Genomic DNA, 229,141 nt, shown 5'->3' with positions numbered 1-229,141 from the left:
GGCCGCATACACGCAGGCGTTAAGCCACGCACAGGCTTGGGCCTGGCACGGGGCCGAGCGTGACGACACCTTCGCCGCGCTGGAGGAGATCGCCGGTGTCGCCAACGACGCCGCAGCGGTCGCCATCCGGCTCGGCCGCCTAGAGCATGCATTGGGGCTTCTGGAACAAGGGCACGGTGTGGCGTACTCCCGGGCGGTCGGCCTGAACGCGGATCGGGTGGCGCTGCGCGCTGCCAGGCCCGACCTCGCCGAACGCGTCGACCGGATCCGCCAGAGCCTCGACGCGCCCTCGGATCCGGAACGAGCGGCCGTCGAGCAGACCACGATCGGCCTACGCCTGCGACAGAATCTCGCCCGAGACTGGGATGACGTCCTCGCCGAAGTCCGCCGCGAACCCGAGTTCGCCGACTTCCTGCGTCCGCCCCGGCTTGGCGACGTCGTAGACCTGGCCGACCAAGGCCCGGTCGTCGTCGTCAATATCAGTAAGCACCAGTGTGACGCGTTGCTGGTCACCACCGCTGGGATTTCGGCGATGCCGATGCCCGGGCTGACCTCCGGCGCCGCACGACGGCAGGCCTCGTTGCTGCTGGCCGCTCTCAACTCCAGGAAACTGCCGGGTCCGTTCCGCGACCAGGCCGAACGCACCGCACGTCGAGTGCTCGCCTGGATCTGGGACGTCATCGCCGAACCGGTGACCGCGGCGCTCGGGTTTACAGGTGCAGGCAGAACGCCCGACGATCTTCCCCGCATCTGGTGGTACCCGACCGGGGTCGCGCGGTTCCTGCCACTGCACGCCGCCGGTCGCCATCCGAACCAACCGCCGGCAGCGGGAAGGTGGCGGTCGTCGGCACTGACAATGCTCCACCGGGCGAAATCGTCCTACCTGCCGACGCTGAGCGCTCTCACGAAGGCCCGTGCCCGGCCGGCGCCGGACCTCGCCGCAGCAGTCTTGATCGTCGCGGTTGCCGACGCTCCCGGTTTGCCTCCGCTGGAAGGCGTCTCGCTGGAAGTTGAACGCATCCAGCCGCATTTCGTCAATGCGAAGCTGCTGGAGAGCCGAGGCGCCACACGCGCCGCGCTGCTGGCAAACCTCCCTGGAAGCCACATCCTGCACTTCGCCGGGCACGGTGACCAGCCTCCGAAGCGTGGAGCGCATGGCGTGCTCATGACCCACGACTTCCACCAGACAGGACCGGTGTCGATGGCCGACATCGCGAGGCTGGATTTGTCCCACGCGGATCTGGCGTTCCTGTCCGCCTGCGAGACTGCTCGTGGTGACGCGGCTCTCGCTGACGAGTCAGTGCATGTGGCAGGGGCACTGCACATGGCCGGCTTCACTCACACGATCGGCACACGCTGGGTTACCGGCGACTACGCCAGCGCTGAGATCTCAGACTACTTCTACCGTTATCTCCGGGAGGTCCAACGCCGCACCGAAACCATCGAGCACTCGGATGTCGCTGCTGCGCTGCACACCGCGATGATCCGCCTATACCACGAGTGTGCCCACCTGCCCTTGGTATGGGCGCAGTATGTGCACACCGGCCCTTGATATGAGCCGTACTGCTTCGTCTGCTTCATGAGGTGCCAGCTCTGAAGCGGGCGGAGTGGCGGATTCAGGCGGCGACTGCTCGGCAGGGTCTCGCTGAGACTCTCGCGCGTCACCCGCTGCGGGTTGATCCTCGGGCGATCCGAGCCTTGGTGGACGGGCTCGACGATGACGCAGTCATGACTGCTGTGGCTCGCCTGCAAACCGATGGCGATCTACTGGCACTCGATCGGGTGGCGCGGGAGATGCTAGCCGAGGCCGTGTCGCCCGTGTAGCACCTCCGGGCGACAATTGGGGGAGCGACGATCACATGTTTCAAGGATGCGATGGCGAAGAGAACAAGGCACACGAAGCGGACGCCGGCCAAGGCGGTGCTGCCGACGACGGTCACGTTCGAGTCAGCAGTAGACGAGAGCGGTGAGTCTCTGGCGAGCCCGCTCGCTCGTCGGTGGGCCGAAAGTCGGTCTGGCGCGGTCGCCGGACGGGGCTACCACTATCAGGACCTGGTCGGCGCTTGGGTCGCCTTGCAAATCCTGGCGGGCGGCATCGAGCCGGGGCGTGTCGTTGCTGAGGGGTTCGAGGACCTGACATGTGAGAGCAGTGCGCCGCAGCAGGTGCAGGTGAAGTCGAGGCAGGAACGCGTAGGCGATTTCCGGGTCGCGGAGGTCGCGCGGTTTGTGGTTGAGGCGTGGCTGCAGCGCTTACTTCGCGTCCCAGCCGATGCTGCCGAGTCCGCGGTCGTGGTTGTCGAACGCGCCGTCGATGGATACGCCCCGCACGATTGGGGGCGGAGCCTGGCCGACGATGGTGGGTGGGTCGAACTTGTTGCCGCTATTCGCCACCGCGGTCCTAAAGCCGGTATCGCCGCGGAAGCGGTGGATCTGCTCGTCGCGCGGACGACCGTCGTCGTGCTCCCACAGGAGCGCATCTTTCGGGAGGCAGCGGAGTGCGTGACTGCACGCACCGGCCTGCCACTCGGAGCGACGGTGCCGGTGGTCCAGGCGCTACGCGCTGCGGTGGCTGAACACGCGGACCGTAACGCCGAGGTCGGCTTGGATGACCGCGTTGGGCTGAGCCGGACGGACATCGAGAGGATTGTCACGAGTACGGCGGCGCTGGTGGATCGCGACTATCTGGTAGCGGCGGTGGCCAGCGAGTCGTGCGAGGCTGTTGACTTCGATACGCCGCTGGCTGACCCGGGATTTTACAGCGGCACCGGCACGCAGCCTGGACACATCGCCGCCGGCCTGGTGACACCCCGCCCAGCTGCGACGGACGAAGTCCTGGCCGGACTCGGCAGCGGCCGAAGCGTCCTGATCGCCGGACCGTCGGGTGTCGGCAAGTCTGCCGTTTTGTGGATGACGGCCTACGTCGCGCGACATGTCGTCTGGTATCGCGTGCATCGGCTGAGCAATGACGACGTCGAGCCGCTGATCCGCTTGGCCATCGCAGGCGGCGCCGGCCGTTATGGGCCAATCGGGCTTATCGTCGATGGCGTCGGCACCGGTTCGCTTACTGCGTGGGACGAACTGCATCGACGCGTCGCCGCCACTCCGGGGGTGCTCCTGCTCGGGTCGGTGCGCGAGGAAGACACACTTCCGCTGCAAACCTTTGGCCAATGCATCGTAGTGCGGCCACATCTCGATGAAGACCTCGCGGCCCGCATCCACAAGGGCCTGCTCGACAGCGGCGCCACCACACAACCGCACTGGCAGGAGACGTACGAGCGCAGCGACGGCCTGACGCTGGAGTTCACGCATCTGTTGAGCCAGGGCCGCCGGCTCCGCGACGTCATCGGCGACCAGATCCGAGACCGTGTACGCGATCATCGCATCGTCGAGCTGGCAGTCATCGCACCGGTCAGCGTCGCTCACCGATGGGGTGCAGCGCTGTCCGCCGCACGACTGGCGGAAGTTGCCAGCCAGTCGGCAGGTGAGTTCAAGGATGCGCTGACGAGGCTTGTCGACGAGCACTTGGTTGCCGTCGACGACGGTGTCGTGCGTGGTCTGCATCCGGTGCGTTCCGCCGCGCTCTGCGAGGCGGTGCACGAGGTGCCCCCTCCGACGCTGCGCGACACCGTCCGCGACGTCATCGAGTGGATCGGAGCCGACGACCTTCGCTCCTTCGTGGCACGGGCCATCGCCGACGACCCGGGACTGGCACCGGTCGTCGTCGACTCACTCCGCAGCCGCCTCGACCGATCACCTGGTGATCGAACGACGATGGCCGCCGCCCTCGAGGGACTACGTCTGGCTGACTTCACGCTCACGGCCAGGCGGTGGGTTGGGATTCTCGACAAGCATGAGGTTCCGGTGCCGCATCGACCACTAGGTCTCACCCTCGCCATGATCGACAGTGAGCTCGTTGCCGGGTTGGACCCGCGGCTCATCGCCGCGTCTGAGGAGATCCGACGTGACCGTGCGTACAGTACGTCAGCCCTGCGTGACCAGCTCCTGAACCACATCGGTGTCGATACGCTGACCGACCTGATACACCAGGCCACCAGTGTCGCCGAAGTCTCTGCCGTCCTGTCACCGCTGGCGAACACCGGCTTGGTCGTCGTGTCGCCACCTTCGGGCGCGCCGCTGCGCTCAGCGCTTCGCGACCTACCCCTCGCCGATATCGGCGAGCTGATCTCCACGGCCGAGAATGTCTCCCGAGCGACCAGCGAGGCGCTCCTCGACGCGGCCGGTGGTAGCAACACCATCATCGAACGGCTCATCCAGGACTATCCGTGGCTGATCGAGCTCCGCGTCGTCGACGCCGGCGACGATCGAGTGCTGCGTGGCCGCATACTGCACGTTGCCCACCGTTACAGTCCGAACCCTGAGATGGATATCAAGGCACTCGCGGCCCTCGGTCTGCAGTGCTTGCCGGAGGTAGATCGGGCCGATCTAACTACCGTTCTGGCGGGTGGCATACCGCTGCGGGTCAACGACTATGAGGTCGCCGTCAGCGGGCTGCTCCGCAAGTACGTGCACAGCGACAGCGGGGTTGCCTGGAATCGGGAACGGTCGCGCTTCGCACGTTCCCTGGTCGCCTCGACATCAACCACCGAACGGCTGGTCGCCGGCCTGGCCGTCCTGGAAGACACCGCTAGCTTCCTCACCAGCCTGGCCGACGCCTTCGTGACGAACCGACGGGCCGGACAGCGTCTGAACGCTCTCAACAGGCACCGCGTCGACCTTCTCCGACACATCGACGCTCTCACTCCGGAGCGGGCGAGCGAGCCGTTGGCGAAGTCGGTCGATCAACTTGGTGGGATGCTGACCAGCGATCCCATTCACGGCGTGGCCAAGGGCATCGTCGGGAACCTCGCGTCCCGGCTCGACGCCCCGTCCGGATACGCCTCCGTTGCCGCCTTCGCCGGCGACACTATCGCCAGGCAGCTCGACGACGCCAGGCGCGAGCCGTGGGCATTACTCGGTCTCGACGGTCCGCCGCCCGTACTCGACCGGCTGGCGACCTTGCTCCGTCAGTTCGCCACCGTGCTGATTGAACGAGCGGTCGGGGACACCGGGTCCGGCCAGATCGCTTCGGTCGCCCGGTCCGCGCCGCGCGGAAAGGCGCTCGTACGTGCCAGCGAGCTGGTAAGCGCCAGGGCACGACGACGATTCGAGGAGACAGTGACCGCTTTCACTGCCGAGGCGGCGGCCAAGGGACTACAGGTTGAGGTGGTCTCGCGGCCCCACCCCGACCCGGGAATCGTGACGTGGCCACCGATGGCTATAGCAGCGCTCGTATATCAGGACGTCCTGATACTGGGCGCGGTCATCGCGACGCTCGCTGAGCTTCTGGGGCGGTTCATCCTGCCGGACTCCTCGCTGGTGGTCATTCCGTCGCAGGGTGATGTCCCGCTGCTGCGCTACACCCACCGCCTGTTCGCTTCCGGCAGCGTCTACCCCAGTCCCGACGAGGTGCAGCCATGGCTCGACTTGATTCCGGCGGCCAGGCCGATGCCCTGCTCAGACGCCGTCGCCGACGCCGTCGAGGCGCTCACGGAACTGTCGTCGCTGGCGTGGCTCGGCACGCAGCGCAGCACCGGACAAGCTGCGCAGGATGCAGTGAATGAGGCTGTCAGTCGATTCCGCGACGCCGCAGCGCGCTTGGAGACGCTGCCTCGTGACAAGATCACTGCCGGGCTCATCGATGAGATTTACGGGCTCGCCGGCCGGGTGCAACGCGAGGTCGACGAGCACGCCACCGAAGGCGTCTTGGCGGAAGCAATGGCCGGTGGAATCACCGGCGTTCACAACGACACCATCCTCAGTGTCTCGGGACTGACATACATCGCCACGCAATGGGATCTCAATCCGGCCGGAGCTGAAGCTGCTCTTGCTCGCCTGGCGGCGGCCAACAGGGCACCCGATCGATGAAATGAGACAGCGCAATGCCGGAAACTGGCCGAGCATACAAATCTGGCGAAGCACCGCACTCCGGCGGTCATGGCGGTGCGCTTGGGATGGCTCGTGCTCGATAGGCCAGAGTCGTCAATCACGACGATGGTCGGCTGTTTGCTGCGGGCAGGCGCTGGCCGCCGTATCAGCTAGCGAAGATCCGGCTGGTGCTGCTCAGACCCAAACCGCCGACTCAAACAGTGTTACGGAGGAGTAGCAGAGCAGGCAGAAGGTGTGAACGTGGACGCTGAGTTGCTGGAACGGGCTCGGTGTGAGGATCGGCGGCATCGTGAGTTGTATCAGCGTCCGGTCTCCGCGGAGAGTCTCCGAAAGGCGCTGGGCGTAGGAGCAGAGCGGTCGCGCACCTTGGTGAAGCTGGTACGTGCCGAGCGCTGTATCTCAGCGTAGCAGTAGACTACACTTAGAGTAGTCGTGAGCGTTCTGATGACGCTGCCCTGGCGGCGTCATCAGAACTCCGTAAGGAGGCGTTTCCGCCTTCGGCGACGAGTTGCGGTTGCCGGTGTTGGCGAAGGACGAGATCAGAGAAGCGCTCGCCACTGCCGTCCGGTAGTCGTCCGCTGTGGAGGAGTCTCGTCGGCTGGGCCGGGCAGCGGGTCTCGTTCTTGGCGTTCGCGGGCGCTGGCGCGACCACGCACTAACCCGGCTGACTCGCGCCGGAGAAGGCTATCGCTCGTCAGGCGTCGTGCGCGGTGCGGTATTGGTCGTCGGTGACGGGTTCGAGCCACGTGGTGCCGTCGCCGCCTTCTTCCGGGCCTTCGAGCATGGCGAGGTGGCTCATGCAGTTCGTGTTCGTGCCGCCGTGCCAGTGCTCCTCGCCGGGCGGGGTCCAGACGGTGTCGCCGGCGCGCATACGGATCACCTGACCGTCGCGGTTGACGACCAGGCCGGCGCCTTCGGTGACGTGGAGGGTCTGCCCGACGGCGTGGGAGTGCCAGTTCGTGCGGGCGCCGGGGGTGAATCGGACGAGGGACGCGACCAAGCGCGACGGCGGCTCGGGTGTCTTGATCATGGTGAGGTAGACGTCGCCGGTGAACCGTTCGGCCGGGGTCTTGACGGTCTCGTTGACGGGGATGAAGTCCACGGTGTTCTCCTTGGGGGTCAGCTTCGGAAGACCTTCTTGGCGACCGCCATGGCCGCCATGGCTTGCGGCCAGCCGGCGTAGAAGGCCAGGTGGGTGATCGCTTCGATCAGCTCGGTCTCGGTGTTGCCGTTCTCCTTGGCCAGGCCGAGGTGGAAGACGAGTTGCTCGGTGTTGCCGTTGGTGGCCAGCGCGGCGACCGTGACGAGGCTGCGTTCCTTCGGCGTCAGTTCGGTGCGCTTCCACACTTCGCCGAAGAGCACGTCGTCGGTGAAGTGCACCAGCGCCGGGGCGAAGTCGCCGAAGAGTTTCTGCGCGCCGGACGGCTCGGGCTGGAAATTATCGGTCATAACGATCCTTTCTAGTGGGAAGTGCGGAGTCCCGCGAACGCGGCGAAGGCCGCTGCCGCCGCGACGGCCGCGGCGAGCAGGAGGCTGACCCGCATCCCGGCGGCCAGACCCGACGGGGTGTTCAAGAGGGCGCCGAACACGGCGACGGCCAGCGCGCCGCCGAGCTGGCGGCTGGTGTTGAGCACGCCGCTGGCCGTGCCGGCGCGCGCCGCATCGACGGCGCCGAGGAGCACCGCGATGACCGGCGGGATCACGGTCGGGCCGCCGAGCCCGACGAGCACCATGACCGCGGCAATCACCCAGGTGGGTGTCGTCGCGGGCAGGAGGGCGACGACGGCGAGACCGGCCGTCATCAGCGCCAGCCCGGTCACGACCACCGGCCGGGTCCCGGTCCGTTCGGTCACGCGCGGTACGAGCGGGGTCAGCACGAGCCCGGCGAGCATCATCGGGAGGAACACCACGCCGGTCCGCACGGCCGACAGCCCCTGGTTCTGCAGGAGCAGGCTCAGCACGAACGGCATCCCGTAGTAGCCGACCATGAACGCGAACCCGATCACGACCACCGTGACCACGATCCGAGATCGAAACAGCTCCAGCGGCAGCATCGGAGCCGCGACTCGCCGTTCGACCAGCACGAACACGACCATGCTCGCGACGGCGACGACGAAGGCGGCCACGACGTGGGGAGCGGTCAAGCCGGCCCGACCGGCCTCGATGGCGCCGTAGACCGACGCGGCCATGGCGAGGACCCCGGTGATCTGGCCGGGCCGGTCGAAGGGCACCCGGTGGTGTGCCGAAGGCGCCACTCGAGCGAGCAGAGCCAGCGCCACGGCTCCGGCGGGCAGGTTGATCAGGAAGATCCACCGCCAGCTCGCGAGCGTCAGCACGCCGCCCAGCACCGGCCCGGCCGACGAGGCGACCGCGCCGCCCATCGCCCACACGGCGACCGCCCGGGCCCGGCGCACCCGATCCGGGAACGCCTGGCCGATCAGAGCCATCGACGACGGCATCACCACGGCCGCCGCGGCACCTTGCAGGAGCCGGCAGACCACGAGCGTGGGCAGGGTCGGAGCGACGCCGCAGGCCAACGAGGAGAGCACGAACACGGCCACGCCGAGGCCGAACGCCCGCTTCGCGCCGATCCGGTCGGCCAGCGAGCCGGCCGAGAGCAGGAACGCGGCGAACATCAGCGTGTAGCCGTCGATCACCCACTGCAGTCCAGTGATGCCCCCGCCCAGGTCGGCCCGTACGGCCGGCAGGGCGACGTTCACGACGACGGCGTCCAAGGTGACGACGAAGAAGCCCAGCAGGGCTGCCGCCACCGTGGCGGTGGCACCGCCGGTCACCGGCTGGACCGTGGTCGTCTCGGAAGGGGTCACCCCACGAGCAAACGCCGGCGCGCACGCGGGCGGGAGGTCGTGTCTTTCCGGGTTCCAGCAGAACCCCCCTCAATGATTTGCGCCGTCGTACCGTGGAAGGCGTGAACGCCAAGAGCACCGAGGTCCGCGACTTCCTGGTCACCCGGCGGGCCAAGATCACTCCGGACCGGGCCGGCCTGCAGCACTACGGCGGCAACCGCCGGGTGCCGGGCCTGCGCCGCGAAGAGGTCGCCATGCTCGCGGGTGTCTCCGCCGACTACTACACCCGCGTCGAAAAGGGCAATCTCGCCGGCGTCTCCGACAGCGTCCTCGACGCCATCGCCGGAGCTCTCCAGCTCGACGAGGCCGAACGCGTGTACCTGTTCGACCTCGCCCGCGCCGCCAACGCCGCCGGTCGCCCGCGCACCGCCGCGGCCCAGCGCCGCCGGTCGCCGCAGCGGGTGCGGCCGGTGGTGCAGCAGATCCTCGACAGCATGACGACGACGGCCGCCTTCGTCCGCAACGGCCGCCTGGACATCTTGGCGACCAACATGCTGGGCCGCGCGCTGTATTCGCCGGTGTTCGACAGTCCCACCCGTACCAGTGCGGTGTCGCTGCCCAACCTCGCACGGTTCGGCTTCCTGGACCCGGCTGCCCGCGACTACTTCCCCGACTACGACAAGTCTTGCCACACGTCAGTCGCGATCCTGCGCACCGAGGCCGGTCGTGATCCGCACAACCGGGATCTGTCGGACCTCATCGGGGAGCTCAGTACCCGCAGTGAAGACTTCCGCACCCGCTGGGCCGCCCACGACGTCCGGCTGCACCGGACGGGCACAAAGGGCTTCTGCCACCCGGTGGTCGGCGAGCTGACCCTCGCCTTCGAAGCCATGGACCTGACCGCGGACAGCGGGCTCACCCTCACGGCGTACACAGCACCTCCCGACACGCCCTCCACCGAACGGCTCCAGCTGCTGGCCAGCTGGGCCGCCACCACCCTCACAGCAGGGCGTCCGCGGTGATGGGGAAGTCGCGGATCCGCCGTCCGGTCGCGTGGAAGACCGCGTTGGCGATCGCCGGGGCCACGCCCACCAGCACCAGCTCGGCCAACCCCTTGACGCCGAGCGGGTCGGCTTCGCGGTCTTCGCCGTCGAGGTAGATGGCGCGGAGATCGTGGACGTCGGCGTTGACCGGGACGAGGTAGTCGGCGAGGTTGGCGTTGACGATGCGGCCGTCGCGCGGGTCGGTGACGGTGTGCTCCAGCAGGGCGGCGCCGATGCCGCCGACCATGCCACCGAGGGCCTGGCTGTCGGCGAGCTTGGGGTTGACGATCCGGCCCGCGTCGTAGACGCCGAGCATCCGCCGGATGCGAACCAGGCCGAGGCGGGCGTCGACACCGACTTCGGCGAACACCGCGCCGTAGCCGTACATCGAGAACCGGTTCTGCTCCGAGGGCGCCCAGGACCCGATCACCTCGAGGTGATCGCGGCCGTTGCGGGACAGCACCTGCCGGTAGGTCTCGCCGCGCGTCGGGTCGTTCTTCGCCTGCATCCGTCCTTTCCGGACGATGACGTCGTCGGGATTGACGCCGTGCAGGGGAGAGCGCGGGTCGTTGACGGCCAGGGTGATCGCCTGGCGGCGGACCTTGTCGCAGCCGTCCTGGACGGCGGAACCGACGCTGGCCATGGTCATGGAGCCGCCGTGGGGCGGGGTCGGCGGCATGAGCGAGTCGCCGAGCCGGAACTCGACGGTGTCCATGGTCAGGCCGAGTGCGTCGGCGGCGACCTGGGGCATGGAGGTGTAGGTGCCGGGGCCCATGTCGCTGGTCGCGGCCTGGACCAGCGCGGTGCCGTCGGCGTTGAGCCGGACGTGGGCCTGCGCGGGGGCGCGGGCGGTGTCGTAGACGGCGGCGGCCATGCCGGTGCCGATCAGCCAGTCGCCGTCCTTGGTGGACGCCGGCTTCGGGTTGCGCCGTTGCCAGCCGAATTCCCGGGCGCCGACGTCGTAGCATTCGCGCAGCCGGCGGGTGGAGAACGGCTGACCGCTGGACTCGTCGGCCGCCGGTTCGTTGCGCTTGCGCAACTCGATGGGGTCGATGCCGAGCTGGTGCGCGAGTTCGTCCATCGCGGATTCGATGACGAGGGCGGCGGAGGCGTAGCCCGGTCCGCGCATCCAGATCGGGGTGTTCACGTCCAGCGGCACGGTGGCGTACGCCTGGCGGACGTTCGGCATGCTGTAGAGCATCTGGCCCGGCGCCAGCATCGCCTCGGTGAACGTCTCGTAGCTGGACGTCTCGCCGCGGATGTCGTGCGTCATCGCGGTGAGCCGCCCGGTGCGGTCGCTGCCGGCCCGGAGCCGGTAGGAGTAGGCGGGCCGGAACCCGGTGCCGAAGTACAGCTGCCGGCGGGCGAGGACGAGCTTGACCGGACGGCCGGTCTCGCGGGCGGCGAGCGCGGCGATGGTGCTGTGCGGCCAGGCCCGCAGGCCGCTGCCGAACGCGCCGCCGACGAAGGGGGAGATCACCCGGACCGAGGTCTGCGGGATGCCGAACACGGCCGCGAGTTCTTGTTGCGTGCCACCGACCACCCACTGGGTCTTGTCCCACACCGTCAGCTGGTTGCCGTCCCAGCGGGCGATGGTGGCGTGCGGTTCCATCGGATTGTGGTGGTTGCGGGCAGTTCGGTAGGTCAGGTCCAGCCGGACCGGTGCGGTGTTCAGCGCGCTGTCGGCGTCGCCGCGCGCGTAGGTCGCCGGCTCGTCGGCCGGGGCGGTGGCCAGGTCGGTGACGGGCTGCTCGGCGGCGTAGGACACCCTCACCAGGCGCGCGCCCTGCTGGGCGGATTCGTGGGTGGTGGCGACCACGGCGGCGACCGGCTGGCCGAAGAATCGCACGCGGTCGTCCTGGAAGACGCGCAACCGCGAGTTCGGCGCCGGGTTGTTCGATCCCGGATTGTCCACATAGGGCAGCCGAGGAGCGTTGAGGTAGCTGATCACCCGCAGGACACCAGGGTGGGCACGGGCGGCGCGGTCGTCGATGCCGGTGATGCGGCCGCGCCCGACGCTGCTGTCGACCACGGCCGCGTACAGGACGCCGTCGGTCGGGTGGTCGGCGGCGTAGAGTGCGCGCCCGGTCACCTTGAGGCGTCCGTCCACCCGGGACTGCGGGGTGCCGACAGCGATCTGTGGCTGGAGTGTCACCGGGTGCCTCCCACGACGCGCAGCTGGCGTTCGACCGTGCGCTTGAGCAACTCGACCTTGAATCCGTTGTGTGCCAGTGGCCGGGCGCCGTCCGCGGCTCGCTGTGCGGCCTCGGCCCACAGCGCGTCCGACGGTCGTTTGCCGAGCAGGTGCCGCTCGACGGCGGGCAGTTTCCACGGGACGGTGCCGACACCGCCGGCGGCGACCTTCGCCGCGCGGATCACGCCGCCCTGGATCTGGAGGGCGACCGCGGCCGAGGTCAGGGCGAACTCGTAGCTCTGCCGGTCGCGCACCTTGAGGTAGCCGGACCGGGACGGGCGTGGGAGGGCCGGGAGCTCCACGGCGGTGATCAGTTCGCCCGGCCGCAGGGCCTGTTCCCGGTCCGGGGTGCTGCCCGGCGGCAGGTGGAAGTCGGCGAAGGGGATGGTGCGTTCGCCGACCGGGCCTTGCAGGTGCACGATCGCCTCGAGGGCTGCGAACGCGACCGCGGCGTCCGACGGGTGCGTGGCGACGCATGCCGGGGAGCCGCCGAGGATGGCGTGACCGCGGTTGTAGCCGTCGAGGGCGGCGCAGCCCGAACCCGGTTCGCGTTTGTTGCAGTTCGCGGTCACGTCCCGGAAATAGGTGCACCGGGTGCGCTGCATGATGTTCCCGCCGATGGTGGCCATGTTGCGCAGCTGGGCGGACGCGCTCAGCTCCAGGGCCTCCGAGACGACCGGAAAAGCGGATCGCACGCGCGGGTCGGCGGCGGCGTCGGCCATCCGCACCAGCGCGCCGATCCGCAGGCCGCCGCCCGGCGTGGGGGAGATGCCGGTGAGCGGCAGCCTGGTGATGTCGACGAGCGCACCCGGGCGCTCCACGGTCTCGCGCATCAGGTCGACCAGCGTCGTGCCGCCGGCGATGTACCGTCCGCCCCGCTGCCCGGCGGCGATGGCGGCCCGGACGTCGGGCACTTTGGTGTAGGAGAAGGACTCCATCGGTGTCAGCCCTTCGCTTGCTGGATGGCTTTGACGATCTTGACGTAGCAGCCGCAGCGGCAGATGTTGCCGCTCATCCACTCCCGGATCTCTTCCGGCGATCCGGTGTGGCCCTCTTTGATGCAGCCAACGCCGGACATGATCTGCCCGGGGGTGCAGTAGCCGCACTGGAACGCGTCCTGGTCGACGAACGCCTGCTGCAACGGGTGCAGTGGCTTGTTGTCGCCGGGTGACAGACCTTCGATGGTGGTGACCCGCGCGCCGTCCAGCCGCACCGCCAGCGTCAGGCAGCCGTTGACCCGCCGGTCGTCGACGAGGACCGTGCAGGCGCCACACGCGCCCGCGTCGCAGCCCTTCTTCGTGCCGGTCAAGCCGAAGTGCTCGCGCAGCAGGTCCAGCAGCGAGGTCCGGTTGTCCACGGTGACGGTGTACCGGGTTCCGTTGACGGTCAAGGAAATTTGGCTGCTCGACGCGCCCGCGCCCGCGCCCGCGGCGGCCGCGGGCTCGGCGCCCAGTAGCGCCGGTCCGGCCACGGCGACGGCGCCACCGACCGCCGATGCCGCGATGAACGTCCGCCGGGAGTGGGCCGTGGGCGACTCCGCCTCGGTGCCACCGGCCGGCAAGGGAGATTCGGGGGACATGGCGTCGACCCAACCAGGTGCCCGCGAGGTGGAGGAGTCTCTGACAAGAGGTGTACGGGCAGTGCCTGGTAAAGCGGGCGAATTGCCGGTATCTTGCCCGGCCGGCTCGGTCAACACGGTACGGCGACCTCCTCCTTCTTGTGCTTCTCGTGGTCGAGGGCCGCCGGTTTCGTGGCGCGCGATCGGGCCGCGAGGACGGTGAGGGGCAACAGGGTGAGGGCGGCGATGACCGCTCCGACCAGGGACGGTCCGGTCACCCCGAGCGAGTCCAGCGCCGAGCCCGCGATGGCTGTCCCGGCCGCGATGCCGGTGTTGAAGGCCGACGTGCTCAACGCGGACGTCAGGGTCGGCGCGTCGCCGGCGTAGCGGACGGCGAGCGCGGTGACGACCGGGTTGACGCTGAATCCGGTCAGGGCCATCAGGAAGACGAGGACGACGGCCGCGACAGGGCTCGTGGACAGCGGGATCATCAGGAACAGCACGACGGCGGTGGCCGCGGCCGCGGTGATGGTGGTCGTCAGCGGCCGCCGGTCGCCCAGCCGGCCGGCGGCCGCCGTGCCGCCGAGGGCACCGGCGCCGAAGGCGATGAGGGCGAGCGGGACAACGCCGGCCGGGATGCCGGCGCGGCCGGTCAGCAGCGGGGTGAGGTAGGTGTAGGCAGCCAGGACACCGCCCATGATCAGCATCGCGGCGGCCAGCGCCAGCCACAGCCGGCCCTGGCGCAGAGCCCGGACCTCGGCTCGGACGGACACCTGGGCGTGCTGCTCGCGAGCGGGGATGAACCGCCCGATGACGGCCGCGGCGAGCGCGGAAAGCACGGCCAGGGCCCAGAACGGGCCGCGCCAGCCGGTGAGCTGGCCGGCCAGGGAGCCGAGCGGCACGCCGATGACGTTGGCCAGGGTCAGGCCGCCCATCATGACGCCGATGGCCCGCGTCGAGTCCCGCGGACCGGCCGCGGCGGTGGCGACGACGAAGCCGACGGACCAGAACGCGCCGGTGGCCAGGGCGGTGACGACGCGGGCGGCGAGGACGATCACGAGGGAGCCGCTGAGCGCGGCGACGACGTGCCCGAGGCTGAACACGGCCAGCGCCAGGACGAGGGTCCGGCGCTGCGGCAGCCGCAGGGTGGCCAGGGCCATGGTGGGCGAGCCGACGATCATGCCCAGTGCGAAGGCGGTGATCAGCAGGCCGGCCTGCGAGACGCTGACGTCGAGGTCCGCGGCCAGCTCGGGCAGCAGACCGGCGACGACGAACTCGGTGGTTCCCATCAGGAACGTCCCGGCGGCGAGCACCCAGACGACGGCAGGAAGGCGGCCGGGAGTGGTCCCGGTGTGCATGGAAGATCTCTCCTCACGGGGGAATGGAGGCCGGACCGGGCCGGCCGCACCGCCGTCGCTGCGGCCGGGACCGGTCGTCCTCCGTCTTCGGTCAGGGGGTCAGCAGGGCCTTGATGGCGCGCCGCTCGTCCATGGCCCGGTAGCCTTCGGCGACCTGGTCCAGGGGCAGGGTGAGGTCGAAGACCGGGCCGGGGTCGATGTGCCCGGCGAGGACCCGGTCGATCAGGTCGGGCAGGAAGCGGCGCACGGGCGCCGGGCCGCCGCGCAGGCCGACGTGGGAGAAGAACAGCTCTTCGCCGGCGATCTGCACGTCGTGCGGGACGCCGACGAACCCCACGTTGCCGCCGGGCCGGGCCGCGTGCAGCGCCTGCCGCATGGACTCGGCCGTGCCGACGCATTCCAGGACGGCGTCGGCGCCGATGCCATCGGTGAGGTCCTTGATGCGGGCGACGCCGTCGTCACCGCGTTCGGTGACGATGTCGGTGGCACCGAACTCGGTGGCCAGCTTCTGCCGGGACTCGTGGCGGCTCATGGCGATGATCCGCTCGGCGCCGAGCTCCTTGGCCGCGATGACACCACACAGCCCGACCGCGCCGTCGCCGACCACGACGGCCGTGGCGCCGGGCTTCACCTCGGCGGCGACGGCGGCGTACCAGCCGGTGCCCATGACGTCGGACACGGCCAGCAGGCTCGGCAGGAACGCGTCGTCCGGGTGCTCGGGGGTGGCCACGAGGGTGCCCTGGGCGTTCGGGATGCGGACGAGGTCGGCCTGGCACGTGCTCATGAACTCGCGGTGCAGGCAGGAGGACTGCCAGCCGTTGCGGCAGTTCGCGCAGGTGTTGTCCGAGGTGGCGAACGAGCCGACCACGAACTGGCCGGGCTTGACCGCGGTCACCTGGCTGCCGACCTCTTCGACGACGCCGACGTACTCGTGGCCCATCGGGTGCGGGTCACCGATCGGCTCGACGCCGCGGTAGGGCCACAGGTCCGAGCCGCACACGCAGGTGACGGCGGTGCGGATGATCGCGTCGGTCGGCTGCTCGATCTTCGGGTCGTCGAGCTGTTCGAACCGGACGTCGCCGGGAGCGTGGATGACAGCTCCGCGCATGGATGACTCCTCGAGTGGCGGTGATGGGCCGAAGGCCCCTGCCCTCTCAGACAAGCGCCTTTTCGCGCGGGCAGCGAGTCACTGACGTTGGGTGTACCGGCAGTACACCCCATCGTGTCGTGGTGGCGCGTACGTTCGCTCCGTGGACAATCGTGACGAAGTCCGGGAATTCCTCGTCTCGCGGAGGGCCAAGATCACCCCGGAACAGGCCGGGCTGCCGGGTGGCACCCGGCGCCGCGTGCCCGGGTTGCGCCGCAGCGAGGTCGCCGCGCTGGCCGATGTCAGCGTGGAGTACTACGCCAAGCTCGAACGCGGAAACCTCGGCGGTGCCTCGCCCGCGGTCCTCGAAGCCGTCGCCCGTGCGCTTCTCCTCGACGAGGCCGAACGCGCTCACTTGCTGCACCTGGCCCAGGCCGCCGAGGGCGCCGACGTGCTCGCCCGGCCCCGGCGGCGACCCGGCAGGCAGTGGATGCCGCACCGGAGTCTGCAGTGGACACTCGACGCGATCACCGCCGGGGCCGCTTTCGTCAACAACGGCCGGCTGGACGTGCTGGCCGAGAACCAGCTCGCCCGTGCGTTCTACCGCGACATGTACGCCGGGGGCTCAACGCCGAATGTGGCCCGCTTCCAGTTCCTCGACGCCGCCGCCCGCCGGTTCTACGCAGACTGGGACCTGGCCGCGGACATGACCGTGGACGTCCTGCGCACCGAGGCCGGCCGCAACCCGCACGACAAGGGCCTGCACGACCTGGTCGGGGAACTGTCCACGCGCAGTGACGAGTTCCGCGGCCGGTGGGGCGCGCACAACGTCCGGCGCCACGGCGCCGGCGAAAAACACTTTCGTCACCCGATCGTGGGAGATCTCACGCTGACGTGGGAGACGATGGCGATGGCGGCTGAACCTGGGCTCACACTGGTGGTCTACACCGCGGAACCCGGTTCACCGTCCGCGGAAGCGCTGGCGCTCCTCGCGTCCTGGGAAGCTTCCCCACGCGGCGCCGAGGGCTGAGCCGATCGCTCGGCTTCTCGCGTAGCCGTCCACGAGCTGAGCAGGCGCAACGCTTCGTCCGACGGCGAGCCCGGCTCGGCGGTGTAGATCGTGAGAGTGAGGCCGGGTTCCGCGGCCAGTTCGAGACCTTCGTAGGCCAGGGTGAGGTTGCCGACGACCGGGTGGTGGAAGGTCTTCGAGCCGGTGCCGTGGTGACGGACGTTGTGCGCGCCCCAGCGCGTGCGGAACTCGTCGCTGCGGGTCGACAGCTCGCCCACCAGGTCGTGCAGGCCCTTGTCGTGTGGATTGCGGCCGGCCTCGGTGTGCAGGATCGCGACGCAGACGTCGGCGAAGAACCCCCAGTCCGGGTAGAACCGGTGCGAGGCCGGGTCGAGGAACTGGAACCGGGCGAAGTTCGGTGGCTGCTGCGGGCTCGCGTAGATCTCGGAGTAGAAGGCTCGCGCCAGGCCGTTCGCGGCCAGCAGATCCATCCGTCCATTGCGGACGAACGCGGGTCCTCCGGTGACCGCGTCGAGGACCCACTGCAGACTGCGGTGCGGAGTCCGTTGCGTGCTCTTCGGCCGCCGCCGCAGGATCGCGGTCGTGCCGTCCGCCGCGTGGGCAAGGGCCAGCAGGTGGGCCCGTTCCGCGTCGTCGAGCCGGAGCGCCCGGGCCACCGCGTCCAGCACGGAAGCCGAGACGCCGGCGAGGTTTCCGCGCTCCAGCTTGGCGTAGTACTCGACGCTCACATCGGCCAGCGCGGCGACCTCGCTGCGGCGCAGTCCCGGCACCCGGCGTTTGCTCCCGGTGGGGAGCCCGGCCTGCGCCGGGGTGATCTTGGCCCGCCGCGAGACGAGGAACTCGCGTACTTCCTGACGATTGTCCACCCCGCCACCCTAAGTCCGGCAGCCCGCGCGAAGGGTCCTCTGTCGGTACACCTTTCGAGAGAACCTTTCGGCTCGTCTCCGTCACTGATTGCGTCGTAGGCACTGCCGAAGCGAGGCACCATCGAACCGCCCCTTGAACTCGAGGAAGACGAACATGAACCCTGTTTACGATTTCACCGGCCAGGTCGCCTTCGTCACCGGCGCCGCCTCAGGCATGGGCTTGGCCACCGCCCGTGCCTTCGCCGAGTCCGGCGCGGCGGTCACGGTCACCGACGTCGATGCGGCCGCGCTCGACACGGTGGCGAAGGAGCTGACCGCCGCGGGGCACCGGGTCTTGGCGCTCAGGTGCGACGTCGCTGACGAACAGCAGGTCGCCGCCGCGGTCGATCGGACCGTCGAGACTTTCGGACGGCTCGACCTGGCCTACAACAACGCCGGTATCCAGATCCCGCCGAGCGACGCCGCCGACGAGCCCGCCGAGCGGTTCGACCGCGTCAACGCGGTCAATCTGCGTGGCATCTGGGCCTGTATGAAGCACGAGCTGCGGCACATGCGGGCGCAGGGCAGCGGAGCCATCGTCAACTGCTCCTCGCTGGGTGGCCTCGTCGGCATCCCGGGCCGGGCGTCCTACCACGCGTCCAAGCACGGGGTGATCGGCCTGACCGGGAGTGCCGCCCTGGAGTACGCCCCGCGCGGTATCCGGATCAACGCGATCTGCCCCGGCACCATCGACACCCTCATGGTCAGCGACATGATCGCCAAGGGTGAACTCGACCGCGCCGAGGCCGAGGCCAATCAGCCCATCGGCCGGCTCGGCACCGCGGAGGAGATCGCGCAAGCCGTCCTTTGGCTGTGCAGCCCCGGCGCTGGTTTCGTCGTCGGCGTGGCTCTGCCGGTCGACGGCGGCTACGTGGCCCGCTGACGTCAGAGCACGAACCGCGGCAACGACATTGACAAAGTTTCATAATGCAGGATATTTTGAACACGCTTGTCAGTGAAATATACGGATTTCCCTCTACTTCGAAGGGCTGGATCGCCATGCGTGCTGCTGCTGACAAGGTCGGACTGCTGACCCGGTATTACGCGGCCATGGCGACCAACGATTCGCAGGATTTCGGGTCATACTATGCGGAAAACATGACCCTGAAATTCGGGAACAGCCCGGAGATTGACGGGCGAGACAACATCGTCGCGGCTTTCAAGGGCATGCTTGACCGAGTCGTATCGCTGGAACACGACCTCGTGAACGCCTGGGAAGAAGAGGGCGGGGTCGTCTTCTTCGAGTCCGTTGGACGGTGGACGCTCCGCGGCGGCGCGGTGATCGAGATCAACGCGGCTTCCAAGATCACCATCGTCGACGAGCAGTTCGTCGACCAGCGCATCTATGTGGACAACGCGCCGGTATTCGAAGCGCTTGAGCGTGAATCAAGCATGGCCGGAGAACATCGCGAATTTCAATCGCGCCTGATCGTCACCGGACTGGATGCCGACGGCAAGTCCGCTTTCGTGAGCGATGGGCCGACGACCGATCGTCTCGTCGCTGACGGTTATACCCGCAACCACCTGTGGCAGGCGACGGAAGTGCCGACGCCGGTCATGGCGGCGAACGGCCCCGGTGGCGCCTCGGTCATCCCGCCGCCGCCGGCCGGCTACAACTACGTGATCACGGCCTTCGCTCCGGACAGCGAATGGGACTACGAGGGCGGTTATGCGCGAATCCTGGCCGAGTCGGGTGCCGGTGACGCCGTTGATCCGACGGATGCCCCGGGTATGCACACGACGGACACGATCGACATCGTCACCGTGATATCCGGCGAAGCGTGCGTTCTGCTCGACACCGGCGAGACGACGATGAGGCAGGGCGACACGATCGTTCAGCGCGGCACCAAGCACGCCTGGCGGAATCGTGCCCACGAACCCTGCGTGGTCTCGGCTGTTCACATCAGCGTGCTTCGCTGACGCGCCACTTGTCGACTTCAGTTCGGCGGATCAACGAAGGCGTATGGAGCACGAGACCCGCGATCTGCCGCCCATGGCGCGCCGCGTAATCGTCGGGAACGACGAGGCTGCGTCGTCCACGGTCGTCGCCGACGAACGGAACCTTCCCCGCACCCGGCTTCCCAACGGGATCCTGCTACAGGAACTGTGGCAGCAACGAGATATCCCGGCCAAGCGCGAAGACCTGCCGGAGTCCGAGTGGACACTGGGGCCGGCCGCGCCGACCGAGGGCGCGGTCGTCCGCATTCTCACGGTGCCGGCGGCAACCGGCTCCGCAGTCCTGGAACCGGACCTGCACACGGACCCGTCCCTGCATGTCATCACGATGCTCACCGGTGAACTGGACGTCATTCTGGAGCGTGACGAGGTCACCCTGAGCGTCGGAGACTCGATCGTCCTGCGAGACAGCATGCATGATCTTCGGAACACGCAATCGAGGCCGGCGTCGTTCGTCTACACCTCTTTTCCGCTCGCACGTGGCGAACGTGGCGGCCGCTGACAATGAGAGCCGGGCCGCGGGCCTGGTGCCGGCCGAAAGGGCGGCGCCAGGCCCACGGCGCCGTCGTCAGTTCCAGATCCCGACGGTCTGACCACCGTCGACGACCATCGCGTGCCCGGTCGCGAACCCGCCGAGATCGGAACACAGCCACAGCACCGCGGACGCGATCTCCTCGGGCCTGCCCATCCTCCCGACGGGCTCCTGACTGATCACCCGGGCCCGCCCTTCCGGGGTGCCGCCGGAAAACCTGCCCATCATCGGCGTTTCGATGATGCCCGGACAGATCGCATTGACCCTGATCCCCTGCGCGGCATAATCCAAGGCCGCGGACTTCGTGAGGCCGATCAGGCCGTGCTTGGCGGCGACGTACGCGGCCTGCCCCCGGATCCCGGTCACGCCGGCACCGGACGAAGTGTTGACGATGGACCCGCCGCCGTGCTCGAGCATGGCCGGGATCTCGTACTTCATCGACAAGAACGCGCTACGCAGGTCGATGTCGATCAGGCGTGACCAGTCCTCCTCGGTGATGTCGACGAGAGGTGCCGGCGGTTGTTCGATCCCGGCATTGTTGAACGCGACATCGAGGCGACCGAACTGGTTGACCGTTTCTTCGACAGCGGCCTGGATGTCACTGGCCGAGGTCACGTCGCACTTGACGGTGAGCACCTGGCCGCCGAACTCGGCGACGAGCCGAGAGGTCTCTTCGTTGGCGGCGGTGTCGATGTCGGCCAAGGTCACGCTGGCGCCTTCGGCGGCGAATGCGGTCGCGGTGGCCCGCCCGATGCCGCTGCCGGCACCGGTCACGATCGCGACCTTTCCGGCAAACCTGCGTTCAGTCATGGTCAAGTTTCACTTTCGTTGGTGGGTGGTGTCTCAGGAGTGGTGAAGAAGCTTGCCGCCCTGGCTGTCGCGCATCTCGATCTCGAGTTCCTCCAGGGTGCGCCCCTTCGTTTCCGGAATGTACCGAAACGCGAACAGAGCGGCCAGCACGTTGAGCGCCATGAAGCCGGCGAACACCGGAACCGACCCGAAACGCTGGGCGAGAATCGGGAAGAGGAAGGAGATGAGAGAATTCGCGCACCACAGGCCGCAGAGCGAGGCGCCCATCGCGAATCCGCGGATCGGCAACGGGAACAGTTCCGAGAGCACCAGGAACCCGGTGGTGCCCAGGAAGGTCACCATAAAAGTCGTCACCAGCAGCATGAACAGCAGGATCAGGTACGAACGCAGGTTCGAGTCGGGGAGCAGATAGGTGATGAGGAGTCCGAGATGTGAGGCGGCCACACCAGAGAAACCGAGCAGCATCATCTTGCGGCGCCCCATGACGCCGAGAACCCACATGCCCACCACAGTGAAGACGATCATGACGATTCCGACGGTGACCGAGGCGAGCAACGACGCCGATCGGGTGAGGCCGGAGTTCTCCAGGACGGTCGGCGCGTAGTACATGACCACGTTGATGCCGGTGGTCTGCTGCGCAATGGCCAGGACGATCCCGATCAGGATCAAGCGCTTCATCCACGGTGCATTGCGCAGGGTGGCGAAGACGGAGATCTTGCCCTCGATCGCGTCGGCTTCGACGATGGCGGTGATCTGCTGGTATTCGCCCTCGACCCGGTCGGCGAGGTGCGCCCGCTCCAGCGTGCGCCGCACGTCCGGCCACATCTGCTTGCTCGCGTACCAACGGGGGGTGTCCGGCAGGGAGAGCATGCCGAAGAGAAGCACTACAGCGGGAATGACTGCGACCCCGATCATGTAGCGCCATACGTCGTGACCGCTGACCATGTTGGCGAGTATCGCGTTGAAGACGAAAGCCAGGAACAGTCCGGTGGTCAGCATGAGCTGGTTCATCGTGACGATACGACCGCGCTGCGAAGCCGGCGCCATCTCGGCGAGGTACAGCGGAACGACAACGGAGGCGACGCCGACGGCGTAACCGAGCGCGATCCGAGCCACAACCAGGATCAAGACGTTGGGTGCCAGGGCGCACGCGATCGTGCTGATGACGAAGATGACGCCGGCTATCACCAGCGACTTCTTCCTTCCCGCCCGGTCTGCGATGGGCCCGCCCAGAAGTGCGCCGGACGTCGCGCCCGGGAACAGCAGTGAGGTGACGACCAGGCCCTCGGTGACGGCCGTCAAATGGAAGTCTTCGCGCAGGTATACCAGCGCTCCTGCGATCACCCCGGTGTCCAGGCCGAAGAGGAGACCGCCGAGGCTGGCGATCACGGTCAGCCGGAGGATGAACGTTCTGGGGTCTTCGCGACCGGCTGTGGTGGTCGAGACTCGTGTGGGCTGGGAGTGGTCGGACACGAGATCTCCTCAGAGGTCAGCCGGGCCGAAGATGGAAACTTCGCACCGGTGGGATCGACGTTGATCGGTCATGCGTGCTGCTGCCTTCGAGTAGGTGTCCGGGACCTGGGGACACGACGATGTGTTACGAGGTAGCCGTTCCGTCTCGACGCGGGTGGAGCGTCGCGATCAAGATCAGCCGCCGGCCTGGCCGGGGCAGAGGTGGCTCGACAGGGCTGATGCGCCGACTGTGACGGCGGGCACAGCTCCCGACTGTCGATCGACAATATCCTATGATATGAGACTTCGTCAACTTCCGAACTGACCGGAGGGGCGACGACATCCCGCTGAGGGGTGTACTCAGAGAGCCTCCTTGTCTTTCGCCCGGCTGCCTACACTCGGTTGTCTGTCAGGAGATTCGTTGATCCGAACAGGAAGGACCACCATGACCACCATCGCCGTTGTCGGAGCCGGCGCCGGACTCGGCCAGGCCGCGGCGCGCCGGTTCGGACACGAGGGGTTCTCAGTGGCGCTCGTCTCCCGCGCTCAGGAGAACGTCGACCGGCTCGCCGGCGAGCTGACCCGGGAAGGGATCACCGCCCGCGGTTACGCGGCGGATGTCCGGGACCGGGCCACGCTCGCGGACGTGCTCGGCCGGGCGGCAGCGGATCTCGGCCCCGTCGAGGTTCTGCAGTACAGTCCGGTGCCACGGCAGGAGTTCCTGCGTTCGGTGCTCGACACGACAGTGGACGAACTCGCCGCGGCAACGGAGTTCTCGATCCTCGGCGTGGCGACCGCGGTGGCACAGGTCCTGCCCGGCATGCGCGAACGGGGACGGGGCACGGTTCTGCTCGTGAACGGTTCCAGTGCTGTGACACCGAACGGCAAGGTCGCGGGCACCTCCACCGCGTTCGCCGCCGAATCGGCTTACGGCGCGATGTTGCACGACGCGCTGGCACCGGAGGGCGTTCACGTTGCCCAGCTCGTCATTCCCGGCGCGATCGGCGGCGGCGATCCGCTGTATGCGCCGGATGCCCTGGCTGACCGGCTCTGGACGATCCACCGCGGGCGCGGCGTCTACCGCACCACCGTCGGCGAGGTGATCGTGTGACCGCATCCGCCGCCCCATCGACCATGAGTGTGCCGCGACGTCTCGGCGCCTTCGCCTTCGCAGTGCTGGCCGGTCTCCTCCTGGCCGCATGCGGTGCGAGCGAACCACAACCTGGGGCGCGTGAGCAGCCGGGAACACCCGCGAAGACGAGCGGTTCGGGAGCTGCGGCGAGGGAGGGAACCGCGGTCCGGATCAGAATCGGCGAGCAGACCGTCCCCGTCACAGTGTTCGACACCCCGACCGGCCGGGCGTTGCTCGACCGGCTCCCGCTCACCCTCTCGTTTTCCGACCACAACGGGGCAGAGAAGACCAGTCCCTTGCCCCAGCCGCTGCCGATGGACGGGATGCCGGAAGGCGACGATCCCCAGCCGGCCGACCTCGGCTACTACGCGCCCTGGAACAATCTCGTTCTCTACTACGCGGACGTGCCCTACTGGAACGGCATCGCCCGCATCGGTCACATCGACGGAGACTTGTCGGCCATCGCTTCCCACGCCGGCGATTTCACCGCCACAGTGGAAAAGGCCGCGTGACCGCCATCGCTGCGTGGATCACCCACCGGGTGCCCTGAGACCCGCAGCACTTCAGGACGAGAGCTGGTCGATGATCGAGGCCACCACGTCACCCGTTTTCGCCTTGCCGCCGACGTCGGGAGTGAGCACGCCGGCCGCCGTGGTGGCCTCGATCGCGGCCCGCACCCGGCCGGCTTCTGCCGAAAGCCCGAAATGATCGAGCATCAGCGCGGCACTGCCGATGGCGCCGATCGGATTGGCCAGTCCCCGTCCGGCAATGTCCGGCGCCGAGCCGTGAACCGGTTCGAACATCGACGGGAAACGCCGTTCGGGGTTGAGGTTCGCACTCGCGGCGAGGCCGAGGCTGCCGGCGAGCGCGGAACCGAGGTCGGAGAGGATGTCGGCGTGGAGGTTGGACGCGACGACCACCGAGAGGTCCTCGGGCCGGAGGACGAACTTCGCCGACATCGCGTCCACGAGCACACTCTCGGTCTCGACATCGGGATAGTCCCGCGCGACGCGGGAGAACGTCTCGTCCCACAGAACCATGCCGTACTGTTGAGCGTTGCTCTTCGTCACCGAGGACACCTTCTTTCGTTCGCGTCCACGAGCGAGCTCAAAGGCGAAGCGGGCGATGCGTTCACACCCCTTCTCGGTGAACAGTGCAGTCTGCAACGCGACTTCGTTGCCCGGACCGCGGCCGGACAGGTTACGGCCGCCGAGGCCCGCGTACTCGCCTTCGCTGTTCTCCCGGACGACCACCCAGTCCAACGGCGTGTCATCGGCCTTGCGCAGCGGTGAGGTGATGCCGGGGTGAAAGTGGACGGGCCGGACGTTGGCCCACTGGTCGAAGTTCTGGCAAATCCGCAACCGCAGCCCCCACAAGCTGATGTGGTCGGGCACCGACGGCCAGCCGACAGCGCCGAAGTAGATGGCGTCGAAGCCCTTGAGCGCGTCCAGGCCGTCGTCGTCCATCATGCGGCCGGTCCGCTCGTAGTACCCGCAGCCCCACGGGAATTCGGTCCAGTCGAAGGCGAACGCACCTCCGGAGGCCGCGGCGAGCGCGTCCAGGACAGCGCGTCCCGCAGTGACGACTTCGGTGCCGACGCCGTCCGCCGGGACCGCGGCGATGGTGAAGGTACGAGCGGCGGGTCCGGTCACTTGCTGCTCCCTGATCGTGCCGACTTTGCCGTATGGGTGGCGCCGTCACCGTCGGGGGCGATCTGCTCCAACGCCTCGCGAGAGGTATCCACGCCGGCGAAGCTGTTGAGCAGCGTCACGGCGACGTATATGCCCGAGACGGCCAGGATCACGGCGACGACACCAGCGCTGTTGAACAGCCACAGGACGACGAAGGGAGAGAAGATCAAGCCGATGCGGCCGACGGTCTGGGCGAAGCCACCGCCGCGGAAGCGGAAGGCGGTCGGGAAGTACTCCGGGGTCGTGCCCAGGCCCAGGGTGAGGAACGACGCGACGGTGGCGACCAGGACGAAACCGACGGCGATGACCAGCGCAGGCGCTTTCATGAACGGGTAGATACCGGCGAAGATCGCGGCAAGCGTTCCGAACATCACGATGCTGGTGCGCCGGCCGATGCGGTCGACGATCACCATGCACAGCAGGGGACCCGCGACGTAACCGGACATGATGGCGGCGTTGAACCCCAGGGACTTCGATACGGTCAGCCCCTGCTTGACGAAGAACGTGGGCATCCAGCCGGTGACGACGTACGAGCCGAACAGGCACGTGACAGTCAGGATGAGTGCCATCAACGTCCGGCGGATGACCGGCCGCGAGAACAGCACCGTGATGGGCACCCACTCGGCCTTCTCGTCCGTGGCCGGGGCCAGGTCGGCCCGCCGGGACGAGACGCCGGACTCTTCCTCGATCTTCCGGATGACGGCCTCGGCTTCGTCGTACCGTCCGCGCGATTCCAGCCAACGCGGGGACTCGGGCATGGTGCGGCGCAGCCACCAGGCGACCAGCGAGCCGACGCCGCCGATGACGAACATCCCGCGCCAGGAGAACGCGGGGATGACCATCCAGCCGAGGATCGAGGACAGCGAGACTCCGAGACCGCCGAAGATCCCGAGCAGGCCCAGATAGCGGCCGCGGCGTCGGCGCGGGATGAACTCGGCGATCATGCCGTAGCAGATGACGTACTCGGCCCCCAGCCCGATGCTCATCACGCCGCGCAGGGCGATGAGTACCGGCATCGACGGCGCCAATGCCGCGCACAGGGCGAGGATCCCGAAGAGTGCCAAGCTGAATTGGAAAGCGAAGCCGCGTCCCATCCGGTCACTGAGCCAGCCGGCGAAGGCCGCGCCGATCGCGAGGCCCGCGAACGTGACCGACAGGAAGAGCGAGTTCAGCTCGAGCGTCGAGAATCCGGTGGGCAGCATCGACGCCAGCACCGCGGCGGAGAGCGTGTTGTCAAACGAGTCGAAGAACATGCCGAGGCCGACCAGCAGCGCCAAGCGCCGGTGGAACCGGCCGATCGGGACGTTGTCGAGCCGCTGGCCCGCGTTCACGTGCGTGTTCATCGGCCGCCCCCTCCCGGGACCGCACTCTTGATCCGAGTACGGCCGACCAGGCCGGGATTGCGCCTCGCGCACGGGATCGATCGACGTTGTCCGGTCATGCGGCTTACTACCTTCGGCTTGGTGTTCGGTGTGCAACGGCGCGAACACGACGGTGTGCCGGGGAACAGCTCTTCCGGCGGTCCACCAGCGACGATGCCAACTCGTCCTCACGTGAGTCTTGACAATATCCTGTATTATGAGACATCGTCAACAGCCGAGACGTGCCGGCGCCGCCGCTGTCGGCCTCGATCGAGGAGCGTTGACGTTGAAAGCTGTTCTCTTCCTGGGCGAAGGCAAGCTCGAGCTCCGCGAGCTTCCCGACCCGGTGCCCGGCCCGGATGAAGTGGTCATCCGGATGCGGGCCTCCGGGATGTGCGGGAGCGATCTCAACCATCTGCACGGCCCCGTGCGCTCCGGTGCCGAGCTGGTGGTCGAGGGGCACGAGCCGTGCGGAGTCGTGGAGCTCGTCGGGACGGCGGTGCGACCCGGCGAAGCCAAGGCCGGCGACCGGGTCATGGTCCACCACTACGACGGGTGCCGCACCTGTCGATATTGCCGTTCCGGCTGGACCCAGTACTGCCCGAACGCGCGCACGGTCTACGGCGGGCTGGACGGCGACGGCGGGCACGCGGACTTCATGAAGGTTCCCGCGCACACGCTCATCCGCTTGCCCGACTCGCTTTCGTTCAAGACCGGCGCGGCCATTTCGTGTGGCACCGGTACAGCGTTCGGCGCGATCAAGCGAGTCGAACTGTCGGCCGGCGAGACCGTGGCGATCTTCGGGCAAGGCCCCGTGGGCCTGAGCTGCACCATGCTGGCCAAGGCGTTCGGTGCCCGGGTCATCGCCGTCGACATCGAGCCCTCGCGGCTGAAGATGGCTGAAAAGTTCGGCGCCGACCACGTCGTCGACTCGCGAGAGCAGGACCCGGTGACCGCGATTCGCGAGCTGACTCGCGACGGCGAGGGCGCGGACAAGTCCATCGAATGCAGCGCCAACGCCACCGTGCGCAGGCAGGCGGTCCACGCGCTGCGGCGCTGGGGAACCGCGTGCATGGTCGGTGTCCTCGGCAAGATCGAGCTGGACAGCGAGGAGCTCATCCAGCTGCGGAAGACGGTCGTGGGGTCGCTGACTTTCAGCAAGAACCTGCAGGAAGAGTGCGCACTGTTCGTGGCCGAGCGAGGCCTGGACGTGGAGTCGCTGTTCACCGACGAGTTCCGGTTGGACGAGGCGGAACGAGCCTACCAACTGTTCGACCGACGCCAGATCGGCAAAGGCGTCTTCGTCTTCGACTGACCGACCGCCACGTGAAAGGCAGGCAATGACCACATTCGAACAGAACTCCGCCCTTTCCGAGCGGGCTCAGAGCTTCCTGTCCCGCGACGTGCACCATCACGTCATCGACGGTCAGCGGGTGCCGGCCGCTTCCGGGCGGACCCTGACCACCGTCAATCCGTCGACCGGCGAGGCACTGGCCCAGCTCGCCGCCGGCGACGAGGCTGACGTCCATCGCGCGGTCGAGGCTGCTCGCCGGGCGTTCAAGGGCCACTGGAGCACCTGGACCCCATACCAGCGCCAGGCGTTGCTCGTGCGCATCGCCCACCTCCTCGACGAACGATTCGAGGAGTTGATCCAGATCGAGGCCATGGACATGGGTGCTCCGGTCTCGAGGCTGCGCACCACCAAGCCCGCTCTGCTGAAGATGTTGTCGTTCTTCGGTTCTCAAGCCGCCAACATCGCCGGCGAGACGCTGATGAACGGTATCCCCGGCACCGTCGCCACGATGACGTTGAAGGCCCCGGTCGGGGTCATCGGCGGCATCATTCCCTGGAACGGGCCGCTCAACGGTCAGTTCTGGATCATCGGCGCCGTCCTCGCCAGCGGGTGTACTGCCGTGCTGAAGCCGTCCGAAGAGGCCTCTCTGTCGGTGCTGCGGGTGGCTGAGATCCTCCAGGAAGCCGGGGTGCCGGACGGCGTCCTCAATGTCGTCACCGGCTTGGGCAAGGAGGCCGGCCATGCGCTGGCCGCCCACCCCGACGTCGACCGCATCGCGTTCACCGGGTCGACGCAGACCGGCCGCAGCATCATCCAGGCGTCCGCGGTGAACATCAAGAAGCTGCAGCTGGAGCTGGGCGGCAAGTCGGCGGACATCGTGTGCGCGGACGCGGATCTGGACAAGGCGGTACCCGGAGCCGCGATGGGGGTGTTCGCCAACTCCGGCCAGATCTGTTTCGCCGGCACCCGGGTACTGGTTCAGCGGTCCGTTGTCGACGAGTTCACCGAACGGCTGCTGGCCTTCACGGACACATTGCGGGTCGGGCGCAGCCTGGACGACGCCAGCACGCTGGGACCGGTGATCTCCCGGCCCCAGTTGGACAAGGTCCTGTCCTACATCGATATCGGCCGAGCCGACGGGGCCGAACTGCTCTGCGGCGGCCAACGGGTTGAGGGGGAACTCGGCAAGGGCTACTTCGTGCAGCCGAGTGTCTTCGGTGGCGTGACGAACGAGATGCGAATCGGACGGGAAGAGATCTTCGGACCGGTGCTGTCGATCCTCCCGTTCGACGACGTGGACGAGGCCATCGCCATTGCCAATGACAGCGAGTACGGGCTCGGCGGAGCGGTGTGGTCGCAGAATCTGTCCACCGCTCTTCGGGTGGTCCACGGCGTGCACACCGGAACGATGTGGGTGAACTGCTACGGCTACATCGATCCGATGGTCGGGTTCGGCGGAACGAAGCTGAGCGGGTACGGCGCCAAGGGGAGTTCGGCGCACATGGACACCTACCTGTACACGAAGAGTGTCTACCTGCAGCTGTGACCCGAGCGTCGCCGGCATCCGCCGACGAGGTACCGGCAACTCACCTATCAATGGAGATCGTTCAATGGCGAACACCAGCCCACCGGTCGATACGACCAGGCCCGGCGCGACGACCACATCGATGACGAACGACAGTCCACCGGCGAAGTCGCGGCGCGGCCGGGGTGGGAGGCAGAAGCTCGCGTCCGTCGGTTGGGCCGCGGCGCCTCCTGCGACTTTTGTGGTCATCATCCTGCTATGGGCCGCCGCCGTGGAAATATTCACGATCCCTTCTTATCTGCTGCCCAGCCCCATGGCGGTTCTCAGCCGGATGTTCGACGAGCGGAGCAACCTGCTCGCGCAAGCCGTGCCGACCCTGGAGGCGCTCGGAATCGGCCTGCTTCTCTGCCTCGTGATCAGCATTCCGGCCGGCCTGCTGATCGCCCTTTCGAAGGTGGCCAAGCAGACGATCTATCCCATCGTGATGCTGATGCAGCTCGTGCCGAAGATCGCTATCGCGCCCCTTCTGCTCGTCTGGTTGGGTTTCAGCATCCAGACCAAGGTCGGCTTGGTCGTCCTCATCGCGTTCTTCCCGCTGCTCATGTCGAGTATCGCCGGGTTTGTCAGCTTGGACGACCGGCTCCTGTACCTGACGCGCTCAATGGGGGCATCGAAGATGCAGACGTTCTGGCGCCTCAGGTTGCCCGCCGCTCTGCCGATCATCTTCTCCGGTATCAAGACGTGCGCGACGATCGCGATCACGGGCGCGCTCGTCGCGGAATTTCTCGCCTCCAACGAGGGGCTCGGTTACGCCCTCCTCCGGGCCGGATCGCAACTGGACACCACTTACATCTTTGCCATTCTTGTCGTTCTCACCTTGATCGGTATCGTCATCAATTATCTGATCGAGGCCGTTGAATGGTGGCTGACTCCGTGGCAGCGTCACCAGAAGCAGCAGGGTAAGAAATAACCGGTCTTCACTCGGTCTTACGTATCCTCCAATGGCACTCAAATGATGAGAGATGAACGATGAAGATCAAGACTACGCTGACTTCGGTGGCCGGTATCGCTTCTCTGGTGCTCCTCAGTGCCTGTGGGACCGGTTCGTCTCAGGCGGGAAGTGGCGGACCGGGAGAGTCGTTCCAGCTGCATTGGTCGTGGTCGCCTTCCACGGCCGGCTTTGCGATTGCGCAGGACAAGCACCTCTATCAGAATGCCGGGCTGGATCTGTCCATCACGCCCGGAAAGGGTTCCGGCACCGCGGTGCAACTGGTCGCCACCGGCAAGGCGGACATGGGTATCGCGGATTCCGTGGCGATCATCCAGGCGGTTCAGAAGGGTGCGCCGTTGCTCGTGGTCGCGACCATCAACCAGGAAACCAACACGGCCATGCAGGTCCTCGATTCTTCCGGGATCAGGTCCGTTGCCGACCTCAAGGGCAAGTCGGTCGCTGTCCCGCCGGGTGGTGCCTACTCCTTCCTGTTCCCCATTTTCCTGCAGTCTCAGGGGCTCACCGAGAAGGACGTGAAGATCGTCAACATGCCGTTCGAGTCGATGGTGCCGTCGCTCATCGGGGGACGGGTGGACGCTATTGTCGGTGGTCAGGATTCGCATGTCGCCCTCGCGGCTCAAGGCGCGAAATTCACCGACTTCCTGTTCGGTGAGCACGGTGTTTCCGGTGCGGCGCACTCGATCTTCACGACGAAAGACTACGCTGCCAAGAACGGACCCGCCGTGAAGAAGGTCGTCGCGGCCAGCCTGCAGGGGTGGAGTGAGGCGCGAGCCAATCCGCAGGAGGCGCTCGCCGACATCAAGAAGCTGGCGCCGGATACGGTCGAAAACAATGCGCGGGAGGAGCTGAAGGTCCTTCTGCCGCTCCTGTGTGCGGGCGGGGCGAAGTACATCGGGCTGGCGGACCCGGCGCGGTGGCAGCAGACCATGTCCCTTCTCGAGCGCGCGAAGCTCGTGACGGGTGCGCCCGACCCGGCGACGTTCGTCTCGTACGACTATCTTCCGCCGCAGAGCGCGCTGACCCCTTGTAGCTAGATTGTGACGGTCGCCGTCGGAAAGGCAAAATCATGCGAGATTCAGTGGCCGGCACGACAACCGGAATGTCCATTTCCATTCAGGGTGTCACGAAGATCTACGGACGTGACTCCGCTCATGAGTTCGAGGCCCTCAAGCCCATCTCGATGGATATCAAGGCAGGCGAGTTCGTCTCGATCGTCGGTCCCTCGGGATGTGGCAAGAGTACGTTGATGCTGATGGTGGCGGGCCTGCTTCCGATGTCTTCGGGCGTGATCGAAATCGGCGAGCGAGCGGTGACGAAGGCCTTCACCGACGTCGGTATCGCGTTTCAAGACCATTTGCTGCTGGACTTCCGCACCGCATTGGACAACGTCCTGCTCCAAGCGGAGATCCGGCACATCGACAAAGATGCGCTGCGGTCCAGGGCGGTCGACTTGTTCCGGCAGCTCCGCCTGGAGCAGGCGATGGGTAAGTACCCGCGACAGATGTCGGGGGGAATGCGGCAACGCGTTTCGCTCATCCGGACGATCGTCCACGAGCCACCGGTCTTGATGTTGGACGAGCCGTTCGGGGCGCTCGACGCCCTCACGCGCCTCCAGGTGCGATCCGACCTGGAGGCGCTTTGGCTGCGGAACAAGTCCACCGTTCTGTTCATCACCCACAGCGTCGAGGAAGCGGTCGGGCTGTCCGATCGGATCTTCGTCATGAGCCCGAGTCCGGGCGAGATCATCGAGGAGATCACGGTGGACCTGCCGAGGCCCCGGCCCATCTCCCTCACCGGTTCGGCCGAGTTCGGCAAGTACGCCGGTCACATCTATGCGCTCTTCGAGAAGATGGGCGTCCTCCACGGTATCGCGCCCGCGGCTCACGGCGCTTGAACCGCGACCGGCCGGGCGTCGTCGACCATGAACACCAGGGAGAGTCAGTGCAGCAGTACCAGATGTACGTCGACGGACAATGGGCCGACTCCGCTACCGGAGAGTGGCTGGACAGCACGGATCCGTACAGCGGCGAGGTGTGGGCCCGGATTCCCGCCGGCACCGCGCAGGACGCGGGCCGGGCCGTGGACGCGGCTCAGGCCGCCATGACGACGGGCCCGTGGGCGGCTTTCACCGCTTCTCAGCGAGGTGGCTGTCTCCGCGCGGTCGCGGACCTCATCGTCGCCAATGCCGACCGCCTCGCCGACAGTGAGGTCCGTGACAACGGCAAGCTGCTGACCGAGGTCCAAGGGCAGATCACGGCGGTGGCCCAGTGCTGGTACTACTACGCGGGGCTCGCCGACAAAGTCCAGGGTGCCACCATCCCGACCGAAAAGGCCAACGCGTTCGCTTTCACGACTCGCGAACCGGTCGGGGTCGTCGCCGCACTGACCGCGTGGAACTCCCCGCTGTGGTTCGCCACCGTCAAGGCCGCCCCCGCCCTGGCCGCCGGGTGCTCCGTCGTGGTCAAACCGTCCGAGTTCGCCTCCGCGAGCACCCTCGAACTTGCTCGCCTCGTGGACGAGGCGGGTCTGCCTGCCGGTGTGTTCAACGTCGTCACCGGGCTGGGTGCAGCGGCCGGCACGGCACTGGTCGAGCACCCGGACGTCGCCAAGATCGCGTTCACCGGGTCCGACGTCACCGGCGCCGCCATCTACCGCAGCGCCGCCGCCACCATGAAGCGGGTGTCTCTCGAACTCGGCGGGAAGTCGCCCACCATCGTCTTCGACGACGCCGACCTCGACCTCGCCGCCGTGGGGGTGATGTCGGGCATCTTCGGTGCGGCCGGCCAGATGTGCGCCGCCGGTTCACGACTGCTCGTCCACGCCGCGGTCAAGGACGAACTGCTGGCGAAGCTGCTTGAGCTGGCCGCCGATCTCCGCATGGGCGATCCGCGCGACCCGGCCACGAACGTCGGCCCGATTTCGACGCCGCCGCAGTTCGAAAAGGTGCTCGCCTACCTCGATGTCGCCCGTGCGGACGGTGCCCGGTGTGTCTTGGGCGGTGCCCGCGCCACCGGCCCGGGCCTGGGTGCCGGCCAGTTCGTCGAACCCACCATCTTCACCGACGTCCGCAACGACATGCGTATCGCGCGTGAAGAGGTGTTCGGCCCCATCCTGTCCGTCATCGAATTCAAGGACGAGCAAGAGGCGGTAACCCTGGCGAACGACAACCCCTACGGCCTCGTCGCCGGCGTGTGGACAACCGACATCGGTCGCTCGCTGCGCATGTCGAAGGCGCTGCGCGTCGGCACGGTCTGGGTCAACACCTACCGCACGTACAGCTACATGGTCCCGTTCGGCGGCACGAAGCAGTCCGGGCTGGGGCGCGAACACGGCATCGAAGCCATCGACGAGTACCTCGAGACCCGCAGTGTTGTCATCTCCACCGACGACGCGCCCCCCGTCAACCCGTTCGTGATGCGGTGACCGGGTGAGCCGCCCCGGCCGGGACAGCTCGTCAACCCGCCTGCTCGTTTCTGCGCAAAGGAAATCTTCGTGACAACGGCACCCACAACCGCGTCTTCGACCAGCACGACGCCGGGCCGGCTCGCCGGCCGGCGGATCGTCATCACCGGCGCCGCCGCCGGCATCGGCAAAGCGGTCGCCCGCCTCTTCGCCGAGCACGGTGCCGCACTCACCTTGCTGGACCGCGACGAGAACGGGCTTTCCGGCACGGCCGCGGACGTCCGTGCGAGCGCACACGCCGTCGACATCACTTCCGAAGACGAAGTCAGCGGTGCGATCCGGGCGGCAGCCGCCACGATGGGCGGCATCGACGGATTGGTGAACTGCGCGGGCATCATGTTCCGCGGACGGGCCAGTGAAGTGTCCGCCGACGAGTGGCGGCACGTGCTCGACGTCAACCTCACCGGCACGTACATCGTGATTCGCGCCGCCCTTCCTTGGCTGGAGCAGCAGGACGGTTCCAGTGTCGTCAACATGGCTTCCGGCCAAGGCCTGCTGCCGAACGCTCCGGGGTACTCGGCCTACGCCGCGTCGAAGGGCGGCATCATCACCCTCACTCGTGCCCTGGCCGCCGAGCTGGCACCCCGCGTCCGTGTCAACAGTGTGTCGCCAGGGATGGTCGACACGGCTATGGCGGACGGGTACCGGGACAACGTCGACTCCTACGCATTGCGGCGGCTGGGGAAGCCGGAAGAGATCGCGCGGGCCGTGCTGTTCCTGACCAGCACAGAGTCCTCCTACGTAACCGGGGCCGCACTGGCCGCCGACGGCGGCCGCACCTTCCACTGACGCAGGAGTAGCCTGCTGGTCAGTACCGGGTGCTGCCGTGTCCGCAAATTGACAATATCCCACATTGCGAGATATTCTTAATTACGTGACCGCGACTCCGACAACTCCGACTACGGACAGTGCCAGCAGTCTGGCCAAGATGCTCCACGTCCTGCAGTTGTTCAGCGAAACAGAGCCGGTGTGGTCGACCGCCGCCATCATCGAGGCTCTGGACACCTCCCGGTCGACGGGATATCGCTACCTCAAGACCTTGCACGAGGCGGGGCTCCTCAGCGCAGTGCGCAACGGCTATTACAGCCTCGGCCCGCGCATCATCGAGATGGACCTGCAGATGCGCTTGACCGACCCGCTGCTCCTGGCCAGTGAAGGCGTGCTCGAAGAACTGGTGGACAAGATCGGCCACTCGGCGCTGCTGTGCACCGCCTTCCGCGACTCGGTCCTGTGCGTCGGCGAGTGCCGCGCGCCGCAGAGCCCCGCCAACCGATTCAGGCGCGGGCAGCGGCGCCCTTTGTTCCAAGGGGCGATCTCGAAAATCATCCTCGCCTACTTGCCCCATCACCGCCTGAAAGCCATCTATCCGCGGCAGCGCAAAGAAATCGAAGACGCCGGGCTGGGCAGCACGTGGAGCGAATTCCGGGCCACCCTGGGCAAGATGAAGAAGGACGGCTACTCCTTGACCGTGGGCGAGTTCAACCCGGGGGTCTACGGCGTCGCGGCGCCCATCCTCACCGATCAGAAGACATCGGTGGGCAGTGTGGGCGTGGCTTGGGACGAAAAGGAGCGCCGCGACGTCGACGTCGAGCATGCGGTGCTGGCCGTCAAGCAGGCGGCGACCACCATCTCGGAGCGGCTGCTGGACCGCCAGCGCGACTGAAGACCGACACGCCCACATCGTGTCCTGTAGTCACTAGGCGGTCACATCGCCGGCGAGCCGGCGGAGGATCGAGGTGGTGAGTTCACGAGTGGCACTCCCGCGCACCCGGGCGAGCGTGGCGACGTCGTCGCCGTCTTTCCTGACCTGGGGGAGCCGCGTCTCGATCGCGTCGAGGACAACGCCCCGCAGTTCGGTGTTGACGTTGACCTTGCCGACTCCGGACGCTCCGGCCGCCGCAAGATCTTCCCTCGGCAACCCGGAGGCGCCGTGCAGGACCAGCGGTACGGCTGAGGCAACCCGAATGCGCGCGAGTCTGTCCCGGTCGATGAGGGGACGGCCCCGGTAGCGCCCGTGTACGTTGCCCACGGCGACGGCGAGCAAGTCGCAGCCCGACTGATCGACGAATCCCGCGACATCCGCGGGGTCCGTCATGCCCGCGGTATCGGGATCGAGGTCGAAAGCCCGGTCCTCGTGCCCGAGGATGCTGCCGAGTTCCGCTTCGAGCGTGACGTCGGGGCCCGCGAGCCGCCGGATGCTGCGGACGAAGGCAGCATTGTCCTCGTGCGAAAGCTTCGAGCCGTCAGCGAGGACGGCGTCGACGCCCGCTTCGAGAGCCACCGCGATGATCGCTGCATCCGAAGCGTGGTCAAGCTGGACCGAAACGGGGACGGCGGCGGAGTCCGCGATCGCCCGCATGGCGCGGATGGTGCGGAGGCCCTCCACGGCCGCCGGAAGTGAGGGTGGGACCAGCAGGACGACGGGGGACCCTTCGGCCTCGGCGGCTTCGACGACCGAGACCGCCGTCGACGCGCCGTAGCAGGTGATCGCCGCGACGGCGGCGTTGTCGGTCAGCCGCTCGCGCGCTGTTTCGCGAAGCGATGCCCTCATGCGGCCGTCACCCGGATGCCGAGCGCGTCAAGGACCCGGGTGAGTGTGTCGGGCCCGCCGACGTTCCCGGGGACGACGACGTAGAGCACCTCGCGCCCGTCGTGCGCCGTCATGCGCCACGCCGAGACGCCCAGGAGGACCTGCCCGAGCACGAGGGCCGATGTCGCGCCGATTCCGGTCCGGGCGACCTCGGCGGAGGTGATGCCACCCTTGGCGACGACGACCCTGACTTCCGGCAGGAGAGCGCGCACGGCGGTCGTGAGCGCTCCCATGACTCGCTCGCCGTGGCAGAGCGTGTTGTGCTCGGTCGACCGTGCGCGCTCGGTGGTCAGGATCGTGACCGGTTTCCCCGCGAAGGACCGCCTGGCCTCTTCGGCCGCTTCGAGGCCGGCCGCCGACGGGGCGTCGAGCGCCGTCGCCGTGTTGATGACGGCGGGAGCGCCCCACGCGGTCGTGATCGGCTCGAGCTGGGCGCTCGCCCCGGAAGTGTGCGAGCCGCAGACAAGAAGTACGTGCCCGGGCCGGTCCACGAGCGGAGTCGGTAGGAGCCCGGTGCTCGTGACCCCGGCCAGCTCGGCGGCGAGCGGCGCCGCCGAGCGGACGACGACGTGCCGTCCCTTCGCGGTGACCGCGTCCACCGCGGCGGCGATCGCCGAGATGTCGGTCGCATCGACTGCGTCGGGGAGGACGACGGCGCCGCCGGGCGCTTCGGCCAGCACGCGGACCAGCTCGCCCGAGTGGACGTCTTCGAGCTGCACCGGAACGGCGGTGAGCCCGGACTTCTCGGCGACGTAGTCGACGAGGACGCCGGTGGAGAACCCGAACACCGGGTCGTCGGCGTATTCGCTCTCGTGCGCGGGAACGTCGTTCTGGCCGATCCGCACGTAATGGACCCCGCCACGCGTCGTACGCCCGCCGTCGGGGAAGGCCGGGACGAAGAGCAGCACGGCGTCGTCGTCCAGGAAGACCTCGGACTCGGCGAAGACGTGACCCCGGAGCGTGGAGTCGCCGCGGAGGACGAAGCGCACATCGTCGCCGAGCTGCTCGGCTGCAGCCTCGCCGTCGGCTTTGATCCGGCGCACCAGGGCGACGGCCTCATCCGAAGGAAGCGCCCGGCTGTTCGTCTGCACGTAGACCGAATCGGCGTCCGTGAGCGCCTCGGCGAGCAGCTCGGCGGTGCTGTCGAACAGGACGGTGACGCCGGTCGCGGACTGGGTTCCGGTGGGGTCATCGTCGAGGACGATGGTCTTCATGAGTTTTCCTTGTCGAGCTGAGGTGGGCGGGGTTCAGTTCAGGCAGGGAGCTCGGCGACACGACGAGCGAGGTAGTCCACGCCGATGCGGGGGCTCGCCAGAACCGGCAGCTGGATCTTTTCCTGAAGCACCTCGGCAAGGCGGGACATGGACGCCTGCGCCAGAACGATCATGTCGACCGTCTCGGCGAGGTCCGTGGCCTGCTCGATGACCATCGAATCGTGTTTCTCGCGGTCTCCCGACATGAGGACCGAGAATGCCCCTTCGCACAGCCTCTGCTCGAGAGTCAGGCTGCGGCCGATCTCTTTTGCTTTTGCTTGGATCAGGTCTGACGTCGGACCGAGTGTGGTGGGCACGGTGGCCAAGACGCCGATGCGGGTGCCTTCGCGGGCGGCTCGCATCGCCATTGCTTCATCAATTTTCACCACCGGGGTACGGACACTTCGTGACGCTACGTCCACGGCCGGCCCCAACGACGAGCATGCCGAGAAGATGATGTCCGCACCTGCTGATTCAGCCGCTTGCGCAAGATGCGTCATCCGCGCTTCGCTGTTCGGCGAGATCCCTTGCTCGCGGACAACCGTGGCCAGAACGTCGGAGTCGACGAAGTGCAGGACTTCGGCATCGGGAACAAGTTCGGCGATGAGATCATTGATCATCGGCTCGACAGAAACGAACACGAAGCTGGTGTGCAGGATCGCGATCTTCTTCGGCATCTTGGTTCCGCCCTTCGGTGGATTTCGTGGTGGGTGGCGTGCCTCGTCAACGGTTCGGTGTGACCGCGCCGGGCGAACTCATCCGTCGGTGTCGTCGTACAGGCCCGCGGCACGGGCGCGCTGGGTGGCCAGCTCGATCACCAGATCGAGGGTGGGGGTCGGGACGTGCACCAGTTCGGCGAGGTCGAGGGGGGCCCGGAGGATGGCGTCGACCTCCATGGGGCGGCCCGCCCGCAGGTCCTGCGCGATGCTCTGCAGATGGCTGGACTTCGCCAGCTTGCCGAGGCCCTCGGCGGGATCGCCGGGGTCGCAGCCCAGGGCGCGGGCGATGGCGGTGCCTTCGGCGGCCATCGCCTTCACGGTGGCGGCGACGGCGGATTTGTCGAGGACATCCTTCATGGGCGAGGCGGTGAGGACAGCCAGCGAACCGCCGACCAGGTTCATCGCGAGCTTGGTCCAGACCGCGTCCCGGATCTTCGGGGTAACGGTGACCTCGAGGCCGCTGGGGTTCATCAGCGACGCCAGCTCGTCGAGCCTCGCGTCGGGCCGGCCGTCGAGGTGTCCGATGATCAGGCGGTTGCGCGCGTTCTCGGCACGAACGACTCCCGGTTCGAGCACGCTGCAGGCGGTGTAGGCGACGGCGCCCACCGCGCGTTCGGGGCCGATGTGCTTCCACAGTGCGCGCTCGGGGTCCAGCCGTCGAAGGTGAGTGCCGTCCCTGGCTCCGCCGTGGTGGTGGAAGTACCACCAGGGAACGCCGTTCACGACGAACAGTGCCAAGCCGTCCTGGCGGAGCAGGGAACCGATCTGCTCGGCGATGCCCGGCAGAGCCGGCGACTTGACGGCGGCGATGACGACGTCTTGCGGCTCCAGTTCGCCGGGCCGGTCGGTGGTGACCGGGTGCGAGAGCAGCGTTCCGGTACGGGTCTCCACCCGCAGCCCGTCCCGCCGGATCGCGGCCAGTTGCCCGCCGCGAGCGATCAACGAAACCTCGGCCTCTCCCGCGGCGAGGCGTCCGGCCAGATGCCCGCCCACCGCTCCTGCGCCGTACACGCAGATTTTCACGTGCGCTCCCGTTCCGTGCCGTGTCGATCAGTCGAATTGCTTGCGCTTCTGTGTCGCGGCGGCGGTGAGGAACGAGATGTCGTTGCCGGTGGAGACATAGCCGCCACCGAGTTCCAGGTACCGCCGGATGAGATCCGGCCGCCCGCCCAGTCCGCCGATGCCGACGGTCTTTCCGTGTTTCCGGCAGGCATCGATGACGTGCAGGTACGCCTCGTGCACCAAGGGGTGGTCCATTTTCCCGGCGACACCGAGTTCGACGCTCAGGTCGTTCGCTCCGACGAGGAGGATGTCCACGCCGTCGACGGCGGCGATGGCCTCGGCCGCGTCCAGGCCGGCCTGGGATTCGATCTGCGCCACGACCATCGAGGCGTCGTCGAGTTCGCGGACGGTCTGATCGGCGGGCAGTGACCGGTAGTGCAGCTGGGGTGCGGCACCCGCGAGGGACCGTTCGCCCCGGGGAGCGTGCTTGACGGCGAGAACCGCCGTGCGCGCCTCGTCGGCCGACTGCACGCCGGGTACGACGATCCCCATGGCGCCGGAGTCCATGACCCTGGCGATGAAGGCCGGATCCAGCCCGGGCACGCGGACGAGCGGGGTGATGCCCAGATGGTTGCAGGCCATGCAGATCTGGCCCGCGGCTTCAAGGGAAAAGCTGCTGTGCTCCAGATCGATGTAGACCGAGTCGAACCCTGCCGTGTGCGCGATGGCGGCGATGTCGATGGTCCGTACCAGCCGGACGGTCATCGAGTACACCGGTTCGCCCCGGGCCAGCTTTTCCTTGACCGGATTGCGCAGCAGGCGGGTGGTCTCGTCGTGCATGTCGTTCACAGCTCCTGTCCGACTCGGAAGTTCTCAGCCGAACAGCGTCGGCAACGCTTGCGCCTCGTCCTCGAACCCGTAGACGGATTTGACTTCGAGGTACTCTTCGAGCCCGAAGCGGCCCATCGAGCGGCCGATGCCCGACTCCTTGTAGCCACCCATGGGGGTGTAGGAGTCCGTGGCCGCGCCGTTGTAGCTGATCCGTCCGGCGCGCAGCCCGTTCGCCACGCGGCGGGCATTCTCCCGGTCGCCGCCAAAGACGAAGCCGCCGAGCCCGTAGGGCGAATCGTTGGCGATGCGCAGGGCGTCGTCCTCGTCACGGTAGGGAAGGACGGCCAGCACCGGCCCGAAGATCTCCTCCCGGCCGATCCGCATGTCCGGGGTGACTCCGGTGAACACCGTGGGCTGCACAAAATAGCCGCGGTCGAGACCGTCCGGGCGCTCGAGGCCGCCGGTGACGAGACGGGCACCCTCGTCGAGACCGCTTTGGATGTGCTCTTTGATCGACTTGAACTGGGCGGCGCTGACGACCGGACCCATCGTCGTCGAGCTGTCCAGCGGGTCGCCGAGGCGGAAGCGGTGTGCCTCGTCGACCAGAAACGGCACGACCTGCTCGACCTGGCTTTCGTGCACCAGCATTCGGCTGGGCGCGTGACAGGACTGGCCGGCGTTGAAGAAGCAGCGCTGGACGTTCCAGCGCGCGGCTCGTTCCAGATCGGCGTCGGGCAGCACGACGGTGGCCGATTTTCCGCCCAGCTCGAGGCAGACCCGTTTCACGGTGCCCGCGGCGGCGGCGCCCACCTGCTTGCCGGCCGCGGTGGACCCGGTGAAGGAGATCAGGTCGACCCCGGGGTGGTGGGACAGCGTGTCGCCGACCTCGCGGCCGCGGCCGTTCACGAGGTTGAACACGCCTGGCGGCACCTCGGCCTCGTGCAGCACCTTGGCCAGCAGCACCCCGCTCGCGGCGGAGTTGAGGCTGGGTTTGGCGACCATCGTGCACCCGGCGGCCAGCGCGTAGACGAGCTTGATCACTCCGGTCTGGATGGGCCAGTTCCACGGGGAGATCAGTGCGCAGACGCCGATCGGCTCGCGGCGGACGATGGCGTTGCCGATCCGCGATTCGAAGGGGTACTCGCGCACGATGTCGCGGGCCACCCGCATGTGCTGGGCCGGGCCGGTGACCTGGGCGCGATTGCCGACGGGGATGCCGACCTCGCGCGCGATCAACTCGGAGAACTCGTCGGCGTAGGACTCGTAGACGTCGATGACGCGGTCGATCACCGCGATCCGCTCGGCCGGCGAGGTGGTGGAAAAGGTCTTGAACGCGTCCCGGGCGGCGGCGACCGCGCGGTCCGCGTCCGCCGCGCCGCCGAGGGCTACTCGGGCGAAGGGCTCTTCGCGGGTGGGGTCGACGAGTTCCACTTCGTGGGGTTCGACTGGTTCCGTCCACCGGCCGTCGATGTAGAGGTGCGGGTGCTGCCTCATGGGCGAGGCCTCCTCAGGCTGTGTGCGGGTCGGTCAGCTGCTGTGGGTGTAGCCGCCGTCGCAGGCGATCGTCTGGCCGGTGATGAACGCGGACGCCGGCGTGGCCAGGAAGAACATGATGCCGACCAGGTCGGTGGGAACCATCCCCCGCGGGATGCACTGCAGCGCCGCGGCGCGCTCACGGACCTCGAGGGTGGGGTTGACGGTGCGCTCGACTTCCGTGGCGACACTGCCCGGCCGCACGCAGTTGACGGTGATCCCGTAGCCGCCCAGCTCGCGCGCCAAGGAGTTGGTCATGCCGATCACCGCCGCCTTCGAGGTGACGTAGTGCAGGTAGTTGACGGTCCCACGGGTCACCGCGTCGGAGGAGACGTTGATGATGCGGCCGAATCCCGCTTCGCGCATGTGCGCCGCGACCGCCCGAACACACAGGTAGGTGCCGGTGACGTTGACCTTCAGCACCTTTTCCCACTGCGACATGGGGATCTGGTCGAACGGCCCCTTCTCGATGCTCGCGAAGACCGACGCGTTGTTGATCAAGACGTCGACCCGGCCCCATCGTTCGACGATGGTGTCGACCATCGCCTCGGTCGACGATTCGTCGGCCACGTCCACCTGGACGGCCAAGCCGGTCCCGCCGGCTTCGTGGATCTCCTTGACCACTGCCTCCGCCTTGGCGAAGTCGAGGTCGGCCACGACGGCAACGGCCCCCGCCGCGGCGAATTGGCGAGCCAGTTCTCGACCGATGCCCTGCGCTGCACCGGTCACGACCACCACCCGCCCCTCGACACTGAAATCCCGCGCCGAGGCCGGTACTCCGGAGTCCTCTGGGGTGTGGGTCAGGGTCGTCGTCATGCTCGTTCCTCGTCGCGTCGCGCTTCATGGTGGACAGGCAGCAATGGTGGGCGGGAGGTGCTGTCTCGGCCGTCTGCACCCGCGCTCCGCGGTGCTCCGGCCAGCGCCTCTGTCGCTATTGAACATATCCTGTAATATGGGATATTGTCAATCATGGCGACCGGACCGGCGCCGCTGCAGGACGGCGGCAGACCGGAAGTCACCGCCCATCGGCTCTCGCCGCTGGGAGACATCGATTGTGTGAAGGAGCAGGAGATGCGCGTAGGCAAGGCATCCGACACCGGCAGCGAGCGAGTCGGAACCATGCGCGAGGGAACCCTCGATCAGAAGCACCTGCTGTTCGGCGAAGACGGCTCGCCCAACAACTACGACCTGAACATGGGGCTCACGGGCGGTGGTGGCTGGCGAACCCCGCGCCACCGGCACAACTTCGACCAGATCCGCTACGTCATCCAGGGCGCGCTGCCCTACACCGAGAATGACGTGCTGGAGGAGGGGTGGGTCGGGTACTTCCCCGAAAGCATCCACTATGGACCCCAAGAGCGTCCGGAGGGCTTGCGGACCATGGTTCTGCAGTGTGGCGGCGCGAGCGGTGGCGGCTACCTGAGCGTCGCGCAGCGGGAGGCGACGAACGCCGAGCTGGCCAAGACCGGTGAGTTCAAGAAGGGCAAGTACCACTACACGGACGCCGATGGCGTGGCCCAGGTCCAGGACGGTTCGCAGGCGATCTTCGAGCACGCCACCGGAGGCAAGCTCGAGTTCGCTGCCCCGCGCTACACCGACGTCATCGCGATGAACCCGGAGGCCTACGACTGGCTGCCCCAAGGCGGCGTGGGTGTCTGGGAGAAGTGGCTGGGAAGCTTCACCGAGCGCGATCTGCGGATCGGTCTCCTGCGCTTGGACGCCGGTGCGGTGTACCAGGCGGGTCAGCACCCGTCCATCGAAATCCTGTTTCAGATCAACGGTCAGGTGAACGCGGGCGGCGAGAAGTACGGTCCCGAGACCGGGTATGAATTTCTGGCCAACGAGGGACCGGTGTCGGTCGAGGCAGTCGAGCCGACCGAGTTCTTGCGCGCGGTGCTGCACAAGTTCTGAGCCGAGGTGGGGCAACACGGGAATCACGTGTCCCGTGTTGCTTCCCGCCGCTGGACACCGAAGACAAGCCGAAGGTAGCAAACCGCATGACCGAACAAGGTGGAACGAGCCCGCGCGACATACTCCATGATCTGGCGGAGTTCGCGAGCCGGACGGAGTACCGCCGCCTGCCCGAATCCGCGGTCGAAGGCGCGAAGAAGAGCATCGTGGACACCCTTGGCGTGATCTTGGCCGCCAGCGGGCTCGAACCGGCGATCTCCCCGGTCATCGAGCTGGTGAGAGAGACCGGCGGTCGTGCCGAGGCCTCCGTGCTGGGCTTCCGGGAGCGGGCCCCGGCGATCATGGCGGCGTTCGCGAACGGTGCGATGGCGCACTGTCTCGATTTCGACGACCAGACGCCATGGGGCCAGCACGCGGCGAGCTCCATCATTCCGGCCGTCTTCGCGGTCGCGGAGCGGCGCGGCGGGGTCTCCGGCGAAGACCTCATCGCCGGTGTGGCGGTGGGGCAGGACATTTTCGCGCGCTTCCGGCGGGGCATCGACTGGCGCAAGGACTGGAACTTCTCGACGGCGATGGGTGTGTTCGCCGCAACGGCCGCGGCCTCACGCGTGATCGGCTTGCCCCCCGAACGCATCGCAGCTGCTCTGAGTATCGCCAGCACGCAGTCCGCCGGCGTGATGGAGACTGTTTTCGGAACGGGCAGCGACCTGCACGGCCTTTACGCCGGATTCTCCGCGAAGGGCGCAGTGCTCGCGACGCTTCTGGCGCACAAGGGAACCACGGGCGTGTCGACGCTGTTCGAAGGGGAGCACGGTGTCCTCAACACCTACTTCGGTGGGCGCTACGACCGCGAGTCGATCCTGAAAGACCTGGGGGAGGTGTACCTCGGCGGCACGACCCTCTACAAGTTCTGGCCCTCTGTCGGCACCTCTCACGGTCACATCCACGCGACGATCCAGGTCCTGAAGGAGCAGGCACTGAGCGTGGATGACATCAGAGAGATCCGCGTATATGTGGGGGATCACCACAACCTGATGTGCCGGCCACTCGATCTTCGACGCGCACCGGTCACTGCCGTCGACGCGAAGTTCAGCCTTCCGTTCCTGGTCGCCGTGGCCGCGGTCCGCGGGACTGTCGTCGTGTCGGACTTCGCCGACCGGGCGCGGCGTGATCCCGAGGTGCTCGCCGCCGCGCAGAAGGTCGTACCGATAACTGATTCCAGCCTCGACTGGAAGTTCGACATGCTGCCGGGCCGGGTCGAGATCGTCACCCAGGATGGGCGGAGCTTCACCAAGACGGGAGACGGACTGCCAGGAAGTCCGGAAGCGCCGATGACGTGGAGTCAGGTAGCCGAGAAGTTCGGCAGCTGCGCGGCCGCTGCTGCTGTCCCGCCCGCCGCCGAACAGATCCGCGAGGCACAGGAGATGGCACGCGCGTTGGAGTCGCAGGACGACGCCACGACGCTGGTGAGAGGTCTTGCACTTTCCTGAGGACGGGCGGTGACACGCCATCCCGGCCGAACGGCAACACTGGGCAGTCCCTGCCTGCCCTTGACGACGAGACCGGCATGAGCCGCGGTACGCGTCCTCGGGACTGTGGCCGAGATCTCGTCAATCGGTGCTGCTCTCGCCTCAGCGCTGTGGCCGTAGTGCTGACGCGGCCTCGGGCGGTGCTGTCGTCAGGTGGTTCTTCTGTGCGGAACCCTGACGCACAGAGGAACCGCCGGCTTCGCCGGTAGGACGTGACGCAGACGAAGTCGCGTGGGTCGTTCGTGCCGCCGCGCCCTTGTACCGCTCGCGACGAGCGGGTAGGTGCAGAGAGGGCGCTGCATCGTGCTTTCGCCCGTGCTGCGGTCGACGGTCTGCGCGAGAACCGTCGTCGGTGCCTTCCTGTTGCTCCACCGAGCCCATCAGGTTGCCGAGCGGATTGGCCGGGCCCGGGGCCGCTGGCGTTGGCGCAGTGGGAGGCGCCTGGAGCGAGGAAAGCCGGGCGAACGCCGCTGGCGGCCAGCTCGGGTTTGGACCGCGGCACGATCCTCATCAACGTCGAGACCGGGCGTTCGTCGACGTTCTGACCGACCGCACCGCCGCACCCTCGCGAACTGGCTCCGTGGACACCCGGGATTGGAGACCATCTGCCGGGACCGGGCCGGCGCCTACGCCGAAGGCGCTCAGTCCTGCGCGCCGGACGCACTGCAGGTCGCTGACAGATGGCACGTCTGGAACAACTCGCCGACGCTGTCGAACGCGCCGTCGCTCAGCACCGCCAGGCCCTGCCCGCCGCATCGGCCTCAGACAGCGACGGCGGCGCCTGGACCAGCGCAGATCCCCATACTGACGAACAGAGCAAGCCGGAAAGCAACACACCGGGCGAGAGGCCCGCCACGCCCCCGGGCAACGGACGGATCGGTGGGCAGTGCGCGCACCCCGTCCGATCGCGCGCAGCTCAAGATCGGCGCGCCTGCCGCCTCGCGAGCTGGCGCAGGGCATTTCTTTCTCAGGCGAGCTTGGCTTGAAGGGGCGGGCTGGATTTGTCAGCCTCAAGCCCAGGCGGTCTGGGACGCGATGTTTGATCGGGTCGGTCACCGACGAAGGAACGCCCAGAACGGCGTTGAGCGGTCCGGCTGACACGGTTGCGACGGCGCGGCCGGTGAGCGGACTATGCCCTCTGGTAGTCGTTGAGGAGGTTGCGATGGTTCGACAGAATGGCGTGTACAAGCGTTGCAGCTGCAAGGATGCGGTTGACGGACACCGGCTCGGTGTCCGCTGCCCGCGGCTGGACGGGCGTGGCCACGGTTCGTGGTACTTCTCGCTGGAGCTGCCGGTGGGCCGTGATGGGCAGCGGCACCGCGTGCGGCGTGGCGGGTTCGCGTCGCGTGCCGCCGCGGAGCAAGCGCGGGGGTACCTACTGGGCAATGACATTGATCCGGCGACGGCCGTGGTGACGGTGGGGCAGTGGCTGGATATCTGGCTGGAGATGCGCCAGAACCTGAGCTTCTCCACTCGGCGGCTCTATACGCAGCACGTCCGCGACTACCTCAAACCCTACCTGGGAAGCGTGCCGCTGCGGTCGTTGACGGTCGCGCGGGTGCAGGCCATGTTCGCAGCGTTGATCCGCACTAACTCGAGCCGTACCCGGCCCTTGTCCTACGCGACGCTGCAGCGCATCCGAGGCGTTCTGCATGCCGCGCTCAACGGTGCGATCCGCCGGGGGCTGCTGGATCGGAACCCGGCACATTGGATAGAACTTCCCTCCGGGCGCCGGCCGCGTGCTGTGGTGTGGACCGAAGGGCGAGAAGCGCACTGGCGCCACACTGGGGAGCACCCGGCGGTGGCCGTCTGGACTGCGACGCAGACTGCAGCGTTCTTGGAGAGCAGCTTCGACCATCCGTTGCATGTGCTGTACCTGCTCGTTGCGCTGCTTGGTCTGCGGCGGGGTGAATCGGCGGGGTTGCGATGGTGCGACATCGACCTGGACGCACGCGTACTGCAGGTGTCGCATCAGGTGCAAGACCACAACGGTCGGACCGTGATCTGCCCGCCGAAAACCGAGAGCAGCGTCCGCGTCCTCGCACTGGACAGTATTTCGGTAGCAGCGCTGCGATCTCTGCGTGCCGAGCGGCGACGCCGGCTGTCGGCTGGTGCGGCGTTGACCGGGTTCTTGTTCGTCAACCGGTACGGGAATCCGATGAGTCCGGGCTACGTCACCCACGCCTTCGGCAAGCTCGTCGCTGAGGCGGACTTGCCGCCGATCCGGCTGCATGACCTTCGCCATGGTGCGGCGAGCCTGTCGCTGGCCGCTGGGAACGACTTGAAGGTGGTGCAGGCGATGCTGGGGCATTCGAGCATCGTGCTGACCGCCGATACCTACACCAGCGTGCTGCCCTGCCTGGCGCACCAGGCGGCCGAGGCCACCGCCAACCTGGTCATGAAAGCGGCACGCCGGACGGCGAAGAAGGTCCGACGCGACTCCCGGAAAGCGACACGCCACTACGGGACGAAGAAGAACCGTAGGCCTGGGTCTACGCGGAAGTCGGCTCACAAGATCCGTGTGTAGAAGGGCCTTTGCGCGCCAGCTGCTGTGAGAACCTGGAGAAGATCGTCGACGCAGCTGAGCCACCGATGAGGGAGAGGGGGGTCCGTAGATCGGAGCGAGTCGCAGTAGGCCGTCGACGGCAGTACCAACCCAGCTCGTCGATCACTCGCACCGTAGATTTGCAATAGTGAACTGATGGGTGTCTTACGCCTGATTTCGGCGCCACGGAGGACGTCCGAGGCGTGGAGACGGTGGAAAACGGACGTCGCCGCCGCGGCTGCGCCCTACGGGCGTCCTAAGAGGACTAGGTACCCCGTGGAGTCGGCCACATTCGGTCTCCCGCTGGTCCCACCCATGATCAAAGCCCACCGGCAAGATCCTCGTGATCAAGGATACCCGCAGGTGGGCTTCGATTCAGTGGGGTGCGCCATCAGGGACTCGAACCCCGAACCCGCTGGTTAAGAGCGTGGGGATCATCGTGGCGCTGACCTTCCTGTTCGGTTTCGGGAACGTGCTCACGTTGGCACTTCGGTTGGGGGTGCCGGTCTGGGTTGCGCCGCTGGTGGCGCCTGCGGTGGATCTGTCGGTGGTCGGGCTGCTGCTCGCCATTCGGTCCCTGTCGTTGCGGGGCGTTCCTGCCGAGGTGATTCGGCCGGCGCGGCGGCTGTTGCTGGCGTCGAGTGTGGTGACGTTGGCGTTGAACGTCGCTGAGCCGTTGATCGTGGGCGAGGTGGGGAAGGCGTTGTTCGATGCGGTGGGTCCGTTGTTGTTGATCGGCTGGGCGGAGGTGGGACCGGTCCTGTTGCAGGCGCTGGCCTCCGTATCAGCCACCGGGCGCCCGGATGGCGTTGCCCAGACCGCAGACTCGGACAGCACTTCGGCGGAGCAGGCAGATGGTGTGAACGTGGACGCTGAGTTGCTGGAGCGAGCGCGGTATGAGGATCAGCGGCATCGTGAGCTGTATCAGCGTCCGGTCTCCGCGGAGAGTCTCCGGAAGGCGTTGGGAGTAGGCGCAGAGCGGTCGCGCGCCTTGGTGAAGCTGGTACGTGCAGAGCGCAGTATCTCAACGTAGCACGAGATATTACTCATAGTAGTTGTTGGTGTTCTGATGACGCTGCCCTGACAGCGTCATCAAAACGCGGTCGACGTGATCGGGAAGGTCTTCTCGCGGTCTCCTGGGGCCAGCCGCCGTGTCGGAGAACGACCGGTCAGCTGCATGACAGGACGTCAGCCGGGCCCGCCGAAGGAGTGCATCTCCGGTGACGCGCGCAGGTCCCGGCCGACGTCAAAACGGCGCAGGCGGTGGTGCAAGATTGGGGCATGGTGTCCTCGCCGGGTTGGCTCAGCCGCTACCAAAGCGGGCAGCGAGAACAGGTTTGGCATGAGTTGCGCCAGCTCGGCAGCCGGGTCCGGGAGCCGGAGTTGGCCCAGGAGGCGCAGCTGGTCTGCGACGAGATGGCTCGACGCGCTCGGCACAACATCGAAATCATCGTCGCCCGGCTGTCCGACGACGGTTACCGCTTCCACACCAACGACGAAGTCCAGGCTCCGGTGCCGGCTCACATACCGCCGACCCCGGCGGCGGATGCCTATGCGGACTGGTTGCAGCAGCGGTTCGGCACCGTGCCGATGACCCTGTTGTCCTGGGTGCGGATCGTCGGGGACGTTTGGCTCGTGGGCACACACCCGCAGTGGCTCACCTCGGCGGCCGCTGATCCACTGGTGATCGAGGTGGAGGGTTCTCGCTATCCCGGCGATTCGTCGATGCGCGAGTACGTCGACGAGGAGTGGATCGCGTGGCTGGAGCGCCGGACGGACGACCCCGACACGGCCGGCCTGTTCGAACTGCCCCTCGCACCGGACCGGCTCCATAAGGACAACACCAGCGGTGGCTCGCCTTACGGCATCGTCCTACCCGACAGCTGCGTCGACGGGATGTTCGTCTGGGAGACGCCGATGCCGTTCGTCTCCTATCTGAACTGGGTCTTCAGCAACGGGGGATTCCCGTGGCCGTCGGCCGCAGAGGCTCAGTGGGACGTGAGGTCCCGCCTCGTCAGAGACCTGTTACCGCTGTAGCCGAGCGCTTTCCGCAAGAACTCGACCAGGCTCTCGGCCTGGACAAAGACACCCGCTCCTCGGCATGACCGGACGTGCGCGCACAGCGGGCGTCATGGGAGCGTGGTCAGCCAGCGGCCGGTTGAGTGGTCGGACCTCGCGTCAGAGAAAGGGTACTGTTGACTCGCTCAGCGTGGATCCAGGTGGCCAGGCAGGTTACCGAGGGTGCCCGAGAAAACCTGCGCTGCCCGGAAAGTGACGATGCTTTCCTGGAGGTGGAGTGGTTTCCGAATTCCGCCAGTGGGGGCGGGGAGTATCGGCTGCACTGCCCGTCGTGTGGTGCGGAGAACTGGATTCGACAGGGTTCAGGTACGCGGTGACGGCCTCGTGCGGGGCCGAGTCATCGACGTGTGCCGGGTTGAGGAGATGGCCTGGAACCTCGACCCGACTCCGGCCGCCATTCCAAGCTGTCATCCGCTCGTCGGCATGTGCGCGCGATCGCCGCGGTGCGCTCAACCGCGTTGGCGGGTTCCGGGCGTTCAGTATCCGGAAGGATGTTCCGAGAGCCAGTCGGCATGGGAGTGCTTGAAGATCTCACGTTCGCCGGTCGTCGGCAGCAGGACGTCGGCGCCACCGTCGTAGGGATGGTGGATCCGGTCGAAGGACAAACTGGCGATCATCACCCCGACGGTTGCTTCATCGGCCGCGGCGCGGAGCAGGCCGTCCACGAGACCGGGTCGCCAGGGTTTGCGGCTGGTGTACAGGTGGGTGTGGGTGATGAAGTCCGGGTCGGTTTCTTCCTCGTCGGTGCGGACGGACATCCAGTGATGAGCACCCGGGTTCCAGAGCCTGTGCTGCGCGGACAGTGCCGGGGGTTCGGATGCGTCCGACCAGTCGGTGGTGACGATCCGGACGTCCTGTCCGTGGAACAGTTCGTCCAAAACCGTGTTGTAGCGGTGGAGCACGATGTCGTATTCGGAGTCGGTGTCGGGATAGCGCTTGGAGCCGGGCAGGCTGTGGAAACGCAGCCATCGGTCGTCGTAGGCCCGCTTCAGGTGATCGGCCAGCGGGGGGCATCCCGGCCACTGACGCCGCCACAGGGTTGGCAGGTCGTCATCCGGCACGTGATCACCTTCTTCCACTGGCAGTCTCTTCGCCTCCCGCCGGGTCGGCCGGGCCCGCTGAACTTACGCGCGGGGTCATCCGCACGCAGCCCGTGTCCGCTCGTCGGCATGAGAGCATGTAGTGGGTCCGCAACTCATTGCAACACTTCGAAGAATGACCTACCCGTCATCACCACCGGCAATGCCGGCCGGTTCGACGCCGCGGCTTTCGGAAGGTCCGGGCGTCAGCCTTCCGGTACACGCCGGGTTTCGACGAGCTTGGTGTTGTAGTGGGCACCGTTCACGACGGTGGTCTCGACGAGTGCCTCGAAGTGCTTCATTCTCCTGAGTTTGCGGAGGAACTTCCGATCTCCGAGTTTCTCTGCTGCGGCCTCGGTGCCGTGTTCGAAGCATCCTGCGATAATGACAAGTTCCGACGTGTCCGGTGCGAGGGGGTTCGGGGTCCGGATGATCAAGGCATGGTCGCTGACCGGGTAGCCTGAGTCCTCGTACTGCGGCCTCAGCAACCGACCGGACCTCAGGTCGTGGACCACGGCTGCCTCATGCTCTGGATCTTCGGCGAAATCGTAGGAGATTGTTCCGCGCAACTTCGCCATCATTGTTCGCGTCACGGCATTCGCCACTGGCCCACCGATCAGGACAAGGTCCGAACTCAGCTCACGCGGCGACAGTTGCTTAGACTCGACGATCTTCCCGGCGAAACCCAGCCTGCGTAGCTGCGCTTCGACCTCCACGAGTGCCTCGATGTCGCCCATGCCCACCACGCCGGCGTTGGCCCACCGCCGATGCGATCCGAAGTCATGCGCTCCCAGGACGATGAGTGGATGACGGCCGCCCAGCGCCCGCCAGAACCTGCGCGCACGAACCAGCTTGAGGTGTCGTCTCGCATTCGTCGCCGACCAAACCAGCACGCCGCCGATGGCCGCCGCGATCAGATTGCTGGAGATGTCGGGAAAGGCTTGGACCAGCCAGGCGCCGACACTTCCGACCGCCAGGCTCATACACGGCTACCCCTCGTCGACATGGTTCCTCTCTCTCAGTCGCGAGCAGCCCGCCTTCTGTTACCGGCTGACTATCCGCGTCTGCGCCTCCGGCCCGTGGACAGCCCCACCGTCTGCGACGACTTACACCAGGTGGAATTGTTGACCGCGCTCACCATGCCGGGCCGCCGTGGTTGACGTGGCAGGGTGCTGTCGGTTTCTTCGTGAGCTGCGCTCATCGGCATGTGTGCGCGTCGCAGTGGAGCGGTTAGCGGCAGGAACTTAGCCTGGCTGAGTGCCGAGCAGCGGACGAAGGAACCGGGCGGCCTTGCGTTGTGCCGCGGTCGAGGGGTGTAGTGGCCTAACTTCGCGATCCAGCACCGGAACATCCTCCCCGTGCAGAGCGCGCGGGCGCAGGTGAGCGTGGCCTCGTCGGTCACCTTGGGGCATCGGTCACTCGCGGTTGTCGCGGCTTTCGAATGATCCGGAGTGTCTGCTCTCCATGGCGAGCGCGCACATCCGGCTGACGATCCGCTGTGCGTGCTGGGGTGGGATCCGGGCCCCGGCGGTAGCGCGTCGCAGTATTGCTGCCAGAGGCCGTGGGGTTGGACGAAGTGTGTGGCGTGGCCGGTGCCGAGTGCCTCGTCGAGGCAGAGGAGTGCGCCCAGGGCGTAGGGCTGGTCGTAGCGTAGGTCCGGGCGGAGCAGGTACCGGTCGAGGTAGGCGATGAGGTGGGCAGCGTCGGCGTCGGTGCCGAGGCGGGTCAGCGCGAGGCAGTACGCCGCGCCGGCGTAGGGGCCTTCGCCTGCGAGGTGGAGGGCGCCGAGCTTGTCGCGGAAGCGGGTCCGGTCGGATACCGCGATGAACCACGCGGCGGTCTTGCGCTCGCGCCATCCACCCTGGTCTAGCAGGACGTCGAGTTCGGTGTCGGTGATGTGTTCGGCCGCCTCGGCCAGTTCCCGCAGGAACGCGGCGCGGTGCGTGACCTCGGGCCGCGACAGTCTTCCGCCGAGGCGGAGGTAACGCCGTCCCGGAGTGACGTAGCGGGGATCAGTTCCGCCAGTGTGGGGGCGTGATCGGGGCGGTGCACAGGTGCGTCGTGCCTGGGACGCCGGGATTGTGCGAGCGGGTTTCCGCCAGCCGGATGTCCGCCCATCGGCACGTGCGTGCGTCGCGGTCCCCGAGTTCACCGGCCCGAGCAAGCTATAGAACACGTCGTGCAGGTGAAACCCGATTGCTCGCAGAAGCCGGCGACGCGATCATGAGCCGGTGTCCGGAGACGCGTGGCTGGAAGAGGTGAAGTCCGGGCTCCGCGGGTCCTTCACCTGGCGCGGAGACCGCACAGACCAGCATCGCTATGCCGATGTTACAGGCTGGTGGCGTCGAACCGACCTGCTCAGGCACCTCGGCCCTGCGCTGGCGCACCTGTTCGCCGGCGAGCAACCCACGGTCGTCCTCGGGCCGGAATCCCGTGGCTGCCTCCTGGGGCCGCTGGTCGCCCTGCGCTTCGACGTCGGGTTCGTCGAGGTCCGCAAAGACCGCATAGCCTCCAGCGACAGTGACGCCTGGCTGCAGCGAACCACGCCACCGGACTACCAAGACCGTCACCTCACCCTCGGGTTCCGCAAGAACCTGGTCAACAGTGGCGATCGTGTGTTGTTCGTCGACGACTGGATCGAAACCGGCGGGCAGGCCCGCGGCGCCCACCTCCTCGTCCAGGACGCCGGCGCCACCTGGATCGGTGCCGCGACAGTGGTCGACGCGCTGACCAGCAACCAGGTCCGACGAAGCCTGAACGTCAGGTCATTGCTGCACGTCCGGGAGCTCTGACCTGCGGCGGCGGGCTCGTGGTCGGTCTGAGCGGTCAGGTGCCGGAGGCCATGTAGGCGGCGAGGATGTAGTTCGGGTGTCGGTCGAGGTTCTTGCGTGCTCGGTCGTAACGCATGGTGGTGCGCGGGTCGGCGTGACGAGCGGCGATCTGCACATCCCGCAGATCGACCCCGGCGTCCAGCATCGTGGTGACGAAGGATGTGCGGATGCATCCGCGGCAACCGCACCACCGACTGCTCAGCCAGCCGGTGCAGTCGGCGGGTGGCGCAGTGCCGGTCCATCCGCCGCCCCGCCGGTTGAGCAGGATCGCCCCGGCCGGCCGGTCACCGACAGCTCGGTCGATGGCTCGTCCGACCGCAGGAGGCAAAGGCACCAACACGATCTTCGTGCCTTTGCCGACCACCCGCAGTACCCGGTGCCCGTGTTCCTCACCGACGTCGGAGACGTCGCTGCCGCAGGCTTCGAAGATCCGAAGGCCCAACAGCCCGAGCATCGCCACCAATGCGAAGTCATTCGGGTTATCTGATTCGCGGGCGGCACACAACAGCGCTTCGAACTGCAGATGCGACAGCCCCAGGGTGGGTGATTCCGCGGGGACGAGGGGCCGGCGGACGTAGTCGGCAGGTCAGTGCTCGAGCACGGCGTCGATCACGCAGGTCCGGTAGAAGCCGGTGACCACCGCCATCCGACGCGACACCGTGGAGGGCTTGAACCGGCGGACTTCCTGCATCCACCGTACGTAGCGTTCGATCTGTGTCCGCCGGATCGCCAGGGGGCCTATGCCGTGATCAGCGCACCATACGAAGAATAGTTGCAGGTCAGACTGTGTGTGGACGCGGGACATGGCGGTGTAGCGGCCTAGGTGGGCCTCCGTGGCAAGTCGGAGCACAAGGTCATCATCGTACGGTGGCGTTGGGCGAGTTTCCGGTGTCGTGGTCATGGAATCCACGGTCGACGTGAAGCTCGGATACCACCACGGCAGACACCCACACGCGGCAGACGAGTGCGCCGTGCCACAGAGGTCGAGTGTCAGGATGGCATCGCTCGCGCTTGCGCCAGAGCGTCGGTCCAGGCGCTGGCGTACTCGTCAGCCGCCACCCAGTGCAGGTTGTGGAACGATGTCTCGTCTTCGCCCTCGGCGATGTAGACACGGTCGGCATGCCGCCAGATCAGGATGTGCCAGCACTGGTCAAGATCGCGGTACGGGTGGCTGACGTCGCCCAGGGGGACATCGGCCAAGGTCCACGTCTGCAGATCGCGGCAGACGTCGTCCCACCACGGGAAGCCGGCGATCGGCTGCTCCTGGCCGTCCGTGAACCGTAGCGCTGTGCTGCTGCCGCGCGCGAAAAACTCGATTTCGAAGCCGGCAGCCCGGGTGAAGAGGCCGCGGTTGCGCTCGGCAACCAGCTCCTGATCGCTCAACTCGTGCACGAATCCTCCAGCTCACTCGAGCCGCATCCTCACGTGTCGGAGTCACCAACCGCAACCATGACCACTCCCAGCGGGCGACTGATCAGCGGCACGAGCGGATGTTTGCTCACGACGCGGACACGAGTTTGTGCCTTAGAGCATCCAACCGGAGCGCTGATCAGCTGTCAGTATCCACCGCGGTTACATATCGATGCGGTGTCCCTTAACCGCGGAAGGCTTCGCTCGGTAGGTCAGCGTGCCTTCGCCCGCGCCACGGGGCGAACGCGAGGTTGCCACTCAGTGTCGCACCCGCGAATCCGGTCTCACCGTTGAAAGTCGCGCCGTCAAACAGGATACTGTGATTGAACGCCGTCCCGTCGAATCGGGCCGACCCCGCGAACGTCGCGCCGCCGAACTCCGCTCTGCCCGTGAAGGTCACCGTCTCGAACCCCGTATCCCCCGCGAACGTCGCGCCGCCAAACCCGGCGCCGGCAAGGAACCCCGCGCCGTCGAACCGAGCTTCACCGTCAAACGTCGCGCGACCGAACCCCGCATAGTCCGAGAAAGTCGTCCGGTCGAACCGCGTACAACCCGCAAAAGCCGCACTGCCGAATCTGGCCCGATGCCCGAAAGTTACCCCGTCGAACTCGGCTCCGTCGCTGAACGTGGCATGCCTGAAACGCGCATCGCCGACGAAGGTCGCCCCGCTGAAGGCTGCGCCTCTTCCGAAGACGGTGTCGTGAAACCTGGCTTCACCACGGAACAGTGCCGCGCGGAATGCGGTGCGAAGAGTAAAGGAAACGTTGGCGAAACCGGCATTTCCTTCAAACTTAGCCTTCTTGAACTGTGCATCGTCGGCGAATAGAGCGTCACCGAACTGAGCGTTGTCAGCGAAGTTCGTATCACCGAACTGAGCACTTTCGGTGAAGGTCGCCGAACCGAAAGAAGCGGCGCGCAAGAATGTCGCACCGCTGAACCGGGCTTGTCCCATGAAGCTAGCTTCCCCGAACTGAGCGGTGCCAGCGAAGGTCGCCACGCCGAACCGGGCGTTCCCAGTGAAGGTCGCACCACCGAAGCGCGCGTCCCCGGTGAAGGTCGCGCCGCTGAACGCGGCGTCCCCGATGAACGTCGCACCACTGAAGCGGACGTTGCGCATCCGACAGTTTCCCAGGTTGAAGTGGATCAGGTGCGCGCTCGTGAGGTCGAGGTCGATGTGATCCCAGAAGGCGCTGCGGCCCGGCAGGAGGTGGTCGGCGAGGATGCGCTGAGCAGCGAGTCGAACTTCCGCGGTCCGATCAGCGCCAGGTGGTTCGTGGGGCATGCGCAGGTAGGCGCAGACGACGTTGACGATGCTCTGCCGCTGGCGAGCGTTGTCTTGTGCGAGCCGTTCCAGGGCATAGAGGCCGGCCAGGCGTACGGGAGCTTCTGCGGAGCCGAGCTGGTCAGCCGCCTTGGTGTAGAGCTCGGTGAGGTTCTTCTCGGCCGCGTCGACTTCGTTGTGCCACTGCCGTCGGACCGCCAGCAACAGGGCGAAGATCCCGGTCGTGCCCGCACCGATCCCGAGTCCGGTCTTGATCGCCTCGACACGGGCGGCACCTGCATCCTTCGCCACGGCAGCCTCGCCGAGCAACCAACTGGTCGCAGCCCAGGCCACGACGACTACCACGACGGCCGCCCCGACGACGAACCACCAGCTCATCCCCGGTTGCTGGTTGTGTCGCTTACGATCACCGCGCAGCATCCAACCGCCGACCACAGCAATGCCCGCGCCAACGGTGAACAGTACGAGCGACAACGCGTGGAGCCGTGCCCAGCCGCCCAGCGTCGGCCAGTCGATCCAACCAGGCAACACGATCGCGCCGACCAGTATCGCCACCCCGCCGAGCGCCAGGACGCCAACGGCCGGCCGCCGAGTCGGCTTGATTCCCCACCTTGTCATAGACGATCAATCGCCCGGAAGCCGATCGCTGTAACAGTCCAACCAGGAAGGCTGCCCAAGAGCAGGCACGTTCGTCCGATCAGCGACAACTGCCGAGGACGTGCAACAAACAGGGGCGAGCCCAGTTTCATCGACGGAACGCGTTGAGACAGGCCACTCGACGGCCTCGACCTGACAACGTCCGCTCGTCGGAATGACCGGACGTCGGCGCGCGCGGTCAGCGGCTCCTGCGGCCGACATCGCGAGCCTGCCGCGAGGCACGGGAAGTCGATCGCCCTTTCGGCCAGCGGAGTTCGATGCGCAGTTCAGCGGCGTCCTGGTGCGAGCACCGGTTCGTCGGCGCGCGGTGATTCGACTCGAGGCCAGAACGCGGCCTCGTCCGGCCTCGTCCGGCAGGTTGGCGCTCCAGCTGAACCCGTCGCCGCGAGCCGCTGCGGCTCGGGCCAGCACGCGGCCGACGCCGCGGCGCCGGTCCCGGGCCTCGACGTGCAGCCCGAGCAGCAGGCCATGCCGGTCGACTGGGCGCAGCGACAGCTCCACCGGCCGTAGATCGTCGCGCCCGACCGCAGCTGGATGGACCCGATCCCGGCGCGGACGGCGGCCGGGGCGATGACGAGCTGCAGGCGCCGCGGCTGGACCTGGTCTTCGGTGACCTGTATGTCGGTCGAGGGGTTGATCAGCGCCCGCCGGCCGCCGTTGCCTGGCTGGCTGAGTCGGCTTCGGCAGGCAGCTGCTGTGGCTGTGTTCTCCACCGCGGATGGCCCGCGGCCGCGTGAGGCGCGCCGTCGGGCCCATCAGCGGCCTCACGTTCGGCACCGTGGGCTTCCCCGCGCTGATCTGGGCTGCTGCTCGCGCTGCCCGCGGGTGTGGCCGTGGGCGTCGCCAGTGCCCGGGGCCACCAGAAGTCTTGATTGACAAAAACCGGGGAAAGCTCGTTTCTTTGCGTCCGTAGAAAGGAGGGACGTGCAGTCCTTGGGCCTGGGCACCGTCGTTCCTGCCGGCACAAGGCCGGTCGCCGTCAGATGTTTCGTGCGTGCTGGAGGTTCAGTTCCAGCGCTCCCTGCAGGGGGCGCTGGGGCCGAGGGCGCTGACGGCGACCGGGGTGGGTGCCGGTGTCAGGTCGTCGAGCGTCTGCCGGACTGCGGCGCCTACGCCGTCGCGGCGGGGGTGGCGACGGGAGGTGTCGGCATCGCGCTGGGCATCGGCCTCGCGGCGGTCTACGGTGCGGTCGGCGCCGGCATCGGAACCGGTGCGGGCGGCGGCAGCTCGGATGACCTCACCACCAACGCGGCCTACGGCTTGGCCGGCGCAGTAGGCTACTTCAACCCCTGAACGGAGAGTTCCTTGATCAGGCACCGTCTGCTCATCGGGGTCGTCCTGTTGGTTGTCGCCATGACGGTAACCTGGCTCGTGACGAGGGACTTCACCCCGGTCGTCATCGTCGCTGTCATCGGGCTCGGGAGCGGAGTCGTCGGCGGCTTCCTCGGCCGGAGCCGGAAGGACGGATGAGCGCACCCGTGGTGGCCGGCGGCTTCGACTTCAGTCATTGATACGTGAGCCGGATTTCTCCTTGATCCGGCTGGTCGATTGGAGCGGATTCTGTCCTGTCGTCATAGGGTCATTTGGCGACAGGACGGACCGCCGGTGCGGTCACCAGTTCGATGCGCAACCGGTCAGCATGCCACCGGGAGGGTCGGCCCAACGGTGACGGTGCGGTGCCAAGATGCGACGGTAGCCCCCGATGCCGATGAGTCACCCGGCCACACAATCGCCCTCGCAGCCCTGACCGAACAGCTCGGACAGCTCGATCCGGGCGATACCGCCGCGGTGTTGCGGACGGCGTGGCGCTGGCGCGACAGTGCGGGCTGGCGGTGGCGACCGCGGCGCCGGTGTGGAAGTCTCGCCAGGGCAACGCCGAGGCCTGCGGATTTCTCCATCTGCTCAAAGACGGGCGCACCCTGAGCTGACGGAGCGGTTGGCGGCAGGGAGTCGTGATGGCGGAGCGTGGTGTGTGGAAGCGGTGTGGGTGTGTCGATCCGGAGACGGGACGTCCGTATAGGCCGCGTTGTCCCCGGCTGTCTGGGCGGGGGCACGGTAGCTGGTACTTCACGGTGGAGTTGCCGGGGCAGCGCGATGGTGGGCGGTGCCGGCTGCGGCGTGGCGGGTTTCGGTCTCGAGCGGCTGCGGTACAGGCTCAACGGTACTGGCGAGGTGAGGATGTTGATCCTGATCTGAGCTTGGTGACACTGGGGCAGTGGCTGGATATCTGGCTGGCGACTCGGCACGCGATTCGTCCCGCAACGCGGAGGATCTACACCCAGCTTGTGCGGGACTACCTCAGGCCCGGCCTCGGGAACGTCGCACTGGCGGAGCTGACGATCGGACGGGTGCAGGCGATGTTCACGAGCCTGCTGCGAGCAAACGCCAGCCGGGTCCGGCCGTTGTCGCCGACGACCTTGCAGCGGATACGTGAGGTGCTGCGTGCGGCGCTGAACGGAGCGATCCGGCGTGGGCTGATTACGAGTAATCCGGCGCGGTGGGTGGAACTGCCGTCGCTGCGGCGGCCGCGGGCGGTGGTGTGGACGGAGGCGCGGGTGGCGGTGTGGTGGGCGACCGGTGAGCGTCCGCCGGTGGCGGTGTGGACGGCTGAGCAGACGGCCGCGTTCCTCCGGCACGCCGGGTCGCATCCGCTGCACGCGGTGTTTCACGTCGCGGCCCTGACCGGGCTGCGGCGTGGTGAGGTCCTCGGCTTGCGCTGGTGTGATCTCGACCTGGTTGAGGCGTCGTTGACGGTGACTCATCAGATTCAGGAGCGGGACGGTCGGGCGGTGATCTGTCTGCCGAAGTCCGCGGCCAGCGGCCGCGCAGTGTCGCTGGATCGGGGCACGGTCGCGCTGTTGGTCCGGCTGCGGTCTGCGCAGCGCCGTGAGGGTGGGGGAGCTGCTGAGGGGTGGGTGTTCGCGCGGGAGAACGGCAATCATTGGAGCCCGAGTTACGTGTCGCACACGTTCCGTCGGCTGATCGAGAAGGCTGATCTGCCACCGGTGCGGTTCCACGACCTGCGCCACGGCGCGGCGACGCTGTCCCTGGCCGCGGGCAACGACCTGAAGACCGTGCAGGCCCTGTTGGGCCATGCCAGCATCGTCCTGACGGCCGACACGTACACCAGCGTGCTCCCGTCGCTGGCTCAGGCCTGCGCGGAGGCGACCGCGAGCCTGGTCCGCCGCGCCGGCTATGACCGGGGCCGGAAGATCTGCAGGTCAGGTGCTGCTTCTAGCCGACAAGGGAGGCGTCGAGCGGCCGGACCCGGTCCGCGCTTCATCCGTGTCGGCGGGACTCTGGGTGGGACACACGACGGCCCCAGCGCGGACCCACAGATCAACAAAGCCCACCGACAGCGACCCTGAAATTGCAGGGAAACCGTTGGTGGGCTTTGCTTCCGGCTGTGCGCCATCAGGGACTCGAACCCCGAACCCGCTGGTTAAGAGGCTGAGCCGTTGATCGCTGGTGAGGTGGGGAAGGCGTTGTTCGATGCGGTGGGTCCGTTGTTGCTGATCGGCTGGTCGGAGGTGGGACCGGTCCTGCTGCAGGCGCTGGCCGCCGTATCCGCTACAGGGCGTCCAGTCGGTGTGGCCCAGACGCAGACCGCTGGCTCGGACAGCACTTCGACCGAGCAGTCAGACGGTGTGTACGTGGACACTGAGTTGCTGGAGCGGGCGTGGTGTGAGGATCGGCGGCATCGTGAGTGGATCACCGGGCCGGTATCGGTGGGGGTCAGCCGTTGATCAGCCGACAGGCGTAGCCCGCTTCAGAGCAGTTAGCGGTGAAGTTCTGCGACGGCACCTTGAACACCGCGATGGCCCCGGACATGGCCTTTCCCCAGTTCTGGGGCGTTCCGCCGCAGCCGATCGAGAGGTCGACCCGGTCGTCGGTGCTGTTGAGATGGAAGTTGAACCACTGGGCACCCTGCGACGGGTTGGCCGCGCCCCAGTTCGCCCATCCCTGCTGGCCCGAGCTGGCGTGATACCACATGCCGACGGGTTTGACGCTCGCGCTGGAGCAGTACGTGTAGATGTTGACGGTACTCCCTGTTGCCGCCGTCGCCGGTGCGTTGGCGGCGAGCCCGGACAGCAACGCCGGGGCGGCTATCACGACGGCTGCCTGGAGTGCTCGTTGACGCGACATTGCTCTTCTCCTTCGGTTTGTTTGATGGAGCAGTTCACGGGCACGCGGTGGCGGCCGCCGTCAGGGGGCCGCTGAGGAATCCGAGGAAGTTCGTGTGGGTCAGCGGATACCCCGCGCGGTCGTATCCACGGTTCCAGCAGGCGTAGTTCGTCTCGGCCCGGAGTTCGAAGTGCACGTGTGGGCCGGTCCAGCAGTTCGAGCCGCCGGTGGAACCCCCGGACAGGTTGGCGACGTTTCCCAGGTAGGTCCCCCACCGGGGCACCGGTTTGCCGACGTAGAGCGAGCCGTCCCTGTCGATGTGGGCGAACGTCGCCCGGCCGTACAGGGTTCCGTTGTAGTAGACGCCAACCGTGACGAAGTCACCCCCTCCACCGTTCGTACACGCGTTGTCATCGACGAGGGTGATCTTCGTCGTCACCGCGTTGCCCAGAGCGGAGTTCGACGGGGCAACGTACAGGCGCGCCGGCGAACCGGCGGCCGCGGTGAGGTCGGAGGCCCAGTCGTTGGTAGGCGACGCCTTCGCGAGCTTGTGATGACCGCCGCCCGCCGTCGTGTCCCAGGAACTGCAGCATCCCCAGGTCCCGTCGACCGGGCTGCCCACCCAGATGTCCGGCGAGGTGTAGGCCTGCGCCGAAGGCGAAGTCATCAGAGCTGCACCGAGCAGCGCCAACAACCCGAGCAGTGCGCGAAGCAGGATTTGCATGGAGGTTCTCCTCTCAAGTCGAAGTCCGGCACCAGTTCTACGACCGCTGCGGGTTGTCCAGGCCGCGCGGCGGTCTACCGGTCCCGCCGATCGCTCAGCGGTGCATCTCGTTAACCGCCGCGCGCCCTGGACAACCTCGTGCAGCGGTAGACCTGAAGCGGAGGACGGGTCGACGTGGAACGCGTCCAGCAATGGAAGGAACAATCGAGATGGGTGAATTCGCGCGCAGTTCGAGTTGGCGTCGCACACTGGCTCCCCTGCTGGTGGGCATCGTCGCCCTCGGGACAGTCTTCGCAACCGCCGCGCCGGCGCAGGCCGAGAGCGTCTGGGCGGCCGGCGACGGCGTGATCATCAACGTGCAGACCGGCGCGAAGAACGGAAGCACCCACCAGCAGTGGGTCAGTTCGATCTACATCCAGGTCGGCACCGGGGCCAACCAGTCCTACGGGTGCGGTCGGTTCGAGTCGTGGACCCAGGGTTTCTACTCGACGGCCGAACGGTGTGAGACAGCATCCTGGGCGATCAACCGTTGGGTGTCGACGGGAAATTACGTGTGCGGGGCGTTCGACGATTTTGGTGGCTGGCCGCGGCGCATCGCGTGTATCGCCATCAACGTGTAATCCGGTCAGCCCTGTCGTCCGGCGGTTCGTGGTGATGTGATGTCCACCATGGCCAAGGGCGCGGCTGCGGCTCACCTCAATTCACCCGGCGTGGTTCGGCGCTTCTACACCGTGATTGTCTTCGTCCTGCTCACGTCGCTGGACAATACAGCGATCGGATTGGTGCCGCCGCTGATCAGCCCGATCAGCGACGGGTTCGGTGTTCCGGAAAGTGCCATCGGGTTGGTCGTCGGGTCTGCTTATCTGGTCGCCGCGTTCTCCGCCGTCGGTTGGGCCTATCTGGGTGATCGTCACGGTCGGCGCTGGATCCTCGTGGTCGGCACCCTGGTGTGGACCGCGGGGACCGGCGCGACCGGCGCGGCAGACGGCTACCTCGTGTTCTTTCTTTCCAAGTAGCCGCCGCAGTCGGTCTGGGCGCGGTGGCGTCGGTCGGGTTCGCGGTGGTGAGCGACCTGATTTCGCCTCGCCGGCGGGGACTGATGATGAGTCTGTTCGGGTTGTCGCAGGGAGCGGCGACCCTCACGGGCACGCTACTGGGTGGCGTGCTGGGGGCCGCAGACTGGAGGCACCCCTTCACCATCGTGGCCTTGGCGGGGGCTTTCGCCGCCGTCGCCTACTTACCGACCGGCAGGATCTACCGAGGCCAAAGCGAACCCGAGCTGAGCGAGATGTTCGCCTCCGGCCGGGAGTACCACCATCGAATCGATCGTGGCGACCTCCGGCGGATCCTCGTGCGTCGCAGCAACCTGCTGCTCATCCTCCAGGGACTGCCCGCGCAATTGGTGTTCGGCTCGTTGGTCTGGATGCCGCGGCTTCTGCAGGCGAAGGTCGAACAGCAGGGTTACACCCAGCAGGTCGCGATCGTCGTAGGATCGGCGTTCGCGGCAGTGTTCCAGCTGGGCGGAGTGCTGTCTGTCTTCGGTGGTGTGGTCGGAGACCGGCTGCAGCGGCGAAGCCTGCGTGGACGAGCCATGGTCGCCTCGGTCGGTGTGCTTGCCGGAATTCCGTTCTACGTGGTGCTGTTTTTCCTGCCGTTGAGGATCTCGATTGCAGCGGGAGCCGGGACGGGGGACGTCCTCCGAGCGATCGTGGGAAGTCTGCTGACGGAACCAACGGTGGGCATCAGCTTCCTGATGGCGTTACTCGCCCTGGCGCTGACTTCCGCCAATTCACCGAACTGGCTGGCCCTGATCGCCGACGTCAACCTGCCCGAACACCGCGCTATTGTCTACAGTGCGGGAAACCTCGTCAACTCGCTGGGCAGGTCGGCCGGCAATGGGGTCGTGGGCGCGGTGTTTGGTGTGCTTGCACCCGCGCTGCCACCACCTCTGAACTACGCTGTCGGGCTTGCGGCGTTCCAGCTGTTCTTCATACCGACCGGAGTGATGTACTACTGCGCATCGCGCACCGTGCCGATGGATGTCCGGCAAGTGCGTGACACGCTGCACAACCGTGCGAACGACGACGGGGACGCTACCCCGGACCAGGCGCTGCTTAAACCTCGGCGAGACTGACTTCTGCTTTGAGGGTGTCGGGGTGGTCGGGGCCGAGGCGCCAACGACGGGATTCCACTGTCTTCAGCAGGAGCGTTTTCGCCTGGTCGTGGCGGCCTGCCGCAGCGCACACGCGAGCGAGGTTGAACCGGGTGTGAGAAGTGTCCGGGTGATCGGAACCCAGCAGTTCCACGCGAATGTCGAGGATGGCTTCCAAGAGATCAATCGCCTCGGGGAGGTGACCCATCGCCTCGTACCCACCCGCCAGGTTGTGCTGCGATTGCAGGGTGTCTGGATGCCGCGGACCCAGTATGCGGCGCCGGTCCTCCAAGGTACTGAGGTAGAGCGCCATCGCCTCGGTGTGCCGGTCCGCAGCCCGGTAGCAGCCGGCGAGGTTGTTACGCGCACGAAGTGTCTCCGGGTGGTCGTTGCCGGCCACCCGGACCAGCTTGTCCAGCGTTTCCTCGGTAAGCTCGATCGCCTCGTCCAACCGTCCGAGTTCCCGGAGTCCGAGGCCCACGTGGATGGCGTTCTGCAGAGTGTCGAGATGATCTGCGCCGAGAGCCGAACGTCGTGCCTCGAACGTTGAGCTGGCGAGCGTGACCGCGTCCTCGAACCTCCCGATCGACCAGTAGCCGCCGGCCAGTACGTACTTCGCCTCGATGGTGCTCAAGTGGTCAGCACCGAAGGAGCGTTGCCGGATGGCGAGTGACTGTTCGAAGAGGGCCACGGCTGCCGCATAGCGTCCCTGGCCTCGATGGTAGAAAGCGCACCGTTGGAGCACGTCGCCCACGCGCTCCACGTCGGGAGCCTTCATCAGCGCCTCGTAGTCGGAAAGCCGCACGGACAACGCCCCGACATGGGGAGCGAATTCCGCCCACGTCGCCCAGTCGTCGATGGCGATCTCGGGATCGTCGTCCGGCAAAGCGCGCCGCAGGAGGTCGATGGCCAGCGTCAAAAATTCTCCGTCGGTGTGCTCCGAACGAACAACCGCCTGCACTAGCCGGTGCACGCTGAGGCTAGTTGTGGTTCTGGTCACCATGCTGTACGAAGCCAGCAGAGAGACCGCGTTCTCGACGGCCAGCGGGCTCGCTAGCGGGCTGAACAGGCTGACGGGAATGTGGTCGGAAGCGAGGTGAGCGATCACGTTCAACACGGTGTCGGCCAGCGGATCGGCTGCGGTGATGGCATCGATCGACACCTGCCACGTCTTGGCGACAAGTCCGTCGCCGGGGTGCGTCGGTGAAGGCGTTCCGAGCAGTTTCAGGGGCTGTTCGTTCAGCCAGTCGCGGTACTGTGCGAGCTGGACATGTGGCCGTTCGACGAGGTAGGCCGCTGCATGGTTAAGCACCAGCGGAAGGCCGTTGAACTCGCTGGCCAAAGTTGTGAGCTCGCCTAGGTCGGAGTGGCGACCGGTGCGCTGGGCCAACAGGTCAACGCTCTCCTCTGTCGTCAGAACGGGAATGAACAGGGGGCTAAGACCGAGCGCCCGCCAGTCCAGGTAGCGTCGGCTCGTGACGACGATTCGTCCTCGGGTGGCGATGGCCAGAACCGGTTCGATCGTCTGGACGTTCACGACGTTGTCCAACACGAGGAGCCAGTTCTCGTGGGTTGCCAACCACCGGATCGCCCACGCGGCTGTGTCCGCGGCGCCGGCGGAGATCGGCCAACGGGGTTCCAGGCTCCTCGTCAGCGCGGCGAGTCCCGCTGTGACATTTTCCGCCGTGTCCGCGTTGACCCACCAGACGGGGTTGTACATGTTCTGATGCAGATACGTGAACTGGATCGCCAGTTCGGTCTTGCCGACTCCGCCCAGACCGTGCAACGCCGGGCCGATTGCTAGCCCGCTGCCTTTCTGCTGGAGGAGCTCCTCCATTTCTGCTAGTACTCCGTCTCGGCCGATGAACAGTCGCGCGGGATAGCGCGGAGGATTGGACAGCGACGCAGGAACCGTCATGGTCGAAGCCGGGTCGTAGTCAGTGATTCCCTCGGCTTTCTTCTGTTCGTGGGCGGTTTCCCAGAGTGCGCGGTATTCGTTCGGGTTTTCACCGCAGGCTGTGACGTAGGAGACCACGGTGTCCCAGGTCGGCAGTTTGTCGCCGCCGGCGGCCTCTGACAGTGCGGTGCTCGACCTCCCGGTGCGGCGCGCCATGGCGGCATAAGTAGGGCTGTCAGCGCGGGCCCTGACCTTGCGCAATTCGTTCGCGAACGCGTGCAGCGGATACAACTCTGGGAACAGCCGCCGCTCCGATCGGCCCATGACCCCTCCCTTTGATCATGTGTCAACCTGGAACACCACCAAGATACCTCGTTCACCTTCGGGGGGGCTCCGGACGGGTTGAAATCAGCCGTTCGGGCACAAGGGTGGTCGCGCGGGCTGATGAGCCCGTCCGCGGCGATGATCACATCCGGTGGCGAATTCGGAACGACGCCTGAACGCGGGCTCAATAGAGTTCCCTCCACGCAGCCATCCGATCTTCTTAAGGTCCGTGAGTCCTATGACCGGGTCGCCGGCTCCTACGCGGAGCTCGGTGAGGGCCGCTTGGACGAGCAGCCGCGGCTACGGGCCGCGCTTGTCGCCTTCGTCGACTCCGTCCACGGGCTCGGCCCGGTCCTGGACGTCGGCTACGGCCCAGACAACCATCACCGCACACCTCATTGAACTCGGGCTGGACGCTGCGTGTGTCCACCTGCCGCCGCGCATGGTCGAGCATGCCCGGCGGCTTTATCCCGACCTGCGGTTCGCTGTCGCGTCGGCGACAGAACTCGACCTCGCGCCGGCATCGTTGGGCGGCGTGCTCGGCTGTTGGTCGCTGTTCAGCCTGCGCGAGGACCTAGCCGGTGTGCTGAAGACCTTCGTTGAGACACTCGTGCCCGGTTGGCAGGCCCTGGTTGGCACCCATGTCGGTGACGGCGACGTGCCGCAGGCCAAGGGCTACGGCGGCCCGCCGGTGCCCTGGACGACTCGCCTGTACCATCCCCAGGAGGTGGCCGGAATGCCAGCCGACGCCGGGCTGGAGTTGATCGCCGACCTGCGGTTTCCGCCATTGCCGGGGCAACCGCGCGCCCAGGTGCTACTCGCCGCGCGACGCTCGGCGCTGCCGAAGGCAGGGGTTCCGGTTGTGTGGCTGGAGCGAAGCGTCAGCTGGCCCCGACGGCGTCCACGCGATCGGCCAGTCCTCGCAGCCCCGTGCCTGTGCGGGGTTGGGCCGGACCAGGTTGGGTATGCCGAGATGCCTGGATGAGAGTCGTTCAACCGCTCTGGTCTCGCTTTGGGGTCGACCGTCGGACGAACCCGATCGCGTGAACGCCGATGGTCAACTATGTCCTCTGGCGACTCACCTCTGCGACAGCGATGGTGATTGGCGTCCACGGTGAGATCAATTACCGGACCGGCAACAGTGACTTCGACCGTGCCAACCTTCGCCGCCATTCACGTGGCGGCAGCGAGGCAGGAGAATAGGTAATATTCCACCGTGACTACCACCGGATCCTGGACCCCACTCAGCCGGCGTCTGGCTGGCTTGGGCCCTGACAACACTGTTCGAAGCAAGGTCGACAATGGCCTGCCTGGCTATGTTCGAGGGGTTCTTACCAACTGGGCCCGTGCCACGTCGCCAGCTCCCGGAAGTCTGCATCACGATGACTTATTGTTTCGACTGCACCGCAACGAGCTTCCGGATGACTTCCATGATCTCAGTGTCCAGGAATTGCTGGACCTCGTTGACGCGCTGCTCCATCTGCGCCAGGGGCCATGGAAACGCTATGTTGGCTCGCGTCGACCCGTCGACGAACTACGGCGACTGCTCATCGGCGGCGGGGCGGCCTGGACTTTGACTGCGAACGAAGACGGCCTGGAACGCCGGGTCATTCCATCTGTCGCCGACGCGGTCGTCGAAGCTGTGCAAGGCGCATTGGATGCTGGGGCGGAAACCCCTGCTGCCCAAGCCGGCGAGCATCTAACTCGAGCCTGGGATGCTGCTTACGGCGTTGAGCCGGACCCTGATCGTGCCTACGATGAGGCGGTCCTCGCAGTCGAGGCGGTCTCCTGCCCGCTGATCTGCCCGAACAACGACATGCCGACGTTGGGTACTGCAATTCGCGACCTTACGAGCCAAAGCAGTCAATGGGTACTGGTGATCGGTGATAAAACAGGGCAACCTTCGGCTCCTGACCGCCTAGTCGGCATGCTTAAACTGCTTTGGGAGGGACAGTCGCGCCACGCCGGTGCAACCAATTCTCGGAGACAAAGCCGGCTGGAGGCAGAGGCATCTGTTCATCTAGCCGTGACACTCGTTCAATGGTTGAGCAACGGCGTTCTACGGCGCAGATAACCGAATAAATCGGCCACTCGCAAAATTGCGTCATTTCCAGGGTGAGATGCGCTTAGCATACGATGCTCGCAACTCGGCAAGACAGTGCGTCGGGCGTCAGGTCGCGGACGCGATGTACGCCGCGGGGACGGAGTTCGGGTGCCGGTCGAGGTTCTTGCGGGCGCGTTCGTAATGCATGGGCGTTCATGGGCGGCGTGGTGGGCTGCGATCTGGACATCGCGTAGGTCGACGCCGACGTCGAGCATGTTTGTGACGAAGGTGTGGCGGAGCATGTACGGGTGCATCCACGAGAGGCGCACGACCGAGGCCCCGTTCAGCCTGTGTAACCGCCGGGTGGCGCAGTGCCGATTCATGCGGACGCTGTGTCGGTTGAGCAGGGGTATGGTGGCTACTGTCCATTCAGAGAAGGGACGTCGATGGATCCGGAATAGCGTGCAAGTCAAGGCGAGGTAGAACCTGAAGCCGGGACGTAGCTCATCTTCTCGCGGTTTAACACGCGCGATACTGACCCCTAGACTGGTGGGAAAAATCCTCAAACGTGTCAGCAGAGAAGGCTGGTAAACTCATGTCCCTGATCTTGCGTACCGCCGAAGTTGACGCAACGCGACCAGGACAGCGCTGGCGCTGGATCTTGACTGATGAGCAAGGCAGAGAGCTAGCCGATCACCTCGTAGACCTCGATGCGGAAAGCGACGAATTCGAAGCCTTTTGTGATCTGGCCGGATTCGTCCGGCGCACTCGCGACCCGCTGGCACCCGCCGGCAGCGAACTGGACATCATGGCCCGTATCGGTCGATGGCTCGGAGAAGCGGTGTTCGGCCCGGCCATCGGACGGGAGTTGACATGTCGGATGCCCTGCACTGTCGAGGTGCGGCCTCATCTGGATTCCATGTTTCTTCTTGACCGACCGCTGGAACTAACGCATCTCGCCGGGAAACCGCTCAGTGAACTGGGAATTACCCTGGTTTTGGCCGTTGACGAGCACGGGGGCAACCGCGTCGAGAAGAAGCAGTTCGGCGAGTGCTTGCGCATTCTCGCGCTGTTTTCGATGCCGTCGCAGACCTCGGTACTGGCGCAGCGCAGCGAACGATCCGGACTGTCACGACTTGCTCGTGAGGTAGGAGGTCGGGGACATACCGTCGAACTACGTGTGCTCCAGTACGGCGTGACTCGGAAAGTGCTCGCGGACGCCCTGGCGGACGGGACGGGCTGGGACATCTTGCATCTGAGCAGTCATGGAACACCTGGCGGCTTGGTTCTCGAGCTGGCCGATGGCTCACCAGACTGGGTCTCGACGGTGGAACTAGTGCAGCTGCTGCATCCGGCTAGGCGCAGGCTCAAGTTGGCCCTGGTCAGTGCGTGCCACTCCGGAGCCGCCACAGTGGAGGAAACCCTCCGCTGGCTTCAGCTGGATGAGCATGCCGACGCCATTAACCCATCGGGCGACAACGTCTCGCAGGAGGTGCGTGCTGTCGGAGTGGCACGCGGTCTGGTCGCAGGGCTGGATACCGCGGTCGTGGCGATGCGCTACCCCGTGTTGGACGACTTCGCTATTGCCTTCACGAACTGTCTATACCGTCGTTTGCTCCTACTCGGCGAACCGCTGGACATCGCATTCCGAGAGGCGGTACTCACCAGTTGCGGCGATGCCTCTTCAACCGGTCGCCGTCCCTTGAGCGCAGTGACGCCCGCACTGTTCGGAACCCGTGCAGCAGGGCTTCGGCTGGCGCCGCGCGTCCCCGACGATGGCAACAACGACATCGAAATAGACCCGACGCGCGTGCCGCTGCCTGAGGTCGATCGGTTCGTTGGCCGTGTTCAGTTGCTGATTACAGCTAGCCATGCACTGGCTCGCGACAGCCCCCATAGCGGTGTCCTCTTCACCGGAATGGCGGGTGCCGGGAAAACCGCCTGCGCGACGGAGATTGCACATCAGCATGTCGAGATGTTTGATACGCTGGCATGGTGGCAGCCTCCTGGACCTGGCGCAGGCGGCGCATTGGAGACGCTGGCCGATGCATTTGAACGCCAGCTGGGCATTCAAATGATCGGGATAGCCGGCAGCGAGAGTGAATTTTCCGCCCTCGTTGACCGGTTGCACACATTCCTGCGGGAAAAAGCCTGCCTGCTCGTCCTGGATAATTTGGATACACTGCTCAACGACACCGGAGCATTTATTGATCCACAAATCGAATCGTTGCTGATAGTCGCGTGTACGCATGGAGGTAAGTCGCGGGTCGTACTCACCAGCCGCCGTACGCCGGCAAGCTTGCCGAAATCCGTCCTCGCGTGCCACACCCACGCTCTTTCCTTGGCAGAGTCGGCGTTATTGGCTCGTGAGCTTCCGAACCTCGGTCGTCTGTTGGATCCGCAAGCCGATCCGCGACGGCCCGCAGCCGAGGTGGCCGCCGGTCGTCAGCTGGTGCGCCGCGTCCTGAACGTCGTCCAGGGGCATCCTAAACTTCTGGAATTGGCTGATGCAGCTGCAGCGAATCCTGACGAGCTTCGTCGCCGGCTCGACAACGCAGCAGAATCGATCGACAAGGGCGGCGCGTCGTTGCACGCATTCTTCACAACCGGCACGAGTGAGCTCAATGACCTGAGCTTCCTCTCGGTGCTTCACGCGTGGACGGAAACCGTTCTTGCGGACCTTCCGTCTGAGGCTCGCATACTCGCCAACCTCATTGCCTGCATGGACGACTCTGATCGCCAGTCAGGGCTGGTCGAACTCATATGGCAAGGATATTGGGACCAAGCCGAACGTGAACCAGTATGGCCAATCACAGATGCGGTAGACGTGTTGGTAAATGGCAGCCTGGTCAAAAAGAAGCTCATGACACCTGCTGAATCCAGGTTCATGAATGCCGTAGATATGAGCGACATAACTGACCTATATCAGGCACGGAACAACAATAGAACGCCGATCTTCCTGTATGAAGTTCATCCAGTAGTTGCCGAAGTCGCCCACGCGACGACGGATGACGAGGATCGTCGGTTTGTAAACGAGGCATGTGGTTCTTTCTGGCTGTCCGTGGCGGTAGAAGCCGCAGCGATCGAAGGGCGCGACGTATCGATGGCTGCCGACGCCCACGAATGGGCGAGTGTGGCAGCTTTCCGATACTTGATCCGTTGCGGACGCCTGCGCGACGCAGGCAGAGCCCTCTCCATCGCCGCGACGCGCGATCGTCCTCCCGCAGCAATGCATCGCATCCTACGGCAACTTCACCAGATTGCCACCGCCGAGACAAACCCGGAAGAGCGGTTGGGGGCACTGCGTTCATATGGATTCGCGCTAGCACGCCTAGGCGACAGTGGAGGCATTGAGACCTTACGGGCGGTTCTCGCAGAGGCCCGAGGGCGCGACCTCATTGGACTGGCGGTGGCTGTCGCCAATGATCTCTTGGACACGCTGGCCCGGAACAGCTCTATAGAGCAGGCGTTGGCAGTGAGCCAAGAGCTGATCGAGCTACAGCATCAAGCTGAGGTAGGGGCCTCGGCCGTGGCGTTGAGTCGAGGGCAGCAGCTTCGGCTCTTGGTCCGCATCGGCCGGGACAAAGAGGCCCTCGCCGGAGCGCAACAACTCCTCGCGGTGCTCCCGAAAACGCCGACGCCGTGCGAGGAAAAACTTGACGTGAACCCTTGGCTGGCGCGGGAACTCGCCCTTGAAGTAGCAGCAGACGCTGCGATTTCACTCGGCCACTGGCAGGACGCACTCGACTTCAATCAGCAATTGCAGGAATCCATGCATCGGCGCGGTGACGACGGTTTCGGGCGTGCCCGAGCGCGTTTTAATTCTACTGGTCCGCTGATGCGGCTCGGACGCCTAGGGGAGGCGGAGAAGGTTTTGCTGCACTGCCAGCAGGTGTTCGAGAAACGCTCTGATATCATTTTTCTTGGCTTGACGTTCAATCGGCGCGCTCTGTTGGAGACGGCGCGGGGGCGCCATCGACTCGCGATCGAATTCCAGCAGCGCGCGTTGCGGTATCTCTATCGGCGGCCCAGCGAGGTTAGATACATCGCGAGCTGCCATGTAGGAATGGCCAAGTGCTTAAATCTACCAGGCGATAATCAGTCCATCTATCATAGATTCGCGGCCGCACTCCTGCTTCGAGCAGTCGGAGATGACGATGATTTCACCGCACTCCTAGCCCCGACAGGCGGCGAGTACGACATGGCGTTCATTCTGGAAGGCTTAATTGCTCACAATGTTGAGACTACTCCGGGAGTGCGTTTTCGCGGCTTGCTAAAGTCGGTCGCAACCGAACCTTCTGAGCGGGCCCGACTGCTCCGATTAATTATGGCTCAGACTGTCATCGATACATTGCGTGCAATGTTCCATCGGGGCAGATTGGACGAGGGATTTCTGTCGGGCCTCGCTTGCACCCGCGAGTGGAAGCCGCTAGTTGCCGCGCTACGCCGAATCAGCAATGGTGAAATCGACCGATTTATTTTAGCTGATTTGGACGATATCAACGCTGGGATTATCCGAGAAGTGTTCCGTCGATGATCCAGGGTTAGAGCGCAGAGCTCCAGATTAGAGAGCGACGGTTAATGCGACTGCTAGACCGAGTAGCAGCACGGCGAGCAACTGTGCAATCAAGCCGACAGTCGCTAGAGACGCCTTACGACTGTTGGCCAATCGAAGAGTGCGGAGGCTTAGGACCTGAGCGGCAGCTACGGCGTTTCTCGCGTCGACCTCATGATCTTTCCAATGATCGCGGATCATTCTATCCAAGGTGGCAGAGGCCGGCGCGCCGTACCGAAAGTTCCAGTTGGCCAGGATGCCGAATGCGGCAGCGCAGACCAAGGCAACCAGTGCGGCGAGTAGTGGCCACAATGCCAAGGTAGGCAAAACAAACGAGCTGCTCTTTCGGGCCAGCGCTGCCACAGTAGACAGCAACGTTACCAGGCCGGCTGAAGTCGTGACGATCGCCTGCGCTCGACCATCATAGACGACACGCCGCTCACGTTCGGCCTTCAACTCCGCCTCGATAAAGGCAGCGTAGGCCTTTCCCTGGTCGCTCAACGGTCGGGGATTCGGGTGAACGGTTCCAGTGGATCCTCGCCGCGGAGTGGCTCCAGCTCGATCCAACTCAGGTCACTTGGCGGTTCACGCGACTCGACCGACTCGGCTGACTCTGACGCCACTTGCTCCTCTTCCATGATCACAAGCCTCGTTCCGCGACCGGGACTGTTGGCGTTTCGAGAGTAGCACCGCCTTGCTCGCGTCTCACCCGAAGCTGAACTCGTCGCTACGTATCGTGACTGCCTCCCGCGTGCTGGAAGTCTGCTTCGCCAGCCTCACCAGCGCTTGAGCGTCCTCTGGAAACTCTGCCTGGATATGCAAGGCCACCGGTTCCGACGCTTGTGGCCAGTCTTGGAGCTACGTCGCGTAGTCGCCAGTTACTACGTCCTGGCCACTGGCGACATCGACGCCTACTTGTATTTCACGTCAAGTTGTGGAATGTCTCGGTTACTGTCAAGTGGTCGCCGATGATGGAGCCCTGCCTCACACGAATGGCGCACGCCGGGTAACAACTGATGGGAGGTCTACGACATTGGGAGTACGTTCGTCCCCTCCAGTGAGGTCCCCGATGCCCCTTCCTCTGATCGCCCTTGGGGTGGCCGCTTTGGTGAGCGCGGCTGGCACCGCTGTGGCCGTCAGGCAGCTCCGCCAACCCCTGAAGGTCATGGTCATCGGCCAGGGTTTGACCGGCAAGACCACGCTGCTCAACTCGTGGCTCGGCGAGTGGGAGGTTGACCCACTTCGGACCGGGCTGCCGGTCAAGATCGCCAAATTCGAGGTGCCGGCCAAGGAGAAAGTCCTGAACGTCGAGAAGAAGTTCATTTTCAAAAAGGTCAAGGACATCTCCGGCCAGGACGAGTCGATGCGTGGGTTCCTGGACGACGTCAAGGCGGCCACTGCGATCGTCTACCTGGTCAACGCGGTCGACCTCTACCAGGAGGAGAACCGGTCGAACGGCCGGCCGCACGCCGTCGAGTGGGTCCGCATCATGGACGACGCGAGTCGTATCAAACGACACTGTGGTAAGGCGAAACGGGTAGTCGTCGGGGTCACCCACACCGATCTCGATCTCCGGTTCGCCGCACTCGGGCCTGCCACCTACCTTGCCAGGGTCACCGACCAGCTTGCGCCAGCCATGGCCAAGATTGACAAGCCTGGCCAGATCGCCGTCGTGGCAGGCAGCCTGCGTACCGAGGCGAGCGCTGCCGTGTTCGCCGAGCAGGTCGTGGGGAAGTTGCTGTGACCGACCTTTTCCTCGTGTACTTGGAGTATGAGAACAGAGACGCGCCGTTCGCCTGGCTCGACGGCGTACAGCCGCGGGACCACCAGCAGGTGCACACGTTGCTCAGCGTATTCGGCGGACGAAAAGCCAAGAAACACAGGCAGTTCGGCCGTGCGGCCCGCTACAAGGGCGCACTCATGCTGGAGACGTCCTGGCGCCTGCGGCACGTCAGCGGCGCGCGTCAGGGCATGGTCGTGGTCGTCATGGACGTCGATGAGAACGACCGCTGGGTCGACGAGATCGCCGGTCAGGTCAGCGAAATCCTCGTGCGGTCCGCGGCGGTCGAACCGGACCGCGGTGCGGTGGCCGAGGTCCTGAGATGGGGGTGGGCCGCGACGGCCCGCCAGTTTCCCGGACGTCTTGTCCGGGGCTGGATCGCGGGTATCCGGCGAGTTCTCGCGTGGTTTGTCCCAGCTCTCCGGCAAAGTACGCCGGCGCGATGGGGCCGGCTTGGCACAGGAGACTGACATGTACGTTCCGCAGCGGCTATCCGACCGGCTAGTCATCGTGGCCCGCGATGACTACGTCCAGGTGGCCGATGACAAACCAGGCCTGATCCAGGACGACCGGGTGACACTCGTGCCCGTTCCCCTGCTCGGCCTGTGGACTCAGTTCCAGGAGCTGAATGGCCTCGATCTCAGCGTCGGCGACGCGTTCGTCCGCGATCCCGACGATCCGGGCCGGTACGTTCCCGTGTCTGAGGCGCCCAACAGGACGGCACAGCGCAGGCTGCGGTTGCTCAGGACTGTCTGCCAGCACCTCGGCGCGACATCGTTGGCGATCCGGCAGTTCGACGCGCGATCCGCCCAGACCAAGTGGGGCAACGATCTCACTGCCGACGTGCGAGACACTCTCGCACACGGCAAGGACAAGCTTTCCGAGAGCCGCGGCCTGTCGACCAACCTCGCCTGGCAGAGCGAGGACCAATTGCGTTTGGAGATCGAGGCGGTCGGCAGGTGGCAGGGCGGCCCGGCGGACATCGACGCGGCCAGGAAGGCGGTGGCCGCCCACGGATTGGCCGTGGACCCCGACATCCTCACTTTGATCGACCAGCGCTCGGTCCAGGGCAACCAGCTCACCACTCATCAGGTCACCATCGACTTCCGCCATGAGGTGACCAAGCACTTCAGCCTGATCGCCGAGCTGACCGCCGGTTTCGAGGCAACGATCGGCAAGCAGACGCTGAGTGCCGCTGGGAAGCTGCGCAACGTGTTCGACTGGAACCAGCAGATCGCCCGGCACGGCCACTTCACGCTGGAAGTGTCCTTTGGCGTGAAGGAGTAAGGCCTGGGATTTCGGCGAGTGCGGTGCCGGCGATCGTGTCGCCGTAGCTCGAAGTGGACCTAGACAACATGACAACTCCCGCTCATCGGCATGACCGTCTGTGAGCGCCCGACCAGCGGCGTGAGCGGACGATGGTGGCAGTTGGGTTCTCAGACGCGTGAACGCAGACAGCTGGCACTCGCGGTGGCTGTCCAGAGCTGCGTCGTCATTCGGACCCGGTGGGTTGTGACTCAGGTCGGGGGCAGAGGGGGCTCCGGCGGAGGGGACGATCGGAGAAATCGATGCTGGATTCCGGAGATAACGATGCTGCGCAGGCGATGCTCGACGGGATCTCTGGCCAACGCCACGGAAGCTTCGCCAGCCGCGACGGCATCGGCACGAATGCCGGGTTCGTTGACCCTTTCGGCGATGCTGTCGAGGGTACGGGCCAGTTCGAACAGCGCCAACCCGCGAAAGCCGTCGTCAGGGGTGCCTTGCGCCCATCGGGCAAGTGCTTCGGACTCGCGCAGCAGGCCGATGTCCTGATGGGCACCGCCGAGGCTGCGCAGATTGCGGATCAGATCGAGGGCGGAGTTGAGTTGCAGCTGCCCCGGCAACCGGACGGCTTCTCGTCCGACGGTGACGGCTTCGGTCAGGAACGCCTCCTTGTTCAACGTCTCCCACGCGACGGTCAACGCGGCGCCGAGGTGTGACAACACGTTGCTCCGGGTCGGAATGCCGGCTTCGGCCGCGCAGGCCGTGCGAAGGACGGCGAGGGCGTCGTCGAGGTAGGGCCGCTCTCGGGTCGCCTTGAAATAGGTGTAGTCGGCGTAGCCCAGGTATATGCACGCGGACAGCCACCGGTGGGGAACGGTCTCGGTGCGGACCGCGGCCCGGCCGCATTCCACCGCGTCCCGCAATGCCCACAGCTCGCTGGTGGCTTCGAAGTAGCGCCGCATGGCGACGCTGATCGCGGCCCAGACGAGACTGCGCTGTCCCGGGTCGGAGGTCTCCTGGGCGACCCAGCGCCAGATTTCTGCAGCACGAGCCAGCTCGGCAGGATCCGCTGTCACGCCATAACGGTTCAGCCGGGCGAAGCCTTCCTGCTCGGCTTGGGTGAGTTGTTGCAGCGAAGCCACGCTACCCCTTTCACCCGGCCGTGGTTGCGATCGGTGTCGCCGTTCGACTGGAGTGGTAACGCTGCGGAAGCCTCAGCCGTTACTTCGATCGAGGCATCGGAGGTGGAGATGGTCATGCTCGGTCGTCGGAAGCCGGTTGCGTGGAGAAGAGAACTCCTGGATCCCTCGCCTCCGACGGCGGTCTGCCGCGAGGGTGATGGCGCCGACACCCGGATCGTGGTTGTGGTCGAGTGCTCGATCTGCCGGCACGTCACCAAACGCCCGTTTTCGAGGAGCCTGCCCAACATGGGGGGCAACTCCGAGGGGGACCCGGGCCGGGATGACCTCGGCGATCCGATGATCTTCTGCGACTGTGCGTACGAACACCCGGGCCGCCCGGCCGGGGGAATGGGGTGCGGCCGGCGTTGGCAGGTGGTCTTGAAGGGCCGGGAAGGTGACTGAGCCGCCCGAAGACGAGCGCTGGGAGCTGCTGGCTCGGGAACTGCCGTTCACCCAGCTCGGTGCGCTTCGGGCACAGGCGGACGGGTGGCGAACCGGCATCGTCGGCGTTGCCACGATCCTGATCTCCGTCGTGATTGTCAAGGGGCGTTCGGATGTGGTCGCGCTGGAGGCGTGGGCTCGGGTGACGATCGCGGTGCTGGTGTTGCTCGCGTTCGGCGCGTTGGCGGTGTCTCTGTTGCTGACTCTCAGGGTCGCCCAGGGGCCGGCGGGCAAGGAGATCTGGAACACCGGCGAAAACCTCAGGAAGTGGACGGCCGAGCAGACTTTCAGGGGCGGCCGACGGCTGCGGGTTGCGGCGTACCTCGCCTCCGGTGCGCTCCTCCTGCTCGTCGTGGCGATGTCGGTGGGATGGCTGGCACCGGCGGCGGCGCAGGATGCCTCCACGGTCGTCGTCCGCACGATCGAAGGCTCTGTGTGCGGCCGGTTTGATTCTCTCGCGAACGGCAAGGTGGTTCTCCAGGTTTCCGGGCAGGCCTGGACCGCGCCCTCCTCGGCGATCCTCGAGATCCGGCCCGTCAAGGGATGTTGAAATTGGTGGATGTACCGGACAAGGTGGGCACCGCGCTTCTCATCGGCATCAGCAAGTACGCCGATCCCGAACTCGCGGATTTGGAAGCCGTCGAAACCGGCGTGACCGCGGTGGGTGATGCGTTGAAGCACGCGGGATTCGACGTGAAGAAGCCTTCGGTGGGCGGATTGACGGCCGCTCGTATCGACAGCCTGATCAGAACGGTGAAGGTGACGGCCGGGGGGAGGCTCCTTGTCTATTGGGCGGGTCACGGAGTTTCCGACGACGAGGGTAGCTACCTCATGACGGCGGACTCGCGCCGGGCCGACCGGAGCGGAGCCATGACGCCCGCCGAATTGGCCGATGCCCTCCACGCGGTGGCAGGAGCCTCGCAGATCGTGGTGATCCTCGACTGCTGCGCTGCGGGCACGGCCGCGGTCGACGTCGCCTACGCGATCAACAAAGACCGCGTGAGCCGCTCTGTCACCGAGATGCCGCCCGCGACGATCTCGTTGATCGCCGCGACACAGGGAGCCGAGGACGTCAGCCAGTTGAGATTCGCGAACGCGGTGGTGAAAACCCTGCGCAATGGCTCTCCACGAGGTGGCTGGCCGGTGCAGGATTTCGAGGTGACCCCGCAGGATTTCGCCGAAGCCGCGAACCAGTGGATGCAAAGCGAAGGTCGAGTCGGGTCTCACGCCGGCTCGGTGGGCATCCAGGCGGGAAGTGCCTTTTTCCGCAATCCCGGCTATCGCCTGCGCGCCCGAATCATGAGCGTCGGCGGGAAAACGACCATCCGCCGTGACGGGATCCTCGCCGAGGTGAGCGGCTGGGCCCGCAGGACGAACAGCGGCCTGGCCCGGGTGACCGGCGGCATGGGTACGGGCAAGACGACCGTGCTGGCGCAGTTGGCGTCGAGCGCAACAGGCACAGCTCGGACCTACTGGGTTGATCTGGCAGAGGACTCCCGTAACAGTCGGGAATACATCCTCAAGGTATTGAGTGACGGCGCGCGTGGCCGCTCGTTGACTCCGGAGGCGGTCTTGAGCGGGCTGGCGTCGCGGGGCAAGCCGGTCACGGTGGTCGTGGACGCTCTCGACGAGGTTGGGGCCGCGGATCGTCGCTCGATCATCCGGGATCTGCTCATCCCCCTTGCGGAGACCTCCGGTGTGCACGTCGTCGTCGCGATGCGTCACGGCGTGGACGACGAAGCGGCCGCCGAACTGGCGACCAACGCTGGTCTTTCGGTCGACCTCGATCACGACGAGCAGGTACACGACCAGATTCAGCTCCGCTGTCGGCAGATCTTGACTACGGCGAACTCGCCTTACGCGGGCCGGGACGATCTCGCTGCCCGAGCCGCGGCGGAGATCGCCGACCGCAGCGGTGGGGTCTTTCTCTTCGCCGCCGAAGTAGCGATGTCGCTCGCGAGCTTGGCTGAACCGCTCGACCCGGAAGATGACCGCTTCGGAGAAAAGCTGAGCAACGGTATCAACGGGGCCATCGCGGACGCGCTCTTGCCGGACGATGAAACGGCCGGGGTTCTCCTCCGGGTGCTGGCGCCGCTTGCCTACACCGAAGGGCCCGGACTGCCCCGCACCCAGGTGTGGATCACGCTGGCGAACGCGGTGATCAGCGGGTCTCCGGCGATCACCGGTGACGACGTCGACGCGGTCCTCCGCGATTCGGGGTGGTTCCTGCGTACCGACACCGCACTCGGGCGTAGCGTGTACCGCCTGCACCACCTTGCGTACCGGGACTTCCTGCTGAAGCAAATCGGCGTGGACAACGTCACGGCCCACCGGCGCATCGTCGAGGCATTGCGGTGTGCGCCCGGCCACTGGGCGGACGCAGACCCGTACGTGCTTCGGTACCTCTCCGTCCACGCCGAACTCGCAGGCAGGCTCGATCAACTCGTCGAGGACGAAGACTTCCTGGTGCACGCCGACTCACGAATCATGCTGCCGATTGCCTCCCGCACGGTGAGCGGCCGCGTCCGGGCCGGCCTGTCCCGCTACTTGCAGGCGGGCCCGCTGCTGCACGACAGCGCGCCGGAGGTTCGCGCGTTCACCCTCGAGTCGCCGGGCGTCGGCTCGACAGGCAACGTGCGATGGAAGACGACGGTCACTCCCGTGGCGAGGACGAAGTGGACCACCGAGCCGAACCCGACCCAGCATCGCCTGCTCCGCGTCGGGGGCCAGGAGATCAAGGCGCTCGCGTCGGTGCGGGTCGATGGCCGGTGGATGCTCGCCGCCGCCGTTGAACGGGACGAATCTTACCGTAATCTGCCCGGTACGGGATCGATCGAACTATGGGACGACGCCACTGCTGCACTGCACCAGGTCTTGCTGCGCAGGGAGGACTCCGAGGTCGACGCGATGACCGTCGTGCCGATGGCGGCCGACTCGCTCATCGTAGTGGCCTATCGTGACGGTGCGTTGGAAGCCTGGCTGCCCCGCGGACACGCTCCTGCTTGGTCGGTCGACGCCGGAACGGCGTTGTACCAGGTCTTTACCATCGTTTTGCGTGGTCATCCCCTGCTGCTGGAAACTGGGTACGACGGCCGACTCGCGCTCCGGGACCCGCGGTCGGGAGCGGTGGTGACAGCGGTCTACTCAGCGGGATTCGCGACGTTCGCGGTTTCGTATTCGCTGTCCGGTCAGGATCTGGTCTGCGTCGGCACGACGTCGGGAACGCTGAGCTTCCGAGACGCGCACAGCCTCGCGGAACTCGGGGAGCAGGTGCCCGACGAGCCCTGGAGAGCCAGCGTCGCCTGCGACGTTCGTGGCCGCCTCGTATTGATCGGCGCGCGAGGAGACGGGCGGATGGAGGTGCGTGACGCCGGCACGGGAGCCGTGCTGGCTTTGAGCCGCGATCGGATCGCCAACCCTGACTCAGTTCTCACAGCCGTGCATAAGCCTGGCGGTGACCCCTTCGTGGTCGTCGGTGCGGGCAGTGACCTCTCGATCTGGAGAACCAATCCGCTCGACCTGCAGCGGTTCTGGCACGGACACATCGATGAGGTGCGTGCCGCCACGGTTCTGACGGACGCCTCGGGGACACCGAGCGTCGCCACTGCGGGCGACGACGGCACCATCCGGATCTGGCCCACCGCGGGCGGCTACTCGATGGACGGCAAGTTTGGCCATGTCGCCACCGCGCAGTACTCCGACGTCTGGTACCTGCCCGGTACCCGTCCTGTGATCGTCGCCGAAGACGTCGTCCGGTACGTCGTCCACGATGCCGGGGACGGTCGTGAGCTATATGGCAACTCGGTTCCTTTCGTGACGACGGCTGACCTCGATCACGTAAACTACAACCCCACTGGGGCGGTGTCCCTGGGCGGAACGCCGATGCTGCTCGTTTACCACGATGGTCGACGTCAGCATCTGTGGAGCCCACGAGACGGCCGGATCTACGCTGTTCCGACCGGGCCGTACGAGCCCTCGCGCGTTCGGCATCAGGTGGTCCAACGTCGTGGGGGTCCGCCGGTTTTCGTCATCGGTGACGGGAGCGGTCCCCTCGCCGTGCACGACTTCGCCGGCGGCATGGTTGGCGTGCTGCCAGGTTCGGATGGGTGCTTGCCGATCAGCGCAGCCGTCGTCGAAGGTGGGGTTCTCGTCCGCAGCGGAGACACGGTTCACCACTATGACGTCGTCCGCGGTGTTCGGCTCGGTAGCCTGGAACTGCATTCCGCAGCGCGCGAGATAGACGCATCTAGAATCGTTGCCGCGACCGCGAACGGCCACCAGACGGTTACCGCCATCCGGAGCAGCGACGGGACGGCATACCTTCAGGCAATCGGACGCGACGAGCGACTTGCGCTGCCGGTGCGACCGAGCAGTGGAGCGGGTCTGACTGTCTGTGGCGCTTCGCTGTTAGCGCTGACCGAGCGCAATCAGCTCTTTCTTGTGCGCCCGGTAGACGCCAAAATCGTTGCAACAATACCGATGGAGAGCCTTATCGGGACGGTCAAGGCGGGCGCCGACAGTGAACTGCTAGTCCTCGTCGGTGGATGTCTTCGTCTTGTGGTTTTTCCCCCTCAAACTGGTGCGGTCGGCACCCGGTAACAGTCGAAAACCTGTCATGAACGACATGGGCATTTCCATCCCGCCATCGGCATGAGCGTTGGCCACGGAGGGCTGCATGTGCGGCTATGTCGTTGGCCAGTTGGTGGCTGTCGATCCGCGCGGTTAGGTCGGCGGCCACTCGCAGGGAAGTCGATGTGTGGTTCGACCGGCTTATCGCACGGTACAGGGTTCCGCCTGGTTTGGCGCTGTCTTGGACTTCTCCAGTTCGCCGGTGCTGGTTCGTGTCGCGCAGTTCGTCGTGGTTGTCCAGGGCTGGAGCGTTGCTCGTGATGCGCGCATCGTTGGAGCGTTGATGTGCTCTGTGGACGGAGGAATCATGGCGAAGCGATCTGGTGGGCGTGTGTTCAAGCGGTGTGGTTGTGTCAATCCGGACGATGGTCGCCGATGGGGGTTGCGTTGTCCGCGGCTGGTTGAGCGTGGTCACGGGCGGTGGTATTTCGTGGTCGAGCTGGCGGCCGGCCGGGATGGTGGTCGTCGGCGGGTTCAGCGCGGCGGGTTTGCGTCGCGGGCTGCGGCGGAACGTGCGCGGGGGTTCTGGCTGGGTGACGATGTGGATCCGGGGCGGGCCTTGGTGACGGTGGGCCAGTGGCTGGATGTGTGGCTGGCGGCGAGGAACACCCTTCGTCCGTCGACACGTCAGCTGTATGAGCAGCTGACCCGTGACTACCTGCAGCCGCGGTTGGGTGGGCTCGCCGTGTCGGACCTGACGATCGGGAAGGTGCAGGCGGCGTTCACGGCGTTGTTGCGAGCGAACGCGCTGCGGTCGCGGCCGTTGTCGCCGACCACGGTGCAGCGGATTCGTGAGGTGCTGCGGGCCGCGCTTAACGGTGCGATCCGGCGTGGATTGATCACGCACAACCCGGCGCGGTGGGTGGAGTTGCCCTCAGCGCGTCGCCCGCGGGCGGTGGTGTGGACCGAGGCCCGGGTCGAGCTGTGGCGGAGGACCGGGGAACGTCCTGCGGTCGCGGTATGGACGGCCGAGCAGACAGCGACCTTCCTCGAGCAGGTCCGCGATCATCAGCTGTACCCGCTCTACCACGTGGCGGCACTGCTGGGATTGCGCCGCGGGGAAGCGGTCGGTCTGCGGTGGTGCGACGTCGACCTGGCGAACCGGACGCTGTCGGTGGTGCGGCAGCTGGTTGAACGTGATGGCCGCGGTGTGTGCCTGCCGAAGACCGACGCCAGCTGCCGGATCGTCGCGTTGGACCGGGGAACGACCGCTCTGCTGCGCCGGCTCGCCCGGCAGGATCCGGCCGGTGATTGGGTGTTTTCTCATGATCAGGGCCGGTCGTGGAGCCCGAGTTACGTCTCCCGCACCTTCCGGGCTCTGGTGGACGAGGCCGGCCTGCCGCCGATCCGGTTCCACGACCTGAGGCATGGCGCGGCGACCCTGTCGCTGGCGGCCGGGAACGAGCTGCGGGTGGTGCAGGCCCTCCTCGGGCATTCCAGCATCGTGCTCACCGCGGACACCTACACCAGCGTCCTGCCCTGCCTGGCGCAGCAGGCGGCGGATGCGACGGCGGAGCTGGTCCGGCGCGCCGGGTACCAGCGCGGGGTCAAGATTCACAAGGTGGTGGTGCCCCGGCAGCGCAGCGGGTCACCACGGGCACGGGTGGTGACGCCAAGTCACTGAACCGGGGCGACACGTCGGCTGCACCCGGGCTGCACGCACGAGCAAAGCCCACCGACAGCGACCCGCAAATTGCAGGGAAACCGTTGGTGGGCTTTGCTTTCCGACTGTGCGCCATCAGGGACTCGAACCCCGAACCCGCTGGTTAAGAGCCAGCTGCTCTGCCAATTGAGCTAATGGCGCCGGTGTCTGCCGGAGGTTTCCCTCGGCGACGTGGAAAAGATTAGCACCAGCCGCCGAGCCTGTTTCAGGGGGGTCCCCTTGTGCGGGTTCGGGCGTTCCCGCCCCGGTGTCGGGGCTGGTCGGGCACACTGGAGCCGGACATGGACGACTAAACAGGCGGGTGGCATGAGGCGTTCGAGCGGCAGGTGGGCGCGGTTGCTGGTGGCCGCGGGGGTGATCGGCCTCATGGTGGCCGGGTGCAGTGGCAACCCTTCGGGTGAGACGCCGCAGGTGACGACGTCCGCGCCTGCGCCCAAGCCGGTGCTGAAGGCCGCCGCGCTCACGCTCACTCCGGCCAAGGACGCCAAGGACGTCGCGCCCGGTGAGCCCGTGACCGTCGCCGTTGCCGATGGGAAGGTCGGGGACGTGAAGCTGACCGGGGCCGACGGGAAGGCCGTCGGCGGGAAGCCGCGGGCGGACGGCGCCGGGTGGGACTCCGCCGAGTCCCTCGGGTACGGCAAGACCTACAAGCTGACCGCGACGGCCACCGGGACCGACGGGAAGCCGGTCACCGCGGAGTCGAGCTTCACTACCGTCAAGCCCGCCCGCCAGCTGGGCGTCTCGGTGAACCTCGCCGAGGGCGAGACCGTCGGCGTCGGGCTGCCGCTGATCTTCACCTTCACCGGCAACGTCGCCGACAAGGCCGCGGCCGAGAAGGCGCTCAAGATCACCGCCGAGCCGGCCACCGAGGGCGCGTTCCGCTGGTCCGGCGACAAGCAGGTGACCTGGCGACCGAAGGACTACTGGAAGAGCGGCACCAAGATCAAGGTCGACGCCGCCGTCTACGGCAAGCCGCTCGGCAACGGCAGTTACGGCCGCGAGGACAAGACGATCACCGGCGCCGTGGGCGACAAGCTCGTCGCGGTCGCCGACGGCGGCACCCACCAGATGACGGTCACCGTCAACGACAAGGAGGTCAAGACCATGCCGACCTCCATGGGCAAGCCGGGCCACACCACGCCGGCCGGGACCTACACCGTCATGAGCGAGCACACCGGCTACACGATGGACTCCGGCACCTACGGCGTCCCCGAGGACACCCCCGGCGGCTACCGCACCTTCGTCCAGTACGCCGTCCGCCTGTCCTACAGCGGCATCTTCTACCACTCCGCGCCGTGGTCGGTCCGGCAGCAGGGGCACAGCAACGTCAGCCACGGCTGCCTGAACCTGTCCACCGAGAACACGAAGTGGCTGATGGACACGTCCAAGAAGGGCGACGTCGTCACCGTGCAGAACAGCGGCGGCCCGAAGCTCGAGCCGACCGACGGCTGGAGCGTCTGGCAGCTGTCCTGGGACGAGTGGCGGACCGCCGCGAACTAGCGGTTGTCGTACTCCTCGCGGGCCGCGTCGATGTGCGGCAGGTGCTCGATGCTCCACGCCAGCAGCGGCGCGGTGGCCTCGCGCAGGGTGCGGCCCATCGGAGTCAGTTCGTAGCTGACGTGCGGGGGCATGACGGCGACGACCGTGCGGGTCAGGATGCCGTCGCGCTCGAGGTCGCGCAGGGTCACGGTGAGCATCCGCTGGCTGATGCCCTCGACGGATCGCTTGAGCTCGGTGAACCGCCGCGGCCCGTCCTTGAGCATGCGCACGACCAGTAGTGCCCACTTGTCCCCGACGATGCCGAGGACTTGGCGGGCCTTGCACGGGTCCTCCATGGTTACCTCCTGAGAACCGGGGCACCATTTAGTGCCGTATTGCCCGGTGCGCGTCGAGTGGATCACGATGGTCTCGGTTACCGAATGGTACCGAGGCACGAGGAGGAACCACTCGATCATGACGACATTTCTGCTGGTACACGGCGCTTGGCACAGCGGACGCAGCTGGGACCGCGTGGTCCCGCTGCTGGAGGCCGCCGGGCACCGGGCGTTCGCGCCGTCCTTGACCGGCTACGGAGACAAGGCGCACCTGCTGGCTCCCGACGTCGGGCTCGGCACCCACGTCGACGACATCGCCGGCCTGATCGAAGACGAGCAGCTCGACGACGTCGTGCTCGTCGGCCACAGCTACGCCGGGATGGTCGTCTCGGGTGCGGCCAACCGTGTCCCGGAGCGGATCGCGCACCTGGTCTACCTCGACGCGATGGTGCCCGAAGACGGCGAAACCGCGATCGACGTGATGCCGATCAGCAAGCAGCTCGTCGACGCGGCCGTCGACGGCTGGCGCGTGCCACCGCTGCCGGAACTGCCGCCGCCGCTCGGGCTGTTCGGGGTGACCGATCCCGACGACGTCGCCTGGCTGCGTTCGATGCTCTCGGACCAGCCGGTGCGGTGCCTGACGGAGCCGGTGCGGCTGGACGACCCGGCCGTGCGGGCGATCCCGCGCACGCACATCCACTGCGTCGCCGGCCGGCCGGAAGGCATCACCCGGCGTCCCGTCCCAGCGGGCGAGCGGGTGCGGGAGCTGCCGACCGGCCACGACTGCATGATCACCATGCCCGCCGAGCTGGCCGGCCTGCTGCTCGAAACGAGCTAGCCCGATTCCCGGACGAGCTTCCGCGCCTCGGCCTCGGTGTCGACCGCGGGGCCCGAGCCCCACAGCGGCTTGTTCGCCGTCTCGCGGCTGAAGTACACCGCGACGGCGCCGATCGCGCCGGCCGCCATCATGTACCAGGCCGGCCAGAAGTCGTGGCCGGTGGACGAGATCAGCGCCTGCATGACCAGCGGCGTCGTGCCGCCGAAGAGCGACACGGAGATGTTGAACGCGATGGACAGCGCGCCGTAGCGGATCGCGGTCGGGAACAGCGCGGGCAGCGTCGCGGGCATCGAGACCTCGAAGCAGAGCAGCAGCAGGCCGAGCCCCATCAGGCCGAGGAAGGTGACGACGAGACCGCCGTCGTGCACCAGCAGCATCAACGGCCAGGAGAGCACGAGGAAGCCGAGGCAGCCGGCCATCATCACTGGTTTGCGGCCGATCTTGTCGGTGATCCGGCCGCCGACCAGGATGATCAGCATCATCACGACCATCACGACGATGATCAGCAGCAGGCCGTGCGTCGCGTCGAGGTGCAGCTGCTCGGACAGGTACGTCGGCATGTACGACAGCAGCATGTAGTCGGTGACGTTGAACACGAGCACCAGGCCGATGCAGATCAGCAGCGAGGGCCAGTAGTCGGTGAACATCTTCCAGAACGGCTCGCCGGAGCGGCCGCGCTTCTCGGACTCCGCGGCGTGCTTCTGGAACGCGGGAGTCTCTTCGAGCTTGAGCCGCATGTAGAGGCCGATGATGCCGAGCGGGCCGGCGACCAGGAACGGGATCCGCCAGCCCCAGTCGAGCAGCGTCTCGTGCGGGACCCAGGTCTTCATGCCGGTGACGACGGTCGCGCCGAGCACGTAGCCCGAGAGCGTGCCGAACTCGAGCCAGGAGCCCATGAAGCCGCGGCGTTTGTCGGGGGAGTACTCGGCGATGAACGTCGTCGCGCCGCCGTATTCGCCGCCAGTGGAGAAGCCCTGCACCATCCGGGCGAGCACCAGCAGGATCGGCGACCAGACGCCGATGGAGCTGTACGACGGGATCAGCCCGATGCAGAGGGTGCCGATCGCCATCATGATCATCGTGACGGCGAGGACCTTCTGCCGCCCGATCCGGTCGCCGAGCGGCCCGAACACCAGCCCGCCGAGCGGCCGCATCAGGAACGCGGCGGTGAACGCCCCGAACGTCCCGATCAGCCGTACGCCGGGCGCCACGCTCGCCGGGAAGAACACCTCGGAGATGGTGTCGGCGATGTAGGCGTAGACACCGAAGTCGAACCACTCCATCGCGTTGCCCAGCGCGGCCGCCGCGACGGCCCGCTTGAGCAGCGACTGGTCGACCACGGTGATGTCCTCGTACCGCAGTTTCTTCTTGCGCAGCGTCACCCGTGAACGTTCCACGAGATCACCGTGCACCCCGGTCGAGACTCCCGCACGTTGAGCCATCCGGTCGTGAGGGTTACCACTGGCAGGCGAAGGCCATCCGGGTGAACACGGATCGCTACACTGGCCGCGCGCCTCTCGCCGCAGGGCGTTTTGCCAGGTTTTCGAGGGGTGTGCTGCTGCTCGTGGTGCCCCGAGGGGGTTACCCGATGTCGACGGTCGTCGTTCCGGAAGCACCGGTCGAGCGCAGGTTGCCGGCGCCGCTCTGGTGGTCCGTGCTCTCCGGCCTGTTGCTGCTGGTGGTGTTCGCGGGCTACACGGTGTGGGCCGGGATCTGGACGTCGACCGGCATCTACCTGGAGGACTTCAAGTCCTACGTGGCCACCGGCCAGGCGGTGCGCGCGGGTGCGCCGCTGTACGAGCCGGGCGTGTCCCACCTGCCGACGATCGGCGGCACGTTCAAGTACACGCCGTTCGCGGCCGGGGTGTTCGTCGCCCTGACGCTGGTGCCGAAGCTGCTCCTGCCGATGCTGGCCCTGCTGGTGAACCTGTTCTCGCTGCTGGCGGTCGTCTGGATCTCGCTGTGGCAGCAGGGTTACGCCCGCGACCACGGCCGCGTCGCGGCGACGGCGGCGCTGACGGCGTTGGCGCTGCCCCTGCAGCCGGTGCTGATGAACTTCACGGCGGGCCAGGTGAACCTGGTCCTGCTGGTACTGGTCCTGGCGGACCTGACAGGCCGCAACCGCTGGTGGACAGGCGTCGGCGTAGGAGTCGCGGCGGGCATCAAACTGATCCCAGGCATCTTCGTCATCTACCTACTGGCCACCCGCCGCTTCCGCGCAGCGGCAGTAGCAGTAGGCGCATTCGCGCTAACAGCCTTAGCAGGCTTCGTAGCCCTACCAGGCGACTCAAAAGCATTCTGGGCAGCCAACCTGGCCGACCCCTCCCGAATCACGGGCGACAGCGACGCAATGTCCCCGGAAAACCAGTCGATCCGCGGAGCACTCGCACGCCTACTGGGCATAGCGGACGTCCCAGGCCTCATCTGGATCCCAGTAGCAGGAGTAGTCGCCCTGGCGGCCCTCTGGATAGCAGTCCGAGCCCACCGCGAAGGCCGCGAGCTGCTGGCAGTGAGCGTCATAGGCGCAACAATGGTCCTGGTAACCCCCTGGACCTGGACGCACTACTGGGTCTGGTTCATCCCGTTCTTCGCAATGGCCGCCGCCGGCGCCCTACGCTCCCGCACTTGGTGGCCAGCAGCAATCCTCACGGCAACGTACCTGCTGACATTCGCCTGGAAGGTAGGAGCAGGACGCTCAAACGTCCCACTGGTAGGCCTGGTAATCCTCCCGGAGAACTACCCGCCAGCAGCCCAGGCGCTAGCCCACACCTTGTACGTCCTCCTGGCCCTGGCCCTACTGGCCTTGGCAGCAGCACGCCCAGCCTGGCTGAACCCGTCAAAGGAAGACTTCATACCCACAACCTGACCCCCAGGCCAACCACACGGGATGGGGGTCCGGGGGCACCCCCCGGCGGGGGTGTGGGGGTTCGACCCCCACAAGAAAAGGCAAAACCCCGGCTTGGGGAAGGTCCCGCAAGGGACCGACCAAACCGGGGCGACGGGGTGAGCGACGGGTTTCGAACCCGCGACCTCCTGGACCACAACCAGGTGCTCTACCAGCTGAGCTACGCCCACCATCTGAGGCAACCGCGTGCGATCACCTCGATGTCGTAATCGTAGCGGGTGCCCGCGCGTGGTTTTCCGGGGGGTTACCCCTGGTGCTGTTCGCGCACTTCAGCGGCGGCGGCTTTGGCTTCGTCGCTGCTGGGGCCGGGTTGGGCGACGAAGGCGACGCGCCGGTAGTAGTCGAGTTCGCCGATGGATTCCTTGATGTCGGCGAGGGCGCGGTGGGCGAGGCCCTTTTCCGGCTTGGCGTAGTAGATGCGCGGGTACCAGCGGCGGACGAGTTCCTTGATGGAGGAGACGTCGACGAGGCGGTAGTGGAGGTGCGCGTCGAGGGCCGGCATGTCGCGGGTGATGTAACCGCGGTCGGTGGCGATGGAGTTGCCCGCCAGCGGCGCGGTGCCGGGTTCGGGGATGTACTCGCGGATGTACTCGAGGACGCGGCGCTCGGCTTCTTCGAGGGTCACCGTGGAGCGGCGCACTTCTTCGGTGAGGCCGGAGTGGGCGTGCATCTCGCGGACGATCTCGGGCATGCCGGCGAGTTTTTCCTCGTCGGCGTGGATGACGATGTCCACTCCCTCGCCGAGCACGTTGAGCTCCGCGTCGGTCACGAGGGCGGCGATTTCGATCAACGCGTCCTTGCCGAGGTCGAGCCCCGTCATCTCGCAGTCGATCCAGACTAGGCGGTCGGTCACCTGGTGACCCTAACCCGACACGGGGACAAGAGGTGCGTTACCTGCACGTACGGCGCGTTTACGCTCGCGGGGCCGCCACCGGTGTGGTGCAGGACACAGATCGGGGAGTCGCGAGTGACGGAGCAGGGGACGCCGGCGGGCGAGATCGCCGCCGGTTATGCGAGTGAGGGTGCCGCGCTGGAGCTGGGTGCGGTGGTGATCGACGGGCAGGCGGACGCGCGTGCCGCCGTGCGCCTGCCGTTGGCGACGCTGAACCGGCACGGGCTGGTCGCGGGGGCGACCGGGACGGGCAAGACGAAGACGTTGCAGCTGGTGGCGGAGCAGTTGTCGGCGGCCGGGGTGCCGGTGGTGCTCGCCGACGTGAAGGGTGACCTGTCGGGTCTCGCGGCGGCCGGCGAGGCGAACGACAAGGTGTCGAAGCGCTCGCAGGAGCTGGGTGACGACTGGGCGGGGACGGCGTTCCCGGTGCAGTTCCTGTCGCTGGGGGCGGGCGGGAAGGGTGCGCCGATCCGGGCGACGATCACGAGTTTCGGGCCGGTGCTGCTGTCGAAGGTGCTGGGGCTGAACGAGACGCAGGAGTCGACGCTCGGCCTGATCTTCCACTGGGCCGACCAGCGTGAGCTGGCGTTGCTGGACACGAAGGACCTCCGGTCGGTCATCACGCACCTGACCGGCGACGAGGGCAAGGCGGACCTCAAGGGCATCGGCGGCGTCTCGGCCGCGACGGCCGGGGTGATCCTGCGTTCCCTGTCCAATCTGGAGGCCCAAGGCGGGGAGGACTTCTTCGGCGAGCCGGAGCTGGACGTCCACGACCTGATGCGCGCCCGCGACGGCAAGGGCGTCGTCACGCTGCTGGAGCTGGACAACCTGCAGGCGAAGCCGGCGTTGTTCTCGACGTTCCTGATGTGGCTGCTGGCCGAGCTGTTCGAGGAGCTGCCGGAGGAGGGCGATCTCGACCAGCCGAAGCTGGTGTTCTTCTTCGACGAGGCGCACCTGCTCTTCAACGACGCGTCGAAGGCGTTCCTGGAGCGCATCGAGCAGACCGTGAAGCTGATCCGGTCGAAGGGTGTCGGCGTGTTCTTCTGCACGCAGCTGCCCACGGACATCCCGAACAACGTCCTCTCGCAGCTGGGCGCGCGGATCCAGCACGCGCTGCGGGCGTTCACGCCGGACGACCAGGCGGCGCTGGCCAAGACGGTCAAGACCTACCCGAAGACGAAGTTCTACGAGCTCGACACGGCGTTGACGTCGCTGGGCATCGGCGAGGCGATCGTCACGGTGCTGTCGGAGCGGGGCGCGCCGACGCCGGTGGCGTGGACGCGGCTGCGGGCGCCGCGGTCGAAGATGGGCTCGATCGGCGCGGAGGCCGTCGCCGCTTCGGTCGCTTCGTCGGATCTGCACGCGAAGTACGCCGAGACGATCGACCGGGAGTCGGCCTACGAGAAGCTGGCCGCGAAGGTGGCCGCGCCTGCGCCTGTCCCCGAGTCCGCGCCCGCGCCCGCTCCCAAGAAGGAGAAGGAAGAGCCCGGGATGATCGAATCGGCGATGAAGAACCCGGCCGTGAAGTCGTTCATGCGGTCCGCCGCCAGTGCCCTGGGCCGGGAGATCACGCGCGGGCTGTTCGGCAACCGGAAGCGCTGAGAAAACCTGACGCGACCTGTCAGGTATCGCTGCCAAGCTGGCGCCCATCACCGACGAACAGGGGAAACCAGCCATGACCAGCACCGCCACCGCGTCGTTCGTCCTCGACAAGTGGGAGCCGCAGGCGACCGACGAGGCCGCGGGCACGGAGTTCGCCCGGGTGGCGATCGCCAAGACGTTCACCGGCGCGGTCGAGGGGACCAGCACGGTCGAGATGCTGACGGCGTCCAACGCGACTTCGCGCGCGTACGTCGCCTTCGAGCGTCTCGCCGTCTCGGTCGACGGCCGCAAGGGCGCGTTCGTCCTGCACCACACGGCCGACGACACCGGCCTGACGCTGAAGATCCTCACCGGCTCCGGCTCGGGTGAGCTGGCCGGGATCTCCGGCACGGCGAGCATCGAGATCGACGAGGAGAAGAACCACACCTTCACGCTCACCTACGAGCTGTAGACAGCGCGAAGGCCGTTTCGAGAGCCCCCGATTGACTCTCGAAACGGCCTTCGCCGTGTTCCCCGCTCCCCGAAGCGGGAGGGACGGGCCGCCCCGAACACGACCCGTCCACGTCTTTCAGTTGTTCACGATCTGGTCGACGATCTTCTTGGCGTCGTTGATCGGGATGGCGAAGCCGATCCCGACGCTGCCCGCGGAGCCGTTCGCCGATGCCGTCGGGCTGTAGAGCGCCGAGTTGATCCCGATCACGTTGCCGTTCGCGTCGACCAGCGCGCCGCCGGAGTTGCCCTGGTTGATCGAGGCGTCCGTCTGGATCGCGGTGTAGCTGGGCGAGTCGCTGGTCTGGTTCGAGGTGCGGTTGAACGGCGACTGCTGCTGTTGCTCGCCCTGGCCGATGTCGGACAGGTTCCGGTTCAGCGCGCTGACGATGCCGGTCGTGACGGTATTCTGCAGCCCGCCCGGCGAGCCGATCGCGATGACCTCTTGGCCGACGGCGAGCTTGCTCGAGTCCCCGAGGCTGGCCGCGGTCAGACCACTGGCGTTCTTCGCCTGGACCACCGCGATGTCCGCCTTGGTGTCCGCGCCGACCACACTGGCCTGGTACTTCGTGCCGTCGGACGTCGTGATGACGACGCTCTGGGCGCCGTCGACGACGTGCGCGTTGGTCAGGATCCGGCCGTCGGCGCTGAGGATGACGCCGGAGCCGATCGCCTCGCCCTGGTCGGTGGTGACGTTGATCTGCACGACGCTCGGCGTCACCTTCGCCGCGACGCCGCTGACGTCACCGGACGTGCTGTTGGCGACCGTCTGCCCCGTCGCCGCCGGCGCGCTCACCGACGTCGTGCCGTCCGCCGAGGTCGCGGTCAGCCCGACGATCGCGGCGCCGCCGACGCCCCCGACCAGCGCGGCGCCGAGCGCGGTCGCGCCGACCAGCATCGCGACCCGGCCGCCCCGGCGCGGCTTCTTGAGGGCCTGCGGTGCCGGCGGCTGCGGGGTGAAGAGCGGATTCGGCGCGGCCTGCTGGGGGTAGGCGTACTGCGCGTACGGCCCGTACTGCTGGGTGTGCTGGTGCGGCTGGTGCCCACCGGGTGAGGCGGGGCCGGGCCGACTCTCGTTCTCGGTCATGAACCAAGATTCGCGCCTGTGCTTGTGAACAACCTGTGGAAATCCCTCAGGCTTTGCTGAGAAGAATCAGCTGAGAAAACTCAGGCGGTTCTCAGGCTTTCCGCGCGTGTCAGTCGAAGAACGTCGGAACGTCCAACGCACCTCCCGCCGCTTCGAACTCGTCCTGGACGGCCTTCCGCAGCTCGGCGTCGCCGAGGTAGTCCGCGGCGGTCAGGGCCAGCCCGAGCGCGCCGTCGCGGACGCCCGCGTCACCCGTCTCCGAACCGGCGGCGGCCGCGAACTCCTTGGTGTGCAACGCGACCGTCGGCCCCGAGATCCCGAGCATCGGGTGCAGTGCCGGCATCCGGTAGGAGAGGTTGCCGAGGTCGGTGGACCCGGTCAGCGACTCCGGGACGATGCCGGGCGGCAGCGGCTTGCGGCCGGTGCCGGCCTGGTTGACCGACCAGCGCCCGGCGAGCGTGGTGTTGAACCGGATCGGCAGGTAGGCGGCCTGGGCGTCCCAGATCAGCTCGACGCCGCAGCCGGTCATCGCCGCCGCGCCCTCCGCGATCGACGTCATGCGGGTGGCCAGGTCCCGCAGGGTCTCGGGGTTCTGGGAGCGCAGGTAGAACAGCAGCGCGGCGCGGGCCGGGATGACGTTCGGCCGCGCACCGCCGTCGCTGAACACGCCGTGCACGCGGTCGCTCTGCGGAAGCTGCTGCCGCAGCGCTGAGACGCCCTGGTAGGCCGCGACCGCCGCGTCGAGCGCGTTGCGGCCCATGAACGGCTGGGCCGAGGCGTGCGCGCCGACGCCGTGGAAGACCATCTCCAGCTGACGGCGGCCCAGGAACGGGTGCAGCGCGACGTCGTGGCTGAACGGGTGCAGCATGATCACCGCGTCGACGTCGTCGAAGACACCCGCGCGCGCCAGGATCTCCTTGCCACCACCGCCTTCCTCGGCCGGCGTGCCGATGAGGCTGACGCGCCCGCCGAGCCTCTCGGCCACCGCTGCGGCGCCGAGGAAGCCGCCCGCGGCGGTGGTGCAGATGACGTTGTGGCCGCACGCGTGGCCGAGACCGGGCAGTGCGTCGTACTCGGCGAGGACGGCGATGTGCGGGCCGTCCCGCTCGGGCGTGCTCACGCGCAGCGCGGTGTCGAGGCCGCCTACACCGACGGTCGCTTCGTGGCCGTGGCGCGCCAGGAGTTCCGCCAGCGCGCCGACCGAGCGGTGTTCCCCGAACCCCTCCTCGGGGTGGGCGTGCAGATCTTGGCTCAACGCCACCAGATCGGGTGAACTGCGCTCGACCGCTGACGTCACCTCGGCCCGGGTCGCCTCGTCCGCGCCGGTGTGCGGCGAGGACAGCGGCTCGGCCGCCGCCACCGCGTCGGCCGTGGCTTCGACCAGGGAACGGAGGTAGCTGTCGTCGGGCGGGACGGGTTCGGCGTGGGTCATGGGGCGATGCTAACCGCCACCCCCGACAGTTCGCGGCGCTCAGCCCAGCCGGGCCGCCACGATCTGCGTGACCCCGGCGTACCGCTCGGTGATCTCGGTGAAGCCGCGGGCGCGCAGGCTCGCCGCGATTTCGCCGCGGTCGAACATCTTCTGCCCGCTGACGATCCCGCCGACGGACTCCAGCAGCCGCGCGGGTTGCCGGCCGCGGCGCGCGCTGGTGAGCAGCACGATCCGGCCGCCGGGCTTGAGCACGCGCGTGAAGGAGTCCAACGCGGTCTCCGGCTCGGCGAACATGTGGAGCGCGGCGAAGCAGCAGATGGCGTCCACAGTGGACTCTCGCAGGGGGACGCGCACCGCGTCCGCGCGCAGGTAGGCGACGCTCTCCGGGCCGCCTTCGGCCAGGGCCCTGGTGAGCATCGTGCGCGCGCCGTCGAGGCCGATCGCGAGCCCGGCCGGGCCGACGGCCTGACCGAAGGCGCGGGTGAACCGGCCGGTGCCGCAGGCGACGTCCAGCGCGGTCCGGCCCGGCCTCAGGTCGAGGAGCTTCGTGGCGAGCCGGACCTCGCCCGCCATGCTGGGCCCGGCCGGGCCCTTGAGCGCGCGGCCGAGCGCGGGGCGCCAGTACCGCTCGTAGACCCGCGGGAGCAGGGTGGTGCGCATCAGGCGTTGCGTGATGCCGGTGGACGGGCCGGCCTGGTCCGCCGTGCCCAGCAGGTCGAGGAAGCCCGCGCGGGTTTCCGCCGGGGCCTCCAGCAGCTTCTCGAGCCGGTCGGTGGCGGTGGTCGGCACAGGCGCTCCCGTCGTTCGGATACCGGCAGTATGCCCAAGTCGAGGTCACTCGACCGAGTGAACAACTCCGAGCGCGGGCCTTCGAGGCCCGGAAATTGTCGGTGCCCCTTCCTAACGTCGTCGGCGAGGTGGCGATCCACCGATCACCGACTCCGAGGAGGAGACATGGCGGTTTCCAAGATTTCCGCACCGAGCGGGGAGATCCCGGTCCGCGGCCCGTTCGACCTGGCCGCGGCGGCGAAGTTCCTGACCGGGTTCGCACCCGCCGGGCGGCCGGAAGCGGACACGGAGCCCGGAGCGCTCCGCGTGGCGTTCCCGGTCGACGGCGCGTGGACGCCGGTGGGAGCGGTACTGAGACAGAGATCGCCGGGCGTGGTCGAAGTGGAGGTCCACGCCCCGGAAGAGCACACGGAAGCCGTCCTGGCGCAGGTCACGCGGATGTGTTCGCTGGACGTCGACGCCACCGGGTTCCCGGAAGCCGGCGGGCGCGATCCGGTCGTCTCGATGCTGCAAGGCCTGCACCCCGGGCTGCGGCCGGTCCTGTTCGCCTCGCCGTACGAGGCGGCGTGCTGGGCGGTGCTGAGCCACCGGATCTGGATGTCGCAAGCGGTGCGCCTGCGCCGCGGCCTCACCGAGCGCCACGGCGTGCAGGTCGACGTGGACGGGGCGAGGCTCTGGTCGTTCCCGGCGCCCGGCGAGCTGGCGAAGCTGGAGTACTTGCCGGGCGCACCGGTGCAGAAGCTGCACCGCCTGCGAGCGATCGCCGGGGCCGCGGCCGAGGGCCTGCTCGACGCGGCGACGTTGCGGGCGATGCCGGCCGACGATGCGCTCAAACAACTGCAGCTGTTGCCGGGCGTGGGCCGGTTCAGCGCGGAGCTGATCCTGATCCGCGGCGCCGGGCACCCGGACGTCTTCCCGCGCGGGGAGAGCCGCCTGCACGAGATCATGCGCGAGGCGTACCACCTCCCGGACGCGGGAGTGGCGGAGCTGGCCGAGATCGCGGAGGCCTGGGCGCCGTTCCGGAGCTGGACGTCGTTCCTGTTCCGGGTGGAGGGCGAGGCCCGGATGCGGGAGTCGCGCTGAGCTGAGCCGCGGCTGTCGTGTTGTCCGCGGCACCCTGATCACCATCCCCGCCCGAGCCGAGGAAGGAGGTGCGCCAACGAGCCGAACCCATACCGGAAGCCGCGGACCTCGCTCCGGTGGGGACTCACCGTAGCCAGATGTCGCCTGTGGTGAGGTGTCCGGGTGAGCTCGCCCGTTCAACTCGCGCTCGACAGCACGGCCCGTGACGTCCCGGCGGCCCTCCAGGCCGCCGCCGACCCGGCCGCGACCCTGCTGGAGCAGGCCCAGACGCCTGCCGTGATCACGTTGGTCGCCGGGGGTGTGGCGCTGCTGGTGGTGCTCGTCGGCGGCACGATGTGGCGGCGGGCGCGCAACGTCGTCACCATCGTGCACGAGGCCGGCCACGGGCTGGCCGCCGTCCTGGTCGGCCGGCGCCTGCAGGGCATCAAGCTGCACTCGGACACCTCGGGCGTCACCGTCTCGCGCGGCAAGCCCGAGGGGCCGGGGATGGCGTTCACCGCGATGGCCGGGTACCTGGCGCCGTCGGTGCTGGGGCTGCTGTTCGCCAGCCTGCTGGGCAACGACCTGGTCGGCACGGTCCTCGTGCTGATCGCGCTGTTGCTGCTCGGCGTGCTGGTGATGGTGCGCAACGCCTACGGGGTGTTCACGGTCGTGGCCAGCGCGGTGGTGCTGGCGCTGGTCGCCTTCGTCGCGCCGGTCGAGGTCCAGGCCCCGTTCGGCTACCTGCTGACGTGGTTCCTGCTCTTCGGCGGCGTCCGGCCGGTGATCGAGCTGCAGACCAAGCGCCGCCGCGGCCAGGCCCGCGACTCCGACGCCGACCAGCTCGGCCGCCTCACGGCGGTCCCGCCGATCCTCTGGGTCCTGGTGTTCGCGGTGGCCACGGTCAGCTGCCTCATCGCCGGCGGCCTGTGGCTGCTGGAGCCCGTGGCCAAGTAGCCACCGGCCCGGCCGGCACGGGCACGGCGCGGCGGGCCCGGCATGCCACGGCGGGCCTGGCACGGCGTGGCGGTGCTGCCGTGCTCCGGTACCGCTGGGTCGTGGCGCAGTCGAACCGTGGCGCACCTGAGCCCTGGCGCCCCCCACCGCGGAGCACTCGAGCCGTGGCGCACACGAGCCGTGGCGCGCTCGAACGCTGCGCACCTGAGCCGTGGCGCTCCCCACCGCGGCGCGCTCGGGCTGTGGTGCGCTCGACCCGTGGCGCCCCCTGGCCGCCGGGCCTGGCCCATGCGGCAAACTGGACTCTCGCTGGTCAGCCGGAGGGAGCCGAACGATGGACGAGGTCGCCAAGGCCGTGGAGGAATGCGCACGGGCTGCGAAGCTGGCCGCGCCGTCGCTTGCCGCCGCCAGTGCGGAGGCCGTCGACGCCGCCCTCGCCGGGATGGCCGAGCGCCTGCTCACGCACCGCGACGAGATCCTCGAGGCGAACCAGGCCGACGTCGAGCGCTCGAAGGCCGAGGGGATGAGCGCCGGTCTGCTCGACCGGCTCACCATCACCCCGGAGCGGCTGACCGGCATGGCCGAGCAGCTGCGGCTGCTCGCCGGCGCGCCGCACCAGGAGCGCTCGGTCGAGGTGTCCACGCTGGACGGCGGGCTGCGGCTGGTCGAACGGCGCCGTCCGGTGGGCGTGATCGGCGCGAACTACGAGGCGCGCCCGAACGTCACGGTCGACGTGGCGTCGCAGCTGGTCAAGTCGCGCAACGCCGGCGTGCTGCGCACGGGTTCGGCCGCGCTCGGCTCGGCGCAGCGGCTGCGTGAGGTGGTCATCGCGCCGGCGCTGACGGCGGCCGGCATCGACGCCGACTGCGTCCAGCTGGTGCCGCGCGTGGAGCGCGAAGCCGCGTCCGCGCTGGTGCGGCTGCCGAACCTGGTGCCGCTGGTCATCCTGCGCGGCAGCGGGGACAGCACCCGCGCCCTCGCCACCGAGGCCGCGGTCCACGGCGTGCGCACGCTCGCCCACGCCGACGGCGGCGGCGTCCTGTACGTCGACCGCGGCGCGGACGTCACCAAGGCGCGCGACCTGGTCTTCGCCAGCCTCGACCGGCTGGGCGTCTGCAACCGGCTCAACCTGCTGCTGATCCACGAGAACATCCACGACGACGTCTGGCCGGGCATCGCCGACGCGCTGGCCGAGCGGGGAGTGACGCCTTCGCTGGCCCCGCACGAGCACGCGATCGGCTACGAGTGGGCCCTGGACTCCGACCGCGAGGCGACGGTCACGGTCGCCACGGTCGGCGCCCTCGCCGACGCCGTCGAGATCGCGAACGAGCAGACATCGGGCCTGGCCGCGGGCATCGCGACCGAGGACGAGGCCGCCGCCGACGCGTTCTTCGACGGCTACACCGGCACGGGCGTGTTCTGGAACGCCCCGACCCGCCTCTTGGACGGCTTCAAGCTTCTCGCGGTCCCGGAAACGGGCATCAACCTAGACAAGGTCCCCGGCCCCCGCGGCCCGGTGACGTACACGGACCTCTACGTCCGCCAGTACGCCGTCCTGCCCGCCTGACCACGACCCGCAGCGAAGGACGAAGGACCTGCTCGGCCGCCATGAACACGGCGGCCGAGCAGGAGCCCGCTGGGATCCACAGAGCGACAGCACGCGGGGCGGAACCGGCAGGTCTGAAACCGCAGGCTGGCAGCCGTGCTCTTCACCACCGCCACGATCTTCGGAATCGGAAGGTCTGGGAGCGCAGGCTGACTGCCGTGCCCCTGACCACAGCCAAGATTTCGCGGCCGTCGCGCAGCGCGTCGGACTGCCGTGCCGAGGCGGCTCCCGGAGCCGGAATCCTTCGGCTCCGACGCCCGCGGGATGATTTCGCGAGGCCGGACAACCGCGTGCCGACACCTGCGGCGCCGGGACCTCGCGCATCGACCCCCGCGATGCGACCCGCCCCGGCGGTTCGACCCCCTGCGGTGCGAAACCTGCCGCGCTAGCGGCGGCGGCGCAGCTGCCGCACCGGGGCTATGCCGGTCAGCGTGTGCAGGTCGTCCGCTGTGTCGGCCGCGTTGGCGACCAGCTCCGGGCGGTCTTCCAGGTCGTGCAGGTGGCGGAAGATCGCCGTGGGGCCGTCGCCGACCGCGATGACCGCCACCAGGCGGCCCTCCGGGTCGCGGGTGAGGCCGGTCGTCACCGCTATCTCGCGGCCGACCGTGTCGAGCGTGGTGAGCGTCCGCTCTTTCTGCCAGCCTCGCGTGGTCATGTTCCCCTGCTCCGAGTTCGGGTGGTGACACGTCGTAGACGTCCCGATCGCCCGCGGTGTTACGGCCCGGCATACTGGATCGGGTGATCGACCGGCCGCACGTCCTGCTTTCCGCCGCGCAGTCCCTCGACGGCTTCCTCGACGACACCTCGCCCGAACGGCTCGTGCTGTCCACTGAGGACGACTTCGCCGTCGTCGACCGGCTGCGGGCCGAGGCCGACGCCATCCTCGTCGGGGCCGGGACCGTGCGGGCCGACAACCCGCGGCTGCTCGTCCGGTCGCCCGACCTGCGGCGGCAACGCCTGGAGCAGGGGAAGCCCGAACAGCCGGTCAAGGTCACCCTGACCACCCGCGGCCTCGATCCCGGCGCGCAGTTCTTCACCGTCGGGGACACCGAGAAGATCGTCTACGCCCCGCCCGGTGCCGCGGACCAGCTCAAGCACGTCGCGACCGTCGTCGACGCCGGCGATCCGCCCGACTTCGGCCGCGTTCTCGACGACCTCGGCGCGCGCGGCATCAAGAACCTGCTGGTCGAGGGCGGTGGCGGGATCCACACGCGGTTCCTCGCCGAAGGGCTCGCCGACGAGCTGCGGCTGGCGATCGCGCCGTTCTTCGTCGGGCAGCCGGACGCGCCGCGGTTCGTCGGGCCCGGGCTCTACCCGCGGCCGCTGCGTCTCACCAGCGCCCGCGAACTGACCGGCATGGCGATCCTCGAGTACGTCGCGGCCGACGAGCCGACCGGCCGCGACGTCCAGCGGCTCCGGGAAGCCATCGCGCTCGCCGCCGAGTGCCCGCCGAGCCACACCTTCCGGGTCGGGGCCGTCGTCACCGACGCCGACGGCGAGGTCATCGCGACCGGGCACTCCGGGGAGGGCGATCCGCTCAACCACGCCGAAGAGGCGGCCCTCGCCAAGTGCGAAGGCGACCCGCGGCTGGCCGGCGCGACCGTGTACAGCTCGCTCGAACCCTGCAGCAACCGCAGCTCGCACCCGCGCAGCTGCACCCAGCTGATCCTCGACGCCGGGATCCCGCGAGTCGTGTTCGCCTGGCGCGAGCCGCCGGTTTTCGTCGACGCCCAGGGCACCGAGCTGCTGCGGCAGGCCGGGCGGCACGTCGTCGAGGTGTCCGCGCTGACCCCGGAAGTCCAGCGTGAGAACACCCACCTGACCTTCTGACGAGCGAAGGCCGCCCCGGGAGAACCCGGGACGGCCTTCGGTGGAACAAGCTCAGCAGGCGCCGTTGTCGGTCCAGACGCCCCATTCGCCGGTCGTGCCCGGCTCTTCGCCCTGCGTCCACCACTTCGCGGTGAACTTGTGGCTGTTGTGCGAGACAGCGTCGTCCTTGACGTAGACCTTCGCCTTGTCCCACGCCGCCGCGGTGCAGGAGCCGCCGCCCGGGGTGGTCGGGGTCGTGGTCGTCGGCGGGGTCGGCGTCGTCTGGGGCGGGGTCGCGCCGGCGAAGCGGACGCTGAACTTCGTGAAGTCCCAGTCGTTCTGCGGCACGTTGCTGCAGACGCCGTTGTCGGTCGTGCCGACGCAGGCGCGGTCGCGGTTGACCGACCAGAACGTGAAGCGGCCCAGGCCGTGGCTGGTCGCGTAGTCGTACACGGTCTGGAAGTCCGCGGTGTAGAACATCTCCGACGCGTCCGACTTGCCGTTCATGCCGGAGAAGCCTTCGTGCGAGTACGCCGTCGCGCTGTCCCAGCCCATGTGCGACATCAGCAGGCCGTGCAGGCCCTCGAGCGCGGACACCTGCGAGGAGCCGCCGTTGAAGCCGCCGTCGAACGGCATGATCGAGAAGTTGTTGGGGGAGAAGCCGATCGACTTCGCCTGGTCGAGCAGCTGCGTGCCGAACCAGCCGGTGCCGGCCGCGGTGCCCGGCATGGTCACCGATACGAACAGGCCGGGGTTGTTGGCCTGCAACGTCTTCGCCGCGCCGAGCTCGTTCGCGATGGCCGCGGTGTTCTCGTACTCCGGCTCTTCGAGGTCGAAGTCGATCGCCTTGAGCGAGTACTTCGAGATGACCTGCTGGTACGCGGCGGCGGTCGCGGCCACGGTCCCGCAGGTCTGGCCGAGCTTCGTGCCGCCGTAACCGCCGACGGACACCGAGACGTCACCGCCCGCGCCGCGGATCCGCGAGATCACGCCGGCGACGTTCGTGTCCGAGGAGACCGCGGCCGTGCCGTCCCAGGTCGGGCTGCAGCCGCCGCCGTTGGGCGCCAGGATGAACGCCAGCTGGAACGCCTTGAGCCCGGTCGCGTTCATCACGGTGACCGGGTCGGGAGGATTGTTGCTCACGGGCATCAGATACGGCGCCGCGGCGTACCAGTTGTTGCCCAGCGCCGCTGTCGCGGAGGGCGCGCCGATCACGAGACTCACTGCTGTACCGATGAAGGTGGCGGCGGCGAGCCCGACGGCGGCCAGTCTGCTTCTGCGCATGATCTGTCCTCCCGGTGGGGTTCGAGGGTGGTCAGATCATTGGACTAGACCATTTCAAAGTCAAGACGAAGGCGGAGTTACGGGCGAAACCCGAGAAATGTCGCATTCCGAAGACGACGAAAGGTGGTTGCGCCACCGACGCAACCGCCTCCGTCAAAGTCATTCAGCCCAGATCACCCGAAGGCAGGCCCCCACCCTCCACCGGGGGGCGTGCCCTGGTCCAGTCTATCGGTGGGGCACGACGGGAAGCCGTGATCCGGGCGGGAAGACGAGGGTTGTCCACACCCTGATCGAGTGGGGACAACTGCGTCACTCCGACTCCAGGTCGCCCTCCAAGGACAGGTAGACCTCGCGCATTTGGGCCAGCAGCTCGGGGTCCGGCTCCTCCCACAGGCCGCGGTCCGCGGCCTCGTTCAAGCGCTCCACGATTCCGCGTAGCGCCCATGGGTTCGCTTTGCGCAGGAACTCCTGGTTCGTCTCGTCCAGGACGTACGTCTCGGTCAGCTTCTCGTACATCCAGTCGCCGACCACGCCCGCTGTTGCGTCGAAGCCGAAGAGGTAGTCCACCGTGGCCGCCAGCTCGAATGCGCCCTTGTAGCCGTGACGCCTCATGGCCGCCAGCCAGCGGGGGTTCACCACGCGGGCGCGGAACACGCGCGCCGTCTCCTCGCCCAGGGTGCGGGTGCGGACCGCGTCCGGGGTGGTGCTGTCGCCCACGTAGGACGCCGGGGCCGTGCCCGTCAGTGCGCGGACCGTGGCGATCATGCCGCCGTGGTACTGGAAGTAGTCGTCCGAGTCGGCGATGTCGTGCTCGCGGGTGTCGGTGTTCTTGGCCGCCACCACGATCCGCTTGTACGAGCTTTCCATGTCCTCGCGCGCCGGGCGGCCGTCCAGGTCGCGGCCGTACGCGAAGCCGCCCCAGACCGCGTACACCTCGGCCAGGTCCTTGTCGTCGCGCCAGTTGCCGGACTCCATCAGCGGCAGCAGCCCGGCGCCGTACGCGCCCGGCTTCGAGCCGAAGATCCGGGTCGTCGCGCGGCGCGTGTCGCCGTGTGTAGCCACGTCGGCGTCTACGTGTGCTCGCACGAAGTTCTCCGCAGGGGGTTCGTCCAGGCCGGCTACCAGCCGTACCGCGTCGTCCATCATCGTGATGACGTGCGGGAACGCGTCGCGGAAGAAGCCGCTGATGCGGATCGTGACGTCGATGCGCGGGCGGCCCAGCTCGGCCAGGGGAATCGCCTCGATGCCGGTGACGCGCCGTGACGCCTCGTCCCACACCGGCTGGACGCCCAGCAGCGCCAGGACCTCCGCGGCGTCGTCGCCGGACGTCCGCATCGCCGACGTGCCCCACACCGACAGCCCGACCGAACGCGGCCAGTCGCCGGTGTCCTCGCGGTAGCGGCGCAGCAGCGAGTCCGCGAGCGCCTGGCCGGTTTCCCAGGCCAGCCGGCTCGGGATGGCCTTCGGGTCGACCGTGTAGAAGTTCCGGCCGGTCGGCAGCACGTTGACCAGCCCGCGCAACGGCGACCCGCTCGGCCCGGCCGGGATGTAGCCGCCGTCCAGCGCGTGCAGGATCGCGTCCAGCTCGCCCGCGGTCGCCGCCAGCCGCGGGACGATCTCGTTCGCCGCGAACTCCAGGATCAGCCGGACCTGCTCGTCCGGGCCGCCCAGCTTGTCGTCGATGATGCCGCGCACCGCCGTGACGTCCCAGGAGCGCCACTCCATCGCCTCGATCAGCGAGCGCGCCGTCTTCTCGATCTTGTCCACTTCGGACGTCGGCGCGTCGGAGTTCTCCTTGAGCCCCAACGCCGACCGCAGCCCGGGGATCGCGCCCTGCTTGCCGCCCCAGATCTGCTGGGCGCGCAGCATCGCGAGCACCAGGTTGACGCGTGCCTCACCGGTGGGCGCGGCGCCGAGGATGTGCAGGCCGTCGCGGATCTGGGCGTCCTTGACCTCGCACAGCCAGCCGTCGATGTGCAGCAGGAAGTCGTCGAACTCCGCGTCGTGCGGGCGCTGCTCGACGCCGAGGTCGTGGTCCAGCTTCGCGGCCTGGATGAGTGTCCAGATCTGCGCGCGCACCGCGGGTAGCTTGGCCGGGTCCATCGCCGCGATGTTCGCGTGCTCGTCGAGCAGCTGCTCCAGCCGCGCCATGTCGCCGTACGACTCGGCGCGCGCCATCGGCGGGATCAGGTGGTCGACGATCGTCGCGTGCGCCCGCCGTTTCGCCTGCGCGCCCTCGCCCGGGTCGTTGATCAGGAACGGGTAGATCAGCGGCAGGTTGCCGAGCACGGCGTCGGGCGCGCACGACGCCGAGAGCCCGGCCGTCTTGCCCGGCAGCCATTCGAGGGACCCGTGCTTGCCCAGGTGGACGACGGCGTGCGCGCCGAACTCCTCCTCCAGCCAGCGGTAGGCGGCCAGGTAGTGGTGGCTCGGCGGCAGGTCCGGGTTGTGGTAGATCGCGACGGGGTTCTCGCCGAACCCCCGCGGCGGCTGGATCATGATGATGACGTTGCCGCTCTGCAGCGACGCCAGCACGATGTCGCCGTTGTCGACGTACAGCTCGCCGGGCGCCGGACCCCAGTGCCCTTCGACGCCTTCGCGCAGCTCCGCGGGCAGCGCGTCGAACCACTCCTGGTAGCGCGCGGCGGGCACCCGGATCGGGTTGCCGGCCAGCTGCTCCTCGGTGAGCCACTCCGGGTCCTGGCCGCCGGCGGCGATCAGCGCGTGGATCAGGGCGTCACCGTCGGGCTGGTCGGTGCCGGTGGGCTCGACGCCCGGGAACGCGTCCTCACCCAGGTCGTAGCCCAGATCGCGCATCCGTCGCAGCAGCTCGATGACCGACGCGGGCGTGTCCAGCCCGACCGCGTTGCCGACGCGGGAGTGCTTCGTCGGGTACGCGGACAGCATCAGCGCGATGCGCCGCTCCGGAGCGGGCGTGTGCCGGAGACGCGCGTGCGCCAGGGCGATCTTCGCGACGCGGGACGCGCGCTCGGCGTCCGGGATGTACCGCGGCAGCCCGTCTTCGTCGAGCTCCTTGAACGAGAACGGCACGGTGATCAGCCGGCCGTCGAACTCCGGGACGGCCATCTGGTTGCCCGCGTCCAGGGGGGAGAGGCCTTCGTCGCTCGCCGCCCACGTCTCGCGGTCGCTGGTCAGGCACAGCGCCTGCAGGATCGGGACGTCGAGCGCGGCCATCTCGGCGACGTCCCACGCCTCGTCGTCGCCCCCGGCGCCCACCTCGGACGGCTTCGTGCCACCCGCCGCGAGCACCGTGACCAGCAGCGCGTCGACCTTGCCCAGCTCGGCCATCATCGCCGGCTCGCGCGTCCGCAGCGACGCCGTGTAGACCGGCAGCGCGCGCCCGCCCGCGGCCTCGATCCGGTCGGCGAGGGTGTGCACGAACGCCGTGTTCCCGGACAGGTGGTGCGCGCGGTAGTAGAGGATCCCGATGACCGGGCCGTCCGTGTGCGAAGGAGGCCGCTCGAGGATGCCCCAGCCGGGCTGCACGGCGGGCGGCTCGAAGCCGTCGCCGGTGAGCAGGAGCGTGTCGGAGAGGAACCGGTGCAGCTGCGTGAGGTTCGCCGGGCCGCCCTGCGCGAGGTAGGCGTGGGCCTCGGCGGCGATGCCCGCCGGGACGTTCGAGAGCTTCATCAGCTCGGCGTCCGGCGTCTGCTCCCCGCCCAGGACGACGACGTGCGCGCCCGAGGAGAGCAGCGTGTCGAGGCCCTCCTGCCAGCTCCGCGGGGTGCCGAGGATGCGGACGACCACGATGCGCACGCCGTCGAGCAGGCCCGGCAGCTCGGCGACGTCGAGTCGCGAGGGGTTCGCCAGCCGGAACTCGCCGTCGCACGAACGCGCGCTGAGCAGGTCGGTGTCCGAAGTGGACAGAAGCAGGATCACGAGGTTCCTCCTCGGGGTCCGCGCCCCGGGTAGACGGGCGCGCCGGCCGGAGTTCCTGGCTTCCCGGAGAGCGGGCTCTCCGGTGACAGTGGCGGGACCGCCCCGGACTCTCACCGGGTTCCTCCACCTGCCGACGCGTGGGTATCGGACTCACTCTCCGGTGCGCCCGGGCGTGGCGTCAAGGTGACGTGCACGGCTACCGGGTCGGTAGCCTGGTGGCCGGGCTACAGGATCGGGGTAGGGCCACGGTGGATTCCTTCCTCCACGACTTCACCGACGCGCAGTCGAGCCGCCACCCGTACCGCGTGCCGACCGCGGCGGAACTCCGGACCGCCGAAACGGGGTTCGCGGCGTTCCTCGATCGGCGGCCGCACAACCTCGCCGAGCTGGGGTTTTCCGTCGAGGACGACAGCCTGGTCGTGCAGGAGCCCGGCACCGAACGCGCGTGGGGGCTCTACGTCGTCGACCGGTCCGCGCCGCCCTCGCTGGTCGTCGAGGTGCCGCACGCCTCCTCCGACCTGCGGACCGAACGGCTCGGCCTGGCCCTCTTCCGCGAGACGCCCGGGGCCGTGCTCGTGGTCGGGGGCGCGCACCGCCGCCGGGAGGACCCCGCGCACGAGACCCGCAGCGTCTTCCACGTCGTGACGACGCTGCTCGCCCGGCGCGGCCTGCCGCAGGTGCAGCTCCACGGCTTCGGCGACGCCACCCTGACCTCGGCCGACGTCGTGCTCTCGGCCGGCGCGGCCGAGGCCGGCGACGCGGCCCGCCGGGCGGCGGACCGGCTCACCGCCGACGGCTTCCGCGTCTGCCGGGCCTGGGCCGAGCCCTGCCGGGGCCTGGCCGGCACCACGAACGTGCAGAGCCAGGCCGCCGCGGGCACGCCGTTCCTGCACGTCGAGCTCAGCCGCACGGTCCGCGAGACCCGCCGCGCCGACGTCGTCCGCGCGCTGGTGGACGCCGACCTCCGCAAGCCTTAGGCGGACCGCTCTCCCAGCCGCGGGAACGGCTTCGTCGAGAACAGGACCTCGACGTTGACCTCGAAGAAGTCCGCGATCCGCAGGGCCAGGTAGAGGCTCGGGCTGTACTCGCCGCGCTCGAGGTAGCCGATCGTCTGGTAGTGCACGCCCAGCGCGTCGGCCAGCTCGCGGCGCGAGATCGACCGCTCCGCGCGCAGCATCGCGATCCGGTTGTAGACGACCTCGCTCATGACTCACCCCACACGCTGCATGGCCTTCTCCCGCCTTTCGGCCACCGACGAACCCGACTCGCGCCGCGCCATGCGGCGGAGCAGGACCGGGGCCAGGGCCAATCCGATCACGGACCACGCGACGAGCACGGCGAGGGTCGGCAGCGGCCGCCACGAATGGCCGATCTCGGCGACGACCGCGCTGTCCGGCAGCAGCGCCGAGCGCATGCCGAGGCCCAGCCAGTACATCGGGAACACCTGCGCGATGCCCTGGACCCAGACCGGCAGCGCGATCACCGGGTAGAAGATCCCGGAGATCGCGCCCAGCCCCATGACCGGCAGCACGATCAGCCCCGTCGACCGCGGGCTGCTGATCAGCGAACCCAGCGCGGCCCCGATCGGCAGGGTCGCGAACAGCCCGAGCACCAGCACCCCCAGCAGGTGCAGGTAGGACCAGAGGCCGTCGGGCCCCAGCGACGGGTACAGGAACAGGCACGGGATCAGGACCACCAGCAGTGACGCCAGCTGCCCGAGCGACAGCGTCGTGGTCTTCCCGATCAGGTAGCCGAGCATGCCGTTCGGTGTCGCCTTCGCCCGCAGCAGCGTGCCGTCCTCGCGGTCGATGACCAGGTAGCTCGCCGCGCCGGTGAGCCCGGTGAACACGATCCCGGCGCCGAGCACGCCGGGCACGGTCGCCGCGCCGAGGGAGAACCTGGTGCCGGGCACCGTGGCGTCGCGCATGAAGAACACCACGCCGAGGAAGAGCGCGGCGAAGACGATCTGGCCGAAGACGTCCTCGCGGTTGGTCCAGGTCTGCTTGAACTCGATCCAGCCGCGGGCCAGCCCGGCCCGCACCGCGACGGTGTTCATCGCGCACCCGCTTCCTGGAGGCCGAGTTCCGTCTCGCCGTCGGTTTCGGCGCGGTGGACGAGTGTCATGTAGGTGTCCTCCAGCGACGCGCGGCGGACTTCGAGGTCCGCCACCGCCTCGCCGTGCTGCTTGAACAGGTCGTGGACGTACTTCGTGGCCTCGGTCGTCGAGTGGACGAATTGCCGGCCGTCGATCGTCCAGCGGACCTCGGCCTCGCCGGCGATCTGCCGGCTCAGCGCGTCGGCCGAGCCGTCGGCGATGATCCGGCCGCCGTTGAGGATGAGGATCCGGTCGGCCAGTTTCTCGGCTTCGTCGAGGTCGTGCGTGGTCAGCAGGATCGTGGTGTCGAGCTCGTCGGACAGCCGGTGCACCAGGTCGTGGAACTCGCGCCGGGCCTCCGGGTCGAAGCCCGCGGTGGGCTCGTCGAGGAAGAGCAGCTCCGGCCGGCCGACGATGCCGATCGCGACGTCGAGCCGCCGCCGCTGGCCGCCGGAGAGGCTCTTGATCTTCTTGTGCGCGTGGTCGGTGAGCCCGACCGCCGCGATCAGCTCGCCGGCGTCCCACGGCCGCGTGCACGCCGGTGTCGAGTACGGCGCGTAGTACCGGCCGAGGTGGGCGAGCAGTTCGCGGACGCGCCACTTCCCGTGGTCGCGCCAGGACTGGAGCACGACCCCCAGGCGTGCTCGCCAGTCCTCGCCGCCGTGGGCCGGGTCGACGCCCAGCACGCTCACCTCGCCGGCCGACCGCATCCGGAAGCCCTCGAGGATCTCGATCGTCGTGGTCTTGCCCGCGCCGTTCGGCCCGAGCAGGCACACGACCTCACCCCGGTACGCCTCGAACCCGACGCCGTGCAGGACGTCGTTCGCGCCGTAGCGCATCCGCAGCCCGCTCGCGCGGACCACGGGATCCGCTGGATCTCTCATGACCTGACCCCCATCCGACTGATGCGATCGAATGTAGCACACCTGCTACATTCGGTCGGACTTGTGGTGCACCCGGAACTTGACCGGCGGTCATCCGGTTCGCGGTGCATGGGAACTTGGCTGGGGCTGGCCCTTCCGGGCGGCGTGGTGATCCTGCTGGTCATGGCCGCGATCGAGCTGCGGCCGCGCAAGAACGGCTCGCGGTTCAAGGCGCGGCTGTCCGCGACCTACGTCGAAGAGACCACCGCGTTCCTCTACGGCACCAAGCGGCGTGAGCTGGAACACCGGGAAACGATGTCCATGCTCGTCGAGCAGGACGCCGACGGCGCGCCTCCCCGGCGTGACGTGGACCTGGACGCCGGAACGGCCGTGCTGCGCCCGCGTCCGGCCGCGAAGGAGCCCGGGAACCGCGAGTTACAGTGACCTCATGCCGACCCCCGCGCGTGTGCGAGCCGACGCGTGCCCCGGTGTTTTCGCCACCCACGACGCCGCGGACGGCCCGTTGGCGCGGGTCCGGCTGCCCGGGGGTGCGGTTTCCGCCGTGCAGCTGCGGGTACTGGCCGACTGCGCCGAAGCGTGCGGCGACGGCGACCTCCACCTCACCTCGCGCGGCAACGTCCAGCTGCGCGGGGTGACCCGGCCCGGCCTCGCGGGCCGGCTGGCCGACGCGGGCCTGCTGCCGTCGCCGTCGCACGAGCGGGTCCGGAACGTCCTCGCCTCGCCGCTGAGCGGCCTGACCGGCGGGCTCGCCGACGTCCGCGGGCTGGCGGCCGTGCTCGACGCCGTCCTGTGCGCGACGCCGGAGCTGGCGTCGCTGCCCGGGCGGTTCCTCTTCGCGTTCGACGACGGACGCGGTGACGTCGCCGGCGAAGGCGCCGACGTCTGCTGGCGCGCGACCGGCCCGTCCGAAGGAACCCTGCTGCTCGCGGGCGGCGACACCGGACGTCGAGTGGCTCTGGGCGACGCCGTCTCGACGCTGGTCGACGTCGCGCTGGAGTTCCTCCGGGTGCGCGGATCCGCCTGGCGTGTCGCCGAGCTCGACGATCCGGCGTGGCGCGGGACGCCGGTTCCCCGTGCCGACGTCCCGGTGCCGGTCGGGTTGATCTCGGAGTCCGTGGCGGGCGTCGTCCCGCGGTTCGGGCAGCTGTCGGCCGCGCAGGCCCGCGCGCTGGCCTCCTGCGGGCCGGCGCTGGTCACGCCGTGGAAGTCCGTGGTGCTGCCGGCCGCGCCCGCCGACGTCTTCGAACGGCTCGGCTTCGGCGGCGAGCCCCTGGGGACCAGCGCGTGCATCGGCCGTCCGGGCTGCGCGAAGTCGCGCGCCGACGTCCGCGCCGACGCCGTGTTCCGGCCCGGGCTGCGCGCGCACTTCTCGGGCTGTGAGCGGCGGTGCGGGAAGCCGTCACAGTCCACTGTGGACGTTGTCGCCGAAGCGGGCGGCTACCGGGTCGACGGCCGGTGGGTGCCGTTCGAAGAGCTGAAAGGAACGCTGTGATCGACTACCTGCGGGACGGTGCCGAGATCTACCGGCACTCGTTCGCCACGATCCGCGAGGAAGCGGACCTGGCGATCCTGCCCGACGACGTGGCCGGCCTGGCGGTCCGGATGATCCACGCCTGCGGCATGGTCGATCTGGTCGACGACGTGCGGTACACCCTCGACGTCGTCGAGTCCGGCCGCGCCGCGCTGGAGGCGGGCGCGCCGATCCTGTGCGACGCGCAGATGATCGCCAGCGGCGTCACGCGGCGTCGCCTGCCCGCGGGCAACGAAGTCGTCTGCACGCTGTCGGACCCTAGCGTGCCCGGCCTCGCCGAGCGGATGGGCACGACGCGCTCGGCGGCGGCGCTGGAACTGTGGCGTGACAAGCTGCCCGGCTCGGTCGTGGCGATCGGCAACGCGCCGACCGCGCTGTTCCGCCTGCTGGAGATCCTCGACGAAGGCGTCGGCGCGCCCGCGGCGATCATCGGCGTGCCGGTCGGGTTCGTCGGCGCGGCGGAGTCCAAAGTGGAGCTGGCGAAGCGGGCACCCGCACCGTACCTGGTGGTGCACGGACGGCGTGGCGGCAGCGCGATGGCCGTCGCCGCGATCAACGCGTTGGCGAGCACCGAAGAATGACCGGCACGCTGTACGGCGTCGGGCTCGGCCCCGGCGACCCGGAACTCATGACGGTCAAGGCCGCGCGGCTGATCTCGGAAGCCGCGGTGATCGCCTACCACAGCGCGCGGCACGGCCGGAGCATCGCGCGGTCGGTGGCCGAGCCGTACCTGCGTGCGGGGCAGATCGAGGAGAAGCTCGTCTACCCGGTCACGACCGAGACGACCGACCACCCCGGCGGCTACGAGGGCGCGATCGCCGACTTCTACGAGCTGAGCGCGAAGCGGCTCGCCGAGCACCTGGACGCGGGCCGCGACGTCGTGGTGCTCTGTGAAGGCGATCCGTTCTTCTACGGCTCGTACATGTACATGCACGAACGGCTTTCCGGCCGGTTCGCCGCCGTGGTCGTGCCGGGGGTGACGTCGGTGAGCGCGGCGTCGTCGGTGCTCGGCCGCCCGCTGGTCCAGCGCGACGAGGTCCTGACGATCCTGCCGGGCACGCTGCCTGCGCCGGAACTGGCCCGGCGTCTCGCGGACACGGATGCGGCGGCGGTGGTGAAGCTGGGACGCACGTTCGGTTCGGTGCGGGAGGCGCTGGCGGAGGCCGGGAAGCTCGACGACGCGTTCTACATCGAGCGCGCGACGTGGGGGGAGCAGCGGATTTCGCCGTTGGCGGACGTCGATCCTTCGACGGTGCCGTACTTCTCGCTGGCGTTGCTGCCTTCACCGGCTTACGCGTCTCGTCAGGCTCCTGCGGTTTCGCCGGTCCCTTCGACGGCCGCCGGTGAGGTTGTCGTGGTCGGGCTGGGGCCCGCCGGTCCGGAGTGGCTGACGCCGGAGGCCTTGGCGGAGCTGGAGGCGGCGGAACACATCGTCGGGTACGGCCCGTACGTCGCGCGGGTGCCGCAGAAGGCCGGGCAGCAGCGTCACGCTTCCGGCAACCGGGTCGAGGCAGACCGGGCGGTCGAGGCGTTGTCGCTGGCCGCCTCCGGCGCGCGCGTGGCCGTGGTGTCCTCGGGCGACCCGGGGGTGTTCGCGATGGCGTCGGCGGTGCTGGAGCAGGTGTCTTCGGGCCACGGCGCGGGCGTCCGGGTCCGGATCGTCCCGGGCGTGACGGCGGCCCAGGCGGCGGCGTCCCGGGTCGGCGCGCCGCTGGGGCACGACTACTGCGTGCTCTCGCTGTCGGATCGGTTGAAGCCGTGGGAGATCATCGAGAAGCGCTTGGACGCGGCGGGTGCGGCGGATCTGGTGCTGGCGCTGTACAACCCGGCTTCGCGTACCCGGACGACCCAGCTCGCGGACGCCCGCTCTGTCTTGCTGCGGCACCGCTCGCCGTCGACTCCGGTGGTGGTGGCGCGCGACGTCGGCGGCCCGGAGGAGGACGTCCGCATCACGACGCTGGGCGACCTGGATTCGTCCACTGTGGACATGCGCTGCCTGCTGATCGTCGGCTCCTCCCGCACCCGCGCGGAGAACGGCATCGTCTGGACGCCCCGCAGCTACTGAAAGCCGTGAATGCCACATTGAGAGACCTAGTGTCCCTCGATGTGGCATTCACGGACAACGTCAGCGGGTGGGGTCCTTGCCGTTCGGCTGGCTCGGGCCCGGGCCCGGGGACCACCAGCCGGGGACTGTTTTCTCGCCGTGGATCACGGTCGGGGCGATGCCTTCGGTGAACGGCTCGATCTGCAGCAGCTGGCCCCACGACTGGCTCGGCTGGCCGATCAGGTAGCTCGGGACCTCCGGCTCTTCGGCCAGCTCCTCGAGCCAGCCGATCGGGCCGCCGTTGGTCGAGGACGCCCACTCCGCCTCGTCCGCCAGGCCGCCCGCCGTGATGCGGTACTCCGGGACCTGCGAGATCCCGTCGTGGGACATCACCGGCTGGGCGCACGGGTACACGAACGACGCCGGCCAGTCGATGTACACCGGCTTCGAGCCGATCTTGTCCGTCAACGTCGTGAACGTCGGGACGCGCGGGGCCGACGCCGCGATCCAGCCGTCCTCCGTGAGGTCGTTGTCGACGATGTTGATGCGCAGCGCGTTCGTCTCCTGCGGGAGGTCGCGCAGGTTGATGCGGGTGTCGTTCCAGCCACCCGTGCCCCCGCCCGGCGGGAGCACGAACTGGCTGCGCAGGATCTTCACGCCCTCGGGGGTGTTGACGCCGTAGTCGAGGCTGACCGACGTCGGCCGGCGGGACGCGCCCGCCGTCGCCACCACGACCTGGCCGTCCGCGGGCTTCTCCGTCAGCGCGTACCAGTCGCTGCGCAGGCGGCCCGCGCGCGTCTCGGGGTCGAGGTAGCTCGACCACATCGGCACGTTCTCCGGCGTGAACCCGTGCGGGGGCTCCGCCAGGGGGTCCTTGTCGTCGACCGAGCGAGTGTGGAAGCCGGTCTGGACGCGGCCGTTGTCGCGGTCGGGGTTGGGCAGCGGCGAGTTCTCCGGCGGCTTGGTCTCGTCGGGGACCGTCCGCTGCTCGGACTGCGGGTGCAGGATGCTCGTCGCCGCGTCGCGCTCCACCATGACGTGGTCGGAGAGGTTGCAGCTCTTGCCGAACAGGTGCCCGACGTTCGCCGCGCCCAGGCTGTAGCTGCCGGCCTGGTTGTGGATCGCCCACGCCATCGTGACGAACTCGCCGCCCGCCACGAGGCCGCAGACCACCACCAGCGACAGCGAGCCGAGCCGCAGCGCGCGCAACCGGCCTTCCTGCACCGGTGGCGCGGCGGTGGGCCGGTGCGCGCGGACGTTCTCGACGAACGCGTATATCCCCGCGATCGCGGCCGCCACCAGCAGGATCGTGGACAGCGGGATGCCGCCGATCGACGGCGCCACGTTCGTCCACTGGACGCCGAGGCGCGAGACGAACCAGTACGTGTTCGGGCCGGTCGCGGCCAGCGCGCCCACGACCAGCAGCCCGGCCAGGAACGCGGCGCGGTTGCGTTTGGACCGCAGCACCGTCGAACTGGTCGCGAGGGCCGTCAACGCCGCCATCGACGCCCCGACCGCCGCGAACGCGCCGAAGTGGTGGGTCCACTTCGTCGGCGTCAGGGCCAGGAGCAGGAAGAACAACGCCGTCGTGCCGATCAGGCGGCGCGCGGGACCGAGCGACGCGCCCTGGATGCGGCCGCGGCGCAGCAGCATCACCAGGCAGGTGGCGGTGCACAGCACGATCAGCAGCACCGGGAACCGGCGTGGCGCCGAGCCGTCCGGCAGGTCGGCGAACAGCAGCTGGTAGCGCGCGAGCTCCTGGAACCACGACAGGTTCGGACCGACCTGGGTGCGGATCCGGGTCGCCTCCTGGACCGTCGCGAACGTCTGGTCGGCGAACACCACGACCAGCACCAGCAGCCCGGCCGCGGCGACCGGCGCGAGCACCGGCAGCCAGCCGTTCTCGTTGGCGCGCTGGCGGATCAGCTTGAACAGCGGACGCGCGGCGACCAGGTACGGCGCCACCGCGATCAGCCCGGTCGGCGTCGCGGCCAGGGTGAACCCGGCCGCGGTCAGGCCGAGGCACAGCGGCAGCAGCCGCCGCGTCACCAGGGTGCGTTCGACGGCGCAGATCGCCAGCAGCGAGCCGAGCGCGGCGACCGGTTCGGGCCGGACACCGTTGTTGTAGGGCATCCACCAGACCAGGAACACCGTCGCCGCGGCCCAGCTGGCCGGGCGGCTGGTGCGGACCTGGGCGCCCAGGCGCGGCATGACCTCGCGGCTGATCAGCAGCCAGCACAGGACGCCGAGCAGGAACGACGGCAGCCGGATCCACGGCGGCACCACGCTGACGTGCGCCATCAGCTCGAATACGTGGTAGAACCAGCCGAACGGCGCCTCGGCGACGCCGAACCAGCGGTGGTAGTTCGTCAGGAACCCGGTCTGCTCGGTGACCCGCGCCATCGTGAGGATGTAGCCGTCGTCCGAGGTCACGGGCCCGATGAAGACCCACGCGCCGAGCGCGGCGATCACCGTGGCGTCCCGCATCGTCAGCCGCCACCAGCCGACCGGCGCCCAGCGCGGGGCGCGGCGGGCGAAGCCGGAGTCGCGGCGCCAGACCGCGATCATGCAGCCGATCAGCGACAGCACGGCCAGCACGCCGACGGTGATCTTCAGCGCGGTCGGCGACGTCTGGTACCGCGTGTCCGGCACGACCGAGACGTGCAGCCCGGCGATCGGGTCCTTGCTCGAGTTGATCGAGGAGTAGATGCCGACCACGCGCGGGCGGACGTCGCCGTCGGCGTGGAACACCGGCGTCCCGGCGACGGCCAGGGTCATCTGCTTCGCGTCGACGTCCAGCTCGACGTCGCACTTCTCGGCCGGCAGCGGCTGCTGGGCGATCTGCTGGCCCTGGCTGGAAGCGATCAGCACCCCGTTGTCGACGCGCAGCTGCATCCCGACGCCCTTGCCGGACTTCGGGTCGGTGCGGCCGTCGGGCACGGTGGCGAACAGGAGGCCGGGGCCGTTCGTGCGGGCGTCGACCGAACGGACGGCCGCGCACGGCAGCTCGGCGCGCAGGTCCTGGGCCCAGTACCCGGTCAAGGGCGCGTTGACGGAGCGGGTGTCGCTGCCGGTCGGCCAGACGACCTCCGCCGTGTCCTGCACCACCGGCAGGAAGGGGAAAGCCAGCGCGCACAGGGCCGAGAGCAACCCCAGCGCTACGGCAATCAGACGCATCGGCGCAACGCTAACGGGTCAGACCGAGGCGGTTCACCCAGACCCCGGGTCACGCGGCGTGAACCGCCCGTGGTGTATCGCCCCGGCCAGGGGACGGCGGCTGCGCCACCCGTGGCGCTCCAGGTCGGGCACGGTTTCGAGCCGGCTGACCGGGCCGGTGCACAGCCACGCGACGGGCCGCACGCCGTCCGGGATGCCGAGCAGTTCGCGCAGGAACGGCTCACGGTAGAAGCTCACCCAGCCGACGCCGAGGCCTTCGGCGGTCGCGGCCAGCCAGAGGTTCTGGATGGCCAGGCAGACCGAGTACAGGCCGGCGTCGGCGATGGCGTGCCGGCCGAGCACGTCGGGCGCGCCGCGCGCGGCGTCGTAGGTGACGACGATGCCGAGGCTCGACTCGAGGATGCCCTCGATCTTGATGTTCGCGAAGGTGCCGGCGCGCTCTTCGCTGAGCTGTCCGGCGAAGACGTCCCGCTCGTCGTGGACGTGCTTCGCGAACCGCTCGCGGGTCGCGTGGTCGTCGACCAGCACGAAGTCCCACGGCTGGCTGAGCCCGACGCTCGGCGCGGCGTGCGCGGCTTCGAGGATCCTCATCAGCGTCGCTTCGGGGATCGGCTCGCCGGTGAACTCGCCGCGGACGTCGCGGCGCTTGCGCAGGACTTCGTAGAACTCTTCGATCATCGGTTCAGCACCCATTCGACGGCCTCGGGCCCGGTCGCGGCGGTCTCGGTCACCGGCCTCGGCGGTCGCCGGACCAGCAGCACGGGCACGCCCAGCTCGCGGGCGGCTGTGAGTTTGGCACTGGTCAGGTCGCCACCGGAATCCTTCGTGACGAGGACGTCAACCCGGGTGAGCAGTTCGCGCTCGCTGTCCACTTCGTACGGTCCGCGCGCGAGGAGCAGTTCGTGGTGCCGGGGCAGCGGCGGTTCGGGCGGGTCGACGCAGCGGATCAGGAACCAGAGGTCGTCGAGGTGTGCGAAGGCGGGCAGTCCTTGGCGGCCGCTGGTGAGGAAGACGCGTTTCCCCAGTTCAGGGAGTTTCCTGGCGGCGTCGGGGAGGTCGTCCGCCCAGTGCCAGACGTCGTTTTCACCGGCTTCCCAGCCGGGCCGGGCGAGCCGCAGCAGCGGGATCTTCGTGAGTTCGGCCGCCTTCGCCGCGTTGGCGCCGATGCGCTCGGCGAAAGGGTGCGTCGCGTCCACGACAGCGCGTACGTCGTTCTCGCGCAGCCAGGCCGCGAGACCGTCCGCGCCGCCGAAGCCGCCTACGCGCACTTCGCCGACCGGGAGCCGTGGCCGCGCGACGCGTCCCGCCAGGGAAGACACGATGCGCACTCCGCGGTCGGTCAGGTCCGAAGCGAGCTGCCGCGCTTCGCCCGTCCCGCCGAGGATGAGGATCACGAAGGACGTCCGTAGCCGACGGCTTCCCGCCAGCGGTCGAGCGTCCGCATGTTGGCCAGCGTCTCCGCCCAGGTCAGCTCGGGCGCCTGCCGGTCACCGACGTGCGCCGCGACGTGATCCGCTTCGCGTGCGAAGAGCCCCTGGCTCGCTTCGATCTCGATGACCTGGGGTTCTCCGCTGAGCGAGGTGAGGACGATCTGCGACGTCACGGGCTTGCGCAGCGCATGGATCCACGCCGGCCGCGGCACGTGCAGCTGCCCTCGGCTGCCGTAGACGTGGATGCCGTCCTCCTGCGTGAGCCGGAACCCGCACGAGAGCCGCGCGAGGATGTCGCCGGGCAGCCGCAGCAGGCCGGTCGCGTACTCGTCGACGCCGGTCGCGGAGAGCTTTGCCATCCCCGTCACCTCTTCCGGCTCCACGACGTCGACGCCGAGCGCCGCCTGCGCGACCAGCCGCGCCAGCGACGTGCAGTAACAGCCGACGTCGAGGATCCCGCCGCCGCCGAGCGCGAGGTCGCCGAGCCGAGCCACCTCGCCACCTTCACCGTCTTCGCTGGCGTAGCTGAAGGTGACGTCGACCGCGCGCACCTCGCCGATCGCGCCGGACGAGATCAGCTCGGCCAGCCGCCGCGTCTGCGGGTGCAGCCGGTACATGAACGCCTCCATCAGGAAGACGTCGTGCGTGCGGGCCGCGGCGATGACCTCCTCGGCGTCGGCGGCGGTGACGGTCAGCGGCTTCTCGCACAGCACGTGCTTGCCCGCTTCGGCCGCCGCGATCGCCCACTCCCGGTGCATCGGGTGCGGCGTCGAGACGTACACCGCGTCGACCTCCGGGTCGGCGAGGAGGTCTTCGTAGCTGCCGTAGGCCTTCGGGATCTCGAAGCGTGTCGCGAACTCGCGCGCCCGGTCGGCGGACCGCGCGGCGACGGCGGTCAGCACGCCGTGCTTGCTCTCGTCGACGCCCGCGGCGAACTCGGCGGCGATGGTCCCGGCGGCCAGCAGGCCCCAGCGCAGGTGCGTCACAACGACTCCGGTTGGTTCGCCCGGTCGCGGGCACTGGAATAGAGGAAGCTGTCCGGAAACCCGGCCGCGGCGAGCACCCGGCCGACGAAGATGGTCGCCGCCCGCGTCATCCCGGCCGCGCGGACCAGCTGCGGGAGTTCGCCGAGCACCCCACGCACGACGGTTTCGCCAGGCTGGCTCGCGAGCGCCACGACGGCGACCGGGCAGTCGGCGCCGTAGTGCGGGACGAGTTCGCCGGCGACCCGTTCGACGTGGTTGATCGCCAGGTGCAGCGCGAGGGTCGCCCCGGTGGCGGCGAACGCGGCCAGCGTCTCGCCCGGCGGCATCGCGGTCGAGCGGGCCTGCACGCGTGTGATGATCAGGCTCTGCCCGACCTCCGGCACGGTCAGCTCCCGCCCGAGCACCGCAGCCGACGCGGCGAAGGCGGGCACGCCGGGCACGACCTCGTACGGCACGCCGGCGGCGTCGAGGCGCCGCGCTTGCTCGGCGACGGCGCTGTAGAGCGACGGGTCGCCGGAGCACAACCGGACGACATCGTGCCCGGCCCGGTGCCCTTGGACCAGCTTCTCGACGATCTCCGCCAGGCTGAGGTTCGCCGTGTCCACCAGCTCCGCGGACGGCGGGCAGTACGCGAGCAGGTCGGTGGGCGTCATGCTGCCGGGGTAGAGGCAGCCGCCGCAGCGAGCCAGCAGGTCACGCCCGCGCACGGTGATCAGGTCCGCGGCCCCGGGCCCGGCACCGACGAAGTACACGGTCATCGGCTGCTCCCCGGGGTGTGGGCCGCGGTGGCGCAGCCGGTCGTTCGCCGTGCGCCGTGGGCACGAGCCGCGGTGGCGTGGCCCGACGTTCGCCGTGCGCCGCGGGTGCGGGCCGCGGCTGCAGCTGCGGCACGGCCGGTCATCGGCTGCTCCACTGCGTCACGGTCCGCGCCGGCGTCCAGCCGGTGAACCCGCCCAGCGGGGCGGCCCGCTCGACCGCGATCCGCAGCAGCTCACCACCGTGCTGCTCGTACGCCCGGGCCAGGACCTGCTCGGCTTCCAGGGTGACCCCGTGCGCCACCACTCGCGCGCCCGTGGTCAGGCACGCGTCCAGTACACCCGGCACCGTGACGCCGCCTCCGATGAAGACGGCGTCCGGCGCGGGCAGCGCGCTCAGCGCGTCGGGTGCTTCTCCGGTCACCACCTCCAGTTCCGGTACTCCCAGGTCGACCGCGTTGCGGCCGATCCGCTCGGCGCGTTCGGGATCACGCTCGATCGCGATCGAGCGGTTCATCGCGTGCATCCGCGACCATTCGATGCCGACGCTGCCCGCGCCCGCCCCGACGTCCCACAGCAGGTCGCCGGGGCTCGGGGCGAGGCGGGCCAGCGCCGAGACCCGCAGGTCGCGCTTCGTCAGCTGGCCGTCGTGGGCGTACACGTCGTCCGGGATGCCGATCAGGGGCAGCGCCGGGCCGGTGCACTCCAGCGCGAACACCGTCAGCGGACCGGGATCGCCGGTCCAGCCGTCGGAGATGCGCTCTTCGGGCCCGCCCAGGTTCTCCAGCGCGAACAGCTCGCTCTCGCCATAACCCCGCACGGTGAGCAGGGAGCGCAGAGCCGCCGCGTCGGCGCCCAGGACGAGCACCCGCCGGCGCGGCGCGAGCACCCGGGCCGCGCGCGCCGACGATCGGCCGACGAGGGTCACCACCTCGGTCTCCTCGGCGGACCAGCCCAGCCGGGCCCGGGCCAGTGTCACCGACGAGAGCGCGGGCAGCGCCTCGACCTCATATCCATGAGCCACCAGAGTAGAACCCACCCCCGACAAAAACGGATCTCCGCTGGCCAGGACGCACACGCGGTGGCCTTCGTGCTCGGCGAGCAGCGCGTCCAGGCCGGGTAGCAACGGCGAAGGCCACGGCACCGCCGGCACCTCCGCGGGCAGGTACCCCAGCTGCCGCGGCGCGCCGATGACGACGTCGGCGCCGAGGACCAGGGCCTGGGCTTGTTCCGAGAGCCCGGGCCAGCCGTCGGCGCCGATCCCGACCACCGTCAGGCGTCGTGGGCTCCGCGGTGGGACGTCGTCGGAATCCCCGGGTCCCGTTGCAGGTCGACGTGATTTTTCGCGCACGATTTCCCACCCTAAGCGAGGCGGGCGCTGTGCGATGATCGGCCGGTCGCCGACCTCCGCCGCTGAAGGAGTGCTGTTGAAGCCGTACCCGTTCACCGCCGTCGTCGGGATGCCGGACCTGCGCCTGGCGCTGATCCTGTCCTCGATCTCGCCCGCCGTGGGCGGGGTGCTGGTGCGGGGTGAGAAGGGCACCGCGAAGTCGACCATGGTCCGCGCGCTCGCGGGCCTGCTGCCCGGCGTGGACATCGTCGACGGCTGCCGCTTTTCGTGCGATCCCGCGGCTCCCGACCCGGTTTGCCCGGACGGCCCCCACGACGGCGCGAGCGGCCACCGGCGCCCGGCGCGGCTGGTCGAGCTGCCCGTCGGCGCGGCCGAGGACCGGGTCGTCGGCTCGCTGAACCTGGAACGTGCGCTCGCCGAGGGCGTCACGGACTACCAGCCCGGCCTGCTCGCCGCCGCGCACCGCGGGCTGCTGTACGTCGACGAGGTCAACCTGCTGCACGACCACCTCGTCGACACGCTGCTCGACGCCGCCGCGATGGGCCGCGCGACCGTCGAGCGCGAGGGCGTCTCGGTGTCGCACGCGGCGCGGTTCGTGCTGATCGGCACCATGAACCCCGAGGAGGGCGAGCTGCGCCCGCAGCTGCTGGACCGGTTCGGCCTGACCGTGGAGGTCGCCTCCAGCCGCGATCCCGAGCAGCGCGTCGAGGTCGTCCGCCGTCGCCTGGCCTACGAAGCCGATCCCGACGCCTTCGCCGCCGGGTACACCGACGAAGACACCCGCCTCGCCGAGGAGATCGAGTCGGCGCAACGGCTTCTGCCCGCGGTCAAGCTGCCCGACGACGCGCTGCGGCAGATCGCCGAGATCTGCGCGTCGTTCGAGGTCGACGGCATGCGCGCGGACATCGTCACCGCGCGCGCCGCGGTCGCGCACGCCGCCTGGGCCGGCCGCGACGAGGTGACCACCGAAGACGTCCGCGTCGCCGCCCGGCTCGCGCTGCCGCACCGGCGCCGCCGCAACCCGTTCGACACGCCCGGGATCTCGGAAGAGCAGCTGGAGCAGGCCCTTCAGGACGCCCAGCCGCCGGAACCCGGCCCCGAGGACGACGGCCCGGGCAGCGGTTCGACGCCGGAGGACGCGCCGCAAGACGTTCCGCCGGACGTTCCTCAGGGAGGAGACGCGCCGCAGGGCCAACCCCAGCAACAGGGCGGGCAGCAGAAGACCGTCGGCGCCGGCGAGACGTTCAAGGCCCGCGTGTTCCGCGTCAAGGGCATGGGCGAGGGCGAGCGCGGACGCCGGTCGCGCGCGATCACCGACAGCGGACGCACCATCGGCGTCCAGCCCCCGAGCGTCCGGGACGGGCGGCCGCACCTGGTCGCGACCGTCAAAGCCGCGGCACCGCACCAGAAAGCCCGTGGCCGCGAGGGCGCCGGGCTGAAGATGCGACGGCAGGACCTGCGGTTCGCGCTGCGCGAAGGCCGTGAAGGCAACCTCGTCCTGTTCTGTGTCGACGCGTCGGGCTCGATGGGCGCGAAGGCCCGCATGCGCGAGGTCAAGTCCGCGGTGCTGTCGCTGCTGCTCGACGCCTACCAGCGCCGCGACAAGGTCGGGCTCGTCACTTTCCGCGGTGACAGCGCGGAACTCGCGCTGCCGCCGACGATCAGCGTCGACGCGGCCGCGTCCCGCCTCGAAGGCCTGCCGACCGGCGGCCGGACGCCACTGGCCGAAGGCCTCCTGGAAGCCGCGCGCGTGCTGCGCGTCGAAGAGATCCGCGATCCGCGACGCCGTCCGCTGCTGGTCGTCGTCACCGACGGCCGCGCCACCAGCGGCGCGAACGCCGTCGCGCGCGCCCAGGCCGCGGCCGGGCTGCTCACCGGCGTCACGACCGTGGTGATGGACTGCGAGAGCGGCAAGATGCGGCTCGGTCTCGCCGCGGATCTGGCCGTCCGCCTCGGTGGCGAGCACGTGCCGCTGTCCGACGTCGCCGCGGAGTCGCTCGCCGACGCCGTCCGCGCGCGCACCGCGGGACGGGCCGCCTGATGCCGCAGGGGAAACCGGAAGTCGTCCCGAAGGACGGGCTGACCACGCGCCAGCGCCGCAACCGGCCGCTGCTCGCCGTGCACACCGGCGAGATGAAGGGCAAGTCGACCGCGGCCTTCGGGATGGCGCTGCGCGCCTGGAACCAGGGCTGGTCGATCGGCGTGTTCCAGTTCGTCAAGTCGGCGAAGTGGCGCGTCGGCGAGGAAGCCGCGTTCCGCGCGCTGGGCAAGCTGCACGACGACACCGGCGAGGGCGGGCCGGTCGAGTGGCACAAGATGGGTGAGGGCTGGAGCTGGGCGCGCAAGTCCGGCACCGACGAGGACCACGCGTCGAACGCCCGTGAGGGCTGGGCGGAGATCAAGCGACGGCTCGCCGCCGAGACGCACGACTTCTACGTCCTCGACGAGTTCTCCTACCTGCTCAAGTGGGGCTGGCTCGAAGTCGACGACGTCGTGTCCACTTTGGTCGACCGGCCGGGGCACCAGCACGTCGTCATCACCGGCCGGTACGCGCCGCCGGAACTGCTCGACGCCGCCGACCTCGTCGCCGAGATGACCAAGGTCAAGCACCCGATGGACGCCGGCCAGAAGGGCCAGCGGGGGATCGAGTGGTAGCGCGCGTGGTCATCGCCGCGCCCGGCTCCGGGCACGGCAAGACCACCATCGCCGCCGGCCTGATGGCGGCCCTGCGCACGGCCGGGCACCGGGTGTCGGGGCACAAGATCGGCCCGGACTTCATCGACCCGAGCTACCACGCGTTGGCGACCGGCCGCCCGGCTCGCAACCTCGACCCGTTCCTGCAGGGTGAGGACACGCTGATCCCCTTGCTGCGCCACGGTTCCCGCGATGCGGACATCGCCGTGATCGAGGGCGTGATGGGCTTGTTCGACGGCGCGCTGGGCACCGAGGGGTACGCCTCGACCGCGCACGTCGCCCGGCTGATCGACGCGCCGGTGGTGCTGGTGGTGGACGCGTCGGCGGCTTCGCGCAGCGTCGCGGCGACGGTGCTCGGGTTCGCTTCCTATGACACGCGGGTGCGGCTCGCCGGCGTCATCCTGAACAAGCTGGGCTCGCAACGGCACCTCGACGAGATCGCGTCCGCGCTGGAAGCGACCGGCGTCCCGCTGCTGGGTGCGTTGTACCGCAACGAAGAGATCCACGCGCCGAGCCGGCACCTCGGCTTGGTGCCCGCCGCGGAACGGTCCGCGGAAGCCGAGCGCGTGCTGCCCTCGCTCGCCGCGTGGGTCACCGATGGCGTCGACCTGGAAGCGATCGTCCGGATCGCTTCGGGGGCGTCCCGGCTTTCGGCTCCGATGTGGACACCGTCCGGTGTGGACGGTCCACGTGCGACGGTCGCGGCCGCGGGCGGGCCGGCGTTCACCTTCCGCTACACCGAGAACATCGAGCTGCTCGCGGCGTGCGGGATCGACGTCGTGGACGTCGATCCGTTGCGGGACAAGACGTTGCCCGATGGGTGCGCCGGGTTGTACTTCGGCGGCGGGTTCCCCGAGGTGCACGCGGCCGAGCTGTCGGCGAACACGGCGTTGCGCGCCGAGGTGGCGAAGGCGGTCGACCGCGGGATGCCGGTCAGCGCGGAATGCGCCGGACTGCTGTACCTGTGCCAGTCGCTGGACGGCGTGCCGATGGTCGGCGCGGTGCCGGCGGACGCCAAGATGACCGCGCGGGGCAAGCTCGGCTACCGGCGCGCGGTCGCCGTCGAGGACAACGTGCTGGCCGCGGCCGGGCAGCGCGTCACCGGGCACGAGTTCCACCGCACGGAAGTCACGCCGCCGCACGGCGCGTCGGCGGCCTGGGGCTGGGACCGGCAGCTGGACGGCTTCGCGTCGCCGACGCTGCACGCGTCCTACCTGCACGTCCACTGGGCCGGGTATCCCGAGCTGGCGCAGCGGTTCGCCGGCCGCGTCCGGGCCTTCGCCCATGGCTGAGTACGACCTGCACCACCACGGCGACCGCGAAGTCGGGCCGGGGCTGGTGGATCTCGCGGTGAACGTCCGGCTGCCGCGGCCGCCGGCGTGGCTGCGGGCCGAGCTGGTGTCCGCTTTGGACACTCTCGCGGCCTATCCCTCTGCTGTCGAAGCAACTGCTGCCGTCGCTGTGCGGCACGGCCGTTCTCCTTCGGAAGTGCTGGTCACGGCCGGTGCCGCGGAAGCGTTCACGCTCCTGGCGTCGGCGCTGCGGCCGCGGCGCGCGGTGGTCGTGCACCCGCAGTTCACCGAGCCGGAGGCCGCGCTGCGAGCGGCGGGTCATGAGGTTTCGCGGGTGATCCTGTCCGAAGTGGACGGGTTCGTGCTCGATCCGGCCGCGGTGCCTGAGGATGCGGATCTGGTGTTCGTCGGCAACCCGACGAATCCGACGTCGGTGCTGCACCCGGCCGCGTCTCTGCGTGCGTTGGCCCAGCCCGGTCGGCTGCTGGTCGTCGACGAGGCGTTCCTGGACGCGGTTCCCGGGGAAGCCGAGAGCTTGGCTCACGGCGTTCCCGGCGTCGTTGTGCTGCGCAGCCTGACGAAGACGTGGGGTCTGGCCGGGCTACGGGCGGGTTATGTGCTCGCCGAGCCTTCCGTGATCGAGCGGCTGCGTGCGGTCCAGGTGCCGTGGTCAGTGTCCACTTTGGCCGGTGTCGCGACGGTGGCGTGCTGTCGTCCGTCCGCTGTGGAGGAAGCCGAAAAGCTTGCGGTGGCGGCGGAATCGGACCGCGAGTACCTGGTGTCGGGCCTGGCCGCGGCGGGCGTTCGCGTGCTTGGCGAGCCGCGTGGCCCGTTCGTGCTGATCCGCGTCCCCGGCGGCGCCGACGTCCGCCTGCGGCTGCGCGAAGCGGGCTACGCGGTCCGCCGCGGCGACACGTTCCCCGGGCTGGGGCCGGATCATCTGCGCCTGGCGGTGCGGGATCGTGAAACGACGGACGCGTTCCTGACGGCTATTCGCAGAGGTGCTTGAACGCCGTCGCGCCGCGCCGGACCAGGAACCGCACCTCGTGGCCCTGGTCGTCGCGGAAGATCATGTCCCCGGAGTCGGTGAAGAACATCGTGCCCTCCTGGTAAGGGTTGCCCCAGCCCGCCGGCGCTCCGCCGTTCGGGCCGTACAGCGGCGTTTCCGCCTCGAAGTAGGTCAGGCCGCTGCGCGTCTCGTCGACGCCGCAGTGGGTGAGCAGCGCGAAGTTCGGCAGGAAACCGTGGGTCTGGCGGGGCAGTGGCACCGCCGGGACGACCGGCACGGGCGCCGGCGCCGGGCGGCTCGCGAGGATGATCCCGCCGGCGACCAGGATCGTGACGGCCGCGACCAGGGCCGGGACGAGCACCCGCCGTCGCGGTGCCGGTGCGGTTTCCCGGACGTCGACGTGGTCGGCGAGGGCTGCGAAGGCGGCGCGCAGCCGCGTTTCGACGTCGGTCATCGGAGCTGTCCTTCCAGTTTCGCGAGCGCGCGGGACGCGCAGGTCTTGACCGTGCCGCGGGAGACGCCGAGCGTGTCGGCGATCTCGGCTTCGGAGAGGCCGGACCAGTACCGCAGCACGAGCACTTCCCGTTGCCGTCGCGGCAGTTGCCGCACGGCGGCGATGACCTCGCGGTGTTCCTCGTCGAGCAGGGCTTCGGCGTCGGCGGGCGGGCCGTCGTCGCGTTCGGCTTGCTCGGCTTTGCGGTGCCGCAGCCGCAGGGCCGCGCGCCGCTGGGCGGAGCGGGCGCCGTTGACGACGGAGACGCGCAGGTAGCCGCCGGCGCCGGCGGGGTCGTCGAGCGGCCACCGTTTGAAGAGCGCGACGAAGGCGTCCTGCACGACGTCCTCGGCGAGCCCGCGGTCACCGAGCAGCAGCACGGCGAGCCGGACGAGGCCGGGGCGGTGGGCACGGAAGAGATCCGCCAGGTCCACGGCGATGTCGGTGCTCAGGGCGTCCTCCTCGGCGTTTACCTGGTACACGCCGGGCGGAGGCCTCAGGTTGACAGCGCGAGCAACGCGGCCGCGACCCCGGCTTCGACGCCCGCGCCGAGGACGTCGCCGGTGACGCCGCCGAGCCGGGTGGTGCAGCGCCGGAGCAGTGCCGCGGCGACGGCGTAGGCCAGCAGGACGGCCAGCGGTCCGCGCCACCACGGCAAGCCGGGAAGGAACGCGGTGCCGGCGGCCGCTGCGGCGGCCAAGGCTGCCGCAGCCGACCGTGGCACCGACCCCGCGACCGTCGCGCCCAAGCCCTCCGGACGAGCCGACGGGACGCCTTTCGCGCAGGACATCGACAGCGTGCAGCGGCCGATCAGGATCGCGGCGCAGGCGGCGATGCCGTGGTCCGCCGCGATCGCCCCGGCCAGCGCGCCGACCTGGACGAGCAGGACGAACACCAGCGTCGCGACCCCGGTCGGCCCGGAGTCGCCGCGGCGCATGACGTCGAGGGCCTTGGCGCGGTCGTAGGAGGCACCGAGGCCGTCGGCGGTGTCGGCGAGCCCGTCCAGGTGCAGGCCACGGCTGCCGAGCGCGACCGCCCCGAGGGCGAGCCCGGCGGTGGCGACGGCCGGCAGGTGCACGGCGTGCCCGGCCCACACGATCAGCCCGGCGGCCGCGGCCAGCGGGACGGCGGCCAGCGGCGCGAGCACCATGGCGCCCCCGGCCACACGCCGGTCGATGACGCGCGGCGCCGGGACGGGCACGGTGGTCAGCGTCCCGACGGCCATCCGCGCGGCATCACCCCAGCGGCTCACGTCGGCTCGCCCGCGGTCCGGCCGCGGCCGGCGGAGTTGTCCACAGCCGCGTCGGAGCCGGCGGAGTTGTCCACAGATCGCCGAACGGGGCTTGTGACCGGCCACCCGCCGATAGACTGGACAGGGGACGCCCCCCAGGGAGTGGTGGGGGCTGCGTTCACGCCAAGTCCGCCAGCAGGCCCATGTCCGCGATGATCGCGCGGGCCGCGCGCAGCGTCGGGATCGCCTGCACCGCGCCGCTGCCTTCGCCCAGGCGTAGCCCGAAGTCCAGGATCGGTTCCAAGCCCAGGGCCTTCAGCGCGAACGCCTGCGACGGTTCCGTCGAGCGGTGCCCGGCCAGCCACCACTGCTCCGCCCTCGGCGCGATGTCCCGCGCCACCAGGGCCGCCGCGCCCGAGAACACGCCGTCCAGGACCACCGGGATGCCGCGGACCGCCGCTTGGACCAGGAAGCCCGCCGTCGCCGCGACGCAGGCGCTGCCCAGGGCCGTCAGCCGCTCGAACGGGTCGTCCACCCGGCCCGCGGTCCGCGACAACGCCGCCGAGACCGCCGCCGTCTTGCGCTCCAAGCCGTCCGCGTCGACGCCGGTTCCGGTGCCGACCACCTCGGACGCCGGCAACCCCAGCGACGCCGCGACCAGGGCCGCGCACATCGCCGTGTTGCCGATGCCCATGTCGCCCGGGATGAGCACGTCCGCTTCGCGCTCTTCGTCCGCGATCGCGCGGCCCGCCTCGAAAGCCGCTCGCGCTTCGCCCGGCTCCAGGGCATCCTCGACGTCGATCGAGCCCGAGCCGCGGCGGATCTTGTGAGCCGTCACGTCCGCCGGGACGTCCGAACCGTCCCAGTCGACGCCGAGGTCGGCGACCCGGACCCGCGCGCCGACCTGCGCGGCCAGCACGTTCACGCCGCTCTTGCCGGCCAGGAACACCCGCACCATCGCCGCGGTCACCTCGCGCGGGTACGCCGACAGCGCGGAGACGCCGTGGTCGCCCGCGAAGACGACGACGCGGACGTCGTCGAGGGGGCGCGGCGGCACGCTGCCGTGCGCCGCGGCCAGCCAGGCGGCGATCTCCTCGAGCCTGCCCAGCGAGCCGAGCGGCTTGACCAGGCCGTCGAGCCGCTCCTGCGCGGCGGCGCGGGCGGTGGCATCAGGCACGGGTACGTCGAACACGAGCGCCTCCGGGGTACGGGTCCTACAGGTCGAGCACCCGCCCCGCGACGACCAGCTGGACCCGGTCGGCGTCGGCGGACACCCGGTTGTTGAGTGCGCCCAGCACATCACGGAACAGCCGTCCGGACGACGTTGCGGGCACCACACCGCTGCCGACCTCGTTGCTGACCGCGACCACCGGCACCCGCGCCGCGGCCCACGCGGCCAGGAAGTCCTCGAGCCGGTCGTCGAGCCGGTGCTCCCAGCCCCGCTCCTGCTCCCACGCGCCGACCTCGTCGAGCACCCGCGAGAGCCAGGTGCCGAGGCAGTCGATGAGGAGCGGCTCGGTCGCCTTCCTGAGCGTGCCCGCGAGGTCCGTGGTCTCGACGGTCTTCCAGTTCGACGGCCGCCGCGCCTGGTGCGCGGCCACCCGCGCGGCCCATTCGGGGTCGTCGTCGCTCGGGAGCAGGCCGGGCGCGACGTAGACGAGGTGCGGGTGGCGGGCGACGAGCCGCTCGGCGTGCCGCGACTTCCCCGAGCGGACCCCGCCGAGGACGAGCACCTTTCCTTCGTCGCGTCCGTACCGGCGGAGGGCGCGGGCCAGGTTTTCGAGATACCCGGCTAGCCGGTGCGTCAGCTTGGTCATACCGGGCATTGTGGTGCACGCGCTAACGTGCGCCACGTGCCACTCCGTCTAGGGACAACCGCGGCCGGACTCGTTACCGGATATGTCGCCGACACCCTGTTCGGCGACCCCCGTCGGGGGCATCCGGTGGCGATCTTCGGTACCGCCGCGGCGGCTCTCGAACGCCGCGTGTGGGCCGACTCGAAGCCGCGCGGAGCCGCGTACGCGGGATTGTGCACCTTCGCGGCTGTCGGCCTCGGCGCCGCGCTTCAGACTGCGACGCGGCGAAGTCCCTTCGCGCGCTTCGCGGCGACTGCCGTCTGTACGTGGGTGGTGCTCGGCGGACGTGGTCTCGCGGCCGAAGGTGCGGAGATGGCGAGGCTGCTCGAAGCGGGCGAAGTCCCTTCGGCGCGTGTTCGGCTCTCGCACCTCTGCGCGCGTGACGCGACGACGCTCGACTCCGCCGAGCTGACCCGCGCCGCGACCGAGTCGATCGCCGAGAACACGTCGGACGCCGTGGTCGCACCGCTGTTCTGGGGCGCCGTCGCCGGGCTGCCGGGCCTGCTCGGCTACCGCGCGCTCAACACACTCGACGCGATGGTCGGCTACCGGTCACCGCGCTACCAGGAGTTCGGCTGGGCCGCGGCCCGCGCCGACGACCTGGTGAACCTGGCCCCGTCCCGCCTCGGAGCCGCGCTGACGGTCGCGTGCGCGCCCCTCGTCGGCGGCCGGGCGAGCACGGCCTGGCGGATCTGGCGCCGCGACGGCGGGCACCACCCGAGCCCCAACGCGGGCCAGGTGGAGGCGGCGTTCGCGGGCGCGCTGGGCATCCGGCTGGGCGGCACGAACAGTTACGGCGGCGAGGTCGAGCGCCGGGCGCGGCTGGGGGAAGGCCGCGATCCCGAGCCGGTAGACCTGCGGCGGGCGGTGCGGTTGTCCCGGCTGGTGGGTGCGGCCGCGTTGACTGTGGCTGTGGTGACTGTGGTGACCGGCGCCGGGATCGGCCGTGGCCGCGATTAGCGCCGGGGTCGGCCGTGGCCGCGCTGGTCGCCGAGCGGCGGCTGCGGCTGTCACGTCCGGGATCGGCCTCGGGCTCGCGATGGCAGCCCCCACCACTCCCTGGGGGGCGGCCCCTGTCCAGTCTATCGGCCGGTGGTGGGGGCGAAGCCCCGTTCGGCGATCTGTGGACAACTTGGTGGGTACTGCACGATCTGTGGACAACTCCGCGGGTGTCACGCGATCCACGGGCAACTCTGCGGATACTGGCGATTAGCGGACAACTCCCGCGAGTAGTGCACGAGCTGTGGACAATCCGCGGGTGCCGGGCGACCTGCGGACAACTCCGCGACTAGTGCGCGACCTGCGGACAACTCAGCGAGTACTGCGCGAGCTGCGGACAAATCCGTAGCTACCGCGCGATCTGTGGAAAGGAGCACCTATGAGCGGCCTGCTCGTCGCCGGGACGACGTCCGATGCCGGGAAGAGCCTGGTCACCGCCGGGATCTGCCGGTGGCTCGCCCGGCGTGGCGTGCGCGTCGCACCCTTCAAGGCCCAGAACATGTCCAACAACTCGATGGTCTGCGCCGACGGCGCCGAGATCGGACGTGCCCAGTGGCTGCAGGCGCGGGCGGCGCGCGTCGAGCCCGAGGCCGCGATGAATCCCGTGCTGCTCAAGCCCGGGAGTGACCGGCGCAGTCACGTCGTCGCGCTCGGGAAGCCGTTCGGGACCCTCGAAGCGGGGGAGTACGCGACCGGCCGCGCCGGGCTCGCCGAGATCGCCTTCGCCGCCTACGAAGACCTCAGCGCGCGCTACGACGTCGTCGTCTGCGAAGGCGCGGGCAGCCCCGCCGAGATCAACCTGCGCGGCGGCGACTACGTCAACCTGGGGCTGGCGCGGCGGTTCGGGCTGCCGGTGCTCGTCGTCGGCGACATCGACCGCGGTGGCGTGCTCGCCGCGATGTTCGGCACCCTCGCGCTGCTCTCGGCCGAGGACCAGGCGCTGGTCGCGGGCTGGGTCGTCAACAAGTTCCGCGGTGACGTCGGGCTGCTGCGCCCGGGCCTGGACAGCCTGGAGAAGGTCACCGGCCGGCCGGTGCTGGGCGTGCTGCCCTGGCTCCACCGGGTGTGGATCGACTCGGAGGACGCCCTGGCCGCGGCCGGCTGGCGCCGGGAGGCCCATCGCGGCGGCTTGAGTGTGGCCGTCGTCCGGTTCCCGCGCGCGTCCAACGCCACCGACGTCGACGCCCTCGCCGCCGAACCCGGCGTCACGGTGTCGCTGACCGCCGACCCGGACACAGTCGTCGCGGCGGACGTCGTCGTGCTGCCCGGTTCCCGCGCCACGGTCGACGACCTGGCCTGGCTACGCGCCCGCGGTCTCGACACGGCGCTGGCGGCCCGCGCCGCGGCCGGGAAGCCGGTCCTCGGCATCTGCGGCGGCTACCAGATGCTCGCGGACTCCATTGTGGACGACGTCGAGTCCGGCGCCGGCGAGGTGCCGGGCCTGGGCCTGCTGCCGGCCCAAGTGACGTTCGCCGAGGAGAAGGTGCTCGCCCGCCCGTCGGGCGAGTGGCGCGGCACCCGCGTGGACGCCTACGAGATCCACCACGGCTCGGTGACGGCGTCCGCGTCCCTGGAGTCCTTTCTGGACGGTCACCGTGCCGGCGCCGTCTGGGGCACGCTCTGGCACGGCGCCTTCGAGAACGACGCCTTCCGCCGGGCCTGGCTCACGGAAGCGGCGGCGCAGGCGGGCGTTTTGTGGACGCCGTCCCCGGACGCGCCGGGCTTCGCCGACCTGCGCGAGGACATGCTGGACCGGCTGGCGGACGCCGTCGGCGAGCACCTCGACACGGCGGCGCTGCTGACGTTGCTGGAGCTGGGCGCGCCAGTGGGCCTGCCGTTCGTGCCGCCCGGAGCGCCCTGATGGTCAGGGCTGGAGCGGCCCGGTGAGCTTGCCGTCCGGCTTTCCGATGGTGCAGGTCGCCTCCCGGGCTCCGGCGTTCCAGGACGACTCGGTCGGGATGTGCGCCAGGAACTCCAGGCCGGACGGCGGGGTGCCGTGGGTGAAGTACGCCGCCCCCGCGATCCGGCACAACGGCTGCGCCAGCTCTCGCAGCGTGGTGAGCCCCGGGTAGGTCGTGTACCCGCCGCTGACGTCGACCCGGTCGGCGATCTGTTCGTCGTGCGGCACGTCGCAGGCGGCCCGGATCACCTGCTCGCCGTCCGCGTCCAGGCAGTCGCCGATCGCCATGCCCTGGATGTAGTCCGGGCCGGGCGCCGCCTGCGTGACGTGTTTCGGCCCGGTCGTGATCAGGCTGACGCCCAAGCCCAGCCAGACCACGCTGAGCGTCAGCCCGGCGATCGCGAGGCCACGTCCGGACCGGCCGCTGCCGCCGATCCGGACGAGCGCGCGCCAGCCGAACACCACGCCGAGCGGGACGAGCCCGAGCAGCCCGCAGACGAGCGACGCGATCGCGAACCCGTCGGTCCCGGCGGGATCGACGAGCCCGCGGACGGTCGTCTGGTCGTGGCCGGCCAGCGTGGAGCGTGTTTCGTCGAACAAGATTCCCCTCCGGAGTCCCCCGACCCGGCGGGGAAATCCTAGAGGAGCGACGCCTTGTTCTTGATCACGAAATGGCGGCGGCCGGGACCTTCTTGGTCAGTGACTTCTCCGCGAGGGCCCCGAAAGACAGGCCGAGGGCGAGCCAGAGCGTGACCTGTGTGCCGATCGACGCCGTCCGGAAACGCCAGAGCGTCGACGCCGGGAACGCCGCGGGAACCTCGTCGACCACCGGCATCAGCCACGCCACCAGGGCGACCACCACGAGGTAGCCCGCCGCGGCGAGGAGGAAGCCGTTCAGCGCGCCGAACCGGTCCGCGAGCTTGCGGCCGAACACCGTCGCGAGGATGCCCGCGAGCAAGGAGACGGCGACGAACCCGAAGTACAGCTCGGTGCGCGAGCCGATCGTGCCCGGCTGGCCCACCGCGGGCGGGTTGGCCGGGTACTTGAGGAACGGGATCAGGAACACCACGGCGAACGCGCCGCCGGTGAGCAGCAACGCCGTCACCCGCGGCCGGAGGCTGCCGAGGCGGCCCTGGACGAACGCGAACGCGAGCGAAAGCAGCCCGCCGATCGCGACGGCGTAGACCAGCACACCGGCCAGCAGCCCGACGGTGCTCTGGATGTCGCGGGGGACCAGCTCCTCTTCGGGCGCTTCGGCGGCCTGACCGGCGCCGGCGTCGGCGTCCGTTCCGTGGGCATGGTCGTGGGAAAGGGTCTCTTCGAGCCCGATGGACGTGTCGACCGGCGGCTCACCGAAGGCGTAGGCGAAACCGAACGCGAGCACACCGGCGATCAGGCCCGCGAGCATGCCGCGGACCAGCAGGGACTTCATCATGGGAGTACGTGCCGCCGATCAGTGGCAGGGGAAGGCCAGCAGGTGCCGGCCGTCGTGCACGAACTCGTGGACGTACATGTTCGCGAAGATCGAGGTGGCGCCCTGCTCGGCGCTGACGAAGTACACCGCGATCAGAGCGAGGAGCACCACGAACACCGCCCACGGGACGATCTCACGGATCGGGATCCGGACCGGGAGCGGAACGGCGGGGACTGCCGCTTGCGACATGGTGGGGGCCTCCTCGGGCTTTCGCGGCCTCATCGGGGTTCATACGACGGTCCGGGTCTGGCTTCCCCCTGGCGGGGGTCACAGTGGCGCGACCGCGCGGACTTGCACCGCGTTCCGGATTCCGTCGTCTTGCCGGTTGAGCGTAGGTCCGCACTTCCGGGCCCGTCAATGTGACAATGCGCCGGTGACTCGAATGGTGGCGGCCCTCGACGTGGGCGGTACGACGATCAAGGCGGCGCTGCTCGACGAGCAGCTGCAGCCGAAGGCGACGCTGCGGGCCGAGACGGCGCGCAGCGCGGACGGCACGGCGCTGGCCGAGCAGGTGGCGGAGATCGTCGACATGCTGGCCGGGCAGGCCGGCACAGTGACACCGGCCGCAGTCGGCGTGGTGGTGCCGGGGATCGTCGACGAGGAGACCCGGATCTGCCACTTCTCCGCCAACCTCGACTGGCGCGAGGTCCACTTCGGCGAGCTGCTGGAGGACCGGCTGGGGCTGCCGGTGGCGTTCGGCCACGACGTCACCGCGGGCGGCATCGCCGAGTTCCGCGTCGGCGCCGGCCAGGGTGCGCGGAACGCGGCGTTCATCCCGGTCGGCACCGGGATCGCGGCCGCGCTGCTGCTCGACGGCCGCATCCACCGCGCGGGCGGGCAGGCGGGCGAGGTCGGCCACATCGACGTCGGCCACTCGCTGAAGTGCGGCTGCGGCGCGACCGGCTGCCTGGAGGCGATCTCCTCGGCGGCGGCGATCGCCCGCCGCTACACCGAGCGCACGGGCCGCCCGGCCGACGGCGCGCGGGAGGTCGTCGACCTGGCCCGCCACGGCGACGAGGTGGCGGTGGAGGTGGTCCAGGACGCGCTGGACGGCCTCGGCCACGGCATCCGGACGCTGCTGACGCTGCTGGGCCCGGAGGTGATCGTCCTGGGCGGCGGGCTGTTCACGGCGGCGGACTACGTGCTCGAGCCGGTGCGCGACTGGCTGGCGTCGCACCTGACTTTCCAGCGGATGCCGGAACTGCGGATCGCGAAGCTGGGCGACGAGGCCGGGCGGCTGGGGGCGGGGCTGCTGGCCTTGGACCGGCTGGCGGCGCACTGACGGAGCTGCTGTGTCTCTCTCGGATCCGCCCCCGCTGTGTCTCCGACGTCTCTGACGGATCTGCCCGGCTGTGTCAAGTCGCTTGTCCACAGCCGGGCAGTTGTCCACAGATTTGCCGGAGCCCGTTTTTGCAGGTCACAGGCGATAGACTGGACGTGGGACGCCCCCCAGGGAGTGGTGGGGGGCTGGTCTGGGGGTCTGGGGGTTTCCACACCGGCCGGAACGGGTGCGACGCCGATCGGAGCGGACAGGGCCTCGGGCCGCCCGCTGGGGGGTGTAGCCATCCCCGGACACCTCGCTGCCGCCCGCCCCGGCGACCTCACCGCTGACGGCCGGGCAGCCGGTCAGGCTGTGACGACCTCGACTCCCGCCGCTACGAAGGCCGCTATCTGATCCGGGTCTGCTCCTGAGTCCGTGATCAGCTGGTGGACCGCCGTGGTGTCGCAGATGCGGGCGAATGCGTGGCCGCCCAGTTTGCCGCTGTCCGCTATCACCACCACCTGACGCGCTCGGGAGGCCAGCAGGCGGTTGATGCTCGCCTCGCCTTCGTGGTGGGCGTACGCGCCGCGCTCGGGGTCGAACGCGTCCACGCCCAGGAACACCAGGTCCAGGGTGATCTGGTCAAGGAACAGGCTGGCCAGCGGGCCCGTCAGCTCGAACGAGTGCTGGCGGGCCACGCCGCCCGTCACGACGATCTTGATATTGGGGCGGACCGCCAGCTCGTGGGCGATGTTGAGCGCGTTCGTCACCACCGTCAGCGCCGGCGAGCCGTCGCGCTCGGCCAGCTCCGGGCGCAGCGCCAGCGCGCGGGCGACCTCCGTGCTCGTCGTGCCGCCGTTGAGGCCCAGCACCATGCCGCGCTCGACCAGCCGTGCGGCGGCCGCGCTGATGCGCTGTTTCTCCGGCGCATTGCGCGCGGCCTTGTGCCGCAACGGCAGGTCGTACGCGACGTTGCTCGCCACCGCACCGCCCCGCGTGCGGGTCAGCAGCTGGCGACCGGCCAGGTGGTCCAGATCCCGCCGGATCGTGGCGGGGGAGACGTCGAGCTCCTCCGCGGAGGCCTCGACGTCGATCTTGTCCCGCTGCCCCACCATGTCCAGCAGTGCGCTGAGCCGTTCGTGCCGGTCCAAGCCCGTCCCTTTCGCCGCTTCACCAGGAGCGGTAAAGGTACCGGGTAATCAGAGCGAGCGTAGGAAGGCGAGCGACGGCATGAAGAAGTATTCGCCGCCCTTGAGCGTCACCGCCTGCGGCACCGGCTCCGCCGTGCGCTGCGCCGAGCCGCCCCAGTCGACCGTGTAGTCCGACGGCCCGCGCGCGCCCTGGCCGATCACCGGGTCCAGGCCCGGCGTGACGCCGTCGACGATCGGGAAGCCCGGGTTGTCCGCCCAGATCGCCTGGGTGAACTCGAACTGGTTGCCCAGCACGGAGTTGAAGGCCATGAACAGCAGCCCGACCCCGCCGCTCGGGCGCGCCCCGGGCGGCAGGTCGGCGTTCGGGTCGTCCGGACGCTCGCCGTAGGTGACGCCGCGGCGGGCCATCAGGTGCAGCCGCTCGCCCGCGGGGTCTTCGGCGCCGCCGGAACCGCGCGGGTTCGTCTTGCGGATGTGCGCCTGGAACGGGCACTTGAGCGCGTCGCGGTCGCTGTCGAAGGTGAAGTTGTTCGACACCGGGCTCTCGGCGCCGTCCTCCCGCTGGGTGGTCAACGGCGTGCCGTCCTCGAACCGGCCGATGATCATCGCGCCGGCGCGCTCGCGGTCGTCGCCGGTGAGGCCGAGCGTGTCGGCCAGGTCCGCTTCCGCCTGCTTGAACCGGCGCACGTTCTGCTCCAGCTTGCGGAAAACGAAGTAACTGCCGAAATGCACGCCGGGATCCGGCGCCGCGGTGTCGGGCACCAATACCTGGGAAAGCGGCGCCGCCGGATTCCAGACGTTGATGCCGTCGGTGTTGTTCTTTTCCGCGTCGACGTCTTCGGTGAGGAACAACGGCTGGCTGCGGCCGTCGACGTAGCCGAAGTGCTCGATGCCCTCACCGCGCGCGTTGACCCGGCCGAGCCCGGTTTCCTCCGCCACGACGGCGACGGAGTCCGGCAGCAGGTCGAGGATCTCGTTGCGCCGCGCGGTCATCGCCTTGTCGGTGGCGTCGCCGACGAGCACGACGGCGTGGATCTCGCCGTGGTAGCCCGGATCGAACGTCGAGCGCGGCGGATCGCTCAGCTTCCGCCGCGTGTCCGGCGCCGCCATGCCCCGCAGGAACGCCTCGTCCTGCGGGACGCTCTCGACGCCGAGCGCGCGGTAGCCCGCCGCGGTGAGCCCGGCGCCGACGTACGGCGTCCCGGGGGCGCCGCCGCTCTTGAACCCGCCGACCTCGGCGAGGTGTTCCTTGGCGGACTTCATCTTCCCGGTGACCGAGACGAGGAACGCCCGCGCCTCCACCGGTTCGCTGAACGTCAGGAACAACGCGGAAAGGTGGTCGCGCACGTGCGCTTTGAGGATGTTCGGCTGCAACTCGCCGAGCATCGTGGCGGCGTCACCGCTCACCGTGGTCCAGGACAGTGTGGTGGACAGATCGACAGACATCAGGGTCCCCTCCCCAAGTAAACCGCCTAAGGGATGTCTCGTAACCCGGCGTGGGTCTGGTCGTGCATGTAGTCGATCATGGTGTGGTGCAGGTGATCTCGGCATCGCGACCGGAGTGGATTACCCCGTTCACGGGGCTGGAACCAGGTCAGTTCCGGAAGCTGGTGCGGATCGTGGCGAGACGTGGCGGAGACGAGATCGCCGATGGCCGACCTGGCCGCCAGTGGCGCCTCGACCTGGCCGATCGTGTGCTGCTGGTCGCGACGTACTGGCGGACAAACCTGACAATGCGCCAGATCGGGCCGCTGTTCGGAGTGTCGCACTCCGCGGCGCATCGAGTGATCGACACCATCGGACCGCTGCTGGCGCTCGCACCAGTCCGCAAACGCCGGATCGACGCGATCGCGATCGTCGACGGCACCTTGGTGCCGACACGGGACCACCGGTTGGCGGCACCGTCGAAGAACTACCGGTACTCGGCGAACGTGCAGGTCGCGATCGACGCCGACACCCGCCTGGTGATCGCCACCGGCGACGCCCACCCGGGCAACCGCAACGACTGCACCGTCTACCGCGACTCCGGAATCGAACGCGAACTGGCAGGGCGCCCGGTGATGGCTGATGGCGGCTACCAAGGCAATCCCGAGGTGATCATGCCCTACCGCAAACCTCGTGACGGTAGCGATCTGCCGGACTGGAAAGAAGACCTCAACGCCGGCCACCGCAAGATCCGCGCCCGCGTCGAACACGCGCTCGCTCGGATGAAGTGCTGGAAGATCCTGCGCGACTATCGCCGCGCCGCCCGCACCCTGAACGACACGGTGTCCGGAATCGCACACCTGCACAACATCCTCCTCACGGACTGATCCGCAACACCAGCACCACCAAACACAAGATCAGTTACGAGACATCGCTTAGCGGCGGTACCCGGCCGGCTCCTCCCCTGCGGCCGGCCGGGTCCCCTGAACACAGAATGCAACGAACGGGCGGCTTCGCGCCACCCGCTCGGCGGTTTCACACGAAAGATTAAGTTGAACGCGTAATCGGTGCGGAAACGGAAACGCGGGCCCCGGCCGGGACCCGCGTTCCGTTCAAGCGGCTATTCGATCAACTGGTCAGGACCACCACTGGGACGTGCCGCCCGAGATGAAGTCCCACAGCTGCAGGCGCGTGCCGTTGGTCCCGGCCGACCCCTCGGCGGTCAGGTAGCGCGTGCTCGCGCCGCTCTGCAGCCGCAGGTAGCCCTCCGGGTTGACGGTGCCCGCCCACCACTGGTTCTTGCCACCGGCGATGAAGTCCCAGAGCTGGACCTTGGTGCCGTTCTTGCCGATCGTGTTCAGGTCGGCGTCGAGGTACCGGTTGCTCTGGTAGTTCTGGAAGCGGTAGAAGCCCTCCGGGTTCTGGGTCAGCCAGAACGCCTGGTTCGGCGCCGTGTCGTTGCAGTCCCAGAGCTGCACCTTCGTGCCGTTCGCGCCGATCGTGTTCAGATCCGCGTCCCAGCAACGGCCGGACTGAGCGGAGACGATCAGCCACGGCCCCGGGTCGACGTCGGCCGCCGCGCGGTTGGTGGACCGCTGCTGCTTCGCCGCGTCGGCCACCTTCGAGTGCCGGAGCGTGACCCCGGCCAGCGAAGAGACCTTCACATCCCCCTTGCCATCGGCCGGCGCCGCGCCGGCCTGCGGTACGGCGACCAGGCCCAGCAGGCCCGCCGCCGCGGCGACCGTCACCATCAGTCGCTTGATCTTCGTCATCGTTCCCCTTTTCGGCATCTGGATGGCACCTGATGACGGGGAGAAGGCGGGCGCCACCCAGCCCCGGGCCGCAATGGACCCGGCGCACAGCAAAACCGGCGAATCCCCCTCGTCGAGACCCTCAAACCCCCGAAAGCGGGCCTCTGAAAGCCATCATTCAGGGGAGTTCCTGCCTCGTCGAGTAGATTTCCCGGAGCGGCAAAGACGCTGGTCAGCGGTGTAACGGAACGGTACGGCGGCCGATAGAGGGGGCAGACACCCGGGGGGCCATCGGTGCGCATCGAGCTGACGTTGCACGACCTGATCCGCGTCGGGCTCGCCGCCGCGGCCGACCCGATGGCCGAGCTCGCCGCGAGCCTGCAGGTCCTGCAACGGCGTGACGGCGGGCGCAACGCGGCGTCGTCGGCGTTCAACCGCTGGCGGCACCGGGTGTGGCAGGGCCTGCCGGACTCGGCGGCCGTGCTGATGTGGCTCTGCCGCCCGGACGCGCCGCTCCCGGAGTTCCTGCTGCCGGCCGCGGGCCGCTACGACCTGGAGTCGGGGCTCACGGCGGTGCTGAAGACGGACCCGACGGCGCTGAAGATCGGGTTGCGCACCGCGCCGGCCGACCACGAGCTCCCGGGCTGGGCGACGGCGCTCGCCGACGGCGACACCGCGGGCCTGCCGCGATTGGTCCAGGCCATGCAGGACTACCACGAACTGGCCCTCGCGCCGAGCTGGGACTTCGTCGGCGCCCAGGTGGACGCGGACCTCGGGATGCGCACGCAGGTGCTGCTCCACGGCGGCGTCGACGCGCTGCTGACCGGCCTGCGCCCGATGGTCCGCTGGGCGCCCCCGGTGCTGGAGACCGACGACCGCACCGCCGGCGGGCCCGTGTCGGAGGGCACCGGGCTGCTGCTGGTGCCGACGTACTTTTCGGTGTGCCCGGCGCTCGTCACGCCCGCCCCGGGCGGGATCCCGCGGCTGCTCTACCCGTGCGTCCGCCAGGCTTCCTACGGGTCGGCGCCCGACCGCGCGGCCCGGCCCGTGCGCGGCAACGCGCTGGCGGACCTGCTCGGCCCGACCCGCGCGGCGGCGCTGACGGTGCTGGCGGTCGGCTGCAGCACCTCCGAACTGGCGGCGCGGCTGGGCGTCACGCCGTCGGCGGTCAGCAAACACGCGACGGTCCTGCGCCGCGCGGGGCTGATCATCACGCACCGGGAGCGCAACACGGTGCTGCACTCGCTGACCCCGCTGGGCAGCGCGCTTCTCGACAGCTGATAACGGTTCCGCCCGACACCGGGAATCTCGATACCGGTCATTTCCCCGACAGTCTCCCGGATTCCGTAGCGGATTCCGCGCGCTCGCCGACCTCTGTCCGTGAACTGCGAACGCGGGAGGCGAAGATGAAACGAGCTGTCGCTCAGGCCGCCGTCGTGGCGGTCGCGCTGGCCGGGCTTTCGGGCTGTGCCAGTGGTCCCGTCGACCGGCGGGCGCTGTGCACCGGGTTCGACGAGCTGGGCCGCACCCTGATGACCGCGGTCGGCGGAATCTTCGACAACGCCGTTTTCTCCAGCGCCGACGACCTTTCCGATCTGGCCGAGCGGTATTCCGGCACCGATTTGAGCGCCGACGCCGCCGCGTTGGGAAAGATCGCCGATTCCGACGAGACGTCGGGGACGGAACTGCAGCGCGCCACGAGGCAGACCGCGACGGTCTGCGGCCACCCGCTCGGCTTGGGGACGACGAGCTACGCGGACACCGGCAGCGGCTACGGCGGTTCCGGGAGTTACGGCGGTGGCTATTCGGCGCCCACGACTTCGGTGACGCCGTACACCCAGCCATACACCCAGTCGTACACCTCGGCCGAGCCCACCACCGCGGCCGACAACGCGCCGTCGGACGAGGCGGCCGCGCAGACCACGCTGCAGCAGCAGGTCGCCACCGACCGTACGTCGGCCGAAGCCCTGGCGGACCGGTGGGTCCCGCAGCTGTCGTCGAAGAACGACGGCCTCGTCGCGGACGGCACCACGTACGACCAGCGGGCGATCTGGGCGGACTTCACCACGACCCGCCAGACCTACCCCTCGGCCCTGCTGCTCTGGTCCGGCGATTACAGCAGCTTCACCAAGGGCGACTTCTGGATCACCGTGGTGAACACGCCGTTCACCACCGGTGCCGCGGCGAACGCCTGGTGCGCCGCGGAAAACCTCGACGCCGACCACTGCTTCGCCAAGCTCGTCTCCCACACCCACGGCCCGAAGGGCAGCACCCTGCCCCGCTGAACCCACCCGAGAAAGGACCTCCCATGGGCGTCTACGAAGTCTTCAGCCTGCTCAGCGGCATCATCCTGGTCGGTGCCGCGTGCGTGCCCAAACTCAAGGCCTCGCAACGGTTCTGGGCCGCCGTCGGCGGCGCCGGGCTGATCGTCTACGCGATCTACGTCGCCAACCAGACGCGCGGCACGTTCGTCTTCCCGGCGGTCATCTTCGTGATCCCCGTCGTGGCCATCGGCTATCTCGTCCTGCAGGCGATCGCGAAGACCAAGGAGACCGGATCGGCGGCGGAGCGGCCGAGCGAAGACCGGAACTGAGCGGCGGGACAGCGCCGGCGGCGGTGACGACTCTGGCACCGCCGCCGGCGCCGGGTCTTACGTCAGCGGGCGGTCCGTCGGGGCGATCGGGGCCGGCAGGATGCCGCGGCCCGTCAGGAACGCGTCGACGCCCGCGGCTGCGGAACGGCCTTCCGCTATCGCCCAGACGATCAGCGACTGGCCTCGGCCCATGTCGCCCGCTACGAACACGTTGTCCAGGCTCGTCTTGAACGTCTTGTCGCGTGCGACGTTGCCGCGCGCGTCCAGCTCGACGCCCAAGTCCTCGATCAGGCCCTTCTTCTGCGGTCCGAGGAAGCCCATCGCCAGCAGCACCAGCTGCGCCGGCAGCTCGCGTTCGGAACCGGGGACCGGGACGAACTTGCCGCCCTCGTTGCGCACTTCGACCAGCTTCAGCGCGCGCACCCGGCCGTCGGCGTCGGCCGCGAACTCCTGCGTGTTCACCGAGTACAGCCGCTCGCCGCCCTCTTCGTGCGCCGAGGACACCCGGTAGATCATCGGGTAGGTCGGCCACGGGTGCGCGTCCGAGCGGGCCTCCGGCGGCCGCGGCATGATCTCCAGCTGCGTCACCGACCGCGCGCCCTGGCGGTGGGACGTCCCGACGCAGTCCGCGCCCGTGTCGCCGCCGCCGATGACGACGACGTCGAGGCCCGAGGCGTCGAAGGGCGACGACTCGAGGTCACCCGACGCGACCCGGTTGGCCGGCGGGAGGAACTCCATCGCCTGGTGGATGCCCTCGAGCTCGCGGCCGGGGATCGGCAGGTCGCGCCAGTCCGTGGCGCCGCCGGCCAGCACCACCGCGTCGTACGACGACTGCAGCTCGGCGACCGACAGGTCCACGCCGACGTTCACCGACGTCCGGAACTCCGTGCCCTCGGCCTCCATCTGCGCGAGCCGGCGGTCCAGGCGGTGCTTCTCCATCTTGAACTCGGGAATGCCGTAGCGCAGCAGCCCGCCGATCTTGTCGGCCCGCTCGAGGACCACGACGCTGTGGCCCGCGCGCGTGAGCTGCTGCGCCGCGGCAAGACCCGACGGGCCGGACCCGACGACCGCGACCTTCTTGCCGGTGCGCGCGGCCGGCACCTCCGGCGTCACCCAGCCCTCGGCGAAGGCGCGGTCGATGATCGAGATCTCGACGCGCTTGATGGTCACCGGATCGTCGTTGATCCCCAGCACGCACGCGGTTTCGCACGGTGCCGGGCACAGGGTGCCGGTGAACTCCGGGAAGTTGTTGGTCGCGTGCAGCCGGTCGGCCGCCTGCTGCCAGTCCTCCCGCCACACCAGCGTGTTCCACTCCGGGATGAGGTTCCCGAGCGGGCAGCCCTGGTGGCAGAACGGGATGCCGCAGTCCATGCAGCGGCCGGCCTGCTTCTCCAGCTTCGTGGACGCGAAGTCCTCGTAGACCTCGCGCCAGTCCATCAGCCGCAGGTCGACCGGACGGCGCGTCGGCTCTTCGCGCGTGGTGGTCAGAAAGCCCTTGGGGTCAGCCATGTGCGGCCTCCGTTTCTTGCGGGACACCCGCACCCGGTCGGCACTCATGGCTGGCTGCGCGATTTTCAGCCATGAGCTGCCTCCATGATCGCCTCGTTCACGTCGCGCCCGTCCCGCTCCGCCTGCACCTGGGCGGCGAGCACGCGCTTGTAGTCCTTCGGCATGACCTTGCCGAACCGGTCGACGCCGGCGTCCCAGTCGGCGAGCAGGGCGCGCGCGACCGCGGACTCCGTTTCGTCGTAGTGCTTTTCGAGGGCCTCGCGCAGGAAGTCCGCGTCTTCGGAGTCGAGCGGGTCGAGGTCGACCATCTCCGGGTTGACGCGGTGCGCGGGCAGGTCCAGCACGTACGCGACGCCGCCGGACATGCCGGCCGCGAAGTTGCGGCCGATCGACCCGAGCACGACCACCCGGCCGCCGGTCATGTACTCCGCGCCGTGGTCGCCGACGCCTTCGACGACGGCCAGCGCGCCCGAGTTGCGCACGCAGAACCGCTCGCCGACCTTGCCGCGGATGAAGATCTCGCCGCTCGTCGCGCCGTAGCCGATCACGTTGCCGGCGATGATGTGCTCCTCGGCGGCGTAGCGCGCCTCCTTGGACGGGCGCACGATCAGCCGGCCGCCGGAGAGACCCTTGCCGACGTAGTCGTTGCCGTCGCCGTAGAGCCGCAGCGTGATGCCCTTCGGCACGAACGCGCCGAACGACTGGCCCGCGGTCCCGGTGAAGGTGACGTCGATGGTGTCGTCCGGCAGCCCTTCGCCGCCCCACCGCTTGGTCAGCTCCGAGCCGAGCATGGTGCCGACGGTCCGGTTCACGTTGCGCACGGGCAGCTCCAGCCGCACCTTGTCACCCGAGTTCAGGGCGCCTTCGGCGAGCTGGATCAGCGTGTTGTCGAGCGCCTTCTCGAGCCCGTGGTCCTGCTGCGTCTGCTGCAGCCGCAGGCCGGCCGGGGCCATGTCCGGCACGTGGAAGATCGGCGACAGGTCCAGCCCGGCCGCCTTCCAGTGGTCGACGGCCTTGCGCTTGTCGAGGAACTCCGCGTGCCCGACGGCCTCGGCGATCGTCCGGAAGCCCAGCTCCGCCAGGTACTCCCGCACCTCCTGGGCGATGAACTCGAAGAAGTTGACGACGTACTCGGCCTTGCCGCTGAACTTCTCGCGCAGCTTCGGGTTCTGCGTCGCGACGCCCACCGGGCAGGTGTCGAGGTGGCAGACGCGCATCATGATGCAGCCCGACACCACCAGCGGCGCGGTCGCGAACCCGAACTCCTCGGCGCCGAGCAGCGCCGCGATGACGACGTCCCGGCCGGTCTTGAGCTGGCCGTCGGTCTGCACGACGATCCGGTCGCGCAGCCGGTTGGCCAGCAGCGTCTGCTGCGTCTCGGCCAGGCCCAGCTCCCACGGGCCGCCGGCGTGCTTGATCGACGACAGCGGTGACGCGCCGGTCCCGCCGTCGTGACCCGAGATGAGCACGACGTCGGCGTGCGCCTTCGAGACGCCCGCCGCGACCGTGCCGACGCCGACCTCGGACACGAGCTTCACGTGGATGCGCGCGGCCGGGTTGGCGTTCTTGAGGTCGTGGATCAGCTGGGCGAGGTCCTCGATCGAGTAGATGTCGTGGTGCGGCGGCGGCGAAATCAGGCCGACACCCGGTGTCGAGTACCGCGTCTTCGCGATCCACGGGTACACCTTCGCGCCGGGCAGCTGCCCGCCTTCACCGGGCTTCGCGCCCTGCGCCATCTTGATCTGGATGTCGTCGGCGTTGACGAGGTACTCGCTCGTGACGCCGAAGCGGCCCGACGCGACCTGCTTCACGGCGCTTCGCCGCTCCGGGTCGTAAAGCCGCTCCGCGTCTTCGCCGCCTTCGCCGGTGTTGGACTTCCCGCCGAGGCGGTTCATCGCGATGGCGAGGGTCTGGTGCATCTCCATCGAGATCGAGCCGTAGGAGATCGCGCCGGTGGCGAACCGCTTGACGATCGAGGAGACCGGTTCGACCTCGTCGATCGGCACCGGCGGCCGCTCGCCGTACTTGAAGCCGAACAGCCCGCGCAGCGTCAGCAGCTTCTCGGCCTGGTCGTCGACGGCCTTCGTGTACTCCTTGAAGACGTCGTACTTCCCGGACCGGGTGGAGTGCTGGAGCTTGAACACGGTCTGCGGGTTGAACAGGTGCGGCTCGCCCTCGCGGCGCCACTGGTAGTCCGCGCCCGTCTCCAGCTGGCGGTGGGCGGCGCGGACGCCGTCGGCCGGGAACGCGTACTGGTGCCGCTTCGCGACCTCTTCGGCCAGGGTGTCGAAGCCGACGCCGCCGAGGCGCGAGGTCGTGCCGGTGAAGCAGTTCTCGATGACCTCTTCGCCGAGCCCGATCGCCTCGAAGATCTGCGCGCCGGTGTAGGACGCGACGGTCGAGACGCCCATCTTGGACATCGTCTTGCGGACGCCCTTGCCCAGCGCCTTGATCAGGTTCCGGGTCGCCTCCTTCGGCGTCACGCCCGGGATCAGGCCCTGGTGGGCCATCTCCTCGACGGTCGCCATCGCGAGGTACGGGTTGACCGCGGCGACGCCGTAGCCGACGAGCAGCGCGATGTGGTGCACCTCGCGCGCGTCGCCGGCCTCGACGACGAGGCCGACCTGCGTGCGCGTCTTCTCGCGGACGAGGTGGTGGTGCACCGCGCCGGTCAGCAGCAGCGACGGGATCGGCGCGTGGTCCTCGTCGGTCCCGCGGTCGGACAGCACGATCACCCGCGCGCCGTCCTCGATCGCCTCCGACACCTCGGTGCGGATTTCGTCGAGCCGCTTGACCAGGGCCTCGCCACCGCCGTGCACGTTGTACCGGCCGAGCACCGTGACGGCCTGGAACTCGGGCAGGTCACCGTCGTCGTTGACGTGCACCAGCTTGGCGAGCTGGTCGTTGTCGAGCACCGGGAACGGCAGCGCGATCCGGCGGCACGACGCCGAGTTGCCGACGAGCAGGTTCGGCTCGGCGCCGATCTGCGCGCCCAGCGCCGTCACCAGCTCTTCGCGGATCGCGTCCAGCGGCGGGTTCGTGACCTGGGCGAACAGCTGGATGAAGTAGTCGAAGATGAGCCGCGGCCGGCTGGAGAGCGACGCCAGCGGCGAGTCGTTGCCCATCGACCCGATCGGCTCCGCGGCGGTGCGGGCCATCGGTTCGAGGATGGTTTCGAGGTCTTCCTCGGTGTAGCCGAACGCCTGCTGCCGGCGCACGAGCGTGGCGTGCAGCGGGACCTCGCGGTCGCGCTCGGGCAGCTCGTCGAGCTGCAGCAGCCCGGCCTCGACCCACTCGTCGTACGGGTGCGCGGTGGCCAGCTCGCCCTTGATCTCCTCGTCCTCGACGATCCGGCCGGCCTCGGTGTCCACCAGGAACATCCGGCCGGGCTCGAGCCGTCCCTTGCGGACGATCGTCGCCGGGTCGATGTCGAGCACGCCGACCTCGGAGGCGAGTACGACGAGGCCGTCGTCGGTGACCCAGTAGCGCCCGGGACGCAGGCCGTTGCGGTCGAGCACCGCGCCGATCTGGCTGCCGTCGGTGAAGGCGACCAGCGCCGGGCCGTCCCACGGCTCCATCAGCGTCGAGTGGAACTCGTAGAAGGCGCGGCGCGCCGGGTCCATCTCCTGGTGGTTCTCCCAGGCCTCGGGGATCATCATCAGCACCGCGTGCGGGAGTGACCGGCCGCCGAGGTGGAGCAGCTCCAGGACCTCGTCGAAGGACGCCGAGTCGCTGGCCCCGCGGGTGATCACCGGGTAGATGCGCTTGAGGTCGCCCGGGATCAGGTCGGTCTCGAGCAGCGCCTCGCGGGCGTCCATCCAGTTGCGGTTGCCGCGCAGGGTGTTGATCTCGCCGTTGTGCGCGACGTACCGGTAGGGGTGCGCCAGCGGCCACGACGGGAACGTGTTGGTGGAGAAGCGGGAGTGCACCAGGCCGATGGCACTGGTGACGCGCTCGTCGGTCAGGTCGGCGAAGAACCGCTCGACCTGGGGCTCGGTGAGCATTCCTTTGTAGACGATCGTGCGCGAGGACAGGCTGGGGAAGTAGACGTCCTCCGCGGCCAGCTCGTGCTCCACGCGCTTGCGGACGCAGAACGCGCTGCGCTCGATCGACAGCGGGTCGGCGTGCTCCGGCTTCGGGCGGCGCGCGGCCAGGAACAGCTGCGTGAAGTGCGGCATCGTCTCGGCCGCGGTCGGCCCGCAGTGCTCGGGGTTGACCGGCAGCTCGCGCCAGCCGAGCACACGCATGTCCTCTTCGGCCGCGATGCGCTCGATAGTCGTCATGGCCCGGCCGCGGCGTTTTTCGTCCTGGGGCAGGAAAGCGGTGCCCACGGCGTAGGTGCCCGGTTCGGGCAGGGCGAAATCGACGACTTCGCGGAAGAACTCGTCCGGGATCTGGATCAGGAGCCCGGCGCCGTCCCCGGTATCCGGTTCGGCGCCCCGCGCCCCGCGGTGTTCCAGGTTGCGCAACGCGACCAGGGCCTTCGCGACGATGGCATGATCCCGGCGTCCGGTGAGGTCGGCGACGAACGCGACACCGCAGGCGTCGTGTTCGTATTCGCTCCGGTAGAGGCCCTTGGCCTCGGCGTTGCTGAGCTGCTCCCCCGACGGGGGGAGGGCACTGGCACGGTGGGTCACGGCTGGCCGCCTCCCAAGGCGTTGGCGTGACCGGTACTCACCTCATCGAGTGGTTCGAACTGAACCGGTTAACGAAGTGGTCCGGTACCGCGATGGTCAGTCGAGAACAGTTGCTGTTGTCGAGGTGCAAGATGCCGCGAGGTATCGGCCGGGCTGGTCGGCGTCACCGAAAGAGCCCGGAAACCGGACGCGGGTCATCTGGGAGGCCGCACAACACTGGGCAGCCGAACGTGTTCGGTACTGCGTGCGCGCAGAGGCAGACCACTGTGGTGGGGGTCAGCCGGAGCGCGCGGTGTTACTCCCGGGTTCGCCGGGTCTTATGACGATAGTGTGAATTCGCTGTTATCGACATACGTCGTCGCCCCCGGGTGGGAAATGCCACGCTTGCGTTGACGGGCACGGGGGCAGTCCCATATGCCGGGCCGCGTCTCCCTCTGCCGCGTGAAATATCACCTTGACCTGCGGAAACGTCCGTCTCAAGTGGTCCGAGGCGGGTGCCGGTGCCCGGCTCCGGGGTGAGAAGCTGGGTACATGGTGAACCCGGCCGATGACTGATCGTTATCTCTCCGTGGCTCGGGAGGGCAGCCACGAGGTCGAGATCAAGCGCTCCCGCTTCCTCTGCGCGCTCGCTCCGGTGACGTCGGAGGAGGCCGCGCGCGCGTTCATCGCGGGCCGGCGGCGCGCCGAACCGGGCGCCCGGCACCACTGTCTCGCCTTCGTTCTCGGCCCGGATGGACGGACCCGGCGTTCCGGTGACGACGGGGAACCGGCGGGCACCGCGGGCACGCCGATGCTGGAAGTGCTGCGCCGCCGGGAGTTGACGGACACGGTCGCGGTCGTGACGCGCTACTTCGGCGGGGTGCTGCTCGGCGCGGGCGGGCTCATCCGCGCGTACGGACAGGCTGTGGCACAAGCGATCGACGTAGTAGGCGTACTAGAACACCGTCGACTCCAAGTGGTTGAGGTCGCCGTGAGCTACGACCGCGCGGGCCGGCTGGAGAACGACCTGCGCGCGTCGCGCTACGTCCTGCGCGCGACGCGCTTCGACGAGCTGGCCCGCTTCGAGATCGGCCTGGCGCCCGGCGAGTCCGAAGTGTTCGCGAGCTGGCTGGCCGACCTCACCGGCGGCGAAGCGAAGGCCGTCGAACTCGGCGAGCAGTGGGTCACCGGGGGCGCGTGAGTGCGGACCACCACCGGGTAGTGGGCTGACCACGCGCGCATTCGGTTGGCGCACAAGGGGGATTCGGACTTTCGGTGCTACCGCGGAGGTATTCGCCCGTGGCACCATGTCCTTCCCCCGACCACCGGATCACCCGGCCCGCCCCGAACCGGGCCGCGCACCACCCTCGATCACCACATCAGCCTCACGAGCCTCAAAAAGCTGCACTTTCCCTGGGAAAGTGCAGCTTTCGGGCCGATTGACAACGTTGTCAGCCACTGCGTGCCGAGGAGAGGAAGGTTCCATGTCCGGACCACTGTCAAGGTTCAGGAGACGGCTTCGGGGAGCGGCGCTCGCCGCGGTCCTCGTGGGCGCGGGGCTCGCCGCGCTGCCCGCTCCGGCCGCCGGCGCCGCGACGCTCGCCCTTACGCAGTACGTGAATCCCTTCATCGGCACGGACAACAGCAACTCGCCCAACCCGGTGCCCGGCGGCGCCGGCGGCAGCACGTACCCGGGCGCCGTCGTGCCGTTCGGGATGACGCAGTTCAGCCCGGACACCCCGACCGGGTCGCCGTCCGGCTACCGCTACAGCGACACCAGCATCGAAGAGTTCAGCCTCACCCACTTCAACGGCGCCGGCTGCCCCAACAACGAGGACCTCGGCCTGCTGCCGATCACCGGCGCGATCGGGACGTCGCCGGGCACCGGCTGGACCGGGTACGCCGGGCGCTACACGAAGGCGAACGAGTCGGCCGCGCCCGGCTACTACAAGAACAAGCTCGACAACTACAACACCACCGTCGAACTGTCCGCCACCCAGCGGTCCGGCTCCATGAAGCTGACCTACCCGAACACGACGACCGCGCGGCTGCTCGTCAACACCGGCCGCAGCGCGACCGGCAACCGCAACGGGTCGATCGCCATCAGCGGCAGCCAGCTCACCGGCACGGTGACCGGCGGCGGCTTCTGCGGGTCGTCGAAGACCTACCAGATCTTCTACGTGGTCCAGTTCGACCGCGCGCCCAGCGGCTTCGGCACCTGGCTCGGCGGCACGGTGAGCGCCGGGTCCGCGAGCACCAGCGGCACGAACTCCGGCGGCTACGTCACCTTCGACACCTCGAGCAACACGACCGTGCAGGCGAAGGTCGGCATCTCGTTCGTCAGCCTGGCCAACGCGCAGGCGAACCTCGCGGCCGAGAACCCCGGGTTCGACTTCGCCGGGGTCCGCGCCGCGGCCGACACGAGCTGGAACACCATCCTCAACCGCGTCCAGGTGACCGGAGGCGCCGCCGCGGACCTGCAGAAGTTCTACACGGCGCTGTACCACGTGTTCCAGAACCCGAACATCGCCAGCGACACCAACGGCCAGTACCGCGGGTTCGACCAGGCGATCCACACCGCGACGCACACCGTGTACCAGAACTACTCCGGCTGGGACATCTACCGGTCGTGGGCGGCGTTGATCGGGCTGGTCGCACCCAACGAAGCCAGCGACATCGCGAAGTCGATGGTGCTCGACGGCCAGCAGGGCGGGCTGCTGCCCAAGTGGTCGCACAACAACAACGAGCACTTCGTGATGACCGGGGACCCCGGGCCGATCGTCGTCGGCAGCATGTACGCCTTCGGCGTCCGCGGCTTCGACACGGCGGCCGCGCTGACGCTGATGGACAAGAGCTCCAACGGCGGCGCCGCGCAGGGGCAGGCGATCCGCGGGCGCCAGTCCGGGTACGTCAGCCGGCACTACGTCACCGAGGACCCGTCGGACTCGCTCGAGTACTCGGCGTCGGACTTCGCGGTGGCGCAGTTCGCGAAAGCCGTCGGTGACACCACGAAGTACAACACCTACATGCAGCGCGCCCAGTGGTGGCAGAACGTGTACGGCACCGACTCCGGCTACATCCAGCCGCGGGGCAGCACCGGCACGTTCGCCTGGCCGGTCGTGCCGTCGAGCAACAGCGGCTACACCGAAGGCAACCCGTCGCAGTACACCTGGATGGTGCCCTACAACTACCAGGGCCTGATCAACCTGATGGGCGGCGCGAAGACCGCCGTCCAGCGGCTGGACCACCACTTCACGCAGCTCAACGGCGGCCTCACCCAGCCGTACTTCTACATCGGCAACGAGCCCGAGCACGGCGTGCCGTGGGCGTACAACTACGCCGCCCACCCGCAGGGCACCAGCTCGGCGGTGCGGCGCGTGATGAACGAGTCGTTCACCACCGGCGCGGGCGGCGAGCCCGGCAACGACGACCTCGGCGCGACCTCGGCGTGGTACGTCTTCGCCGCGCTGGGGATGTACCCGGCGACGCCGGGCGCGGACGTCCTCGCCTTGCACGGCCCGCTGTTCCCGGCGGTCTCGATCATCCGCCCGAGCGGGACGATCCAGATCAACGGCAGTGGCGCCGGCCAGGGCTCGCAGTACGTGCAGAGCCTGAGCGTCAACGGGACCGCGACGACGAAGTCGTGGATCCGCTACGGCGACATCGCGGGCGCGTCGACGCTGAACTACACGATGGGCTCGTCGCCGAGCGCGTGGGGCACGAACGCGGCGGACGTCCCGCCGTCGTACAACGACGGCTTCACGCCGCCGGCCGCCGCGCCGAACCTCGGCACGAACCTGGCGCAGGGCAAGGCCGCCACGGGCTCGGCGGCGTGCAACTCGGCCGAGGGCGCGGGCAACGCCGTCGACGGCAGCCTGATGAACAACAGCAAGTTCTGCACCACGGCCGCCACGAAGTTCCTCCAGGTGGACCTGGGGTCGGCGCAGAACGTGTCGTCGTTCGTGGTCGAGCACGCCGGCCTCGGCGGTGAGACCACGGCCTGGAACACCGGGGCGTTCACGATCCAGACGTCGACCGACGGCACGAACTGGACGACGGTCGCGTCCGTGACCGGTTCCCGGGCCAGCCGCACGTACCACCCGATCACCGCCAGGTCGGCCCGCTACGTGAAGCTGAACATCACCACCGCGGCCAACGACGGCAACGGCGCCGCGCGGATCTACGAGTTCGAGGTCCACGGCTGAGTCTTCTGCCGCAGCTCGTCGTGAGTGTTTAGGGCGGTTCTAACCGCCCTGAACACTCACGACCGCCGCCCCCACTGCTCGCGCGTGATCGCGTACTCGACTTCGCCGTGTTCCGCGCCCGGGGCGAGGTCGTGCTCCGGGAACTCGTCGAAGTACGTGCGGATGAGCGTCATCCCCAGCTTTTCCATGACGCGCCGCGAGCGCTGGTTCACCGTCATGGTGAACGCCGTGACGCGCTTGACCCCCAGGTCGTCGAAGCCTTTCGCGAGCAGCGCCACCGAGCCTTCGGTGCCGTAGCCCTTGCCCCAGGCCGCTCGGTGCAGCCGGTAGCCCAGTTCGGGCTCGTCCGGCGGGTCCGTCGGCCGCGGGCGGAAGTGGAACCAGCCCAGGAAATCGCCCGTGCTCTTCTCGATCGCGGCCCAGAACCCGTAACCGGGGGACCGCTCGTAGTAGCCGAGGAACGCGGGGAGGTCGAGGGTGACGATCTCCGTGCGATCCGCCGGCCGGCCCCCGTCGATGTACTTCATCACCGCGGCGTCGTCGTAGAGGTCGAACAGCGCGTCGGCGTCGCTCTCGGTGAACCGGCGCAGGATCAGCCGCTCGGTCTCGAGGAATACGTGCATTCGGGCGATGCTGGCAGGGCCCCCACTGCGCGGCAACGCAATTACGCGGCGGTCGCGAAGACCTCACCCAGTGCTTGCGAACCGGCTTCGGTGAGTAGTGCCGGGACGCGCTGGCCGCACTTGCCCGGGCGGGCCGGCGCGATCAGGCCCAGGCGGGCCAGCCGGTGCACGGTGGACTGATCGCAGCAGCTCAGGCCGTCGATGAAGAGGTCGGGCTCGCAGCTGCAGCTGATTTCGGCGTGACCCTCGGCCACGGCTCTCAGTGTGGCCCGCTCACGATGGTTCAACGTGGTGATCATGGCGGTGCCTCCTTCCGTCGTTTTCATTAGACGCTTCACCACCGGCAGTTTCCCCTCTCAGCGTGCGAATCCGGGTATTCAGGGGGTGTATTCAGGGGTGATGCGCAGTCTTCGTCCGGGTACCCCTTAGGCCAGTGGTTCCAACGTCGTCTTGCGCAGGTGCCGGAAAATGATCGAAGTGCGGAAGCCGACGATCTCCCGGCGGATCGCGAGGCGGTCGGTGAGGAACGCGTGCAGCCCGTCGATGTCGGGGGCGGTGACTTCGATCAGGAAATCGTCGCTACCCGCGGTCACGTACACCGACAACACTTCCGGCAGTTCGGCGATCGAGCGCTGGAAGGTGTCGATGACGGCCCGGCTCAGCGGCCGCACCTGCGCCGCGACCATGGCCCGGACGCCGCGGTTGAGGCTCGCGAGGTCGATGTCGGCGTGGTAACCGCGGATGACGCCGCGCTCCCGCAGCAGCCGGATCCGTTCGAGGCACGTCGACGGCGCGATGCCGACCTTCCGGGCGATCTCGCGGTTGGTCTGCCGGGCGTCCTCCTGCAGCAGGCGCACGATCGCCGAATCAAGTTCGTCCAGCATCGGGTGCTCCTCGTGATTGCCGAATTTAGTTCGGCGACATGTCGACATCGCCGACGATCACTCTAACTTCAGTGCCCATGACCGCACATGAGCAGCTCATCGCCCGCCGTGGCCGCCGATCCGGCGTCACCACGATGGTCGCGATCCATTCGAGCGTCCTCGGCCCGGCCGTCGGCGGCTGCCGCCTCAAGTCCTATCCGAACCTGACCGACGCCGTCGACGACGTCCTGCGCCTGTCGGCGGCGATGACCGCGAAGTGCGCGGTCGCCGGGCTGGACTTCGGCGGTGCGAAGAGCGTCATCGCGCTGGAGCCCGGCCGGGTGCTCTCTCCGGCGGAACGGCGGGACGTCCTTCTGGACCACGCCGAGCTGATCGCCTCGTTCGACGGCGCGTACCTCGCGGGCCCGGACGTCGGCACCGGCCCGGCCGACATGCAGGTGCTGCGCGAGGTCTCGCCGCACGCGTTCTGCACACCCGAGTCCGCGGGCGGCACGGGCTCCTCGAGCGGCCCGACGGCGATCGGCGTCCTCGCCGCGCTGCGGGCGGCGTCGGGCACGCGGTCGATGGCCGGCCGCCGGGTGGTGATCAGCGGCTACGGCGCCGTGGGTGCGCACCTGGCCGCGAGCCTGCAGGCCGCGGGCGCGTCGGTGGTGGTCTCGGACGTCGACCCGGCGAAGCGTGCCGAGGCTCGCGGCTTCGAGTGGGTCCCGCCGGAGAAAGCGCTCACCCTGACGGCGGACGTCGTCATCCCGGCGGCGGTGGGCGGCGTGCTGAGCCCGGAGAGCGTGGCCCGGCTCGACACGCCGCTGGTGGTGGGCCCGGCGAACAACCAGCTGACCGACGACGCCGTCGCGGACGCGCTGGCCGCCCGGGGCGTGCTGTGGGTGCCGGACTACGTCGCGAGCGCGGGCGGGATCTTGTACACGCTTTCGCGGGAGGCGGAGGGCCTGGACCACGACGCCGCGCTGGCCCGCGTCGAGTCGATCGAAGGGACGGTGGAGGGCATCCTCACGGCCGCGCGGGCGCACTCGACGACGCCGTTGCGCGAGGCGGCCGCGCTGGCCGAGCGCCGTCTTACGGCACCCAGCGCTCGCTGAAGCCGGAGGTCGTGAGGGGCACCTTCAGGGCGGTAAGCGCCGTGAGGGGCACCTTCACGGCCGCAAAGTCGTGAGGGGCACCCTCAGGGACTTAAGCGCCCTGAGGGTGCCCCTCACGGCACGGCGGCCGGGCGCAGGGCGGCCAGCACCTCGGGCGCCGTCGTGAAGTCGCCCAGCCGGACCGGCTTGCGGTCGCCGTGGAAGTCGCTCGAGCCCGTTGTCAGCAGCCCCAGCTCCGCCGCCACCTCCCGCAGCCGCCGCCCGACCTCCGGTGGCTGCTCCGGGTGGTCCGCTTCCAGCCCGGCCAGTCCTGCCGCGGCCAACGTCGCCAGCTGGGCGTCCGACACCTCCGCCCGGCGCTTCGACGAGCGTGGGTGGGCCAGCACCGCCGTGCCGCCGGCCGCGCGGACCAGGGCGATCGCGGCCGTCGTGGGCAGGACGTGCTTCGGGACGTCCGCGCGGCCGCCGTCGGCGAGCCAGTCCGGTGTGAACGCGTCCGTCACCACGCCCGCTGCCACCAGGGCCGCCGCGATGTGGGGGCGGCCCAGCGGGGCGCCGGCGGCGATCGCCGCCACCTGGGCCAGCGTGATCGGCGCGCCCAGCTCGCGGCAGCGTTCCACCATCCGGACCGCGCGGCGGGCGCGGTCGGTGCGGATCAGCTCCAGCTCGGCCGCCAGCGACGCGTCCGCCGGGTCGGCGAAGTAGCCGAGCAGGTGCACCTCGGCGTCGTCGAGCCGGCAGGAGATCTCGACGCCGGGCACCAGCTCGACCCCGGCTTCCGCGGCGGCGGGCGCCGCGAGAGCCAGGCCGGCGAACGTGTCGTGGTCGGTGAGCGCGACCACGGTCAGGCCCGCCCGGGCCGCCAGCCGCGGCAGGTCCGCGGGCGGGGTCGTGCCGTCCGAGGCCGTGCTGTGGGCGTGCAAGTCGATCGTCACACAGCGGATCGTGCCACCGATCGACTTGAATGGGGGCGTGGAGATCCTCACCGACACCGCCACGCTCGCGCTGTACACGACCGACGCCTCCAACTACCGCCACGTGCCCCGGGGCGTCGTGCTGCCGGAGACCGTCGACGACGTCGTCGCCGCGGTCGCCGCCGCCCGCGCCCAGGACCTGCCAGTGATCGCCCGCGGCGGCGGCACCAGCGTCGCCGGGAACGCGTGCGGGCCCGGGCTGGTGATCGACACCTCGCGGCACGTCGGCGGGGTGCTTTCGCTCGACCCGGAGACGCGGCTCGCGCGGGTGCTGCCCGGGACCGTGCTCGACGACCTCCAAGCCGTCGCGGCGCCGCACGGGCTGCGGTTCGGCCCGGACCCCTCGACGCACAGCCGCTGCACGATCGGCGGGATGATCGGCAACAACGCGTGCGGCTCGCACTCGGTGGCGTGGGGCCGCACGGTCGACGTCGTGCGCTCGCTGGACGTCCTGCTCTACGACGGCACGCGGCTGCGGCTCGGTCCGGACGAGCCCACCGAGGGCCGGGTCTTCGACGAGCTGCGCGCGCTGGTGCGGGACAACCTGGCGTTGTTGCGCAAGGAACTTTCGACGTGGCCGCGGCGCGTCTCCGGCTACGGCCTGGAGCACCTGCTGCCGGAGAACGGCTTCGACGTCGCCAAGGCGCTGGTCGGCTCGGAGGGCACGTGCGTCACGGTGCTGGAGGCGACGGTCGCGCTGGCCGAGCTGCCGCGGCACCGGGTGCTGGCCGTGCTGGGCTTCCCGTCCGACATCGCGGCGGCCGACGCGGTGCCGTCGATCCTGCCGTGGTCGCCGCTGACCGTCGAAGGCGTCGACGCCGAGCTGGTCGCGATGCTCCCCGGCCGCGGGAACGACCTGCCGCCGGGCGGCGCGTGGCTGTTCGTCGAGCTGGCCGGCGCGGACCCGGCCGAGGCCGCCGGACGCGCCCGCGCGCTGGCCGCGTCGCTGGAGCTGACCGGGTCCGTCGTGCTGGACGACCCGGTCGCGCAGCGCGAGCTGTGGCGGATCCGCGAGGAGGGCGCGGGTCTGGCGACCCGGCTCGCGGACGGCTCCGAGGCGTGGCCGGGCTGGGAGGACGCGGCCGTCCCGCCGGAGCGGCTCGGCGCGTACCTGCGCGAGTTCAAGGACCTCATGCGCGCGCACGGGCGCAAGAGCGTCGTCTACGGCCACTACGGCGAGGGCTGCCTGCACCTGCGGCTGGACTTCGATCTCCTGTCGCAGCAAGGGATCGCCGGGTTCCGGCGGTTCCTGGAGGAGGCCGCGGACCTCGTCGCGGCGCACGGCGGCTCCCTGTCCGGCGAACACGGCGACGGCCAGGCCCGGTCGGAGCTGCTGTCCCGGATGTACAGCCCGGAAATGATGGCCGTCTTCGCGCGGTTCAAGGCGATCTTCGACCCGGCCGGGCGGATGAACCCCGGCATCATCGTCGAGCCGCGCAAGGTCGACGCGAACCTGCGCGTGCGCCCGGCGCCGCTGTCCATCGAGGACGTCACGGTGCTCGGCTATCCCGAGGACCGGGGGAGTTTCGGGCAGGCGATGCGTCGCTGCGTCGGCGTCGGGAAGTGCCGCAACACCAGCGGCGGCGGCGTCATGTGCCCGAGCTACCGCGCCACCCGCGAGGAGCAGCACTCGACGCGCGGGCGGGCGCACCTGCTCGCGGAGATGCTCAACGGCGAGGTCATCACGGACGGCTGGCGCTCCGCCGAGGTCCACGACGCGCTCGACTTGTGCTTGTCCTGCAAGGGATGCCTGTCGGACTGCCCGGTGGACGTCGACATGGCGACGTACAAGGCGGAGTTCCTGCACCAGCACTACCGGCGGCGGCTGCGCCCGGCGGCGCACTACTCGATGGGCTGGCTGCCGCTGTGGCTGCGGGCCAGCGCGCGGGCGCCGCGGCTGGCCAACGCCGTCGGCCGCTCGCCGCGGCTGTCCGGCCTGCTGAAACGGCTGGGCGGGATCGCGCCGGAACGCGCGCTGCCGGAGTTCGCGCGGAAGCCGTTCACGACGGCGCGAGCCGACCTGCGGCGGCGCGCTTCCGGCGACCGGAAAGTCGTGCTGTGGCCGGATTCGTTCAACAACTACCTGACGCCGTCGGTGCTCGACGCGGCCCACGAGGTGCTGACCGCGGCCGGCTACGACGTCGTGCTGCCCGACCGCGGTGTCTGTTGTGGACTGACGTGGGTCTCGACCGGCCAGCTCGACGTCGCCCGCCGGGTGCTGCGCCGGACCCTGGACGTGCTGGCGCCCTACCTGGACGCGGGGTACGAGGTCGCCGGGCTGGAGCCGAGCTGCACGGCGCTGTTCCGCGGCGACCTCCCGGCGCTCCTGCCGGACGACGAGCGCGCGTCGTTGCTGGCAGCTCGCACGGCCACCTTCGCGGAACTGCTGGAGCGCGCGCCGATCCCGTTCGCGGCGCTGGACGTCGACGCGATCACCCAGGTCCACTGCCACCAGCACGCGGTCCTCGGCTTCACGGCCGACGAGTCGGCGATGGCGGCGGCGGGCATCCGCAACACGACGCTGGACGCGGGATGTTGTGGCCTGGCGGGCAACTTCGGCTTCGAGCGCGGCCACTACGACGTCTCGAAGGCGGTGGCGGAGGACCGCATGCTCCCGGCGATCCGCGCGGCCTCGGAAGACACGGTCGTCGTCTCCGACGGCTTCAGCTGCCGGACCCAGATCGCCCAGGAGTCGGGCCGCCAGGCAGTACACCTGGCGGAACTGCTGCGACGCGCGTTGCCCTGACGAGGCGGCACTTTCACGTGAAGTGCCGCCTTGCTCGAGCGTTATTCCGTGCGCTCCAGCAAGGTCCGGGTGGCGGCGAGCACCAGGCGGCAGATGTCGTCCGGGTCCGCGCTGGCCAGGGGTTCCTTCGCGGTGACCTCGCGGACCAGGCCGATGCCCAGCAGCCAGGCCAGCGCGAGGTCGGCGCGCAGCTCGGCGTCCGGTGCGTCGGTCAGGCCCGCCAGCGTGCCGGCGTACTCGCGGCCCAGCTCCTGCCGCATCGCGGCCGCGGCGCTGTCGCTGCCCGGTGACCGCAGGTACGTCTCCAGCGTGCGGTTGCGCTCGCCGCCCGGTTCCAGCATGGCGCGCAACGTCGCGCTGAACAGCCGTTCCGGCGAGTTCGAGGCGATCTGCTCGCGCGTGTTCCGCGCGATGACCGCCTCGAACAGCGCCTCTTTGCTGCCGAAGTAGCGGAAGAGCAGCGACTGGTTGGCGCCCGCTTCCTTCGCGATGTCCCGCACGGTGGTCCGGTCGAAACCGCGGTCGGCGAACAGGTCCGCGGCGGCGTCGAGCAGCGCCAGGCGCGTCGCGGCGGCGTCCCGCTTCCGGCCCGGCTGTTCGGTCACCGCTGAAGGTTAACCGGCAAACCGGACGCGGGTGCGGTGCGGTCAGGCCTCGGCGAGCCGGATCGCCGCGGCCGGGCAGGTCAGCTCCGCCTGGCGCGCCGCGTCCCGCTCGCCGGCCGGCGGCTCCTCCGCGAGGAGGACCACCGTGCCGTCGTCTTCGTTCTGGTCGAACGTCTCCGGCGCCAGCAGCACGCACTGGCCCGACGAGACGCACTTCCCGGTGTCGACGCTGATCTTCACAGGGCGCTCCTCACCAGGTGACGGGGACGCGGTCGACGCCGCCCGCGACGCGGTTCACGCGGACGGCGATGTCGTCGAGGCCGACGGCCAGGCGCATGTCCGGGAAGGCGCGGAACAGGGCGGGGAAGACCGTCCGCAGCTCGGTGCGGGCCAGGTTGGCGCCGATGCAGACGTGCGCGCCGGTGCCGAAGGCGAGGTGGACGTTCGGGGTGCGGCCCGGGTCGAACTCGTCCGGGTCGGCGAACGCCGCGGCGTCGCGGTTGGCGGCGTCGCTGGAGATGAGCACGGCGTCGCCGCGCATGATCCGGGTCCCGGCGACCTCGACGTCCTCGTGCGCGTAACGCAGCAGGCCGGTGCCGCTGGTGGCGGTCATCCGCAGGATCTCCTCGACGGTCTGGTTCACCTCGCCATCGGGATCGGCCACGAAGCGGTCGCGGCGGGCGGTGTCGGTGAGCAGGAACAGCACGCCCATCGCGATCCGGGTGGACGTCGTCTCGTGGCCGGCGAACAGCAGCCCGGCGGCGAGCCACGCGAGGTCGTCGTCGGTGAAGGCCGGGTCGTCGGCCTGGACCGCGACCATGTCGGAGATGACGTCGGCCTGCGGGTTCGCGCGCTTGGCGTCGGCCAGGCCGGTCATGTAGGCCTTGAACTCGGTCATCGCGGCCTGCGCGTCGGCGCCGCCGTCCATCACGGCGATCCGCTCCGACAGGTTCCGGAAGTGCTCGCGGTCGGCGAACGGGACGCCGAGCAGCTCGCAGATCACCAGCACCGGCAAGGGGAACGCGAGCAGCTCGGTCAGGTTGACCGGCTCGCCGGGGTGGGCGTCGTGCGCCGCCCGCATGTCGTCGAGGCAGCGGGTGGTCAGCTCGTCGATCCGGTCGCCGAGGGCGCGCATCCGCGGCGCGGAGAACGCGGGCGCCAGCATCCGGCGCATCCGCTTGTGCTCCTGCTCTTCGGTGTCGAAGTCGCCGCTCGGGCCGTCCTGGATCGCGGCGTGGGAGATGCGCGACGCCTGCTCGGGCGCCGGGTGCGAGCGGCCGAAACGCTTGTCGCGGAACACTTCCTTGGCTTCCTCGAACGACGTCACCAGCCACGCCGGGTCGCCGGCGGGGGTGAGCACCCGGCTGACCGGGGCCTGCTGCCGGAGCGCTTCGTAGTCCGGCGCGATCGCGAGCGCGTTGGCGCGGGCGAAGGGCAGCCGAGGGGTTTCTTCAGTGGTGGTCATGAACCGCTCCTCGTTTCAGTTCGGCGAGCCAGGCGCGTTCGGTGTCGAACTGCTCGCAGACGTGCCGCATGGTGGCGCGGCTCCACGGATCGGCCTGGTCGGCGAGCAGCCGGGTCAGCCGCTCGTGTTCGGCCGCGAGCCCGCGGTCGCGGACGTCGATGACGCGTACCCGCTCGCCTTCGCGCAGCCAGCCGAAGTTCCCCACCCTGGCGAGGAACTCGGCTTCGTTGAGCGCGAGGTCGTCCGGGAAGTCGGCGAGCATGTCGTGCAGCAGCTCCCGCCCGACGTCGGTGACCGTGTAGACGTGCCGCGGCGGTTTGGCCTCCTGTTCCTCCGCGCTGCGGCTCACCGCGCCGGCGTCGACGAAGCGCCGCAGCGTCGGGTACAGCGAGTTGTTCGACAAGGTGTGGCCGGTCGAGGCCTCCACGGCCTTGCGGAGCTCGTAACCGTGCATCGGTTCGCGGGCCAGTCTCGACAGCAGCAGGATCTCGATCCACACCTAGGTCACCGTAACCTAGGTTTCCGTGACTCGGCAATGGCTCATGGTGACAACCGGCCGGAAACTTTCCGTCGTCCGGCGCGGCGCCACGACCTGGCAGGATCGCGGCATGGAACGTGTGGTCGGCATCGGTGGGTACTTTCTCCGCGCGGCGGATCCGGCGGCGCTCAGCGCCTGGTACCGGGAGAAACTCGGCCTCGACACCGACGAGCACGGGGCCTGGCGGCAGGAGGCGGGCCCCACGGTCTTCGCGCCGTTCGAGGCGGACACCGACTACTTCGGCGCACGCTCCCAGCAGACGATGCTCAACTTCCGGGTCCGCGACCTCGACGCCATGCTGGCGCAGCTGCGCGACCTCGGCGCCGACGTCGCGGCCGAGGCCCAGGAGTTCGACGGCGTCGGCAAGTTCGGCTGGGTCACCGACCCCGAGGGCAACCGCGTCGAACTCTGGCAGCCCGCCGGCTGAGCCGCCCGCGGTGTACGCAGCGTGGTCGCCGGAACGCTCGACGTGAGCCTCGAAGCTGTGTAGCGTTTGCAAGCAGGTGCTTACAAACGAGACCACGGGGGTTCCCGCATGACCACCACGCACACCGAGGCGCTCGCGTACCCGTTCAACGAGGAGGCCGGGCTCGACCTGAACGAGGCCTACGCCGCCGCCCGCGACGCGGACGGCATGGTGCGGGTCAAGATGACCTACGGCGAGCCCGCCTGGCTGGCCACGCGCTACGCCGACGCCCGGCTCGTGCTGGGGGACCGCCGCTTCTCGCGGGCGATGGAGAAGGAGAAGGACGCTCCCCGCCGCTCGCCCGTGCAGCGCGACGGCGGGATCCTGCAGATGGACCCGCCCGACCACACGCGGCTGCGGACGCTCGTCGCGAAGGCGTTCACCATGCGCCGCGTCGAGCTGCTCCGGCCGCGCGTCGCCCGGCTCGCGGCCGAGCTGATCGCCGACATGAAGGCCGCGGGGGCGACCGCGGACCTCGTCGACGCCTACGCGCTGCCGATCCCGGTCGCCGTGATCTGCGAGCTGCTCGGCGTCCCGGTCGCGGACCGGCCGAAGTTCCGCGTCTGGAGCGACGCCGCGCTGTCCACCAGCGGGCTGACGCCCGAGGAGTTCGAGCGCAACCGCGAGGAGCTGCGCGACTACATGCGCGGCCTGATCGCCGAACACCGCTCGGCGCCGCAGGACGACCTGATGACGGCGTTGATCGAGGCCCGCGACACCCGCGACCGGCTGACCGAGCTGGAGCTGGTCGACCTGTGCGTCGGCATCCTCGTCGCCGGCCACGAAACCACTGCTAGCCAGATCCCCAACTTCGTCTACGCGCTGCTGGACCAGCCCGGGCAGTGGAAGCGGCTGCAGGAGGACCCGGACCTGATCCCGGCGGCGGTCGAGGAGCTGCTGCGGTTCGTGCCGCTGGGCGCCGGCGCCGGGTTCGCGCGCTACGCCACCGAGGACATCGAGGTCGGCGGGGTGCTCGTGCGGGCGGGCGAGCCGGTGCTGGTGGCGGTCGGCGCGGCCAACCGCGACCGGCTGCAGTTCGACGACGCGGACCGGTTGCGCTTCGACCGCGGGGACAACCACCACCTCGGCTTCGGCCACGGCGTCCACCACTGCCTCGGCGCGCCGCTCGCTCGCCTCGAGCTGCAGGAGGCGCTCCGCGCGTTGGTCACCGAGCTGCCCGGGCTGCACCTCGCGGGCGATATCGTGTGGAAGACGCAGATGCTCGTCCGCGGACCGCGGTCGATGCCGATCGGCTGGTGACTCGGAAGGTGACCATGAGCTGGCACGTGGAGGTCGACGAACACACCTGCATCGGATCGGGGATGTGCGCGTCCCTGATGCCCGAGGTGTTCGCGCTGGACGGTGCCGTCGCGCGCACGGTCACCGATGAGGTCGACGCGGACGAGACGGTGCTCGACGCCGCCGACTCGTGCCCGGCGATGGCGATCCTGGTGACCGACGGCGGCCGCGAGATCGGCCCGCGTCCCTAGGGGACGTAGCGGCCGTTCTCGGTGACCACGGCGGTGATCAGGGCCGCCGGGGTGACGTCGAACGCGGGGTTGAACACTGCCGCACCCAGCGGCGTGATGCCGGTACCGGCGTATTCGGTGAGCTCGCGGGCGTCGCGTTCCTCGATGGTGATGCCCGTGCCGTCCGCGAGTGAACTGTCCACTGTGGACGACGGCGCGACGACGACGAACGGCACGCCGTGGTGCGCGGCGGCGATGGCCAGGCCGTAGGTGCCGATCTTGTTGGCCACGTCGCCGTTGGCGGCGATCCGGTCGGCGCCGACGAGCACGCAGTCGACCATCCCGCGGGCCATCGCCGCGGCGGCCGCGCCGTCCGGCTGGACGCGGTAGGGCACGCCGGCCTGCGCCAGCTCCCACGCCGTCAGCCGGGAGCCCTGCAGCAGCGGGCGCGTCTCGTCGACGAGCACCTCCTCGACGAGCCCGCGCTCGTGCAGGTGCCAGACGACGCCGAGCGCGCTGCCCCACGCGACGGTCGCGAGCCGGCCGGCGTTGCAGTGGCTGAGCAGCCGCAGCGGCCGGCGCGGGCACGCGGCCAGCACGATCTCGGCGGCGTGCGCGGACGCCGTCCGGTTGAGTTCTTCGTCCTCGGTCAGCAGGGCGCGCGCTTCGGCGAGGACGGCGTCGGCCCCTTGGTCGAGCTTGGCCAGCGCGCGTTCCACCCCCCACCGCAGGTTGACGGCGGTGGGGCGGGCGGCCGCGACCAGCTCGGCGTCGGCCCGGACGTCGCCGCCGTGCCGGGCCGCGAGCGCGACGCCGAGCGCACCGGCACCCCCGAGCGCGGGCGCGCCGCGGACGGCGAGCCGCTTGATGGCGTCGACCAGCTCGCCGACGGTGCGCAGCTCCAGCAGCCGGTAGTCACCGGGCAGCGCGGTCTGATCGATGATGACGATCGCGCCGTCCGCCCAGTCGATGGTCCTGCGCACGCGCCCTCCCGAAATCCGGTTGCCCGCCCGGAGAGGATGCGGGTCGTGACCATTCAACGGCAGAACCCGCCCGGCCTGCACGCGACGCCGGGCTACCACCACGTGACGGTGGCCGCGGCGGGCCGCACGGTGTACCTGGCGGGCCAGTGCCCGCTGACCGCGGCCGGCAAGGTCGTCGACGGAGACGTACTGGCCCAGACCGACCAGGTGGTGGCCAACACCCTGGCCGCGCTGGCCTTCGCGGGCGCGACCCCGGAGGACGTGGTCCGCACGGTGATCTACGTGGTGACCGACGACCGCGCGACGCTGTCGGCGGTCTGGGACCGCTTGACGGAGTCGCCACTCGGCGCGGCCTTCACCACGGCGAGCACGCTGCTGGGGGTGGCACAGCTCGGGTACACGGACCAGCTGGTGGAGCTGGACGTCACGGCGGCGCTCGCGTAAGCCCGCCCGGCTGGACCGGCTCCGCCCAACCCCAGCTCCGCCCGAACCGGCCCGCCGGCCCGCCTGCCCGCGGCCCGTGATTCCCAGTCCTGCTGGGGTCAGAGTCCGGCCATCAGGTCCGTCTCCGTGATGCCCGGGCCCTGGCCCGCGCGGATGTACCACTCCGTGCCGAACGCGAAGGCGAACGCTTCGTCCGGCATGGCCAGCATGAACGTGTCCTCGCTGATCTGGCTCGGGTGGGCGCGCATCGCCGCGCGCTTGGCGTCCACGTACTTCGAGACGTCCACCGCCGCCGTGATCTCGGCTTCCGGCTTGCCGAACTCGACGTTCTCCGGCGGGTTCGGCCTCGCCTCCGGCGGCATCAGGCCCTCCTCGACCGCGGCGTCGAAGCCGCGCTGCATGAACTCGCGGTTGAACGTCGCCTGGAAGACGCGGGGGGTGCCGGCCAGCTCGGCCGCGCGGACGCCGACGCGGTGGACCTGGATGTGGTCGGGGTGGCCGTAATCGCCGTTGTCGTCGTAGACCGTCAGCACGCTCGCCGACTCCTCGCGCAGGATCACCGCGAGCTGGACGGCGGCCGCTTCGACGTCGGCCTGCCAGAAGCACGCCGGATCGTCGTTCGTCGCTTCGCCCATCATCCCGGAGTCGCGGTAGCCGAGGAACTCGACGCGTTCCACGCCGAGGATCTTCGCGGCCGCGTGCGCCTCCTGGACGCGGCGGTCCTCGAGTTTTTCGCCCTCGGCGAGGAATCCGTCGGGTACTTCGCCGACCTCGCCGCGCGTCGCGACGACCAGCACGACGCGGTGGCCGTCCTCGACGGCCTTGCGCATGACGCCGGCGGTGCGCAGGCACTCGTCGTCGGGGTGGGCGTGGAAGGTGACCAGTGTTGCCATGAAACCGACGCTACCGGCAACCCCCGACAAATTCCGCGCGGACCGCTAAGGTCCGCGGTCGTGGACGGTGAAAAGCGCACGCTGCTGAGGTACCTGCACGCCCAGCGGGCCGCCGTCCTGGCGATCCTCGAAGGACTGGGGGAGCCGGCGCTGACGACCCCGGTCCTGCCGTCCGGCTGGACCCCGCTGGGCATGGTGGAGCACCTCGGGTACGCCGAGCGGTTCTGGTTCCAGGAGATCGTCACCGGCACCGCCGGCCCGGTCGCCTGGCCGGACGACGACCACGCGCCGCTGACCACCCCGCGCGCCCCGGACGTCGTTTTCGCCTTCTACCGCGAACAATGCCGCCGGTCCGACGAGATCTTCGCCGCGACGCCGCTCGACACGCCGTCGAAGGGCCGGTTTCCCGACCTGCCGGAGGCGGAGATCGCCGACCTGCGCGGGGTCGTGCTGCACGTGATCGAGGAGACGGCCCGGCACGCCGGCCAGCTGGACGTCGTGCGCGAGCTGATCGACGGCCGCACCGGGCTGGGCCCGCGCTAGGCACTGCCGGAGTAAGTCAAGCTCGCGGTCTTCGCGCCCAGGCGGCCCCTGGCGGCACGGGCGGGATCACCCGAGTACGACCCGGTACGAGGGTGACCCGCCCGCACCGCCAGGAACCACCTGGATCACGAAGCCCATCGAGCAGACTCACTCCGGCAGCGCCTAGTCCAGCTGTTCCTTCGAACACCACCACGTAGACCGGCCGCCGACCGTGCCGTGCGCCATCTCCGCGCCGCAGCGGGGGCAGTGGTCGCCGGCGCGGCGGTGCCCGATGATCTCGCCGGTGTGCACGCCGCCGTGCTTGATCGCGGCGCGCAACGCCTTCTTCAGTGCCTTGTGGAGCTCGGTGAGCTCGGCGCCGGTCAGGCCGTCCACCGGCCGCGACGGGCTCAGCGCGGCCTGCCACAGGGTTTCGTCGGCCAGCAGGTTGCCGATCCCGGCCACCACGGACTGGTCGAGCAGCCGCGCCTTCAGCGGCGCCCGGCCGCGGCCGACGCGCTCCCGGAAGTCCGCCCGCGAGATCTCGCCGGCGTCGGGGCCCAGCGCGTCGAGATCGGGGTCGAGGCGCACCCGGCCCAGCCGTCGCGTGTCGAACAGGACCAGCTGTTCGCCGTCGGTGAAGGTGATCCCGAACCGGAACCACTCGGGTTTCTCCACGCGGCCGCTGAGCTGCTCCGGGCCGAGCGGCCCGCGCTCGTCGCCGAGCCGCAGCTGGCCGGCCATCCCCAGGTGCAGGCCGAGGTTCGGGCCGGGCTGCCCGTCGCCGCCTTCGGTTTCACACCACAGCGTCTTGCCACGCCGGTGCGCGGCGGTCAGCCGCCCGCCGGTCAGCGCGGCGGCGATCTCGCCGGGCGGGTGCGGCCGGCAGACCCAGTCGTCGTGGTCGTCGACGTCACGGATCTTGCGGCCGAGCGCGCCGATGAGAACCTGACGGGCGAGCTCGACCTCGGGGAGTTCCGGCACGCCGCCCAGTCTGCCCCAGCTCAGCCGGGCCGGCTGAGCCACTCGTCCAGCAGGGTGCGTTCGGCGGTGGTCAGCTTCGACAGTCCCGGCACGACGGCGTCGGGCGCCGGCGCGTCGCCGAGGATCGCGTGCAGCACGGCCTGGTACATCGTGTCGGCGAGCCCGGGTTCCCGGTCGTCCGGCGGCACGGCCAGCAGCGTGAGCACGGCGCCGGTGCCGGCCGCGTGGATCACCTCGACGGCCCGGCGTTCGGTGACCCGCAGGCGCCCGGTCGCCGCGACACGCCGGACGCGGGCGCGCAGGACCGCCAGCCCGGCGGCCGCGGCGCCGCCGGACGTCCGCCGCGGGTCGATCAGCAGGCCGAACAACGCCGCGTTGGCGAGGCCGAAGGCGATGTGCGCGTCCCACCCGGCGCGCAGGTCGGCCACGGGATCGAGCGTCTCGTCGACGGCCTTCCCGGTGACGTAGGTGCTGAAGACGTGCTCGGCGACGACGTCGAGCAGGGCGTCCTTGTCCGCGAAGAACCGGTAGATGGCCGGCGGCTGCAGGCCGGCCGCCTGCGCGACGGCGCGGATCGTGACCGCGGCCACGCCCTGTTCGCGCAGGAGCCGCGCCGCGACCTCGACGATGTTCGTGCGCGTCTCGCCCCGGACCGTCCTCATGGTTTCGATGGTAACGCATCTGTGGTATCCATGATGCTAACGTCGTTACTATCAACGTTAGCGAGAGGTGGACCATGATCGTCATCACCGGTGGGACCGGCAAGCTCGGTTCCCGGATCGTCGAGCGGCTGCGCGAGCGCGTCCCGGCCGAGCAGGTTGCAGTGAGCGTGCGCGACGTCGGCCGCGCCGGCGACCTCGGCGTGCGCGTGCGGCGCGGCGACTTCGGCGACCCGCAGTCCCTCGCGGAGGCTTTCGAGGGCGCCACGCAGGTGCTCATCGTCTCGGCGAACGAGACGGGCGGGAAGGCGGTCCAGAGCCACGTCACGGCGATCGAGGCCGCCCGGGACGCGGGTGCGGAGCGCATCCTCTACACGAGCCACCAGGGCGCGGCCGACGATTCACTGTTCGCACCGATGCCCGACCACGCGGCGACGGAGGCGTACCTGGCCAAGACGGGCACGCCGTTCACCGTGCTGCGCAACGGGTTCTACGCGAGCACGGTGCCCCAGCTGCTCGGCGCGGCACTGGAAACCGGCGAGCTGGTCGCCCCGGCGGACGGCCCGGTGTCCTGGACCGCGCACGCCGACCTCGCCGAAGCGGCGGCGATCATCCTGGCGTCCGACGGGTCTTTCGAGGGCCCGACGCCGCCGTTGACCGCCCCGGTGGCGCTGGACCTCACGGACGTCGCGCGCATCCTCTCGGAGCTGACGGGCCGCACGATCCGGCGAGTGGTGGCGGACGACGAGGAGTGGGTGCAGTCGCTGACCGGCCACGGCGTCCCGGCACCGCAGGCGCGGATGCTGCTGGGCATGTTCCACGCGGCACGCCGCGGCGAGTTCGCGACGGTGGACCCGGAACTGGAGCGCCTGCTGGGCCACCCGGCGACGTCGATGCGGTCGGTGTTGGAGGAGGTCATCGCGAAGCAGGCGTAACAAAGCGAGGTCCGGCGTCCTCGGGAAACGGGCTCCGCGGGCGCTGGTCCTCATCGGGGACGGTCGTTACGTCGGTTCTGGCGGCCACCTCCGGGAAGGCGAAGTCGCCATCGGATGCTCGCCGGTAAATGAGTTGGACTGCTCAAGCCGAGCCGGTAGTGTCACCAAAAGACCGTGTACTGCCTGAGGAGGTGAGCCCCGTGAACGTATTGCCGTGGGTGCTCCCTTCCCGTGTCACGGCCGGGTGGTCGGCGTAGGTGTCGCCGGGAGCGTCCTGACTCTCCCGAAAGGCAGCACCTCATGCACTTCACCGCAGAAACCTCTTCGAACGGCGTTCTCGAACGCGACTTCACCGTGGGCGACGTTCCCGGTGTCCTCTGGTCACCCGCCGCGGGTGGCGAGCACCTTCCCCTGGTCCTGATGGGCCACGGCGGCGGCACGCACAAGAAGGCCCCCGCCATGACCGGCCGGGCCGAGCGGATCGTCGCCGGCTGTGGGTTCGCCGTCGCCGTTCTCGACGCGCCCGGGCACGGCGACCGGCCGCGCACCGCCCATGACGAGCGGGAGATCGCCGTCATGCAGGCGGCGATGGCCGCCGGCGAGCCCGTCGGACCGATCGTCGTCCGGTACAACGCGCACCTGGCGGAGCAGGCCGTCCCCGAATGGCGGGCGGCGCTCGACGCGCTCCAGGACGCCGGTTTCGACGGGCCGGTCGGCTACTTCGGCCTCAACATGGGTACCGCGATCGGCGTGCCGTTGACGGCGGCCGAACCCCGGATCGCCGCCGCGGTCTTCGGGCTCTTCTGGCCCGAACCCCTGGCGGAGACGGCGAAACGCATCACGATCCCGATCGAGTTCGCCCTCCAGTGGGACGACGAGCACATCCCGCGCGAAGCCGGCCTCGCGTTGTTCGACGCCTTCGGTTCGAAGGAGAAGTCCTTGCACGCCAACGCCGGCGCGCACAAGGAGCTGCCGCGGTTCGAGGCCGACAGCGCCGTCCGGTTCTTCGCCCGGCACCTCGGCGGTGCCCGATGAACCCGCCGGACACGCACGAGAAGACGGTCGTCACCCGGGTCGCGGAGCGGCACTGGCACGCGCTGGAAGACGACCTGGTTGTCGGCCGCGGCGAGGCGTCGCGCCGGCCCGACGGGCGGGTCTTCCTCAGCGTCGACGCCTGGCGCGGCGCCGTTTTCGACCACCTTGCCGACGCCATGCTGCGCGATCTGCCGCGGCCGCTGTACACCGTGGTCGACGAGGCCGACCTCGACCTGATCACCGACTGGCTGCGCGCCGGTTTCTCGATCCGCCGTCGCGAGTGGGAGTACGTCGTGCCCACCCGCGCCGACCTGGCACCAGCGCCGTCCGGCGTGACCATGATCGGCGTCGGCGATGCGGAAGAGGAGCCGTTGAAAGAGCTGGATCGGGTGATCCGCGACGAGGTCGAGGCCACGATCGGCTGGCAGGAGATGCCGGCCGAGGTGCGGTCCGTGCTGGACCCGTCGCGGTACGCCGTGGCCGCGCGGGCCGGTGACTACGTCGGCATGGTCCGGGTCGTGCCGCTCCGGCAGCCGCGGATCGGGCTGATCGCCGTTCGTGCCGACCTGCGACGCCGGGGCATCGCGTGGGCGCTGCTCTCCTACGTACTGGGTGCGCTGCACCGCTCCGGCGTCGCCACGGCGTCGGCCGAGGTCAACGAAGCCAACGCGGCCGCCACGGCGTTGGTCGAGGGCGCCGGCGCCCGGCGGGCGAGCAGCAACCTCGAGCTGGTGATCCGCTGATGGCGAAGACCGGCAGCATCGAGATCGAAGGCACGGTCGTGGAGTGCCTGCGCAACGCCACTTTCCGGGTGGAGCTGGAAAACGGGCACAAGGTGCTCGCGCACATCAGCGGCAAGATCCGGCGCAACTACATCAAGATCCTGCCGTACGACCGGGTGCTGGTGGAGCTCAGCCCGTACGACCTGAGCCGCGGCCGGATCCTGTTCCGCTACCGGAGCTGAACGCCCGCCGGTAGGCACCCGGCGTCGTGCCGACCAGGGTGCGGAAGCGGCGGCGGAGGTTGACCGCGGAGGTCAGGCCGACGCGCGCCGCGACCGCCTCCACCGGCAGGTCGGTCTCCTCGAGTAGGATGCGGGCCTCGGCGACCCGGCGCGACAGCAGCCAGGCGCCGGGGCTCGTGCCCAGCTGCCCGGCGAAGCGCCGGGCCAGCGTGCGCGGCGAGACGCTCAGGTGCGCGGCCAGGTCGCCGACGGACAACGACGTCCCGAGGCGTGCGCCGGCCCAGTCGAGGAGGCCGTCCAGGGCGTCCGCGGGCGGGGCCGGCGGCGCGTACTGCGCCTGGCCGCCGTCGCGGTGCGGCGGCATCACCATGTGCCGCGCGACGAGCGCCGCGTGCGCGGCCCCGTGGTCCTGCCGGACGAGGTGCAGGCACAGGTCGATCCCCGCGCCCGCACCGGCGCTCGTCGCGACGTCGCCGTGGTCGACGTAGAGCGCGTCGGCCTCGACCCGGACGTCGGGGAACTCCCGCTGCAGCTGGGCGGCGCGCTGCCAGTGCGTCGTGGCCGAGCGGCCGTCCAGCAGCCCGGTGCGGGCGAGCGCGAACACGCCGGAGCAGATCGTGACGAGCCGCGCGCCCCGGGCGTGGGCCCGCAGCAGGGCCCGGCGCACGCGGGCGGGGAGCGGCGCCTCGACCGGCGCCCAGCCGGGGATGATCACCGTGTCGGCGGACGCGAGCGCCGAAAGCCCCAGCGGCACGGACATCGTGTACCCGGCCGACGTCGGCACCGGGCCGGGCGTCTCGGCGCAGACGTCGAACTCGTAGTGCCGCGGCACGCCGGTCCGGGGCGTGCCGAAGACCTCGGCGGCGCAGCCGAGCTCGAAGGTCGACTGCACCGGCCGCACCAGGGCCACCACGCGATGCATGGCAGGAAAGTACCCCAAGGTGTCTTTGTCGACACTGTCCCCGCGCCGCCCGGGCGCGGCACGGTGGGGGACATGCACCCCGAGATCCTCGCCCAGCCGGGCTACACCGCTGTCTCCGTCGAGGAAGCCCCCGTCCGGGAACTGTTCCCCGGGATCCGTCACCGTCCGTTGTGGACGGACCCGGCCGGCGCGCACGCCGGCGTGCTGGAGATGGACCCGGGCACGTCGTGGCCGCGCCGCGACGTCCACGAGCCCGGCCCGGAGGAGGTCTACGTCGTCGCGGGCACCTTCAACGACGGCGCCCGCGACTACCCGGCCGGGACGTTCCTGCACGCGCCGGCCGGCTCGTGGCACGTGCCCGCGACGGCCACCGGCTGCACGCTGTTCCTCTTCTACCCGCAGGGCTGAGGATCGAGGCTCTCCTCGGGCGACGGGACTTCGTTGCCGGCTGGCAGCGCCTCGACGTCGTCGTCCTCGGACAGCTCGGCGAGCCGGGCGAGCAGGTAGTGGTGGCACATCAGGACTTGGCGGCCATCGAGGCGGCTTCCCAGGTGAAGCCGTCGGGGTCGGTGAGGGGCGCGTCGCCGCCGACGACGGCGATCCGGTGCGAGCCCCGGCCCTCGGGGGAGACGCCGGCGTCCTTCGCGAGGGCCTTGTGCCGGTAGAGCCCCAGCTTGACGCCGGTGGTCGCGAACTCGACGTACATGCGGCCGAAGCTCTTCCCGACGGCGAGGCCGTGGTCGGCGTAGAACTTCTTGCTCGCCACGATGTCGCTGACGCCGAGCAGGAGCGCGACGTCGTCGACCTGCTTGGTGGCGGGGCCGCTGTTCTTCTTCGCGGACGTCGCGACTTTCCAGATGGTGCCGTCCGGCGCCTGGACGACGCCGCCGTAGCCCCACATCGACTTCGCGGCGGGCTTGAGCGCTGTGGCGCCGGCTTCGAGGGCGGCGTCGATCAGGGCGTCGACGTTGGCCGGCTGGGACACGATGAGCGACAGGGTGAAGCCGCGGAAGCCGGTGCTGGGCGCCTCGGAGGCCCGCAGGCGGAGCCGGTCGCCCAGCCCGAAGGCGGCGGCGTAGAAGCGTTCGGCGGCCGCGGTGTCGGCCACCTCGAGGGTGATGTTTTCGATGGAGGTCATGGCGGTAACGCTAGGCGCGACCCGGTGACCAGGGCTTCTCGATTCCTGATCGGTCTGGGGCGGGTCCGCGCGTAGGGTGACGCTGCTGTTCCTCCTTCGCAGAGAGAGCGTCACATGGACTTGAAGCTGTCCGGCAAGGTCGCCGTCGTCACCGGAGCCAGCAAGGGCATCGGGCTGGCCATCACCCGCGCACTGGTCGCCGAGGGCGTCCACGTCGTGGCCGGCGCCCGCACGGTCCCGCCCGAACTGGCCGGCGTCCGCGTCGTCCAGGGCGACCTCACCTCCCCGGAGGGACCCGCGCAGCTGATCGACGCCGCGATCGCCGAGTTCGGCGGGCTGGACATCCTGGTCAACAACGTCGGCGGGGTCACGCCGCGCACCGGCGGCTTCCTGTCCGTCACGGACGACGACTGGCTCACGGCCCTGACGATCAACTTCCTCGCCGCGGTCCGCACGACCCGCGCGGCCGTCCCGCACCTGCTCGAACGCGGCGCGGGCAGCATCGTCACGATCGCGTCGGTCAACGCGACGCTGCCGGACCCGCTCGTCATCGACTACAGCGCGGCCAAGGCGGCGCTGCTCAGCTTCTGCAAATCGCTGTCGAAAGAGCTGGGACCGCAGGGAATCCGGGTGAACACGATCAGCCCGGGCCCGGTGAGCACGGGCCTCTGGCTGGGCGACGCGGGAGTCGCGGCCACGGTCGGCCAGGCGAAGGGCCTGGACCCGGACGCGGTGGCCAAGCAGGCGGCGGGCGACGCGGTGACGGGCCGGTTCACCCAGCCCGAGGAGGTCGCGGACCTGGTGCTGCTGCTGGCGGGCGGCCGAGCGGCGAACGTGACGGGCACGGACATCCTCATCGACGGCGGGATGACCCCGACTCTGTGATTCCGGGCGCGGAGTTCAGCTTCGTTCCGGCCACTCAAGCCAGACGAGGGCGCGGTGCTCAGCACGACTGCGACGGCGTCGATCCGGGGTCAGTACTCGTTCTTGATGACGAAGTACGAGCCGCGGATGGTGCCGGCCAGTTTGGACTTCTGGCGGGCGAACTTGAACGCTCCGAGCTCCTCCGGGATCTCCATCCCGTCCGACAGCTTGAACCCGACCGCGCGTTTCCCGCCGTCCTCGAGGGTGTACATCACGTTGATCGACAGGCCGCTCTCGTAGAAGACGTACGCCATCCGGATGTTCTCGACCTGGAACTCGGTCGCCTCCAGCGGGGGTGCGGCGATGACGATGCCGCGTTCTTCCTCGAGGATCCGGGTCACCCAGTCGATGGACTGCCGGGCGTCGCTCGCGGGGTCGACCGTGAAGGTGTGGTCGTACTTGTTCTTGAAGTAGCGGGCCTCGTTCGCCCGCAGGCCGGCGAGGGCGGCCGCGACCGGTGACGACTCCAGACCGGCCGTCGATACGGTGGCGAAGTCCACGGCGTGGGGCATAGCGGATCCTCCGGTTCGTGTCGGGTCGGCGAGCTTCCGCCGAGGTCCGGGGTCAGCGTAGGCGAAGGAGGCCCCACTCGTGGGTACCGCTGGCTTCCCCGGCGGACTCGTCCTAAGTTCGAGCTGCGAGCCGAGCATGGAGGCGTGATGGCCGAACGGACCAAGTACATCCTGGACGAAGCCGATCTCCCGACCCAGTGGTACAACGTCATCCCCGATCTTCCCGAGCCGCCGCCCCCGCCGTTGCACCCCGGCACCCGGGAGCCGGTCGGGCCGGCCGATCTCGCTCCGCTCTTCCCGCAGGCGCTCATCGAGCAGGAGGTGACGACCGAGCGCTATGTCGACATTCCCGAAGAGGTGCTCGAGGTCTACCGGCTCTGGCGGCCGTCGCCGCTGTTCCGCGCGCGCCGGCTCGAGAAGGCGCTCGGCACGCCGGCGCGGATCTACTACAAGTACGAGGGCGTCAGCCCGGTCGGCTCCCACAAGCCGAACACCGCGGTGCCGCAGGCGTTCTACAACGCGCAGGAGGGCGTCACCCGGCTGACCAGCGAGACCGGCGCCGGCCAGTGGGGCAGCGCGCTCGCGTTCGCCTGCGCCCAGTTCGGCCTCGAATGCGAGGTATGGCAGGTCCGGGCGTCCTACGACCAGAAGCCCTACCGCAAGCTGATGATGGAGACGTTCGGCGCGACCGTCCACCCCAGCCCGTCCGAGCTGACCGAGTCCGGCCGGGCGATCCTCAAGCAGCACCCCGACTCGACCGGCAGCCTCGGCATCGCCATCAGCGAGGCGGTCGAGCAGGCGGCGCAGGACCCGGACACGCGGTACGCGCTAGGCAGCGTCCTCAACCACGTGCTGCTGCACCAGACGATCATCGGCGAGGAGGCGCTGCGGCAGTTCCAGCTGGCCGGTGACACCCCGGACCTGCTGGTCGGCTGCACCGGTGGCGGCTCGAACTTCGGCGGGCTGGCGTTCCCGTTCCTGCGGGAGAAGCTGGCCGGCCGGATGGACCCGGTGATCCGCGCGGTCGAGCCGGCCGCGTGCCCGTCGTTGACGCGCGGCCGGTACGCCTACGACTTCGGCGACACCGCCGGGCTGACGCCGTTGCTCAAGATGCACACCCTCGGTCACGACTTCATCCCGGACCCGATCCACGCGGGCGGCCTGCGCTACCACGGGATGTCGCCGCTGATCTCGCACATCTACGAGCTCGGCCTGATCGAGGCGATCGCCATCGGGCAGCAGGAGTGCTTCTCCGCCGGCGTCCGGTTCGCCCGGTCCGAGGGCATCATCCCGGCCCCGGAGCCGACGCACGCGCTCGCCGCGTGCATCCAGGAAGCGTTGCGGTGCAAGGAAACCGGTGAGGAGAAGGTGATCCTCACGGCGCTGTGCGGCCACGCGCACCTGGACCTGCCGGCCTACGGCGCGTACCTGGCCGGGGACATGGTCGACAACGAGCTGTCCGACGCGGTTCTCGCGCAGTCCCTGGCCACGCTGCCTTGACGTCCGGTGGGGCCTCACGCCACGCGAGGCCCCACCGCGGGCTCAGACGGTGAGCACGACCTTGCCCCGGAGGTGGCCGCCTTCGAGCAGCCGGTGGGCGTCGGCGACGCGCTCGAACGGGACCGTCTCCTGCACGTGGACCCGGAGCTTGCCCTGGTCGACGAGGTCGACGAGACCGCGCAGGGCGACCGGATCGGGGTCGACGGCGATGCCGCTGAAGCGCATCCCGGCCGCCTCGAACTTCGCGATGAGCTGCGCATCGTCCTCGGCGACCGCCGTCACCAGGTGCCCGCCCGGGCGGAGCACGCCGAGTGAGCGCTCGGCGGTGTCGCCGCCGATCGTGTCGAGCACGACGTCGACGTCGCGGACCACCTCGGCGAAGTCGACCGTCGTGTAGTCGATCACCTCGTCGGCGCCGAACCCCTCGACGAACGCCCGCTTGCTCCCGCTCGCGGTCGTGATCACGTGCGCGCCGAGCGCCTTCGCGAGCTGGATCGCGACGTGGCCGACCCCGCCGCCACCGCCGTGGACCAGGACGCGGTCGCCTTCGGTCACGCCGCCGAGGTCGACGAGGCCCTGCCACGCCGTCAGCCCGGCGACCGGCAGCGCCGCCGCCTCGACGTGCGAGAGCGACGCCGGCTTGCGCACCAGGTGCAACGCCGGAGCGGCCACGACCTCGGCGTACGCGTTGGCCGCCCGCGGGAACAGCGGCATGCCGAACACCTCGTCGCCGGGCCGGAACCGCCACGTGTGCGCCTGCTCGACCACGCCGCTGACGTCCCAGCCGAGAACGAACGGCGGGCGGCCGAGCAGCGGGAACTCGCCGGCCCGCAGGCGCGCTTCCAGGGGGTTCAGGCCGATCGCTTTGACGCGGACGAGGACCTCGGTCGGCAGGGCCCGGGGCGCGGGCGCGTCGACGACGGTGAGCACGTCGGGGCCGCCGAGCGTCTGCTGAGTGATGATTCGCATGACGCCCAGGCTAGGTTTCCCACAGGAACCCGCAGGTACCTTAGGATCATGAGCGGTTTCGGTCCTGGTGATCCCTTTCTCGCCGACTGCCCGGCACGCCTGGCGCTCGAGCTGATCGCCGACAAGTGGACGGCGGTCGTGCTCTACGGCCTCAGCGAGGGCCCGGTGCGCCACGGCGACCTGGTCGAGCTGATCGGCGGCATCTCCCGCAAGGTGCTCACCCAGACGCTGCGACGGCTGGAGGCGCACGGGCTCGTCCGCCGCCACGCCTACGCCGGCGTGCCGCCCCGCGTCGAGTACGAGCTCACCCCGCTCGGGGCGACGCTGATCGAGCCGATCCACATGCTGACGGAGTGGGCGCGAGCGCACGGCGACGCGGTGCTGGACGCGCTCGACGCCGGGTCGGCCACGGCTGAGGCGTCCTCTTAGGACACCTCGGGCCTGCCCGGCCTCGGGCAGGCCCGAGGAGGACTCAGCGTTTCAGCGTGAAGGTGAAGTCGCCGGAGAGCGTGCCGCTCAGCCGGACCGCCGAGACGAGCTTTCCTTCCGTGAGCAGCCTTTCGGCCTCGGCCCGCGAAAGATCGCACCCTTCGGCGATCAGCCGCAGCGGCCGGACCGGGATCCTGACCGCGAACCGGACCGCGACGTCGATCACCTCGCGGTCGCGGAGGTCCGCGCCGCCCGTGTCGAGCCGCCAGGCGCCGTCCCAGTCGAGGGTGACGTGGTTGCGGTGGAGCACGACCGGATCTCGGAGCAGCTCGGCCGCCAGGCCGGAATCGTTGTCGTGCAGCCGATCGAGCAGCTCAGGCCGGACGGACCGCACGGGCACCCGCTCCAGGAACGTGAGCTTCACGGTGTCCCCGCACGCGACGCAGCGTGCGAGGAGCCAGGCGTCGAGGAGCTTGTGGTGGGCGTTGACGCGGAACTTGCCGTTGACGCGGAAGCGATCGGCCGCGCAGGCGTGGCAACGGCGGCGGACGAGTGGCAGGCGAAGGGGCACGACGGCCCAGTTTTCGAGCATGGGAAAGACACCGTTCAGTGAGAAATCCGCAGCAGAAAGGAACGCGGCGCACCAACGCGACGCGTGAGGAATCAGCGCTCGGAAGATCTCAACGGATGTACAACGGCACGTCCTCGCCTGGACGACTCGGTCACGCAGCACGGTAGTGGCCCGCGGCGGCGCCGATCCACCGGTTTTCGGGCCGGGCTCAGAGCACGTCGGGGATTTCGGGGCGGGCCAGCTCGCTGCGGGTATCGGCCAGGACGACCTGGTCGCGGCCGGCTTCCTTCGCCGCGAACACGGCGTCGTCGGCCGCTTGCAGCAGGATCGTGTAGTCCGTGGCCGTCTCCGGGTACACCGCCGCGCCGATCGACGCCGTCAGGCCGGTGATCACCTCGGGCTTGCCCGGGCGGACCACCGGGACCTTCACCTCGATCCGCGCGATCGCCGCGCGGATGCGGTCGGCGACGGCCACGATCTCCGTGGTCGTCGTGCCCGGGAGCAGGACCACGAACTCGTCACCGCCGAAGCGCCCGACGTAGTCGCCGCCGCGCACCGAGTTCTGGACGACCGCCGCGATCGCGCGCAGCACCTCGTCGCCCGCCAGGTGACCGTTGCCGTCGTCGATGGCCTTGAAGTGGTCGATGTCGATCATCAGCACACCCGCGGTCGACGACAGCTCGGCCGCACGCGCCAGCTCGTTGCGGGCCAGCTGCACCCAGAACTCCGGCGCCAGCAGCGAAGTCTTCGAATCCGTGCGCGCGGCGGCCTGGAACTGCGGCAGCAGCAAGCCGATGTGCAGCGCCACCGGCGTCACCATGAGCACGGGCAGCAGCCACGGCCGGACCGTCATGACCAGCGCGATGCCGCAGCCGACACCGACCGCGGCGAGCACGATCAGCACGTCGGACGGGTTGCCGAACGCCTGCCGCGGCGGCTTGCCCGGGTTGCTCATCACGATCGCGAGGATCACCAGCACGTAGTTGAGTCCGAAGTAGACGATTCCCGAGACGAGCAGCGCGGTCATCCCGCCGAAACCGTCGAGGTAGGGGATGTACGGCGCCACGTGCCCGCCCGTGCCGACGGTCAGCACCACGCCGGCGGCGGTGCAGGCCAGGATCACCGTGGCACCGGAGAACACTTTCCGGTGAACCACGCCACGCCTTTTGTAGACGCGAACCCACGAATGGGCGTAACTGACGACGATCACCACCGTGGCCAGTGGCGGTGGCAGCAGGAGGAGCCCGGCGAAGATCCAGATCGACTGCAGGTGCATGTGCGGCCGGCCGTCGGCAGCGAGCTCGCGGATGCGCTCGATGCGTTGCGCCGCTTCGAGGTGCACGATCTCGCCGGCCAGGATCAGACCACACCAGAGCATGGCTTGACCGCTGATCGGCACGAGGCCGGCGGTCGCCAGGATCGCGACCACGGCGAGCGCGTCGACCACGAGGACATAGCCGAACACCGGAGTGGGCAGCTTCCACATGGCCCACGTACGGATACCCGATCGTGGACGTTCTGAGCTGGGCTTACGCCCTTGGGACCCGGAGAATCCCACGGAACGCCCCTCTTTCCAGGACGGAACTCTTCGCGGAATCGTCACTGTAATCGAATGAATGCGGTGTGTCATTAGGCTGGTCGGGCTACCGTCCGATTACGCACCGTACAAGATCGCCCCACATTCGTACACCACAAGGAGAAATCATGTCGCACTTCCTGTCCAACGCCAACATCGTCCCGTCCCGCCGTCGCGCGCAGCGGCCGACCGACTGGACGCGGCAGCTGCCGACCGACTGGACCCGCGCCATCCCGACGGACTGGACCACGCGTCAGATGCCCACCGACTGGACCGCGCGCGAACTGCCGACCGACTGGACCGCGCACCAGATCCCGACCGACTGGGCCAATGCCGACACCGACGTCGACGTCGCACCACTGCCCGCGTGCCCGACCGACTGGACGACCCGCACCGGTCAGCGCCCGACCGACTGGACGCGGTTCTGAGAACCGAACCCGGTGACCGGGACCCACTGGGGACCGGTCACCGGGTCCGGACCGCCCGGCTCGTGGCCGGGTGGCCCGGAAACCGGCCGGACCGGCAGGACCGCCACGGTGGCTCAGGACGGTTCGGCTGCCGGCTGGGCCCGGCGCCAGAGCCGGGCCGCACCGAACGCCGCGAGCACGCCCAGGGCCCCGGCCGCGGCGACGACGCCGTGCGGGGCCGCCCGCTCGGCCGCGAGCCCGGCGAGCACCACGCCCAGGCCCTGCGAGACCCGCAACGCCGTCAACGCGAAGCCGAACGCCTGCGCGCGCTGGGCTTCCGGCGTCAGCTGGACGAACGTCGTGTTGGCGATGAGGTTGTACGAACTGGCGATCCCGGACAGCGTGAGCAGCGCGAGCGTCGCTTCGAGGTCCGGCCGCAGCGCGCAGCCCAGCAGGGCCGCGCACGCCAGCACGGCGAGCGGCCCGAGCAACCGCGCGCGCCGCTCCGGCGGGACGCGGGACAGCGCGGCCATGCCCACGACGTTGCCCAGCGCGTACGCCCCGAGCAGCAGCCCGACGACCACCGCGCCGCCGCCCAGCTCGGCCGCGTACGGCGCCGCGATCGCCTCGCCCGCGATGTAGATGCCGGACACGCAGCCCAGCGCCACCAGCGCGAGCCGGCGCGGGTCGCCGACGACCACCGTCCAGCCCGCGCGGACGTGCCGCCACCAGCGGACGCCGGGTTCGGCGCGTGGCGGGCGCGGGCGCACGCCGATGGCCAGCACCACCGCCGACGCCGCGAAGCTGACCGCGTCGGCCAGCAGCGCCCCGGCGGTGCCGAGCCCGGCGACGAGCAGCCCGCCGAGCGCGAACCCGGCGACCTGCCCGGCCTGCACCAGGATCATCAGCAAACCCATGCCGGGCACGAACGTCTCGGCCGGCAGCACCTGCGGCATCAGCGCGGCCCGCGCGGAGTTCCACACCGGGTTGAACAGCTGGACGCCGACGAGCAGCGCCGCGACCGCGGGCAGCGGCAAGCCGGGCCACGCCATCGCCGTCACCGCGACCGCGCGCACGACGTCGGCGACGACCATCACCCGCCGCGGCGGGTAGCGGTCGGCGAGGCCGGACAGCAGCGGGCCGCCGACGAGGTCGGGCAGGAACGTCAGCGCGTAGGTCAGCGCGGCCCAGCCGGGCGAGTTCGTGCGGTCGTACACCAGGATCGACAGCGCGACGCGCGCGAGCTGGTCACCGGTGACGGAGACCAGCTGGGCGCCGAACAGCGCCCGGAACTCCGGTACCGCGAGGACGTCCCGGAACCCTGCCGCACGTGCCGTCATGGCGCCCCCGGTGGCTCGCGGAAGCACTCAGCGTACCGGCGCGGACGCAGCCGGTGAACGGCCGTTAGGAGGGGCCGCAGGTGATTTTCGGTTGCGGGTTGTAGCGGACGGTCCGCGTCGAGCGGCTGACCTCGCGGCCGGACGAAGCGTCCTTGAGCACGCGGGTGTCGGTCGTGGTGAACCCCGGTGCGCCGTTGGAGGCGTGGCAGTTCTCCGCCGGCCCCGGCTTGGTCTGCGGGTCGGTCGGGTTGGACCGGCTGCCCGGGATCGACTCGACGGTGTAACGCTTGGTGCCCCACAGCTTCACGGTGATCGACGACGGCGTCCAGATCGTCTGGATCGCGATGCCGGTCGCCGAGTCGTTCGTGAACTTGATGTCGATGACGCTGGCCCCGTTGGGGTTCTGGAACACCGTCGCCTCGCGCGCGGCGGGGTAGCGGCTGATGTAGTAGCTGTGTTCCTTGTGGCCGGCGTCTTTCATGCCCGAGAAGTAGGACGCGTTGTACAGCGTCGTCGCGAACTGCGAGATACCGCCGCCGACCTCACGCGCCGGGGCGCCGTTCTCGATCACGCCCGCCTCGACGTACCCCTGCGGCTTGCCGCGCGGGCCGGTGAACCCGTTGAGGCTGAAGGTTTCGCCCGGCTTGACGATCGCGCCGTTGACCTTCTGCGCCACCACGCGGATGTTCGTGCCGGAGTCGGCCGCGAAGCCGTTGGTGGTGAACTCGCCGACGACCTCCTTGACGCCGAGCTGGTTCGCCTGCTCGGTGGTCACCTTGGCCGGGCTGTCCTTGTAGATCGCCGGGACCTCGCGGCCGTCGGTCTTCTTCAGCACCTCGGGCAGCGGCTTGAGGCTCGGGTCCCAGTCGATCGCCCGGCCGTCGGTCGACGGGTCGACCGTGGGCTTGCCGCCTTCGAAGACGATGGTCGCCTCCTTGCCCTCCTTCTCGGTGGACTTCAGCTGCGGCTTGGCGGCGTCGGCGATCTTGGCGTTGTCGATCTTCGGCGTCAGCCCGCCGCCCTCGGCGGGTTCGAAGCTCAGTGCCGCGGCGATCGCGTCCGGCTTCACGGTGGCGTCCTTGCCGTCGCCCTTGACGACGAGCGGGCCCGAGACGGCGGGCTTAGCGAACTGCTCCAGCGCGGCCTGGACGCCTTCGGGCGTGGTGCGGACCGGCGTGCTCGTGACCGGCAGGGCGAGGGTCTCGCCGCGGGCCCACTTCTCGACGACGGCGGCCTTCGCGGCCTCGACGTCGAGCTTCTGCCCGGGCTTCGGCGCGACGGCGACCGGGTTCGTGCCGTCGAACTTCACGGTGCCCTCGGCGGGCTCGCGGTCGACCTGGCCGCGGAGGCTGTCGAGGGCGGCGGCGAGCTTGGTGTCGTCGGCGTGGCTGACGACGCCGACCTCGCGGCTGGAGAACAGCGACGCGAGGCGCGTGAACGGGTTCAGCGGCTGCTCGCCGGCCTGGTCCAGGGTCTGCGTCCAGTCGAGGCGCAGCCCGGCCAGGGTGGGTGACAGGCTGCCCTGGACGTCGCCGGCCGTCACGTCCAGCGGACGGGTGAGCCGCGGCTCGATCTGCCCGCGCAGCTGCTGCTCGGCGGCGGCGCGGTCCATGCCGCCGACGTCGACCCCGGCGACGGTCACGCCGCGCGGGACGCTGCCCTGGCTGACCATCAGGTCGACGCCGTAGACCACGACGAGCAGCCCGAAGACGCCGCCGGCGATCCAGCCGGCCTTGCGCAGGCTCTTCGGCCGGTTCGCCGGAGCTTCGGGTTCGGGTTCGGTGTCGGGGCGGACGACCGGCAGGACGTCCGTCTGCTCACCGTGTGACTCGGGCCAGCGCGGTTCGTACGGCAACTCTCCACCCCTTCAACGCGGCGCCCGATCGCGCCGGTGACGAGGTCAGCGTACGTGGCACCCGGACAAGCCGTACGACTCGCCCTAACGGGGGATGAACCGGTCACTCGGCCAGGGGTCGTGAGTGCGTAACAGTGTTAGAACACTGTTACGCACTCACGACCTCAGCGGGCGTCGGGCTCCGGGTTGTGGCCCGCGCGGGCCAGGAAGTCGAAGTCACAGCCTTCGTCGGCCTGGGTGATGTGCTCGGCGTAGAGCGCTCCGTAACCGCGCTCGAACGGGGGTGCCGGGGGAGTCCACGCGGCCCGGCGCCGGGCCAGCTCCTCGTCGGACACCTCCAGCCGCAGGACCCGTGCCGGGACGTCCAGCGTGATCGGGTCGCCGTCGCGGACCAGGGCCAGCGGGCCGCCCACGTGGGACTCCGGGGCCACGTGCAGCACGCACGCGCCGTAGCTCGTGCCGCTCATCCGGGCGTCCGAGATCCGGACCATGTCGCGGACCCCGGCTTCCAGCAGGTGCGAGGGGATCGGCAGCATCCCGTACTCCGGCATCCCGGGGCCGCCGAGCGGGCCCGAGCCGCGCAGCACCAGCACCGAGTCCGCCGTGATCGCCGGGTTCTCGATCCGCTTCTTCAGATCGCGGTAGTTCTCGAAGACCACCGCCGGGCCGGTGTGGGTCAGCAGGTGCGGCTCGGCGGCGATGTGCTTGATCACCGCGCCGGACGGCGCCAGGTTGCCGTGCAGGACCGCGACCCCGCCCTCGGCCGCCACCGGGTTGTCGCGCGGCCGGATGACGTCGTCGTTGTGCACCGACGCGGCGGCCAGGTTGTCGCCGAGCGTCCGGCCGGTGACCGTGAGGCGGTCGGGGTGCAGCAGGTCGGTCAGCCGCGACAGCAGCCCGGGCAGGCCGCCCGCGTAGTAGAAGTCCTCCATCAGCCAGTCACCGCCCGGGCGGATGTCGGCCAGCACCGGCACGTGCCGCGCGATCGCGTCGAAATCGCCCAGCGACAACGGGATCCCGCTGCGCCCGGCCATCGCGATCAGGTGGATCACGGCGTTGGTCGAGCCGCCGAGGGCGAGCACGGTGGTGATCGCGTCCGCGTACGCGCGCTTGTCGAGGACCTGCCCGATGCGCAGGTCCTCCCAGACCATGTCGACGATCCGCGCGCCGCTCGCCGCGGCCATCCGGTGGTGGGCCGAGTCGACGGCCGGGATCGACGCCGCGCCCGGCAGCGTCATGCCGAGCACCTCGGCGGCCGACGTCATGGTCGACGCCGTGCCCATCGTCATGCAGTGGCCGGGCGACCGGGCGAGCCCGCGCTCCAGTTCGGACATCTCGGCGTCGCCGATCCGGCCCGCGCGCTTCTCGTCCCAGTACTTCCACATGTCGGTGCCGCTGCCGAGGACCTCGTCGCGCCAGTGCCCGCGCAGCATCGGCCCGGCCGGGACGAAGATGGCGGGCAGGCCCGCGCTCGCCGCGCCCATCAGCAGCGCCGGCGTGGACTTGTCGCAGCCGCCCATCAGCACCGCGCCGTCGATCGGGTAGGACCGCAGGATCTCCTCGGTCTCCATGGCGAGGAGGTTGCGGTAGAGCATCGGCGTCGGCTTCTGGTAGGTCTCCGAAAGCGTCGCGACCGGGAACTCCAGCGGGAAACCGCCGGCCTGCCACACCCCGCGTTTGACCTGCTCGGCGCGTTCGCGCAGGTGCATGTGGCACGGGTTGATGTCGCTCCACGTGTTGAGGATGCCGATCACCGGCTTGCCGAGGTGCTCCTCCGGGTTGTACCCGAGCTGACGGCTGCGGGCGCGGTGGCTGAAGTCGCGCAGGTCGTCGCCGCCGTACCACCGGTGGCTGCGGAGCTCCTCGGGCGTCTTTCGGGGACTCGGGTTCATGTCGACCAGTATGGCATCTGATATATGATCCGGTGGGGCTGGTTGAATGGGCTCCGACACGACCGAGGGAGCCGCGCCATGACCGGGACGTTCAGCCTGCCCGCATCCCGGACCGAAGTGGTCCTGGAGGAGATCCGCCGTGGCATCCTCACGCGCGAGCTGCTCCCCGGCCAGGCACTGGTCGAAGCCGAGCTGGCCGCGCGGCTGGGCGTGTCCAAGACGCCGGTGCGCGAGGCGCTCAAGGTGCTGTCCAACTCGGGCCTGGTGACGTTCAGCCCGTACAAGGGCGCGTCGGTCTGCGTGGTCGACGCCGACCTGGCCCGGTCCGTCTACGACGTGCGGATGGTGCTCGAGCCCGAAGCCGTCCGGCGCACCGTCGAGCGGCGCGACGCCGACCTGCTCGAAGACGCCGCGGACGCGCTGAAGGAGGCGTCGGCGGCGATCGCGGACAAGGACCAGGTCGCGCTGAGCCTGCTCAACCGCCGCTTCCACCGCGCGCTCTACCGCGGCTGCGGCAACCCGCTGCTGGTCTCGATCCTGGACGACCTCAAGGACCGCGCGGCCCTGATCAGCGTCGTCGGCTGGGAGGCCAACCCCAGCTGGAAGAAGGAGTGGACCGAGCACCGGGCCGTGCTGGCCGCGGCCAAGAAGGGCGACGCCGAAGGCGCGGCCGCGCTGCTGCGCGACCACATCGGCGGGTTCCTGGAACGGATCCTGAAGGCCATCGAGTGAAGCTCCTCCTCATCTCCGACACCCACCTCCCGGGCCGGGCCCGTGTTCTGCCCGAGCAGGTCTGGCGGGCGGTCGAGGCCGCCGACGTCGTCGTGCACGCGGGCGACTGGGTCGACGTCGCCCTGCTCGACGAGCTGGAAGCGCGCAGCAAGCGCCTGATCGGCGTCTACGGCAACAACGACGGCCCGGCACTGCGCGAGCGGCTGCCGGAGATCGCCCGCGCCGACCTCGGCGGCGTCCGCCTGGCCGTCATCCACGAGACGGGTGCGAAACAGGGCCGTGAGCAGCGCTGCGACGCGCAGTTCCCGGACACCGACGTCCTCGTGTTCGGCCACAGCCACATCCCGTGGGACACGGTCGCGCCGTCCGGCCTGCGCCTGCTCAACCCGGGCTCGCCCACCGACCGCCGCCGTCAGCCGTTCTGCACCTACCAGACGGCCCGGATCTCGGAAGGTGCGCTGACGGACGTCGAGCTGCACGAACTGCCCCCGAGGGGGTAGGAAGGTCCCATGGATCCGGCGTGGGCGTTGCGGGAGATCGCGTTCCAGCTCGAACGCGCGGGTGAGCCGAGCTACCGGGTGCGCGCGTTCCGCAACGCGGCCGCCACCGTCGACAAGACCGACGCCGAGCGGCTGGCCTCGATGGCCGAGAACGGCACGCTCACCGCGTTGCCCGGGATCGGGAAGGCCACCGCAGGCGTCATCGAAGACGCGCTGGCCGGCCGTGATCCGGCGTACCGCGAGAAGATCGTCGAGGCGAAGCTGCCGGACGGCGAGCCGCTGCGGTCCGCGCTGAAGGGCGACTGCCACACCCACTCCGACTGGTCGGACGGCGGCAGCTCGATCGGCGAGATGGCCGTCGCGGGCCGGGAGGTCGGGCACGAGTGGATGGTGCTGACCGACCACTCGCCGCGGCTGACCGTCGCGAACGGGCTGTCGCCGGAGCGGCTGCGGACGCAGATGCAGATCGTCGCGAAGGCCAACGAGCTGATGGCGCCGTTCCGGCTGCTGCAGGGCATCGAGGTCGACATCCTCGACGACGGCGCGCTCGACCAGGAGGAGGAGCTGCTCGGGCAGCTCGACTTCGTCGTCGCGAGCGTGCACTCGAAGCTGCGGATGCCGGCGCGGGACATGACCCGGCGGATGCTCGCCGCGGTGCGGAACCCGCACGTCCGGGTGCTGGGGCACTGCACCGGGCGGCTGGTCGTCGGCCGCGGCCGGCCGGAGTCGGAGTTCGACGCCAAGGCCGTGTTCACCGCGTGCCGCGAGAACGGCGTCGCGGTGGAGATCAACTCGCGGCCCGAACGGCTCGACCCGCCGATGAAGCTGCTGCGCCTGGCCGCGGAGCTCGGCTGCGAGTTCGCCATCGACAGCGACGCGCACGCGCCCGGCCAGCTCGACTGGCAGGGTTACGGCTGCGAGCGGGCGATCAAGGCCGGGATCGGGCCCGAGCGGATCATCAACACCCGTTCGGTGGACGAGCTGCTCAGCCGCTGACCGAGATGTCGGCGACCGGGTGCCGCGCCGGGTCGAGCCAGCGCATCACGGCGTCGAGGTCCGCGCCCGGGATCGAGACGCAGCCCGCGGTCGGCTTCCCGTTCGAGACGTGCAGGAAGAACGCGGACCCGGCGCCCGGCACCGCGGGCGAGCGGTTGTAGTCCAGGACGACGGCGTGGTCGTAGACCGGGCCCGCCTTGCCGAGATCTTCACCGGCGGCCTCGTTGAACGGACACGTGCCGGGAACGCAGGAGAAGTGCGTGTTGTAGTACGGGGACTTCACATCGGACACCCACCAGTCCGACGTCGTGACCTGCCGGTACGGCAGCCGGGTCCCGTTGTTCGGCTGGATCCCGAAGGCCTCGGTCAGCTTCCACACGCCGGCCGGGGTGTGCGACGTCGACTCGCTGGCCTGGCCGACGCCGTCCTTGCCGACGAACGCGCTGACCGGACCGTAGGCCCTGGACCAGCCGGTTCCGGTGCGCTGCCAGGCGGTGAGCACGGCGGTGGTCGCGCTCGCGGAGTCCGCGACGACGGTGACGACCTGGCCCGCGTCGCCGCGGAAGGACAGCGGGACCGCGTCGGCGGGGGTGGCGGCGGTGCTGGTCAGCAACGTGGCCGCGACCAGTGCGGCCACGACCAGCGTGGCGCCGAGGAATCTCCTGCCCATGCCGGAGACCCTAGCGGCGCCACGCGGGTCGCGCACCTGCGTCAGTTGATGGTGTAGGAGTCCCCGTAGACCTTCCACTTCAGCGGGGTGTGCAGGTCGAAGTTGCCCGCGTTGAGGAACGTCACCTGCTCGGTGTCGATGCGCGAGGTGTCGGAGTGGGCTTCTTCCTCGTTCATGACGACCTTGCGGGCGGCGAAGAACGCCTTGAGGTAGGTCGCTTCGTCGCCACCCTGTGCCGGCGGCTTCGCCTTCTTGATCGCGGCCGAGCGGATGCCGCCGAAGCTGCTGTGGTCGGTGCCGGGGCCGTGCATGACGATGGCGTCGTAGTAGGCGAACTGGCCGAGGTTGCTGAGGCCGTCCGTCTTGCCCTGGCTCACCGCGGGGTTGAAGTAGACGCGGTCGCGCTCGTTGTTCTGCGCGGTCTGGAACGCGGTGGTGGCCGCGGCCGACTTCCACGCGCTCTCGAACGCCGAGCCGAGCCCGCTGTGCGAGTCGGTGCCGTTCACCTTCTTCAGCGCGGGCAGGTACTTCGCGAGCGGGTTGTTCGGGACGGCGTCGGTGTAGGCCTGGACGAGCTCGAGCATGTCGCCGGTGCCGGAGCAGAAACCGATGATGCCGGCGGTGTACCCGCGGCCGTCGCCGATGTCCTCGATGTACTTGTACTGCGCTTTCCAGTCCAGGGAGGAGTTTTCCGCGCTGGAGACCAGCTTCATCGCGATCTCCTTCTTGGCCGCGACGGAGAGGTCGCCGGTCGCCTGCACCGAGGCGCTCTGCGCGGCCAGCGGCGCGGGGGCGGCCGAGGAGAGCGCGGGCGTGGTGATCACGAGGGCCGCGACGGAGGCCGCGCCGAGCGCGCCGATCAGGACCGGCCGCAACTTCTTGCTCATGGGGGAAAACCCTTTCCGCAGAACGTGCCGTGGGGGATCACGGCGTCTCGGGCATGGCGGACAGCACCCGGAATTCGACGGCCTTCGGCTGCCGGAAACGGGTTGCTGGTGGTGCTGCGGCGTAGCGCCACGGTAGCGAAGGGTCAGCACCGCCACAAGGGGGGACGAAGTTGTTTGCAAATAGGGAAAAAAGCCCGGGGAAAGTAGACGATTTCGGTGTGGTCAGCGGGCGCCGGCGAAGATGCGGATGACGTCCGGCAGCACGTTCACCGGGATCGTCGGGTCGATCGCCCGCTGCACGCCCAGGCCGATCCCCAGGCTGAGCAGGGCGATGGCGGCGTCGTCGGCCGACATCGGGAGCGTGATCCCGAACCGCTCCGCGTACCCCGAGAGCAGGCCCGCGATCGTGTCGCGGATGGTCTTGTCCCGCGCGGCCAGCTCGGCCCGCACGTGCGGGTTGCGCCGGGCGTTCGTGGCGAACTCGACCTCCAGCGCCGTCCACGCCTCGTCGCCGATGCTGCGCTCGGCCCAGGACTGGAACGCCGTCAGCAGGTCTTCCATCCCGTCGGCGCCGACCAGCGCCCCGGCGATCGCCTCGACCTGCTCGTCGTGGATCCGGTCGAGCACGGCGAGGCAGAGCTCGTCCTTGTTGCGGAAGTTCGAGTACACCGCGCCCTTCGAGTACCCGGCCTCGTCGGCGACCTTCTCCAGCGACGTCACCGAATAGCCGTCACGCAGGAACAGCTCCCTGGCGGTCTCGATGAGCTGTTCGCGGGTGCGCGCCTGGCTTTCCGCGCGGGTGAGTCGGGCCATGCCGCCACTGTAGCGAGTCGCGGAATCGGGGTACCAGCAGTATCGAAATACTGTTAGTCTCCGAAAATGGAACAACGCGACTTCGCGGTCCTCGTCGTCGGTGCCGGGGCGTCGGGCCTGGGTGCCGCCGTCCGCCTCGGCCAGGCCGGGGTCGACGACCTCGCCGTGCTGGAGAAGGCGTCAGAGCTCGGCGGGACCTGGCGCGACAACACCTATCCCGGCTGCGCCTGCGACGTGCCGTCCGCGCTCTACTCGTACTCCTTCGCCCCCAATCCCGAGTGGACGCGCGCGTTCGCGGGTCAGGCCGAGATCAAGGCCTACCTGCGTGAGACGGCTTCGCGGTTCGGGGTCACCCCGAAGATCCGCTTCGGCGTCGAGGTGACGCGCGCGCAGTGGAACGCCCGTGCGGCGCGGTGGGAACTGGAGACGTCCCGGGGCCCTTACACCGCAAGGACCCTGGTCGCGGGCACCGGGCCGTGGCACGAGCCGCTGATCCCGGACCTGCCGGGCCTCGGCACCTTCCCGGGTGAGGTCTTCCACTCCGCGCGCTGGAACCACGGCTACGACCTCGCCGGCGAGCGGGTCGCGGTGATCGGCACCGGCGCGTCCGCGGTCCAGTTCGTCCCGGAGATCGTGCCCGCCGTCGAGCGGCTGCACCTGTTCCAGCGCACCGCGCAGTGGGTGCTGCCCAAGCCGGACCACCACGTCCCGGGCGTCGAACGGCTGCTGCTGCGGCGGTTCCCTTTGCTGCAGAATGCGTTGCGTCGCGTCGAATACGGCGCCATGGAGACGCTCGGGTTCGGGTTCCGGCACCCGTGGCTGTTGCGGCAGGTCCAGAAGCTCGGGCTCGCGCACTTGCGGCTCGCGGTGCGGGACCCGGTGCTGCGCCGGAAGCTCACGCCGGACTACACGCTCGGCTGCAAGCGCCTCTTGATGTCGAACACGTACTACCGCGCGCTCACGAAGTCCACAGTGGACGTCCACGCGACGGCCGTCTCGTCGGTGTCCGGAAACCGGGTGGTGGGCGCGGACGGTTCGGTCGCGGAGGTCGACGCGATCATCTTCGGCACCGGCTTCCACATCCTCGACATGCCGGTGTCGGCCCGCGTGTTCGACGGCGACGGCCGCAGCCTCGACGACCACTGGAAGGGCAGCCCTTCGGCGTACCGCGGGACGACGGTGGCCGGGTTCCCGAACCTGTACCTGCTGCTGGGCCCGAGCCTCGGCACCGGGCACACGTCGGCGTTCATGATCCTGGAAGCCCAGCTGCGGCACACGGTCGCCGCGGTGACGCGCACGCTGCGCGCGGGCTGGGCGTCGGTCTCGGTGCGCCCCGAAGCGCAGGCGACGTTCAACGCCGAGGTCCAAGCGGCCCTGCCGGGCACGGTCTACCAGTCGGGCGGCTGTTCGAGCTACTACACGGACGTCAACGGCCGCAACAGCTTCAGCTGGCCGTTCTCCACGAGCCGGCTGCGGTCACAGGTGGGCTCGTTCGACGAGGAAGCCTACGAGATCACGAGGGTCCATGCTGTTCGGTGACCGCTACCCGGCGATCGACCCGCGTGGCGCGGTGGTCGCGATCACGGGTGGCGCCCGTGGGATCGGCCGTGCGACCGCGGCGGAGTTCGTCGCGAGAGGTGCGACGGTGTGCGTCGGCGACCTCGACACGGCGTTGGCCGGTGACGTCCCGGGCGCGCACGGCTTTCCCCTGGACGTCACCGTTCGCGAGTCCTTCGCCGCCTTCGCCGAGGCCGCGACCAGCCGGTTCGGCCGGATCGACGTCCTGGTCAACAACGCCGGCGTGATGCCGCTCGGCGACTTCCTCGAGGAGCCGGACGCGGTCGGCCGCACCACCGTGGACGTCAACGTGCAGGGGCTCGTCCACGGGTTGCGGTCGGTGCTGCCGGGGATGATCGCCCGTGGGCGCGGGCACGTCGTCACCGTCGCGTCGATGGCCGGGAAGATTCCGCTGCCGGGCATGGCGGTGTACAACGCGAGCAAGTTCGCGGCCGTCGGCCTGACCGCGGCGGTGCGGCGCGAGTACGCGGGCACGGGAGTCAGCGTCAGCGCCGTGCTGCCCAGCGCGGTCCGCACCGAGCTGGCCTCCGGCGTCCGGCTGGGCGGGGCACTGCCCACAGTGGACCCCGAGGACGTCGCCCGGGCGATCGCCGGCACCCTGCGGACCCGCCGCGCGGAGACGGCGGTCCCGCGCTGGGTCGGCGGCTGGGACCTCTTGGCCGCGCTGACCCCGGAGCCGGTGATGTCGTGGGTGCGCGGCCTGATCGGTGACGACCGGGCGTTGACCTCCCTCGACCAGGCGAGCCGCGCGGCGTACATCGACCGGGTGGCGGCGCAGGTTCAGTCCCACTCCCAGACCATGCCGTAGACGCCCGGCTGTGCGTCCAGCACCGCGATGTGGCTGGTCAGGCTCGGGCCGACCGGCAGCTCCGGTTCGCCGACGACGTCCGGGGAACCGTCGCGGGGGCGGTGGTAGCGGTAGCAGCGCACCGGCACCGCCGCCGGGTCGAAGTGCGCCTGCAGCACCAGCTGCCGGGCCGGGGCGCGGATGCCGAACTGCAGGTAGCTCGTCTCCGGCGGCTCGCCGTCGTAACCGAAGTCGAAGTCGAAGACGTACGTCTCGCCCGCGCGCAGCGGGTAGTCGAACCGCAGCTCGACGGCCAGCAGCTCGGACGACGGGTCGCGGCGGATCCGGCCGGGGCGGCAGCAGTGCGCCGAGCGCAGCGCCGGGTGGTGGGCGCCGCCGGTCTGCGGCCGGAAGAACGACACCCAGCGGTCGACGCCGTCCTCGCGGCTGGTCACCACCATCTCGGTGCGGACCGACCCCTCGGTGCGGTCCGCGGTCAGCGTCGCCCGCTGGTGCACCGACGCGATCGCGAGCCGCGCGTTGCCGTCGAGGTCGATGCCGTCGCACGAGCCCAGCTCGGTCGGCTCGGCGCCGAGCGCGCTGGCCAGGCTGACGCCGCCGGGAAACGGCTCGGCCCGGCGGGCGCGCGGGCGGGCCGGCGTCACCAGGGCGGTGAGGGCGTCGGCGGGCAGGCCGAGACAGCCTTCCGCGACCCGCACGGCGTGCAGCGAACGTCCCCCTTCAGGGTGACGGCGGCCGCGTCGCCAATAGCTCAGCGTCGCCAGGCTGACCTGGGCGCCGCGGATCGCCATCCGCCGCTGCAGGCCCTCCAAGCTCAGCCCGCGATGCCGGATCACCAGGTCGAAGGCCACGTCGAACGGCCCTTCGCGGACGGCCGCGGCCGCCTCGGCGGGCAGGTCCGCGTCGGCCGGCTCAAGCGCACTCGCCTCCATGCTCACCTCCGATCGGGTAAGCATGAGTACTCGGCGCAGCCGATGCAACGAGGCCTGCCACCAAAGTAGGGGGCAGGCCTCGCCGGTCACCGAGCGCGGATCAGCTCACGGTGAGCGCGGTGTCGTCGACGACGAACGACGTCTGCAGCGACTGGTCCTCGATCCCGGCGAACTTGAGCGTCACCGTCTGGCCGGCGTAGGACGACAGGTCGATCGTCTTCTGCGCGTAGGCCGAGTTGCGGTCGAGGTTCGAGTACGTCGCGACCGCCGAAGAGCCGGCGGACACGACGAGCTTGTCGTAGACGACGTTCTCGGTCTCGGCGGTCCCGACGCGCAACCAGAAGGTCAGGCTCGCGTGGCAGCCCGCGGGGATGGCCACCGACTGCGTCAGCGTGTCGGTGTGGGTCACGCCCTGGCCGCCGAGCCACGACGCGTAGCTGCCCGAGCGCGCCGGCGCCTGGCTGCCCCACTGGCCGATGGTGGTGTTCGGGTCGGACCACGACGTCTTGCCCGACTCGAAGCCCGGGTTCAGCAGCTTCTGGCCGGTGCAGTTGCCCGGCGGCGGCGTGGTCGTCGGCGGTGTCGTGGTGGGGGGCGCGGTCGTCGGGGGCGTGGTGGTCGGGGTCGAGTCGGTGCACGTCGGGTCGCCCGACTGCGCCGGCACGCTGACCGCGTTCCAGGCCGCCTTCACGGCGTTGAACTCGGTGCAGCTGTTCGGGTACAGGTTCTTCGCGGCCTGCAGCGTCCACGTGCGGTAGCGCACGTACGAGCTGCCGGACGTCTTGAGCTGGACGGCGCCGTGCATGATGTTGATCGCCTTGCGGATGCCCAGCCCGGCCACGGTGGTGTTGTTGCAGGTCGGGCTGGTCGGCTGGCCGTTGGTCGGGTTGCTGCCCTCGGCGAGCAGGTAGAACCAGTGGTCGCCGGGCCCGGCCGCCTTGTGCACCTCCGCGTTCGGGGTGGAGCTGGAGTAGCAGTTCGGGTCGCCGACCTTCGACGGGTCATACATGTAGCGGATCGCGCCGGTGCCGACCAGGTTGACCTCTTCGCCGATCGCGTAGTCCGGCGGGTCGTACTGCGACGGCTCGTTCGCGTAGAACTCCGTCGCCGTGCCGAAGGTGTCGGCGATGAACTCCTGCGTGCCGCCGCCGGAGAAGCCGCCGGAGCCGGAGTAGTCGTCGACGCCGTGGCCCATCTCGTGGCCCAGGATGTCGAGCGAGCCGACCCATTCGCCGCTCGGGTTGTGCCCGAGGTTCACGTACGCCGGGCGCGAGTTGTAGTAGTAAGCGTTTTCGTCGTCGAGGCCGACGCGGATCTTCCAGGCGCCGCCGTTGCCGGTGAAGCCGTTGCGGCCCACCCATTCCGACAGCATCTTCTTCTCGGTCTGGGTGACGAACAGCGCGTCCGCGCAGCCGGTCTCGATGTTCGTGCCGGTGCCGTTGCCCCAGCTGTCGTCGGTCCCGGTGAGGATCGAGTCGCTGCTGTAGTTGCGGCAGTCCAGGTTGGGCGTGTTCGGGTCGGCCATCGAGTAGGTGCTGCCGGACTTCGTGGTGTTCAGCGGCAGCGGGGCGGGCCCGTTCCACTTGCCGGTGCCGGTGCCCGCGGCGACGTGCTGCACGTTCCGCAGCACCCGGCCGTCCACGGCGTCGACGTAGACGCTCAGGCTGCTCGGCTCGCCGTGTTCGTCCGTGCCTTCGACGTTGCTCTCGTAGGCGAGGCGGCCACTGCCGTCGGCGACGACGACGAGCTTCCCGCCGGGCAGGCCCTTCGGCCCGCGGACCTGCTTGGCGGCGACGGCGTCCGCCTGGGCCGCGGTGAGCTTGGCGCCGCGGACGTTCAGGTCGCCGAGGGGCTGCTGCTGGGCGACGGAGGTGGTCTTCACGGTGCCCGCGGAGTCGGTGGCGATGACCAGGTCGCCGCCGATCACGGGCAGGCCGTCGTAGGTCCGGTCGTAGACGACGTAGGACAGGCCGGACGCGGACCGCACGTCCCGCTGGACGAACTTGTCGTGCGACCCGGCGAACAGGGCGGCCGGGCGGGCGTTGACCAGGCCGGCCGCCGCGCTGGTGGCGTTGGCCTGGGCCTGCGCGGCGGATACCGCCGGGGGTGGCGTGGGGTCGGGCTGCGCGGGCGCGGCGACGGCGATGCCGACCACGACCATGCCCGCCGCCGTCGCCCCGCCGAGCGCGGCGAACCGTTGGGGCAATCTCATGACGCTCCTCGGGAAAACTGGGGAAAGGGGAGGTTCCGCCCAAAGATCGATGCAGAACCCGGCAGACGCTAATCGCGTGCCGGGAGCGGCAGAAGATCCATCACACCGGCAAAGTTTCACGCCACGGCACTGTGAAACCGCGTGAAACGGCGGGCCCGGAAGGAGCGGTCGTGAGTGAGTAACAGTGTTAGAACACTGTTACTCACTCACGACCGGGTGCGGCAAGGGGCGGCGGTCAGAGCGTCTCGAAGCGGATCCCGGCCTTGGTGAGCCGGTCGATCAGCGCGTCGCCCATCGCGGCCGCCGTGGTCACCTGGCCGGCCGTCTCCGGGAGGTCGTCGGTCGCCAGGCACAGCGCCGACTCCGCGAGCATCTTCGCTGTCTCGTCGTAACCCGGGTCGCCGCCGGACACCTCGGTCACCACGCGCCGGCCGCCGCCCTCGCCGATGAACCGCACCGAGAACCACGACCGCGCCCGGCGCTCCGGGCTCGGTCCGCCGCCGGGCGCCAGCAGCCGGGACAGCGCCCGCCGGGCCGGCGGGACCTGCGCGGCGGCGAACAGCGCGCCGACGCCGACCGCGCCGCCCGCCAGCACCGGCAGGTGCTTGACCGCGGCGAAGTGCCGGTAGGTGAAGTCCGGGCCGTAACGCTCGACCGCGGCCGCGGACCGGCGCACGATCTCGGGGTCGATCGTCGGCAGCGGCACGGCCCACCAGCCCGCGCCGGCCACCCGGTGCGGCCGGCCGAGCGGGGCCCGCGCGAACCGGCCCGTCGGCCGCGGCTCGGCGGCCGTGCGCTCGCGAGCCGCCCGCGCCCCGGCCGGCATCCGGGACATCACGGTCAGCGCGCTGAGGAACGTGCCGCCCGACGGCATCCCGCTCGCCCGGACGTAACCGTCGACGCGCAGCGGCACGCCTTCGGGCAGTTGCCGCACGGTGAACCAGGCGCCGAGGTCGTGCGGGATCGAGTCGAACCCGCACGCGTGCACCAGCCGCGCGCCGGTCTCGCGGGCGCGTCGATCGTGCTTGAGGTACATGAGGTCGGCGAACTCGGGCTCGCCGGTCAGGTCGACGTAGTCGGTGCCCGCCTCGGCGCACGCCGCGACCAGCGGCTCACCCTGGTTCAGGTACGGCCCGACCGTCGTGATCACGACCTTCGTGGCCTCGGCGACCGCGCGCAGCGACGCCGGGTCGCCCGAGTCGGCGACGAGCAGGTCGAGCGTCGCGAACCGGTCGTCGATCTCCGCGAGCTTCGCCCGCACGGCCTCGAGCTTGCCGCGGTTGCGCCCGGCCAGCGCCCAGCGCAGGTCCGCGGGCGCGTGGCGGGCCAGGTACCCGGCGGTGAGGCCGCCGGTGAAGCCGGTGGCGCCGAACAGGACCACGTCGTGCGCGCGCATGTCTCCTCCAGGGGACGTCGACGGCGGACCTGCCCAGGTTACTAGCCGGTCACTTCCGGTCGCCGGTGTAGACGACGGCCGCCGCCACGGCTTCCACCGCGGTGATCACGTCGGCGATGCGGCGCGGCAGCGACTCGTGGGTGTCGGCCATCCAGGCCCGCACCTGCGCCCGGCCGAGCTCCGGTTCGCACAGGTCGGAGACCCCCGCGGTCCACGCGAGCAGCGCCAGGCACGCCGAGTGCGGGTCGGGCCGTTCGACGCCGAACACCGCCGACCGGGCCTTGCTGCGCGCGGCCGTCGAGACGAGCACGTCCGCGGGCGGGTAGCGGTGCGTGCGGCGCAACAGCACCCGATCCGGCGCCCGGCGCACGAGCCCGAGCGCGATGAGGTTGTCGGCGGTGATCGACGGCAGCGTCGCGCGCAGGTGGTCGATCCAGTCGCGCACGCCGTACGCGGCGGATTCGGTGAGGATTTCGGAAAAGATCCGGTCCATGGTCGGAATTCCCGGCGGCCGCCGGGTGATCGGCCGGACTTTGCGGTCCTGGACGGTGATCCGGTCGGCGAACAACAGGTCGCACAACACCGCGCCGGCGAGCCCGATGCCGAGCGACGTCCGGCCGAGCACCGCGCGCCCGGTGAACTCGTCGTGCCCGAGGAAGAAGAACGAATCGACCAAGGTGAGCCGGCGCATGACGGAAATGGGCCCCCTGGGCTGTCGACGGGAAGGATCCCGAAGATAGCGGTAGGGCTTCCGGCGGTTTCCGGCGCCACGGGTGTTTTACCCCGATCGGCCGTACCGCGGGCGGGGGCGCTGCCCCTACTCTGTGGACCGCCGCCATGATCAGCTTCGGCTCGAACGGCGCGGGGGTAATGGGGCGTGCCCGGCGGCACCACGGGTTTTCCGAGCAGTGGGAAAGGTTCATGCGCACGCACACGCCGGAACGGCGCGGCCTCGGCACCCGGCGCCTCGGTGCCGTTCAGATAGTGTTCTTCGTGGTCGCGGCGGCGGGCCCGCTCTACGCGATCGCCGGCGGGGTTTCGGCGACTTACGCTGTGACAGGCAGTATCGGCGTGCCACTTTCGTTCGTGGTGCTGGCTCCGGTGCTCGCGTTGTTCGCCGCCGGGTACGCCGCGATGAGCCGCTACATCACGAACGCCGGCGCGTTCTACCCGTACGTCGCCCACGGAATCGGGAAATCGGCGGGCACCGGCGTCGCCTACGTCACAGTGGTCGCCTACAGCTCGATCCAGCTCGGGATCTACGGCATCTTCGGCCTTTCCGTTTCGACGTGGCTGGGCACGCTGTTCGGCGTGCACGTGCCGTGGTGGCTGATCGCGCTGCTGACGGTGCTGGTCGTCGGCGCGGCCGGGGTGCTGCGGATCGATCTCAACGCCAAGGTGCTCGGTGTCGCGCTGGCGCTGGAGGTCGCGGTGCTCGTGGTGGCGGACGCCGGGATGTTCGCGCACCCGGCAGGCGGCCACGTTTCGCTGACGCCGCTTTCGCCGTCGAGCCTGTTCACGGCGGGTGTCGGCGCGGTCTTCGCCTTTTCCATCGCGGTTTTCCTCGGTTTCGAAGGCGCCGCGACCTACGGCGAGGAATGCCGCGACCCGAGCCGGACGGTCGGCCGGGCGACGTACATCGCGATCGGCCTGACCGCCGTGCTGTTCGTCGTTTCCTCGCTCGGAATGGCGGTCGCGACCGGGCCGGACCACATCGTGGAACGGGCCGTCGCCGAAGGGCCGGGACTGCTGTTCGGGCTGACCGGGGAACACCTCGGTCCGGTGTTTTCCCACGTGGCCTACGTCCTGTTCCTGACGAGCCAATGCGCCGCGATGCTGAGTTTCCACAACGCGGTCGGGCGGTATTTCTTCGCGCTCGGCCGCGACGGGCTGCTGCCCGCCGGGTTCAGCCGCACGAGCAAGCGCACCGGCGCCCCGATCGGCGGCTCGCTGGTCCAGACGACGATCGCGTTCGTCGTCGTCGCGGTGTTCGCGCTGGCCGGGCGCGACCCGTTCACCGACCTGTTCACCTGGACCGGCGTCACGGCGTCGACCGGCGTCACGATCATCATGATCGCGGTTTCGCTGTCGGTGGTCGGCTTCTTCCGGCGTCACCCGGGGACGGAGACGCGGTGGCGGCGCCTGATCGCGCCGCTGCTGGCCACGCTGGCGCTGAGCGTGATCCTGGTGCTCATCGTCGCCCACTTCGACGTCCTGCTCGGCCCGGCGGGCGCGAACCCGCTGCTGCGCTGGGGCCTGCCGGGGCTGCTGGTGCTGGCCGGGCTGGTCGGCTTCCTGCGGGGCGAGTCGCTGCGCACCCTGCGCCCGGACGTCTACGCCGGGATCGGCGGGCCGGTCCGCGAGGTCGAGGAGCCGGTCAGCCGATGAGCGACGTCCGATCCGCGAGTCCGTCCGAAGTGGACGTCGTCATCGGCATCCTCGTCGCCGCGTTCCAGGACGACCCGATGAGCCGCTGGGTCTTCCCGGGCGACGACCGCCGCCGCACCCGCGCCCACCCGGCGTTCTTCCGCGCCCTCGCCGAGCTGGGGTTCGCGGCCGGGAGCGTCGATCTGACCACCGACCACTCGGCCACGGTGATCTGGACCCCCACCGGCGGGGACGGCGACCTCATGATCCCCGGGCTCGACGACGACGAGCTGCACCGGCTGGGCGCCCTGCTCGGGCTGATGGCCGCCCACGAGCCGCACGAGCCGCACTGGCACGCGCAGTTCATCGGCGTCCGGCCCGGCCGGCAGCGGGAAGGCGTCGGCACGCGGCTGCTCCGCCACGGCCTCGACCGCTACGACGCCGCGGGCGCGCCGACCTACCTCGAAGCCAGCTCGCCGGCCAGCACGCGGCTCTACCGGCGGCTCGGGTTCGCCGACCACGGCCTCGCGTTCTCGCCACCCGGCGGCCCGCCCATGCAGCCGATGCGGCGTCTCCCTGCCTGAGCCGTACCGGCGAGTACAGTGCGCGTTCGAACGCGAGGAGGCAGACGTGACCGAACGCTTCGGCAGCTACCAGAACGAGCTCTACCTGCAGGGACTCGGTGGTCAGCTGCCGCCGTGCTCGACCGACGCGACGAAGCTCGAAGCGTCGGCGCGCGAGGTCATGGCGCCCGGCCCGTTCTCCTACGTCGCGGGCGCGGCCGGCTCCGGCGCCACCGCGCGGGCCAACCGCGAGGCGTTCGACCGCTGGCGCGTCGTGCCGCGGATGCTGACCGGCGCCACCGACCGCGACCTGGCGACCACGGTGCTCGGCACCCGGCTGCCCGCGCCGGTGGCCGTCGCGCCCGTCGGCGTCCAGTCGATCGTGCACTCCGGCGCCGAGTCCGCCACGGCGCGGGCCGCGGCGTCGGTCGGCCTGCCGTTCATCCTCTCCACGGCGTCGTCGACCGGCATCGAGGACGTCGCCGCGGCCAACGGCGACGGCCCGCGCTGGTTCCAGCTGTACTGGCCCGGCGACCCGGACGTCTGCGCGAGCCTGCTGGCCCGGGCGAAGGCGGCCGGCTACACGGCGCTGGTCGTCACGCTCGACACGTGGACGCTGGCCTGGCGACCGTCCGATCTGGACCAGGGCTACCTGCCGTTCCTCAAGGGCGAGGGGCTCGCCGTCGCGTTCACCGACCCGGTGTTCCGCGGCCTGCTGGAGAAGACGCCGGAGGAGGACTCGGGCACGGCGATCCTGCGCTGGCTCGGCATGATCACCGGCGCCGACCGGACGTGGGACCAGCTGCCGTTCCTGCGCGAGCACTGGGACGGCCCGATCGTGCTCAAGGGCATCCAGCACGTCGCCGACGCGCGTCGCGCCGCCGAGGCCGGGATGGACGGCATCGTCGTGTCCAACCACGGCGGCCGCCAGGTCGACGGCGCGATCGGCGCGCTGGAGGCGCTGCCCGGCATCGTCGCGGCGGTCGGCGACCGGCTGGAGGTGCTGTTCGACTCCGGCATCCGCACCGGCGCGGACGTCCTCAAGGCGATCGCGCTCGGCGCCCGCGCGGTGCTGGTGGGGCGTCCGTGGGTCTACGGCCTGGCGCACGCGGGCGAGGACGGCGTGCGGCACGTGCTGCGGAGCTTGCTGGCCGACTTCGACCTGACGATGGGACTTTCCGGCCACCGGACGCTCGCCGACCTGGGCCCGGACTCGCTCCAGCGGACGTGAGGTAACAAATCGGGAAATCCGGGGACAGGGTCGGGACCGGTCGTTATCGTTCGAGTCCCATTGCGGGCCGTCGGGGGCGGTCTGCTCCTGTTTTTCCTTGCCCGTTGGGGGTTTTCCATGTCTTCCATCATGATGCGGATCGGCGTCCTGTTCGCCGTCCTCGGCTTCGGTTCGTTCATTCTGGAGCAGTTCAACCGCAGTTTCCTGCTGATCTCCTGGGCCGACGACATGCAGCCCACGTTCGGGATCGTGCTGGGTCTCGTCGGCGTCGCGCTGATCGTCGTCTCGCTGGTGCTCAACCGGTCCAAGGCCGCGCCGCAGCCGCAGCAGCAGTTCGCGCAGCAGCCGCCGGCCCCGGGCGCCCCGCAGGGCTACCCGGGCCAGCCGCAGCAGCAGTTCCCCGGCCAGGCCCCGCAGCAGCAGCCGTACGCCCAGCAGCAGTACCCGCAGCAGCCCGGCCAGCCCGGCTGACGCTCGTCGTCCGTGAAGGCCTCCTTACCGGCTCTTATGGCCGGTAAGGAGGCCTTCACGGCTTTTCGGGGTGCCGCCGGTCACGCCGCGGGGATATTCAGGAGCCCGCGTCGTCACGCACGGCTATCCTTGGTCCGAGTATGTCCACACCATCCCCGTTCGAAGCGCTGCGTGCGCGCCTGCCCGAGCTGATGCCGCGCGACGAGCACCGGCTGCGCAGGCGGCTCGACGGTGCCCGCAAGGCCCGCGACCGCGACTCCGCCCTCGCCCGGATCGCCGCCGACGTCGACGCCGCCGAGCTGCGCCTGCTGTCGCGCCGCGAGAGCGTGCCCAAGATCGAATACCCCGAAGAGCTGCCGGTCAGCAGGCTCAAGGACGAGATCGGCGCGGCCATCGCCGCGCACCAGGTCGTGATCGTCGCGGGGGAGACCGGCTCGGGCAAGACCACCCAGCTGCCGAAGATCTGCCTCGAGCTGGGCCGCGGCGTCCGCGGCCAGATCGGGCACACGCAGCCGCGCCGGCTGGCCGCGCGCACGGTCGCCGACCGGATCGCGAGCGAGCTCAAGACCGAGCTGGGCGACACCGTCGGCTACAAGGTGCGGTTCACCGACCAGTCCGGGCAGGACACGCTGGTCAAGCTGATGACCGACGGCATCCTGCTGGCCGAGATCCAGACCGACCGGTCACTGCGCCAGTACGACACGCTGATCATCGACGAGGCCCACGAGCGCAGCCTCAACATCGACTTCATCCTCGGCTACCTCAAGCAGCTGCTCCCGCGGCGTCCCGACCTCAAGGTGATCATCACCTCGGCGACCATCGACCCGGAGCGGTTCTCGAAGCACTTCGACAACGCGCCGATCGTCGAGGTCTCCGGCCGGACGTACCCCGTCGAGGTCCGCTACCGGCCGCTCGTCGACCCGGAGGATCCCGAAGGGGACGACGAGCGCGATCAGACCCAAGGCATCCTCGAAGCCGTCGAAGAGCTGTGCGCCGAGGGCCCGGGCGACGTGCTGGTGTTCCTCTCCGGCGAGCGAGAGATCCGCGACACGGCGGACGTGCTCAACCGCGCCGACCTGCGGGGCACCGAGGTGCTGCCGCTGTACGCGCGACTGTCGGCGGCCGACCAGCACCGGGTGTTCCAGCAGCACACCGGGCGCCGGGTCGTGCTCGCGACGAACGTCGCCGAGACGTCGCTGACCGTGCCGGGCATCAAGTACGTCGTCGACCCGGGCACCGCGCGGATCTCGCGCTACAGCCACCGCACCAAGGTGCAGCGGCTGCCGATCGAGCCGGTGTCGCAGGCGTCGGCGAACCAGCGCAAGGGCCGCTGCGGCCGGACGTCGGACGGCATCTGCATCCGGCTCTACTCCGAAGACGACTTCGAGGCGCGGCCCGAGTTCACCGACCCGGAGATCCTGCGGACCAACCTGGCCTCGGTCATCCTGCAGATGACGTCGCTGGGGCTGGGCGACATCGCCGCGTTCCCGTTCGTCGAGCCGCCGGACCGCCGTCAGGTCACCGACGGCATCGGCCTGCTGCAGGAGCTGGGCGCGTTCGACAGCGAGGCCGCCGGCAACAGCGACCGGCGGCTCACCGAGACCGGCCGCAAGCTCGCGCAGCTGCCGGTGGACCCGCGGATGGGCCGGATGGTCCTGGAAGCCGCCCAGAACGGCTGCGTCCGCGAAGTGATGATCATCGCGGCCGCGCTGTCCATCCAGGACCCGCGCGAGCGGCCGTCGGAGAAGCAGCAGCAGGCCGACCAGCAGCACGCGCGGTTCGCGGACCCGACGTCGGACTTCCTGGCCTACCTGAACCTCTGGGAGTACGTCGCCGAGCAGCAGAAGGCGTTGTCCAGCAACCAGTTCCGCCGGCTGTGCCGCAACGAGTACCTGAACTACCTGCGTGTGCGCGAGTGGCAGGACATCTTCAGCCAGCTCCGCCAGCTGGCCAAACCGCTCGGCATCTCGCTGAACACGAACACCGACGCCGTCGACCCGCAGAAGGTGCACACGTCGCTGATCGCCGGGCTGCTCTCGCACATCGGGCTCAAGGACCCGGCGAAGGGCGACTACCTGGGCGCACGCGGCGCCCGGTTCGGCGTCTTCCCGGGTTCGGCGCTGTTCAAGAAGCAGCCGCGCTGGGTGATGTCGGCCGAGCTGGTCGAGACGTCCCGGCTGTGGGCGCGGGTCAACGCGCGCATCGAGCCGGAGTGGGTCGAGCCGCTGGCGCAGCACGTCGTCAAGCGCAACTACTCCGAGCCGCACTGGGAACGCAAGCAGGGCGCGGTGATCGCGATCGAGAAGGTGACGCTCTACGGCGTCCCGCTGATCGCCGACCGGCGCGTCAACTACGGCCGGATCGACCCCGAGATGTCGCGGGCGCTGTTCATCCGGCACGCGCTGGTCGAGGGCGACTGGCAGACGCGCCACCACTTCTTCGCCGAGAACCGGGCGCTGCTGGAGGAGGTCGAGGACCTCGAGAACCGCGCGCGGCGCCGCGACATCCTGGTCGACGACCAGACGCTGTACGAGTTCTACGATTCCCGCGTGCCCGCGGACGTCGTCTCGGTGCGGCACTTCGACACGTGGTGGAAGAAGACCCGCCACGAGCAGCCGGACCTGCTGTCGTTCGAGAAGTCGATGCTCATCAACGAGACCGCGGGCGGCGTCCGCGAGGGCGACTACCCTGACTCGTGGACGCAGGGCACGCAGGCCTTCGCGCTGACCTACCAGTTCGAGCCGGGCGCGGACGCGGACGGCGTCACCGTGCACATCCCGCTGCCGGTGCTGAACCAGGTCACCGAGGACGGTTTCGACTGGCAGGTGCCAGGATTGCGGTCGGAGCTGGTGACGCAGCTGATCAAGTCGTTGCCGAAAGCGGTGCGCCGCAACTTCGTCCCGGCACCGGACACGGCGAACTACGTCCTTTCGCGAGTGTCCCCTTCGGACGGTCCGCTGCTGGAGGTGCTCGGCCGCGAGCTGCGTGCGTTGCGCGGTATCACGATCCCGTTCTCCGACTGGGACCTTTCTTCGGTGCCGGACCACCTGAAGGTGACGTTCCGGGTGGTGGACGAGCGCGGCAAGCGCGTGGCCGAGGGCAAGGACATCTCGCTGCTGCGGCTCAAGCTGGCGCCGAAGGTCCGGGAGACCATCTCGAAGGCGGCCAACAGCCTGGAGAAGGCGGGCTTGACGAAGCCGTCGTTCGGTTCCCTGCCAAGGGTGTTCGCTTCGACGCAACGCGGCCACGACGTCAAGGCGTACCCGGCGCTGGTCGACGAGGGCGCGACGGTGGCGGTCCGGATGCTGGACACGCCGGCCCAGCAGGAACACGCGATGTGGGCGGGCACGCGGCGGATGCTGCGGCTCAACCTGAGCTCGCCGATGAAGTTCATCACGCGGTCGCTGTCCAACTCCTCGAAGCTGGTGCTGAACCGCAACCCGCACGGCAGCGTCGCGGCGCTGCTGGAGGACTGCGTCGACTGCGCGGTGGACGCCCTGATGGCCACCGCGGGCGGCCCGGCGTTCGACGAAGCCGGGTTCGCGTCGCTGCTGGAGAAGGTCCGGGCCGGCCTGCACCAGACGGTGCTGGAGGTCCTGACGGAGGTGGAGAAGATCCTGCGCGCGGCGAACGACGTCGAGGTGGCATTGCCTTCGACCCGCGGCCCGGCGGAGTCCCTGGCGGACGTGCGCGCGCAGCTGTCATCGCTGGTGTACCCGGGTTTCGTGACGGCGACGGGCGCGTCCCGGCTGCGCAACGTCGTCCGCTACCTGCAAGGGATCTCACGGCGGTTGGAGAAGCTGGTCTCGGAACCGACCCGAGACCTGCAGCGGACGGCGGACATCGCGTGGATCACGTCTGAGTACGCCGAGGCTCGCGCTTCCCTCCCGCCGGGCACGTCGTCCCCGGCCCTGGACGAGGTCCGCTGGATGATCGAGGAGCTGCGGGTCTCGTTCTTCGCCCAGACCCTGGGCACGGCCCACCCGGTCTCGCTGAAACGGATTACGAAGGCTTTGGACGACGCCCTGGCCTGACGCCGTACCTGGACGGTCGACTCGCGTACTCAGAGGGTCGGCTCGCGTACCTGGAGGGTCGGCTCGTGTGCCGGGGCTCCGAACTCGCGTGATCAGCGGCGGGTCTCGCGTGATTGAAGACGTAACTCGCGTGATTGGGCGCGTGACTCGGTTACTTCGCGTCGGCGTAGGTGTCGACCGGGGCTATGTGCATCGGGAAGCGGACCGGGCATGCCTCGCCGAACAGCATGGTCGCCGCCTCCGTGATGCTGTCCACAATGGACGACGAGACCACGTCGGCCAGCTCGGCCGGGGTGTGGACGATCACCTCGTCGTGCTGGAAGAAGACCAGGTGGGCGGGGGCGGGGAGGCGACGGCGGAGCGTGGCCAGCATCACCGCCGTCATGTCCGCCGCGCTCGCCTGGACGACGAAGTTGCGCGTGAACCGGCCCCAGCCCCGTGACGCCCGGCGGGCCTTCAGCTCCGCCGCTTCGTCCGACGCCAGGCCGCCGGTCAGGGCGCGCCAGGCCGCGGAGGGGGCAGGGGAGGTGCGGCCGAGACGAGAACGGACGCGCTCGCCGCGTTCGCCCGCTTGGGCCGCATGCTCCACATAGGACACCGCGTCCGGGAACCGCTGGCGCAACAAGGCCAGCAACGGCCCCGCTTCGCCGGACGTGCCGCCGTACATCGCCGACAGCATCGCGATCTTCGCGCGGGCCCGGTCGTCGCGGTCGTCGTCCGGTGACAGCGGGACCCAGCGGGCGCCCGAGAACAGCGCCTCGCCGAGGCGCGCGTACAGGTCCGTCGCCGCCGCGACGTCGGCCAGGCGGCGGTCGCCCGACAATGCCGTCAGCACCCGGGGTTCCAGCTGCGCCGCGTCGGCCACCACCAGCTTCCAGCCCGGGTCCGCGCGGACACACGTGCGCAGCACCTTCGGGATCTGCAACGCCCCGCCGCCGCGGCTGGCCCACCGCCCGGACACCACGCCGCCGACGACGTAGTGCGGGCGGAACCGGCCGTCGGTGACCCACTCCTCGAGCCACGTCCAGCCGTTCGCCGTGTAGAGCCGCGACAGCTCCTTGTACTCCAGCAACGGCCCGACCGCCGGGTGGTCGATCCCCTTCAGGAAGTACTTCCGCGCGGACGGTATCTCGATCCCGGCCCGCGCCAGTGCCCGGACGACGCTCGGCGGCGAGTCCGGGTTGACCGCCCGCCCGCCGAACGCCTCGGTGATCTTCGCCGCCAGCTCCACCAGCACCTTCGGCCGGTGCCCGGCCGGCACGCGGGGACCGAGCCGCGAGACCAGCAGCGCCTCGTGCAGGTCCGCGCGCCAGGGCAGGCCGTCGGCCGCCATCTCCACCGCGGCCAGCGCGCTCGCCGACTCCGCGGCCAGCAGCAGCCGGAACCGGTCCGGGTGCTCGACCGCCGCGGCCCGCCGGTCCTGCTCCGCGAGCACGCGCTTGACGGCCGTGACGACCGTCACGCCGTCGGGCAGCGTCGGCGTCCGGGTGTCGAACAGCGTCGGCTGAGCCAGCTCGACGGTCGCCGAATCCGACGGCGGTTCCTCACCGTTCGCCCTGGCCCAGGCCGCGCGCAGGCTCCGCGACTGGCCCTCCTGACCCGCGTGCGCCAGCAGCAGCCCCTCGGCCAGCGAGAGGTCGTGACAACGCCGCAGCCGGACCCCGGCCGCCACCAGCACCGGGTAGGTGACCTCGACGGACGGGAACACCCACCGCGGGTCGAGCGCGGCCTCCAGCTCCCGGGCCAACGCCGCGAAACCCGCCTCGTCCAGGCCGGTCACGGTCGAGGACGGCGAGTGCACGGTGAAGCTCCCGTCCTCCTCCTGCCCCGCGATCACCTGCACGGACTCATTGTGCCGACCACCACCGACAGTTTTGGAGCGAGTGCGTCTGGTGCGGGGGCGACGGGCTTGGTTTACTGTCGAGTAGCCCCCATACCGCCGGTACGTCGTGCCGTCGGCGTGGGTCTCTTCCCGCAGCAACGGAGGTGCCCGGATGAGTCTGGTCGCGCTCGCCACGCAGGTGGCGGACAAGGTGGCCGAGACGGCGCGCAGTGTCGACGTGATGCGGCGGGCCGGGCTGGTGCCCTTCCCCCGCGTCGACGAAGGCCTCCGGTCCCTGGTCGCGATCCGCAAGTACGGGCCGTTCGCCGGCGCCAACCACATCTCGGCGCGCCGTGACCCGACCGCCGTCGGCATCGTCGACGAGGTCGGCCCGCTCACCTACAAGCAGCTCGACGACCAGTCGAACGCGCTGGCCCGGGCCTGGTCGGAGCGCGGGATCAAGCCCGGCCAGGTCGTCGCCGCGCTGTGCCGCGACCACCGCGGCCTGGTGCTCACGATGGCCGCGGCCGGCAAGCTCGGCGTGCGCCTGCTGCTGATGAACACCGGCTTCGCCAAGCCGCAGCTGGCCGACGTCGCGAAGCGCGAGAACGTCACCGCGCTGGTGTACGACCAGGAGTTCACCGGCTTGCTCGACGCCATGCCGGAGAACGTCGACCGCTACCTGGCCTGGGTGGACGCCGACAGCGACCTGTCCGACCGGGACGTCCCGGTGCTCGCCGAGATCATCGCCAGCACCGACGACCGGCCGTGGCCCGCGCCCGCCAAGCCGGGCGGGTTCGTGCTGCTGACCAGCGGCACCACCGGGACGCCGAAGGGCGCGCCGCGGCCGCACACCTCGGCGCTGGCCTCGGCGCAGTTCCTCGACCGGATCCCGCTGCGCGCCAACGAAGCCACGTACATGGGCGCGCCGCTGTTCCACGGCACCGGCCTGTCGCAGTTCATCCTGTCCTTCGCGCTCGGCTCGACGGTCGTGATGCGCCGCAAGTTCAGTCCCGAAGAGACACTGCGCGGGGTGGCCGAGCACAAGTGCACCGCGCTGGTGCTCGTGCCGACCATGCTGCAGCGCATCGTCGACCTGCCGAAGGACGTCCTCGGCAAGTACGACACGTCGTCGCTGCGGATCGTCTTCGTCGCCGGCTCGGCGCTGTCGCCGGATCTGGGCAACCGCGCCAACGAGGCGTTCGGCCCGGTCGTGCACAACCTGTACGGCTCGACCGAGGTCGCCGTGGCCACCGTCGCGACACCGGAGGACTGGGTGAAGGCCCCGGGCACGGTCGGCCGTGCGCCGGTCGGCTGCAAAGTCGCGTTGTACGACGAAAAGGGCGGCCGGGTCACCGAGCCGCACGTCACCGGCCGCGTGTTCGTCGGCAGCGGGCTCAGCTTCGGCGGCTACACCGACGGCCGCCACAAGGAGATCATCGACGGCCTGCTCTCCAGCGGCGACGTCGGCCACTTCGACGAGGACGGCCTCCTGTTCATCGACGGCCGCGACGACGAGATGATCGTCTCCGGCGGCGAGAACGTGTTCCCGATCGAGGTGGAGAACCTCCTCGTCGAGCGCGAAGACGTCTTGGAGGCGGCGGTGATCGGCGTCGAGGACCCGGAGTTCGGCCAGCGGCTCAAGGCGTTCGTCGTCCTGGCCGACGGCGCGGACCTCGACGTCGACGCGGTCCGCGACTACGTCAAGGCGAACCTGGCGCGCTACAAGGTGCCCCGCGACGTCGAGTTCCTCGACGAGCTGCCGCGCAACGCGACCGGGAAGGTGTTGCGCACCAAGCTTTCCTGAGTCGCTACTCCCAGTCGATGCCGAAGACGCCGGGGCCGAAGTCGAGGGCCACGGCGTGCACGCCGTCCGCGCCGTCCAGCTTCAGCGGGCGGCGCGACATCGAGCCGGCGGTGTCGTTGCGCGAGTACTGCCAGCAGTGCCCGGGCGCGGTGCCCGGCGCGAACCGGACCTCCAGCAGGTATTCGCGCACCGGGCGGCGGAACTCGCGGTAGTGGGTGTTGCGGCACTCCGGGTACGGCGGGCCGCTGTTGGTCAGGGTGTACTCGATCAGGTGCGTCTCGCCGCGGTCGATCGGCTGGTCGAAGACGAGCTCGGCGACGACGAGGCCGTGCTTCTCGTCGACCTCGGCGCGCCCGACGCGGCAGTTGCGCACCGCGTGCAGCTCCGGTGGCCCGGCGGCCGGGTCGTCCTGGGTGTAGACCAGCAGCCAGCGGTCCAGGCCGTCGGTGCCGGCCTGGAAGACCGCGCGGGCGGTCACCGAGCGCTGGCCGCCGTCCTCGGCGATCTCGCAGAGGTCGTGCAGCCCGACCATCTTCAGCGGGTGCTGGCGCTCGAGCGCGTCCGGTGCCCCGACCTTCGCGAGCATCGGCAGCAGCACTTCGCGTGGGAACGACATGGGCTCGCCGCCGGCCTGGCGCTTCCCGGCGCCGCCGCGGGGGCGTGGTGGGGGCAGCAGGCCCAGCAGGGATCCGGCGGGGACGTCGAGGATTTCTTCGAGGCTGCGCACCGCCGACAGGGAGCTCTGCCGCTCCGGCTGTCTTTTGCCGGACTGCCAATAACTGAGCGCGGTGACGCTGACGACGACGCCGCGGGCCCGCAGCCGGGCCTGGATGCGGTCGAGGGAGAGCCCGCTGGTGGCGATGGCCGCGCGCAGCCGGGTGGCGAACGCGGTGCGTTCACCTTCCTGACCGCCGCTCACCACGTGGTCCGCCGTGCTGCCCGCCATTGCCGATCCGACCCGCCCCGTGCCGTCCCCCGACGATCCCCGACACGGTGCACGTTAGCAGGATTCCGGGCATGATCCGCGTCCCTCTTCACCGGGGCTGTCGATCGCTCCGGACGTGCGTCCACTCGGGCGAACGGGCTAGTACTGGCAACTGTGAACCATTGCCCCGGCCTGGGCGGACGCGCTTGTATGACTTGCCTGCGCCGGTGGCACCGCCTCCCCCTCACGGCCCACCCGGGCGCAGGCGAACCGGCCGCGTGAGCGGTTCCGGCTCCGGTTCACCCGGCCGCGTTGTGCGACCGGCCGGTGTGGCCGCGCGATGACCGGTGGCCCGGCGACGCCCCCAGCGCCGGGCCACCGGTCTTATTACCACCGGGTAGCATCCGGTCCATGACGCTCCGGAAGAACATCCTGATCACGGGCGCGAGCAGCGGCTTGGGCGAGGGCATGGCCCGGCGGTTCGCGGCGAAGGGACGCAACCTCGCGTTGTGCGCCCGGCGCACGGAGCGCCTGGAGAAACTCGCCGCCGAGCTGATGGCGGCCCACCCCGGGATCAAGGTCGTGACGCGCACCCTGGACGTCACCGACCACGACAGCGTCTTCCGCGTCTTCGAGGAGTTCCGCACCGAGCTGGGGTCCCTCGACCGGGTGATTGTGAACGCCGGGCTCGGGAAGGGGCAGCCGGTCGGCAAGGGCCGGTTCGACGCCAACCGCCAGACCCTCGAAGTCAACTTCGTCGCGGCCGCCGCGCAGATCGAAGCCGCCGCCGGGATCTTCCGCGAACAGGGCTCCGGGCACATCGCCGTCGTCTCGTCGTTCAGCGCGATCCGCGGCCTGCCCGGCAACCTCACCGCGTACGCCGCGTCGAAGGCGGGCATCTCGACGTTCGTCGACGGCACCCGCGCCGAGCTGAAGCGCAAGGGCATCAAGGTCACCGACATCCGGCCGGGCTACATCGAGTCCGAGATGAACGACCGGATCGGCCGGAACCCGTTGCTGGCCAAGGCCGACGCCGGGGCCCGCGCGCTGGTGAAGGCGATCGAGGCCGAGGGCTCGCGGGCGTACGTCCCGGCGTGGCCGTGGGTGCCGCTCAGCCTCGCGATGCGCGTCGTGCCGGTCTGGATCCTGCGGAAGTTCGCGTGAGCATCAACAGCACCGACAGCACGGTCGACGTCCGCGCCGAGGACGTCTTCGACGCCGCCGCGGTGCACGAGTGGCTGGCGGTCCGCGTCGAAGGCCTCGACGACGAACCACCGCGGGTCCGGCAGTTCCCCGGCGGCGCGTCGAACCTGACCTACCTGCTGACCTACCCCGGCCGGGAGCTGATCCTGCGCCGCCCGCCGGCCGGGCACAAAGCCGCGTCGGCGCACGACATGCGGCGCGAGTACCGCGTGCAGCACGCCCTCAAGCCGGTGTTCCCGTACGTGCCGAAGATGCTCGCCTTCGGCGACGACCCGGCCGTGCTCGGCGGCGACTTCTACGTGATGGAGAAGCTCGACGGCCTGATCCTGCGCGGCGACCTCCCCGAGGGCATGACGCTGGCGCCGGAGCAGGCGCGCGAGCTGTCCGGCAAGGTCGTCGACCGGCTGGTCGACCTGCACGCCGTCGACGTCGAGCGCGCCGGGCTGAGCGACCTCGGCAAGGGCGCGGGGTACGTCGAGCGGCAGATCCGCGGCTGGTCGGAGCGGTTCACCGCGGCGCGCACGGACAACGTCGGCGACTTCGCCGAGGTGCGCGAGTGGCTGGCTTCGAACCAGCCTGGCGAGGTCAAGATCTGCTTGATCCACAACGACTACCGCCTCGACAACCTGGTGCTGGACGGCCCGTCGACCCTGAACATCACCGGCGTCCTCGACTGGGAGATGGCGACGCTCGGCGACCCGCTGATGGAGCTGGGCAGCATGCTGGCGTACTGGGTGGAGGCCGGCGACGACGACGTCATGCAGGCCAGCCGCCGCCAGCCGACGCACCTGCAGGGCACGTTCACCCGCGAGGAGTTCGTCGCGCGCTACGCCGGGAAGACCGGGCTGGAGATCGGCGACTGGCGGTTCTACGAGGTCTACGGCCTCTTCCGGCTCGCCGCGGTGCTGCAGCAGCTCTACCGGCGTTACCACGACGGCGCCACGCGCAACCCGGCGTTCAAGGACTTCTGGCAGTTCGTCGGTTACCTCGACTGGCGCTGCCGCGAGATCATCGCGAAGGGGAAGGTCTGAGTGGGCGCGATCTACCTGGTCCGGCACGGACAGGCGTCGTTCGGCGCGGCGGACTACGACGCGCTGTCCCCGCGCGGCTTCGAACAGTCCACTGTGGTCGGTGCGGAACTGCTGCGCCGCAACGTCTCCTTCAGTCAGGTCCGGTCGGGCACGCTCGCCCGGCAGCGCGACACCGCGGCGACGGCGTTGAAGGTGCTGGGCACCGACGTCCCGGTGGCCGAGGACCCGCGCTGGAACGAGTACGACCACGTCGACATCGGCGTGCACCACGTGGGCGGCGCGCCGCAGGAGGACTCGCGCGCCTACCAGGGGGTGCTGGACAAGGCGCTGACGTCGTGGATCGAGGCAGGCGCCGACGGGCCGTGCGCCGAGACGTGGCCCGCTTTCCTCGCCCGCTGCCGCGGCGCGCTGGAAGACCTGGTCGCGACGCTGGGCAAGGGGGAGCACGCGGTCGTGTTCACCTCGGGCGGCGTGATCGCCACCGTCTGCGGCGCGCTCCTGGGCACGCCCGAGGTGGGCCTGCTCAAGCTCAACCGCGTCACCGTCAACGGCGGGATCACCAAGCTGGTGTCCGGCCGCGGCGGCGTCACGATGCTGTCGTTCAACGAGCATCCGCACTTCGAAGCGGACGCGGCCCAGCTGCTCACCTACCGGTAGGAGACGTTCGATGCGGTTCGGCGAAGTCACGCTCCTCGAGGTCGGCGGCCACGGCCCGGAGGACGTCGTCCTCGACGGCGAGGGCCGGATCTACACCGGCGTCGACGACGGCCGCATCCTGCGGCACACCGCGGACGGCCGCGGCGCCGAGACCATCGCCGACACGGGCGGCCGTCCGCTGGGCCTGGAGCTGTACGGCGACGACGAGCTGCTGATCTGCGACGCGCGGGCCGGGCTGCTGGTGATGCCGCTGGCCGGCGGCACGCCGAGAACCCTGGCGACGTCGGCGCTGGGCCTGGACTTCGTGTTCTGCAACAACGCCGCGGTGGCCGCGGACGGCACGATCTACTTCACGGACTCCTCGCGCCGCTTCGGCATCGACAACTGGCGTGACGACCTGATCGAGCAGACCGCCGGCGGCCGCCTGCTGCGCCGCACCCCGGACGGCGCGATCGACCTGGTCCTCGACGGCCTCCAGTTCGCCAACGGTGTCGCGCTGGCCCCGGACGAGTCGTTCGTGGCGGTCGCGGAGACGGGCGCCTGCCGGGTGACGCGCGTCTGGCTGGACGACGGCCGTTCCGACGTCCTCGTCGACGACCTGCCGGGCTTCCCGGACAACATCTCCACGGGCACGGACGGCCTGATCTGGATCACGCAGGCGTCGCCGAAGGTGGCCGCTTTGGACGTGGTCCGGCGACTGCCGACGTTCTTGCGAGCCGGCGTCCGCGCGCTTCCGACGTGGCTGCAGCCCCGCCCGGGCCGCGAGGTCGGCGTGCTGGGCGTCGCGCCGGACGGCAAGGTGCACCGCGAGCTGCGCGGCGAGATCGACGGCTTCCACATGCTGGTGGGCGTCCGCGAGTGGCGGGGCCAGCTGTACTTCGGCTCACTGGAGGAGTCGAAGATCGCGGTGACGCGGGTCTAGCGGCCGGTCCAGCGGGGTTCGCGGCCCGCCGACCAGGCCGCGTAGAACTCCTTGTGGTCCTTTGCCGTCATCAGCAGCGCCTGGGTCATCGCTTCCAGCTCGATCGCGCTGCCCAGGTCCATGTCCAGTTCGCGGGTCAGCAGCACCTTCGTCGTCGCGTACGCCAGCGCCGGGCCGTCCGCCAGGCGGCGGGCCAAAGCGGTGGCGGCGGCGGGCAGGTCCTCATCGGGAACCACCTGTGTGGCCAGGCCGATCTCGGCGGCACGGGAGGACGACACCTTGTCGCCCAGGATCAGGAGTTCCGTGGCGCGGCCCAGGCCCACCAAGCGCGGCAGGAGGTACGCCGAGCCCATGTCCGCGCCGGCCAAACCGACCTTCGTGAACAGGAACGCGAACTTCGCCGACTGCGCCAGCAGCCGGAAGTCGCTCGCCAGGGCGATCACCGAACCCGCGCCCGCCGCGACGCCGTTGACCGCGGCGATCACCGGCAGCGGGCACTCGCGCAGGGCCTTCACCACCGCGCCCGTCATGCGCGTGAACTCCAGCAGCTCCGCCGTCTCGAACTTCTGCAGCTCGCCGATGATCTCCTCGACGTCGCCGCCCGAGCAGAACCCGCGGCCACGCCCGGTGATCACCAGCACCCGGACGTCCTCGTGCTGCGGCAGCTCGATGATCAGGTCACGCAGGTCGGCGTAGACGTCGAAGGTCAGCGCGTTCAGCTTCTCGGGCCGGTCGAGCGTCACCGTGGCGACGCCGTCGGCCACGGTGAACTCGAAGTGCTCCCACTCCTTCGTGAGCGGTGCGGTCGCGCGGAACGGGCTCATAGCTGGATTCCTCCGCCGTCGAGTACGAGGGTCTGGCCGTTGATCGCGGCGGCCTCGGGGGCCGCCAGGAAGGACACCGCGAACGCCACTTCGTCCGGTTCCAGCAGTCTGCCCAGCGGAGACGCCGCCGCCAAAGCAGCTTCCGCGGAGGAAGAATCGCGCCCGGTGCGCTCCTGGATCCGCGCCACCGACGTCGCCGTCATGTCGGTGCGGACGAACGCCGGGCACACCGCGTTCGCCGTGACGCCGGTGCCGGCCAGCTCCGCCGCGACCGCCCGCATCAGGCCGGCCGCCGCGTGCTTCGACGCCGTGTAGCCGGCCGTGTAGCGATAACCGACGTGCGAGGCGGTCGACGCGACCGTGACGATCCGGCCGCTGTCCCGTGAGCGCATCCCCGGCAGCACCGCGCGGGTGCACAGAAACGCCCCGGTCGCGTTGACGTCGATCTGCTGCCGCCAATCGTCCAAAGTGGTCCGGGAAACCGGTGCGCTGGAAGAGATCCCGGCGTTGTTGACCAGGACGTCCACCGGGCCTGCCGCCGCGAAGTACTCGGAGACGGCGTTCTCGTCGGTGACATCGCATTCCGCGCGCCCCGGCGCCAGCACGGTGTCACCCGCTTCGCGGAACCGCGACGCGATCGCCGCGCCGATGCCGCGGGTGCCGCCGGTGACCACGACCAGGCGGCTCACGGGCGGGCCGCCAGCGCGCGCCGGTCGAGCTTGCCGTTGGCGGTGCGGGGGAGTTCGGTCACGAAGACCACCTCACGGGGGTATTTGTGCTTGGCCAAATGTGCCTTCGCGTGGTCCTTCAGCTCGTCCGCGGCCACCGACGCGCCCGGCGCGAGCACGACGTACGCGCGCGGCAGCACCAGGCCGCCGGCCTCGTGGCCGACGACCGCGCAGTCCATCACGGCCACGTGGCCGAGCAGGCAGTCCTCGATCTCGCCGGGCGCGACGAACACGCCGCCGACCTTGAGCAGCGCGTCCGCGCGGCCGTGGTGCCGGAAGAACCCGTCGGACCGGCTGAACAGGTCACCCGACGTCAGCGTGTCGCCGTCGAACGTCTTCGCGGACTTCTCGGCGTCGCCGTAGTACTCCAGCGCGATCGTCGGCCCGGTGACCCGCAGCGGCCCGATTTCGCCGTCGGGCAACGGGTTCCCGAGTTCGTCGACGACCTGCGCGGTGTACCCGGGCACCTCGGTGCCGAGCGTCCCGATCCGCGCCGAGCCGGGGCGGTTGGACAGGTAGATGTGGTACGCCTCGGACGACCCGATGCCGTCGACCACCGGCACGCCGAACGCCGCGTCCCACTTCCGGTGCAGCTCCGCGGGCAGTGCCTCACCCGCCGACGTCGTCATGCGCAGGCAGCTCAGGTCCTGCTCCGCCGCGGCCGGGTGCGCGATCATCGCGCTCATCATGGTCGGCACGTTCACCAGCACGGTCGGGCGGTAGCGCGCGATCAGCTCGAACATCAGGTCCGCCGTGCTGCGTTCGGGGAACGCGATCCCGGCCGCGCCGACGCCGAACGGGAACAGCGCCACCAGATCGCGCGCGTACCCGAAGAACAGCTTGGGCACGGCGAGAACCCGGTCGTCCTCACGCAATCCGAGCACCTGCACGGCGTACCGCTCGAAGCTCTCTTTCGCGCTCCGCAACGGATGGACACACGCCTTGGGCGCGCCGGTGCTGCCGGTGGTGAACTTCCAGATCCCGACGTCGTCCAGCGTGGTCGGCGCGGCTTCGAGTTCGTCGGACGCGGCGTCGAGCAGTGTCCGGAATGGACGTTCGCCCGGCCGTAACTCGCTCTCGGGAACCCCGGTGACCAGCAGGTTCCGTGCGCCCGCCTCGCGGAGTGCGGGCAGCGTGACGGCGTCCGCGATCACCGCGACGGCCTCGGTGTACCCCAGGTAGTACGCGTAGTCCTTGGGCTGCAGGAACGGGTAGACCTCGGCGGTGACCGCGCCGATCTTCTGGGCGCCGTACCAGGTGGCGACGAACTCCTCGCCGTCGCTCAGGGCCAGCAGCACCCGCTGTCCACTTCGGACACCGGCGTCGCGCAGCACGTTCCCGGCGCGGTTGACCAGCTTCGCCAGCGACGCGTAACCGACCTCCCGCGAGCCGACGAACAACGCGGTCCGGTCCGTTGACGCGTGCCGGTCGACGAAGTAGGACGCGAGGTTGAACGGCTCAGGCACGGGCCAGCTCCCGGATGGCTTCCACCAGCAGATCGGTCAGCACTGAGAAGGTCTCTTCGCCCTCTTCCGCCGTCGCTTCGGCGGGCTTGCCGCAGTAGGCGTCGGCCATCCCCATTTCGACGAAGCCGCCATCGGACGGCGCCGAGGCCAGGCTGACCGGGACGTGCGGCAGCTCCCGCATGACGGCTTGGTCGACCAGCTCCGGCCGGTCGGCCAGCACCAGCGACGTCTCGTACCGCCCGGCGTGGCACTCACCCGACCGGAACTCCTCGGTGAGGCGCTGCGCGTGCCGCCGCCGCACCAGGTCCAGCAGCGCGACGTGCCCGGCGTAGGCGAAGTTGAGCGTCTCCACCGCGCGCCGCAGCGTGACCAGGTGCGCGGGCTCGAAGTGGTTGTTGACCAGCAGGATCCGCGGCAGGCGCTGGCCGATCAGCGCGGCACCGACGTCCACCAGCAGCGCGTGCAGCGTCTCCTCGCCGACGTGGATGCCGCCGGCGAACCCGGCCGCGAACCGCGTCACGCCGTACGGGATCTCCGGGAGGATCAGCACCCGGACGTCGTCGTCGGCGGCCAGCCGGGCGGCCGCGCGCTCGCACATGCCGCGCGAGATCAGCGGGTCCGTGCCCAGCGGCGCGTGCGGGCCGTGCGGCTCGACCGCGCCCAGCGGGAGCAGCAGCACCGGGACGCGGTCACCCGACGCGAGCGCGCCGACCTGGCGCGAGCTGAGGTCCGCGAAGTACGTCACGCAAATCAAGCTACACCGCAGCGGCCTGAGGTGTATAGAGTTGCGCCCGTGCCCGTCGACGCCTTCGAAGCCAGCCCCCAGGAGCTGGTCGTGACGTTGCTGGGCAGCTACGTCCACCCGCGCGAGACGCGCCGGGTGTGGTCGGGCGGCCTGGTCGCGGTGCTCGCCGAGCTGGGCTTTTCCGACGGCGCGGCCCGGATCGCGCTCACCCGACTGGTGCGGCGCGGCCTGCTCACGCGCCACCGCGAAGGCCGCACGGTGCACTACTCGCTGACCCGCCGCACGGTCGCCCTGCTCGCCGACGGCGACCACCGGATCTTCTCCCTCGGCCGCCGCGAGCGCGCCGCGGGCGAGTGGACGGTGCTGTGGCAGAGCATCCCCGAGACCCGCCGCCAGGCCCGCGAACGGCTGGTGCGGCGGCTGCGGTTCCTCGGCTTCGGGCCGTACGCGGACGGCACCTGGATCGCCCCGCACGACCGCGAGGCCGAGGTGCTCGCGCTGCTCGGCGAGCTGGACGTCACCGAGCACGCCGGGCTGCTGCTCGGCCGGCCGTCGGCCGCGCTCGACGTCCGCCGGTTCGCCGGCCGGGCCTGGGACCTCGACGAGCTGGCCGCGCGCTACACGGCGTTCGTCGAGCAGTTCGGCGGCTGCCGCGGCGAGGAGCTGACCGACAAGACCGCGTTCGACGTCCGCACGCGGCTGGTGCACACCTTCCGCGCGTTCCCCTCGCTCGACCCGGAACTGCCCGCCGACCTGGTGCCCGCACCGGATCACCGGGCGGCCGCGGTCGAGTTGTTCCACGATCTGTACACCGCGCTGGCCCCCGCGGCCCAGCGCCACTTCGACGAGGTGACCAACGGATGACCGACATCGACGCCAAGACCCAGGAAGCGCTGAGCTACACCTCGTACCTGGCGCTGGACGAGGTGCTGGGTGCCCAGCGGCCGCGTTCGGAAGAGCACGACGAGCTGCTGTTCATCGTGATCCACCAGGTGTACGAACTGTGGTTCAAGCAGATGCTGCACGAAGCGACGTACCTGCAGGAGTGCCTCGAAGCGGGCACGACCGCGCACGCGATCCGCACCGTGCGGCGGATCCTGTCGATCCTCAAGGTCGCCGTCGCGCAGATCGACGTCCTGGAGACCATGACGCCCAGCCAGTTCACCAGCTTCCGCACCCGGCTGGACGCCTCCAGCGGCTTCCAGTCGGCCCAGTTCCGGGAGCTGGAAGCGGTGCTCGGGCGCCGCGACGAGCGCGTCTTCGCGCACTACCCCGAAGGCGGCGAGCAGCGGAAGGGCATCGCCGACGCGATGGCGCGGCCGTCGTTGTTCGACTCTTTCCTCGCGTACCTCAAGGCTTCTGGCTACCCGGTCGAGTGTGATCGAGACGTCACTCGACCGGTGGAGCCCTCCCCGGCCCTGCAGGCGATATTGCTGGACATGTACCGCGACGACGGCGGCCCGTCGGTCGTCGCCGAATGTCTGGTGGATCTCGATGAAGGGATGCAGGAGTGGCGCTACCGGCACGTGAAGATGGTCGAACGCACCATCGGCGACAAGACCGGGACAGGGGGCTCGTCCGGCGCGACTTACCTGCGTACCACGCTCTTCCAGCCGATGTTCCCGGATCTCTGGGCAGTACGGAGCCGATTGTGACCTCGCTCGACGACATCCGCGCGGACTCGAACGCCCTGGCCGCGCACTACACGCGGTTCTCGGTGCGGGAACGCCTCCTGCTCTCCGGGCACTCGCACCAGGCCTGGCCCGACGTCGCCGAAGAAGGGCTCCTCGAGTCCTTCGCCGACGCCGCCCGGGACGTCGACCTGAAGTGGGAACGGGCCTTCGCGAAGGCCGACGAGCTGCGCGCGGGCTTTCGCCTGCTGCTCGGCGACCCGCACGGCGAGTACGCGCTCGGCGCGAGCACCCACGACCTGGTGCTGCGGTTCCTGTCCGCGATGGAGCTGCCCCGAAGACCACGGCTGGTCACCACCGAAGGCGAGTTCCACACGCTGCGCCGTCAGCTCGCGCGCCTCGAAGAGGAGGGCGTCGAGGTCGTGCGCGTGCCGGTCGAACCGGTGACGACGCTGGCCGAGCGCGTCGCCGCCGAGGTCGACGACCACACGGCCGCGGTGCTCGTGTCGGCCGTGCTCTTCGAGACGTCCCGGCTGGTCCCGGGCCTCGCGCACCTCGCCGACGTCTGCCGCGACCGCTCGATCGAGCTGGTCGTCGACGCCTACCACGCGCTCGGCGTGGTGCCGTTCCCGCTGCACGACCTGGGCCTGACCAACGCCTGGGTGCTCGGCGGCGGGTACAAGTACCTGCAGCTGGGCGAGGGCAACTGCTTCCTGCGGCTGCCCGCGCACGCCCAGGAGCTGCGGCCGGTGATCACCGGCTGGTACGCCGAGTTCGGCGCGCTCGCCGACGAGCGGCGTCCCGGCGGGGTCGCCTACGCCATGGGCGGCGACCGGTTCGCCGGCGCCACCTACGACCCGGCGAGCCACTACCGCGGCGCCCGCGTCCAGCGGTTCTTCGCCGAGCAGGGCCTCACACCGGCGTTCTTGCGCGAGGTGTCGCAGCACCAGGTGGGCCTGCTCGCCGACGTCTTCGACAAGCTCGCGCTGCCCGAGGGCGTCGTCACCCGCGACCGCGAGACGCCGCTCGGCCTGCTCGGCGGCTTCCTCTCGCTGCGCTGCGCCGACGCCGGTGCGCTGCAGGCCGCGCTGGCCGCGCAGGGCGTCCGCACCGACAGCCGGGGGCCGTACCTGCGCTTCGGCCCGGCGCCGTACCTCTCCGACACGCAGCTGGAGACGGCGATGGGCACGCTCGGCGCGGTGATCAGGGGCTGAGTTACCGGTCCGTATCGCGGGACCTGTACTGGTCCGGCGAGCGGCGGCGATCTAGGTTGGTGCCGGGAACCCGTGGGCGGACGACCTCCGCGTTCGGTCCCGTCAACCATCGAAGCGCGTCCCGGCCACGAACCGGGCGCGGGAGACAAAGGAGTCACCACCGTGACCGAAGGAGTGTTCGCCCGGAGCTCCGGGCACGAACAGGTCGTGTACTGCCACGACGAAGCCAGTGGCCTGAAGGCCATCATCGGCATCTACTCCACGGCGCTCGGTCCCGCACTGGGCGGGACGCGCTTCCACCCCTACGCCACCGAAGCCGACGCGCTCGACGACGTGCTCGCGCTGTCGAAGGGCATGGCGTACAAGAACGCGCTGGCCGGGCTCGACCTCGGCGGCGGCAAGGCCGTCATCCTCGGCGACCCGAAGACGCTCAAGTCCGAAGCGCTGCTGCGCGCGTACGGGCGCTTCGTGCAGTCCCTGGGCGGCCGTTACATCACCGCTTGCGACGTGGGCACGTACGTGCACGACATGGACGTCGTGGCGCGCGAGTCCCGGTTCGTCACCGGCCGTTCGCCCGAAGACGGCGGCGCCGGCGACTCGTCCGTGCTGACCGCGTTCGGCGTCTTCCAAGGCATGCGGGCCTCGGCCGAGCACCTCTGGGGCAGCCCGGACCTGGCAGGCAAGCGCGTCGGCGTGGCCGGCGTCGGCAAGGTCGGGCACATCCTCGTCGGGCACCTGGTCGAGGCCGGGGCGCAGGTGACGATCACCGACGTCTACGCGCCGGCGATCGAGCGGACCCTTTCGCTGTACCCGGACGTCAAGGCGGTGTCCGATGTGGACACTCTGCTGCGCGCCGAGCTGGACGTCTTCGCGCCGTGTGCGTTGGGCGGCGTGCTGAACGACGAGACCGTGCCGGTGCTGGGCGCGCGCATCGTGTGCGGTGCGGCCAACAACCAGCTCGCGCACGCGGGCGTCGACAAGCAGCTCGCCGACCGCGGCGTGCTGTACGCGCCGGACTACCTGGTCAACGCGGGCGGCGTGATCCAGGTCGACGACGAGCGCCACGGGTTCGACTTCGCCCGCGCCAAGCGCAAGACCACGGCGATCTTCGACACGACGAAGGCCGTGTTCGCGCTGGCCGACGCCGACGGCGTCCCCCCGGCGACGGCGGCCGACCGGCTCGCCGAGCGGCGGATGGCGGAGGTCGGCCGGCTGCGGTCCATCATGACCGTGTGAGTCTTTCTTCTCTGTTCGAGGCGGTGGGCGTGCGGGGTTTCCTGCACGTCCGCCGGCTCGGTTCTCCCGCTTGTGTGGGTGTCGACGCCGACGCGCCGGTCGTCCTGGCGTCGGTGGTGAAGGTGGCGCTGGCGTTCGAGTTCGCCCGCCAGGTCGAGGCGGGCCTGCTCGACCCGACGGACCGCGTGCGCGCCACGGCCGCGGACCGCCTCGGCGGCAGCGGCTCGGCCGGCTTCGCCGACGACGTCGAGTACAGCCTGCGCGATGCGGCCCAGCTGGCCCTGTCGGTGTCCGACAACACGGCCGCGGACCTGCTGTTCGACCGCGTCGGCGTGGAGAACGTCCGGTCACTGCTGGCCGAGCTGGGCCTGACCCGCACGACGATCATCGGCGCCCCGCGCGACCTGCTGCGCACGATCATCGAGGACACCGCGGCGGGCGTTCCGCTGCGAGCCCTGGATCCCCTGCGTACGACGGCAAGCACCCCACGCGAGATGACCGGCCTGCTGTCGGCGATCTGGAGCGACGACATCGCCGGAGCCCAGGTCCGCGAGTGGCTTTCGGCGCAGGTCAGCTGGCACCGCCTGACCGCGGGCTTCCCGCCCGACGTCGCGGTGGCGGCCAAGACGGGCACGATGCCGGGCATCCGCAACGAGATCGGCATCGCGACGTACCCGGACGGAGTGTCGTACGCGATCGCGGTGTTCACGGCGGGCGGAGCGGAAACGTTGCGCCGCCCGGACATCGACCGAGCCATCGGCACCGCGGCCCGAGCGGCGGTGGAGCAGCTGCGGTCGTGAGTGGTTAGGGCGGTTAGAACCGCCCTAACCACTCACGACGTGGTGGGGGCCGCCCGAGCCGGTCAGCCGCGGTCGTGAGTGTTCAGGGCGGACCTGCTTTTGGTGACCAGCCGGTTCCGGCTGGCGGTCTGTGGTTGCCGAGGCGTTGCGGCTGGGGGTCGTGAGTGTTTAGGAGGGTTCTAACCCTCCTAAACACTCACGACCGGTACCGGTGTGGCCGCGGTCGTAGAAGACGTCCCACGGGCGGGCGCCGCTCGGATCCGGGGGCACGATCCGTGAAACCCCGTCGTCCCGCAGCACCCCCGCCGCGATCTCCGCGAGCGTCGCCGCTTGGGGGTGCGGGCTCGACGACGGCCAGGCGAACGCCATCCGCGCGTCCAGCTGCTCCCGCAGCGGCCGCCAGACCACCCGTGGTTCCTTACGGGGGCTCGGTTCGAACGCGACGCCGTGCCCGGCCAGGACCAGGCCCAGCGCGAACTCCGGGTTGCGCGCGTGCCGGACGGCCGCCGGGCGGAAGCCGTGTTCCCAGCACGTGCGTAGCAGTGCGTCGTAACTTCCCGGCGCCGCCGCGCGTGGGGCGTGGACCAGACCCTCGCCCGCCAGGTCAGACAAGGCCAGCGACGAAGCGCGGGCCAGTGGCGAGTCGCGGGGGAGGAGCACGCCCAGGGGCGTGTCGATCGCGGGGCCGAGGTCGAGCCCGACGACGTCGACCGGCAGCTGCAGCAGCCCCGCGTCCAGTTCGCGGTCGGCCAGCAGCCGGGTCTGTTCGGCGGTGGTCAGCTCCTGCAGGTCGAGGCGGATGCCGGGGCACCGCTCGGCGAACGCCGTGAGGATCGCGGCCAGCACCCGGCCCGGCAGCTCCGGCGGCACGCCCGCGCGCAGGGCGTCCAGCTCGCCGCGCTCGGCCTTCGCGACCAGCGACGTCATCCGCTCCCAGCGCGCGAGGAGGTCCCGGGCCTCGGTCCGCAGCACCTCGCCGGCCTCGGTCAGTGTGACGCGGCGGCCGCGGTCGAACAGCTTCGCGCCCAGCTCGGCTTCGAGCCGTTTGATCCGCTGGCTCAACGGCGGCTGCGCGATGCCGAGCCGGTCGGCGGCGTGCCCGAAGTGCAGTTCCTCGGCGACGACGAGGAAGTACCGCAGCGAACGGAGGTGGTCCACGCTGCGATGATAGCTGTTTACATATCGACATGCCGACGGATCGATCTTGGACAGCGGCGCCGGACCCGTGATCGGGTGGCGGCCATGAACACAGGACTCAGCAGACGCGGGCTGTTCGGCGCGGGCGCGGCGGCGGCCACGATCCTCGCCGGGGTGCCGGCGGCTTCGGCCGCCACCAGGAGGACGTCGCAGATGACGTTGCGGTGGTGGGGGAACAACAGCTGGGAGATCCGCGTGCCGGGCTCGACCGGCACGAAGACGATCCTCATCGACCCGTGGCTGACCCGGTTCAAGACCGGGACGTACACCCCGGCGGGCGCGGACCCGAAGACGCCGCTGTCGGTGAACGAGGCGCTGATCGACGGCTACCTCGACCGCGGCGAGCTGCGTGCGGACCACATCCTTGTCACCCACGGCCACTACGACCACCTCACCGACGTCCCCTACCTGGCCAAACGCACCGGTGCGACGGTCTTCGGCACCGAGACCCATTTGAGTCTCATGGCCGCCCTCGGCGCCCCGGAGGACCAGCTCGCGATCGCGCACGGCGGTGAGGACCTGACCTTCGACGGCTACTCGATCCGGATCTTCCGGTCCCTGCACTCGGCGACGGGCGACCGGGCGCGGGTGCCGTTCCCCGGCTCGCGCCCGCTGTCGCGGCGTGACAAGCCCAAGGTCATCGAGGACCTCTACGAGGGCGGCACGCTGGCCTACCAGGTGACGGGCGGCGGCGCGAGCGTCCTGGACTTCGGCGGCTCGAACTACGTCGAGTCCGAGCTGGCCGGCCTGCGCCCGGACGTCGTCCTGGTCCCGGCGGGCGGCGCGAAGGTGACGCAGTACGTGCCCCGCCTGCTGCGCACCCTGGGTCACCCGCGCTACGTCGCCCCCACGCACTGGGACGACTTCGACCTCCCGCTGGGCCAGGCGAAGGACCCCAACGGCGGCCTGGAGGTCCTGCGCGAGGCGGTGACGGCGGCGAGCCCGGCCAGCGCGTTCGTGGTGCTGGACCACCTGGGCTCGTTCACACCCTGAGCTACTCCCCGAAGACGTGCCTGCGCAGGTACGGGCTGCGGAAGGCACCCCGCGGGTCGAGTTCCCCGGCCAGCGCCCGGAACCGCGGCAGCTCCGGGTAGCGCTCGGCGGCCCACCCGTCGCCGTGGAACACCTTCCCCCAGTGCGGTCGCGCGCCGAAGGGGGCCAGCCGCTCCTGGATCAGCGGCAGCAGCGCCGCGACCGCGTCCGGCTTCGGCTGCCAGGTGAAGTGGATGCCGACGCGGTCCCCGCCGTGGCACGGGCTCAGCCACAGGTCGTCGCCGGCGACCGTGCGGATCTCGGACACGTGCAGGGCCGTGGCCAGCTGCTCGCCGAGCGCGCGGATCTCGGTCAGCGCGGCGACGGCGTCCGCGCGGCGCACGAAGAACTCCGACTGCAGCTCTTCGCCGATGCTGGGCACGGAGTCCAGCCGGAAGTGCGGCAGCCGGTGGTGCCAGGGCCCCGGCACGCCCCAGTCGGTGAAATTCGCGCCCGGCGGCGAAGTCATCCGCGTCCCGCCGTGGAACTCGCTCAGCTCCGGCACGCTCGCGCCGACACGGCGTTTGAGCAGCACCAGGCCCGCGATGTCGCCGACCCAGGGGGTGAACAGGCTCACGCTGTACCCGGCGGCCTGCAGCTCGTTGAAGCCGTCGGGCACCGACGACCACGGGATCGTGAACCCGTCCTGCTGCACCGAGAACGACGGCACGAGGTCGAGGGTCACCCGCGTGACGACGCCGAGCGCGCCGAGGCTGACCACCAGGCCGGGGAAGATCTCCGGGTCCTGCTCGCGGGTGTAGCGGCGCAGCGTGCCGTCGGCGGTGACCAGCTCGAGGCCGGACACCGCCGCCGAGAGGTTGCGGACCCGCTCGCCGGACCCGTGGGTGGCGGTGGCGACGCTGCCGGCGACCGTGCAGTGCGGCAGCGACGCGAGGTTCTCCAGGGCGAACCCGACCTCGTCGACGGCGTCGACGAGGTCGCCGTACCGGGTCGCCGCGCCGACGGTGACCGTGGCCGCGGCGGTGTCGACGACCGTGGGGACGTCGAGGCCGGCCAGGTCGACCAGGACACCGCCGGGGAAGTCGGCGACGTCGTTGAAGGAGTGCCGGGTGCCCAGCGCCTTGACCTTCGGCGCGTCCGCCACCAGCTTCCGGAGCTCGTCGACACTCGACGGCCGGGCGATCCGGTCCGCGGCGAAGTGGTGGTTGCCCGCCCAGTTCTTCATCTCCGCACGGTATCGGGGGCGCGTGCGGACCGGTGCCGCTCGGATCGAAGACACGGGAAACCCCCGGAACACGCCGAAGGCCCCCACCGCGAGCGATGGGGGCCTTCGGCGGGGAGATCTCAGCCGCTCTTGCGCCGGAACGTGCGCTTGTTCGCCGCCGGGCCGTGGGCGTGCTGGTTCTTGCCGCCACCGCTCTCGTTCGACGCACCGGAGCGCGCGTGCGCCTGCTTGCGCTCGAGCGCCTCGCGGAACTTGCGCTTGACGTCGTCCTCCTCCTCGCCGCTGGGCGAGGGATTCGGTTCACTCATGCTTACCTCCGGAACTGACGACGTGTGACCACTCCAGCCTGGCAGTGGCCGGAGCGAATGGCGAGTCGATTAGGTCACGCCGTCACCGTTTGGGCGTCGGTACTCCGCCGAACTGCACCGACTTGCGGGTCAGGGGACGGCCGCAATGGTCGCACAGGAGCATCGGCCGCAGCCGGTTGCCGCATTCGACGTGGTTCAGCGTGATGTCGGGCTCCTGGCCGGTGACCTCGAACCCGCGCGACCACTCGGCGATGAACGCCAGTGCCGGGAAGAACGCCAGGCCCTTCGCCGTCATCCGGTAGTCACGCGCGTCCGTGCGCGTGGCCGCCGTGCCCGTGCGCAGCACGCCGACCTCGACGAGCTTGCTCAGCCGGGCCGACAGCACGCTCGGCCCGATGCCCAGCTCGCGTTCGAACTCCGAGAAGTGCCGCGCGCCGAGCAGCGCCGACACCAGCAGCCCGGTCGACCAGCGGTCGCCGAGCAGTTCCATCGTGTCCGGGAAGAACATCAGCGGGTCGCCGGCCAGGCCTTCGGCGTCCTTGCGGCGGAAGCGCTTGGACGCCGTCGCGGCGGCGACGCCGGTGCTGTCGAGGCGTTCGGCGCGGACGTCGCGCGCGTCCACCCGGCGGCCGCAGGCGCCGCACCCGAGGGGCGCTGATGTAGTCAGCTCGCAGTCGAGGTGGATCAGCGTCGGCAGCACCTCGCGGCGGCCGTCGACCCACTCGCGCTCCCAGGCCCAGATGGAGATCAGCAGCGGCCACAGCTCGAGGCCGCGCTCGGTGAGCCGGTACTCGTGCCGGGTCCGGCGGGCGTCCCGGTACGGCACGCGCGTGAGCAGGCCAGCTTCCACCATGTCGCGCAGGCGCCCGGAAAGCGCGGTCGGGGAGATGCCGAGGCGCAGGCGCAGCTCCTCGTACCGCCGGAAGCGCAGGAAGAGGCTCTGCAGGATCAGCAGCGTCCACTGGTCACCGACCAGTTCGAGTGCCCTGCGGAGTGGATCCCCCGCGGGCCTGACCCGCTGTGCAGTCGCTTCACTCACGCGTTCCCCCTTGTTACATCGGCGGCCAGCGTACACCTGGCTACAGGAAAAGAAGCCTATTGACACCTGGCTACACAAATCATAGTCTCGTCTCCATCAGCCAGCGCGGTGAGCCCGAGAACCAGGGAGAAGCCCGATGACCAGCACCTCCGAACAGCCGCTCATGGTGGCCCGGACGGCGGACGGCGACGAGGCCAACCCCTACCTCCTGGGCGTCTACGCCCCGGTCGGCACCGAGATCGACGCGGCGGACCTGCAGGTCATCGGCGAGATCCCGAAGGACCTCAACGGCGTCTACCTGCGCAACGGCCCCAACCCGCGGTTCGCCCCGGAAGGCCGCTACCACTGGTTCGACGGCGACGGCATGATCCACGCCGTCCACCTGGAGAACGGCAAGGCCCGCTACCGCAACCGCTGGGTCCGCACCAAGGCCTTCGAGGCCGAGTCCGAAGCCGGCAAGGGCCTCTGGACCGGCGTCATGGAGAACCCGAAGGGCAACCCCTTCGGCAACGGCCACGGCCTGGGGCTGAAGGACAACGCCAACACCGACGTCGTCTTCCACCGCGGCCGCGTCCTCGCCACCTGGTACCTGTGCGGCTCGCCGTACGGCGTCGACCCGCTCTCCCTGGAGACGCTGGGCGCCGAGGACTTCCTCGGCACGCTGGTCGGCGACATGATGGCCCACCCCAAGGTGGACGAGGCCACCGGCGAGCTGTTCTGGTTCGACTACGGCCCGCGCCCGCCCTACCTGCGCTACGGCGTCATCAGCGCGGACGGCCAGGTCGTCAGGACCACCGAGATCGAGCTGCCCGGCCCGCGGCTGCCGCACGACATGGCCATCACCGAGCACTACGCGGTGCTGATGGACCTGCCGCTGGTCCAGGACCTCCAGGCCGCGAAGCAGGGGCGCCACAAGCTGCACTTCGACCGCTCGATGCCGAGCCGGTTCGGGGTCATGCCACGCTACGGGGAAGGTAGCCAGATCCGCTGGTTCGAGGCCAGCCCCTGCTACATCTACCACGTCGTCAACGCCTGGGAAGAGGGCGACGAAGTCGTCCTCGACGTCTGCCGCGTCCAGAAGCCGCAACCGCGGGCCGACGCGCACACGCCGCTGGCGAAGATGCTGTCCTACCTGCGGCTCGACGCCCAGCTGCACCGCTACCGCTTCGACCTGCGGACCGGCGCGTGCACGGAGACGCCGCTCGACGACGCCAACACCGAGTTCCCGACCGTCGACGCCCGGGGCGTCGGCGCGCGGAACCGGTACTCCTACACGGTGCACATCTCGCCCGAGTCGACGCTGAAGTTCGACGGGCTCGTGCGCTACGACAATCTTGCCGGCTCCAAGACCGAATACCGGTTCGGTCCCGGTCGGTGGGGCAGTGAGGCGCCCTTCGCACCCCGCGATGGCGCATCCGTCGACTCGGCGGACGGTTATCTGGTGACGTTCGTGCAGGACGAGCGTGAGGGACGCTCGGAACTGGACGTCTTCGACGCCGCCGATCTCGCTGCCGGACCCGTGGCCAGGGTCCTGCTACCCCAGCGGGTGCCACTCGGATTCCACGCGACGTGGGTCCGGGCGGACCAGCTGGACAGCCTCCGCGCATGAGGTGCCATCGAGAGGGTCGTGCCCGGGATCTCCGGGCACGGGGATGGTGGGGTGCGGAGACGATCGACCGGCTCGTGAAGGAGCGGGTCAGTGCCGACCCGGAGGGTCTCGCGCTGGTCGATCCACCGAACACCACCGCACTGGTCGGACGCGACCCCGTGCGGTGGACCTGGAACCGGCTCGACGAACGTGTCGACGTCCTGGCCGCGTTCCTGCTCGCCAGAGGGGTGCGAGCAGGAGACGTCGTGGCCGTGCAGCTGCCGAACTGCTCGGCCCTGGTCCAGGCGTTCCTCGCGATCGTGCGGATCGGCGCGATCGTCACCCCGTTCCCGGTGTCCTACCGGGAGCACGAGATGGGCCCGATGTGCCGGCGCACCGGGGCCGTCGGGGTGATCACCGCATCCAGATACGGCGAGCACGAGCTCGCCGGGGCGGCCCTTGGGCTGGGCGTTGCGGCGCCGTCGGTCCGGTTCGTCGTCGCCCGGGGGGACGACGAACCGGCCGGCGCGCTGGCCTGGCCCGAAGAACCACTGTCCACGGCGGACAAGTCCGCTTTGGACGAACACCTGTCCACACTGGACACCGACGTCAACGACTGCGTGACGATCTGCTGGACGTCCGGTACCGAGGCCGAGCCCAAGGCGGTCCCGCGCTGTCACGGCGACTGGCTCGCCACCGCGGGCGGCTGCGCGCAGGCCGCCGGCCTCACGAGCGACGACGTCCTGCTGTCGCCGTTCCCGATGACGAACATGGCCGGCATCGGCGGGATGTTCCTGCCGTGGCTGCAGACCGGCGCGGTGTTCGTGCCGCACCACCCGTTCGACCTGCCCGTGTTCCTCGGCCAGCTCGCGGCCGAGCGCGTCACGTACACGCTCGCGCCGCCCGC

208 protein-coding genes, 2 tRNA genes and 1 riboswitch (2 of these 211 running past the window's edge) are annotated in these 229,141 nt (G+C 69.6%); of the genes, 106 read left to right on the top strand and 104 right to left on the bottom strand.

All coding sequences use genetic code 11. The features are described from left to right. Window positions 1-1,552, top strand: partial view of a CHAT domain-containing protein gene (locus tag OG439_RS27675; RefSeq protein WP_326943736.1) — the final stretch only. 1,883 nt of this gene lie to the left of the window's left edge; only the last 1,552 of its 3,435 coding nucleotides appear in the window; its start codon lies off the left edge, out of view; the stop codon is at window positions 1,550-1,552. 323 nt (window positions 1,553-1,875) lie between these two features. Beyond that, window positions 1,876-5,925, top strand: coding sequence for a hypothetical protein (locus OG439_RS27670; RefSeq protein WP_326943735.1), 4,050 nt, complete (start codon window positions 1,876-1,878; stop codon window positions 5,923-5,925). Window positions 5,926-6,640: 715 nt separating this feature from the next. On the opposite strand, the gene OG439_RS27665 is transcribed toward OG439_RS27670, so the two are convergent. Genes OG439_RS27665 through OG439_RS27655 form a run of 3 tightly spaced genes read right to left on the bottom strand, consistent with a single transcriptional unit; the run spans window position 6,641 to window position 8,774 of the window. After that, window positions 6,641-7,048, bottom strand: coding sequence for a (R)-mandelonitrile lyase (locus OG439_RS27665; RefSeq protein WP_155546482.1), 408 nt, complete (start codon window positions 7,046-7,048; stop codon window positions 6,641-6,643). A gap of 17 nt (window positions 7,049-7,065) precedes the next feature. Continuing rightward, the gene (locus OG439_RS27660; protein ID WP_326943734.1) at window positions 7,066-7,395 is read right to left on the bottom strand and encodes a carboxymuconolactone decarboxylase family protein; all 330 of its coding nucleotides are present in this window, start codon (window positions 7,393-7,395) and stop codon (window positions 7,066-7,068) included. Window positions 7,396-7,406: 11 nt separating this feature from the next. Then, window positions 7,407-8,774, bottom strand: a complete 1,368-nt coding sequence (locus OG439_RS27655; RefSeq protein WP_326943733.1) for an MFS transporter — start codon at window positions 8,772-8,774, stop codon at window positions 7,407-7,409. A 101-nt stretch (window positions 8,775-8,875) separates the two neighbouring features. Here OG439_RS27655 and OG439_RS27650 point away from each other — a divergent pair, with 101 nt between their 5' ends. Continuing rightward, complete coding sequence (locus tag OG439_RS27650) at window positions 8,876-9,775, top strand: helix-turn-helix domain-containing protein (RefSeq protein WP_326943732.1); 900 nt, start codon at window positions 8,876-8,878, stop codon at window positions 9,773-9,775. Here OG439_RS27650 and OG439_RS27645 read toward each other — a convergent pair. From OG439_RS27645 to OG439_RS27625, 5 genes are all read right to left on the bottom strand, one after another. Next, a complete protein-coding gene (locus tag OG439_RS27645; protein ID WP_326943731.1) occupies window positions 9,753-11,951 on the bottom strand; it encodes a xanthine dehydrogenase family protein molybdopterin-binding subunit in 2,199 nt (732 codons plus the stop codon). The genes OG439_RS27650 and OG439_RS27645 overlap by 23 nt on opposite strands. Beyond that, the gene (locus tag OG439_RS27640) at window positions 11,948-12,928 is read right to left on the bottom strand and encodes an FAD binding domain-containing protein (protein WP_326943730.1); all 981 of its coding nucleotides are present in this window, start codon (window positions 12,926-12,928) and stop codon (window positions 11,948-11,950) included. Before OG439_RS27640 ends, OG439_RS27645 begins: the two co-directional genes overlap by 4 nt. 5 nt (window positions 12,929-12,933) lie before the next feature. Then, window positions 12,934-13,569, bottom strand: coding sequence for a (2Fe-2S)-binding protein (locus tag OG439_RS27635; RefSeq protein WP_326943729.1), 636 nt, complete (start codon window positions 13,567-13,569; stop codon window positions 12,934-12,936). Window positions 13,570-13,679: 110 nt separating this feature from the next. Further along, complete coding sequence (locus OG439_RS27630; RefSeq protein ID WP_326943728.1) at window positions 13,680-14,906, bottom strand: MFS transporter; 1,227 nt, start codon at window positions 14,904-14,906, stop codon at window positions 13,680-13,682. 91 nt (window positions 14,907-14,997) lie between these two features. Continuing rightward, window positions 14,998-16,014 carry a zinc-dependent alcohol dehydrogenase family protein gene (locus OG439_RS27625; RefSeq protein ID WP_326943727.1) on the bottom strand — a complete coding sequence of 339 codons (1,017 nt, stop codon included), beginning with the start codon at window positions 16,012-16,014 and terminating at the stop codon, window positions 14,998-15,000. Between the two features lie 142 nt (window positions 16,015-16,156). On the opposite strand from OG439_RS27625, the gene OG439_RS27620 reads away from it, so the two are divergent. Continuing rightward, the gene (locus tag OG439_RS27620; RefSeq protein ID WP_326943726.1) at window positions 16,157-17,023 is read left to right on the top strand and encodes a helix-turn-helix transcriptional regulator; all 867 of its coding nucleotides are present in this window, start codon (window positions 16,157-16,159) and stop codon (window positions 17,021-17,023) included. On the opposite strand, the gene OG439_RS27615 is transcribed toward OG439_RS27620, so the two are convergent. Beyond that, window positions 16,936-17,889 (bottom strand): helix-turn-helix domain-containing protein, encoded by a 954-nt coding sequence (locus OG439_RS27615; RefSeq protein ID WP_326943725.1) that lies wholly within the window; start codon window positions 17,887-17,889, stop codon window positions 16,936-16,938. The two genes, OG439_RS27620 and OG439_RS27615, sit on opposite strands and share 88 nt — an antisense overlap. Window positions 17,890-18,022: 133 nt before the next feature. Here OG439_RS27615 and OG439_RS27610 point away from each other — a divergent pair, with 133 nt between their 5' ends. From OG439_RS27610 to OG439_RS27600, 3 genes are read left to right on the top strand one after another with little or no spacing between them, the layout of a single operon-like run. After that, on the top strand, window positions 18,023-18,811 hold the full coding sequence (locus tag OG439_RS27610; RefSeq protein ID WP_326943724.1) for an SDR family NAD(P)-dependent oxidoreductase: 789 nt from the start codon (window positions 18,023-18,025) through the stop codon (window positions 18,809-18,811). Between the two features lie 44 nt (window positions 18,812-18,855). After that, window positions 18,856-19,848, top strand: coding sequence for a nuclear transport factor 2 family protein (locus tag OG439_RS27605; RefSeq protein WP_326943723.1), 993 nt, complete (start codon window positions 18,856-18,858; stop codon window positions 19,846-19,848). Window positions 19,849-19,891: 43 nt separating this feature from the next. Then, on the top strand, window positions 19,892-20,386 hold the full coding sequence (locus tag OG439_RS27600) for a hypothetical protein (protein WP_326943722.1): 495 nt from the start codon (window positions 19,892-19,894) through the stop codon (window positions 20,384-20,386). Between the two features lie 66 nt (window positions 20,387-20,452). Here OG439_RS27600 and OG439_RS27595 read toward each other — a convergent pair whose 3' ends face one another. Both OG439_RS27595 and OG439_RS27590 read right to left on the bottom strand, forming a co-directional pair. Continuing rightward, the gene (locus tag OG439_RS27595) at window positions 20,453-21,226 is read right to left on the bottom strand and encodes a glucose 1-dehydrogenase (protein WP_326943721.1); all 774 of its coding nucleotides are present in this window, start codon (window positions 21,224-21,226) and stop codon (window positions 20,453-20,455) included. A gap of 33 nt (window positions 21,227-21,259) precedes the next feature. Further along, window positions 21,260-22,699: a sugar porter family MFS transporter gene (locus tag OG439_RS27590; protein ID WP_326943720.1), complete on the bottom strand. Its 1,440-nt coding sequence runs from the start codon at window positions 22,697-22,699 to the stop codon at window positions 21,260-21,262. A gap of 424 nt (window positions 22,700-23,123) precedes the next feature. Between OG439_RS27590 and OG439_RS27585 the strand changes: the two genes are divergently transcribed. Together OG439_RS27585 and OG439_RS27580 are read left to right on the top strand one after the other, a co-directional pair. Then, on the top strand, window positions 23,124-23,789 hold the full coding sequence (locus OG439_RS27585; RefSeq protein WP_326943719.1) for an SDR family NAD(P)-dependent oxidoreductase: 666 nt from the start codon (window positions 23,124-23,126) through the stop codon (window positions 23,787-23,789). Continuing rightward, window positions 23,786-24,322 (top strand): cyclophilin-like fold protein, encoded by a 537-nt coding sequence (locus OG439_RS27580; RefSeq protein WP_326943718.1) that lies wholly within the window; start codon window positions 23,786-23,788, stop codon window positions 24,320-24,322. Before OG439_RS27585 ends, OG439_RS27580 begins: the two co-directional genes overlap by 4 nt. Window positions 24,323-24,373: 51 nt before the next feature. On the opposite strand, the gene OG439_RS27575 is transcribed toward OG439_RS27580, so the two are convergent. Both OG439_RS27575 and OG439_RS27570 read right to left on the bottom strand, forming a co-directional pair. Further along, the gene (locus OG439_RS27575) at window positions 24,374-25,462 is read right to left on the bottom strand and encodes a tartrate dehydrogenase (protein ID WP_326943717.1); all 1,089 of its coding nucleotides are present in this window, start codon (window positions 25,460-25,462) and stop codon (window positions 24,374-24,376) included. Beyond that, complete coding sequence (locus OG439_RS27570) at window positions 25,459-26,844, bottom strand: MFS transporter (RefSeq protein WP_326943716.1); 1,386 nt, start codon at window positions 26,842-26,844, stop codon at window positions 25,459-25,461. The genes OG439_RS27575 and OG439_RS27570 overlap by 4 nt, the downstream gene beginning before the upstream one ends. A gap of 304 nt (window positions 26,845-27,148) precedes the next feature. On the opposite strand from OG439_RS27570, the gene OG439_RS27565 reads away from it, so the two are divergent. The 8 genes from OG439_RS27565 to OG439_RS27530 all read left to right on the top strand — a co-directional run bounded on the left by OG439_RS27565 (window position 27,149) and on the right by OG439_RS27530 (window position 35,818). Further along, on the top strand, window positions 27,149-28,177 hold the full coding sequence (locus OG439_RS27565; protein ID WP_196425615.1) for a zinc-dependent alcohol dehydrogenase family protein: 1,029 nt from the start codon (window positions 27,149-27,151) through the stop codon (window positions 28,175-28,177). 25 nt (window positions 28,178-28,202) lie between these two features. Then, window positions 28,203-29,702: an aldehyde dehydrogenase family protein gene (locus OG439_RS27560; RefSeq protein WP_155546501.1), complete on the top strand. Its 1,500-nt coding sequence runs from the start codon at window positions 28,203-28,205 to the stop codon at window positions 29,700-29,702. Window positions 29,703-29,766: 64 nt separating this feature from the next. Next, complete coding sequence (locus OG439_RS27555) at window positions 29,767-30,651, top strand: ABC transporter permease (protein ID WP_326943715.1); 885 nt, start codon at window positions 29,767-29,769, stop codon at window positions 30,649-30,651. Between the two features lie 59 nt (window positions 30,652-30,710). After that, a complete protein-coding gene (locus tag OG439_RS27550; protein ID WP_326943714.1) occupies window positions 30,711-31,727 on the top strand; it encodes an ABC transporter substrate-binding protein in 1,017 nt (338 codons plus the stop codon). Between the two features lie 65 nt (window positions 31,728-31,792). Then, window positions 31,793-32,587: an ABC transporter ATP-binding protein gene (locus tag OG439_RS27545; protein WP_326943713.1), complete on the top strand. Its 795-nt coding sequence runs from the start codon at window positions 31,793-31,795 to the stop codon at window positions 32,585-32,587. Window positions 32,588-32,634: 47 nt separating this feature from the next. Beyond that, entirely contained in the window at window positions 32,635-34,116 is a 1,482-nt protein-coding gene (locus tag OG439_RS27540; RefSeq protein ID WP_326943712.1) for an aldehyde dehydrogenase, read from the top strand. 69 nt (window positions 34,117-34,185) lie between these two features. Then, on the top strand, window positions 34,186-34,944 hold the full coding sequence (locus tag OG439_RS27535; protein WP_326943711.1) for an SDR family NAD(P)-dependent oxidoreductase: 759 nt from the start codon (window positions 34,186-34,188) through the stop codon (window positions 34,942-34,944). Window positions 34,945-35,083: 139 nt separating this feature from the next. Further along, a complete protein-coding gene (locus OG439_RS27530; RefSeq protein ID WP_326943710.1) occupies window positions 35,084-35,818 on the top strand; it encodes an IclR family transcriptional regulator in 735 nt (244 codons plus the stop codon). 33 nt (window positions 35,819-35,851) lie between these two features. Here the strand turns inward: OG439_RS27530 and OG439_RS27525 are convergent, their stop codons facing one another. From OG439_RS27525 to OG439_RS27495, 7 genes are all read right to left on the bottom strand, one after another. Continuing rightward, complete coding sequence (locus OG439_RS27525) at window positions 35,852-36,706, bottom strand: class II fructose-bisphosphate aldolase (RefSeq protein ID WP_326943709.1); 855 nt, start codon at window positions 36,704-36,706, stop codon at window positions 35,852-35,854. Continuing rightward, on the bottom strand, window positions 36,703-37,959 hold the full coding sequence (locus OG439_RS27520; RefSeq protein ID WP_326943708.1) for a four-carbon acid sugar kinase family protein: 1,257 nt from the start codon (window positions 37,957-37,959) through the stop codon (window positions 36,703-36,705). Before OG439_RS27520 ends, OG439_RS27525 begins: the two co-directional genes overlap by 4 nt. Window positions 37,960-37,997: 38 nt before the next feature. Beyond that, window positions 37,998-38,675: an aspartate/glutamate racemase family protein gene (locus tag OG439_RS27515; protein WP_326943707.1), complete on the bottom strand. Its 678-nt coding sequence runs from the start codon at window positions 38,673-38,675 to the stop codon at window positions 37,998-38,000. 78 nt (window positions 38,676-38,753) lie between these two features. Further along, the gene (locus tag OG439_RS27510) at window positions 38,754-39,728 is read right to left on the bottom strand and encodes a ketopantoate reductase family protein (protein WP_326951625.1); all 975 of its coding nucleotides are present in this window, start codon (window positions 39,726-39,728) and stop codon (window positions 38,754-38,756) included. A gap of 39 nt (window positions 39,729-39,767) precedes the next feature. Further along, complete coding sequence (locus tag OG439_RS27505; protein WP_155546509.1) at window positions 39,768-40,559, bottom strand: HpcH/HpaI aldolase family protein; 792 nt, start codon at window positions 40,557-40,559, stop codon at window positions 39,768-39,770. Window positions 40,560-40,592: 33 nt separating this feature from the next. After that, a complete protein-coding gene (locus OG439_RS27500; RefSeq protein ID WP_326943706.1) occupies window positions 40,593-42,044 on the bottom strand; it encodes an aldehyde dehydrogenase family protein in 1,452 nt (483 codons plus the stop codon). Between the two features lie 33 nt (window positions 42,045-42,077). Beyond that, window positions 42,078-42,899, bottom strand: a complete 822-nt coding sequence (locus OG439_RS27495) for an SDR family NAD(P)-dependent oxidoreductase (protein WP_326943705.1) — start codon at window positions 42,897-42,899, stop codon at window positions 42,078-42,080. A 153-nt stretch (window positions 42,900-43,052) separates the two neighbouring features. Between OG439_RS27495 and OG439_RS27490 the strand changes: the two genes are divergently transcribed. From OG439_RS27490 to OG439_RS27465, 5 genes are all read left to right on the top strand, one after another. After that, window positions 43,053-43,994: a hypothetical protein gene (locus OG439_RS27490; protein ID WP_326943704.1), complete on the top strand. Its 942-nt coding sequence runs from the start codon at window positions 43,053-43,055 to the stop codon at window positions 43,992-43,994. Window positions 43,995-44,080: 86 nt separating this feature from the next. Beyond that, window positions 44,081-45,484: an MmgE/PrpD family protein gene (locus tag OG439_RS27485; protein ID WP_326943703.1), complete on the top strand. Its 1,404-nt coding sequence runs from the start codon at window positions 44,081-44,083 to the stop codon at window positions 45,482-45,484. 1,201 nt (window positions 45,485-46,685) lie between these two features. Next, on the top strand, window positions 46,686-48,050 hold the full coding sequence (locus OG439_RS27475; protein ID WP_326943702.1) for a tyrosine-type recombinase/integrase: 1,365 nt from the start codon (window positions 46,686-46,688) through the stop codon (window positions 48,048-48,050). Between the two features lie 433 nt (window positions 48,051-48,483). Further along, the gene (locus OG439_RS27470) at window positions 48,484-49,101 is read left to right on the top strand and encodes a hypothetical protein (RefSeq protein WP_442792350.1); all 618 of its coding nucleotides are present in this window, start codon (window positions 48,484-48,486) and stop codon (window positions 49,099-49,101) included. A gap of 248 nt (window positions 49,102-49,349) precedes the next feature. Continuing rightward, the gene (locus OG439_RS27465; RefSeq protein ID WP_326943700.1) at window positions 49,350-50,105 is read left to right on the top strand and encodes a hypothetical protein; all 756 of its coding nucleotides are present in this window, start codon (window positions 49,350-49,352) and stop codon (window positions 50,103-50,105) included. 518 nt (window positions 50,106-50,623) lie between these two features. Here OG439_RS27465 and OG439_RS27460 read toward each other — a convergent pair. The 3 genes from OG439_RS27460 to OG439_RS50455 all read right to left on the bottom strand — a co-directional run bounded on the left by OG439_RS27460 (window position 50,624) and on the right by OG439_RS50455 (window position 53,378). After that, window positions 50,624-51,208 carry a DUF3885 domain-containing protein gene (locus OG439_RS27460; protein ID WP_326943699.1) on the bottom strand — a complete coding sequence of 195 codons (585 nt, stop codon included), beginning with the start codon at window positions 51,206-51,208 and terminating at the stop codon, window positions 50,624-50,626. A gap of 224 nt (window positions 51,209-51,432) precedes the next feature. After that, a complete protein-coding gene (locus tag OG439_RS27455; RefSeq protein ID WP_326943698.1) occupies window positions 51,433-52,209 on the bottom strand; it encodes a hypothetical protein in 777 nt (258 codons plus the stop codon). Between the two features lie 71 nt (window positions 52,210-52,280). Continuing rightward, window positions 52,281-53,378 carry a DUF6000 family protein gene (locus tag OG439_RS50455; protein ID WP_442792349.1) on the bottom strand — a complete coding sequence of 366 codons (1,098 nt, stop codon included), beginning with the start codon at window positions 53,376-53,378 and terminating at the stop codon, window positions 52,281-52,283. Window positions 53,379-53,457: 79 nt separating this feature from the next. On the opposite strand from OG439_RS50455, the gene OG439_RS27450 reads away from it, so the two are divergent. Continuing rightward, window positions 53,458-54,018, top strand: a complete 561-nt coding sequence (locus OG439_RS27450) for a phosphoribosyltransferase family protein (protein ID WP_326943697.1) — start codon at window positions 53,458-53,460, stop codon at window positions 54,016-54,018. Window positions 54,019-54,052: 34 nt separating this feature from the next. Here OG439_RS27450 and OG439_RS27445 read toward each other — a convergent pair whose 3' ends face one another. The 3 genes from OG439_RS27445 to OG439_RS27435 all read right to left on the bottom strand — a co-directional run bounded on the left by OG439_RS27445 (window position 54,053) and on the right by OG439_RS27435 (window position 57,304). Then, window positions 54,053-54,517 (bottom strand): tyrosine-type recombinase/integrase, encoded by a 465-nt coding sequence (locus tag OG439_RS27445; protein ID WP_326943696.1) that lies wholly within the window; start codon window positions 54,515-54,517, stop codon window positions 54,053-54,055. Between the two features lie 530 nt (window positions 54,518-55,047). After that, window positions 55,048-55,449, bottom strand: coding sequence for a hypothetical protein (locus OG439_RS27440; RefSeq protein WP_326943695.1), 402 nt, complete (start codon window positions 55,447-55,449; stop codon window positions 55,048-55,050). Between the two features lie 202 nt (window positions 55,450-55,651). Further along, entirely contained in the window at window positions 55,652-57,304 is a 1,653-nt protein-coding gene (locus OG439_RS27435; RefSeq protein ID WP_326943694.1) for a pentapeptide repeat-containing protein, read from the bottom strand. A 1,230-nt stretch (window positions 57,305-58,534) separates the two neighbouring features. Here OG439_RS27435 and OG439_RS27430 point away from each other — a divergent pair. The 3 genes from OG439_RS27430 (at window position 58,535) to OG439_RS27420 (ending at window position 61,152) form a co-directional block, all read left to right on the top strand. Next, complete coding sequence (locus tag OG439_RS27430) at window positions 58,535-58,699, top strand: hypothetical protein (RefSeq protein WP_326943693.1); 165 nt, start codon at window positions 58,535-58,537, stop codon at window positions 58,697-58,699. A gap of 908 nt (window positions 58,700-59,607) precedes the next feature. Then, on the top strand, window positions 59,608-60,774 hold the full coding sequence (locus OG439_RS27425) for a tyrosine-type recombinase/integrase (RefSeq protein ID WP_326943692.1): 1,167 nt from the start codon (window positions 59,608-59,610) through the stop codon (window positions 60,772-60,774). 90 nt (window positions 60,775-60,864) lie between these two features. After that, window positions 60,865-61,152, top strand: coding sequence for a hypothetical protein (locus OG439_RS27420; RefSeq protein ID WP_326943691.1), 288 nt, complete (start codon window positions 60,865-60,867; stop codon window positions 61,150-61,152). Here OG439_RS27420 and OG439_RS27415 read toward each other — a convergent pair. Together OG439_RS27415 and OG439_RS27410 are read right to left on the bottom strand one after the other, a co-directional pair. Continuing rightward, entirely contained in the window at window positions 61,142-61,552 is a 411-nt protein-coding gene (locus tag OG439_RS27415) for a hypothetical protein (RefSeq protein ID WP_326943690.1), read from the bottom strand. The genes OG439_RS27420 and OG439_RS27415 overlap by 11 nt on opposite strands. A 34-nt stretch (window positions 61,553-61,586) precedes the next feature. After that, window positions 61,587-62,255, bottom strand: a complete 669-nt coding sequence (locus tag OG439_RS27410) for a hypothetical protein (protein ID WP_326943689.1) — start codon at window positions 62,253-62,255, stop codon at window positions 61,587-61,589. Between the two features lie 209 nt (window positions 62,256-62,464). Between OG439_RS27410 and OG439_RS27405 the strand changes: the two genes are divergently transcribed. The 3 genes from OG439_RS27405 to OG439_RS27395 are packed head-to-tail and all read left to right on the top strand — an operon-like array spanning window position 62,465 to window position 64,389. After that, window positions 62,465-62,875 carry a hypothetical protein gene (locus OG439_RS27405; protein ID WP_326943688.1) on the top strand — a complete coding sequence of 137 codons (411 nt, stop codon included), beginning with the start codon at window positions 62,465-62,467 and terminating at the stop codon, window positions 62,873-62,875. 39 nt (window positions 62,876-62,914) lie between these two features. After that, window positions 62,915-63,271 (top strand): MFS transporter, encoded by a 357-nt coding sequence (locus tag OG439_RS27400; RefSeq protein WP_326943687.1) that lies wholly within the window; start codon window positions 62,915-62,917, stop codon window positions 63,269-63,271. A gap of 47 nt (window positions 63,272-63,318) precedes the next feature. Beyond that, on the top strand, window positions 63,319-64,389 hold the full coding sequence (locus OG439_RS27395; RefSeq protein ID WP_326943686.1) for an MFS transporter: 1,071 nt from the start codon (window positions 63,319-63,321) through the stop codon (window positions 64,387-64,389). On the opposite strand, the gene fxsT is transcribed toward OG439_RS27395, so the two are convergent. Continuing rightward, entirely contained in the window at window positions 64,370-66,628 is a 2,259-nt protein-coding gene (fxsT, locus tag OG439_RS27390) for an FxSxx-COOH system tetratricopeptide repeat protein (RefSeq protein WP_326943685.1), read from the bottom strand. The genes OG439_RS27395 and fxsT overlap by 20 nt on opposite strands. A gap of 120 nt (window positions 66,629-66,748) precedes the next feature. On the opposite strand from fxsT, the gene OG439_RS27385 reads away from it, so the two are divergent. From OG439_RS27385 to OG439_RS27375, 3 genes are all read left to right on the top strand, one after another. Further along, a complete protein-coding gene (locus OG439_RS27385; RefSeq protein WP_326943684.1) occupies window positions 66,749-67,030 on the top strand; it encodes a hypothetical protein in 282 nt (93 codons plus the stop codon). Window positions 67,031-67,070: 40 nt separating this feature from the next. Next, entirely contained in the window at window positions 67,071-67,613 is a 543-nt protein-coding gene (locus tag OG439_RS27380; RefSeq protein ID WP_326943683.1) for a hypothetical protein, read from the top strand. A 231-nt stretch (window positions 67,614-67,844) separates the two neighbouring features. Next, the gene (locus OG439_RS27375; protein WP_326943682.1) at window positions 67,845-68,702 is read left to right on the top strand and encodes a hypothetical protein; all 858 of its coding nucleotides are present in this window, start codon (window positions 67,845-67,847) and stop codon (window positions 68,700-68,702) included. On the opposite strand, the gene OG439_RS27370 is transcribed toward OG439_RS27375, so the two are convergent. Then, complete coding sequence (locus OG439_RS27370; protein WP_326943681.1) at window positions 68,666-69,055, bottom strand: hypothetical protein; 390 nt, start codon at window positions 69,053-69,055, stop codon at window positions 68,666-68,668. The genes OG439_RS27375 and OG439_RS27370 overlap by 37 nt on opposite strands. A 185-nt stretch (window positions 69,056-69,240) precedes the next feature. Between OG439_RS27370 and OG439_RS27365 the strand changes: the two genes are divergently transcribed. After that, on the top strand, window positions 69,241-73,209 hold the full coding sequence (locus OG439_RS27365; RefSeq protein ID WP_326943680.1) for a CHAT domain-containing protein: 3,969 nt from the start codon (window positions 69,241-69,243) through the stop codon (window positions 73,207-73,209). Between the two features lie 27 nt (window positions 73,210-73,236). Here the strand turns inward: OG439_RS27365 and OG439_RS27360 are convergent, their stop codons facing one another. Continuing rightward, window positions 73,237-73,728 carry a hypothetical protein gene (locus OG439_RS27360; protein WP_326943679.1) on the bottom strand — a complete coding sequence of 164 codons (492 nt, stop codon included), beginning with the start codon at window positions 73,726-73,728 and terminating at the stop codon, window positions 73,237-73,239. A gap of 568 nt (window positions 73,729-74,296) precedes the next feature. Between OG439_RS27360 and OG439_RS27355 the strand changes: the two genes are divergently transcribed. Genes OG439_RS27355 through OG439_RS27345 form a run of 3 tightly spaced genes read left to right on the top strand, consistent with a single transcriptional unit; the run spans window position 74,297 to window position 76,294 of the window. Next, on the top strand, window positions 74,297-74,971 hold the full coding sequence (locus tag OG439_RS27355; protein ID WP_326943678.1) for a Rab family GTPase: 675 nt from the start codon (window positions 74,297-74,299) through the stop codon (window positions 74,969-74,971). Then, a complete protein-coding gene (locus OG439_RS27350) occupies window positions 74,968-75,477 on the top strand; it encodes a hypothetical protein (protein ID WP_326943677.1) in 510 nt (169 codons plus the stop codon). Before OG439_RS27355 ends, OG439_RS27350 begins: the two co-directional genes overlap by 4 nt. Before the next feature lies 1 nt (window position 75,478). Continuing rightward, the gene (locus OG439_RS27345) at window positions 75,479-76,294 is read left to right on the top strand and encodes a hypothetical protein (protein WP_326943676.1); all 816 of its coding nucleotides are present in this window, start codon (window positions 75,479-75,481) and stop codon (window positions 76,292-76,294) included. A 230-nt stretch (window positions 76,295-76,524) separates the two neighbouring features. Here the strand turns inward: OG439_RS27345 and OG439_RS27340 are convergent, their stop codons facing one another. After that, window positions 76,525-77,412, bottom strand: a complete 888-nt coding sequence (locus OG439_RS27340; RefSeq protein WP_326943675.1) for a hypothetical protein — start codon at window positions 77,410-77,412, stop codon at window positions 76,525-76,527. 33 nt (window positions 77,413-77,445) lie between these two features. On the opposite strand from OG439_RS27340, the gene OG439_RS27335 reads away from it, so the two are divergent. The 4 genes from OG439_RS27335 to OG439_RS27320 all read left to right on the top strand — a co-directional run bounded on the left by OG439_RS27335 (window position 77,446) and on the right by OG439_RS27320 (window position 84,145). Then, window positions 77,446-77,853: a hypothetical protein gene (locus OG439_RS27335; RefSeq protein ID WP_326943674.1), complete on the top strand. Its 408-nt coding sequence runs from the start codon at window positions 77,446-77,448 to the stop codon at window positions 77,851-77,853. After that, the gene (locus OG439_RS27330) at window positions 77,846-78,442 is read left to right on the top strand and encodes a hypothetical protein (RefSeq protein WP_326943673.1); all 597 of its coding nucleotides are present in this window, start codon (window positions 77,846-77,848) and stop codon (window positions 78,440-78,442) included. Before OG439_RS27335 ends, OG439_RS27330 begins: the two co-directional genes overlap by 8 nt. Further along, a complete protein-coding gene (locus tag OG439_RS27325) occupies window positions 78,436-82,491 on the top strand; it encodes a caspase family protein (protein ID WP_326943672.1) in 4,056 nt (1,351 codons plus the stop codon). The genes OG439_RS27330 and OG439_RS27325 overlap by 7 nt, the downstream gene beginning before the upstream one ends. Window positions 82,492-82,951: 460 nt before the next feature. Further along, window positions 82,952-84,145, top strand: a complete 1,194-nt coding sequence (locus OG439_RS27320; protein WP_326943671.1) for a tyrosine-type recombinase/integrase — start codon at window positions 82,952-82,954, stop codon at window positions 84,143-84,145. Between the two features lie 107 nt (window positions 84,146-84,252). Here OG439_RS27320 and OG439_RS27315 read toward each other — a convergent pair. Beyond that, a tRNA-Lys gene (locus OG439_RS27315) sits at window positions 84,253-84,325 on the bottom strand. 165 nt (window positions 84,326-84,490) lie between these two features. On the opposite strand from OG439_RS27315, the gene OG439_RS27310 reads away from it, so the two are divergent. Next, complete coding sequence (locus OG439_RS27310; RefSeq protein WP_326943670.1) at window positions 84,491-85,684, top strand: L,D-transpeptidase; 1,194 nt, start codon at window positions 84,491-84,493, stop codon at window positions 85,682-85,684. Here OG439_RS27310 and OG439_RS27305 read toward each other — a convergent pair. Continuing rightward, window positions 85,681-86,019, bottom strand: a complete 339-nt coding sequence (locus tag OG439_RS27305; protein WP_247055967.1) for a winged helix-turn-helix transcriptional regulator — start codon at window positions 86,017-86,019, stop codon at window positions 85,681-85,683. The genes OG439_RS27310 and OG439_RS27305 overlap by 4 nt on opposite strands. A 118-nt stretch (window positions 86,020-86,137) precedes the next feature. Between OG439_RS27305 and OG439_RS27300 the strand changes: the two genes are divergently transcribed. Next, on the top strand, window positions 86,138-86,836 hold the full coding sequence (locus OG439_RS27300; protein ID WP_326943669.1) for an alpha/beta fold hydrolase: 699 nt from the start codon (window positions 86,138-86,140) through the stop codon (window positions 86,834-86,836). Here OG439_RS27300 and proP read toward each other — a convergent pair. Then, a complete protein-coding gene (gene proP, locus OG439_RS27295) occupies window positions 86,833-88,278 on the bottom strand; it encodes a glycine betaine/L-proline transporter ProP (RefSeq protein ID WP_326943668.1) in 1,446 nt (481 codons plus the stop codon). The two genes, OG439_RS27300 and proP, sit on opposite strands and share 4 nt — an antisense overlap. A gap of 146 nt (window positions 88,279-88,424) precedes the next feature. Between proP and OG439_RS27290 the strand changes: the two genes are divergently transcribed. Beyond that, window positions 88,425-89,702: a glycosyltransferase 87 family protein gene (locus OG439_RS27290; protein WP_326943667.1), complete on the top strand. Its 1,278-nt coding sequence runs from the start codon at window positions 88,425-88,427 to the stop codon at window positions 89,700-89,702. Window positions 89,703-89,838: 136 nt separating this feature from the next. On the opposite strand, the gene OG439_RS27285 is transcribed toward OG439_RS27290, so the two are convergent. Together OG439_RS27285 and orn are read right to left on the bottom strand one after the other, a co-directional pair. Continuing rightward, window positions 89,839-89,911 (bottom strand) — tRNA-His (locus OG439_RS27285). 74 nt (window positions 89,912-89,985) lie between these two features. Beyond that, on the bottom strand, window positions 89,986-90,594 hold the full coding sequence (orn, locus tag OG439_RS27280) for an oligoribonuclease (protein ID WP_247055958.1): 609 nt from the start codon (window positions 90,592-90,594) through the stop codon (window positions 89,986-89,988). 114 nt (window positions 90,595-90,708) lie between these two features. Between orn and OG439_RS27275 the strand changes: the two genes are divergently transcribed. Together OG439_RS27275 and OG439_RS27270 are read left to right on the top strand one after the other, a co-directional pair. Further along, window positions 90,709-92,235: a helicase HerA-like domain-containing protein gene (locus OG439_RS27275; protein ID WP_326943666.1), complete on the top strand. Its 1,527-nt coding sequence runs from the start codon at window positions 90,709-90,711 to the stop codon at window positions 92,233-92,235. A 73-nt stretch (window positions 92,236-92,308) separates the two neighbouring features. After that, the gene (locus OG439_RS27270; RefSeq protein WP_326943665.1) at window positions 92,309-92,686 is read left to right on the top strand and encodes a DUF3224 domain-containing protein; all 378 of its coding nucleotides are present in this window, start codon (window positions 92,309-92,311) and stop codon (window positions 92,684-92,686) included. A 117-nt stretch (window positions 92,687-92,803) separates the two neighbouring features. On the opposite strand, the gene OG439_RS27265 is transcribed toward OG439_RS27270, so the two are convergent. From OG439_RS27265 to OG439_RS27255, 3 genes are all read right to left on the bottom strand, one after another. Then, complete coding sequence (locus tag OG439_RS27265) at window positions 92,804-93,811, bottom strand: S1C family serine protease (RefSeq protein WP_326943664.1); 1,008 nt, start codon at window positions 93,809-93,811, stop codon at window positions 92,804-92,806. Window positions 93,812-93,920: 109 nt separating this feature from the next. Further along, window positions 93,921-95,243: a M20 family metallopeptidase gene (locus OG439_RS27260; protein WP_326943663.1), complete on the bottom strand. Its 1,323-nt coding sequence runs from the start codon at window positions 95,241-95,243 to the stop codon at window positions 93,921-93,923. 39 nt (window positions 95,244-95,282) lie between these two features. Next, window positions 95,283-96,032, bottom strand: coding sequence for a class I SAM-dependent methyltransferase (locus OG439_RS27255; RefSeq protein ID WP_326943662.1), 750 nt, complete (start codon window positions 96,030-96,032; stop codon window positions 95,283-95,285). Between the two features lie 165 nt (window positions 96,033-96,197). On the opposite strand from OG439_RS27255, the gene OG439_RS27250 reads away from it, so the two are divergent. The 3 genes from OG439_RS27250 (at window position 96,198) to OG439_RS27240 (ending at window position 99,618) form a co-directional block, all read left to right on the top strand. Then, window positions 96,198-97,115, top strand: coding sequence for a DNA-3-methyladenine glycosylase family protein (locus OG439_RS27250; RefSeq protein ID WP_326943661.1), 918 nt, complete (start codon window positions 96,198-96,200; stop codon window positions 97,113-97,115). A 162-nt stretch (window positions 97,116-97,277) separates the two neighbouring features. Further along, window positions 97,278-98,051: a M50 family metallopeptidase gene (locus tag OG439_RS27245; RefSeq protein WP_326943660.1), complete on the top strand. Its 774-nt coding sequence runs from the start codon at window positions 97,278-97,280 to the stop codon at window positions 98,049-98,051. A gap of 334 nt (window positions 98,052-98,385) precedes the next feature. Next, window positions 98,386-99,618 carry an aldehyde dehydrogenase family protein gene (locus OG439_RS27240; RefSeq protein ID WP_326943659.1) on the top strand — a complete coding sequence of 411 codons (1,233 nt, stop codon included), beginning with the start codon at window positions 98,386-98,388 and terminating at the stop codon, window positions 99,616-99,618. Window positions 99,619-100,042: 424 nt separating this feature from the next. Here the strand turns inward: OG439_RS27240 and OG439_RS27235 are convergent, their stop codons facing one another. Further along, a complete protein-coding gene (locus tag OG439_RS27235; RefSeq protein WP_247055940.1) occupies window positions 100,043-100,312 on the bottom strand; it encodes a hypothetical protein in 270 nt (89 codons plus the stop codon). Window positions 100,313-100,395: 83 nt separating this feature from the next. On the opposite strand from OG439_RS27235, the gene OG439_RS27230 reads away from it, so the two are divergent. Beyond that, window positions 100,396-101,487 (top strand): dihydrofolate reductase family protein, encoded by a 1,092-nt coding sequence (locus OG439_RS27230; RefSeq protein ID WP_326943658.1) that lies wholly within the window; start codon window positions 100,396-100,398, stop codon window positions 101,485-101,487. A 51-nt stretch (window positions 101,488-101,538) separates the two neighbouring features. On the opposite strand, the gene OG439_RS27225 is transcribed toward OG439_RS27230, so the two are convergent. Beyond that, window positions 101,539-102,750, bottom strand: a complete 1,212-nt coding sequence (locus OG439_RS27225; protein WP_326943657.1) for a chitinase — start codon at window positions 102,748-102,750, stop codon at window positions 101,539-101,541. 309 nt (window positions 102,751-103,059) lie between these two features. Next, a complete protein-coding gene (gene cobN, locus OG439_RS27220) occupies window positions 103,060-106,650 on the bottom strand; it encodes a cobaltochelatase subunit CobN (RefSeq protein WP_326943656.1) in 3,591 nt (1,196 codons plus the stop codon). A 49-nt stretch (window positions 106,651-106,699) separates the two neighbouring features. Then, window positions 106,700-106,774, bottom strand: a riboswitch (cobalamin riboswitch). A gap of 124 nt (window positions 106,775-106,898) precedes the next feature. On the opposite strand from cobN, the gene OG439_RS27215 reads away from it, so the two are divergent. Next, on the top strand, window positions 106,899-107,627 hold the full coding sequence (locus OG439_RS27215) for a hypothetical protein (protein ID WP_326943655.1): 729 nt from the start codon (window positions 106,899-106,901) through the stop codon (window positions 107,625-107,627). On the opposite strand, the gene OG439_RS27210 is transcribed toward OG439_RS27215, so the two are convergent. Genes OG439_RS27210 through OG439_RS27200 form a run of 3 tightly spaced genes read right to left on the bottom strand, consistent with a single transcriptional unit; the run spans window position 107,624 to window position 109,629 of the window. Then, complete coding sequence (locus OG439_RS27210) at window positions 107,624-107,857, bottom strand: helix-turn-helix transcriptional regulator (RefSeq protein ID WP_326943654.1); 234 nt, start codon at window positions 107,855-107,857, stop codon at window positions 107,624-107,626. The two genes, OG439_RS27215 and OG439_RS27210, sit on opposite strands and share 4 nt — an antisense overlap. Window positions 107,858-107,860: 3 nt before the next feature. Beyond that, on the bottom strand, window positions 107,861-108,706 hold the full coding sequence (locus OG439_RS27205; RefSeq protein WP_326943653.1) for an ABC transporter permease: 846 nt from the start codon (window positions 108,704-108,706) through the stop codon (window positions 107,861-107,863). Next, window positions 108,703-109,629: an ABC transporter ATP-binding protein gene (locus OG439_RS27200; protein ID WP_326943652.1), complete on the bottom strand. Its 927-nt coding sequence runs from the start codon at window positions 109,627-109,629 to the stop codon at window positions 108,703-108,705. The genes OG439_RS27205 and OG439_RS27200 overlap by 4 nt, the downstream gene beginning before the upstream one ends. A gap of 108 nt (window positions 109,630-109,737) precedes the next feature. Between OG439_RS27200 and OG439_RS27195 the strand changes: the two genes are divergently transcribed. From OG439_RS27195 to OG439_RS27180, 4 genes are read left to right on the top strand one after another with little or no spacing between them, the layout of a single operon-like run. Continuing rightward, window positions 109,738-110,052 carry a DUF6191 domain-containing protein gene (locus tag OG439_RS27195; RefSeq protein WP_326943651.1) on the top strand — a complete coding sequence of 105 codons (315 nt, stop codon included), beginning with the start codon at window positions 109,738-109,740 and terminating at the stop codon, window positions 110,050-110,052. A 4-nt stretch (window positions 110,053-110,056) separates the two neighbouring features. Then, window positions 110,057-111,121, top strand: a complete 1,065-nt coding sequence (locus OG439_RS27190; RefSeq protein WP_326943650.1) for a precorrin-3B synthase — start codon at window positions 110,057-110,059, stop codon at window positions 111,119-111,121. After that, complete coding sequence (locus OG439_RS27185) at window positions 111,118-111,741, top strand: precorrin-8X methylmutase (RefSeq protein WP_326943649.1); 624 nt, start codon at window positions 111,118-111,120, stop codon at window positions 111,739-111,741. Before OG439_RS27190 ends, OG439_RS27185 begins: the two co-directional genes overlap by 4 nt. After that, entirely contained in the window at window positions 111,738-113,225 is a 1,488-nt protein-coding gene (locus tag OG439_RS27180; RefSeq protein WP_326943648.1) for a precorrin-2 C(20)-methyltransferase, read from the top strand. The genes OG439_RS27185 and OG439_RS27180 overlap by 4 nt, the downstream gene beginning before the upstream one ends. Before the next feature lie 60 nt (window positions 113,226-113,285). Here the strand turns inward: OG439_RS27180 and OG439_RS27175 are convergent, their stop codons facing one another. The 6 genes from OG439_RS27175 to cbiE form a co-directional block, all read right to left on the bottom strand. Continuing rightward, window positions 113,286-116,381 (bottom strand): arabinosyltransferase domain-containing protein, encoded by a 3,096-nt coding sequence (locus tag OG439_RS27175; protein WP_326943647.1) that lies wholly within the window; start codon window positions 116,379-116,381, stop codon window positions 113,286-113,288. 33 nt (window positions 116,382-116,414) lie between these two features. After that, window positions 116,415-117,059, bottom strand: coding sequence for a 5,6-dimethylbenzimidazole synthase (gene bluB, locus OG439_RS27170; protein ID WP_326943646.1), 645 nt, complete (start codon window positions 117,057-117,059; stop codon window positions 116,415-116,417). Next, window positions 117,056-117,775, bottom strand: coding sequence for a cobalt-precorrin-6A reductase (locus tag OG439_RS27165; protein ID WP_326943645.1), 720 nt, complete (start codon window positions 117,773-117,775; stop codon window positions 117,056-117,058). Before OG439_RS27165 ends, bluB begins: the two co-directional genes overlap by 4 nt. After that, a complete protein-coding gene (locus OG439_RS27160) occupies window positions 117,772-118,797 on the bottom strand; it encodes a Gfo/Idh/MocA family protein (protein WP_326943644.1) in 1,026 nt (341 codons plus the stop codon). Before OG439_RS27160 ends, OG439_RS27165 begins: the two co-directional genes overlap by 4 nt. After that, window positions 118,794-119,555, bottom strand: a complete 762-nt coding sequence (gene cobM, locus OG439_RS27155) for a precorrin-4 C(11)-methyltransferase (protein ID WP_326943643.1) — start codon at window positions 119,553-119,555, stop codon at window positions 118,794-118,796. Before cobM ends, OG439_RS27160 begins: the two co-directional genes overlap by 4 nt. 139 nt (window positions 119,556-119,694) lie before the next feature. Continuing rightward, window positions 119,695-120,903, bottom strand: coding sequence for a precorrin-6y C5,15-methyltransferase (decarboxylating) subunit CbiE (cbiE, locus tag OG439_RS27150; RefSeq protein ID WP_442792226.1), 1,209 nt, complete (start codon window positions 120,901-120,903; stop codon window positions 119,695-119,697). Between the two features lie 76 nt (window positions 120,904-120,979). Here cbiE and OG439_RS27145 point away from each other — a divergent pair, with 76 nt between their 5' ends. The 4 genes from OG439_RS27145 to cobC are packed head-to-tail and all read left to right on the top strand — an operon-like array spanning window position 120,980 to window position 125,898. Further along, entirely contained in the window at window positions 120,980-122,944 is a 1,965-nt protein-coding gene (locus tag OG439_RS27145; protein WP_326943641.1) for a putative cobaltochelatase, read from the top strand. Further along, window positions 122,944-123,558: a cob(I)yrinic acid a,c-diamide adenosyltransferase gene (cobO, locus tag OG439_RS27140; protein ID WP_247055908.1), complete on the top strand. Its 615-nt coding sequence runs from the start codon at window positions 122,944-122,946 to the stop codon at window positions 123,556-123,558. The genes OG439_RS27145 and cobO overlap by 1 nt, the downstream gene beginning before the upstream one ends. After that, window positions 123,552-124,889, top strand: coding sequence for a cobyrinate a,c-diamide synthase (locus OG439_RS27135; protein WP_442792225.1), 1,338 nt, complete (start codon window positions 123,552-123,554; stop codon window positions 124,887-124,889). Before cobO ends, OG439_RS27135 begins: the two co-directional genes overlap by 7 nt. Next, window positions 124,882-125,898, top strand: a complete 1,017-nt coding sequence (cobC, locus tag OG439_RS27130) for an Rv2231c family pyridoxal phosphate-dependent protein CobC (RefSeq protein WP_326943639.1) — start codon at window positions 124,882-124,884, stop codon at window positions 125,896-125,898. Before OG439_RS27135 ends, cobC begins: the two co-directional genes overlap by 8 nt. Here cobC and OG439_RS27125 read toward each other — a convergent pair. The 5 genes from OG439_RS27125 to OG439_RS27105 all read right to left on the bottom strand — a co-directional run bounded on the left by OG439_RS27125 (window position 125,879) and on the right by OG439_RS27105 (window position 129,439). Beyond that, a complete protein-coding gene (locus OG439_RS27125; protein WP_326943638.1) occupies window positions 125,879-126,352 on the bottom strand; it encodes a hypothetical protein in 474 nt (157 codons plus the stop codon). The genes cobC and OG439_RS27125 overlap by 20 nt on opposite strands. Beyond that, window positions 126,349-126,873, bottom strand: coding sequence for an RNA polymerase sigma factor (locus OG439_RS27120; protein WP_326943637.1), 525 nt, complete (start codon window positions 126,871-126,873; stop codon window positions 126,349-126,351). Before OG439_RS27120 ends, OG439_RS27125 begins: the two co-directional genes overlap by 4 nt. 14 nt (window positions 126,874-126,887) lie before the next feature. Further along, a complete protein-coding gene (locus OG439_RS27115) occupies window positions 126,888-127,616 on the bottom strand; it encodes an adenosylcobinamide-GDP ribazoletransferase (protein WP_326951624.1) in 729 nt (242 codons plus the stop codon). 184 nt (window positions 127,617-127,800) lie between these two features. Next, window positions 127,801-128,814, bottom strand: a complete 1,014-nt coding sequence (gene cobT, locus OG439_RS27110; protein ID WP_326943636.1) for a nicotinate-nucleotide--dimethylbenzimidazole phosphoribosyltransferase — start codon at window positions 128,812-128,814, stop codon at window positions 127,801-127,803. Between the two features lie 22 nt (window positions 128,815-128,836). Beyond that, on the bottom strand, window positions 128,837-129,439 hold the full coding sequence (locus tag OG439_RS27105) for a bifunctional adenosylcobinamide kinase/adenosylcobinamide-phosphate guanylyltransferase (protein ID WP_247055896.1): 603 nt from the start codon (window positions 129,437-129,439) through the stop codon (window positions 128,837-128,839). 36 nt (window positions 129,440-129,475) lie between these two features. Here OG439_RS27105 and OG439_RS27100 point away from each other — a divergent pair, with 36 nt between their 5' ends. Continuing rightward, the gene (locus OG439_RS27100; protein ID WP_326943635.1) at window positions 129,476-130,438 is read left to right on the top strand and encodes a cobalamin biosynthesis protein; all 963 of its coding nucleotides are present in this window, start codon (window positions 129,476-129,478) and stop codon (window positions 130,436-130,438) included. A 418-nt stretch (window positions 130,439-130,856) separates the two neighbouring features. Continuing rightward, on the top strand, window positions 130,857-132,338 hold the full coding sequence (locus tag OG439_RS27095; RefSeq protein ID WP_326943634.1) for a cobyric acid synthase: 1,482 nt from the start codon (window positions 130,857-130,859) through the stop codon (window positions 132,336-132,338). A gap of 3 nt (window positions 132,339-132,341) precedes the next feature. Here the strand turns inward: OG439_RS27095 and OG439_RS27090 are convergent, their stop codons facing one another. The 3 genes from OG439_RS27090 to OG439_RS27080 all read right to left on the bottom strand — a co-directional run bounded on the left by OG439_RS27090 (window position 132,342) and on the right by OG439_RS27080 (window position 134,040). Then, on the bottom strand, window positions 132,342-132,977 hold the full coding sequence (locus OG439_RS27090) for a DUF4190 domain-containing protein (RefSeq protein ID WP_326943633.1): 636 nt from the start codon (window positions 132,975-132,977) through the stop codon (window positions 132,342-132,344). Between the two features lie 64 nt (window positions 132,978-133,041). Beyond that, window positions 133,042-133,812 carry a CbtA family protein gene (locus OG439_RS27085; protein WP_326943632.1) on the bottom strand — a complete coding sequence of 257 codons (771 nt, stop codon included), beginning with the start codon at window positions 133,810-133,812 and terminating at the stop codon, window positions 133,042-133,044. 18 nt (window positions 133,813-133,830) lie between these two features. After that, window positions 133,831-134,040: a CbtB domain-containing protein gene (locus OG439_RS27080; protein WP_247055886.1), complete on the bottom strand. Its 210-nt coding sequence runs from the start codon at window positions 134,038-134,040 to the stop codon at window positions 133,831-133,833. Between the two features lie 193 nt (window positions 134,041-134,233). Between OG439_RS27080 and OG439_RS27075 the strand changes: the two genes are divergently transcribed. Next, complete coding sequence (locus OG439_RS27075) at window positions 134,234-135,133, top strand: ROK family protein (protein ID WP_247063553.1); 900 nt, start codon at window positions 134,234-134,236, stop codon at window positions 135,131-135,133. 344 nt (window positions 135,134-135,477) lie between these two features. Here OG439_RS27075 and OG439_RS27070 read toward each other — a convergent pair whose 3' ends face one another. Both OG439_RS27070 and OG439_RS27065 read right to left on the bottom strand, forming a co-directional pair. Beyond that, window positions 135,478-136,263, bottom strand: coding sequence for a DeoR/GlpR family DNA-binding transcription regulator (locus tag OG439_RS27070; protein WP_326943631.1), 786 nt, complete (start codon window positions 136,261-136,263; stop codon window positions 135,478-135,480). A 48-nt stretch (window positions 136,264-136,311) separates the two neighbouring features. Beyond that, window positions 136,312-137,709 carry a Dyp-type peroxidase gene (locus OG439_RS27065; protein WP_326943630.1) on the bottom strand — a complete coding sequence of 466 codons (1,398 nt, stop codon included), beginning with the start codon at window positions 137,707-137,709 and terminating at the stop codon, window positions 136,312-136,314. 86 nt (window positions 137,710-137,795) lie between these two features. Between OG439_RS27065 and OG439_RS27060 the strand changes: the two genes are divergently transcribed. Then, window positions 137,796-138,575 (top strand): transposase family protein, encoded by a 780-nt coding sequence (locus OG439_RS27060; protein WP_326951577.1) that lies wholly within the window; start codon window positions 137,796-137,798, stop codon window positions 138,573-138,575. A gap of 249 nt (window positions 138,576-138,824) precedes the next feature. Here OG439_RS27060 and OG439_RS27055 read toward each other — a convergent pair whose 3' ends face one another. Further along, window positions 138,825-139,460 (bottom strand): RICIN domain-containing protein, encoded by a 636-nt coding sequence (locus tag OG439_RS27055; protein WP_326943629.1) that lies wholly within the window; start codon window positions 139,458-139,460, stop codon window positions 138,825-138,827. A gap of 273 nt (window positions 139,461-139,733) precedes the next feature. Between OG439_RS27055 and OG439_RS27050 the strand changes: the two genes are divergently transcribed. From OG439_RS27050 to OG439_RS27040, 3 genes are all read left to right on the top strand, one after another. Next, window positions 139,734-140,720 (top strand): ArsR/SmtB family transcription factor, encoded by a 987-nt coding sequence (locus OG439_RS27050; RefSeq protein WP_326943628.1) that lies wholly within the window; start codon window positions 139,734-139,736, stop codon window positions 140,718-140,720. Between the two features lie 125 nt (window positions 140,721-140,845). After that, entirely contained in the window at window positions 140,846-141,724 is an 879-nt protein-coding gene (locus OG439_RS27045; RefSeq protein ID WP_326943627.1) for a hypothetical protein, read from the top strand. A gap of 23 nt (window positions 141,725-141,747) precedes the next feature. Next, the gene (locus tag OG439_RS27040) at window positions 141,748-142,032 is read left to right on the top strand and encodes a hypothetical protein (RefSeq protein WP_326943626.1); all 285 of its coding nucleotides are present in this window, start codon (window positions 141,748-141,750) and stop codon (window positions 142,030-142,032) included. Window positions 142,033-142,089: 57 nt separating this feature from the next. Here OG439_RS27040 and OG439_RS27035 read toward each other — a convergent pair whose 3' ends face one another. After that, window positions 142,090-143,541, bottom strand: a complete 1,452-nt coding sequence (locus OG439_RS27035) for a glutamate synthase subunit beta (RefSeq protein ID WP_326943625.1) — start codon at window positions 143,539-143,541, stop codon at window positions 142,090-142,092. Window positions 143,542-143,606: 65 nt separating this feature from the next. Beyond that, the gene (gene gltB / locus OG439_RS27030; RefSeq protein ID WP_326943624.1) at window positions 143,607-148,178 is read right to left on the bottom strand and encodes a glutamate synthase large subunit; all 4,572 of its coding nucleotides are present in this window, start codon (window positions 148,176-148,178) and stop codon (window positions 143,607-143,609) included. 547 nt (window positions 148,179-148,725) lie between these two features. Between gltB and OG439_RS27025 the strand changes: the two genes are divergently transcribed. Together OG439_RS27025 and OG439_RS27020 are read left to right on the top strand one after the other, a co-directional pair. Then, window positions 148,726-149,358 (top strand): YigZ family protein, encoded by a 633-nt coding sequence (locus OG439_RS27025; protein WP_326943623.1) that lies wholly within the window; start codon window positions 148,726-148,728, stop codon window positions 149,356-149,358. A gap of 283 nt (window positions 149,359-149,641) precedes the next feature. After that, on the top strand, window positions 149,642-152,362 hold the full coding sequence (locus OG439_RS27020; protein WP_326943622.1) for a GH92 family glycosyl hydrolase: 2,721 nt from the start codon (window positions 149,642-149,644) through the stop codon (window positions 152,360-152,362). Between the two features lie 56 nt (window positions 152,363-152,418). Here OG439_RS27020 and OG439_RS27015 read toward each other — a convergent pair whose 3' ends face one another. From OG439_RS27015 to OG439_RS27005, 3 genes are all read right to left on the bottom strand, one after another. Further along, entirely contained in the window at window positions 152,419-152,985 is a 567-nt protein-coding gene (locus OG439_RS27015) for a GNAT family N-acetyltransferase (protein WP_326943621.1), read from the bottom strand. A 41-nt stretch (window positions 152,986-153,026) separates the two neighbouring features. Further along, the gene (locus OG439_RS27010) at window positions 153,027-153,284 is read right to left on the bottom strand and encodes a hypothetical protein (RefSeq protein WP_247055854.1); all 258 of its coding nucleotides are present in this window, start codon (window positions 153,282-153,284) and stop codon (window positions 153,027-153,029) included. Between the two features lie 126 nt (window positions 153,285-153,410). Further along, window positions 153,411-153,866 (bottom strand): Lrp/AsnC family transcriptional regulator, encoded by a 456-nt coding sequence (locus OG439_RS27005; RefSeq protein WP_326951622.1) that lies wholly within the window; start codon window positions 153,864-153,866, stop codon window positions 153,411-153,413. An 80-nt stretch (window positions 153,867-153,946) separates the two neighbouring features. On the opposite strand from OG439_RS27005, the gene OG439_RS27000 reads away from it, so the two are divergent. Then, window positions 153,947-154,966 (top strand): Glu/Leu/Phe/Val dehydrogenase dimerization domain-containing protein, encoded by a 1,020-nt coding sequence (locus OG439_RS27000; RefSeq protein WP_326943620.1) that lies wholly within the window; start codon window positions 153,947-153,949, stop codon window positions 154,964-154,966. A 113-nt stretch (window positions 154,967-155,079) separates the two neighbouring features. On the opposite strand, the gene OG439_RS26995 is transcribed toward OG439_RS27000, so the two are convergent. Then, window positions 155,080-155,901: a PHP domain-containing protein gene (locus OG439_RS26995; RefSeq protein ID WP_326943619.1), complete on the bottom strand. Its 822-nt coding sequence runs from the start codon at window positions 155,899-155,901 to the stop codon at window positions 155,080-155,082. A gap of 37 nt (window positions 155,902-155,938) precedes the next feature. Here OG439_RS26995 and OG439_RS26990 point away from each other — a divergent pair, with 37 nt between their 5' ends. Continuing rightward, window positions 155,939-158,686 (top strand): FAD-binding and (Fe-S)-binding domain-containing protein, encoded by a 2,748-nt coding sequence (locus OG439_RS26990; RefSeq protein ID WP_326943618.1) that lies wholly within the window; start codon window positions 155,939-155,941, stop codon window positions 158,684-158,686. A gap of 41 nt (window positions 158,687-158,727) precedes the next feature. Here OG439_RS26990 and OG439_RS26985 read toward each other — a convergent pair whose 3' ends face one another. Genes OG439_RS26985 through OG439_RS26970 form a run of 4 tightly spaced genes read right to left on the bottom strand, consistent with a single transcriptional unit; the run spans window position 158,728 to window position 161,255 of the window. Next, window positions 158,728-159,291 (bottom strand): TetR/AcrR family transcriptional regulator, encoded by a 564-nt coding sequence (locus OG439_RS26985; RefSeq protein ID WP_326943617.1) that lies wholly within the window; start codon window positions 159,289-159,291, stop codon window positions 158,728-158,730. A gap of 42 nt (window positions 159,292-159,333) precedes the next feature. After that, on the bottom strand, window positions 159,334-159,531 hold the full coding sequence (locus tag OG439_RS26980; RefSeq protein ID WP_326943616.1) for a ferredoxin: 198 nt from the start codon (window positions 159,529-159,531) through the stop codon (window positions 159,334-159,336). A 10-nt stretch (window positions 159,532-159,541) separates the two neighbouring features. Beyond that, a complete protein-coding gene (locus OG439_RS26975) occupies window positions 159,542-160,756 on the bottom strand; it encodes a cytochrome P450 (RefSeq protein WP_326943615.1) in 1,215 nt (404 codons plus the stop codon). Further along, on the bottom strand, window positions 160,743-161,255 hold the full coding sequence (locus tag OG439_RS26970) for a PadR family transcriptional regulator (RefSeq protein WP_326943614.1): 513 nt from the start codon (window positions 161,253-161,255) through the stop codon (window positions 160,743-160,745). The genes OG439_RS26975 and OG439_RS26970 overlap by 14 nt, the downstream gene beginning before the upstream one ends. A 109-nt stretch (window positions 161,256-161,364) precedes the next feature. Here OG439_RS26970 and OG439_RS26965 point away from each other — a divergent pair, with 109 nt between their 5' ends. From OG439_RS26965 to OG439_RS26955, 3 genes are all read left to right on the top strand, one after another. Then, window positions 161,365-161,721 carry a VOC family protein gene (locus tag OG439_RS26965; protein ID WP_326943613.1) on the top strand — a complete coding sequence of 119 codons (357 nt, stop codon included), beginning with the start codon at window positions 161,365-161,367 and terminating at the stop codon, window positions 161,719-161,721. Between the two features lie 108 nt (window positions 161,722-161,829). After that, window positions 161,830-163,020, top strand: coding sequence for a cytochrome P450 (locus OG439_RS26960; protein ID WP_326943612.1), 1,191 nt, complete (start codon window positions 161,830-161,832; stop codon window positions 163,018-163,020). 14 nt (window positions 163,021-163,034) lie between these two features. After that, window positions 163,035-163,250, top strand: coding sequence for a ferredoxin (locus OG439_RS26955; RefSeq protein ID WP_326943611.1), 216 nt, complete (start codon window positions 163,035-163,037; stop codon window positions 163,248-163,250). Here the strand turns inward: OG439_RS26955 and mtnA are convergent. Next, complete coding sequence (mtnA, locus tag OG439_RS26950; RefSeq protein WP_326943610.1) at window positions 163,247-164,212, bottom strand: S-methyl-5-thioribose-1-phosphate isomerase; 966 nt, start codon at window positions 164,210-164,212, stop codon at window positions 163,247-163,249. The two genes, OG439_RS26955 and mtnA, sit on opposite strands and share 4 nt — an antisense overlap. A gap of 45 nt (window positions 164,213-164,257) precedes the next feature. Here mtnA and OG439_RS26945 point away from each other — a divergent pair, with 45 nt between their 5' ends. Then, on the top strand, window positions 164,258-164,656 hold the full coding sequence (locus OG439_RS26945) for a RidA family protein (RefSeq protein WP_326943609.1): 399 nt from the start codon (window positions 164,258-164,260) through the stop codon (window positions 164,654-164,656). Window positions 164,657-164,754: 98 nt separating this feature from the next. On the opposite strand, the gene OG439_RS26940 is transcribed toward OG439_RS26945, so the two are convergent. Further along, window positions 164,755-165,549 carry a PIG-L family deacetylase gene (locus tag OG439_RS26940; protein ID WP_326943608.1) on the bottom strand — a complete coding sequence of 265 codons (795 nt, stop codon included), beginning with the start codon at window positions 165,547-165,549 and terminating at the stop codon, window positions 164,755-164,757. Between the two features lie 60 nt (window positions 165,550-165,609). Here OG439_RS26940 and OG439_RS26935 point away from each other — a divergent pair, with 60 nt between their 5' ends. After that, the gene (locus tag OG439_RS26935; protein ID WP_326943607.1) at window positions 165,610-166,092 is read left to right on the top strand and encodes a DinB family protein; all 483 of its coding nucleotides are present in this window, start codon (window positions 165,610-165,612) and stop codon (window positions 166,090-166,092) included. A 162-nt stretch (window positions 166,093-166,254) separates the two neighbouring features. Here the strand turns inward: OG439_RS26935 and OG439_RS26930 are convergent, their stop codons facing one another. Then, the gene (locus OG439_RS26930) at window positions 166,255-167,055 is read right to left on the bottom strand and encodes an Fpg/Nei family DNA glycosylase (protein WP_326943606.1); all 801 of its coding nucleotides are present in this window, start codon (window positions 167,053-167,055) and stop codon (window positions 166,255-166,257) included. Between the two features lie 20 nt (window positions 167,056-167,075). After that, window positions 167,076-167,717 carry a TetR/AcrR family transcriptional regulator gene (locus OG439_RS26925; RefSeq protein ID WP_326943605.1) on the bottom strand — a complete coding sequence of 214 codons (642 nt, stop codon included), beginning with the start codon at window positions 167,715-167,717 and terminating at the stop codon, window positions 167,076-167,078. 74 nt (window positions 167,718-167,791) lie between these two features. Between OG439_RS26925 and OG439_RS26920 the strand changes: the two genes are divergently transcribed. The 4 genes from OG439_RS26920 (at window position 167,792) to infA (ending at window position 170,648) form a co-directional block, all read left to right on the top strand. Beyond that, window positions 167,792-168,649, top strand: a complete 858-nt coding sequence (locus OG439_RS26920; RefSeq protein ID WP_326943604.1) for an NmrA family NAD(P)-binding protein — start codon at window positions 167,792-167,794, stop codon at window positions 168,647-168,649. Between the two features lie 300 nt (window positions 168,650-168,949). Beyond that, a complete protein-coding gene (locus tag OG439_RS26915) occupies window positions 168,950-169,684 on the top strand; it encodes an alpha/beta hydrolase (RefSeq protein ID WP_326943603.1) in 735 nt (244 codons plus the stop codon). Continuing rightward, a complete protein-coding gene (locus OG439_RS26910) occupies window positions 169,681-170,427 on the top strand; it encodes a GNAT family N-acetyltransferase (protein WP_326943602.1) in 747 nt (248 codons plus the stop codon). Before OG439_RS26915 ends, OG439_RS26910 begins: the two co-directional genes overlap by 4 nt. Continuing rightward, window positions 170,427-170,648 (top strand): translation initiation factor IF-1, encoded by a 222-nt coding sequence (gene infA, locus OG439_RS26905; protein ID WP_305879353.1) that lies wholly within the window; start codon window positions 170,427-170,429, stop codon window positions 170,646-170,648. The genes OG439_RS26910 and infA overlap by 1 nt, the downstream gene beginning before the upstream one ends. Here the strand turns inward: infA and OG439_RS26900 are convergent. After that, a complete protein-coding gene (locus tag OG439_RS26900; protein ID WP_326943601.1) occupies window positions 170,596-171,570 on the bottom strand; it encodes a GlxA family transcriptional regulator in 975 nt (324 codons plus the stop codon). The genes infA and OG439_RS26900 overlap by 53 nt on opposite strands. A gap of 72 nt (window positions 171,571-171,642) precedes the next feature. Between OG439_RS26900 and OG439_RS26895 the strand changes: the two genes are divergently transcribed. Further along, window positions 171,643-171,978, top strand: a complete 336-nt coding sequence (locus tag OG439_RS26895; protein WP_247055812.1) for a cupin domain-containing protein — start codon at window positions 171,643-171,645, stop codon at window positions 171,976-171,978. On the opposite strand, the gene OG439_RS26890 is transcribed toward OG439_RS26895, so the two are convergent. Together OG439_RS26890 and OG439_RS26885 are read right to left on the bottom strand one after the other, a co-directional pair. Further along, window positions 171,963-172,088 carry a hypothetical protein gene (locus OG439_RS26890; protein ID WP_326943600.1) on the bottom strand — a complete coding sequence of 42 codons (126 nt, stop codon included), beginning with the start codon at window positions 172,086-172,088 and terminating at the stop codon, window positions 171,963-171,965. The two genes, OG439_RS26895 and OG439_RS26890, sit on opposite strands and share 16 nt — an antisense overlap. Beyond that, entirely contained in the window at window positions 172,088-172,708 is a 621-nt protein-coding gene (locus tag OG439_RS26885; RefSeq protein WP_326943599.1) for a glyoxalase, read from the bottom strand. Before OG439_RS26885 ends, OG439_RS26890 begins: the two co-directional genes overlap by 1 nt. A gap of 114 nt (window positions 172,709-172,822) precedes the next feature. Between OG439_RS26885 and OG439_RS26880 the strand changes: the two genes are divergently transcribed. Continuing rightward, window positions 172,823-173,593 carry an oxidoreductase gene (locus OG439_RS26880; protein ID WP_326943598.1) on the top strand — a complete coding sequence of 257 codons (771 nt, stop codon included), beginning with the start codon at window positions 172,823-172,825 and terminating at the stop codon, window positions 173,591-173,593. 89 nt (window positions 173,594-173,682) lie between these two features. Here the strand turns inward: OG439_RS26880 and OG439_RS26875 are convergent, their stop codons facing one another. Then, window positions 173,683-174,144, bottom strand: a complete 462-nt coding sequence (locus OG439_RS26875; RefSeq protein ID WP_326943597.1) for a phage tail protein — start codon at window positions 174,142-174,144, stop codon at window positions 173,683-173,685. Window positions 174,145-174,291: 147 nt separating this feature from the next. On the opposite strand from OG439_RS26875, the gene OG439_RS26870 reads away from it, so the two are divergent. After that, window positions 174,292-175,644: a TrpB-like pyridoxal phosphate-dependent enzyme gene (locus tag OG439_RS26870; RefSeq protein WP_326943596.1), complete on the top strand. Its 1,353-nt coding sequence runs from the start codon at window positions 174,292-174,294 to the stop codon at window positions 175,642-175,644. Window positions 175,645-175,686: 42 nt separating this feature from the next. Here the strand turns inward: OG439_RS26870 and OG439_RS26865 are convergent, their stop codons facing one another. After that, on the bottom strand, window positions 175,687-176,613 hold the full coding sequence (locus tag OG439_RS26865) for an NADP-dependent oxidoreductase (protein WP_326943595.1): 927 nt from the start codon (window positions 176,611-176,613) through the stop codon (window positions 175,687-175,689). Window positions 176,614-176,661: 48 nt separating this feature from the next. Here OG439_RS26865 and OG439_RS26860 point away from each other — a divergent pair, with 48 nt between their 5' ends. Continuing rightward, the gene (locus OG439_RS26860; RefSeq protein ID WP_326943594.1) at window positions 176,662-177,042 is read left to right on the top strand and encodes a winged helix-turn-helix transcriptional regulator; all 381 of its coding nucleotides are present in this window, start codon (window positions 176,662-176,664) and stop codon (window positions 177,040-177,042) included. Window positions 177,043-177,085: 43 nt separating this feature from the next. Here OG439_RS26860 and OG439_RS26855 read toward each other — a convergent pair whose 3' ends face one another. Together OG439_RS26855 and OG439_RS26850 are read right to left on the bottom strand one after the other, a co-directional pair. Continuing rightward, the gene (locus OG439_RS26855; RefSeq protein WP_326943593.1) at window positions 177,086-177,634 is read right to left on the bottom strand and encodes a DUF1062 domain-containing protein; all 549 of its coding nucleotides are present in this window, start codon (window positions 177,632-177,634) and stop codon (window positions 177,086-177,088) included. A gap of 187 nt (window positions 177,635-177,821) precedes the next feature. Continuing rightward, entirely contained in the window at window positions 177,822-179,099 is a 1,278-nt protein-coding gene (locus OG439_RS26850; protein WP_326943592.1) for a sensor domain-containing diguanylate cyclase, read from the bottom strand. A 218-nt stretch (window positions 179,100-179,317) separates the two neighbouring features. Here OG439_RS26850 and OG439_RS26845 point away from each other — a divergent pair, with 218 nt between their 5' ends. Then, window positions 179,318-179,617 (top strand): hypothetical protein, encoded by a 300-nt coding sequence (locus tag OG439_RS26845; protein WP_247055794.1) that lies wholly within the window; start codon window positions 179,318-179,320, stop codon window positions 179,615-179,617. Window positions 179,618-179,730: 113 nt separating this feature from the next. Here the strand turns inward: OG439_RS26845 and OG439_RS26840 are convergent, their stop codons facing one another. The 3 genes from OG439_RS26840 to araD form a co-directional block, all read right to left on the bottom strand. Continuing rightward, window positions 179,731-180,936: an MFS transporter gene (locus tag OG439_RS26840; protein WP_326943591.1), complete on the bottom strand. Its 1,206-nt coding sequence runs from the start codon at window positions 180,934-180,936 to the stop codon at window positions 179,731-179,733. Between the two features lie 64 nt (window positions 180,937-181,000). Beyond that, window positions 181,001-182,791, bottom strand: a complete 1,791-nt coding sequence (locus OG439_RS26835; protein WP_326943590.1) for a VanW family protein — start codon at window positions 182,789-182,791, stop codon at window positions 181,001-181,003. 164 nt (window positions 182,792-182,955) lie between these two features. Next, the gene (gene araD / locus OG439_RS26830; protein ID WP_326943589.1) at window positions 182,956-184,683 is read right to left on the bottom strand and encodes an L-arabinonate dehydratase; all 1,728 of its coding nucleotides are present in this window, start codon (window positions 184,681-184,683) and stop codon (window positions 182,956-182,958) included. 78 nt (window positions 184,684-184,761) lie between these two features. Between araD and OG439_RS26825 the strand changes: the two genes are divergently transcribed. The 3 genes from OG439_RS26825 to OG439_RS26815 are packed head-to-tail and all read left to right on the top strand — an operon-like array spanning window position 184,762 to window position 186,911. Then, entirely contained in the window at window positions 184,762-185,415 is a 654-nt protein-coding gene (locus OG439_RS26825; protein WP_326943588.1) for a GntR family transcriptional regulator, read from the top strand. Continuing rightward, window positions 185,412-185,915, top strand: coding sequence for a metallophosphoesterase family protein (locus tag OG439_RS26820; RefSeq protein ID WP_326943587.1), 504 nt, complete (start codon window positions 185,412-185,414; stop codon window positions 185,913-185,915). Before OG439_RS26825 ends, OG439_RS26820 begins: the two co-directional genes overlap by 4 nt. A gap of 9 nt (window positions 185,916-185,924) precedes the next feature. Then, window positions 185,925-186,911 (top strand): PHP domain-containing protein, encoded by a 987-nt coding sequence (locus OG439_RS26815; RefSeq protein ID WP_326943586.1) that lies wholly within the window; start codon window positions 185,925-185,927, stop codon window positions 186,909-186,911. On the opposite strand, the gene OG439_RS26810 is transcribed toward OG439_RS26815, so the two are convergent. The 3 genes from OG439_RS26810 to OG439_RS26800 all read right to left on the bottom strand — a co-directional run bounded on the left by OG439_RS26810 (window position 186,901) and on the right by OG439_RS26800 (window position 189,281). After that, window positions 186,901-187,581 (bottom strand): L,D-transpeptidase family protein, encoded by a 681-nt coding sequence (locus OG439_RS26810; protein WP_326943585.1) that lies wholly within the window; start codon window positions 187,579-187,581, stop codon window positions 186,901-186,903. The two genes, OG439_RS26815 and OG439_RS26810, sit on opposite strands and share 11 nt — an antisense overlap. 41 nt (window positions 187,582-187,622) lie before the next feature. Beyond that, window positions 187,623-188,468 (bottom strand): chitosanase, encoded by an 846-nt coding sequence (locus OG439_RS26805; RefSeq protein WP_247055779.1) that lies wholly within the window; start codon window positions 188,466-188,468, stop codon window positions 187,623-187,625. A 222-nt stretch (window positions 188,469-188,690) separates the two neighbouring features. Beyond that, a complete protein-coding gene (locus tag OG439_RS26800) occupies window positions 188,691-189,281 on the bottom strand; it encodes a TetR/AcrR family transcriptional regulator (protein WP_326943584.1) in 591 nt (196 codons plus the stop codon). Between the two features lie 66 nt (window positions 189,282-189,347). Between OG439_RS26800 and OG439_RS26795 the strand changes: the two genes are divergently transcribed. After that, complete coding sequence (locus OG439_RS26795) at window positions 189,348-190,820, top strand: flavin-containing monooxygenase (protein ID WP_326943583.1); 1,473 nt, start codon at window positions 189,348-189,350, stop codon at window positions 190,818-190,820. After that, window positions 190,807-191,667: an SDR family oxidoreductase gene (locus OG439_RS26790; protein WP_326943582.1), complete on the top strand. Its 861-nt coding sequence runs from the start codon at window positions 190,807-190,809 to the stop codon at window positions 191,665-191,667. Before OG439_RS26795 ends, OG439_RS26790 begins: the two co-directional genes overlap by 14 nt. On the opposite strand, the gene OG439_RS26785 is transcribed toward OG439_RS26790, so the two are convergent. The 4 genes from OG439_RS26785 to OG439_RS26770 all read right to left on the bottom strand — a co-directional run bounded on the left by OG439_RS26785 (window position 191,640) and on the right by OG439_RS26770 (window position 196,898). Further along, the gene (locus tag OG439_RS26785) at window positions 191,640-192,599 is read right to left on the bottom strand and encodes a hypothetical protein (RefSeq protein ID WP_326943581.1); all 960 of its coding nucleotides are present in this window, start codon (window positions 192,597-192,599) and stop codon (window positions 191,640-191,642) included. The genes OG439_RS26790 and OG439_RS26785 overlap by 28 nt on opposite strands. A gap of 100 nt (window positions 192,600-192,699) precedes the next feature. Then, a complete protein-coding gene (locus tag OG439_RS26780) occupies window positions 192,700-194,811 on the bottom strand; it encodes a M4 family metallopeptidase (RefSeq protein ID WP_326943580.1) in 2,112 nt (703 codons plus the stop codon). 235 nt (window positions 194,812-195,046) lie between these two features. Further along, complete coding sequence (locus tag OG439_RS26775) at window positions 195,047-196,207, bottom strand: saccharopine dehydrogenase family protein (RefSeq protein WP_326943579.1); 1,161 nt, start codon at window positions 196,205-196,207, stop codon at window positions 195,047-195,049. A gap of 49 nt (window positions 196,208-196,256) precedes the next feature. Continuing rightward, window positions 196,257-196,898, bottom strand: a complete 642-nt coding sequence (locus OG439_RS26770) for a GOLPH3/VPS74 family protein (protein ID WP_326943578.1) — start codon at window positions 196,896-196,898, stop codon at window positions 196,257-196,259. A 230-nt stretch (window positions 196,899-197,128) separates the two neighbouring features. Here OG439_RS26770 and OG439_RS26765 point away from each other — a divergent pair, with 230 nt between their 5' ends. The 5 genes from OG439_RS26765 to hrpA all read left to right on the top strand — a co-directional run bounded on the left by OG439_RS26765 (window position 197,129) and on the right by hrpA (window position 204,873). Then, entirely contained in the window at window positions 197,129-198,595 is a 1,467-nt protein-coding gene (locus tag OG439_RS26765) for an APC family permease (RefSeq protein WP_326943577.1), read from the top strand. Further along, a complete protein-coding gene (locus OG439_RS26760; protein WP_326943576.1) occupies window positions 198,592-199,158 on the top strand; it encodes a GNAT family N-acetyltransferase in 567 nt (188 codons plus the stop codon). Before OG439_RS26765 ends, OG439_RS26760 begins: the two co-directional genes overlap by 4 nt. A 46-nt stretch (window positions 199,159-199,204) precedes the next feature. After that, the gene (locus OG439_RS26755; protein WP_326943575.1) at window positions 199,205-200,368 is read left to right on the top strand and encodes a lactate 2-monooxygenase; all 1,164 of its coding nucleotides are present in this window, start codon (window positions 199,205-199,207) and stop codon (window positions 200,366-200,368) included. Window positions 200,369-200,485: 117 nt separating this feature from the next. Next, the gene (locus tag OG439_RS26750) at window positions 200,486-200,839 is read left to right on the top strand and encodes a hypothetical protein (RefSeq protein ID WP_326943574.1); all 354 of its coding nucleotides are present in this window, start codon (window positions 200,486-200,488) and stop codon (window positions 200,837-200,839) included. Window positions 200,840-200,979: 140 nt separating this feature from the next. Beyond that, on the top strand, window positions 200,980-204,873 hold the full coding sequence (hrpA, locus tag OG439_RS26745; RefSeq protein WP_326943573.1) for an ATP-dependent RNA helicase HrpA: 3,894 nt from the start codon (window positions 200,980-200,982) through the stop codon (window positions 204,871-204,873). A gap of 151 nt (window positions 204,874-205,024) precedes the next feature. Here the strand turns inward: hrpA and OG439_RS26740 are convergent, their stop codons facing one another. After that, window positions 205,025-206,716: a bifunctional 3'-5' exonuclease/DNA polymerase gene (locus OG439_RS26740; protein WP_326943572.1), complete on the bottom strand. Its 1,692-nt coding sequence runs from the start codon at window positions 206,714-206,716 to the stop codon at window positions 205,025-205,027. Window positions 206,717-206,867: 151 nt separating this feature from the next. Between OG439_RS26740 and OG439_RS26735 the strand changes: the two genes are divergently transcribed. Continuing rightward, on the top strand, window positions 206,868-208,502 hold the full coding sequence (locus OG439_RS26735) for an acyl-CoA synthetase (protein ID WP_326943571.1): 1,635 nt from the start codon (window positions 206,868-206,870) through the stop codon (window positions 208,500-208,502). A 4-nt stretch (window positions 208,503-208,506) separates the two neighbouring features. Here OG439_RS26735 and OG439_RS26730 read toward each other — a convergent pair whose 3' ends face one another. Beyond that, window positions 208,507-209,448, bottom strand: coding sequence for a hypothetical protein (locus OG439_RS26730; RefSeq protein ID WP_326943570.1), 942 nt, complete (start codon window positions 209,446-209,448; stop codon window positions 208,507-208,509). 390 nt (window positions 209,449-209,838) lie between these two features. On the opposite strand from OG439_RS26730, the gene OG439_RS26725 reads away from it, so the two are divergent. The 4 genes from OG439_RS26725 to OG439_RS26710 are packed head-to-tail and all read left to right on the top strand — an operon-like array spanning window position 209,839 to window position 213,240. Continuing rightward, complete coding sequence (locus tag OG439_RS26725; protein ID WP_326943569.1) at window positions 209,839-210,591, top strand: SDR family oxidoreductase; 753 nt, start codon at window positions 209,839-209,841, stop codon at window positions 210,589-210,591. Beyond that, window positions 210,588-211,661, top strand: coding sequence for a phosphotransferase family protein (locus tag OG439_RS26720; RefSeq protein WP_326943568.1), 1,074 nt, complete (start codon window positions 210,588-210,590; stop codon window positions 211,659-211,661). Before OG439_RS26725 ends, OG439_RS26720 begins: the two co-directional genes overlap by 4 nt. Continuing rightward, window positions 211,662-212,318, top strand: a complete 657-nt coding sequence (locus tag OG439_RS26715) for a histidine phosphatase family protein (protein WP_326943567.1) — start codon at window positions 211,662-211,664, stop codon at window positions 212,316-212,318. Window positions 212,319-212,328: 10 nt separating this feature from the next. Beyond that, the gene (locus OG439_RS26710) at window positions 212,329-213,240 is read left to right on the top strand and encodes an SMP-30/gluconolactonase/LRE family protein (protein WP_326943566.1); all 912 of its coding nucleotides are present in this window, start codon (window positions 212,329-212,331) and stop codon (window positions 213,238-213,240) included. Here the strand turns inward: OG439_RS26710 and OG439_RS26705 are convergent. The 4 genes from OG439_RS26705 to OG439_RS26690 are packed head-to-tail and all read right to left on the bottom strand — an operon-like array spanning window position 213,237 to window position 217,003. Beyond that, complete coding sequence (locus OG439_RS26705; RefSeq protein ID WP_326943565.1) at window positions 213,237-214,064, bottom strand: enoyl-CoA hydratase family protein; 828 nt, start codon at window positions 214,062-214,064, stop codon at window positions 213,237-213,239. The genes OG439_RS26710 and OG439_RS26705 overlap by 4 nt on opposite strands. Further along, complete coding sequence (locus OG439_RS26700; RefSeq protein WP_326943564.1) at window positions 214,061-214,753, bottom strand: SDR family NAD(P)-dependent oxidoreductase; 693 nt, start codon at window positions 214,751-214,753, stop codon at window positions 214,061-214,063. Before OG439_RS26700 ends, OG439_RS26705 begins: the two co-directional genes overlap by 4 nt. Beyond that, window positions 214,750-216,258, bottom strand: coding sequence for a benzoate-CoA ligase family protein (locus OG439_RS26695; RefSeq protein ID WP_326943563.1), 1,509 nt, complete (start codon window positions 216,256-216,258; stop codon window positions 214,750-214,752). The genes OG439_RS26700 and OG439_RS26695 overlap by 4 nt, the downstream gene beginning before the upstream one ends. Continuing rightward, complete coding sequence (locus tag OG439_RS26690) at window positions 216,251-217,003, bottom strand: creatininase family protein (protein ID WP_326943562.1); 753 nt, start codon at window positions 217,001-217,003, stop codon at window positions 216,251-216,253. The genes OG439_RS26695 and OG439_RS26690 overlap by 8 nt, the downstream gene beginning before the upstream one ends. 48 nt (window positions 217,004-217,051) lie before the next feature. On the opposite strand from OG439_RS26690, the gene OG439_RS26685 reads away from it, so the two are divergent. The 5 genes from OG439_RS26685 to OG439_RS26665 all read left to right on the top strand — a co-directional run bounded on the left by OG439_RS26685 (window position 217,052) and on the right by OG439_RS26665 (window position 221,884). Continuing rightward, window positions 217,052-217,867: a PaaX family transcriptional regulator gene (locus OG439_RS26685; RefSeq protein WP_326943561.1), complete on the top strand. Its 816-nt coding sequence runs from the start codon at window positions 217,052-217,054 to the stop codon at window positions 217,865-217,867. Next, window positions 217,864-218,658 carry a tryptophan 2,3-dioxygenase gene (locus OG439_RS26680; RefSeq protein WP_326943560.1) on the top strand — a complete coding sequence of 265 codons (795 nt, stop codon included), beginning with the start codon at window positions 217,864-217,866 and terminating at the stop codon, window positions 218,656-218,658. The genes OG439_RS26685 and OG439_RS26680 overlap by 4 nt, the downstream gene beginning before the upstream one ends. Continuing rightward, window positions 218,655-219,848 (top strand): kynureninase, encoded by a 1,194-nt coding sequence (locus tag OG439_RS26675; protein WP_326943559.1) that lies wholly within the window; start codon window positions 218,655-218,657, stop codon window positions 219,846-219,848. Before OG439_RS26680 ends, OG439_RS26675 begins: the two co-directional genes overlap by 4 nt. A 162-nt stretch (window positions 219,849-220,010) precedes the next feature. Beyond that, entirely contained in the window at window positions 220,011-221,084 is a 1,074-nt protein-coding gene (locus OG439_RS26670; protein ID WP_326943558.1) for a Glu/Leu/Phe/Val dehydrogenase dimerization domain-containing protein, read from the top strand. Beyond that, complete coding sequence (locus OG439_RS26665) at window positions 221,081-221,884, top strand: serine hydrolase (RefSeq protein WP_326943557.1); 804 nt, start codon at window positions 221,081-221,083, stop codon at window positions 221,882-221,884. Before OG439_RS26670 ends, OG439_RS26665 begins: the two co-directional genes overlap by 4 nt. 168 nt (window positions 221,885-222,052) lie before the next feature. On the opposite strand, the gene OG439_RS26660 is transcribed toward OG439_RS26665, so the two are convergent. Continuing rightward, window positions 222,053-223,042: a LysR substrate-binding domain-containing protein gene (locus tag OG439_RS26660; RefSeq protein WP_326943556.1), complete on the bottom strand. Its 990-nt coding sequence runs from the start codon at window positions 223,040-223,042 to the stop codon at window positions 222,053-222,055. An 84-nt stretch (window positions 223,043-223,126) separates the two neighbouring features. Between OG439_RS26660 and OG439_RS26655 the strand changes: the two genes are divergently transcribed. Next, a complete protein-coding gene (locus OG439_RS26655) occupies window positions 223,127-224,074 on the top strand; it encodes an MBL fold metallo-hydrolase (RefSeq protein WP_326943555.1) in 948 nt (315 codons plus the stop codon). Between the two features lies 1 nt (window position 224,075). On the opposite strand, the gene OG439_RS26650 is transcribed toward OG439_RS26655, so the two are convergent. The 3 genes from OG439_RS26650 to OG439_RS26640 form a co-directional block, all read right to left on the bottom strand. Further along, window positions 224,076-225,299, bottom strand: coding sequence for an FAD-binding protein (locus OG439_RS26650; RefSeq protein ID WP_326943554.1), 1,224 nt, complete (start codon window positions 225,297-225,299; stop codon window positions 224,076-224,078). Between the two features lie 119 nt (window positions 225,300-225,418). After that, the gene (locus OG439_RS26645) at window positions 225,419-225,607 is read right to left on the bottom strand and encodes a DUF5302 domain-containing protein (RefSeq protein WP_247055714.1); all 189 of its coding nucleotides are present in this window, start codon (window positions 225,605-225,607) and stop codon (window positions 225,419-225,421) included. Window positions 225,608-225,689: 82 nt separating this feature from the next. Then, entirely contained in the window at window positions 225,690-226,646 is a 957-nt protein-coding gene (locus tag OG439_RS26640; protein ID WP_326943553.1) for a winged helix-turn-helix transcriptional regulator, read from the bottom strand. Between the two features lie 136 nt (window positions 226,647-226,782). Between OG439_RS26640 and OG439_RS26635 the strand changes: the two genes are divergently transcribed. Then, window positions 226,783-228,255 (top strand): carotenoid oxygenase family protein, encoded by a 1,473-nt coding sequence (locus tag OG439_RS26635; RefSeq protein ID WP_326943552.1) that lies wholly within the window; start codon window positions 226,783-226,785, stop codon window positions 228,253-228,255. A 74-nt stretch (window positions 228,256-228,329) separates the two neighbouring features. Continuing rightward, window positions 228,330-229,141: the 5' portion of a class I adenylate-forming enzyme family protein gene (locus OG439_RS26630; RefSeq protein ID WP_442792224.1), read on the top strand. The gene runs 805 nt beyond the window's last position; 812 of the gene's 1,617 nt are visible here — the first part of the coding sequence; it begins with the start codon at window positions 228,330-228,332; its stop codon lies off the right edge, out of view.

Origin of the sequence: Amycolatopsis sp. NBC_01307, from assembly GCF_035975215.1 — a bacterium.
Taxonomy (GTDB): Bacteria; Actinomycetota; Actinomycetes; order Mycobacteriales; family Pseudonocardiaceae; genus Amycolatopsis.
Note: the sequence above shows the minus strand (reverse complement) of the source record. Positions and strands in the feature narration are given on the sequence as shown.

Bases quoted from the DNA above. Each gene is read 5' to 3' on its own strand.
- OG439_RS27200 (WP_326943652.1), bottom strand. From the start codon at position 109,629: ATGAGAGATCCAGCGGATCCCGTGGTCCGCGCGAGCGGGCTGCGGATG.
- OG439_RS26920 (WP_326943604.1), top strand. From the start codon at position 167,792: ATGATCGTCATCACCGGTGGGACCGGCAAGCTCGGTTCCCGGATCGTC.
- OG439_RS26785 (WP_326943581.1), bottom strand. From the start codon at position 192,599: ATGGAGGCGAGTGCGCTTGAGCCGGCCGACGCGGACCTGCCCGCCGAG.
- OG439_RS26735 (WP_326943571.1), top strand. From the start codon at position 206,868: ATGAGTCTGGTCGCGCTCGCCACGCAGGTGGCGGACAAGGTGGCCGAG.
- OG439_RS27115 (WP_326951624.1), bottom strand. From the start codon at position 127,616: ATGGCCGTCGGGACGCTGACCACCGTGCCCGTCCCGGCGCCGCGCGTC.
- OG439_RS27210 (WP_326943654.1), bottom strand. From the start codon at position 107,857: ATGAGCGAGGTCGTCTACAACCGGATCGCGATGCTGCGCGCGGAGCGG.
- OG439_RS26875 (WP_326943597.1), bottom strand. From the start codon at position 174,144: ATGCCCCACGCCGTGGACTTCGCCACCGTATCGACGGCCGGTCTGGAG.
- araD (WP_326943589.1), bottom strand. From the start codon at position 184,683: ATGAACCCGAGTCCCCGAAAGACGCCCGAGGAGCTCCGCAGCCACCGG.
- OG439_RS27035 (WP_326943625.1), bottom strand. From the start codon at position 143,541: ATGGCTGACCCCAAGGGCTTTCTGACCACCACGCGCGAAGAGCCGACG.
- OG439_RS27490 (WP_326943704.1), top strand. From the start codon at position 43,053: ATGGCGACCGGACCGGCGCCGCTGCAGGACGGCGGCAGACCGGAAGTC.
- OG439_RS27555 (WP_326943715.1), top strand. From the start codon at position 29,767: ATGGCGAACACCAGCCCACCGGTCGATACGACCAGGCCCGGCGCGACG.
- OG439_RS26865 (WP_326943595.1), bottom strand. From the start codon at position 176,613: ATGCGAATCATCACTCAGCAGACGCTCGGCGGCCCCGACGTGCTCACC.
- OG439_RS27300 (WP_326943669.1), top strand. From the start codon at position 86,138: ATGACGACATTTCTGCTGGTACACGGCGCTTGGCACAGCGGACGCAGC.
- OG439_RS27080 (WP_247055886.1), bottom strand. From the start codon at position 134,040: ATGTCGCAAGCGGCAGTCCCCGCCGTTCCGCTCCCGGTCCGGATCCCG.
- OG439_RS26895 (WP_247055812.1), top strand. From the start codon at position 171,643: ATGCACCCCGAGATCCTCGCCCAGCCGGGCTACACCGCTGTCTCCGTC.
- OG439_RS27505 (WP_155546509.1), bottom strand. From the start codon at position 40,559: ATGCACGACGAGACCACCCGCCTGCTGCGCAATCCGGTCAAGGAAAAG.
- OG439_RS27600 (WP_326943722.1), top strand. From the start codon at position 19,892: ATGGAGCACGAGACCCGCGATCTGCCGCCCATGGCGCGCCGCGTAATC.
- OG439_RS26645 (WP_247055714.1), bottom strand. From the start codon at position 225,607: ATGAGTGAACCGAATCCCTCGCCCAGCGGCGAGGAGGAGGACGACGTC.
- infA (WP_305879353.1), top strand. From the start codon at position 170,427: ATGGCGAAGACCGGCAGCATCGAGATCGAAGGCACGGTCGTGGAGTGC.
- OG439_RS26775 (WP_326943579.1), bottom strand. From the start codon at position 196,207: ATGCGCGCGCACGACGTGGTCCTGTTCGGCGCCACCGGCTTCACCGGC.
- OG439_RS26900 (WP_326943601.1), bottom strand. From the start codon at position 171,570: ATGCATCGCGTGGTGGCCCTGGTGCGGCCGGTGCAGTCGACCTTCGAG.
- OG439_RS26655 (WP_326943555.1), top strand. From the start codon at position 223,127: ATGAACACAGGACTCAGCAGACGCGGGCTGTTCGGCGCGGGCGCGGCG.
- OG439_RS27545 (WP_326943713.1), top strand. From the start codon at position 31,793: ATGTCCATTTCCATTCAGGGTGTCACGAAGATCTACGGACGTGACTCC.
- OG439_RS27025 (WP_326943623.1), top strand. From the start codon at position 148,726: ATGACTGATCGTTATCTCTCCGTGGCTCGGGAGGGCAGCCACGAGGTC.
- OG439_RS26805 (WP_247055779.1), bottom strand. From the start codon at position 188,468: ATGAGCAAGAAGTTGCGGCCGGTCCTGATCGGCGCGCTCGGCGCGGCC.
- OG439_RS27310 (WP_326943670.1), top strand. From the start codon at position 84,491: ATGAGGCGTTCGAGCGGCAGGTGGGCGCGGTTGCTGGTGGCCGCGGGG.
- OG439_RS26680 (WP_326943560.1), top strand. From the start codon at position 217,864: ATGACCGACATCGACGCCAAGACCCAGGAAGCGCTGAGCTACACCTCG.
- OG439_RS26965 (WP_326943613.1), top strand. From the start codon at position 161,365: ATGGAACGTGTGGTCGGCATCGGTGGGTACTTTCTCCGCGCGGCGGAT.
- OG439_RS27125 (WP_326943638.1), bottom strand. From the start codon at position 126,352: ATGACCGACGTCGAAACGCGGCTGCGCGCCGCCTTCGCAGCCCTCGCC.
- cobO (WP_247055908.1), top strand. From the start codon at position 122,944: ATGCCGCAGGGGAAACCGGAAGTCGTCCCGAAGGACGGGCTGACCACG.
- proP (WP_326943668.1), bottom strand. From the start codon at position 88,278: ATGGCTCAACGTGCGGGAGTCTCGACCGGGGTGCACGGTGATCTCGTG.
- OG439_RS27290 (WP_326943667.1), top strand. From the start codon at position 88,425: ATGTCGACGGTCGTCGTTCCGGAAGCACCGGTCGAGCGCAGGTTGCCG.
- OG439_RS27180 (WP_326943648.1), top strand. From the start codon at position 111,738: ATGACCGGCACGCTGTACGGCGTCGGGCTCGGCCCCGGCGACCCGGAA.
- OG439_RS26825 (WP_326943588.1), top strand. From the start codon at position 184,762: ATGACCGGGACGTTCAGCCTGCCCGCATCCCGGACCGAAGTGGTCCTG.
- OG439_RS27325 (WP_326943672.1), top strand. From the start codon at position 78,436: ATGTTGAAATTGGTGGATGTACCGGACAAGGTGGGCACCGCGCTTCTC.
- OG439_RS27475 (WP_326943702.1), top strand. From the start codon at position 46,686: ATGGTTCGACAGAATGGCGTGTACAAGCGTTGCAGCTGCAAGGATGCG.
- OG439_RS26845 (WP_247055794.1), top strand. From the start codon at position 179,318: ATGTCGCACTTCCTGTCCAACGCCAACATCGTCCCGTCCCGCCGTCGC.
- OG439_RS27585 (WP_326943719.1), top strand. From the start codon at position 23,124: ATGACCACCATCGCCGTTGTCGGAGCCGGCGCCGGACTCGGCCAGGCC.
- OG439_RS26635 (WP_326943552.1), top strand. From the start codon at position 226,783: ATGACCAGCACCTCCGAACAGCCGCTCATGGTGGCCCGGACGGCGGAC.
- OG439_RS26870 (WP_326943596.1), top strand. From the start codon at position 174,292: ATGGCCGAACGGACCAAGTACATCCTGGACGAAGCCGATCTCCCGACC.
- OG439_RS26770 (WP_326943578.1), bottom strand. From the start codon at position 196,898: ATGCGCCGGCTCACCTTGGTCGATTCGTTCTTCTTCCTCGGGCACGAC.
- OG439_RS27045 (WP_326943627.1), top strand. From the start codon at position 140,846: ATGAAACGAGCTGTCGCTCAGGCCGCCGTCGTGGCGGTCGCGCTGGCC.
- OG439_RS26815 (WP_326943586.1), top strand. From the start codon at position 185,925: ATGGATCCGGCGTGGGCGTTGCGGGAGATCGCGTTCCAGCTCGAACGC.
- cobM (WP_326943643.1), bottom strand. From the start codon at position 119,555: ATGACCGTGTACTTCGTCGGTGCCGGGCCCGGGGCCGCGGACCTGATC.
- OG439_RS27270 (WP_326943665.1), top strand. From the start codon at position 92,309: ATGACCAGCACCGCCACCGCGTCGTTCGTCCTCGACAAGTGGGAGCCG.
- OG439_RS26890 (WP_326943600.1), bottom strand. From the start codon at position 172,088: ATGTGCCACCACTACCTGCTCGCCCGGCTCGCCGAGCTGTCCGAGGAC.
- OG439_RS27195 (WP_326943651.1), top strand. From the start codon at position 109,738: ATGGGAACTTGGCTGGGGCTGGCCCTTCCGGGCGGCGTGGTGATCCTG.
- OG439_RS26765 (WP_326943577.1), top strand. From the start codon at position 197,129: ATGCGCACGCACACGCCGGAACGGCGCGGCCTCGGCACCCGGCGCCTC.
- OG439_RS27560 (WP_155546501.1), top strand. From the start codon at position 28,203: ATGACCACATTCGAACAGAACTCCGCCCTTTCCGAGCGGGCTCAGAGC.
- OG439_RS27495 (WP_326943705.1), bottom strand. From the start codon at position 42,899: ATGACGACGACCCTGACCCACACCCCAGAGGACTCCGGAGTACCGGCC.
- OG439_RS27630 (WP_326943728.1), bottom strand. From the start codon at position 14,906: ATGCACACCGGGACCACTCCCGGCCGCCTTCCTGCCGTCGTCTGGGTG.
- OG439_RS26725 (WP_326943569.1), top strand. From the start codon at position 209,839: ATGACGCTCCGGAAGAACATCCTGATCACGGGCGCGAGCAGCGGCTTG.
- OG439_RS27635 (WP_326943729.1), bottom strand. From the start codon at position 13,569: ATGTCCCCCGAATCTCCCTTGCCGGCCGGTGGCACCGAGGCGGAGTCG.
- OG439_RS27000 (WP_326943620.1), top strand. From the start codon at position 153,947: ATGACCGCACATGAGCAGCTCATCGCCCGCCGTGGCCGCCGATCCGGC.
- OG439_RS27085 (WP_326943632.1), bottom strand. From the start codon at position 133,812: ATGATGAAGTCCCTGCTGGTCCGCGGCATGCTCGCGGGCCTGATCGCC.
- OG439_RS27550 (WP_326943714.1), top strand. From the start codon at position 30,711: ATGAAGATCAAGACTACGCTGACTTCGGTGGCCGGTATCGCTTCTCTG.
- OG439_RS27225 (WP_326943657.1), bottom strand. From the start codon at position 102,750: ATGCGCAGAAGCAGACTGGCCGCCGTCGGGCTCGCCGCCGCCACCTTC.
- OG439_RS26790 (WP_326943582.1), top strand. From the start codon at position 190,807: ATGCTGTTCGGTGACCGCTACCCGGCGATCGACCCGCGTGGCGCGGTG.
- OG439_RS26730 (WP_326943570.1), bottom strand. From the start codon at position 209,448: ATGGCGGGCAGCACGGCGGACCACGTGGTGAGCGGCGGTCAGGAAGGT.
- OG439_RS27105 (WP_247055896.1), bottom strand. From the start codon at position 129,439: ATGACCAAGCTGACGCACCGGCTAGCCGGGTATCTCGAAAACCTGGCC.
- hrpA (WP_326943573.1), top strand. From the start codon at position 200,980: ATGTCCACACCATCCCCGTTCGAAGCGCTGCGTGCGCGCCTGCCCGAG.
- OG439_RS27305 (WP_247055967.1), bottom strand. From the start codon at position 86,019: ATGGAGGACCCGTGCAAGGCCCGCCAAGTCCTCGGCATCGTCGGGGAC.
- OG439_RS27405 (WP_326943688.1), top strand. From the start codon at position 62,465: ATGGGTGAATTCGCGCGCAGTTCGAGTTGGCGTCGCACACTGGCTCCC.
- OG439_RS27065 (WP_326943630.1), bottom strand. From the start codon at position 137,709: ATGTCTGTCGATCTGTCCACCACACTGTCCTGGACCACGGTGAGCGGT.
- bluB (WP_326943646.1), bottom strand. From the start codon at position 117,059: ATGATCGAAGAGTTCTACGAAGTCCTGCGCAAGCGCCGCGACGTCCGC.
- OG439_RS26960 (WP_326943612.1), top strand. From the start codon at position 161,830: ATGACCACCACGCACACCGAGGCGCTCGCGTACCCGTTCAACGAGGAG.
- OG439_RS26800 (WP_326943584.1), bottom strand. From the start codon at position 189,281: ATGGCCCGACTCACCCGCGCGGAAAGCCAGGCGCGCACCCGCGAACAG.
- OG439_RS27020 (WP_326943622.1), top strand. From the start codon at position 149,642: ATGTCCGGACCACTGTCAAGGTTCAGGAGACGGCTTCGGGGAGCGGCG.
- OG439_RS27190 (WP_326943650.1), top strand. From the start codon at position 110,057: ATGCCGACCCCCGCGCGTGTGCGAGCCGACGCGTGCCCCGGTGTTTTC.
- OG439_RS27530 (WP_326943710.1), top strand. From the start codon at position 35,084: ATGCTCCACGTCCTGCAGTTGTTCAGCGAAACAGAGCCGGTGTGGTCG.
- OG439_RS27385 (WP_326943684.1), top strand. From the start codon at position 66,749: ATGAGCCCGTCCGCGGCGATGATCACATCCGGTGGCGAATTCGGAACG.
- OG439_RS27415 (WP_326943690.1), bottom strand. From the start codon at position 61,552: ATGTCGCGTCAACGAGCACTCCAGGCAGCCGTCGTGATAGCCGCCCCG.
- OG439_RS27055 (WP_326943629.1), bottom strand. From the start codon at position 139,460: ATGACGAAGATCAAGCGACTGATGGTGACGGTCGCCGCGGCGGCGGGC.
- OG439_RS27485 (WP_326943703.1), top strand. From the start codon at position 44,081: ATGACCGAACAAGGTGGAACGAGCCCGCGCGACATACTCCATGATCTG.
- OG439_RS26795 (WP_326943583.1), top strand. From the start codon at position 189,348: ATGGAACAACGCGACTTCGCGGTCCTCGTCGTCGGTGCCGGGGCGTCG.
- OG439_RS26915 (WP_326943603.1), top strand. From the start codon at position 168,950: ATGCACTTCACCGCAGAAACCTCTTCGAACGGCGTTCTCGAACGCGAC.
- OG439_RS26880 (WP_326943598.1), top strand. From the start codon at position 172,823: ATGGACTTGAAGCTGTCCGGCAAGGTCGCCGTCGTCACCGGAGCCAGC.
- OG439_RS27570 (WP_326943716.1), bottom strand. From the start codon at position 26,844: ATGAACACGCACGTGAACGCGGGCCAGCGGCTCGACAACGTCCCGATC.
- OG439_RS27010 (WP_247055854.1), bottom strand. From the start codon at position 153,284: ATGATCACCACGTTGAACCATCGTGAGCGGGCCACACTGAGAGCCGTG.
- OG439_RS26955 (WP_326943611.1), top strand. From the start codon at position 163,035: ATGAGCTGGCACGTGGAGGTCGACGAACACACCTGCATCGGATCGGGG.
- OG439_RS26925 (WP_326943605.1), bottom strand. From the start codon at position 167,717: ATGAGGACGGTCCGGGGCGAGACGCGCACGAACATCGTCGAGGTCGCG.
- OG439_RS26810 (WP_326943585.1), bottom strand. From the start codon at position 187,581: ATGGGCAGGAGATTCCTCGGCGCCACGCTGGTCGTGGCCGCACTGGTC.
- OG439_RS27640 (WP_326943730.1), bottom strand. From the start codon at position 12,928: ATGGAGTCCTTCTCCTACACCAAAGTGCCCGACGTCCGGGCCGCCATC.
- OG439_RS26975 (WP_326943615.1), bottom strand. From the start codon at position 160,756: ATGACCACCACTGAAGAAACCCCTCGGCTGCCCTTCGCCCGCGCCAAC.
- OG439_RS26710 (WP_326943566.1), top strand. From the start codon at position 212,329: ATGCGGTTCGGCGAAGTCACGCTCCTCGAGGTCGGCGGCCACGGCCCG.
- OG439_RS27525 (WP_326943709.1), bottom strand. From the start codon at position 36,706: ATGAGGGCATCGCTTCGCGAAACAGCGCGCGAGCGGCTGACCGACAAC.
- cobC (WP_326943639.1), top strand. From the start codon at position 124,882: ATGGCTGAGTACGACCTGCACCACCACGGCGACCGCGAAGTCGGGCCG.
- OG439_RS27095 (WP_326943634.1), top strand. From the start codon at position 130,857: ATGAGCGGCCTGCTCGTCGCCGGGACGACGTCCGATGCCGGGAAGAGC.
- OG439_RS27670 (WP_326943735.1), top strand. From the start codon at position 1,876: ATGGCGAAGAGAACAAGGCACACGAAGCGGACGCCGGCCAAGGCGGTG.
- OG439_RS26780 (WP_326943580.1), bottom strand. From the start codon at position 194,811: ATGAGATTGCCCCAACGGTTCGCCGCGCTCGGCGGGGCGACGGCGGCG.
- OG439_RS26750 (WP_326943574.1), top strand. From the start codon at position 200,486: ATGTCTTCCATCATGATGCGGATCGGCGTCCTGTTCGCCGTCCTCGGC.
- OG439_RS27515 (WP_326943707.1), bottom strand. From the start codon at position 38,675: ATGCCGAAGAAGATCGCGATCCTGCACACCAGCTTCGTGTTCGTTTCT.
- OG439_RS27240 (WP_326943659.1), top strand. From the start codon at position 98,386: ATGGACGAGGTCGCCAAGGCCGTGGAGGAATGCGCACGGGCTGCGAAG.
- OG439_RS27355 (WP_326943678.1), top strand. From the start codon at position 74,297: ATGCCCCTTCCTCTGATCGCCCTTGGGGTGGCCGCTTTGGTGAGCGCG.
- OG439_RS27410 (WP_326943689.1), bottom strand. From the start codon at position 62,255: ATGCAAATCCTGCTTCGCGCACTGCTCGGGTTGTTGGCGCTGCTCGGT.
- OG439_RS27265 (WP_326943664.1), bottom strand. From the start codon at position 93,811: ATGACCGAGAACGAGAGTCGGCCCGGCCCCGCCTCACCCGGTGGGCAC.
- OG439_RS27075 (WP_247063553.1), top strand. From the start codon at position 134,234: ATGGTGGCGGCCCTCGACGTGGGCGGTACGACGATCAAGGCGGCGCTG.
- OG439_RS27400 (WP_326943687.1), top strand. From the start codon at position 62,915: ATGTCCACCATGGCCAAGGGCGCGGCTGCGGCTCACCTCAATTCACCC.
- OG439_RS27175 (WP_326943647.1), bottom strand. From the start codon at position 116,381: ATGCGTCTGATTGCCGTAGCGCTGGGGTTGCTCTCGGCCCTGTGCGCG.
- OG439_RS26705 (WP_326943565.1), bottom strand. From the start codon at position 214,064: ATGAGCCCGTTCCGCGCGACCGCACCGCTCACGAAGGAGTGGGAGCAC.
- OG439_RS26860 (WP_326943594.1), top strand. From the start codon at position 176,662: ATGAGCGGTTTCGGTCCTGGTGATCCCTTTCTCGCCGACTGCCCGGCA.
- OG439_RS27235 (WP_247055940.1), bottom strand. From the start codon at position 100,312: ATGACCACGCGAGGCTGGCAGAAAGAGCGGACGCTCACCACGCTCGAC.
- fxsT (WP_326943685.1), bottom strand. From the start codon at position 66,628: ATGGGCCGATCGGAGCGGCGGCTGTTCCCAGAGTTGTATCCGCTGCAC.
- OG439_RS27250 (WP_326943661.1), top strand. From the start codon at position 96,198: ATGGCGGTTTCCAAGATTTCCGCACCGAGCGGGGAGATCCCGGTCCGC.
- OG439_RS26760 (WP_326943576.1), top strand. From the start codon at position 198,592: ATGAGCGACGTCCGATCCGCGAGTCCGTCCGAAGTGGACGTCGTCATC.
- OG439_RS27040 (WP_326943626.1), top strand. From the start codon at position 141,748: ATGGGCGTCTACGAAGTCTTCAGCCTGCTCAGCGGCATCATCCTGGTC.
- OG439_RS27520 (WP_326943708.1), bottom strand. From the start codon at position 37,959: ATGAAGACCATCGTCCTCGACGATGACCCCACCGGAACCCAGTCCGCG.
- OG439_RS26855 (WP_326943593.1), bottom strand. From the start codon at position 177,634: ATGCTCGAAAACTGGGCCGTCGTGCCCCTTCGCCTGCCACTCGTCCGC.
- OG439_RS27345 (WP_326943676.1), top strand. From the start codon at position 75,479: ATGTACGTTCCGCAGCGGCTATCCGACCGGCTAGTCATCGTGGCCCGC.
- OG439_RS27625 (WP_326943727.1), bottom strand. From the start codon at position 16,014: ATGCGCGGAGCTGTCATCCACGCTCCCGGCGACGTCCGGTTCGAACAG.
- OG439_RS27205 (WP_326943653.1), bottom strand. From the start codon at position 108,706: ATGAACACCGTCGCGGTGCGGGCCGGGCTGGCCCGCGGCTGGATCGAG.
- OG439_RS26850 (WP_326943592.1), bottom strand. From the start codon at position 179,099: ATGTGGAAGCTGCCCACTCCGGTGTTCGGCTATGTCCTCGTGGTCGAC.
- OG439_RS27605 (WP_326943723.1), top strand. From the start codon at position 18,856: ATGCAGGATATTTTGAACACGCTTGTCAGTGAAATATACGGATTTCCC.
- OG439_RS26885 (WP_326943599.1), bottom strand. From the start codon at position 172,708: ATGACCTCCATCGAAAACATCACCCTCGAGGTGGCCGACACCGCGGCC.
- OG439_RS26910 (WP_326943602.1), top strand. From the start codon at position 169,681: ATGAACCCGCCGGACACGCACGAGAAGACGGTCGTCACCCGGGTCGCG.
- OG439_RS27595 (WP_326943721.1), bottom strand. From the start codon at position 21,226: ATGACTGAACGCAGGTTTGCCGGAAAGGTCGCGATCGTGACCGGTGCC.
- OG439_RS26840 (WP_326943591.1), bottom strand. From the start codon at position 180,936: ATGACGGCACGTGCGGCAGGGTTCCGGGACGTCCTCGCGGTACCGGAG.
- OG439_RS27015 (WP_326943621.1), bottom strand. From the start codon at position 152,985: ATGCACGTATTCCTCGAGACCGAGCGGCTGATCCTGCGCCGGTTCACC.
- OG439_RS27500 (WP_326943706.1), bottom strand. From the start codon at position 42,044: ATGAGGCAGCACCCGCACCTCTACATCGACGGCCGGTGGACGGAACCA.
- OG439_RS27380 (WP_326943683.1), top strand. From the start codon at position 67,071: ATGGTCGAGCATGCCCGGCGGCTTTATCCCGACCTGCGGTTCGCTGTC.
- OG439_RS27370 (WP_326943681.1), bottom strand. From the start codon at position 69,055: ATGAATCGGCACTGCGCCACCCGGCGGTTACACAGGCTGAACGGGGCC.
- OG439_RS27260 (WP_326943663.1), bottom strand. From the start codon at position 95,243: ATGACCCACGCCGAACCCGTCCCGCCCGACGACAGCTACCTCCGTTCC.
- OG439_RS27455 (WP_326943698.1), bottom strand. From the start codon at position 52,209: ATGAGCCTGGCGGTCGGAAGTGTCGGCGCCTGGCTGGTCCAAGCCTTT.
- OG439_RS27465 (WP_326943700.1), top strand. From the start codon at position 49,350: ATGGTGTCCTCGCCGGGTTGGCTCAGCCGCTACCAAAGCGGGCAGCGA.
- OG439_RS26650 (WP_326943554.1), bottom strand. From the start codon at position 225,299: ATGAAGAACTGGGCGGGCAACCACCACTTCGCCGCGGACCGGATCGCC.
- OG439_RS26940 (WP_326943608.1), bottom strand. From the start codon at position 165,549: ATGGCAACACTGGTCACCTTCCACGCCCACCCCGACGACGAGTGCCTG.
- OG439_RS27660 (WP_326943734.1), bottom strand. From the start codon at position 7,395: ATGACCGATAATTTCCAGCCCGAGCCGTCCGGCGCGCAGAAACTCTTC.